The sequence below is a fragment of the Flavobacterium turcicum genome (assembly GCF_011365745.1).
Taxonomy (GTDB): domain Bacteria; phylum Bacteroidota; class Bacteroidia; order Flavobacteriales; family Flavobacteriaceae; genus Flavobacterium; species Flavobacterium turcicum.
Genome location: NZ_JAAOBY010000008.1, coordinates 1 through 166961 on the forward strand (window position 1 = coordinate 1; position 166961 = coordinate 166961).

General features: G+C 35.6%; 155 protein-coding genes and 1 tRNA gene. 110 read left to right on the forward strand and 46 right to left on the reverse strand.

From position 1 onward, the window contains the following. The 3 genes from G9Q29_RS12570 to G9Q29_RS12580 form a co-directional block, all read left to right on the forward strand. The coding region (locus G9Q29_RS12570; protein ID WP_166137912.1) for a gliding motility-associated C-terminal domain-containing protein at positions 1–2028 on the forward strand (2028 nt) is incomplete at its 5' end. Positions 2029–2091: 63 nt separating this feature from the next. Then, the gene (locus tag G9Q29_RS12575) at positions 2092–3009 is read left to right on the forward strand and encodes a PorP/SprF family type IX secretion system membrane protein (protein ID WP_166137915.1); all 918 of its coding nucleotides are present in this window, start codon (positions 2092–2094) and stop codon (positions 3007–3009) included. A gap of 19 nt (positions 3010–3028) precedes the next feature. Then, positions 3029–4894 (forward strand): OmpA family protein, encoded by a 1866-nt coding sequence (locus G9Q29_RS12580; protein ID WP_166137918.1) that lies wholly within the window; start codon positions 3029–3031, stop codon positions 4892–4894. A 55-nt stretch (positions 4895–4949) separates the two neighbouring features. Here the strand turns inward: G9Q29_RS12580 and miaE are convergent, their stop codons facing one another. Beyond that, complete coding sequence (gene miaE / locus G9Q29_RS12585) at positions 4950–5531, reverse strand: tRNA-(ms[2]io[6]A)-hydroxylase (RefSeq protein ID WP_166137921.1); 582 nt, start codon at positions 5529–5531, stop codon at positions 4950–4952. A 109-nt stretch (positions 5532–5640) separates the two neighbouring features. On the opposite strand from miaE, the gene G9Q29_RS12590 reads away from it, so the two are divergent. Then, positions 5641–6882 carry a glycosyltransferase gene (locus G9Q29_RS12590; RefSeq protein ID WP_166137924.1) on the forward strand — a complete coding sequence of 414 codons (1242 nt, stop codon included), beginning with the start codon at positions 5641–5643 and terminating at the stop codon, positions 6880–6882. A 182-nt stretch (positions 6883–7064) separates the two neighbouring features. On the opposite strand, the gene G9Q29_RS12595 is transcribed toward G9Q29_RS12590, so the two are convergent. Continuing rightward, positions 7065–8207: an acyl-CoA dehydrogenase family protein gene (locus tag G9Q29_RS12595; protein WP_166137927.1), complete on the reverse strand. Its 1143-nt coding sequence runs from the start codon at positions 8205–8207 to the stop codon at positions 7065–7067. 88 nt (positions 8208–8295) lie between these two features. Between G9Q29_RS12595 and G9Q29_RS12600 the strand changes: the two genes are divergently transcribed. The 4 genes from G9Q29_RS12600 to G9Q29_RS12615 all read left to right on the forward strand — a co-directional run bounded on the left by G9Q29_RS12600 (position 8296) and on the right by G9Q29_RS12615 (position 12128). Continuing rightward, positions 8296–9363, forward strand: coding sequence for an anhydro-N-acetylmuramic acid kinase (locus tag G9Q29_RS12600; RefSeq protein WP_166137930.1), 1068 nt, complete (start codon positions 8296–8298; stop codon positions 9361–9363). Further along, positions 9360–9728, forward strand: a complete 369-nt coding sequence (locus tag G9Q29_RS12605; protein WP_187038259.1) for a ribosomal maturation YjgA family protein — start codon at positions 9360–9362, stop codon at positions 9726–9728. The genes G9Q29_RS12600 and G9Q29_RS12605 overlap by 4 nt, the downstream gene beginning before the upstream one ends. 96 nt (positions 9729–9824) lie before the next feature. Continuing rightward, positions 9825–11051, forward strand: coding sequence for a Glu/Leu/Phe/Val dehydrogenase dimerization domain-containing protein (locus tag G9Q29_RS12610; RefSeq protein WP_166137938.1), 1227 nt, complete (start codon positions 9825–9827; stop codon positions 11049–11051). A 177-nt stretch (positions 11052–11228) separates the two neighbouring features. Next, positions 11229–12128, forward strand: a complete 900-nt coding sequence (locus tag G9Q29_RS12615) for an energy transducer TonB (RefSeq protein ID WP_166137941.1) — start codon at positions 11229–11231, stop codon at positions 12126–12128. Positions 12129–12320: 192 nt separating this feature from the next. On the opposite strand, the gene G9Q29_RS12620 is transcribed toward G9Q29_RS12615, so the two are convergent. After that, a complete protein-coding gene (locus G9Q29_RS12620) occupies positions 12321–12716 on the reverse strand; it encodes an ExbD/TolR family protein (RefSeq protein ID WP_166137944.1) in 396 nt (131 codons plus the stop codon). Position 12717: 1 nt separating this feature from the next. Continuing rightward, complete coding sequence (locus G9Q29_RS12625; protein WP_166137946.1) at positions 12718–13413, reverse strand: MotA/TolQ/ExbB proton channel family protein; 696 nt, start codon at positions 13411–13413, stop codon at positions 12718–12720. Positions 13414–13541: 128 nt separating this feature from the next. On the opposite strand from G9Q29_RS12625, the gene G9Q29_RS12630 reads away from it, so the two are divergent. After that, positions 13542–14762, forward strand: a complete 1221-nt coding sequence (locus tag G9Q29_RS12630; protein WP_166137949.1) for a bifunctional folylpolyglutamate synthase/dihydrofolate synthase — start codon at positions 13542–13544, stop codon at positions 14760–14762. A gap of 86 nt (positions 14763–14848) precedes the next feature. After that, positions 14849–14923: transfer RNA gene (locus G9Q29_RS12635), tRNA-Val, on the forward strand. A 46-nt stretch (positions 14924–14969) separates the two neighbouring features. Here the strand turns inward: G9Q29_RS12635 and G9Q29_RS12640 are convergent. Further along, positions 14970–15725: an NUDIX hydrolase gene (locus G9Q29_RS12640; RefSeq protein WP_166137952.1), complete on the reverse strand. Its 756-nt coding sequence runs from the start codon at positions 15723–15725 to the stop codon at positions 14970–14972. A 322-nt stretch (positions 15726–16047) separates the two neighbouring features. Here G9Q29_RS12640 and G9Q29_RS12645 point away from each other — a divergent pair, with 322 nt between their 5' ends. After that, positions 16048–18378: a beta-glucosidase family protein gene (locus G9Q29_RS12645; protein ID WP_205729867.1), complete on the forward strand. Its 2331-nt coding sequence runs from the start codon at positions 16048–16050 to the stop codon at positions 18376–18378. A 307-nt stretch (positions 18379–18685) separates the two neighbouring features. Here G9Q29_RS12645 and G9Q29_RS12650 read toward each other — a convergent pair whose 3' ends face one another. From G9Q29_RS12650 to G9Q29_RS12670, 5 genes are all read right to left on the reverse strand, one after another. After that, positions 18686–20143 carry a glycoside hydrolase family 30 protein gene (locus G9Q29_RS12650; RefSeq protein ID WP_166137955.1) on the reverse strand — a complete coding sequence of 486 codons (1458 nt, stop codon included), beginning with the start codon at positions 20141–20143 and terminating at the stop codon, positions 18686–18688. 22 nt (positions 20144–20165) lie between these two features. Next, positions 20166–21632 (reverse strand): glycoside hydrolase family 30 protein, encoded by a 1467-nt coding sequence (locus G9Q29_RS12655; protein WP_225872944.1) that lies wholly within the window; start codon positions 21630–21632, stop codon positions 20166–20168. A 2-nt stretch (positions 21633–21634) separates the two neighbouring features. Further along, the gene (locus G9Q29_RS12660; RefSeq protein WP_166137958.1) at positions 21635–22480 is read right to left on the reverse strand and encodes an endonuclease/exonuclease/phosphatase family protein; all 846 of its coding nucleotides are present in this window, start codon (positions 22478–22480) and stop codon (positions 21635–21637) included. Positions 22481–22689: 209 nt separating this feature from the next. Further along, the gene (locus G9Q29_RS12665; RefSeq protein ID WP_166137961.1) at positions 22690–24198 is read right to left on the reverse strand and encodes a RagB/SusD family nutrient uptake outer membrane protein; all 1509 of its coding nucleotides are present in this window, start codon (positions 24196–24198) and stop codon (positions 22690–22692) included. Positions 24199–24212: 14 nt separating this feature from the next. Further along, positions 24213–27323 carry a SusC/RagA family TonB-linked outer membrane protein gene (locus tag G9Q29_RS12670; protein ID WP_166137963.1) on the reverse strand — a complete coding sequence of 1037 codons (3111 nt, stop codon included), beginning with the start codon at positions 27321–27323 and terminating at the stop codon, positions 24213–24215. 335 nt (positions 27324–27658) lie between these two features. Here G9Q29_RS12670 and G9Q29_RS12675 point away from each other — a divergent pair, with 335 nt between their 5' ends. Further along, entirely contained in the window at positions 27659–30532 is a 2874-nt protein-coding gene (locus G9Q29_RS12675; protein WP_166137966.1) for a triple tyrosine motif-containing protein, read from the forward strand. A gap of 44 nt (positions 30533–30576) precedes the next feature. On the opposite strand, the gene G9Q29_RS12680 is transcribed toward G9Q29_RS12675, so the two are convergent. Beyond that, positions 30577–31863 (reverse strand): UDP-N-acetylmuramoyl-tripeptide--D-alanyl-D-alanine ligase, encoded by a 1287-nt coding sequence (locus G9Q29_RS12680; RefSeq protein ID WP_166137969.1) that lies wholly within the window; start codon positions 31861–31863, stop codon positions 30577–30579. Positions 31864–31929: 66 nt separating this feature from the next. Next, a complete protein-coding gene (gene gldJ / locus G9Q29_RS12685; protein WP_166137972.1) occupies positions 31930–33606 on the reverse strand; it encodes a gliding motility lipoprotein GldJ in 1677 nt (558 codons plus the stop codon). A gap of 210 nt (positions 33607–33816) precedes the next feature. Here gldJ and porU point away from each other — a divergent pair, with 210 nt between their 5' ends. The 13 genes from porU (at position 33817) to G9Q29_RS12750 (ending at position 47931) form a co-directional block, all read left to right on the forward strand. Continuing rightward, entirely contained in the window at positions 33817–37647 is a 3831-nt protein-coding gene (gene porU, locus G9Q29_RS12690) for a type IX secretion system sortase PorU (RefSeq protein ID WP_166138316.1), read from the forward strand. Between the two features lie 38 nt (positions 37648–37685). After that, on the forward strand, positions 37686–38849 hold the full coding sequence (gene porV / locus G9Q29_RS12695; RefSeq protein ID WP_166137975.1) for a type IX secretion system outer membrane channel protein PorV: 1164 nt from the start codon (positions 37686–37688) through the stop codon (positions 38847–38849). An 81-nt stretch (positions 38850–38930) separates the two neighbouring features. Beyond that, positions 38931–39413 carry a cytidine deaminase gene (gene cdd, locus G9Q29_RS12700; RefSeq protein WP_166137978.1) on the forward strand — a complete coding sequence of 161 codons (483 nt, stop codon included), beginning with the start codon at positions 38931–38933 and terminating at the stop codon, positions 39411–39413. A gap of 143 nt (positions 39414–39556) precedes the next feature. Beyond that, entirely contained in the window at positions 39557–40555 is a 999-nt protein-coding gene (gene pdhA, locus G9Q29_RS12705; RefSeq protein WP_166137981.1) for a pyruvate dehydrogenase (acetyl-transferring) E1 component subunit alpha, read from the forward strand. 7 nt (positions 40556–40562) lie between these two features. Then, positions 40563–42200 carry a pyruvate dehydrogenase complex dihydrolipoamide acetyltransferase gene (locus G9Q29_RS12710; RefSeq protein WP_166137984.1) on the forward strand — a complete coding sequence of 546 codons (1638 nt, stop codon included), beginning with the start codon at positions 40563–40565 and terminating at the stop codon, positions 42198–42200. 150 nt (positions 42201–42350) lie between these two features. Next, positions 42351–42968: a Crp/Fnr family transcriptional regulator gene (locus G9Q29_RS12715; protein ID WP_225872945.1), complete on the forward strand. Its 618-nt coding sequence runs from the start codon at positions 42351–42353 to the stop codon at positions 42966–42968. A gap of 78 nt (positions 42969–43046) precedes the next feature. Then, positions 43047–43652, forward strand: a complete 606-nt coding sequence (locus tag G9Q29_RS12720; RefSeq protein WP_166137990.1) for a peroxiredoxin-like family protein — start codon at positions 43047–43049, stop codon at positions 43650–43652. Then, the gene (locus G9Q29_RS12725; RefSeq protein ID WP_166137993.1) at positions 43649–44029 is read left to right on the forward strand and encodes a DoxX family protein; all 381 of its coding nucleotides are present in this window, start codon (positions 43649–43651) and stop codon (positions 44027–44029) included. The genes G9Q29_RS12720 and G9Q29_RS12725 overlap by 4 nt, the downstream gene beginning before the upstream one ends. Before the next feature lie 43 nt (positions 44030–44072). Continuing rightward, a complete protein-coding gene (locus G9Q29_RS12730) occupies positions 44073–44525 on the forward strand; it encodes a DinB family protein (protein WP_225872946.1) in 453 nt (150 codons plus the stop codon). Next, positions 44513–45223, forward strand: a complete 711-nt coding sequence (locus G9Q29_RS12735) for an NRDE family protein (protein WP_166137999.1) — start codon at positions 44513–44515, stop codon at positions 45221–45223. Before G9Q29_RS12730 ends, G9Q29_RS12735 begins: the two co-directional genes overlap by 13 nt. A 10-nt stretch (positions 45224–45233) precedes the next feature. After that, positions 45234–46268 (forward strand): ATP-grasp domain-containing protein, encoded by a 1035-nt coding sequence (locus G9Q29_RS12740; RefSeq protein ID WP_166138002.1) that lies wholly within the window; start codon positions 45234–45236, stop codon positions 46266–46268. Between the two features lie 3 nt (positions 46269–46271). Beyond that, the gene (locus G9Q29_RS12745) at positions 46272–46928 is read left to right on the forward strand and encodes a hypothetical protein (RefSeq protein ID WP_166138005.1); all 657 of its coding nucleotides are present in this window, start codon (positions 46272–46274) and stop codon (positions 46926–46928) included. 28 nt (positions 46929–46956) lie between these two features. Continuing rightward, the gene (locus G9Q29_RS12750) at positions 46957–47931 is read left to right on the forward strand and encodes a M20/M25/M40 family metallo-hydrolase (protein ID WP_166138008.1); all 975 of its coding nucleotides are present in this window, start codon (positions 46957–46959) and stop codon (positions 47929–47931) included. On the opposite strand, the gene G9Q29_RS12755 is transcribed toward G9Q29_RS12750, so the two are convergent. After that, positions 47932–48501 (reverse strand): GNAT family N-acetyltransferase, encoded by a 570-nt coding sequence (locus tag G9Q29_RS12755; protein ID WP_166138011.1) that lies wholly within the window; start codon positions 48499–48501, stop codon positions 47932–47934. Positions 48502–48627: 126 nt separating this feature from the next. Here G9Q29_RS12755 and G9Q29_RS12760 point away from each other — a divergent pair, with 126 nt between their 5' ends. Together G9Q29_RS12760 and G9Q29_RS12765 are read left to right on the forward strand one after the other, a co-directional pair. Continuing rightward, positions 48628–49305, forward strand: a complete 678-nt coding sequence (locus tag G9Q29_RS12760) for an SDR family NAD(P)-dependent oxidoreductase (RefSeq protein WP_166138014.1) — start codon at positions 48628–48630, stop codon at positions 49303–49305. Between the two features lie 12 nt (positions 49306–49317). After that, entirely contained in the window at positions 49318–49920 is a 603-nt protein-coding gene (locus tag G9Q29_RS12765; RefSeq protein ID WP_166138017.1) for a SprT-like domain-containing protein, read from the forward strand. On the opposite strand, the gene G9Q29_RS12770 is transcribed toward G9Q29_RS12765, so the two are convergent. The 6 genes from G9Q29_RS12770 to gcvP all read right to left on the reverse strand — a co-directional run bounded on the left by G9Q29_RS12770 (position 49917) and on the right by gcvP (position 57502). Then, complete coding sequence (locus G9Q29_RS12770; RefSeq protein WP_166138020.1) at positions 49917–50678, reverse strand: ABC transporter ATP-binding protein; 762 nt, start codon at positions 50676–50678, stop codon at positions 49917–49919. The two genes, G9Q29_RS12765 and G9Q29_RS12770, sit on opposite strands and share 4 nt — an antisense overlap. Beyond that, on the reverse strand, positions 50675–51424 hold the full coding sequence (locus tag G9Q29_RS12775) for an MlaE family ABC transporter permease (protein ID WP_166138023.1): 750 nt from the start codon (positions 51422–51424) through the stop codon (positions 50675–50677). Before G9Q29_RS12775 ends, G9Q29_RS12770 begins: the two co-directional genes overlap by 4 nt. Before the next feature lie 66 nt (positions 51425–51490). After that, on the reverse strand, positions 51491–52348 hold the full coding sequence (locus G9Q29_RS12780; RefSeq protein ID WP_166138026.1) for a glycosyltransferase: 858 nt from the start codon (positions 52346–52348) through the stop codon (positions 51491–51493). 78 nt (positions 52349–52426) lie between these two features. After that, positions 52427–52951, reverse strand: a complete 525-nt coding sequence (locus G9Q29_RS12785) for a methyltransferase (protein WP_166138029.1) — start codon at positions 52949–52951, stop codon at positions 52427–52429. Between the two features lie 348 nt (positions 52952–53299). Then, complete coding sequence (locus G9Q29_RS12790; RefSeq protein ID WP_166138032.1) at positions 53300–54358, reverse strand: 3-oxoacyl-ACP synthase III family protein; 1059 nt, start codon at positions 54356–54358, stop codon at positions 53300–53302. A gap of 294 nt (positions 54359–54652) precedes the next feature. After that, complete coding sequence (gcvP, locus tag G9Q29_RS12795; protein ID WP_166138035.1) at positions 54653–57502, reverse strand: aminomethyl-transferring glycine dehydrogenase; 2850 nt, start codon at positions 57500–57502, stop codon at positions 54653–54655. 148 nt (positions 57503–57650) lie between these two features. On the opposite strand from gcvP, the gene G9Q29_RS12800 reads away from it, so the two are divergent. Beyond that, entirely contained in the window at positions 57651–58466 is an 816-nt protein-coding gene (locus G9Q29_RS12800) for a UbiA prenyltransferase family protein (RefSeq protein ID WP_166138038.1), read from the forward strand. On the opposite strand, the gene G9Q29_RS12805 is transcribed toward G9Q29_RS12800, so the two are convergent. The 11 genes from G9Q29_RS12805 to G9Q29_RS12855 form a co-directional block, all read right to left on the reverse strand. Next, entirely contained in the window at positions 58443–58901 is a 459-nt protein-coding gene (locus G9Q29_RS12805; RefSeq protein ID WP_166138041.1) for an SRPBCC family protein, read from the reverse strand. The genes G9Q29_RS12800 and G9Q29_RS12805 overlap by 24 nt on opposite strands. Further along, positions 58898–59809: a TIGR01777 family oxidoreductase gene (locus G9Q29_RS12810; protein WP_166138044.1), complete on the reverse strand. Its 912-nt coding sequence runs from the start codon at positions 59807–59809 to the stop codon at positions 58898–58900. Before G9Q29_RS12810 ends, G9Q29_RS12805 begins: the two co-directional genes overlap by 4 nt. Further along, positions 59809–60633: a DCC1-like thiol-disulfide oxidoreductase family protein gene (locus tag G9Q29_RS12815; protein ID WP_166138047.1), complete on the reverse strand. Its 825-nt coding sequence runs from the start codon at positions 60631–60633 to the stop codon at positions 59809–59811. The genes G9Q29_RS12810 and G9Q29_RS12815 overlap by 1 nt, the downstream gene beginning before the upstream one ends. Continuing rightward, positions 60630–61340 carry a YqjF family protein gene (locus tag G9Q29_RS12820; protein WP_166138050.1) on the reverse strand — a complete coding sequence of 237 codons (711 nt, stop codon included), beginning with the start codon at positions 61338–61340 and terminating at the stop codon, positions 60630–60632. Before G9Q29_RS12820 ends, G9Q29_RS12815 begins: the two co-directional genes overlap by 4 nt. Next, complete coding sequence (locus tag G9Q29_RS12825; protein ID WP_166138053.1) at positions 61337–61672, reverse strand: hypothetical protein; 336 nt, start codon at positions 61670–61672, stop codon at positions 61337–61339. The genes G9Q29_RS12820 and G9Q29_RS12825 overlap by 4 nt, the downstream gene beginning before the upstream one ends. Positions 61673–61809: 137 nt before the next feature. After that, positions 61810–62313 carry a GbsR/MarR family transcriptional regulator gene (locus tag G9Q29_RS12830; protein WP_166138056.1) on the reverse strand — a complete coding sequence of 168 codons (504 nt, stop codon included), beginning with the start codon at positions 62311–62313 and terminating at the stop codon, positions 61810–61812. A gap of 285 nt (positions 62314–62598) precedes the next feature. Further along, positions 62599–64623 (reverse strand): M3 family metallopeptidase, encoded by a 2025-nt coding sequence (locus G9Q29_RS12835; protein ID WP_166138059.1) that lies wholly within the window; start codon positions 64621–64623, stop codon positions 62599–62601. A 41-nt stretch (positions 64624–64664) separates the two neighbouring features. Then, positions 64665–64952 (reverse strand): type II toxin-antitoxin system RelE/ParE family toxin, encoded by a 288-nt coding sequence (locus G9Q29_RS12840; RefSeq protein WP_166138062.1) that lies wholly within the window; start codon positions 64950–64952, stop codon positions 64665–64667. Further along, positions 64952–65179 (reverse strand): hypothetical protein, encoded by a 228-nt coding sequence (locus G9Q29_RS12845; protein ID WP_166138064.1) that lies wholly within the window; start codon positions 65177–65179, stop codon positions 64952–64954. Before G9Q29_RS12845 ends, G9Q29_RS12840 begins: the two co-directional genes overlap by 1 nt. A 23-nt stretch (positions 65180–65202) precedes the next feature. Then, positions 65203–65688 carry a 5-(carboxyamino)imidazole ribonucleotide mutase gene (purE, locus tag G9Q29_RS12850; protein WP_166138318.1) on the reverse strand — a complete coding sequence of 162 codons (486 nt, stop codon included), beginning with the start codon at positions 65686–65688 and terminating at the stop codon, positions 65203–65205. Between the two features lie 107 nt (positions 65689–65795). Next, complete coding sequence (locus G9Q29_RS12855; RefSeq protein ID WP_166138067.1) at positions 65796–66947, reverse strand: 5-(carboxyamino)imidazole ribonucleotide synthase; 1152 nt, start codon at positions 66945–66947, stop codon at positions 65796–65798. A 256-nt stretch (positions 66948–67203) separates the two neighbouring features. On the opposite strand from G9Q29_RS12855, the gene hpt reads away from it, so the two are divergent. From hpt to obgE, 4 genes are all read left to right on the forward strand, one after another. Next, positions 67204–67734, forward strand: coding sequence for a hypoxanthine phosphoribosyltransferase (hpt, locus tag G9Q29_RS12860; protein ID WP_166138070.1), 531 nt, complete (start codon positions 67204–67206; stop codon positions 67732–67734). 12 nt (positions 67735–67746) lie between these two features. After that, on the forward strand, positions 67747–68319 hold the full coding sequence (locus G9Q29_RS12865; RefSeq protein WP_166138073.1) for an adenylate kinase: 573 nt from the start codon (positions 67747–67749) through the stop codon (positions 68317–68319). 99 nt (positions 68320–68418) lie between these two features. After that, positions 68419–69642 (forward strand): hemolysin family protein, encoded by a 1224-nt coding sequence (locus G9Q29_RS12870; protein WP_394367687.1) that lies wholly within the window; start codon positions 68419–68421, stop codon positions 69640–69642. Positions 69643–69725: 83 nt separating this feature from the next. Next, positions 69726–70727 (forward strand): GTPase ObgE, encoded by a 1002-nt coding sequence (gene obgE / locus G9Q29_RS12875; RefSeq protein WP_166138079.1) that lies wholly within the window; start codon positions 69726–69728, stop codon positions 70725–70727. 82 nt (positions 70728–70809) lie between these two features. Here the strand turns inward: obgE and G9Q29_RS12880 are convergent, their stop codons facing one another. From G9Q29_RS12880 to G9Q29_RS12900, 5 genes are all read right to left on the reverse strand, one after another. Then, complete coding sequence (locus tag G9Q29_RS12880) at positions 70810–71799, reverse strand: glycosyltransferase family protein (protein ID WP_166138082.1); 990 nt, start codon at positions 71797–71799, stop codon at positions 70810–70812. Between the two features lie 44 nt (positions 71800–71843). Next, complete coding sequence (locus G9Q29_RS12885; RefSeq protein WP_166138085.1) at positions 71844–72659, reverse strand: UDP-2,3-diacylglucosamine diphosphatase; 816 nt, start codon at positions 72657–72659, stop codon at positions 71844–71846. A 184-nt stretch (positions 72660–72843) separates the two neighbouring features. Next, positions 72844–75822 (reverse strand): alpha-2-macroglobulin family protein, encoded by a 2979-nt coding sequence (locus G9Q29_RS12890; RefSeq protein ID WP_166138088.1) that lies wholly within the window; start codon positions 75820–75822, stop codon positions 72844–72846. A gap of 717 nt (positions 75823–76539) precedes the next feature. Continuing rightward, positions 76540–79098, reverse strand: coding sequence for an MG2 domain-containing protein (locus tag G9Q29_RS12895; RefSeq protein ID WP_166138091.1), 2559 nt, complete (start codon positions 79096–79098; stop codon positions 76540–76542). 181 nt (positions 79099–79279) lie between these two features. Next, positions 79280–79741: an Mpo1 family 2-hydroxy fatty acid dioxygenase gene (locus G9Q29_RS12900; RefSeq protein WP_166138094.1), complete on the reverse strand. Its 462-nt coding sequence runs from the start codon at positions 79739–79741 to the stop codon at positions 79280–79282. Between the two features lie 235 nt (positions 79742–79976). On the opposite strand from G9Q29_RS12900, the gene G9Q29_RS12905 reads away from it, so the two are divergent. The 6 genes from G9Q29_RS12905 to G9Q29_RS12930 are packed head-to-tail and all read left to right on the forward strand — an operon-like array spanning position 79977 to position 84708. Further along, complete coding sequence (locus G9Q29_RS12905) at positions 79977–80675, forward strand: tetratricopeptide repeat protein (protein ID WP_166138097.1); 699 nt, start codon at positions 79977–79979, stop codon at positions 80673–80675. Between the two features lie 42 nt (positions 80676–80717). Next, entirely contained in the window at positions 80718–82073 is a 1356-nt protein-coding gene (locus tag G9Q29_RS12910) for a UDP-N-acetylmuramate--L-alanine ligase (RefSeq protein ID WP_166138100.1), read from the forward strand. A gap of 10 nt (positions 82074–82083) precedes the next feature. Next, entirely contained in the window at positions 82084–82542 is a 459-nt protein-coding gene (locus tag G9Q29_RS12915) for a GNAT family N-acetyltransferase (protein WP_166138103.1), read from the forward strand. 11 nt (positions 82543–82553) lie between these two features. Continuing rightward, entirely contained in the window at positions 82554–83249 is a 696-nt protein-coding gene (gene radC, locus G9Q29_RS12920) for a RadC family protein (protein WP_166138106.1), read from the forward strand. A gap of 8 nt (positions 83250–83257) precedes the next feature. After that, positions 83258–83947 (forward strand): YjjG family noncanonical pyrimidine nucleotidase, encoded by a 690-nt coding sequence (locus G9Q29_RS12925; protein ID WP_166138109.1) that lies wholly within the window; start codon positions 83258–83260, stop codon positions 83945–83947. A 2-nt stretch (positions 83948–83949) separates the two neighbouring features. Further along, a complete protein-coding gene (locus G9Q29_RS12930; RefSeq protein ID WP_166138112.1) occupies positions 83950–84708 on the forward strand; it encodes a hypothetical protein in 759 nt (252 codons plus the stop codon). 57 nt (positions 84709–84765) lie between these two features. On the opposite strand, the gene G9Q29_RS12935 is transcribed toward G9Q29_RS12930, so the two are convergent. Then, complete coding sequence (locus G9Q29_RS12935) at positions 84766–86043, reverse strand: replication-associated recombination protein A (protein ID WP_166138115.1); 1278 nt, start codon at positions 86041–86043, stop codon at positions 84766–84768. Positions 86044–86317: 274 nt separating this feature from the next. On the opposite strand from G9Q29_RS12935, the gene G9Q29_RS12940 reads away from it, so the two are divergent. Beyond that, positions 86318–87109, forward strand: a complete 792-nt coding sequence (locus G9Q29_RS12940; RefSeq protein WP_166138119.1) for a rhomboid family intramembrane serine protease — start codon at positions 86318–86320, stop codon at positions 87107–87109. Between the two features lie 28 nt (positions 87110–87137). Here the strand turns inward: G9Q29_RS12940 and rlmB are convergent, their stop codons facing one another. The 8 genes from rlmB to G9Q29_RS12980 form a co-directional block, all read right to left on the reverse strand. Continuing rightward, on the reverse strand, positions 87138–87872 hold the full coding sequence (rlmB, locus tag G9Q29_RS12945) for a 23S rRNA (guanosine(2251)-2'-O)-methyltransferase RlmB (protein WP_166138122.1): 735 nt from the start codon (positions 87870–87872) through the stop codon (positions 87138–87140). Between the two features lie 68 nt (positions 87873–87940). Continuing rightward, positions 87941–88894 (reverse strand): hypothetical protein, encoded by a 954-nt coding sequence (locus tag G9Q29_RS12950; protein ID WP_166138125.1) that lies wholly within the window; start codon positions 88892–88894, stop codon positions 87941–87943. Between the two features lie 12 nt (positions 88895–88906). After that, on the reverse strand, positions 88907–90568 hold the full coding sequence (locus G9Q29_RS12955; RefSeq protein WP_166138128.1) for a SusD/RagB family nutrient-binding outer membrane lipoprotein: 1662 nt from the start codon (positions 90566–90568) through the stop codon (positions 88907–88909). Positions 90569–90586: 18 nt separating this feature from the next. Continuing rightward, entirely contained in the window at positions 90587–93778 is a 3192-nt protein-coding gene (locus G9Q29_RS12960; protein ID WP_166138131.1) for a SusC/RagA family TonB-linked outer membrane protein, read from the reverse strand. A 491-nt stretch (positions 93779–94269) separates the two neighbouring features. Continuing rightward, entirely contained in the window at positions 94270–95166 is an 897-nt protein-coding gene (locus tag G9Q29_RS12965) for a hypothetical protein (protein ID WP_166138134.1), read from the reverse strand. 11 nt (positions 95167–95177) lie between these two features. After that, a complete protein-coding gene (locus tag G9Q29_RS12970; RefSeq protein ID WP_166138137.1) occupies positions 95178–96674 on the reverse strand; it encodes a SusD/RagB family nutrient-binding outer membrane lipoprotein in 1497 nt (498 codons plus the stop codon). Positions 96675–96685: 11 nt separating this feature from the next. Then, the gene (locus tag G9Q29_RS12975; RefSeq protein WP_166138140.1) at positions 96686–99769 is read right to left on the reverse strand and encodes a SusC/RagA family TonB-linked outer membrane protein; all 3084 of its coding nucleotides are present in this window, start codon (positions 99767–99769) and stop codon (positions 96686–96688) included. An 85-nt stretch (positions 99770–99854) separates the two neighbouring features. Beyond that, positions 99855–101540 (reverse strand): BamA/TamA family outer membrane protein, encoded by a 1686-nt coding sequence (locus tag G9Q29_RS12980; RefSeq protein ID WP_166138143.1) that lies wholly within the window; start codon positions 101538–101540, stop codon positions 99855–99857. 264 nt (positions 101541–101804) lie between these two features. Between G9Q29_RS12980 and rpsL the strand changes: the two genes are divergently transcribed. From rpsL to ctlX, 37 genes are all read left to right on the forward strand, one after another. Continuing rightward, a complete protein-coding gene (rpsL, locus tag G9Q29_RS12985; RefSeq protein WP_007136570.1) occupies positions 101805–102188 on the forward strand; it encodes a 30S ribosomal protein S12 in 384 nt (127 codons plus the stop codon). Between the two features lie 66 nt (positions 102189–102254). Next, positions 102255–102731, forward strand: coding sequence for a 30S ribosomal protein S7 (rpsG, locus tag G9Q29_RS12990; RefSeq protein WP_166138146.1), 477 nt, complete (start codon positions 102255–102257; stop codon positions 102729–102731). 10 nt (positions 102732–102741) lie between these two features. Next, complete coding sequence (fusA, locus tag G9Q29_RS12995) at positions 102742–104898, forward strand: elongation factor G (RefSeq protein ID WP_166138149.1); 2157 nt, start codon at positions 102742–102744, stop codon at positions 104896–104898. Positions 104899–104909: 11 nt separating this feature from the next. Then, positions 104910–105215: a 30S ribosomal protein S10 gene (gene rpsJ / locus G9Q29_RS13000; protein WP_007803605.1), complete on the forward strand. Its 306-nt coding sequence runs from the start codon at positions 104910–104912 to the stop codon at positions 105213–105215. A gap of 370 nt (positions 105216–105585) precedes the next feature. Further along, positions 105586–106203, forward strand: coding sequence for a 50S ribosomal protein L3 (rplC, locus tag G9Q29_RS13005; RefSeq protein ID WP_072945403.1), 618 nt, complete (start codon positions 105586–105588; stop codon positions 106201–106203). Continuing rightward, positions 106203–106832 carry a 50S ribosomal protein L4 gene (gene rplD, locus G9Q29_RS13010; protein ID WP_166138152.1) on the forward strand — a complete coding sequence of 210 codons (630 nt, stop codon included), beginning with the start codon at positions 106203–106205 and terminating at the stop codon, positions 106830–106832. The genes rplC and rplD overlap by 1 nt, the downstream gene beginning before the upstream one ends. Before the next feature lie 6 nt (positions 106833–106838). Then, positions 106839–107129 carry a 50S ribosomal protein L23 gene (gene rplW, locus G9Q29_RS13015; RefSeq protein ID WP_166138155.1) on the forward strand — a complete coding sequence of 97 codons (291 nt, stop codon included), beginning with the start codon at positions 106839–106841 and terminating at the stop codon, positions 107127–107129. Between the two features lie 6 nt (positions 107130–107135). Beyond that, a complete protein-coding gene (rplB, locus tag G9Q29_RS13020) occupies positions 107136–107960 on the forward strand; it encodes a 50S ribosomal protein L2 (RefSeq protein WP_166138158.1) in 825 nt (274 codons plus the stop codon). Between the two features lie 6 nt (positions 107961–107966). Further along, the gene (rpsS, locus tag G9Q29_RS13025; protein ID WP_007136562.1) at positions 107967–108245 is read left to right on the forward strand and encodes a 30S ribosomal protein S19; all 279 of its coding nucleotides are present in this window, start codon (positions 107967–107969) and stop codon (positions 108243–108245) included. A gap of 6 nt (positions 108246–108251) precedes the next feature. Further along, positions 108252–108665: a 50S ribosomal protein L22 gene (rplV, locus tag G9Q29_RS13030; RefSeq protein WP_024981512.1), complete on the forward strand. Its 414-nt coding sequence runs from the start codon at positions 108252–108254 to the stop codon at positions 108663–108665. Between the two features lie 5 nt (positions 108666–108670). Beyond that, complete coding sequence (rpsC, locus tag G9Q29_RS13035; RefSeq protein ID WP_121337683.1) at positions 108671–109429, forward strand: 30S ribosomal protein S3; 759 nt, start codon at positions 108671–108673, stop codon at positions 109427–109429. 18 nt (positions 109430–109447) lie between these two features. Further along, complete coding sequence (rplP, locus tag G9Q29_RS13040; RefSeq protein ID WP_017495016.1) at positions 109448–109873, forward strand: 50S ribosomal protein L16; 426 nt, start codon at positions 109448–109450, stop codon at positions 109871–109873. Between the two features lie 11 nt (positions 109874–109884). Further along, on the forward strand, positions 109885–110070 hold the full coding sequence (gene rpmC, locus G9Q29_RS13045) for a 50S ribosomal protein L29 (RefSeq protein WP_166138161.1): 186 nt from the start codon (positions 109885–109887) through the stop codon (positions 110068–110070). A gap of 17 nt (positions 110071–110087) precedes the next feature. Next, positions 110088–110348 carry a 30S ribosomal protein S17 gene (gene rpsQ, locus G9Q29_RS13050; RefSeq protein ID WP_166138164.1) on the forward strand — a complete coding sequence of 87 codons (261 nt, stop codon included), beginning with the start codon at positions 110088–110090 and terminating at the stop codon, positions 110346–110348. A gap of 2 nt (positions 110349–110350) precedes the next feature. Further along, on the forward strand, positions 110351–110719 hold the full coding sequence (gene rplN / locus G9Q29_RS13055) for a 50S ribosomal protein L14 (protein ID WP_026717863.1): 369 nt from the start codon (positions 110351–110353) through the stop codon (positions 110717–110719). A gap of 11 nt (positions 110720–110730) precedes the next feature. Beyond that, the gene (gene rplX / locus G9Q29_RS13060) at positions 110731–111045 is read left to right on the forward strand and encodes a 50S ribosomal protein L24 (RefSeq protein WP_166138168.1); all 315 of its coding nucleotides are present in this window, start codon (positions 110731–110733) and stop codon (positions 111043–111045) included. 2 nt (positions 111046–111047) lie between these two features. Next, positions 111048–111599: a 50S ribosomal protein L5 gene (gene rplE / locus G9Q29_RS13065; RefSeq protein ID WP_166138172.1), complete on the forward strand. Its 552-nt coding sequence runs from the start codon at positions 111048–111050 to the stop codon at positions 111597–111599. 3 nt (positions 111600–111602) lie between these two features. Then, positions 111603–111872 carry a 30S ribosomal protein S14 gene (gene rpsN, locus G9Q29_RS13070; protein ID WP_026707007.1) on the forward strand — a complete coding sequence of 90 codons (270 nt, stop codon included), beginning with the start codon at positions 111603–111605 and terminating at the stop codon, positions 111870–111872. Between the two features lie 124 nt (positions 111873–111996). Then, positions 111997–112395, forward strand: a complete 399-nt coding sequence (gene rpsH, locus G9Q29_RS13075) for a 30S ribosomal protein S8 (protein ID WP_086452756.1) — start codon at positions 111997–111999, stop codon at positions 112393–112395. Positions 112396–112413: 18 nt separating this feature from the next. After that, a complete protein-coding gene (rplF, locus tag G9Q29_RS13080) occupies positions 112414–112956 on the forward strand; it encodes a 50S ribosomal protein L6 (protein ID WP_166138175.1) in 543 nt (180 codons plus the stop codon). Positions 112957–112967: 11 nt separating this feature from the next. Next, a complete protein-coding gene (gene rplR / locus G9Q29_RS13085; RefSeq protein WP_121925772.1) occupies positions 112968–113318 on the forward strand; it encodes a 50S ribosomal protein L18 in 351 nt (116 codons plus the stop codon). 6 nt (positions 113319–113324) lie between these two features. Further along, positions 113325–113852, forward strand: coding sequence for a 30S ribosomal protein S5 (rpsE, locus tag G9Q29_RS13090; protein WP_166138177.1), 528 nt, complete (start codon positions 113325–113327; stop codon positions 113850–113852). Between the two features lie 12 nt (positions 113853–113864). Beyond that, a complete protein-coding gene (gene rpmD / locus G9Q29_RS13095; protein WP_166138180.1) occupies positions 113865–114047 on the forward strand; it encodes a 50S ribosomal protein L30 in 183 nt (60 codons plus the stop codon). An 11-nt stretch (positions 114048–114058) separates the two neighbouring features. After that, a complete protein-coding gene (rplO, locus tag G9Q29_RS13100; protein ID WP_166138183.1) occupies positions 114059–114511 on the forward strand; it encodes a 50S ribosomal protein L15 in 453 nt (150 codons plus the stop codon). A 13-nt stretch (positions 114512–114524) separates the two neighbouring features. Further along, the gene (secY, locus tag G9Q29_RS13105; RefSeq protein WP_166138186.1) at positions 114525–115871 is read left to right on the forward strand and encodes a preprotein translocase subunit SecY; all 1347 of its coding nucleotides are present in this window, start codon (positions 114525–114527) and stop codon (positions 115869–115871) included. A 4-nt stretch (positions 115872–115875) separates the two neighbouring features. Continuing rightward, positions 115876–116091 (forward strand): translation initiation factor IF-1, encoded by a 216-nt coding sequence (gene infA, locus G9Q29_RS13110; RefSeq protein ID WP_007136545.1) that lies wholly within the window; start codon positions 115876–115878, stop codon positions 116089–116091. Positions 116092–116103: 12 nt separating this feature from the next. After that, positions 116104–116220: a type B 50S ribosomal protein L36 gene (ykgO, locus tag G9Q29_RS13115; protein WP_008992256.1), complete on the forward strand. Its 117-nt coding sequence runs from the start codon at positions 116104–116106 to the stop codon at positions 116218–116220. Positions 116221–116222: 2 nt separating this feature from the next. Then, positions 116223–116597, forward strand: coding sequence for a 30S ribosomal protein S13 (rpsM, locus tag G9Q29_RS13120; RefSeq protein WP_166138189.1), 375 nt, complete (start codon positions 116223–116225; stop codon positions 116595–116597). 8 nt (positions 116598–116605) lie between these two features. After that, entirely contained in the window at positions 116606–116989 is a 384-nt protein-coding gene (gene rpsK, locus G9Q29_RS13125) for a 30S ribosomal protein S11 (protein ID WP_024981527.1), read from the forward strand. A 96-nt stretch (positions 116990–117085) separates the two neighbouring features. Then, positions 117086–117691, forward strand: coding sequence for a 30S ribosomal protein S4 (gene rpsD, locus G9Q29_RS13130; protein ID WP_166138191.1), 606 nt, complete (start codon positions 117086–117088; stop codon positions 117689–117691). A gap of 21 nt (positions 117692–117712) precedes the next feature. Continuing rightward, positions 117713–118705 carry a DNA-directed RNA polymerase subunit alpha gene (locus G9Q29_RS13135; protein ID WP_035668087.1) on the forward strand — a complete coding sequence of 331 codons (993 nt, stop codon included), beginning with the start codon at positions 117713–117715 and terminating at the stop codon, positions 118703–118705. 63 nt (positions 118706–118768) lie between these two features. Beyond that, positions 118769–119257, forward strand: a complete 489-nt coding sequence (gene rplQ / locus G9Q29_RS13140; RefSeq protein WP_166138194.1) for a 50S ribosomal protein L17 — start codon at positions 118769–118771, stop codon at positions 119255–119257. A 176-nt stretch (positions 119258–119433) separates the two neighbouring features. Continuing rightward, on the forward strand, positions 119434–120531 hold the full coding sequence (gene carA, locus G9Q29_RS13145) for a glutamine-hydrolyzing carbamoyl-phosphate synthase small subunit (RefSeq protein ID WP_166138197.1): 1098 nt from the start codon (positions 119434–119436) through the stop codon (positions 120529–120531). A 222-nt stretch (positions 120532–120753) separates the two neighbouring features. Continuing rightward, entirely contained in the window at positions 120754–122046 is a 1293-nt protein-coding gene (gene eno / locus G9Q29_RS13150) for a phosphopyruvate hydratase (RefSeq protein WP_166138200.1), read from the forward strand. 156 nt (positions 122047–122202) lie between these two features. After that, positions 122203–123486, forward strand: a complete 1284-nt coding sequence (locus G9Q29_RS13155) for a citrate synthase (protein WP_166138203.1) — start codon at positions 122203–122205, stop codon at positions 123484–123486. 65 nt (positions 123487–123551) lie between these two features. Continuing rightward, positions 123552–124466 (forward strand): dimethylarginine dimethylaminohydrolase family protein, encoded by a 915-nt coding sequence (locus G9Q29_RS13160; protein WP_166138206.1) that lies wholly within the window; start codon positions 123552–123554, stop codon positions 124464–124466. Between the two features lie 67 nt (positions 124467–124533). Further along, positions 124534–125469 (forward strand): citrulline utilization hydrolase CtlX, encoded by a 936-nt coding sequence (gene ctlX / locus G9Q29_RS13165; protein ID WP_166138209.1) that lies wholly within the window; start codon positions 124534–124536, stop codon positions 125467–125469. Positions 125470–125527: 58 nt separating this feature from the next. Here ctlX and G9Q29_RS13170 read toward each other — a convergent pair whose 3' ends face one another. Beyond that, complete coding sequence (locus G9Q29_RS13170) at positions 125528–126157, reverse strand: MarC family NAAT transporter (protein WP_166138212.1); 630 nt, start codon at positions 126155–126157, stop codon at positions 125528–125530. Positions 126158–126301: 144 nt separating this feature from the next. On the opposite strand from G9Q29_RS13170, the gene G9Q29_RS13175 reads away from it, so the two are divergent. The 34 genes from G9Q29_RS13175 (at position 126302) to G9Q29_RS13340 (ending at position 165537) form a co-directional block, all read left to right on the forward strand. Next, entirely contained in the window at positions 126302–126670 is a 369-nt protein-coding gene (locus G9Q29_RS13175; RefSeq protein ID WP_166138215.1) for a CoA-binding protein, read from the forward strand. Between the two features lie 122 nt (positions 126671–126792). After that, positions 126793–127413, forward strand: coding sequence for a recombination mediator RecR (gene recR / locus G9Q29_RS13180; RefSeq protein WP_166138321.1), 621 nt, complete (start codon positions 126793–126795; stop codon positions 127411–127413). 72 nt (positions 127414–127485) lie between these two features. Continuing rightward, positions 127486–128277 (forward strand): polysaccharide biosynthesis/export family protein, encoded by a 792-nt coding sequence (locus tag G9Q29_RS13185; RefSeq protein ID WP_166138218.1) that lies wholly within the window; start codon positions 127486–127488, stop codon positions 128275–128277. 15 nt (positions 128278–128292) lie between these two features. Beyond that, complete coding sequence (locus tag G9Q29_RS13190) at positions 128293–130755, forward strand: polysaccharide biosynthesis tyrosine autokinase (protein WP_166138221.1); 2463 nt, start codon at positions 128293–128295, stop codon at positions 130753–130755. Between the two features lie 11 nt (positions 130756–130766). Further along, positions 130767–131768, forward strand: a complete 1002-nt coding sequence (locus G9Q29_RS13195) for an SDR family oxidoreductase (protein WP_166138224.1) — start codon at positions 130767–130769, stop codon at positions 131766–131768. A 70-nt stretch (positions 131769–131838) separates the two neighbouring features. Beyond that, the gene (locus G9Q29_RS13200) at positions 131839–133230 is read left to right on the forward strand and encodes a UDP-glucose 6-dehydrogenase (protein ID WP_166138227.1); all 1392 of its coding nucleotides are present in this window, start codon (positions 131839–131841) and stop codon (positions 133228–133230) included. A gap of 53 nt (positions 133231–133283) precedes the next feature. Continuing rightward, the gene (locus tag G9Q29_RS13205; RefSeq protein ID WP_166138229.1) at positions 133284–133754 is read left to right on the forward strand and encodes a UpxY family transcription antiterminator; all 471 of its coding nucleotides are present in this window, start codon (positions 133284–133286) and stop codon (positions 133752–133754) included. 88 nt (positions 133755–133842) lie between these two features. After that, positions 133843–134889 carry a dTDP-glucose 4,6-dehydratase gene (gene rfbB, locus G9Q29_RS13210; RefSeq protein WP_166138232.1) on the forward strand — a complete coding sequence of 349 codons (1047 nt, stop codon included), beginning with the start codon at positions 133843–133845 and terminating at the stop codon, positions 134887–134889. A gap of 459 nt (positions 134890–135348) precedes the next feature. After that, positions 135349–136632, forward strand: coding sequence for a nucleotide sugar dehydrogenase (locus G9Q29_RS13215; protein WP_166138235.1), 1284 nt, complete (start codon positions 135349–135351; stop codon positions 136630–136632). Positions 136633–136682: 50 nt separating this feature from the next. Continuing rightward, positions 136683–137690, forward strand: a complete 1008-nt coding sequence (locus tag G9Q29_RS13220) for a mannose-1-phosphate guanylyltransferase (protein WP_166138238.1) — start codon at positions 136683–136685, stop codon at positions 137688–137690. Further along, complete coding sequence (locus G9Q29_RS13225; protein WP_166138241.1) at positions 137690–138640, forward strand: GDP-L-fucose synthase family protein; 951 nt, start codon at positions 137690–137692, stop codon at positions 138638–138640. The genes G9Q29_RS13220 and G9Q29_RS13225 overlap by 1 nt, the downstream gene beginning before the upstream one ends. Positions 138641–138691: 51 nt before the next feature. Then, positions 138692–139825, forward strand: coding sequence for a GDP-mannose 4,6-dehydratase (gene gmd / locus G9Q29_RS13230; RefSeq protein ID WP_166138243.1), 1134 nt, complete (start codon positions 138692–138694; stop codon positions 139823–139825). A gap of 73 nt (positions 139826–139898) precedes the next feature. Continuing rightward, positions 139899–141338 carry a lipopolysaccharide biosynthesis protein gene (locus G9Q29_RS13235; protein ID WP_166138246.1) on the forward strand — a complete coding sequence of 480 codons (1440 nt, stop codon included), beginning with the start codon at positions 139899–139901 and terminating at the stop codon, positions 141336–141338. Next, positions 141335–142402: a DegT/DnrJ/EryC1/StrS family aminotransferase gene (locus G9Q29_RS13240; RefSeq protein WP_166138249.1), complete on the forward strand. Its 1068-nt coding sequence runs from the start codon at positions 141335–141337 to the stop codon at positions 142400–142402. The genes G9Q29_RS13235 and G9Q29_RS13240 overlap by 4 nt, the downstream gene beginning before the upstream one ends. Positions 142403–142405: 3 nt before the next feature. Continuing rightward, positions 142406–143116: a WbqC family protein gene (locus tag G9Q29_RS13245; RefSeq protein ID WP_166138252.1), complete on the forward strand. Its 711-nt coding sequence runs from the start codon at positions 142406–142408 to the stop codon at positions 143114–143116. Continuing rightward, entirely contained in the window at positions 143117–144061 is a 945-nt protein-coding gene (locus tag G9Q29_RS13250; protein WP_166138255.1) for a hypothetical protein, read from the forward strand. Continuing rightward, positions 144054–145412, forward strand: a complete 1359-nt coding sequence (locus G9Q29_RS13255; protein WP_166138258.1) for a GNAT family N-acetyltransferase — start codon at positions 144054–144056, stop codon at positions 145410–145412. Before G9Q29_RS13250 ends, G9Q29_RS13255 begins: the two co-directional genes overlap by 8 nt. After that, positions 145412–146587, forward strand: a complete 1176-nt coding sequence (locus G9Q29_RS13260) for a glycosyltransferase (protein WP_166138261.1) — start codon at positions 145412–145414, stop codon at positions 146585–146587. Before G9Q29_RS13255 ends, G9Q29_RS13260 begins: the two co-directional genes overlap by 1 nt. A gap of 60 nt (positions 146588–146647) precedes the next feature. Then, entirely contained in the window at positions 146648–147781 is a 1134-nt protein-coding gene (locus G9Q29_RS13265) for a glycosyltransferase family 4 protein (protein WP_166138264.1), read from the forward strand. Next, a complete protein-coding gene (locus G9Q29_RS13270; RefSeq protein WP_166138269.1) occupies positions 147778–148788 on the forward strand; it encodes a glycosyltransferase family 2 protein in 1011 nt (336 codons plus the stop codon). Before G9Q29_RS13265 ends, G9Q29_RS13270 begins: the two co-directional genes overlap by 4 nt. Before the next feature lie 71 nt (positions 148789–148859). Then, entirely contained in the window at positions 148860–149903 is a 1044-nt protein-coding gene (locus G9Q29_RS13275) for an acyltransferase family protein (RefSeq protein ID WP_166138272.1), read from the forward strand. 1 nt (position 149904) lies between these two features. Further along, positions 149905–150867 carry an acyltransferase family protein gene (locus G9Q29_RS13280; protein WP_166138275.1) on the forward strand — a complete coding sequence of 321 codons (963 nt, stop codon included), beginning with the start codon at positions 149905–149907 and terminating at the stop codon, positions 150865–150867. After that, positions 150864–151940 carry a glycosyltransferase family 4 protein gene (locus G9Q29_RS13285; RefSeq protein ID WP_166138278.1) on the forward strand — a complete coding sequence of 359 codons (1077 nt, stop codon included), beginning with the start codon at positions 150864–150866 and terminating at the stop codon, positions 151938–151940. The genes G9Q29_RS13280 and G9Q29_RS13285 overlap by 4 nt, the downstream gene beginning before the upstream one ends. Beyond that, complete coding sequence (locus tag G9Q29_RS13290) at positions 151937–153046, forward strand: glycosyltransferase family 4 protein (RefSeq protein WP_166138281.1); 1110 nt, start codon at positions 151937–151939, stop codon at positions 153044–153046. The genes G9Q29_RS13285 and G9Q29_RS13290 overlap by 4 nt, the downstream gene beginning before the upstream one ends. 4 nt (positions 153047–153050) lie before the next feature. Next, a complete protein-coding gene (locus tag G9Q29_RS13295) occupies positions 153051–154142 on the forward strand; it encodes an EpsG family protein (RefSeq protein WP_166138284.1) in 1092 nt (363 codons plus the stop codon). 2 nt (positions 154143–154144) lie between these two features. Next, complete coding sequence (locus G9Q29_RS13300; RefSeq protein ID WP_166138287.1) at positions 154145–155023, forward strand: glycosyltransferase family 2 protein; 879 nt, start codon at positions 154145–154147, stop codon at positions 155021–155023. 6 nt (positions 155024–155029) lie between these two features. Then, positions 155030–156118 (forward strand): glycosyltransferase, encoded by a 1089-nt coding sequence (locus G9Q29_RS13305; protein WP_166138290.1) that lies wholly within the window; start codon positions 155030–155032, stop codon positions 156116–156118. Next, positions 156102–157268: a glycosyltransferase family 4 protein gene (locus G9Q29_RS13310; protein WP_166138293.1), complete on the forward strand. Its 1167-nt coding sequence runs from the start codon at positions 156102–156104 to the stop codon at positions 157266–157268. The genes G9Q29_RS13305 and G9Q29_RS13310 overlap by 17 nt, the downstream gene beginning before the upstream one ends. Further along, a complete protein-coding gene (locus G9Q29_RS13315) occupies positions 157261–157860 on the forward strand; it encodes a sugar transferase (protein WP_166138296.1) in 600 nt (199 codons plus the stop codon). Before G9Q29_RS13310 ends, G9Q29_RS13315 begins: the two co-directional genes overlap by 8 nt. Beyond that, positions 157853–158470, forward strand: a complete 618-nt coding sequence (locus G9Q29_RS13320; RefSeq protein WP_166138324.1) for an acetyltransferase — start codon at positions 157853–157855, stop codon at positions 158468–158470. The genes G9Q29_RS13315 and G9Q29_RS13320 overlap by 8 nt, the downstream gene beginning before the upstream one ends. Continuing rightward, positions 158463–159611 (forward strand): DegT/DnrJ/EryC1/StrS family aminotransferase, encoded by a 1149-nt coding sequence (locus G9Q29_RS13325; RefSeq protein ID WP_166138299.1) that lies wholly within the window; start codon positions 158463–158465, stop codon positions 159609–159611. Before G9Q29_RS13320 ends, G9Q29_RS13325 begins: the two co-directional genes overlap by 8 nt. A 408-nt stretch (positions 159612–160019) precedes the next feature. Continuing rightward, complete coding sequence (locus tag G9Q29_RS13330; protein ID WP_225872947.1) at positions 160020–161912, forward strand: polysaccharide biosynthesis protein; 1893 nt, start codon at positions 160020–160022, stop codon at positions 161910–161912. A 475-nt stretch (positions 161913–162387) separates the two neighbouring features. Next, entirely contained in the window at positions 162388–163161 is a 774-nt protein-coding gene (locus tag G9Q29_RS13335) for a polysaccharide biosynthesis/export family protein (RefSeq protein ID WP_166138301.1), read from the forward strand. A 9-nt stretch (positions 163162–163170) separates the two neighbouring features. Continuing rightward, positions 163171–165537: a GumC family protein gene (locus G9Q29_RS13340; RefSeq protein WP_166138304.1), complete on the forward strand. Its 2367-nt coding sequence runs from the start codon at positions 163171–163173 to the stop codon at positions 165535–165537. An 89-nt stretch (positions 165538–165626) separates the two neighbouring features. Here the strand turns inward: G9Q29_RS13340 and G9Q29_RS13345 are convergent, their stop codons facing one another. Continuing rightward, positions 165627–166373: a tyrosine-protein phosphatase gene (locus tag G9Q29_RS13345; RefSeq protein ID WP_166138307.1), complete on the reverse strand. Its 747-nt coding sequence runs from the start codon at positions 166371–166373 to the stop codon at positions 165627–165629. Between the last annotated feature and the right edge of the window lie 588 nt (positions 166374–166961).

Genomic DNA, 166961 nt, shown 5'->3' on the forward strand with positions numbered 1-166961 from the left:
AGCACAACTGATAACACTTGTATTACTTCATCGACACAAACGGCAACAATCAATAATGCGCCAACGCCACCAGCGGTGCCAACTGCAGCGACTGTTATACAACCAACATGTGCTGTTCCAACAGGAACAATTACAGTGAGCACACAAAATGGAGTGGATTACAGTTTGAATGGAACCAACTACCAAGCATCAAATGTGTTTTCAGGATTAGCTCCAAATACATATACACTTTATGTTAGAAGTACAACGGACAACACTTGTATTACTTCATCGACCCAAACGGTAACAATCAATAATGCACCAACACCACCAGCGATACCAACTGCAGCTAGTGTTGTACAACCAACATGTGCCGTTCCGACAGGAAGTATTACATTGAGTACACAAAATGGAGTGGAGTACAGTTTGAATGGAACAAATTACCAAACATCAAATGTGTTTTCAGGATTAGCTCCAAATACATATACACTTTACGTTAGAAGTACAACGGACAACACTTGTATTACTTCATCGACACAAAGGGTAACAATTAATAATGCGCCAATACCACCAGCGGTGCCAACTGCAGCGAGTGTTGTACAGCCAACGTGTGCCGTTCCAACAGGAAGCATTACAGTGAGTACACAAAATGGAGTGGAGTACAGTTTGAATGGAACAAATTACCAAACATCAAATGTGTTTTCAGGATTAGCTCCAAATACATATACACTTTACGTTAGAAGTACAACGGACAACACTTGTATTACTTCATCGACACAAACGGTAACAATCAATAATGCGCCAACACCACCAGCGGTGCCAACTGCAGCGACTGTTCTACAACCAACTTGCGCGGTTCCAACAGGAACTATTACAGTGAGTACACAAACTGGAGTGGAGTACAGTTTGAATGGAACCAACTACCAAGCATCAAATGTGTTTTCAGGATTAGCTCCAAATACATATACAATTTACGTTAGAAGTACAACAGATAACACTTGTATTACTTCATCGACACAAACGGTAACAATCAATAATGCGCCAACACCACCAGCGGTACCAACTGCAGCGACTGTTATACAACCAACATGTGCTGTTCCAACAGGAACAATTACAGTGAGTACACAAAATGGAGTGGAGTACAGTTTGAATGGAATCAATTACCAAGCATCAAATGTGTTTTCAGGATTAGCTCCAAATACATATACGCTTTACGTTAGAAGTACAACGGACAACACCTGTATTACTTCATCGACACAAACTGTAACTATTGATGCTATACCACAGCTGCCAACTAATCCTACTGCAGCTAGTGTTGTTCAACCAACATGTGCCGTTCCAACAGGAAGCATAACTATTAGTGCACAACAAAATGTACAATACAGTATCGGTAATGGATATCAAAATAGTCCAGTTTTTGCTAATCTAGTACCAGGAAATTATACAATGGCCGTTCGTTTTACTAACAGTCCTGCATGTATTGCGACAGGCGGAATAATTACTATCAATGCAATTCCACAGCAAATTCAATTCGAGACCGAATCGAATTGTATCAATAATGAGTTTGTACTATCTGCTATTCCGCGTAGCTCAAGTTATGATCCTGCCCAAGTAACCTATCAATGGAAAGATTCAAATGGTGTAGTCGTTGGCACAGATAGTAGCCTTAACCTATCTAAAGTAACGTCCAATTCAAATTCGATTGTATTTCCAGCGGTCTTTTCGCTTTCAATTCGTTCTGCGGCGACTGGTTGCGAAACTACTCAGACCTTTACAATTGAGTCTATTTTTTGCAACATTCAAAAGGGGATTTCTCCTGACGGAAACGGTTCAAATGATTCTTTTGATTTAACTTTTATGAAGGTTAAAAAATTAGAAGTCTTTAATAGATACGGCATCAAGGTGTACAGTCAATCCAATTATACTGACCAATGGAAAGGTCAATCCAATTCAGGTGAAGATTTGCCAAGTGCTACCTATTATTATGTAATTGAATTTGAATCTGGAACCCCAAAAACGGGTTGGATTTATTTAATTCGAGAAAAATAAAAAAAGTACTAAAGCAATAGTCATACGAAGTATTAATTGACTTTGACAAAAAACAAAAACGATATGAACAAAATACTATTAATTTCTCTGTTGGTTTGCTTCTCTCTCTGCGAGGTAAGTGCGCAACAAGATCCACACTATACACAATACATGTATAATATGAATGTCATTAATCCGGCTTATGCGGGTTCGAAAGAAAATTTATCTTTTGGACTATTGTACCGTAAGCAGTGGGTTAATATCGAAGGTGCACCATCTTCCTTTTCATTTTCGGGTCATACTCCCGTTGGAAAAAATGTGGGTATGGGTATTTCTTTTCTTTCGGATAAAATAGGTCCTGTTTCAGAACAAAACGTTTACGGAGATTTTTCATATACGCTACAATTGAATGAAACAGATAAACTTGCTTTTGGTATAAAGGCGGGAGCTTCTTTTCATAATGTAGGATTACGAGATTTACAATCTAGTTTGCCAGATCCTTCCGAGGGGATTTTTGGACAAGACATTAGTGATGCTTCCTTGAATGTTGGAGCCGGACTTTTTTATTACTCAGATAAATATTATGCAGCATTATCAATACCAAACATGTTAAAAGCTGCTCATCTTGATTTTAATGGAAGGGCATATGGTTCCGATGTTTCGCATTATTTTTTAACAGCCGGTTATGTAATGGATTTAAATTATGATTTAAAATTCAAACCGTCATTCATGTTGAAATCTGCTGTAAATGTAACGCCTTCGCTAGATCTATCGGCTAATTTTTTATATCAAGAAAAATTTGAGATAGGGGCAACATACCGATTACAAGATAGTTTTGGGGGAATGATAAATGTTGCTGTGAGTCCATCATTGCGAATTGGATATGCATATGACCATATTGTTTCTGATTTGAGAGTGAGTACGCCGTCATCACATGAGTTTATTTTGTTGTATGATCTTTTCGAATCTAAAAAAGTATCTCGTTCTCCGAGGTTTTTCTAACGTTTAATTCAACTATTTGATGAAAAAATATATACTATTAGTTCTTGTAGCAATAATTAGTTTTTCAACCCTTGCGCAAAATAAACAAACTAAAAGTGCGGATGATTTAGCGAGTGGCTATGACTATTACGGAGCTATCGAGGCATACTTAACTTTAGTAAGGCAGGGCAACAATGATTTGTACATTAAGAAGCAATTGGCTGATTGTTACTACTACATTGACAACTTTAAAGAAGCCGAGAAATGGTATGCTCAAAGCATAACATCGCAAAAAGATGCCGAAGTATTTTTTAGATACGCACAGGTTTTAAAAGCCAACTTAAAGTATAAAGAAGCAAATATTCAATTACAGCGTTTTGCTCAACTAAGTCCAAATGATAGTCGTGCTCAAAAGTTTGGTGCTAATCCTAATTATTTGGATCAGTTGGAAAGAATTGATGCTGCGTATGAAATTAGAAAATTGAATATTAATTCTGCTCGCTCGGATTGGGGCGCAACCTTATACGGCGATGTATTGTATTTTGTTAGTGCGCGCAACGAAAGCAAGAAAGTTTACAGCTGGAATAATGAACCATTTTTAGATATTTATCAAGCCAAAAGATTGTCTAATGGAAACTTCGAAGCGCCAGAGGAAGTAGCTGGATTAAATTCAGATTTTCATGAAGGGTCTGTGTCACTTACGAAGTCTGGATCAATTGCGTATTTTACGAGCGAAAGTTTTAAAAATGATTTGTTTAAAAAAGATAAAAGTAGAAGATTAAAATTTGGCCAAGTTAGTCTTTACAGTGCTAAAAAAGAAAATGATAAATGGACAGCAATTGCTCCTTTCCCTTGGAATAATAAAAGTTATTCAAACGGAAATCCATCTGTAAATGGCGAAGGAACTGTTTTATATTTTGCCTCAGATATGCCCGGAAGTATTGGTGGTACAGATATTTGGAAAGTGCAAATTAATGCAGATGGTAGTTATGGCCAACCAGAGAACTTAGGTCCAAGTATAAATACGGCAGCCGATGAAAATTTCCCTTTTATAGCTGATAATGATGTTTTGTACTTTGCATCAAATGGTTTGTTGGGTTATGGTGGTTTTGATGTTTTTAGTGTAAATGCATTGGAAGCAGCAGCTACTCCCAAAAATTTAGGAAAACCTGTGAATTCTGAGAAAGACGATTTTTCTTTTACATTCAATACTGAAAAAAACATTGCTTTTCTCTCTAGTAACCGAACTGGGCAGGATGATATTTATGTACTGAATCCAATTTGCAAATCCAATTTGATGGTAGCTGTTAAAAATGCCAAAGATGGTGCTGCTCTTGCGTCTACCAGAGTTGAAATAGTTATGGATGGTCAGGAACAAATAGTAAATCAGATGTCAGATGATAAGGGAATATTATCTTACGACATGACTTGTGGTAAATCATATAAGGTGCGAATTTTAAAAGATGGTTATGTAACACAAAGTAAAACAGTAATCGCAGTGGCTGGTTCCAATTTAGTTGAAGTTGCTTTGGAGCCAATTGAAGTAATTGTAACTGAGACGGAGATTATATTGAATCCTATTTATTTTTATTCTAATAGAAGTGAAATTACAGAAAAGGGAGCTGCTGAGTTGGATAAATTAGTTTATGTAATGTCTCAAAATCAAAAATTACAAATTGATGTTGTAGCTCATACTGATCACCGTGGAACTGATTCTTATAATTTGAAATTATCTGAAAATAGAGCAAAAGCTACAGTAGCTTATATTATTGAAAAAGGTATTGGTGCTGAACGTATTTCAGGAAAAGGAATGGGAGAAGGTGCCCCAAAAATTGACTGTAAAGAAAATTGTACCGAATTAGAAATGGCTTTAAACAGACGTTCTGAGTTTTTAATTAGAAAATAAATTAGAATTTTAAGTATAAAAAAAACAGCATATCTTTTAGGTATGCTGTTTTTTTTTATCCATGTACTGTTTCGTTCTTACCGTAATTTGTAATTATCGAGGTTTCGTAAGCAATCCATTCTTTCCATCGTTTATCCACATCAACATTATCGGCATATTGTCTGGCAAAGCCTAAAAAGGTTGTGTAATGACCGGCTTCACTGATCATCAAGTCTCGGTAAAATTTGGCCAATTCAGGATCTTTTATGTTTTCAGATAGAACTTTAAAACGCTCGCAACTGCGTGCTTCAATCATTGCCGAGAAAAGTAAACGCTCGCATAAAGCATCATTTCGACTTCCATCTTTTTTCATAAACTTAAAAAGCTCATTAACGTAACTGTCTTTTCGTTCGCGACCAAAAGTAAGTCCACGTTTTTTGATTAATTGATGCACCATTTCAAAGTGCTCCAATTCTTCCTTAGCAATAATAGTAAGTTCAGTAACTAATTCCTCTTTTTCAGAATTTTGTGTGATCAAACTTATAGCATTTGACGCTGCTTTCTGCTCGCACCAAGCGTGATCGGTAAGTATTTCTTCGATGTTCGATTCTACAATAGTAACCCATCTCGGATCAGTAGCTAACTTAAGTCCCAACATAATCGTTTTCTTTTGCTACAAAATTACTCTTTATTTCAATGATTTTGTTTGATAACAAAGCTTTATCGATAAAATTACTATTATTTTGTATCCTTAAGATGGAGAAAACATGAGCGTACAACCAATAGTACTAATTATAGGTTTTGTTTGGCCGGAGCCAAAGTCATCCGCTGCAGGTGGAAGAATGATGCAATTAATTCGATTGTACCAATCGCAAGGATATTCTGTAACTTTTGCCAGTCCCGCGCAAGATTCTGAATTCATGGTGGATTTAAGTGAATTTGGAGTTATTAAAGAAAATATAGTCTTAAATTGTAGGAGTTTTGATGTTTTTATTGCTGAATTAAATCCGGCGATCGTTCTTTTTGATCGATTTATGATGGAAGAACAATTTGGGTGGCGTGTGGCTGAAAATTGTCCGTTAGCTTTGCGTGTGTTGGATACCGAAGATTTACATTGTTTGCGTTTAGCAAGACAAAGTGCCTTTAAAGAAAAGCGTGATTTTGAAATTGCTGATTTGCTTAAAGAGGAAGTTGCTAAAAGAGAAATGGCTAGTATACTGCGGTGTGATATTACTTTGATGATTGCTACTTTTGAAATGGAATTACTGCAAAGAGTTTTTAAAATCGATGCGGCTTTGTTGTTTTATTTGCCTTTGTTGGTGCAAAAACAAGAAATGTTTGTCGCAGATCAAGTTCCGTCTTTTGAGGAGCGAGCTAATTTTGTTTTCATTGGAAATTTTCTACATGAACCCAATTGGAATGCAGTTCAGTACTTAAAAGAAACTATTTGGCCTCTAATTAGGAAGCAGTTACCCGAAGCGCAATTGCATGTCTATGGTGCTTATCCGTCACAAAAAGTAGTACAGTTGCATCATGAAAAGTCAGGTTTTTTAATTCTTGGTCGTGCTGCTGAGGCTAAAGATGTGGTGCAAAAAGCGCGAGTGGTTCTAGCGCCTTTACGTTTTGGTGCAGGAATAAAAGGTAAATTGTTAGAGAGTATGCAATGGGGTACACCTAATGTGACAACGAGTATTGGCGCAGAGTCGATGCACGGGAATATGCCTTGGAATGGTGCTATTAATGATGAGCCTATACTTTTTGCGGCAGAAGCAGTACGTATTTATCAGGATAAAAATTATTGGTTGAATTCGCAGGACAACGGTTTTAAGTTGGTTGAAAATTTATATGACGAAGTTATTTTTGCTGAGAAGTTTGCAAGTCGAATGACTGAATTGATTGAGAATTTAGAAGCGCACCGCTTGGCCAATTTCATGGGCGCTTTGCTACAGCATCATACTTTAAAAAGTACGAAGTATATGTCGAAATGGATTGAGGCAAAAAACAGCTAAGTTAGCAAGTCATGCATGAGGGGTAGAAGCGGCATCCTTTTTTAGGCTCGCTTTTTTGCGAGGCTTAAAAAGATACAGCGGATGACCCGACCTTACTGTAACGAAAGTGAAAGTAAGGGCATCCCATAAAAAAACTCGCCTTAAAATACATTAAGGCGAGTTTTATATTTAAAAGATTTGATTTACAATGACATCAAACCACGTGAAATTACAATACGTTGAATCTCTGAAGTTCCTTCGTAAATTTGAGTGATTTTTGAGTCACGCATCATACGCTCTACATGATACTCAGCTACGTAACCATTTCCTCCGTGAATTTGTACGGCCTCATTGGCAACTTCTAAAGCGATTTCTGATGCGTATAATTTGGCCATAGCTCCAGAGTGTGCAATATCTTTTCCAGCGTCTTTTTCGCAAGCAGCTTTCATTACTAGTAATTTGGCTGCAGTTACTTTTACATACATATCGGCCAATTTGAAAGCGATTGCCTGGTGGTTAAAGATTTCTTTACCAAATGCTTTGCGTTCGTGTGAGTATTTTAAAGCAGTTTCGTAAGCACCAGTTGCAATTCCTAATGCTTGAGAGGCAATACCAATACGACCACCATTTAGTACGTTCATTGCAAAAGCAAAACCAAATCCGTCAGCACCAATTCTGTTTTCTTTTGGAACTTTTACGTCAGTAAACATTAGAGAATGTGTATCGCTACCTCTAATTCCCATTTTCTTTTCTTTCGGTCCAATGTCAAAACCTGCCCATCCTTTTTCAACGATGAAGGCATTGATTCCTTTATGTCCTTTTTCGATATCAGTTTGTGCAATAACAATGTATGTTGATGCAGTACTTCCGTTGGTAATCCAGTTTTTTGTTCCGTTTAAAAGGTAGTAATCGCCTTTGTCAATTGCGGTAGTTTTTTGTGATGTAGCATCAGATCCTGCTTCTGGCTCCGAAAGACAAAATGCTCCAATTACTTCTCCTTTTGCAAGCGGCACAAGGTATTTCATTTTTTGTTCTTCGTTGCAATATTTCTCTAAACCGGCGCAAACTAATGAGTTGTTTACAGACATGATTACCGCTGCCGAGGCATCAATTTTTGCAATTTCGGTCATAGCTAAAACATACGAAATGCTGTCAAGACCTGATCCACCGTATTTAGGATCGACCATCATTCCCATGAAGCCTAAGTCGGCCATCATTTTTACTTGTTCAGTTGGGAATTTTGAGTGTTCATCACGTTCAATAACACCCGGCAATAATTCTGCTACAGCAAAATCTTTAGCCGCTTGTTGAATCATTAAATGCTCTTCGGTTAGATTAAAATCCATATTTTTATTGTAAATTAAATGTTCTTAAATTTGACCACAAAAGTAATTATAAAATAGTAGATTTCAAACGTTTTCGTAATTTTAGCCTATGTTTAAAGAAAAGTATTTTGTAGTAGGTGTCATGTCAGGAACATCGCTAGATGGCGTCGATTTGGCACATATCGTTTTTACTAAGGTTGATAACGAATGGTCATTTGAAATTTTACAAGCTGAAACGGTTTCGTATTCTGTTTATTGGTTAAACAAACTGCAAACTGCTGTAACGCTTACAAGTCTAGAAATCATAGATCTGAATGATGAATACACAAGTCATTTGGCAACTGTCATAAGTGATTTTATAGAAAACAACGCTATTAAAAATTTAGATGCTGTGTGCTCACATGGGCATACGGTGCTGCATCAACCTCAGAAGGGAATCACACTACAAATAGGGAATTTACCGCAGCTTGCTACCTTGATTCAGCAAAAAGTAGTTTGTGATTTTAGAGTTCAGGATGTAGCTTTGGGAGGACAAGGTGCGCCTTTGGTGCCAATTGGAGATCGAATATTGTTTTCCTCTTATGATTATTGCATGAACTTGGGAGGTTTTTCAAATATTTCGTTCGAGAAAGACGGACAGCGCATCGCATTTGATATCTCGCCTGTTAATACCGTATTGAATTTTTATGCGCAACAATTAGGTTTCGAATATGATGATAAAGGAGCGATGTCACGTTCAGGTAATTGTCACCTAGAACTATTGACCGAATTGAATGCGCTTGAATTTTACTCTCAAAAATATCCTAAATCCTTGGGTTTTGAATTTGTAAAGGGTATTGTGTTGCCTTTGATAGAAAAATATAATTTGGCAGTAGCTGATAAATTGAACACGTTTACAGAGCATGTTGCCTTACAAATTGCTGCTGCGCTGCCTACCCAAACCGGTCAGATTTTTGTAACCGGTGGTGGTGCCTATAATGATTTCTTGATAGAACGTGCGCAATCCTACTTGCCTAATACGGAAATAGTAATTCCTGATCCAGAAGTACTTGAATTTAAAGAAGCAGTAATTTTTGGATTGTTAGGTGTTTTGAAGTTAAGAGGTGAAATTAATGTCCTGTGCAGCGTAACTGGAGCCCAACAAGACCATTCTGCCGGAATGGTTTACACGCCATGATACCATCTAGAAAAAACTATTTAGCAGTGGCAATAATAACTATTTTGTTGGGATTGTGCAGTCGAGGTTTTTCCGTAGTACCGCTATTTGTTGGAGATTTACTTTACGCCGTTTTAATTTATTTTATTTTTAGGTTTTTCTTCACCACACAAACGGCTGTCGCCATAGCGATAATGAGTTTATCCTTTTGTTTTGCGATAGAGACATTACAGTTAGTACGATGGAATTGGTTGTTACAAATTAGAGCAACAATAATTGGTCGCTTGGTTTTAGGACAAGATTTTTTATTGGAAGATTTAATTGCGTACACATTTGGTGTATTTGTGGCGGTAGTTTTCGAGCGAATGGTTTTTAAATGGTTCTAGAAGAAGAATGGTATAAACTTTATAAATAAACTCGAAAACACATAATTCACATTATTCTATTTTTTATATTTGCCAAAATTAAACATATCGCAACAAATGAAAGATTTATTAAAGAAATTCGAAAATAAAGAACCTGAAATAGTTTTCCATTGGAAAGATGCTGAAACCGAAGCTGAGGGTTGGACAGTTATCAATTCGCTTCGTGGAGGCGCTGCTGGAGGTGGAACTCGTATGCGAAAAGGTTTGGATATGAATGAAGTTTTGTCATTGGCAAAAACGATGGAAGTTAAATTTTCGGTTTCTGGACCTGCGATAGGTGGAGCAAAGTCGGGTATCAATTTTGATCCGAATGATCCCCGCAAAAAAGGAGTTTTGCAACGTTGGTACAAAGCGGTTTCTCCTTTATTAAAAAGTTACTACGGTACTGGTGGAGATTTGAATGTCGATGAAATTCATGAAGTGATCCCGATGACTGAAGAATGTGGTGTTTGGCATCCGCAAGAAGGTGTTTTTAACGGGCACTTCAAGCCAACCGAAGCAGATAAAATCAATAGAATAGGTCAGTTGCGTCAAGGAGTTGTTAAGGTGATCGAAAACCCAAAATTCTCTCCTGATGTTTCAAAAAAATATACAGTTGCTGATATGATTACAGGTTACGGTGTTGCTGAGGCAGTTCGTAATTTTTATGCTATTTATGGCGGAGATGTAAAGGGTAAAAAAGCGATTGTTCAAGGATTTGGGAATGTAGGTTCAGCTGCCGCTTTTTACCTTGCGGATATGGGTGCCAAAGTAATTGGTATTATCGATAGAGATGGTGGATTGATTAATGAAGATGGTTTTTCTTTCGAAGAGATAAGAGCTTTGTTTTTAGCCAAAGACGGTAACAAATTAGTAGCTGAGAACATGATTCCTTTTGAAGAAATCAACCAAAAAATTTGGACAATTGGTGCCGAAATTTTTACTCCGTGTGCGGCATCTCGTTTGGTTACGCAGTCGCAAATTGATAGTTTAATTGCAAATGGTTTAGAAGTTATTTCTTGTGGAGCGAACGTTCCTTTTGCGGATAAAGAGATTTTCTTTGGTCCAATTATGGAAGATGTAGATCATAAAGTAAGTTTGATTCCTGATTTTATTTCGAATTGCGGAATGGCTCGTGTTTTTGCTTATTTTATGGAGAAAAAAGTACAAATGACTGATGAAGCTATATTTTCTGATACTTCAGAAATTATTAAAAAAGCGATTGAAAAAGCGCATATACTTAATCCTAATAAAACTAATATCAGCGCCACTGCTTTTGAAATTGCATTGAAACAACTTACTTAATTCAAGCACTTATAATTTCAAGTATACAAGATGGGAATTGGTAGACATAAAAGGCTACTAATTCCCATTTTACTTTGAATACAAACTAATTTATAATTGAAAACTAGCTTTCTACTCTTGACAATTTTTAGTACTTTTCAACGTTTTTAGTCATATCCTTTTTCAAATACCAATACAATGAGTTCTACTAATTCAACCAATCAAAAGAAATCCCTAATCATTACCACTCTTTTGTATGCGGCAATGTTGTTGATTTTGTTTTTTATCCGTTTTTGGCCTCCGGCAAATGGAGTGGAGCTTGCAGGCGGTGGAGGCGGTGGTGGAGTTACGGTGAATTTTGGGGATAGTGATTTCGGATCGGGCTCGGACTATAAAAGTGAAGTATTAGAGGTAAAAAATCAAGCGAAAGCGGTACCAGTAAACAGTACTCCTGACGAAGCAATACTTTCGCAAGAAAATAGTACGGATGAAAGCGTGGTTATCCCGACTAAAGTTCCAGCTAAAAAGACACCAGTGGTTATAAAAGAAGAAACAAAACCTGTGGTAGTAAAACCAAAGGTATCGAATGCTACCAATGATGCGTTGTCAAGTATACTGAAAGGATCTAATAAAGGAGGTGATGGTGATGATAAAACAGCTGGAAATAAAGGAAAGTCAAACGGGAATTTAAATTCAGGTGATTATTATGGTTTAGGCGGTTCCGGAGGTGGTACTGGCGGAGGAAACGGAACTGGAAATGGAACAGGAACCGGCAAAGGTTCAGGCTCTGGAAGCGGTGGCGGATCCGGAAGTGGTTCTGGTGGCGGAATCGGATATTCTCTTGGTAATAGAAGAGCAGTATCTAAACCAGTGCCAAAATACACATGTAGCGAACAAGGTAGGGTAGTTGTTGAGGTCGCCGTAGATCGAAACGGACGTACAATGAGCGCTATTGCGGGAGTGAAAGGAACAACAAATACGGCAAGATGTTTACTTGATCAAGCTAGAATTGCAGCCATGAATACGAAATGGGATCCTAGTTCAGATGCGCCGGAAAAGCAGGTGGGCAAAATTATTTATAATTTCAGCCTTAATTAAACGTCACTTTTAAAAGATAATTGTCAATTTATACGATATCTCGCGTGAGGGATAGCAGCAAGTACCGCAGTACTGCGAATAGCCCGACGGCAATAAAAAAATGGAGCACATCAGCATAAAAGTTGATTGGCTCCATTTTTTTTTATTGCGGTCACGCCCAAAAGCAAGACGTGTCCTAAATTAATATCGTTTTTATTTCGGGCTAGTGGCGATTACAAATTTCAGATTGTTACGTACTCCTATTTGTAAAACATCTACTAAATCTTGCACCTGAAGATTGAATGGGATTCTAACAACAACGGTTTGGTCTTTTGTTGTATCCATTTTAGACATAAGCGTAGCCTCGAGTTCTTCAAATGAAACGGGTTGTTTGTCAATATAGAATTTTTTATCTTCAGTGACGGATAAGCTGATGAATTGCTTGTTGGTTTTTTCGTTTGATTGCGCTTTTGGCAAAGTCATCTTGATTACATTGGGGTTGGCAAGTGTAGAAATAATCAAGAAAAACAACAGTAGAAAAAACATGATGTCGCTTAATGAAGAAGTCGCGACCTCGGCATGAAATCTTCTTTTTCTTTTGATAGACATGTTATGATTTTTGAATAATATTTACAAATTCAAGTACTTGTTTTTGGATTTTTAATGCAAAATTATCAATTTTCCCGTTCAACAAGTGGTATCCACTGTAGGCAACAATTCCAACTATCAAACCCGCTCCACTACTAATCATTTTTTCGTATAATCCGCCAGAGATATTCCCGATACTAATATTCTCAGTAACTGATATGCTGTAGAAAATTTTAATTACTCCGGAAATGGTACCAATAAAACCCAAAGTAGGCGCAATACCAGCTATAAGTCCCAAATGGCCCAAGTGTTTTTCCATTTCGCCAATTTCAATATCGGCTGCACGATCCATATTCGATTCGATTTCACCAATTGGGCGGCCAATAACAAGAATACCTTCTTTGATGATATTTCCCGATGCTGTATTATTTCGTTCAGCAAGTGATCGTGCTAAATCTAAATTGCCAGAATTTAACTGATCCCTAACATCACGTAAAAGTAATGAGTCTACTTTTGAAGCTTTGCTAATGTATAAGTAGCGCTCTACGATGAGGTAAAAAGTGTAAAATAATAAAATCCCAATTGGGATTAGCCAAATACCGCCTTTTAATAAAAATCCTAAAGTAGAAATTTCGGTGTTTGGAGCAATGTTTTCAACAACTGCGCTTGATGCGGCATTAGTAAGGGTGTCCGCTTGTAATTGGATAAAACTAAACATATAATATTATTGTGTTTTAATCATTAATTCTAAAATTTGTTTCAATTTTGCACTAAAGATACTTTTCGATGTAGTATTAAACTAAAAAAATCGAAAAATATTTTAAACAATTCCTATTTACCTATAAAATGAATTATCAAGACACTATAAACTGGATGTTTAATCAGCTCCCGATGTACCAACTTCAAGGCGCACAAGCTTATAAAAAGGACTTAACGAACGCTCACAAACTTGCAGCGCACCTAAATTATCCTGAAAAAAAATTGAAATGTATACATGTGGCAGGAACCAACGGCAAAGGATCTACCTCTCATATGTTGGCATCTGTTTTACAAGAAGCTGGATATAAAGTAGGTTTGTATACATCGCCACATCTAAAAGATTTCAGAGAACGTATAAAAATAAATGGGGTCGAAATATCTGAGAAATTTGTTGAAGATTTCATAACGGAGCATCAACTATTTTTTGAAGCTAATGACATGAGTTTTTTTGAAATGACCGTTGGTTTGGCTTTTGATTATTTTGCTGCTGCAAAAGTGGATATCGCCATTATCGAAGTAGGAATGGGCGGAAGATTAGATGCAACGAATATTATCACGCCTTTGGTTTCTGTAATTACCAATATAGGATTAGATCACACTCAGTTTTTAGGCAATACACTTGAAGCAATTGCTTTCGAGAAAGCAGGAATTATTAAGCCAAATATCTCTGTAATTATTGGAGAATACACTCCTGAAACGAAGCCTGTTTTTTTGTCTAGAGCCAAAGAAGGAAGCTCGGAGATTTATTTTGCAGCAGATTTAGTTTTCGAAAATTATCCTTCAGACTTGATTGGAGATTATCAAGTGCACAACAAAAAGACGGTTTTGCAAACCATACAGGTTTTGAATAAGCAGACTGAATTTGAAATTTCCCCTCAAAATATACAAAATGGTTTGTTGCATGTTGTAAAAAATACAGGACTTCAAGGCAGATGGCAGCAAATACATACAGCCCCAAAGGTTATTTGTGATACTGCTCATAACAAAAACGGTCTAGAGATCGTATTGAAACAAATACAAAAAGAAAAATTTGACACCTTACACTTTGTTTTGGGAGTGGTAAATGATAAAGATTTAGAAGAAATTTTGCCTTTGTTTCCAAAAAATGCAAAATATTATTTTTGTAAGCCTAATATTCCTCGCGGATTGGATGCGCAAGTTTTACAACAAAAGGCGGCATTGTTTGAGTTGCATGGTGAAGTATACAATTCTGTTTCAGAAGCTTATAAAAAAGCACTGCAAAATGCTGTAGCGACTGACTTTGTTTACGTAGGAGGAAGTACTTTTGTAGTTGCAGAAATTTTGTAATTTTTTTGTTTTTATAGTTGCATATTCAAAAAACAGTCTTATATTTGCACTCGCAATAAGGAAATGAAAATTATCGAATTGCAATAGGGCGATTAGCTCAGCTGGTTCAGAGCACCTCGTTTACACCGAGGGGGTCGGGGGTTCGAACCCCTCATCGCCCACAAAAAACTCCTTAAGAAATTAAGGAGTTTTTTTTTATTTCTGATTTTACCAACCTTGGTTGATTCCGTTTTTAACTACTGCCTCGTATTTTTCTTTATCAAAGCGGTATAAGTTAGGTGCTTTGTGAGCAACATTGCTCTTCTTCTCGTCAAGTTTTATTAATATCCCAATAGCTGTAATCTTTCTTAAAAAATTACGGCGGTCTAATTTCTTGCCTAAAATGGTTTCGTATAATTTTTGTAATTCTGGAATTGTAAATTTTTCAGGTAGCAAATTGTAGCCTACAGGTGTAAGATTTAATTCGTTTCGCAGAGTAGCTAATGCTTTATCTAGAATTTCTTTATGGTCCAAAACCAAATCAGGAACTGCATCGTGGTCAATCCATTCCACAATTTCATCAGCTGCCAATGGCTGCGGAATGGTTTGTAAAAAATCAACTAATGCATAGTAACCAACTGTAACAAAACGACTGGCAAACCATTTTCCATCTTCGATTGGTATGTTATAAAAGCGTAGAATGTTGTTGCTCACCTCTACATCGCAGCGGTTTGCGGCACCAAAAGTTGAAAATTGTCTTAAAAAAATTCCATTTAAACCTGTTCTACGGTGCAAAACCGTTACGGCAGCTTCATCAATTCCTTCATTTAAAGACACAAAACCTCCCGGCAAAGCCCATTTATTACTGTACTTTGTTTTGATTAATAACACTTTTAATTGGTTGTCATGAAATCCAAAAATCACGCAATCTATTGATAAACCGGGTTGGTATAATTCTTTATTTTCTAAAACACTCTTTAACATGGGGCTTTCATTCTTGAAATTAGTACACTTTTATAAGGCGCAATTTAGTGCATTTTTACTCGGAAATTAAAACAGTACATTTTTTGAATACAAATAAGTTTTTTTCCAAAATTATTCAAGAGTACGTTGCACAATATGAAAAGAATGAGTTAAGAATTGCATTGTTTCACGATTCATTTTCGAATTGGTTATACATTTTATGTAAAAAAGCTTGTCAAAAATAATGTAATGTGCTGTTTTTCAAAAATATTGTTTACATTGCGTCACTATAACACAATAAGAGTTTTTAACCTTTGAATAAAAAAAACTAACGCAAAAGACTATGAAAAAAACTATTCTATTACTCCTTGGGTTCGCATTTACGCTACAAATGCAAGCGCAGGCTATTGATTATCGAGCAAAAGCTAAAAAATTAGTTTCGCAATTGACACTCGAGGAAAAAGCTTCTTTGTGCTCAGGTGGAACAGCTTGGTCAACTAAGGCCATTCCAAGACTGGGTATCCCGTCTATTTTTATGACTGATGGTCCTCACGGATTACGCAAGGCGGAGGGTTTTGATTTTACAAACAGTGTACCGTCAACTTGTTTTCCTACGGCATCAGCTTTGGCATCTTCTTGGAACACGGCATTGGCTCAAAAGATGGGCGAAGCTTTGGGAATTGAGGCCCAAGCCAATGATGTACAAATTTTGTTAGGACCTGGAGTAAACATGAAACGTTCTCCTCTTGGAGGAAGAAATTTTGAATATTTTTCAGAAGATCCGGTTTTGGCAGGTAAAATTGCAGTTGGATTCATAAATGGGGTGCAAAGCCAAGGCGTGGGTACCTCTATGAAGCATTTTGCGGCAAATAGTCAAGAGTTTGAACGCATGTCTAATAATTCAAATGTTGACGAACGTACTTTGAATGAAATATATTTTCCTGCATTCGAAATGGCAGTAAAAGAGGCACAACCTTGGACCGTGATGTGTTCCTACAATAAATTAAATGGAACCTATGCCTCTGAAAATCCATTTTTATTACAGCAAATGTTAAAGGACAAGTGGGGATTACAAGGTTTTGTAGTTTCTGATTGGGGTGCTGTAAATGAAAGAGCGCTTGGTGTTGACTCAGGTATGCATCTTGAAATGCCAGCAAGTGGTGGATTAAATGATAAAAAAATTGTTGATGCCGTTAAAAACGGTACTCTAAAAGAAAGCCGACTAGACGAAATTGTAACCGATCTATTGGCGATAACTCTAAAAGCAAAAGACAGTCACAAAAAAGGTATTGTGGTTGACAAGACTAAGCACAATGAACTAGCAAGACAAATTAGCAGCGAATGCATTGTGTTGTTGAAAAATGAATCTGCTATTTTACCAATAAAACCTTCTGTTAAAAAGATTGCTATCATTGGTGATTTTGCCAAAAATCCACGTTATCAAGGAGCTGGAAGTTCGCAAGTGCGTCCAACTCAAATTTTAAACGCATTTGATGAATTACAAAAACTAGCCAAAGGTACACAGTTTACATTTTCGCAAGGATACAATTCACAAGGAGAAACAGATCAGGCGAAATTAGCTGAGGCAGTGCGAATTGCCAAAGATGCTGATGTAGTTCTTGTTTTTGCAGGTTTGCCAGATAGTTATGAGTCGGAAGGTTTTGATAGGACTAATATGGATTTGCCACTAGGCCACAATCAATTAATTAGTGCAGTTGCTCAAGTAAACAAGAATAGTGTTGTGGTTTTGATGAATGGAGCTGCTGTTGCAATGCCATGGAAAAATGATGTTGCAGCTATTTTGGAAGCCTATCTTGGAGGGCAAGCTGGTGGAGGCGCAGTTGCAGATGTATTGACAGGAAAAGTGAATCCTTCAGGTAAGTTATCGGAGACATTTCCAGAACGATTGGAAGATACTCCAACCGCAATTGAATTCCCATCAAGAGATGGACAAGCTAATTATGGTGAAGGGATTTATATCGGTTACCGCTACTATGACAAAAAGAAAATTGAACCAAGTTTTCCTTTCGGATACGGATTGAGTTTTACTACTTTTTCATATTCTGATATAAAAGCCAATACTACCTCGGCCAAAGATTCAGAAGGCGTTACCATTTCTGTTAAAGTAAAAAATACGGGAAAAATGGCAGGAAAAGAAGTAGTGCAGTTGTACGTACATGAGCAAGAAAGTGAAGTAAGTAGACCTGAAAATGAACTTAAACATTTTGAAAAAGTGGCCTTAGCCGCAGGAGAGGAAAAAACAATTACTTTCAAATTGAGTTCTCGTGATTTCTCTTATTACAATTCAAAAACACCTGAGTGGACCGTGAAATCAGGAAAGTTTGATGTTTTGGTTGGAGGCTCTTCTCGAGATTTGCCTTTAAAACAAACGGTTTTTATTGAATCTTCAAAACCTGCACAACTCGTTTTTACTCGTGAATCATTATTTAAAGAATTCAAAAGGTCTCCAAAAACTTTAGCAATTTATGAAAACTTAGTACAAGGTTTTATGGGAGCTTCAAAAAAACCAGAAACCGAAGATGAGAAAAAAGCAGCTTTGTTTTTTGAAATAATGTTATCTGATATGCCAATAAACAAATTAGTTATGTTATCTGGAGGTAAATTTACTGAAGAAAATATTAATGGAATTTTATCAGCGGCCAATCAAAAATAAAGGGTGGCTGAAAGCAAAGCATAAAAAGTGCCTCATAACATCGTCTTCAAAAGGAATGATTTCCTCTTATTTGAGTCGCACTGAGATCTAATTGTTGGTTAAATTGTAAACAAAAACGCAGTAAGCAGTATGTTGAAACACTGTTTGCTGCGTTTTTTAATTTTGACCTAATTTTTAAATTTGATAGAAACCTATTAGCTACTGTTAAGAATTTATTTAGTTACCCTTCCGAATTTTAAAAAATTCAAGTTGAAGTTTCCTTTTTTAAAATAAATTTTTTATTCGATTTTTTTTAAAAACAGATATTCTAATACACCAAGGTTTGAATTCCGTGCGCGGGAATTTCGATCACTGTTTTTTCATTTGAGATGATTAGATTATAGGTTACATTTTTATCTCCTTGATTCATTACTACGGTTACCAATTTGCCGTTTTTATTTAAAAATGAAGTACTGATTAAAGAGCTTCGGCTAACTGCCGTACTAACTCTTTTGGCATCTGGTCGAATGAATTTAGAGAAATGGCCAATGTAGTAATAACTTGGTGTATAAATAAGTTCTCCAGAATTAGTGTCAGCATGGATTGGTGCAAAACAGAAGTTCCCCACGTGATTGGGACCTCCATTTTGGTCTAAAAGAATATTCCAGTCCGTCCATCCAACGGTGCCGTTATTAAAATCGTGAATCATGTTAGTGCCGTAACGTTCGCCATTAGCCCATAATTGGTATTTATTGGAATCAAATTTCTCTACGCAACCTTCAGTAAACAAGAGGTTTTTTGTTGGGTATGTCTCATTGACTTTTTGAATATTTTCAAACATAGGCGCACCGCCTGCCCAAGTTTCGTACCAATGAAATCCGATTCCCCAAGCATATTTTGATGCTTCTGGATCAGAAAAAATGACATTTGCTCTTTGATTTATTAAATCTCGGTTATGATCCCAAACAACAATTTTTTTATCGCCTAAGCCTTCTTTCTTTAAAGTTGGTCCAAGAAAGTTTTTTAAAAAATCGCGTTCAGCCTCGGCAGTGTAAATGCATGATTCCCAAGTTTGGGTAGCCATAGGCTCGTTTTGTACTGTAAGTCCCCAAATAGGCATTCCTTCTTTTTCATAGGCTTTTATAAATTTAGCGTAATAATTGGCCCATGCTTGATTGAATTCAGGTTTCAAAGTTCCGCCTTTCAACATATTGCCAGTACTTTTCATAAATGCTGGTGGACTCCAAGGTGAAACATACAATGTCAATTTTCCACCGGCCGTTTTTATAGCCTCCTTTATCATCGGGATGCGGAATTTTTTATCGTGGTCAATATTAAACGATTTTAATTCACTATCGCCTTCTTTCACGTAAGTATAACTTCCACTTGAAAAATCAGAACTATGTATTGTAGTTCTTAGTAGCGAATAACCAATTCCGTTTTCAGTATTGTAATAGGCTTGCAGTAATTCTTGCTGTTTGCTTTTACTTAATTTTGCAAAAACTTCTGCGCTTGCGTCAGTTATTGCTCCACCTATGCCCATGAATGTTTGAAAAGTCTTGTTTGGTTCTACAAAAATTGAAATTTCTGTTTCAAGAGGTTGTTTGGCTATACCGAAGCTTAATTTGTCTGTTTGAGACAGTCGCAATTTGGTATTTTCTGCGGTGGTATATACCGTAATAGTTTTGCCGGATGTTGTAAATGCTGCAGTTTGATTTGCTTTTTTGGGCTGAGCAAATGTAAAAAAAGTAGTTGCTGCAAGTGCTAAGGTTGCTGTTTTTTTCATTTTAGATATAATGTATTGTGCTTTACCAAATATAAGTTCCAACAGAATTACCTTCTAATGAAGTAGTAATCCAAGTTCCGTTGTATTTGATGTTGAATAAAGTAGTTGTTTCTCCGTCGTTTTCAACTAATAAAACTTTTTTTCCTGCAGGGGTTTTAAAAGCAACTGTATTTAAATTTCCTGAATTGTTACTTGAAATGCGTACTGAGCCGGTTGGAACAAATTTTGAAGCATGAGCAATAATATAGTAGCCTACATTTCTTGTAAAGCTATCGCTGCTATTAACAGTCAAGGCTCCTTTACAAGTTGTACAACCACCAGGAGTATTTGGACCGAAAGAGGCATTATTGGCTAAATTCCATTCTAAAGCTGTTTTACTCCAATTGCGCATGGATCCGATGATTACATTTTTTACATGCCATTTTAAATCTCCAGAAAAACTACCTGTTGATGAGGTGTATTGCTCTGTAAAATAAATATTTTTGGTAGGAAAAGCATTGTGAACGGTTTCAAGTGTGCTAATATCGCCTTCGTAAAGGTGAAATGCCGATCCGTCTACAAAGGGATTTGCTCCTGTGTCTCCCAATACAGCTATAGGATATTCTGGTTTATTGCAATTATGGTCGTATGCTACAATTTTTGTGCTGAGGTTTGCGGCTTTAAATTCTGGCCCTAAATGATTTTTAATAAAATCAGCTTGTTGTTGCGCCAGCATTAACATACTTGGATTGTTGCCAGGATGTAAAGGTTCGTTTTGAGGTGTAATGGCGTCAATTGTTATTCCCTCGGCCTTCATGGCTTGAATGTATTTTACAAAATATTTTGCATATACATTGTAAAATTCGGGTTTTAAACCTCCTCCAACAAAACTGTTATTGTCCTTCATCCAAACTGGCGGAGACCATGGTGTTGCCATTATTTTTATTGACGGATTTATGGCTACAATTTCTTTTAACATTGGAATGACATCAGCTTGGTCAGGAGTTAAACTAAATTTAGATAATGTAACATCTGTTTGTCCATTGGGAAGATCATTATATGTGAAAGGCGTCGCATTTAAGTCTGATGCGCCAATACTTAGACGTAAATAACTAATTGCAATTCCGTTAGCATCATTACCGAATAATTCCTTTAAAAGTTCTTGTCTTTTTTGTGCTGAAAGTTGATTAATAACTTGAGCGCTTCCACCTGTTAGTGTATAACCAAAACCGTCAATAGTTTGAAATGTTTTGCTTTCATCAACTTCAATGTTAGCATAAGTATTTATACTGTTGCCAAAAGTCAAATTACCCGGCTGTTTTTGTAATACTATAGTTTGATTGCCTTTGGTTAACCAAAAATCCATTTGATTGGTTCCAGTTGTAGGCGGTGTAGTAGGAGCGGGCGTAACTACAACCTCAGTAGTATCGCTTGACGACGAGCAGTTACTTGTGGCCATACTAAAGCTCAAAAGCAGTGCTAGTTTTATAGAATTTTGTAGTAAAGTCATAATTATTTCAGTTTTAACTCGACATACACTGGCAAGTGATCCGAAGGGTATTTGAGATCTTTCGAGTCGCTTAGAATAGCATATTTTGTTACGAGAAAAGGATTGTTTTTTGATAAAAAAATGTAATCAATTATTTTAGTTACAGGTTCGTTGTGTTTAAAACCATTGAATGTGCCGTTGGGGCCAAAAGGTTTTTGAATGCTGATATCTCTCGAGTCATCCATTGATTTTTTGAGTTGTTTGATACGATCTTCTTTAGGCTCAGAGTTGAAATCACCCATTAAAATAACAGGATAATTTTGCGTGTTTAGTTGCTTTATTTTGGATACAATTAAAGCCAAACTTTCTGTTCTTGCTTGCTCGCCCATGTGATCAAGATGGGTGTTGAAAACCCAGAGGTGTTTTTTAGTCTCTTTGTCTTTTAAAAGTGTATAAGTACAAATGCGGTTTAGTGCAGCATCCCAACCTTTTGAAATAACATTTGGTGTTTCTGAAAGCCAAAAAGTAGCTCCTTGGAGCAACGTAAAACGATCTTTTTTAAAAAATAGAGACGATGCTTCTCCTTGCTCAATTCCATCTCTGCCCATGCTGATATTTTTATACGTTTCATGCGCTGCTGCAATATCACGAACTTGATTTGGTAGTGCCTCTTGAATACCAAAAATATCAGGATTGTAAAATTGTAATTGAGCGTTGAAGTAATCCTTTCTATTTGACCAAGCATTTACCCCATCACTAGCAATATCCAAACGGATGTTATACGTTAAGACCTTTAGACTTTGCGCCTCGCAAATTGATGTCAGACATCCTAAAATGATACAAACGATTGTGTTTTTGAGTTGCTTCATATGTTTGTTTTATGATTAATTCCCTTCTAATGAGCTTTTAGCTAAAAGTAGTTAAAAGCTCTTAATGAAGGGCTAACTAAACAAAAAAATCAAATACAAATTATTAATTACCAGTATTATAAAGCGTTTTAGCCTTTTATTTTAGAACCAAGTTTAGAACGAGTTACAATTGTTCTAGACTTAATTTTGGCTTGAAACAAAAACAGTGCTTAATTGTAGCCAGGATTTTGTTTTAATTTTGTTCCTTGTAATTCTCTTTCGGGAATTGGAAAAATTTCGTCTACGCCAGCATTAAAACCTCTGCTGCCTAATTTTGCAGTAGCATCGCCCCAGCGAACCAAGTCAAAAAAGCGGTGTCCTTCTCCTGCCAATTCCATTCTTCTTTCGTTTTTGATTGCGTCAATAGTAACAGGAATTGTTGGTAGACCAACTCTACTTCGAACTGCGTCAAGTAATGCTTGAGCTCTTGGTCCTGAGCCTAATGCTTCTGCTTCCATCAAATAAGAGTCAGCCAAACGCAAGATGTAGCTGTTTTGTTTGTAATTTAATTCGGCAGCACCACCTCCAGTTCGTACATCTTCTTTTCTGGGTAAAAATTTATTCAAAAAGTAGCCTGTGTCTTGGTATGCGCCAATATAATTTGCTTGTCCAGCTTCTTTTAAAGTTTTTAAATCATAAATCGTTGATTCAAAACGCGGGTCATTCTTTATTGCATCGTACAAATCCTGTGTGATCAGGTTGAATGCCCAGCCCGAAGGTAAATCTGCTGCTGTAGATCCTACTGTTTTAGAATAACTTCTTGGGCCAACCATTACGTTTAGTGAATTTCCTTCATCTCTTCCTGAACCCCAGAAGCCCCAATCTGAATTACCGGCGCTTGTATGCGATACTTCAATTAATGATTCTGTGTTAAACTTGTTTCCTACTACCCATAGATCACTAAATTTAGTTAGCAATTTGTTACCGTATTGATTGGTTGTTCCAGGAGTTCCGTTTACTTGTGCTAGTATTGAGGCTGCTTCTGTTTTTTTACCTTGAAATAAATAAACTTTGCCTAACATGGCTTGTGCAGCGCCTTTGTTCAATCTTCCAGACTCAGTTTCAACATTAACTCGATTTGGGAGAAGGTTAATAGCATCTAACAAATCCTTTTCAATTTGTTCATAAACGGCTTGTGGTGTCGCTTGTTCTACCGTGTACATATTTGTAGCTGTTAACGGATCGAGTAGCAAAGGAACATTTTTAAATAAGCGTACCAAATTGAAGTAGTAAATTGCTCGTAAAGCTTTTGACTCTCCTGTAAAACGAGCTTTAACTTCTTCAGGCATTGCTACACCCGGAATTTTTAAAAGTAAAGTGTTGGCTCTAAAAATTCCTTGGTAGTGGTCGTTCCAGAAACTTCCCGGAATAGTAGTAGGAGTTAAAGAATGCGATGAGAAACCTTGAATTCCAGCACCATCGGTTGGTCCTCCGCCACCTGCAAAATGATCATCAGATCCGGCATTCATCATAGCAATCATATTTTCGAAACCGCTTGAATTTTTTCTAATCGGGTCATAAACACCAACAAGTGCAGCAGTAGCTTGATCTTGATTGGCATAATAATTTTCAGATAAAAAGGAACCTTTTGGTGTAACTTCTACAAATTCTTCTGAGCATGATACCATTGAAAGTACTGCAGTTGCTACGAATAGATTTTTTAGTAAGATCGTTTTCATAATTTTTTTATGTTTTAGAATTGTACATTAGCTCCAAGCATGAATGTTCTTGCTTGCGGATAAATTCCTTTGTCGATACCAAATACACCACCTCCAATTTCTGGATCGTAACCTGTGTATTTTGTAATTGTAAATAGGTTTTCAGCATTTACATAAAATCGTAGTTTACTTGCTCCAATTTTGCTGATAGCTTTGGTTGGTAATGAGTATCCAATTTGAATCAGCTTTAATCTCAAATAATCTCCTTTTTCAAGATAAAAGTCAGACATTCTACCAAAGTTGCTGTTGCTGTCGTTGTTCGTTAAACGTGGGTAAGTATTAGATGTTCCTTCGCCTGTCCATCTGCCCAAAGCGCTTGTTTGGTAATTGGCATTTCCTACATCGAGACGGCGTAAACCTTGGAATATTTTATTTCCAGCTGCTCCTTGCGAAAAGATCATTAAGTCGAAGTTTTTATAATCAAGGTTTAAAGTCAAACCGTAGGTGTATTTTGGGATATTTGTTCCTAAAAATTGTCTGTCATCATCTCCAATAGAGCCATTACCATTTGTATCAACCCAACGGAAATCTCCCGGGCGTGCATTAGGCTGAATTAATCCACCAGAAGTATTGATGTAGGCATCAATTTCGGCTTGGTTTTGAAATATACCAGCGGTTTTAAATCCATAAAAGGAATTGTATGATTGTCCTACTTGCGTTCTGGTTACTTGTCCCATTGATTGGAATGAAGCATCTCCTCCTATAAAATCTGAGTCAGAAGCTACATAAGTCACCCTATTTTCTAGATAAGCAATGTTTCCATTTGCTGAAAAATTAAGATCTCCGAAGCTTTTTTTGTATCCAAGTTCAATCTCAATTCCTTTGTTGTCCATATCGGCTACGTTTCCTACTGGACTGGCAGTAACTCCAACATAACCAGGAATGTTAATTGGTCTTAAAATTCCTTTTGTAGATTTTTTGTACATGTCTACAGTTAAGGTAAAATCATTCAATATCTTAGATTCAAATCCGATGTTAGCTTGTGAAGTTTCTTCCCATCTCAAATCTGGGTTATCTAAAGTAAGATTTGCGTATCCTGTAGTAATTGCTCCTGTGTTTCCAAAAGAATAATTGTAACCTCCTTCAACCAATGATAGGTATCTAAAATCCGGAATGGCATCATTACCTACAATTCCGTAACCTCCACGGATTTTAAAAGTATTCACAAATTTGTTTTCTTTCCAGAATTCTTCTTTGGTTACAACCCATCCTAAATTGAATGATGGGAAAACACCAAATTTATTATTAGCTCCAAAACGACTTGATCCGTCTCTACGAATAATACCCGTGAAAAGGTATTTTTCATCATAATCATAATTTACACGTGAAAACAACGATGTTAATTTGTGCTCAGTTGCATCGTAAGTGTAGCTAGTGCGGTCTGTTTGCGGAATGTCAAAATTGAAGGAGGCATCTCTGTAATCAGAAATTGGTAATCCAAACAAAGTAGCTCCTAAACCACCACCAATATTATCAACATACGAACCTTGTCCTAATAATACAGTTAGGTTGTGTTTTGCAAATTTGTTGGTGTAAGTAACAATGTTCTCCACGTTCCAAGCAAAACTTTTGTTCTCGCTTTTACTATAATTGTTTTTTAGCACATTTGAAGTTGCGCTTAAATAAAATACGGGAGTAAAACCTTGCCCGCCCCAAGTTGATAATTTTGCTCCAAGCGTAGATCTAACTTTTATATGTTTTGAAATAGCTGCTTCTAAATAGGCATTTCCAACGATATCATCAGATGTTGAAAAACTGCCTAATCTAGTTTTTGCGTAGGCTAATGGATTAGTCATTTCTTGGCCAACCAAACTTGATATTCCGTAAGGATTACCGTTAGCATCTCTAATTACTGGATTACCAGCATATGGTGCTTGGTTCGCTTTTGTTGGATCTGTTTCAACTAATGGTGTCGTTGGGTCTAAGTTGATAGCAGAACTTAAAGGACCTCCAAATTCACTATTGGTATTTCCTATCCCTGTTGATTTTTGTCTAGAAAAACCAAGTGTTTGTCCAAAAGTAAATACGTCAGATATTTTGTGGGTAGAATTAAGTCGGAAGTTTTTCTTTGAAAAATTCGAAATCTCAGTCATAACGATCCCTTCTTGGTCCTGAATACCAAACGAAGCATAAAAGTTTGACTTTTCGCTTCCGCCACTAAGGCTTACTTCATGTGAGTAACGGAATGCTGACTTATTGAAAATTGCTTTTTGCCAATCGGTTCCCACACCTAAAGATGATGGATTAGCAAACACAGGCGAACCACCAGCTGCCGTTGATTTTTCGTTTAAAATAGTTGCGTATTGTGTAGCATTTAATAGATTTAGTGTTTTTTCAGGTGCTGAAAATCCAGAAAATCCTGTATAGCTTACTGCTATTTTACCATTTTTACCCTTCTTAGTCGTAATCAATATAACTCCTGTCGCGGCGCGAGTTCCATAAATTGCTGCTGATGCGGCATCTTTTAAGACTTCAACAGATTCAATGTCAGATTGGTTTAAAAATCCAATTCCATTTCCATCTACCACAACACCATCAACTACCCAAAGCGGATTGTTTCCTCCATCTCCAAAAGTAGTAACACCTCTTACTCGAATTGTGCTTCCAGATCCTGGCTGACCTGAACTTGCTGCAATTGTAACACCAGAAACACGGCCTTGAAGTGCTTGCTCAATTCTTCCGTTAGGTACTTTTTCTAGATCTTTCGCTTTTACACTAGATATTGCTCCAGTAACAACACTTTTCTTTTGCGTGCCGTAACCAACTACAACAACTTCCTGTAGGTTTTCAGTGGATGCTTGTAATTTAATTGAAATATTTTGTCTGCTGTTAATGGCTTGACTAGTGGTCGTATATCCAACATAGCTAAACTCAAGTGTGGCTTTAGAGTCGGCTGTAATTTGATAAAGTCCATCAAAATCAGTTGTGGTTCCTTTTGTAGTACCTTTAATAAGAATACTCACTCCTGGGATGGGCATACCAGTTTCGTCAGAGACTTTTCCTTTCACGGTTGTTTCTTGCGCTTGTGCAAAAGCTGTGAAAAGAATAGATAATAGACAAAAAATAAACACTTTTGAAAATTTCATATTTCTAAAAATTTTGGTTAATTAATTAGTAATTTGATGCAATACTAGTATAAAATTTTCTGTATTCGTTTTTTATAATCCTTACAAAAACACATCAAAGTATATTTTAATACTTTACAAAAACACATCAAAAATTTTGTAAAATATTGATTTAAAATCCATTAAAATTTATTTTGCTTTCTTATTAAGATGTTAAATAATTTAAAAACCACTACATTTATAGTAGTTACAGAAAAATTCTCTTTTTTTGTATTTGATTAATAACAAAGCTTCTATTGTAGGACATGCTCAGTGGATTTTTAGCTTATATCATTACCATCTTTTATTTTGAAAAAATGAAATTCAAAAAGTATATTGTTTTTATTGTTGTCTACTTTTCGGTGTTCAATTCTTGTATTGCTCAAGTAAAAAGCATTGGATTACCAGAAGTGAGAAATTATAAAAAATCAGATTATAAAGCCGGTACACAAAACTGGGATATAGATCAGGATGCTAATGGTAATATGTATTTTGCCAATAATAGTGGGTTGTTGCAATATGATGGTTCTTCATGGCGTAGGTATCCATTACAAAATACAGGAGCAGTAAGAGCACTGAAAATCGATTCTTCCGGGCGAATTTTTGTAGGTGGTTATGATGAATTTGGATATTACAAAGCCAATGCAAAGGGAAAATTGGATTATGTTTCATTATCTAAACTATTGCAATCTAATCGTCCTAAGTCAATTGATTTTATATGGAAAATTCATCTTTATCAAGATGAGGTTGTTTTTCAATCATTCACCAAAGTATACATTTACAAAAACGGAAAATTAAAAATACTTGAACCTATAAGTAGGTTTCAGTTTTCATTCGTAGTTAAAAATCAATTGATTTTTCAGGATAAAGAAGCTGGTTTACTTGAATATGTGAATGGAGGATTACGTCCGTTAAAGGGTACAGCGGTTTTAAATTCTACTGAAGTTTGGGGTATTTTTCCTTTGCCAAATCAGCAACTTTTGATTAGTACTTTGGACAAAGGAATGTTTGTTTATGATCAAGAGACTACCAAACCTTGGAATACGGAGGCGAATAAATTTGTGCTAAGAAATAGCGCTTTAGGTGGTGTTATAGTGGGTAAGAACAATATTGCTCTTAATTCTGTTCTTGATGGAATTATAATTTGTGATTTGAATGGCAAAATTATCCAACACATTAATTACCAACAAGGATTGCAAAATAACACTGTTCTTTCCTCATTTATCGATAACAAAAATAATTTGTGGTTAGGATTAGATAATGGTATTGCATTTATAAATGAGAATTCGCCTTTTTCATTTTTTGGTTTTAGTTATAATTTAAGTACAGTTTATGCGTCGGTAATTCACCAAGGTAATTTATATGTGGCTACCAATCAGGGGTTGTTTTACCATTCGTGGAATTCAAGTTTTAGAGATGGAAATTTTAAAATTGTTGCTGGTACAACTGGTCAAGCGTGGAATATTCAAGTAGTTGATGGACAACTTATATGCGCACACAATAGAGGAGCTCTTTTGATTTCTGGTGAAAAAGTTATTGAGGTTTTAAGTTCTAAAGGGCATTTTGGGTTTAAATCGGTTCCAAACCAACCGCAATTTATTATTGGTTCGACCTACAGCGGTTTTACTGTTTTTGAGAAAGGAACATCGGGTTTTAGTTTTAAAAATATCATTTCAGGATTCGACTTGTCAGCTAACACTTTTGAAATTGACGAACATAATTTATGGCTAAAAAAAGATAATGTTGTATACCAACTTGCGTTTACTACTGATTTGAGCCGATTCCAGAAAATAAAAGTGTATCCTAATTTTGATAAGAATAACAAAGGTATTGGTAGTGTTCAGCGTATCAACGGAGCAGTTTATTTTCAAGCGAATAATCGATTTTATCGTTTTTCTGAAAAAAAAACTTTGTTTATTGAAGATAAAAACATCTCGCAATTGTTCAAAAATTTACCTCAAATAGCTGCTTTAAGCCAAGATAAATACGATAATTTATGGTATTTTTTTAAAGAATCATTAGGTGTTTTGCGTAAGCAAAATGATGGAAGTTATAAAAATGAAACGGCTGCGTTTAGTAATTTATCTGGTAATCTCGTATCCAATTATATGTCGATAAACGTCGCAGGTTCTTCGGATATTTTAATAGGACTTACCGATGGTTTAGCCCACTACAATTCAAATATTCCTAATAATTCTTTGCAAAAACCACGCGCCTTTATTCGAAGTTTTTCGTATCCTGATGAAACTGTTTTGTTTGGTAATGGCAGCGTTGCTCCTCAAAAAGTGACAATACCATTTAGTTCTAATCGGGTAAAATTTACATTTTCATCTCCAATTTATGATAATTTAGAGAATGTAGAATTCTCCTATCAGCTTGAAGGCTTTGATGATCTGTGGAGTAATTGGTCAGGAACCTCAATTAAAGAATATACCAATTTAAGGGAGGGAACTTATACTATGAAATTAAAGGTGAGAAATAGTAACGGAATTGAATCTGAAGAGGTAACAGTTAGTTTCGAAGTTGCTCCGCCTTGGTACCGCCATTTTTTGGCTTACCTACTTTATGTGGTGCTATTGGTGGGTTGTGTTTTCTTTGTTAGAAAACGAATTCAGGTTAAAATTAGAAAGAACAAATATTATGAAACTATAGAGCAACGTAGGCTATATTTAGAACGTGAAGCTAAAATTAGACAAGAGCAATACGATTTAGAGAAAGAGATTGAGAAATTAAAAAACGATAAATTAAAGATCAAAATTTTAGCCAAGGATAAAGAGTTGGTTAATAATTCTCTACAGGTTGTAAAGAAAAATAAGATTTTGAACGGAATCATCCATAAATTAAAAGATATTAATGCGGATGCTTTTGATGAGTCAACAAAGTTTCAGTTTTCCAAATTAAACAAAAGCATTGTCAAGGAGGTAAATGCAGATAAAAGTTGGAAGGATCTTGAAAAGCACATTAAAAATGTCCATTTTGATTTCTTAAAAAGATTGAAAGAACAATATCCTACAATTAGTCCGAGGGAGTTGGATTTGTCAACCTATCTTTTAATGAATATGTCTACTAAAGAAATTGCTGAAATTATGAATATTTCTACTGGTGGAGTAGAGTTGGCCCGTTATCGACTTCGTAAAAAGTTAGGGCTAAATAAAAAAGAAAACCTTATTGGTTTTCTCATGAGTATTTAAATTAACAAAGCCCTAATTATATCATTATCATTAGGGCTTTGTTGTTATTTGATGAAGGCTGTAGTGCGTTCCAAAGCCATACCGCGAGATCCTTTTATCAATATTGAATTGTCGTTGAATGAAATATTAGCTAAATCTTTGGCAAAGTCATCAAAGCTTTCAAAAAAGAATAAATTTGATTGTACTATTTGCTGAGCTTTAAAATCAGATCCAACAAAATAACAAATGATGTTTGCTTCATTTTGTACCGATTCTATTATGAGTTTGTGTTCTTGTTTGCTTTCTTCTCCAAGCTCAAACATATCTCCTAACACTAATATTTTATTCAGGTCTTGCAGTTGAATGAAATTGGCAATAGCAACCTTCATACTGCTTGGATTGGCGTTGTACGCATCTAAGATGATTTTGTTGCTTCCTATTTGCAGCAATTGCGATCGATTGTTTTCAGGAATATAGTTTTCAAGTGCAACTTTAATATCAGTTAGTGCTACCTTAAAATAGGTTCCTATTGCAATGGCAGCATTGATATTGTTGGCATTATACAATCCAATTAATTGCGATTGTATTTCAACGTTATTGTAGTTTATTTTTGCCAGCGGCTTTGCCTCAATTGCTGAGATATTTATATCTGCTTCTTTTTTATTAACTCCAAAAGAGTAGCGTTCTATTGAATTTGTTTTTGCTATTTGAATTTCGTCTTCTAAATTTACAAATACGAGTTTAGCTGCTTTTTTAAGGTAGTCATACATTTCGCTTTTACCTTTAATGACGCCTTCAACTCCACCAAATCCTTCTAAATGTGCCTTTCCGAAATTAGTAATATATCCAAAATCAGGTTGTGCAATTTCGCACAGAAATTCAATCTCTTTTTGATGGTTGGCACCCATTTCAACGATTCCTATTTCAGTTGTTTTATTAAACGAGAGAAGTGTCAAAGGCACACCAATGTGATTGTTGAGGTTGCCCACTGTTGCTTTAGTTTTGAATTTTTTTGACAACACCACATTAATGAGTTCTTTCGTAGTTGTCTTTCCGTTGCTGCCGGTAAGTGCTACAATCGGGATGTTCAAGTACTGTCTATGAAACTTAGCTAATTCTTGTAATGCTACTAAGCTATCTGGTACAAGGATGGTTCGATGATCAAATAAATAATTTGGATTATCAATAATAACAAAGGATGCTCCTTTTAGTAATGCTTCCTCTGCAAAAGTGTTAGCGTCAAACCGTTCTCCTTTTATGGCTACAAATAAAGATTTAGGTTCAATTTTTCGAGTGTCAATTGATATTGAGCTACATTCAAGAAAAAGTTTGTGCAAATGATTAATGTCCATAGCAATAGTGTATAAAAAACAAAAGCCCTAATCAAAGGGCTTTTGTGGGTAAATGATGTTTTGATTTTAGTTTCTGGCAGATCTTTTCTTGTCTGCTTTTGGACCTACACGTGACATAGCACATCTAAACCCAATGTAGTCTGTTGCCATATCTTGAGGAAAATATCTTCTTTGAGCTGGATCTAACCAATATGCTCTATCTCTCCAAGAACCTCCTTTGTAAACTCTTGATTCATCGTTAATTAACGTTGTTCTTTTGCTAGAACTATCGTATTTTCTAACCATTTTACCTAAACTGTCTGTTGTTACATTATGTTTAGGAGAGTTATACATTTTTTTGTCTGATTTTGTTTTGTCATCATCTGACTCTGACTCTCCAAAATTGTAATAACGAGTAGACTGTTTGTCACCATCTCTGTAATTGATGTTGTTACTTTTATCAAAGTTTTGTCTTAAGTAAGTTTCTTGCTCATCAACAGGTACTTGTGCAATTTGTCCTGGGAAGTTTCTAGCGATAATTCTACCATTACTTAGCGTGTCGTATTTCATGTTCGCTTTAGTAACAATTTCAACTTTTCCGTCAGCACCAATTTTGTTTTTTGTGTACTGGTTTCCTCTAAAGTAGTTGAAGTCATTAGCTTCATTATCAACAATTGGTCTGTATACGTCTTGTACCCATTCTGCAACGTTTCCGGCCATGTCATACAATCCAAAATCGTTAGCTGGATATTTTTTTACTTCGTTAGTAATATCTGCACCATCATCAGACCATCCTGCAATTCCGCCGTAATCACCATTTCCTTGTTTAAAGTTGGCAAGCTGATCGCCTTTGCTCACTCTCTTTCCTGAACGTGTATAACCTCCAGACCAAGGATATTTCTTTTGTCCTTTGTAAATATTGTACTCTCTTTGTCCTACATCAGCAGCAGCAGCATATTCCCATTCTGCTTCAGTTGGTAAGCGGTACTCTGGTAATAAGATTCCAGAAGAACGCTGTGCATAAACATTTTTAGGTTCTGCGGCAGTTCCATTTCTACCAGCAGGTGCTCTTCTTGCTCCTTTTTTCAAAACAATAGTTTCGTCTCCTCCGTAAGCAGAAGTTGGCGTTGCCAAATAAGTTTCAGTATCAAAATTACTTTCAGCAGTTACGTCTTTGGTCTTTGCATTTTTCTTTAGGTAACCGTTTTTTTCTAACAAAGCTTCGTTTACACGCTGTGTTCTCCAGTTGCTAAATTCAACAGCCTGAATCCAATTAACACCAACTACTGGGTATTCCGCATAAGACGGATGTCTCAAGTAGTTATTAGTCATTGTTTCATTGTATCCTAATCTATTGCGCCATACCAAAGTATCTGGTGATGCTCCTTCGTAAATGTTTTTATAGTTTTCTTCAGTTGGAGGGTATACACTTTTTAACCAATCTAAGTAATCTAAGTACATGGAATTGGTAACTTCTGTTTCATCCATATAAAATGATTGCACGTGTTGCTGCGTTGGAGAATTGTTCCAATCATGCATTACGTCATCTTGTACTTTACCCATTGTAAAGGTTCCTCCTTCAACAAAAACCAATCCTGGTCCTGCATCTTGCTTCTTTTTACTAGAGCCTTTTCTACTATCCATGTTCCAACCCGTGGCTCTCGATGTATTCTTTGAGCTGGATTTTTTACTACAACTGGAAAAACCTACTAACAACATAATTGCAAGTAAAGCCTGTAAGCCCATAATTCTGTTTGCTTTCATACTCTTTTGGGGGTAATAATTTTAATGCCGCAATATAATAATTAACAATTAATTGGCATCTAACTTTTTTTAAAAAATTTATCAATCTAATTTTAACATTAAATTGTCTAATAGAACGCAAATTTATACTATTTATTATTCAGTATGGCACGAAATGATTTATTTTTACGCATTAATAATAAGGTCTGTACAATCCCGTTAAAAATCATGATGAAAAATACGCTTTTACTTCTGCTGTTCCTTGTTTCGTGCGGGTCTATCGCACAAACTAAAGGTGAAGTTGTTTTAGATTGGGTTGCAAAAAAAGAGATGTTTTATGGCGATTTCAAACGAGTAATTCCGTCCTTTTCAAATCTTGGTTTTGAGTATAATGATGCTAACAAAAGCATTATGTATACCCACCGTGTCGTTCAGCCTATTGTTTTTGATGAAGGTGTTCTGCAAATTACAGCGGTGAATTACCAGATGATGGATTTTGATGAGTTAGGAGAGTTGGATTTAAAAGCAATTCCAGACAAAGTTGTGGCTGAACTTGATATTAAAAAGTCGCGTGATCGATGGGATGCTTTTATTCATATTTCGCCAATTGTAAAAGATGGTTTGGGTTTAAAAAAAATTGTTTCGTTTTCGTATCAAATTAATTCCGCTGCTTCAAGATTGCTTACAGAAAATGCACGAAGTAATGCAATTACTAATTCAGTGCTAGCTAGTGGTAATTGGTATCGATTTTATATAGAAAAATCCGGAGCTTACAGAATTAGTCGCTCTTTTTTGCAACAGTTAGGTATTGATGTAGGTAGAGTTGATCCACGTAAAATTAAAATTTATGGTAACGGTGGTAAAATGTTGCCGCTTGCTAATTCAATTTTTTATCCAAATGATCTTGTTGAGAATGCCATTCAGGTCATAGGTGAAACGGATGGTATTTTTAATAATGAAGATTTTATTCTTTTTTATGGTGAAGGTGTTGCCAATTGGAATGACGAAAGTAGGACACATCAAAATTTATACGATAGCAAATCTTATTATTATATCAATGTTCAAGGTGCCGATGGAAAGCGAATGACTCCTCTTCCGCAGCCGTCTGCAGCGGCTACATTAAATATTAATTCATTTGACGATTACCAATTTTACGAACAAGATTTGGTAAATGTAGCTCGATTGGGCAGGCAGTGGTTTGGAGAAATTTTTGATGTGAAAGCAGAGCAAGAGTTTGATTTTTCCTTTCCTAATATTGATACCTCAAGCCCTATTAAATTAATGGTGACGGCAGCATCAGCCTCTTTTGCCACAACTAATTTCGAAATAAGTGCCAATGGCGCAGTTACTGGATCATTATCTTTTCCTGCTTTGAACGCGGCTTCGGATGTGGCTTATTTTGCTGCATCGCTTCCTGCTAACACTCAATTTACGGCGGCAGAAACGGTTAAAATAAAATTGAAATACAACAACAACGGTGTTCCGGGTTCTCGAGGTTTTTTAGATCATATTAGGTTGCAAGCCAAAAGAAAATTACAAGGTTATGGCAAACAATTTCTTTTTCAATACGAGCAAGCCGCTTCTAGTAGTGGTGTTGCTAATTATGTTGTTGCTAACGCAGCGCAGATAAGTCAAATTTGGGATGTGACAGATTTATACAACGTTACATCGCTTGCTAATTCCAATCAAAATACTATTAATTTTAAAGCAGTTCTTGGTGAGGTTCGCAAATATGTTGCAATAGATAATGCTGATTATTTAGAGCCAATGCGAGAAGCCAATGCAAAAGTTGCAAATCAGAATTTGAAAGGAACCTTATTAAAAAATGAGCAAGGTAATTTTCAGGATATTGATTACGCGATTTTTGCACCTTCATTTCTGCTTTCGCAAGCGGAGCGATTGGCAGCGTTTCATCGTACTAATTCCAATTTAAAGGTAAGGGTAATTCCGTTAGAGCAAATTTATCAGGAATTCTCATCAGGAAAACAAGATATTGCAGCTATTAGAAATTGTGTTAAATATATGTATCAAAATGCTTCTTCTCCGGACAAGCGTATCAAGTACATAAATCTTTTTGGAGATGCTTCTTACGACTATAAAAACAGAATCCCTAATAATTCAAATATTGTTCCTATCTATCACTCCTTAAATAGTAATACATCTGGAGAATCGTCATATGCCTCTGATGATTTCTACGGATTAATGGATGCTAATGAAGGGAATATTGTGTCTCGTTTTGGTGGAATAGATATTGCGGTAGGACGAATGTTAGTAAATGATAGCAAGCAAGCTGAAGAAATGGTTACCAAAGTTTTTGAATACCATGATTTGGCCTCTTACGGAAGTTGGCGAAACAATTTTGTTTTGGTTTCCGATGATTCTGACGTGCCGTCAGATGCGAACTTACAAAACAAGCAAAATAATTTAGCAAATACGATCATAACCGAAAAGCCTTTTTTTAACGTCAGTAAAATTCTGTTGGATTCTTATACACAAGAGGCCTCTGCAGGAGGTTCGCGTTATCCAAAAGCGAGAACTGATTTCTTTAATGCTTTTGAAAAAGGAGCCCTTGTATTTAATTATCTCGGTCATGGTGGCGAGGATGGATTGTCAGCAGAACGTATTTGGGAAAAATCAGATGGACAAAACTTGAGTAATCGTTACAAATATCCTTTGTTTATAACCATCACTTGTGATTTTTCGCGCTTTGATAACCCGTTTCGTCCAACTGCTGGTGAATTTACTTATTGGAATCCCAAGGGTGGTGCTATTGCAATGATCACCACAATTAGATCTATTGGTCAATTTAGTGCCGAAACTTTCAATGATACGTTTACCAAAAATCTGCTTTCCTATGGTTCTAATCAATACACAACGATTGCTGAGGCATTGCGTATTTCAAAAAATAGTAATCCCACATCGGCAACAAACGTGGTTTTTTACATTGGTGATCCTGCGTTGATGCTTGCTATTGCTAAACCAAAAATTAGACTAACTAGAGTTAATGATATTCCCGTTACAGATGTGCTTCCTGATTTTAAATCGCTTTCTAAAATAAAATTAGCTGGAGAAATTACAGATGAGAACAACAATCCGCTTACGTTCTACAACGGAGAACTTAGTACTTCTGTTTATGATAAAATGATTGCTCGCAGCACCTTTAATAATGATGGGAATAGTCCGCCAATCAATTTTAATGTTTTAGGTGAGACTATTTTTAGAGGAAACGCAAGTATTACTGCGGGGAAGTTCGAGTTTAGTTTTGTCGTACCGCGTGATATTAGAGTTCCTATTGGCGAAGGGCGTATTAGTTTTTATGCTAAAAGAGCACAAGTTTTACAAAATGAAGCGGGATTTGATACTACCATAAAGGTAGGTGGTATTAACGAAAATGCAGTGGCAGACAATATTAGTCCGAGAGTGCAGTTATATATGAACGACGAGACATTTGTATCAGGAGGAGTTACAAATGCTTCGCCCTTTTTTGTAGCTTACCTTGAAGATGAGAACGGTATTAACACAGCTAGCGGAATTGGTCATGATATAATTGCAGTTTTAGATGGAGATGTCAACAATCCTTTTATTCTCAATGATTACTATCAAGCAAATGTTGATGATTTTACAAAAGGTACGTTGCGTTTTCCACTGCGTAATTTGGAGCCTGGTTTGCATATTATAACCTTTACAGCTTGGGATGTGTATAATAATCCAGTTACGTCAGAAATCCAATTTGTTGTGGTGGGCGATGATGCAGTGAGTTTGACTAGGGTGCTAAATTATCCCAACCCTTTTGTGAGTTACACGGAGTTTTGGTTTACACACAATAGGCCGTTTGAGCCTTTAGAAGTGCAAGTGCAAGTCATGACGGTAACAGGAAAAGTGGTGTGGACCAAAAACCAAGTCGTTACTACCTCAGGGTTCTTGTCAAAAGACATTACTTGGGACGGAAAGGATGATTTTGGAGACCGATTAGGTAAGGGCGTTTATGTGTATAAGTTGACAGTAAAATCAACTTTAACCAACAAAAAATCCGAAAAATTTGAAAAACTTGTAATCCTTTAATAATATAGTATATTTGTTCCTTAAATTTTAGCATCATAATGAAAAAAATAATACCACTATTTATATTTATTTTTGCTTGTAAGAGCGCTGTGGCGCAAGAGAGAACCCTTAATCCAGGTGTTCCATTTCTATTAGTCGCTGCTGATGCAAGAGCTGCCGGTATGGGTGATATTGGTGTAGCCACATCTGCCGATGCCACTTCGCAACAATGGAATCCCGCTAAATATGCTTTTGCAGAAGATGCAAAAGGGTTTTCAGTAAGTTATACTCCATATTTAACAGACTTGGTTAATGATATTTCGTTGGCGCAGCTAACTTACTATCAAAAAATCGACGAGAAAAGTGCCTTTGCAGGTAGCTTGCGTTATTTTGGATTAGGCGATATTGAATTACGTGATAATGCGATTGATCCAGCAAGAATTGTTTCTCCAAATGAGCTAGCACTTGATGCTTCGTATTCTTTAAAGTTAAGCGAAAAATTTTCGATGGCTGTTGGTGGCCGATTCATAAATTCTAATTTAAAAGTGGCGTCGGATAATACAGATGCAAGTTCAGCAAGTACCTTTGCCGTTGATGTTGCTGGTTTCTTTCAGTCTGAGGAAATAGCATACAATGATTTTAATGGTCGCTGGAGAGCAGGTTTCAATATCCAAAACTTAGGTCCAAAAATTAGTTATGACAATGACGATTTTAACAGCAACTTTATTCCAGCTAATTTAAAAATAGGATCTGGTTTCGATTTTATCCTAGATGATTTTAATAAAGTAGCGCTTAATGTTGAATTTAATAAGTTACTAATTCCAAGTTTTCAAGATTCAGATTTAAATGGAGATGGTGATGTTACCAATGAGGAAGTAAATCAAAACAGAAATAATTACCGTTCTATAGGTTGGACTTCAGGTGTTTTTAAATCTTTTGGAGATGCGCCAGGTGGTTTCAGCGAAGAATTGCAAGAGGTGACTTATGCTGTTGGTGCTGAATATATGTATCAAGACTCTTTCGCCTTGCGAATGGGTTACTTTCACGAAAGTCCAGAAAAAGGAGCTCGACAATTTTTTAGTTTAGGTGCAGGTTTTAAATATACAGCAATCAAAGTAGATGTTTCTTATTTGTTTTCTGCGTCAAATGTTCGAAACCCATTAGAAAACACCTTGCGATTTTCACTAACGTTTAATTTTGGTGACAAATACGAAGTGTATTAAAATTTAATTCAATAATAAATAACGATCCAAATTTCATTCCGAGTAGTCGAATGAAATTTGGATTTTTTTTCCTTACAAAAAATGAAAACAATTGCAATTACAACAGAATTTAATGTGTTTGATGCGCCAACTGATTTACCTGCTCCAGTTCAGGAATTGATGGGAAAAGCTGTCGAAGCACGAAAAAATGCCTATGCCCCTTATTCACAATTTAGAGTGGGTGTTGCGCTGCTGTTAGACAATGGCGAGATAATTACTGGGTCTAATCAAGAAAATGCAGCATACCCATCGGGACTTTGCGCAGAGAGAGTTGCCATTTTTTATGCTGGTGCAAAATATCCGCAGGCAAAAATAATGCAAATGGCCATTACTGCAGCTTCTGATACGAATCAAACTACAGCGCCAATTCCACCATGTGGATCCTGCAGGCAGTCTATTGCAGAGTACGAAATCAAACAAGAGGTTCCAATAGAAATATATTTTATGGGTGAAATAGGAGCAGTATATCAATCAGATTCTCTCAAAAATCTACTGCCCTTTATGTTCGATAAAAAATTCTTGTAAAAGCGCCAAAAATTGGTGTTTATATTTTAGTTCTAGGTTGGAATGTCTTATTTTTGCATTTCGCAAATTTGTGGGAGGAAACTATTTTGCGTTATAGGTACAAATTGATAACACAATAACACTTTAGCAAAAGAAAAAGTCAGATGAAAGAAGTTACAAAAGAAGTATATTTAAAGTGGTATGAAGATATGCTGCTTTGGAGAAAGTTTGAGGATAAGCTTGCCGCTTTATACATCCAACAAAAAGTTAGAGGATTTCTACATTTATACAACGGTCAAGAAGCTGTATTAGCAGGGGCTTTACATGCTATGGATTTGACAAAAGATAAAATGATTACAGCTTACCGTAATCACGTACAGCCAATTGGTATGGGCGTTGATCCAAAAAGAGTAATGGCAGAACTTTTAGGAAAAGTAACTGGTACTTCAAAAGGTATGGGTGGTTCAATGCATATTTTTTCTAAAGAGCATGGTTTTTACGGAGGTCATGGAATTGTAGGTGCTCAAATTCCAGTAGGTGCTGGATTGGCTTTTGCTGATAAGTATTTTAATACTGGTGGAGTAACATTAACTTATTTTGGAGATGGTGCTGCACGTCAAGGTTCTTTGCACGAGGCATTTAACATGGCTATGTTGTGGAAACTTCCTGTGGTTTTTATCGTAGAAAATAACGGATATGCAATGGGGACATCTGTAGAGAGAACAGCGAACCATACTGATATTTGGAAATTAGGTCTAGGATACGAAATGCCATGTGGTCCTGTTGACGGAATGAATCCTGTAAAAGTAGCAGAGGCAATGACAGAAGCAATTGAAAGAGCACGTCGCGGAGATGGTCCAACGTTTTTAGAAATGAAAACTTACCGTTATAGAGGGCATTCTATGTCAGATGCGCAATTGTACCGTTCAAAAGATGAGGTTGAAGAGTACAAAAAAATAGATCCAATTACACAAGTTTTAGACATAATCAAAGATGAAAATTATGCTACTGCCGAAGAAATTGAAGCAATTGATCAACGCGTAAAAGATTTAGTAGAGGAATGTGCAACATTTGCTGAAGAGTCGGATTATCCGCCAATACAACAATTGTATGACGTAGTATACGAACAAGAAAACTATCCTTTTATACCTCATAAACTATAAATCAATTATGGCAACAATAATCACAATGCCTCGTTTGAGCGATACTATGACGGAAGGAACCGTAGCAACTTGGCTTAAAAATGTAGGTGATAAAGTAAGCGAAGGAGATATTCTTGCTGAAATTGAAACAGATAAAGCAACAATGGAATTTGAATCTTTTAATGAAGGGATTCTTTTACACATAGGCATACCAGCTGGGGAAACTGCTCCAGTTGACTCTTTGCTTGCTATTATTGGTAAAGAGGGTGAAGATATTTCAGCTTTATTAGCTGGTGGTACAGCGGCTCCAGCTGTTGAAGCAGCACCAGTTGCTGAAGCAACTCCAGTTTCGGAAGAAGTTAAAACAGAAGTAGCAACACCTGCAACGACTTCATTACCAAAAGGAGTAGTAGTGGTTACTATGCCTCGTTTAAGCGATACTATGACCGAAGGTACTGTAGCTACTTGGTTGAAAAAAGTAGGTGATGTGGTAGCTGAAGGTGATATTTTAGCCGAAATCGAAACCGATAAAGCTACAATGGAATTTGAGTCTTTCAACGCAGGTACGCTTTTACATATCGGAATCGAAGAAGGAAGTACTGCTGCAGTAGATAGTTTGTTAGCTATTATTGGCCCAGCAGGAACAGATGTTAGCTCATTGGCAGGAAATTATACTCCAGGTGCAGCAGCAGTAACCGCTGAAACTCCAGCAGCAGAAAAAACTCCAGAAGTTGAAGCTCCCGCAGCAGCTCCAGTTGCTCAAGAAGCAGTTGCAGGTCAGCGTATTTTGGCTTCGCCATTGGCAAAAAAAATAGCTAGCGATAAAGGCATTCAATTGAACCAAGTAAAAGGTTCAGGTGAAAATGGTCGAATCGTTAAAAGTGATGTTGAAAACTTTAGTCCAGCGGCAGCCACGCCAGTTGCTCCAGTTGCAACTACCGTTGAAACAGTAACTACACCAAAAGTAGTTGTTCCAGCAGGTGAAGTGATGACAGAGGAAATCAAGAATTCGCAAATGCGTAAAATTATCGCAAAACGTTTAGCGGAATCTTTATTTACAGCACCACACTATAATTTAGTTATTGAAGTTTCTATGGATGATGCGATGGCTTCAAGAGCAGTGATCAATACTGTTCCTGATACAAAGGTTTCATTTAATGATATGGTGATTAAAGCATGTGCTTTGGCATTGAAAAAACATCCAAAAATTAACTCTCAGTGGAAAGAAGATGCAATTACTATCAACCACCACGTAAATATTGGAGTAGCAGTTGCGGTTGAAGACGGTTTGGTTGTTCCTGTATTGAAATTTACAGATGCAATGAGCTTATCTCAAATTGGAGCGAGTGTAAGAGATCTTGCCGGAAGAGCTAAAAACAAAAAACTAGGTCCACAAGAAATGGAAGGAAGTACCTTTACGGTTTCTAACCTTGGAATGTTTGGTATAACTGAATTCAATTCAATTATCAATCAGCCTAACTCTGCTATTTTATCAGTAGGAGCAATTGTAGAAAAGCCAGTGGTAAAAAATGGTCAAATTGTAGTAGGTAACACAATGATGTTATCTCTTGCATGTGATCACCGTACTATTGATGGTGCTACGGGAGCGCAGTTCTTGCAAACATTAAAACAATTTATCGAAAGCCCAGTTACCATGCTGGCGTAAGTAGTACACATTACATAATAAACCCTTTCTAATTTCGGTTAGAAAGGGTTTTGTTTTTTTAATACATTTACATAAAAGCAAACAAGTATGTCCGAAGAGTTGAAATATTGGTATCTTAGAGATCATAAGTTGTTCCGCACATTGAGTTTTATGCAAATCAAACAGCTTTGTATTGTGACTGGTTTTAAAAAAGCTCAAAAAGGAGAAGTTATTTATTTTTCATCTTCTGATGTCCCGAGAATTTTTTTACTCAAAAAAGGAAATATTAAAATTGTAGCCATTGATGACGATGGTAACGAAACGATTAAGGATATCATCCAAAAAGGCGACTTGTTTGGGGAACTTTCATTGGAATCAGATAGTCAAAGTAACGAGTATGCAAAAGTTCTATCAAATGATGTAGCAATTTGCAGTTTTTTGATTTCTGATTTTGAGGAATTGTTGCTGAAAAATCCAAGTTTAGCACTCATTTACACTAAGTTTGTTGGTTTAAAAATGAAACGTATCAAGAACAGCTATGCTAATTTGATTTCGAAAGACGCTAAAACTCGTTTGTTACAATTTTTGAAAGATTGGATTGCAAAAGAAGGAAAGATTGTAGGAGAAGCAGTCATTCTAGAAAATTATTTGACCCAAAACGATATTGCTCAAATTATTTGTACCTCAAGGCAAACAGCCACACAATTACTGAATGAATTAGAAGCAAATGGCATCATAAGTTATAGTCGCAAAGAAATTGTAATTCACAATAGTCTGGGTTTTGCCTAAATTTTAATCAACTGCAATCTAGCTGACAATTGGATGTTAAAGGTGTTTGTATTTTTACCAAATAAAAAATCAAATACTATGAAAAAGATCATTGCCTTAGTTTTTATTATCAGTAGTTTTTCTGTTCGGGCGCAAACCGAATTACCCAAATCAGCAACTGAAATTGCTCCATTGTTAATTGGAGAAAAAATCCCATCTGTCAGTTTAAAAACAGTAGAGAATAAACTTGTAAACTTGCAAGACTTATTTGCAAAGCAAAAAACAATTGTCTTGGTATATCGCGGTGGTTGGTGTCCATATTGCAATGCGCACCTGGCAGCTATGGGTGAGGTCGAAGAAGACTTACTTGCATTAGGATATCAAATTATAGCAATTAGTCCCGATGCTCCAGAAAACTTAAAGAGCACAGAGGAAAAGCAAAAACTAAATTACATGTTATTGTCTGATAGTGATGGCCTTTTTTCAAAATCAGTTGGAATTGCTTTTCAAGCTCCAGAAAACTATAAAAATACCATTTCAAAAGGCTCTCTAGGTACAAATAAATCTTTTTTGCCAGTCCCAGCTCTTTTTATCCTAAACAAAAATGCAGAAATCGAGTTTGAATATCTAACACCAAATTTTAAAACTCGTATCTCAACCGAATTATTGATTGCTGTTGCGCAGGCTTTACAGTCTAAATCATGAAAGACTGCACTTTTGTTTGGTTGTTGAGATTAATTGTAGCTATAATTTTTCTCCAAACACTCTATTTCAAATTTAATGCTAGTCCAGAGTCAGTTTATATTTTTTCTGCTTTGAATATGGAGCCTTATGGTAGGATTAGCATTGGTGTCGCTGAATTACTTGTTGCTGTATTTCTTCTAATGCCTAGGACCTCATTAGCGGCCGCGATAGGAGGAACGTGTATTTTGCTTGGCGCGATTTTTGCTCACCTTTTTGTCCTTGGAATCGAGGTGAAAAATGATGGTGCGACGCTTTTTATTTTGGCGTTAATTGCCTTTCTTTGTTGTGCTACTTTGGTGGCAAAAGAAAAGAATAAATTAATAAATTGGTTCAATTAGTAAATATATGTTATTACCTTCAATACAAAATAGCTTAAATGAGTTGACGGACTTACTCCAACAATTGTCCCAAACGGAGTATTCTCAAGCCTGCCCAGAGTTAAGCAATGCTACAATCGGTGAGCACACGCGTCATATAATCGAGATGTTTCAGTGCCTCGAGAATCAATATGAATTAGGGTGTGTTAATTATGATAATAGAGCTCGCAACACACGTATTCAAACCGACACACAGTTTGCAATAGAGAAGATCATTGCCATTCAGGAAAATTTGGATCGTGAAAATAAAGACATGGAATTGTTACAAATAATCGATGGCGAGGAAATACGTATTAGTACTAATTATCACAGAGAATTACTTTATAATTTAGAACATTGCATTCACCATCAAGCGTTGATAAAAGTGGCTATTTTGCAGTGTGAAACCGTGAGTATTGATCCTAATTTTGGCGTTGCCAGATCCACTATCGAATATAGAAATCAATGTGCACAGTAAGTTTTGTAAAAACGGAAGATAGTATCATTATTACATCTAATCGAGACGAAAAAATAATCAGACCAAGTGCCATACCGCCACAAAGTTATCGTGTTAATAGTCAAAATTTAATTTATCCTAAAGATCCAAAAGCAGGCGGAACTTGGTTTGCAACTAATGAAACAGGTGCTGTTCTTGTTTTGCTTAACGGTGCTCAGGAAAAACACCAAGTACAATTGCCATATCGCAAAAGTCGCGGTTTAATTGTGTTGGATGTGATTAGCGCTTCTTCACCACGAGCATCTTGGGATGTTATAGATTTAGATCAAATTGAACCGTTTACATTGGTGTTGTTTCAAGATGAACAATTATGGCAATTACGCTGGAATGGCTCCGAAAAAGAAACGATATCACTAAACATTAATCAACCTCATGTTTGGTCTTCCTCAACCTTGTATCCTTCAGCCGTACGTGAGGAACGGGCGCAATGGTTTCATCAATATATGAATGAAAAGCAGCAGGTTTTAGCAAACGACATGTATCAATTTCACAGGTACACGCACAACGACAATCAAGAAAATGGTTTGGTAATTAATCGTAATGATGAGATGCAAACCTTAAGTATTACGCAAGCGTTCTTACAACAGAATAAGGTGAGTGTATTGCATTATGACTTGATCACAAAAGAGGATTTTACCACCTCATTTATCACCGTCTAAATTTTAAATTTTGAAACTATTTTTTCATAAACTTACCCATTGGGAATACTGGCCTTTTCTGATTGTTTACATCCCAATTTATTTTTTGTGGTCGTACTATGCCATTAAAGCCAAATCTATTTTTTTCTTTAATGCTTCCAATCCGACTATCAAAAATGGCGGTTTTATGATGGAGTCTAAAAAAGAAATTTACGACATTATTCCTCAACAATATTACCCAACTACAATTTTGGTAACTGAGGGTACACCTACAACAGAAGTTCAAACTTTAATAGAAAATAATCAAATTCAATTTCCGCTAATTGCAAAACCAGATATTGGTTTGCGTGGTGGTGGCGTAAAAAAAATCGAGTCGGTTACTGATTTGAATGAGTATGCTACTAAGGCCAACTTTGATTATTTGGTTCAAAATTTAATTCCATATGCTGAGGAAGTAGGAATTTTTTATGTGCGTTATCCGCATGAAAAGTTGGGTAGAATAACAGGAATTGTTTCTAAAGAATTTTTAATCATTACGGGCGATGGTAAATCAACTATGGAGGAATTGATCAAACAAAATCCGCGTTACGAGTTACAATTAAAAGTTTTAAAGCAGGAGTATGGAGCACAATTGCAAGAAGTAATTCCGCTAAACGAAAAAGTAAATCTTGTTCCGTACGGTAATCATGCTAGAGGTGCAAAATTTGTTGATGGTAGCCATTGGATAACGCCTCAATTAACGCAGGCTATTAACGAAATGTGCTTGCAAATTCCTGGTTTTTATTTTGGGAGGTTGGATATTATGTACAACACGATGGCCGAATTACAAGATGGGAAAAATTTTGCCGTGGTAGAATTGAACGGTGCCGCAAGTGAGCCTACCCATATTTACGATCCAAAGCATTCCATCTTTTTTGCTTGGAAAGAACTCGCACGACACATTACCTACATGTATGAAATTAGTGTTGCCAATCATAAAAATGGTGCGTCCTACTTGTCTCACAAAGAAGGGATGAAAGAATATCGCTTACACTTGGAGCAAAGTAAAAAGATTGCTAATTTTTAAATCATGAAAATCGTAAAAAATATTCTAGTTGGGTTTTTGGTCAGTTTTGTAGGCTCGATTCCGTTGGGATATTTAAATTTAGTAGGTTTCGAAATTCACCGCAGCCAAGGATTACTATCTTTGATATGGTTCCTGTTAGGCGTTGTTTTGGTCGAAGGTTTTGTGATTTTTTATACCTTGAAATTTGCGCAGCGATTGGTTGAAAATCTAAAGTTGATGCGGTACATTGACTATTTCGCTATTCTTTTTTTGCTGCTGATCGGATATTCATTTTACGCTGGCTCTCAAGCTTCGAGTGATAATCAAAGTGTTTTAGGATCTTATTTGCACTATTATCCGTTTCTAATTGGCGTATTTTTAAGCGCTATTAATTTTTTACAAATACCATTTTGGACTGGCTGGAATTTATACCTCATGAATGGCAATTATATTTCAGTAGGAAATAAGCTTAAACTGTTTTACATTGCAGGTACATTGCTCGGTACTTTTTCAGGAATGTTGGCTTTAATTTTGGTATTAAACCAATTATCAACACATACTAGTGATTATTCTAGTTACATTTTTCCTGTGATTATTCCACTTTTCTTTTTGGTTTTAGCACTTTTTCAGGTAGTCAAAGTGTATAAGAAGTACCATAAAAAGGAAAGTACCACGTTATAAAACAACAAAAAAACTAATTTTAAAAACTATGAAAAAAAACATCTTCACATTTGCGGCAGCAGCTTTTACTCTATTTGTTGCTCCAACTGTTTTAGCACAACAAAAAGCAGTCGATTCAAAGTCAACTGTAAATTATCAAGTAAAAGCAGATGAAGTTGCGGCTACTTTACAATTTTTAGCTTCGGATGAATTAGAAGGTCGCGAAACTGGACAGATTGGTTTGGTTAAAGCAGCTGATTATTTGGAGAAAATTTTAAAGGACAACAATGTAAAGCCGTATTTTACTTCGTACAAAGATACGTTGAGTACTTTTAAAGGAACGGCTTTTAATGTTGTTGGGTACATCGAAGGAACTGATGCCAAATTAAAAAATGAGTTTATCATTTTGAGTGCGCATTACGATCACATTGGTATTACTAAAAAAGGAGTTAACGGCGATTTTATTAATAATGGTGCCAATGACGATGCCTCTGGTACGACTGCAGTAGCCGAGATGGCTAAATATTTCAGTCAAGCTAAAAACAACAAGCGAAGTGTTTTATTTGTGTTTTTTGCCGGCGAAGAAAAAGGTTTGTTAGGCTCTAAACATTTAGCCAAAAAACTTAAAACACAAGGATTCAATTTGTACGCGCATTTTAATATTGAAATGATTGGTGTGCCAATGAAGAGAGATTATTTGGCTTACATTACTGGTTTCGATAAGTCGAATATGGCGGCTAAGATCAATGAGTACACGGGTAAAAATACCATCGGTTTCTTGCCAAAAGAGGCAGAATACCAATTATTTTTCCGCTCTGATAACTACTCTTTTTATGATTTATTTAAAGTGCCTTGTCATTCGGTAAGTACATTTGACTTTGAGAATTTTGAATATTACCATCATGTTGCCGATGATTTTAAAGCGATGGATATTCCTCACATGACTTCATTCATTCAAGAGATGTTGCCGGCCATTACGCAAATGGCGAACACGCCTACGCAAGAAATGAAAATGTTGAAATAATTATTTTAATTCATTTTGCATGTCGTAAGCGAGAATGTAATACGAATTAGTATTGTATTCAAATTCGCTTATAATACTCCAATTTAGTTTTTCAGTATGTGCTTTTGTTGAGGGCTGATTGGCTTTGTTTATAAAAGTCAACGCCAACGGATATTTTTGAACCATTTCGCTGCGCATTAGTTCAAACAAAGGTTTAATAATTCCGGTGCCGCGGTAGTCTTTATGAATACAAATAGGTCCATACTGAAAACTATTTTGAAGATCTACATTTTTATTAGCAAAATTTAACTGAGTAATCAAGCTACTCATGTAAGCAAATATGGGCCATTGCTGGTAAAATTGCCAATTGCCCGCAAAAATATAACCTACTACGCGTTTATCTTCTTTTGCTAGAAATAATTCCTTTTTATCGATTACTGTTTTCAGTTGTTCTACCGAGAATGGTGTTGTAACGAAACCTCCTGCGCGTTCTGCTTCGGATAAGTTAGTCACTAAGTATAATTCTTGTAATTCAAGTACGCTATCGATGTCTGATAGTTGTGCTTGGGCAAAAGTAATTGATGTGTTCATGATGAAAAATTGTATTTAATGACAAGAGATAAAAATACAAATTTAACTATCAAAAGACCGATATTGCTACCGAATTTTGTTTTGTAAACCGACTATGATTTTCTTGTTTTTGCTTATTTTTGTGGTATGAAAAATATAATTATTACTGGTACTAGTAGAGGCATTGGATTAGAATTAGCATTACAATTTGCTAAGGCAGGACATGAAGTTTTGGCCTTGTCACGCAATATCCCTGCTGTTTTAATGCAACATGAAAACATCACTTGCTTGTCTGTTGATTTAGCTAATGAAGGATCGTTAGTTCAAGTGCAAGAGTTTTTGAGTACTTCTTGGCAACATATTGATGCTATAATTCACAATGCGGGTAGTTTATTGCTTAAACCTTTCGCAGAAACGACGCAAATTGATTTTGAGAACATCTATAAAGTAAATGTTTTTGGTGTGGCTAATTTGACTCGTATATGCGTTCCTTACTTGGTTAAGGGTAGTCATGTGGTAACTATTAGTTCGATGGGCGGTATTCAAGGAAGTTTGAAGTTTGCTGGTTTAGCGGCTTACAGTTCCAGCAAAGGTGCTGTAATTACTTTGTCAGAATTATTGGCTGAGGAATACAAAGAAAAAGGCATTTCGTTTAATGTTTTGGCTCTGGGTTCTGTGCAAACAGAAATGTTAGAAGAAGCTTTTCCTGGCTATCAAGCACCAATTCAAGCTGATGAAATGGCTAATTATATCTATGATTTTACTTTAAATGGCAATAAATATTTTAATGGTAAAGTGTTGCAAGTTTCATCTACCAATCCATAAAGTAAGTTTGTTGTGATTGAAACGCTAGCTAAATTTTTACCTGATCACGCTGTCAAACCTGCATTTGACTTGATTGTTGCGCATGGTGTTCATCTTAAAATTGTGAACGAACGTGCTACGCGTCATGGTGATTACAGAAAAGGGTTAAGCGGGAAACATGAAATTACTGTGAACGGTAGCTTAAATAAATTTAGATTCCTTATCACTTTGATTCATGAAATTGCCCATTTGGTAGCTTTTGAAAAGTTTGGTCGAAACATCAAACCGCACGGGCAAGAATGGAAGTACACTTTTCAACAGTTGATGGTGCCGTATATCAGACCGGAAATTTTTCCAAATCAATTGCTGCCGTTGTTAGCTAGACATTTCAGAAATCCAAGTGCCAGTAGCGATACCGACACGACTTTGTCTTTGGCTTTAAAACAATATGATCAGCAAACGGATAAAAACTACGTTTTCGAAATTCCTTACGGGAGTGTTTTTCGAATAAAAAACGGTAAAATTTTTAAAAAGATAGCCGTTAGAACCAAACGATTTGAATGTTTAGAGATAAGTTCGGGTCGTTTGTACCTTTTTAATCCAAATGCTGAGGTCGAGTTAATTCGTTCGAACTAGCTTTTTAGATAAGCTTCTCGTACTTTTTTAAACAAATTCGAAGAGTATACGAAAGCTACAACTGCTTCGTTATCGGTTCTAAAAATTTCTTCTTTATTGCCCTCCCAAGCTTTTAGACCGTCTTTTAAAAATAAAATTTTCTCACCAATTTCCATTACCGAGTTCATATCGTGCGTATTAATTACAGTCGTCATATTGTATTCTTCGGTAATTTCCTTAATTAAATTGTCAATCAAAATTGCTGTGTTGGGGTCTAAACCAGAGTTGGGTTCATCGCAAAACAAATATTTCGGATTATTTACAATGGCACGTGCAATAGCAACACGTTTTTGCATTCCACCTGAAATTTCTGAGGGCAATTTGTTGTGTGCATTTACTAAAGCAACACGATCGAGAACAAAATCTACACGTTCTTTTATTTTTGAATCATTATCTTTTGTAAACATGCGTAACGGAAAAGCGACATTTTCAGCAACTGTCATAGAGTCAAATAAGGCACTTCCTTGAAAAACCATTCCGATTTCAGTTCGTAATTCTCTTTTTTCATCATCTTCTAGGCCAGAGTAAGCACGGCCATCAAAGCATATTTGACCTTTTTCAGGTTGATGAATACCTAATAAACTTTTTAGTAAAACTGTTTTTCCAGATCCACTTTGACCTATGATAAGGTTGGTTTTTCCGGGTTCAAATGTGGTTGAAATTCCTTTTAGGATTTTAATGCCGCCAAATGATTTTTCGATATTTTTTACTTCAATCATGATCCAAGTAGCAATTGAGTTAATATATAGTTGATCAGGATGATACAAACCGAGGTCCAAACAAAAGAAACAGTACTCGCTTTTCCTACTTCTAGCGCCCCGCCTTTCATATAGTAGCCATGAAATGAAGGTATGGTAGCCAGTAACATTGCAAAAATTAAGGTTTTGATAAAGGCGTAAGCAATGTGAAACGGTATAAATTCCATTTGTGTTCCCGTAATGAAATCAGTGCTCGATATAAAACCGCCATAAACACCTGCTGTCCATCCGCCTAAAATACCAAGGAACATTGCAATTCCTATTAAAAAAGGATACAATAAAAGGGCAATGATTTTTGGGAAAACAAGATAATTCAAGGAGTTGACACCCATTACCTCGAGAGCGTCAATTTGCTCGGTTACACGCATTGTTCCGATACTTGATGTAATAAATGAACCCATTTTTCCTGCCATAATGACTGAAATGAAAGTAGGAGCAAATTCTAAAATCACCGATTGGCGAGTAGCAAATCCTATGAGGTATTTTGGAATTAAAGGATTTGTTAAGTTTAATGCTGTTTGAATCGCCACAACACCTCCGACAAAAAAAGATATAAAAGCTACAATGCCAAGTGAGTCGATAATCAAATCATCAATTTCTTTGAAAATTAATTTTTTCATCACAGACCATTTGGTTTGTTTGCTAAAAATTTCTTGAATCATCAAGAAGTATCTTCCTATTTGCGATAAATATCGAATTAGCATCATATTTTTAGGTGTTGTATTCAGTTTGAAATAAGGTGTAAAAATACTTCATTTTTATTGGATTGCTGTTTAATTGTTGCCAAACAATTTGTCCTTCATCTTTTGCATGCGGTATTTTTGAATAAATTGTGCTTGTTCGCTTGTCACAAGTAATGGTTTTTGTGCAGCCTTAGCTTTCCAAAAACCTTTGAGGTAATCCAAAAAGAGTAACGGCTTTTTTTTCATTACCGCCAGTTTAGCTGATGCAATTGCTGTAATCCAAAAACCATATCCCAAAGTATAAAAAGCTTCGCCTTGTTTGTAGCGTGCCGTTTTATCGTAACGTGCGCCTGTTGGTTTCAGGTGTTTTACGTGCAGTGATTCATCAGTAACCACTTTCCAATTGTAAAACTTACAAAGTAATTCGTCAACAGTATCCCAACCCATAGCCGGTTTAAGGCCGCCAATATCTTTGAAAGTTTGTTTTCTGTACGCTTTTAAAGCACCTCGAATGTGGTCTTTGTCGGTTAAGTTTTCAAGAACCCATTCGCCATTTTTTTCTATGTAGCAAAAACCGCCAGCCATTCCTATGCGATCATCTGATTGAAAGTGCTGAATGATTTTTTCAAAATAGTTGGATGGAAAAATCAAATCAGAGTCGGCTTTTACTAAAATATCGTAATTGTCATCTATGTTTTCTAAACCTTTTTGAAAGGCTTGAATCACTTTGCTACCAGGCAAATGTATATCAGCTGATTCTTTAGTCACCATTTCAAGCCAAGGATGTTTGCTTGCAAATGCTGCAACAATTTCGGGTGTTCTATCTGTTGAGCTGTCGTTGACGATGATTACTTTGGTAGGTAAAACCGTTTGATCAGCCAACGATTGAAGTGTTAACGAAATGAATTGCTCCTCGTTGTAAGTGGGAATGATGATGTAATACTGCATAATGCGCGTTTTGGCTGTACAATAATGTGGTTTGATTTTGCTTTTTACAACATAAAAAAGCTTTGATTCGAGCTTTAATTATTTGATTCTCTCTGCAAAAACGATGTAGTATCTCGGGGTGAAATAACGCAACAAAGGCCTGAATCCGATTTTTTTTACCGGATGTGTAAATTTTTCGCGAGCAGTAATTTTCCAACCTGTTTTTTCGAGTAGCCAATCCAATTGCCAATCTTCGAACTCGTGGTAATGCCTGTCCCACATATCAGTTTTACTGCGGTAGGCGGGTGAAAACCAAAGTCGTAATGGGATAGAAATAAGCAATTTATCGCAGTTTACGTTTTCGAGAACGGTGTACGGATTTAGCAAATGTTCAAATATTTCAAACGCAGTGAGTACAGTGTAGGATTCGGTTTTTAACGTAGTTTGGTCTTTGTCAAGATCTTCGCCGGTGGTGTTTTTTACAGTATATCCATTTTGTTCCATAATTTTAGAGAACGGATTGGGTACGCCAAGGTCAAAAATAGTTTCGGAAGTTGTAATGTGCTTTTGTAAAAACTCTAAAGTATGCTTAAATCTTTTATTTGGGAATGTTTTTTCGTACATGGTTTTTATTGATTTTGCCACCGTGGCACCAAGCTACAAATATAGTAATAAAAGTGTTTTTGGGCATGGTTTTTTAGCCCGGATGGGAATGAAAATCCCGGAGTGGTAAAATGTAGTTTTGCAAGGCAGAAACTGCGACCAGCGGAAGCGCGTTCCTGTCTTAGAAAAACAAATTTTATAACGAGGAATTGTAATGTACAGCCGGATTTGGCTTCTTATTTTTTTAGTTCTTAGTCCTTAGTTTTTGATAATTAAGTCCTTAGTAGATAGGCTTTGCCACAAAAACTGACTAGGGACTAAGGACTTTGTACTAGGTACTTTGTACAAATAACGACGAACTAATATCTACTAATAGCGGTATACGAAGGCGTTGATGTTCATGCCCGCGCCTACAGAGGCAAATAATAGTACATCACCCTTTTTAATGGATTGGTTTTCGATTTCGCCGCGAATGAGTAGGTCGAATAGTGTTGGCACCGTGGCTACGCTACTGTTTCCTAAGTCATGAATGCTCATAGGCATGATGTCTTTAGGAGCGGTTTGGTTGAATAATTTATAGAAGCGATTGATGATGGCTTCGTCCATTTTTTCGTTGGCTTGGTGGATAAGGATTTTTTTAAGATCTCCTATCGCGACACCACTTGCTTCAAGGCAGGTTTTCATTGCCAAGGGAACGTTGGTTAAAGCGAACTCGTATATCTTACGGCCGTACATTTTGATGTAACGGGTGTCAGGGTCGAGGTCTTGGTTGTAGGATTTACCGAAAAAGAGGTAGCCAGCCTCATCATTGGCGTAGGTGGCACTTTCGTAAGATAGCATACCGCTCTCGTCTGTAGAGGCCTCAATTATGGCTGCTCCAGCTCCGTCAGAATAAATCATACTGTCGCGATCATGTGCATCGACTACGCGAGAAAGTGTTTCAGAACCAATTACTAGGCAACGTTGCGCCATGCCTGATTTGATAAAAGCATTGGCCTGCAGTACACCTTCGATCCAGCCAGGACAACCAAATAGTAAATCGTAGGAAACGCATTTTGGATTTTTAATTTGCAATTTGTTTTTAACTCGGGTTGCCAAACTTGGAAGCATATCAGATTGGATGGTGCCATGAGAAACATCGCCAAAATTATGCGCAAAGATGATGTAATCAATTGTTTCAGGATCAATAGCAGCATTGCTAATTGCTTTTTGAGCAGCGAAATAAGCTAAGTCAGACGAATTAAGATGTGGCTCGGCATAGCGGCGGTTTTGAATTCCGGTGATGCCCTTAAATTTACCAATAACAACTTCGTTTGGATAGGCAAATGGACTGCCATCTTCGTTCAAAAAAACATGTTCACTAAAGTCGGTATTGGCTATTTGTACTTCAGGAATATAGCTTCCTATGCCAGCTATTTTTATTTTCATCGTGTTCTTTTTGCAATTTTCGAGGCTAATTTAACCAATATAAAAATAGAACTATCACAAAATTTACTATGCGTGCATATAATTATGAAAAATAAGATAATTGGCAAATAAACTGATAATAATTCTGTGTAAATTAAATTTCATTGCGAAATTTGTTGATGATATTTAAACTTGGAGTTTATTGTTTGATTCTTAGATTATTGATTTTTATGAAATGAATAAGTTTGTTTGAAGTTGGGATCAAAAAAAAACGCCCCGAAATTTTCGAGGCGTTTTTAAAAATATTTGGTACGATTAGCTTTCCATATATGCTTCAATTGGAGCACAAGAGCAAACTAAATTTCTGTCACCATAAGCTTCATCGGCACGACGAACTGTTGGCCAGAATTTGTTATCCGCAATATAATCTAATGGGAAAGCTGCAGCTTCACGTGTGTATGGGAAATTCCATGAATCAGCAGTAACCATCGTTAATGTGTGTGGTGCATTTTTTAAAACATTGTTTGGGTTTTCAATTGTTGCTGCTTCAATTTCTTTACGAATTGAAATCATAGCATCACAAAAACGATCTAACTCTTCTAAATTTTCACTTTCAGTTGGTTCGATCATTAAAGTTCCTGCCACTGGGAACGAAACGGTAGGAGCGTGGAAACCATAATCCATTAAACGTTTTGCGATATCAGTAACTTCGATACCTTTTTCTTTAAACGGACGACACTCTAAAATCATTTCGTGAGCTGCACGTCCCATTTCACCAGAATATAAAGTATCATAATGCCCATTAAGTTTTTCTTTGATATAGTTTGCATTTAAAATAGCGTACTCAGTAGATTTTTTCAAACCTTCAGCTCCCAACATGCAAATGTATCCGTAAGAAATCAAGCAAACCAAAGCTGATCCCCATGGAGCAGCAGAAATTGCTGTAATGGCATTTTCGCCACCTGTAGGAATGATTGGGTTGGTTGGTAAAAACGGAACCAATTGTGGCGCAACGCAAATCGGGCCAACACCTGGACCACCACCACCGTGAGGGATAGCAAATGTTTTGTGTAAGTTAAGGTGGCAAACATCAGCGCCAATTGTTGCAGGATTTGTCAATCCTACTTGTGCATTCATGTTAGCACCATCCATATAAACTTGACCACCATTATCGTGAATCAGTTGTGTAATTTCTTTAATCGCGCTTTCAAAAACTCCGTGAGTAGAAGGGTAAGTTACCATTAAACAAGACAAATTATCTTTGTGAAGAATGGCTTTTTCACGTAAATCGTCAATATCAATGTTTCCGTTTTCAAGAGTTTTAGTTACTACAACTTTCATTCCCGCCATAGCCGCAGAAGCCGGGTTGGTTCCGTGAGCTGATGATGGAATCAAAGCAATATTACGGTGGTGATCACCACGTGATTGGTGGTAAGCGCGAATAACCATTAAACCGGCGTATTCTCCTTGTGCACCAGAATTTGGTTGCAATGTTGTTCCTGCAAATCCTGTTACTACATTGAGTTGTTGCTCTAAAGTAGTAAGCATTTCTTGGTATCCTTGCACTTGGTCAAGTGGAGCAAATGGGTGAATGTTATTCCATTGTGCCATACTTAACGGTAACATTTCAGAAGCAGCATTTAATTTCATGGTACAAGATCCAAGAGAAATCATAGAATGATTTAACGCTAAATCTTTGCGCTCTAACATTTTGATGTAACGCATCAAAGCTGTTTCTGAATGGTATTTATTGAAAACATCATGTTGTAGGAACGTGCTGTTTCTATCTAAATTTTCAGGGAAATGATTTGTTGTTGATAAATCTGAAATGGCTGCGGTAGTTGTTCCATTTGCTTCATCAAAAATTGCTAAAATTTTATTTAAATCGGCGATGCTTGTAGTTTCGTTTAACGAAATAGAAATACTTTCAGCATCTGGATAGTAAAAGTTAACCTCATGTTTCTCGGCAACTGCTTTCACCTTTGCAGCATCAGCTTTGATTAAGATTGTGTCAAAAAACGCTGTGTTACTTTGTGTATAACCTGACGCAGTCAATGCATTTGCAAGAGTTGCAGCAGATGCATGAACTTTATTAGCTATGTATTGCAATCCTTTTGGGCCATGGTACACAGCGTACATACCTGCCATAACCGATAGTAAAACTTGTGCAGTACAAATATTAGAAGTCGCTTTATCACGCTTAATGTGTTGTTCACGCGTTTGCAAAGCCATACGTAAAGCGCGGTTGCTATCAGTATCAACGGTTACACCAATAATACGACCTGGCATAGAGCGTTTGTATTCTTCTTTGGTTGCAAAGTAAGCAGCATGCGGCCCACCGTAACCCAACGGAATTCCGAAACGTTGCGTTGTACCAAGAACAACTGCAGCGCCCATTTCGCCCGGAGGTGTCAATTTAACTAAACTTAAAATATCAGCAGCAACGGCTACTTTAATTTCGTTTTCATTTGCTTTTGCGATGAAGGATGCGTAATCATGTACTTGTCCAAATTTTCCTGGATATTGAAGGATAGCTCCGAAAAACTCTGATGAGAAATCGAATGTCTCGTGGTTTCCAATTACTAATTCAACGCCAATTGGTGTAGAACGCGTTTGTAAAACAGAAAGTGTTTGCGGTAAAATTTCTTCAGAGACGAAGAATTTATTGGTATTGTTTTTCTTTTGATCACGAGAACGCACATCAAACAATAAAGCCATCGCTTCTGCAGCAGCGGTTCCTTCGTCAAGTAAAGAAGCATTTGCGATTTCCATCCCGGTCAATTCGATTACCGTAGTTTGAAAATTCAAAATAGCCTCCAAACGACCTTGCGCAATTTCTGCTTGATAAGGTGTGTATGCCGTGTACCATCCCGGATTTTCAAAGATGTTTCTTTGAATAACTGCTGGAATGATGGCAGCGTGGTATCCTAAACCAATATAGCTTTGAAAAACTTTATTTTTATTACCAAGTTGTTGAATGTGATTGGCAAATTCATACTCAGTCATTGCAGCTGGTAAATCTAAGTCAGCTTGCAAGCGAATATCACTCGGAATCGTTTCGTCAATCAATTGTTCTAAGCTTGAGGCTCCAATTGTTTCGAGCATGTGTGCTAAATCATTTTCTCTTGGGCCAATGTGCCTTAATGCAAAAGCGTCTGTTTTCATTGTGTATAAAATGGGTTGTGTGTTTCTTGCGATTTAAAGGTGGTAAAATTAAATATTAAAATGCTATTAATTGCCTTTTTAAACATGATTTTCTGTGAATTTTTCAACTAAATCCCTTTCTTATTAACACTTTGATTAATTTTGTCTAATGAAGTTTTTCAAACAATTATTTGATTTTTATATCAATAGCAGCATTCACGTAGGTTTGTCCTGTTTTGCCTTGCTGCGAATGACTGAACAGCTCTTCCACATTTCTTATCAAGCGGCTCTTGGTTATTTTGTGTTTTTTGGAACCGTAGTTGGGTATAATTTTGTGAAGTACGGGCAACTTGTTCAAAAACAAGGACAAGCTATCGGTTTCCAACTCAAAATGATTGTAGTGTTTAGCGCTTTGTCTTTACTCCTTTGTGGCTATTTGTTTTTTACTTTGGCCTACAATACACAAATGGTTTCGGTGTTGTTTTTGGGATTGACTTTGTTATACACTTTGCCTTTTTTTCCTAATCAAAAAAATGCTCGAAATTGGGCTGGTATCAAAATCTATGTTGTGGCTTTATGTTGGGTAGGAGTGACGCTTTTTTTACCTGTCCTCAACAGTGAAAGAATTTTTGCAGATGGATTATACGTCACGGCGATACAAAGGTTTCTACTAATTTTTGTTTTGATTTTAATTTTTGAGGTTATCGATTTAAAATTGGATGATCCACATTTAAAAACCGTTCCGCAACAAATAGGTGTGCAACGAACCAAGCAAATAGGGGTTGTGTTAATGGTTTTGTTTGTTTTATTGGAGGTTTTGACGCCCGATTTTCAACTGAAGTTTTTTCTTTTGAAACTAGCGTTGGCGCTGACTACAATTTTGTTTTTAGTAAATGCAAATGAAAATCGGTCGCGCTATTACGCTTCTTTTTGGGTAGAAAGTATTCCGATATTTTGGTGGTTATTTTTGATGATTTTCAGCTAATGATTTGATGAAAGAATTCCTTTCAGAAATGAATTTGGTTAAATGTTTCTTGAGGAGAAAATGGTCAAAGATTTTCCCGAAAATGCCATACGGAGTTTCGTATTGGATTTTATCTTCCATGATCACAAATCCTTTTTTCTGAATAAAAGTATGCTGGTGTTTGAAGGATTTAAACTTTCCTTCGAGCATTTCATCCACAAAGTAGGTTGGAATTTCCATTGCTGATATTAAGCTTTTGTGCTTTAAATAAACGCCAAAATGTTTGCCACGCCAGGTAACGGTTTCGTTTAAATTTATCAAACCCGAAATTACTCCATCAATAGCGGTTTCATTTGATTTAGAAGTGGATTGTTGATGAACATCAATGTTTCTGGATAAATCGAAAGTGATTTCAATTGGTGCGTTTATTTTGGTTGTTAGTTGTATGGTTGTCATTTCTTGGTTAAGTTTTTAAATGTTTTTTCTAAAGTATCATACTCAAATGTAAAACCATTTTCCTGTAATCTTCTCGGGATTACATTTCGGCTTTTCAGTACTAATTCTGTTTCCGTTCTGATGAAAAAAGATCCGATTTCTAGCAATAATGTATTTGTTGGTATGCCAAATGGTATTCCAATGGTTTTTCTAAGCGTCGTCATGAAGTCAGCATTATTGCTTGGTTTTGGAGAAACAATGTTTACAACTCCTACTAGCTCTTTTTCGACAACAAATTCAATGGCTCTTGCAAAATCTTTTTCGTGAATCCAACTTATAAATTGATTTCCTTTTCCTTGTTTTCCACCAAGTCCAAATTGCGCAAGCATTTTAATCGGGATAAAAGCGCCGCCATTTTTTCCTAAAACTATGGAAGTTCGCAAAGCAGTTTTTAATGTTTTTGGAGTTTCTGTTTCAAAAAATACTTTCTCCCAACTTTTTGCGATGTTCATCGAGAAATCGTCACCAATTTCACTAGTAACTTCATCCATTTGTTTATCCAATGAAAATCTATAAATTGTAGATGTTGATGAATTTAGCCAGTGTTTTGGCGGATTTTTACAAGTCAAAACCGCTTCATTCAAAATTTTGGTGCTGTCAATTCTAGAATCGTAAATCTCTTTTTTGTTGGCTGCGGTATATCTGCAATCGACAGATTTCCCCGCAAGATTTATTAAAACTGAAGCGTTTTCTAATTCAATTTCCCAACCAGAAAGCGTTTTTGCATCCCAATTTACATATTTTACCGAATCAATACTTTTAGATTTTCCTCGAGTTAGAATTATAATTTGATCAAATTTATCTTTAAAATGCGCTACTAAAACCTGACCTAAAAACCCTGTTCCTGCTGCAATGATTAGCTTTTTCATTAGTTTAAATTTAAGATGATTGTTAAAGCAATTAGTCGATAAATTACCCATGCTATAGATAAGAAAAAAGGTAGTTCTAATAGTTTAATTCGTCTAGAATGTTCTACTAACATTAGTAAAACTGTTGTTCCAAACCAACCCAAATTGATTAGTTCTGGGATATTAACAACTAAATTCAAAATCAATATCGGAAGTAATAATAAAGACCCCATTAACGAAACGGTCATTAAGTTTCCAATGTAATTCAAGATTATTTTTTTGTCAAATTTTATCAAAAATAAACTTTGAAAAACTATTTGACCAAATACAAGAATAAGTTCTCTTGTAATAGTAGAATTCGGTAAAATGCTAATAGAATCTGAAAAATTATACAAGACAAATGTTGTTATTGTCATTGCAAACAAAATATACAAAATTCGGTACTTAAAATTAAAATCAGGAACACATTGCAACTTGATTTCTTTTTTAATTTTACTAGGAATGATTACTTTTCGATTATAAGAAATGAAGGAATATAATTTTTTTAGAAAAAATTTTATTGGTTTTAGATTTCCGATTCTCTCCATCCACGGAAATGAAAATCCAATAACTTTTAGCAAACTGTCAATTCCATAAATGACAGTTTTGTTTTCATTATCGACGAGTGCAATTTCGTTTGAGGCGCGATTGACATCAATAAAGTTTTGTTCCTCATCAGATAATTGACAGTATGGTTTTTTACCATTTTCGTCCAGCATTCTAGCTTTTATAAATCCAGAAGTATAAACGCGACAAAGCGGACAATCTTTGTCATATAGTAAGGTTTGGTTAGTTAAAGTTCTCATCGTATCGTTTTTTTACCTTCAATCGTTATTTTTGAACCAACTGCAAGAAATTCTGATGTTGGTTTTAAATCTTCTAAAAACTTAAAATTCTTGCCGTAAATACTCTCAAAATCAACATCAATTTTCGATTCAATTACTTTTAGTTGTTCCCATCTTGGGTGCGAAACTGCGTATTCAATTGATTTTTCTTTGTTATAATTGGTGTATCCAAAATAATGTTCAGTAATAAACTCGGCTTCTGAATTTAGTTCTATCGGAATTGGACTTTTTTCTGTTGTCATGGAAATGGAATTCCACTTTGCATCCTTGAACCATTCGTATTGAAAAGTTTTTGAAGTCTGGTTTTCAGTTCTAGCATGACGCATTTTCAAGGTTTGGTAATGCTCATTGTATAAAGTGTTGGCAACAATGGTAATGGCATGTTTCGGAACAATTTCTTTAACGAAAACTACGCCACGTTTCCAAATTCCATTTTCGAATCTTTTTACATAAAAGCGTAAATTAACTTCCTCAAAATTGACATGAAACGGAACTTTAATTCCTAGAACTTTCACGTTTTCAAACATAAATCCAATTAAACTGATGTAACATTTGCCGTTCCATAAATCGAGTTCAGTTCCTTTTGGAACATAACTTTCTAAAATTTCCGGATCGATTTCGTAATTAAACATCGCTAAATCATTCCATTCTGCGGTTAAGAAGCTCATAATTTTAAATTTTTGTGGATAATAAGTGTAAGGTAAAAAGTTAATGCAACAGGTAATGCAAAAAGTAAAAATATCAGTTCATCTGAATAATAATAATTTACGTTAATAAACCACAAGCCGAAAAATAATAAAACGATACCCAAATAAATTTGTAAGTGCTTGTTTCTAGGTTCTTGTACTAACAAATAGAGAGAAATTAGTACTTGAATAAAACCAGTAACCATAGTTGATAATATCGCAATTATTAGCAAGTTTTCATTTAAAACTGCAAATACAGCTATTACGAAAGGCAATGCAATTGCGAAAGTATTTATCTTTTTTATCGTGTTCATATCGGTTTTATTTTTAAACTTTCAGAAAAAAATGAAAGTTCCAATTAAATTTTTTTTAAATAATTCGTTCTTTGTTATTGTTTTTTTTGGTCTCATTGAATAGTTTTTGCGATGTTATTTTTACAATGTTTAAAAAACTATTTCATTAGTTTAACAACCAATTTTGCCAGCCAATTATCTTTGTATTCCGTCATTTTATCCAAAACGTTATCCGCTTTTAGAACAAAGTCATACAATTTAGTAGTTTGATCTACAAAATGTTTTTCTTCGGCGGTATTGTCTGCTGTAATGGAAGAAACTTCTTTTAAAACCTTCAACGCAGGTTTGATTTCGCGTTTGCTTCGTTCTCTTGAAATCTTCACCGCTAATTCGTCTAAATCTTTTTCAGCTGTAAAAAATTCGCGTCGTTCGCCCGCTTTGTATTCCTTGTAAACAATTCCCCAGTCCATCAAGGCTCGTAAATTCATGGAGGCATTGCCGCGAGAAATTTGTAATTCCTCCATAATGTCTTCCATCGAAACGGCCTCGTGTGAAACCATCAAAAGCGCATGAATTTGAGCCATGGTTTTGTTTATTCCCCATTGACTGCCTAATGCACCCCAGGTTTGAACGAATTTATTTTTTGCTTCTTTGAATTTCATTTGTGGATTTTATTGTTTTTCAAACGGTCAAATGCAAATCGCATAGATGCTCATTGTCATAGTGTAAAGATAAATAATGTTTTCGAACTTTCAATAAAAAATGAAAGTTTATTTTCTTTTTGGGCGTTCCCTTGCAGGTCGGGCTTTCCGTTTCAAGTCCTCGCTGCGTCGTTCCTCCTTGCTGTGGGCTTTTCACTGCAATCCCTAACGCAAATCCCATTAAAAAAGTCGAGATATTGCTACCTCGACTTCCTTTTATAACTTACTATGTGTTTTAACATTGAACTATAGCAACCCAGCACGCTTCAACAACGCATCTGCTTTTGGTTCTTGATCTCTGAATTTTTTATATAATTCCATTGGTAATTCGGTACCACCTTTAGAAAGGATATTGTCTTTGAATTTTGTAGCAACTTCTTTATTGAAAATTCCTTTTTCTTGGAAATAAGCAAACGCATCGGCATCTAAAACTTCGGCCCATTTGTAACTATAATATCCAGAAGAATAGCCACCTTGAAAAATATGTGAAAACGAGGTACTCATGCAATTTTCGGCTACATCAGGATACAAACTTGTGCCTTCCATAGCTTGTTTTTCAAAAGTTTTTACATCTTCAATCGCTTGCGATTTTCCGTGATAAGTCATGTCCAAAAGTCCAAAACTGATCTGTCTTAATGTTGCCATTCCTTCTAAGAAACTCGCGCTTTCTTTGATTTTTTCTACGTATTCTTGAGGGATAACTTCACCCGTTTCATAATGTTTTGCAAACAATGCCAATGCTTCCGGTTCGTAGCACCAGTTTTCCATTACTTGGCTTGGCAATTCCACAAAATCCCAATAAACTGAAGTTCCAGACAAACTTGGATACGTTGTATTGGCTAACATTCCATGTAACGCATGGCCGAATTCGTGGAATAAGGTCGTTACTTCATTGAAAGTTAATAAAGATGGTTTAGTCTCTGTTGGCGGTGTGAAATTACAAACAATCGAAACATGTGGTCTTTCATTGATACCGTTTTTGATGGATTGCGATTTGTATGATGTCATCCAAGCACCATTTCGTTTTCCTTTTCTTGGAAAAAAATCAGCATAGAAAACAGCAACCAATTGTCCTTCGAAATCCAACACTTCAAAAGTTTGCACATCTTCATGATATTTGTCAATATCAAAAACTTCTTTGAATGTAATTCCGAACAGTTTTTCAGCAATAGTAAATGCGCCATTCAACACGTTTTCTAACTTGAAATAAGGTTTTAAAATCTCATCATCAAAGTTGAATAATTTTTGTTTCAATTTTTCAGAATAATAAGCGCCATCCCATTTCTCTAATTGATCAATTCCGTCTAGGTCTTTTGCGAAAGCGGTTAACTGAGCAAACTCTTTTTGAGCAGCAGGTTTCGCTTTTTCTAGTAAATCATTCAAAAAAGAAAGTACTTTTTCAGGATTTTGAGCCATTCGTTCTTCCAAAACAAAATCAGAATGTGATTTGTATCCCAATAAATTAGCGCGTTTATGACGCAATGCTACAATTCGTTTTACGTTCTCTTTATTATCGAATTCGTTGTTTTGAAATGATTTTTTTCCGGCAGCAATGGAAATTTCCTTGCGTAATTCACGATTATCAACATACGTCACAAAAGGCAAGTAACTAGGAAAATCTAAAGTAAAAACCCAACCATCTAAGTTTTTAGATTTTGCCAAACTTGCGGCCATTTCTTTGGTGCCATCAGGCAAACCTTTTAAATCCTCTTCGTTGGTGATATGTAATTGATAGTTGTTGGTTTCAGCCAAAACATTTTCGCCATACGTTAATTTAATTTTGGCTAATTCGGTGTCGATATCGCGTAATTTCAATTTGTCTTCTTCATTCAATAAGGCTCCATTTCTAGAAAATCCTTTGAATTTTTTGTCTAATAAAGTGGCTTGCTCTGCAGTTAATATCAACGAATCTTTTTGATCATAAACGGATTTAACTCTTTTGAACAAATCTTCGTTTAAGGCAATATCATTACTAAACTCAGTCAACAATGGAGAAACTTCTTGAGCAATTTTTTGCATTTCGTCATTAGTTTCAGCCGAATTCAAATTGAAGAAAATCGAAGATAATCTATCCAATTGTTCACCAGCAAAATCTAAAGCAACAATCGTGTTTTCAAATGTTGTAACATCAGAATTGGTAGTGATGGCATTAATTTCAGCTTTTGCAGCAGCGATGTTTTCGATAAAAGCAGGTTTGTAATCTTCTAGTTTTATTGCCGAAAATGGTGCTGTATTGTGTTTGGTATTGAATGTTGAGGTAAGTGTTTTCATAATTTTATTTGAAGGGACAAGTCGGGACCTGTCCTTACGTTTTAAAGTTTTAAATTTTCTAAATCTTGGTACGTATTCCAAAATCGGAGTAATTCTATGGTGTTAGAATTTATTCTGTAATAAAGCGTTATTTGTTTCGTAATTACAACTTTGTTTACGTTTTTGTAATTTGTAGAAATAAATTCAATGTTGTTATTTACTAATAGAGCAATTGTGTTGTCTACTTTGTCTATAAAATTTACAACATCTTGAAATGACCATTCAGCTTCAAGATAATCAATGTTTTGCCAATAGTCTTTTTTAGCTAGTGGCGCCCAAATAACAATCACTATTTGAAATATTTTGAATAGCGATTTCTGGTTTCCTCCATGACCATATCATGAGCAATCCCTTCCTTATTTTCTAAAGAAAAAATCGCTGCATCGATGGCTGTCTTTTGTTTTTCGGTTAAAGTAGATTTAGACTGGATCAAATGAATAATTTCTTCAATTAATTTTGGGTTTTCAATATCCAAAATAACTTTGGCTAACTCAATTTTTGAAGTGTGAATATTCATAGTTTTCTTTTTAATAAAGATAATTATTTTTTCAATTCAGATGCTGCTTTATCAACAGCTTGTTTTAATCCTTCTTTATAAAAAATGATTTTGTCTAACACGCAGTTGTCATGACTACCTATGATTTGTGCAGCAAGGATTCCGGCATTTTTGGCTCCGTTAAGCGCTACTGTTGCTACGGGAACACCACCAGGCATTTGAAGTATTGACAATACCGAATCCCAGCCGTCAATAGAATTGCTCGATTTTACAGGAACGCCAATAACAGGAAGTGGCGACATAGAAGCTACCATTCCGGGTAAATGCGCCGCACCACCAGCACCAGCAATGATTACTGAGATACCGCGATTGTGTGCGTTTTTACTAAAATCAAATAATTTTTCAGGAGTTCTGTGTGCCGAAACGATATCAACTTCAGTTTCGATATCAAATCCTTTTAATATGTCGATGGCTTCTTGCATTACTGGCATATCCGAAATGCTTCCCATTATGATGGCTACTTTCATTATTTTTTGTTTAAAGATTTAAAGATTTAAGAATTTAAAGATTTTAGAGTGGAATTTTAAATTTTGTTGCAAACCAATCTTTCAATCTTTCAATTTTTCAATCTTTTAATTTATGAAATCACTCTTATACTATTCTTAACTTCTTCTGCAATTCTTCTCGCTTCAACCATATTCTCATTTACAATTGTAACATGACCCATTTTTCGGAAAGGTCTTGTTTCTCTTTTGCCGTAAATGTGAGGTGTAACGCCATCAATTGCCATTATTTTTTCAATGTTTTCGTAAACTACTGGACCCGAAAAACCTTCTTCGCCAACCAAATTTACCATAATTCCGGCAACTTTGCTATCCGTATTTCCTAAAGGTAAGTCTAAAATGGCGCGTAAATGATTTTCAAATTGAGAGGTGTAACTTGCTTCAATAGAATAATGTCCGGAATTGTGTGGTCTTGGAGCGACTTCATTGACTAAAATTTCATCGTCTTGGGTTTGAAACATTTCTACAGCTAATAATCCAACGTGATCAAACGCTTCAGAAACTTTTAATGCTATTTCGATTGCTTTTTGCGCCACGTTATCATCAATTCGGGCGGGACAAATCACATATTCAACTTGATTGGCCTCGGGATGAAATTCCATTTCAACCACCGGATATGTTTTTACTTCGCCCGAAGCAGAGCGAGTTACAATTACTGCTAATTCATTTTTAAAAGGAACCATTTGTTCTGCGATGCATTCAACATCTGCTAATTTTAATAAGTCAATCGTGGAGCGGCATACTTTTACACCATTGCCATCATAACCAAATTCGGCGCACTTCCATACAAAAGGAAAATCCAATTCGTCTTTTTCCAAAGCTTTCTTCAAAGCGTTTAAATCGACAAAACGTTGGTGTGGCGCAGTGGGGATGTTATGTTCAACATAAAAATCTTTTTGTTTGCCTTTGTTTTGAATTTGTTGCAAAGTACGTGGTGATGGATAAATAGTCAGTCCCTCGTTTTCTAATTGCAATAAGGCTTCAAGATTTACTAGTTCTATCTCAAAAGTTAATACATCGACCATTTTACCAAATTGATAAACGGTGTCGTAATCCATTAAATTGCCTTTGTAAAATTTATTACATGCCATTCGGCAAGGAGCTTCATCACTTGGGTCTAAAACATAAGTTTGAATGTCAAATTTACGGGTGTCGGCTAGCATCATTTTACCAAGTTGCCCTCCACCAAGGATACCAAGAGTGAAATTAGTAGAAAAATAATTCATAGTGTAGTTGTATGTTTACGCAAAGATACCGTATCTGTTTCAATTGATAAAATGCAAATTTTGGTTGTTTGTTTTTTAAGTTTTGGATTTATTTTGGGAAAGTATTTGATTTTACAGAACAACTTATTTTGCTTTTTATTACTACAATTACGGGCTCAAATTCATAATTTTAAGAGGAGCACAATTCTTCTTTTTTTAATGGCTTGAGTCAAGTAAGAAATTGCTATCTTTGCCCATTATTTTAAACCTAAAAATAATGATACAACTTCACGATAAACAATTTGTTCCGTTCATTTCGGCTACAGAAATAGAGTTTGCTATTGCTAAAATGGTGTCGCAAGTAGAGGCAGATTTTGCTGATGAAACACCCGTTTTTGTTGGAGTGTTAAATGGTGCTTTCATGGTAGTTGCTGATTTTATGAAGCAGTATAAAAAACCGTGCGAAGTGTCGTTTATCAAAATGGCATCTTACGAAGGAACAACTTCTACCAATGAGGTGAAACAATTAATTGGTGTTAATCAAGATTTGACAGGCCGCAGTGTGATTGTTATCGAAGACATCGTTGATACTGGTAACACTTTAGTAGAATTGAAAGAATTGTTTAAAAAACAAAATGTGAAGCATTTTAAAATTGCAACACTTTTTTTTAAACCTGAGGCCTACAAAAAAGATATCAAAATTGATTACGTAGGTATTCGTATCCCAAACAAATTTATTGTAGGGTACGGTTTAGATTATGATGGATTAGGCAGGAATTTACCTGAAGTTTATAAATTAAAAGAATAACGAAACAACAACATGACGAACATAGTTTTATTTGGAAAACCGGGTGCAGGTAAAGGAACTCAAGCTGAGTTTTTGAAAGAAAAATATAAATTAACACACATCTCTACTGGCGATGTGTTTCGTTTCAACTTAAAAAATGATACCGAATTAGGCAAACAAGCCCGCGTATTCATGGATGCAGGTGATTTGGTACCTGACGAATTGACAACTAAAATGTTAATTGATGAGGTAAATAAGCACCCAGATACGAATGGCGTTTTGTTTGACGGTTATCCAAGAACAATTGCTCAAGCTGAGGCTTTGGATGTTTTTTTAGAATCAATTGGATCAAAAGTAGCGGCTACAATTGCACTTGAGGCTGATGATGAAATTTTGGTACAACGCCTTTTAGAACGTGGTAAAACAAGCGGACGTGTAGACGACCAAGATGAGGAAAAAATCAGAAATCGTTACCAAGAATACAACGAAAAAACAGCTCCTTTAATGGACTACTACGATGCACAAAACAAGTTTTATGCAGTAAACGGAATAGGCTCTATTGCCGAAATTACGGAGCGCGTAAGTGCCGTAATTGACCAATTGTAATTTGATTGCTTTGGCAAAACACACTATATCAACCAACTTATATCTACTTTGGAAATACTCATAATATTTTTGCTAATCCTTCTTAACGGTGTTTTCTCTATGTCGGAGATCGCTTTGATTTCGGCTCGAAAAAACCGCCTTGAAACCGCTGCAAAAAAAGGGAATAAAAGCGCTAAAATCGCACTTGATTTAGCCAACTCTCCCAATAAATTTTTATCGGCAGTGCAAATTGGAATTACCCTTATCGGAATTCTTACGGGTATTTATAGTGGTGATAAAATCACACAAGATGTTGAACTATTCGTGAGTGGATTTGATTTGCTCAAGCCTTATGCTCAGCCAGTTGCTGTAGGTGTTGTGGTAGTAATTTTAACGTTTTTCTCTTTGGTTTTAGGAGAGTTGTTGCCAAAACGTATCGGACTTAATCATCCCGAATCTATCGCCAAAGCAGTAGCCTTACCAATGAAAATTGTTTCGATTGTAACGGCTCCGTTTATTTGGTTGCTTACCACGTCGACAGATTTTTTATTGAATCTGTTGCAAATAAAACCAACAGCAGATGGTAAAGTAACCGAAGAAGAAATAAAAGCTATCATTAAAGAAGGTACTGAAGGGGGCGAAGTTCAAGAAATTGAACAAGATATTGTAGAGCGTGTTTTTCATATTGGTGATCGTAAAATCAATTCGTTAATGACGCATCGCAAGTCGGTTGTTTTTCTACCGCTTCATGCCGATAAAGAAAAGGTTAGAGAGTTCATGTTGAAAGAACTACACTCTATCTACCCAGTTTTTAATGACAATTATGATGATATTGTTGGGGTTGTGAATTTGAAAAATATCTTTTCGAATTTCGAAAATGATAATTTTAATTTAGCTAATATCATGACAGAGGCGCCATTTATGATGGAGCAAACTACGGCCTACGTAGCGCTAGAAAATTTCAAAAAATCAGGAATTCACTACGCTTTTGTTTCTGATGAATATGGTGTTTTTCAAGGAATAATTACTTTGAATGACATCTTGGAAGCGCTAGTTGGTGATGCAGCCGATTTTTATAAGGATGATTTTCAATTGATAGAGAGAGAAGATGGCAGTTGGTTAGTTGACGGTCATTATTCACTGCATGATTTTTTAACTTATTTCGAATTGGATGAGCTCATTAACGATTACGAAGTAACTACCGTCAGTGGTTTGATTATGACTGAGTTATCTCATATTCCGAAACAAGGAGAGAAATTAATTTGGCAAAAATTTGAGTTAGAAGTCATCGATATGGATGGTGTTAAGATTGATAAAGTAATGGTAAAATCCATTAATGTTTAAGAATAAATTGAGTTAAATAGCAAGGTAAACTGCTTGTAAAAAGCAAAATACTAAAGGAATATTTAACGGTAAAAAAAAAGAAAATGACAGAAGGAAATTTTGTAGACTACGTAAAAATATATGTTTCATCCGGTAAAGGTGGTAAAGGATCTACGCACTTGCACCGTGAGAAATTTATTCAATACGGTGGTCCTGATGGAGGTGATGGAGGTCGTGGAGGACACGTTTATATAGTAGGAAACAAAGGATTGTGGACTTTATTTCACCTAAAATTTGCCCGACACATTAAAGCTGGAAATGGCGGAGATGGTAGTGGCGACAGAAGTACGGGTGCTGATGGTGAAGACAAATACCTCGAAGTGCCTTTGGGGACGGTAGTAAAAGATAAAGAAACAGGTGAGATTTTATTTGAAATAACCGAAGATGGTGAAAAAAGAATATTGTCTCGAGGTGGAAAAGGGGGATTAGGAAACTGGCATTTTAGAAGTTCAACCAATCAAACACCACGATATGCGCAGCCAGGTTTGCCAGGCGTAGAGATGGATGTTATTTTAGAATTGAAAGTTTTAGCTGATGTTGGTTTAGTAGGTTTTCCTAATGCAGGAAAATCGACTTTATTATCAGTTTTGACTTCGGCTAAGCCAAAAATTGCTGATTATCCTTTTACCACGTTAAAGCCTAATTTAGGTATTGTGGCTTACAGAGATTTTCAATCATTTGTTATTGCTGATATTCCGGGAATTATTGAAGGCGCTGCCGAAGGTAAAGGATTGGGGCATTATTTTTTACGTCACATTGAGCGCAACTCGACTTTATTATTTTTGGTGCCTGTTGATACCCCAGATATTAAAGGCGAATACGATATTTTGGTAAACGAATTGACCAAATACAATCCAGAAATGCTAGATAAAGAACGTTTGTTAGTAATTTCTAAGTGCGATATGCTAGATGATGAATTGAGAGCAGAATTAAAAACAGAATTAGACGCTTCGTTTAAAGATATTCCGTATATGTTTATTTCGTCTGTAGCGCAGCAAGGACTTACCGAACTAAAAGATAAATTATGGAAAATGCTTAATGATTAAGCTATTTTCTATTTCTATTCAAAAAGGATTTCAGTACTGAAATCCTTTTTTGGTTTAAAATAGTTTTGTTCTAGGATTATTGTTAATCGTGGTAAGTGTCAAATAAATATTGCAGCGTGTTTGTGATAGAATTGGCCGGCATCTTAGGATAAATGGTCGAGGCGTTCAGCCAATTTTCGATTGTGATTTCAAAATCTTTTCCTACATCGTAGCGCAGAGGTACGCCTAGTTGTTGTAAAGCAGCAGCATTACACTCTTGCTCGTAATGGTTGCGAATGGGTATGCTGAGTATCTTTTTACCCAAATGCAACGCCTCAGCAGGTGTTTCAAAACCACCACCGGTAATGATTCCGTGACAATGAATAAGACTGTGGTTGAATAGTTGCTGATTGACTGGGAAATAGGTAATATTTCGGAGTGTATAGGCTTCCTTGATATCTCCTAAAAACCAATGAAAATGTACTGTAGGCATTTTATTAAAGGCTTTTTCTAAACATTCTTTGTCAAAAGAAGGAAGATAAACCGTAATATGTTCTTGGTCTTTTGGTTCTGCATTTACAATTTCATCTTTGATGATCGGCGGATGTATGAACGTATCGTACTTTTCAAAATGCAAACCAATGTGCTTAGGCGATGGTGCGTAGTGCTTTAAAATCAGTTCTCCCATGACACTTTTCTTTTCAGGTCGTGGGGTTTTCTCAGAGATAAAACTAGCTTGGTGTCCAAATTGTACCGAATGCACTTTTTGAATTTTACAAGCTAAAGCTGTAACAGAATCAAAATCGTTGATGACAACATCGTAATTTTTTAAAGGTAAACTACTAGCGTCTTTATAAATTTGTAAAGGTCGAAAATTTTTAGCAATGTTCCAGTAATGAAGTCCTCCGCAAGTGCTATAATGCAAACTACATCCTTTACTTCTAAACGCAACAGGCAAATTAATATCGAGGCTTGCATTGTTTCCGCTTAAAAAAAAATCTACTTCGCCAAACTTTTTTAAGTACGGATACAGTTGTGTTGCTCTGCTAATGTGGCCGTTTCCTGTGGCCTGTATGGCATAAAATATTTTCATAAATAAGGAATTTATTTAATCTTTTCTGGAAATATGATGACTTGTTACGCTAAAATTTTAGAGACAATATCAGTTGCGACTTGATTTTCTTGTAAATCATCGGTCATAAAATCTGTTTTTCGATAGTGGTAAATGCGCCATTTTTCTTTTCGATATTCTAATGCCGTCAAATTTTCAACCCAGTCGCCACTATTCAAATACAGCACTTGTCCGTTCTCATTTTTGACAATCTTTTTTTGTGGCATGTGAATGTGTCCACACACTACATAACTGTATTTTTTTTCAATAGCGATTTCTGCCGCCGTTGTCTCAAAATTGGATACAAAAGCAACTGCTTTTTTGACACTATTTTTTATCGTTTTTGAAAAGCTTCGTTTCTCTTTACCCATCGATACCAAAATCCAATTGATAAAACTGTTAATTAAAATCAGCAAGTCATAGCCTTTACCTCCGAGTTTAGCTACTATTTTGGCGTAGCCTTGCGTTGAAGAGTCAAACACATCGCCGTGAAAAATCCATGCTTTTTGTCCGTCAAGGTCTAATACCAGTTTGTCAACCAGTTCTAAATTCCCAAGTATAAAATCAGAATATTTTCGGAGTGCTTCGTCATGGTTTCCGGTAATGTAGATTACACGAGTTCCCATATTCGACATTTTAATAATGTAACGCAGTACTTCCATGTGTGCAGCCGGAAAGTAACTTTTGCTAAAGCTCCACATGTCAATAATGTCGCCATTTAAAACTAAAATTTTAGGCTTAATGGATTTTAAATAATGGAGTAGTTCTTTGGCGTGGCAGCCATACGTACCAAGGTGAACATCACTGATAACAACTAAAGGTATTTTTCGCTTTCTTTTCATAAAAAGTTTTTACGAATGTACTCTTACAATGTTATGCCAATGTTGGTTTAGCGTTATGATTTAGAATTGCAGCTGTTTTTGAGTTTGTTAGCAGTTTTTTAATGGAGTTGCTCTTGTAAATTGGATGAAAAAAATCCGTTTCCTGCACGAGAAAACGGATTTTTGAAAGGGAAATTAATTTACTTTATTCTTTAACGTTAACTCTAATTCCTTTGGTATGGCTAGTATATTCTGGAGCGTACATGCTTTGAATGGTCGAAATTCCGTTCGAAAAATCGCCTTTGTTGTTCACGCGAACAGTATATTCCAAAACATATGTTCCTTTGTCAATCTTATCAAAAAAGAAATGGGTTGCCGCATCTTTGATACTTTGATAAAATCCTAATCCACCTTTGTATTGATAGGCAGAAAGCACATCGGTAGGCTCAAAACAAGACGCTCGCATGTCTTTTAGATGTACAAATTCCATAGGCTCTTTGGCGTTTATTATCAATCGAACGGTAACCAAATCACCAATTTGTAGCGGATTTGCAGCAGTGATTTTGTTTAATTGTTTGCCATTTGCCGTATCCGTGTTGAGATACAATTCTTTTAATGCAGTGAGGTTTTGATTATCGCTGCTTTTAATTTGATCTAAATCTTCAAAATATTGCCAATAAATTCCGCCATAACCTGGAACATTTGATTTGTTTTGAATGCTGATATTAGCCATTTCTTTTTTGATTTCAGCTGCTTTCCAAGTAAGTTTGAGGTATCCTGTTTCGGCTTCTTTCTCTGTTTCGGAGCGTTTTTTGGTCAGTATTTTTTCGTCTCCAATTTTAATGACGGTATTGTCTTTGACACTCAGCCAATCTGTGCCTTGCATGAGTAATGCATAGATTGCCTCAGTAGTTGATTTTGTGGTTGGCCAATTTTTTGTTTGTTTGTTTTTGAGCAACCAAACTTTCATGTCATCAACGGCTTTTTTATCGTTTGTCACTTCTGTGAAAACTTCAATGAGCAAAGCTTGTGTTTCAATAGGAGCTTGATACCAATACCAACCTGATTTGTTGGCAATCCAATACATACCCCAATCTTCATTGTTCGAGGCTGTTTCCCTTAAGCTTTCGATTATCTTTTTGGCACTTTCTTGTTGTCCAAAACGATGTAATGTTAGTGCAGCTAAGCCCTTTTCATACAAAGAATAAGTCAGCCATTCTTTTTTAACAGCATCAAGATATTTGTTGATGGTTTTAGTCAGCATTTCCGGAGTTGGATTTGTTTTGAGGAAAAAACTTCTGCTGTACAAATAATGTAATTCAGTGTATGGGTTGCGCCAAATCAAAGCGGAATTATTAGCAGCGTTATTATTATGGCTTTGCAAAAACTGTTGGTCTAAGTACGGTACCGCTGTCTTTGTAATTGTGCTGATACTTGCAGTAGTTTTTTCGTCAGAACTTAATTTTTGTAAGTGACCTAAACCAGCTACAATATGTCTGGTAATGTATTCATTGGCATCGCTGCCATCAAACCAAGCAAATCCACCTGATGATTTTTGTTTTTGTTTTAATTTGTCAAATGTTGCTTCCTGAGATCCTTTCATTTTTTCTAAATCAAAAAGAGCGGCTAGTCTTTGCTTTTTTTCTTCTTCAGAAGTAGCATCACGGAGCCAAGGTGTTTCGGCCAAAATAATGGATTTGAGAGTTTCATTAGTTTCTAAGGGACTGTTTTTAGTTCCCTTTTGACGCCAATTATCAAAAACTTGCGCAATTTTTGGGTTGCTGTTGATAATGTTAGTGGCTAGTGCGTTAGCATAAAAACGAGCGAAGGTTTGTTCAGCACATTCGTGCTCGTATTCCATCAAATAGGGCAATGATTGTATGGCAAGCCAAGTAGGATTTGAAGTATATTCAAAGGTGAATTGATGGTTTTTTAAAGTAGATGAAGAGTTGTTTTTTAAGTTCGTAAAGGTATATTCTTTCTTAGAATTGTTTCTAACCCAAACCGGAATACTCTCTGTGACAAGCATGTTGTTTGTTAAAACGGGTACAATATTTTCCTCGCCATCTGAAAAATCTCCTGCTTTAGCCAAAATTTTATACTGTACACCTTGCAAACCTTCTGGAATGTAGATTTTCCAGCTTACCGTGGTATTACCAAAGGGAGCAATTGTAAAGTTTTTGGTCGGTTTACTATTTGCCATTTTTAAATCAATTGGCTGCATATTTGTGGCATCATACAATTGAAAAATTGCAATTCCAACTTTTGGATCTTTTGTGATGTTGGCAATTTTGGCAGTAATGCTGATACTGTCTTTTTCTCTAAAAAAACGAGGTAGGTTAGGGGTTACCATTAACTCTTTTTGAGTAACAACTGTTTTTTCTAAAAAGCCAGAAACGGCTTCTTTATTGTGCGCCATCAAACGAAGTTTCCAAGCCGTTAGGGCTTCAGGTGAAGTAAATGAAAATTGTACTTTGCCCTTGGCATCACTTTGCAAATGCGGATAAAAAAAGGCAGTTTCAGATAAGTTAGTTCTTGCTTTTACTTGAGTTAAAGCTTGCATTGCATTTTTTGTGGTAATTATGATGACTCCGTTTTTGCCCTTGTCGCCGTATAAGGCAGTGGCTTTAGTATCCTTCAGGACTTCAACATTTAGTATGTCAGCTGATGGAATATCCTTAATTTGTTCCATGCTCATAGGTACACCATCAACGATACAAAGCGCATTTAACTGTGCCGAGGTATTAGCCGCTCCGCGAATGATGATTTTTTCGGATTTAGTCATTGTCGGCTTGACAAACTGAATTTGGTCTACTTTTGTAGCAGGTGGATATACCACTTCTTGAAGTGCTCCTGCGGTACCCGTGACCCTAGGTTCTACAGTTAGTACTGCATCAGGGTCTCCTTTAATTATTTCACTTCCAAGTTTTTTATCTTTTATTTCATAGTAAGACGGTCCGTTTCCATAAGTTGATTCATTAAAATTAAAGCCAAACCATTTTAGGCGAGTAACTTCATTTAGAAGATTTAAGGGATTGTAATCTAAATTTAAATTCTGAAAATAGATATCCGTATTCTCAAATCCTAAACCTGTTTTGAAGTAGATATTATTTCTACTAAAGTTATTAAAATTTAATGCCTCCCATGGAGCTTTGGTAAACTGGTCTAAAGAGCTGTCATACATTGAAGCCAAAATTTCAGCTTCTTGAAGAGTGTTTGATGATTTGATTTGAAAAGACCAATTTTCATTACTTCCTGGCTCAATTTTATTTCTAAAACTTTCTACTGAAAATTCTATTTTAGGTTCCTCAGACTTTAATTCTACTTCTAGTTGTTCTATAAAATATTGGTTCTCAAATACACTTTGGAAACCAACTTTGAGTGACTTTTCGAAATCCTTTTGAAGAGGAATAGTAACTGTAGCTTGATGGTTTTTTAAAACAATGTTTTGTTCGTAAAAAGTACCGTTTTTATAATTGGCACTTGTAAGAATATGTAATGAGTCAACTACTGAGTGGATCTCAATGGTTGCAAAACCATCGTTTTTTGGGTCTTTGTTGATTTGCTTAATTGTAAATAACTTATTGGGGCTATACTTGTCTTTGCTTTGTATAATTGAGAAATCAGAAATAGTTTCGATAGGGTTTTCAAAACTATCTTTTGCCGAAAATACAACCTTATAGTTTCCAGATTGATAATTAGTTATGAAATCGAGTGCGATATTTTTGTCCTTTTCAGTATCTATTTTTTTTGAAAACAGTAAAATTTCAGTTGGTTTTTTTGATGTTTCAGAATGGTTAATTTCGTAAGGAAATAATTTTTCAAATTCGGAATCCGAAATAGTAGCAATTTCGGGTTTAGTGAAAACTCTAGATTTGAATTTATTTTCAAACGGACTTACTTAATACAATTTAATTGCTCCTTTTGTAGCTTTAAATTCTCCATTTAAATTTGTGCTACTCAGGTTGATTTCATTTTTGTTTTTCGTTTCAATCCTGTTTGCTATAAATGCATTCAATACCAAATCATGGTAACCTACTTTAATCGTGGTAACGGCAGTATGTGTTTCTCCATTAATATCAGTAACGCTTGCGTTTATTCTATAATTAAAAACAGGAAGCTGTTCCTTACTCGCATTTTTAGACGGCTTTGCAGTGAAATCAATCACAAATTTGCCTGAAGCATCTGTTTTAGTTTCGCTACTAATTAAAGTTTCTTCTGGCTCATAACTATAATAATTCCTGAAAGAATTCGTGAAGCGAGTTATGGTGTAGGTTACTTTGGCATCCGAAATAGTGCTTCCTGCAAATGCTTTGGCAGTGCCTTTTACTGTAACCTGTTGATTAACTTGAAAGCTTTCTTTTTTAGGTTCGAAAGTAACTTCAAACTTTGGTCGTTTGTATTCTTCTACTCTAAAATAAGTAGATGAGTTTTCTAAAGTAACATTTTCTAACAAAGGTTGTTCATCTCCTGTAATGTCAGAAAACATATTTTTGGTGTAAGCTGCAGGGTGTTTTGCTTGTATTCTAAAACTTCCTGTCAAGCCTGTTTTTGGTAAAATAAATTCACCAGAAAAAGAACCAAACTCATTTGTGGAAACCTCAATATCTTTAAAGTTGTTGTCATTAGAGTCTTGAATGGTAACTAGAAAAGAAGTATTGGGAACAACATTCGATTTGTTATTCTTTTTTTGAATAGCAATTCCTTTGAAATAAACCGTCTGTCCTGGTCTGTAAATAGCCCGGTCCAGGTAAAATTCAACTTTTCTAACAATTTTTTTATCTTCTATTTTTTTATAATCATAACTGTTGTTTAAATATCCCTTTTGGATAAATAGGGTGTCATTTTTGGTTGAGAATTGTATATAACTATTAGCATAATTGTCTTTTTCTTTTGGGTGAAAAGCGAGTCCATTTTTATCTGTTTTTAGGGTTTTATTTAACAATTTGATAGTGACATTTTCTAATGGTGTTCCTGTTTTTCTATCTAAAACTGTGTAATATTCCGTGTTATCTTTTGTATTTGCTAAGACTGAAATATTTGAAACTGTTATGGTTTCAAACCCAAATCCTTTTTTCTCTTTAGAGTTACTATCACTTTCGAAATAGACTAGATAATTACCTGTTTCTAATTGTGGTAAAAGTACCTCGGTGGTGTACTCAAAATAATCTTTTTTGTCAATGAGTTCGTAGCTTTTTGTTATAAAAGGTTTATTATTAGCTACAATGTAGTTTGCCAAACTATCACTTTTTTGGTATTTTTGGTAAAATTCTTCCTTTTTGTTATTACTTATTTTAAAAAAAGAAACCTTTAAATTATTGGTGTTTCTATATCGAATGAATGCTCTTGTGTTTTCTTTATTGTAAATGTTTTGTTGGAGTTCAACTTGAATGGTTTTTGACAGTAGTTTTTCTTTGGCTTGTTGAGCCAGTTTGAAGGTGTTTGAACTATCATTAGTTTTTAAAACGCTTTCTAATTCGGCTAAAGCTTTATTATTATAATCAGGATGTACCTCTTTTGAAGCTAGATTTGCATAAGTTTTGGCTTTTTCTAATTGAATTTTTTGTGATTGAATATTCTCACTTGGTAGTGTTTCAAGGTTAACTAATGCAGTCAGTAAGTTTTCATCAGATTTTACAAGATAGTTAGAACAAAATAGTACACGTTCTAATTTGTTTTCAATAGTTGGTGCATCAGCTTCTAGCTTTTGATACAAGGAAAGCACCTTTTTTAAATTTTCATCTTCGATAAAATTAATGTTTAATTTTAAAAAGGCATCAGTGTTTCCTAATAAATTATTTTTATAAGCTTCAAATTGTTTCGCATCAAACTGCCATTCATATATTTTTGTTTGGTAAAAAGTAATGTTCTCTTTTAGCAGGTACTCAAACAGATTTTCTTTTTTTAATTTCTCTAAATTAAAAAAATTAAAAACCGCTTCATAATTGGTTAGAGGAATTGCTTTTAAAACGGACTCGTTTTCTAATGTTTTTTCGAATATTTTGTCAATGTCTTCTGAAGTATTGTAATTATTAACTGTTGCACTATCAATTAGATTTACGCTATTTTCATTTTCGACTGAGGATGAATCCACAACGGCTACCCCAAAGTTTTCATATTCTTCGTTATAATCGCTCAAACACTTTGCATAAACTAAATTCAAAATTGCTTTTGTAGGTATGCTGGCGGTCTTAATTTCAGTTTTAAGATTATGAATGATTTGACTTTTTGCATCTTCTTCAAGAACCTGCAGGTATTTTGATTTGTAAAAAAAGCATTTGATAATTTGCTCCTCGTTCTTATTTTGAACTGCTTTTTTATAAATTTTATCAACGAGTACAGAGGCTGATTTAATTTTACCCTGATTTTCGTTTGCAAGAACTTCTTGCCATTTTTTGTCAAATTGTTGCGATTGCATTACTGTGCAGGTTAAAAGCAAGAATAAAAGAATACCTCTCATAAATGAAGTTTTGTTTTAATAAAAAAGTTTTTCTCAAAAAGAATACTATAAAAGCAGTGTATTTTCTTCTTTTTTTGATGTAAGCTCCTAAATAAAAAAGCAATCTCCTTAACTGAATTAAGAAAATCGCTTTTGTAAAGTTTAGTAAGTTAAAAAAAAGTAACTAGGGTGTGGTATTGCGTTACTTGCTGGCAAATACCGAATGAATAACCCAAGCAGGTCCAATCAACAAAAATTGTAAATCCTTTATGAAGGAAGGTTTTTTACCTTCAATTTTATGTCCGTAAAACTGACCAATCCAACCAACTGAAAAGACAATTACAGAGAATAACAATAAAGAAATAAATTGCGCAACAATAAAATTCCCTACTAGGCAAATAGCTGAAAACAGTAGCATTTTTAACCCCATGCTGAACGATAATCTAAAGTAAAAAAGCAAGACAAAAATAAGAACTACAAAAGCCCAATTAGCAGTGATAGGGTGTATAGCTGCCAGTGGAGCAAGTATTTCGTTAGGGAAAGTCATGACCAAACCTACCACCGAAAAGAAAATTACAGGTACACAAATATAATGGATTTGCTTGTTTGTCACATTTTGATGACTTACACTGTATTCCTCGAACCAAGTTTGTAACGATTTCATAAACTGATGTTTTGAGCTAATGTAATAAAAAGTTATTAAAATCATAAAATCACCATTAATTTTTTAGGGCGTCAGACTTTTCAATACTGAGATTCCAGATATTTGGCAAGGACTTTGCAAACTATGTTTGTAATTCCTTTTTTCAAAGAAGAGGATTTCGAAGCGCATTCAGTTTAAAAAGGGATTGCTTTTTAAATTGTTGCTCTTATTTATTTTAATTACCTATTTTTGAATTATGAAACAATTTCTTTATTTACTTTTATTGCTGCCAGCGATGATATGGTCTCAGTCTAATTTTGATAAAGCAGAAAAACTCTTCAAAGAAGGCAAATACAGTCAAGCCGAAGAAGTTTTTTTATCTTGTTTAAAAAACAATCCAAACGATTTAAAAGCAATCGAGTATTTAGGAGATATTGCAGGTCAAAATAAAGATTGGGATAAAGCGATATCCTATTACAAAAAATTAAAGGTAAGCAAGCCCTCAGAAGCGAATTACTTTTATAAATACGGCGGAGCCTTGGGGATGAAAGCAAAAGAAGCAAATAAGTTTAGGGCGTTGGGAATGATTGATGAGGTAAAGTCTTCGTTTGAAAAAGCAATAGCACTCAACCCGAAACACATCGATTCAAGATGGGCTTTGATAGAATTGTACATTCAATTACCCGGAATAGTAGGAGGGAGCGAGTCAAAAGCCATTAAATATTCGAATGAGTTGTTGCGCTTGTCACCTGTAGATGGATATTTGTCGCGCGGGCACATTGAAGAGTATTTTAAGCGCTATAAAAATGCCGAAGTACAATATAAAAAAGCCATACAGGTTGGCGGTTCAAAAACCAGTTATCAAAAGTTAGCTAGTTTGTACAAAAACAAAATGCGCGAACCAGAAAAAGCAAAAACTATTTTAGAAACCTATTCGAGCAAACAACAAGATTAAAAAATGCTTGTTTAAGCCAATAATTATAAACTCAATTTCAGAATGCGTACACATTTTATAGCTATCGGAGGCAGTGCCATGCACAATCTTGCTTTAGCCTTACACAACAAAGGATATCAAGTAACAGGTAGCGACGATGCTATTTTTGAACCTTCAAAATCACGTCTAGAAAAAAAAGGAATTTTGCCTGTTGAATTAGGTTGGTTTCCTGAAAAAATCACACAAGATATTGATGCCGTAATTTTAGGAATGCATGCTAAAGCAGACAATCCTGAATTGTTAAAAGCACAAGAATTGGGTTTAAAGATTTACTCTTACCCAGAATTTTTATACGAGCAGTCTAAAAATAAAACGCGCGTTGTAATTGGTGGTTCTCACGGAAAAACAACCATTACATCGATGATTTTACATGTAATGCATTACCATGACATTGCAGTCGATTATATGGTGGGTGCACAATTAGAAGGTTTTGATACGATGGTACATCTCACCGAAGAAAATGATTTTATCGTACTCGAAGGCGATGAATACTTGTCGTCACCTATTGATCGCCGGCCAAAATTTCATTTATACCAGCCGAATATTGCTTTGATTTCAGGTATTGCTTGGGATCACATTAACGTGTTTCCAACGTATGAAAATTACGTTAATCAATTTGAGATTTTCATCGAAAAAATAACCAACGGAGGTATTTTAGTTTACAATGAAAATGATTCGGAGGTAAAACGAGTAGCTGAAGCGGCAACTAATCCTATCCGTAAAATGGCATACAGCACTCCTGATTACACAGTTGCTGACGGAGTAACTTTATTAGAAACCCCTGATGGAGCGATGCCTATTGCAGTTTTTGGCGCTCATAATTTGAATAATTTAGCGGGAGCCAAATGGATTTGCCAAAATATGGGCGTGGATGAAGCTGATTTTTATGAAGCCATTGCTAGTTTTACAGGAGCTTCTAAACGTTTAGAAAAAATAGCCGAGGGAAAAGGCAAAGTAGCTTACAAAGATTTTGCGCATTCGCCAAGTAAAGTGGCCGCAACAACAAAGGCAGTAAAAGAACAATATCCGAACAGAAAACTGGTGGCTTGCTTAGAGTTGCATACCTACAGTAGTTTGAATGCTGAATTTTTAAAAGAATATGAAGGTGCACTAAATCACGCTGATGTAGCTGTAGTTTTTTATTCGCCAGATGCGGTAAAAATTAAACAGTTAGAAGAGGTGACTTACGAGCAAATTGCCAAGGCTTTCAATCGCGAAGATTTAGTGATTTACACTAATCCACAAGATTTTAAAGACTATCTATTTAATCTTGATTTAGACAATTCAGCTTTGCTGTTGATGAGTTCAGGCAATTATGGCGGATTGAATTTTGATGAGGTAAAACAAATTATCCAATAATTCAAAAAAGATGAATACGTTGTATCGTTTAGAAAATACCAATAGTGATAATCCTGATTTCAGAAAATTAGTGAGCTTGTTAGACCAAAGCTTGTGGGAAACGTATCCTGAACTAAAAGCGGATTATTGGGGCAACAACATTATTGAATTCAATCCGAATGTTGTGTTGGTATTTCGAAATGATGTAGCGGTAGCCTGTGCTTGTTTTAAAAAGTACGATACCAATTCGGTCGAAATTAAACGAATGTTTGTGAGTCCTGAGCATCGAGGTTTCGGACTTGCGCAGCACATGTTGCAGGAGTTAGAAAAAAATGCAGCAGCTTTAGGATTCACAAGTTTAATTTTAGAAACGTTGGTGAAGCAAACGGCAGCTATTGCTTTATATAAAAGTTTTGGCTTTGATGTAGTAGAGAATTATCCTCCGTACGAGAGCCGAGATTTAAGTGTTTGTATGCGTAAAACAATTTAAAGGATATTCAAATGGGGGAGCAATCTTTTTTTCCGATTACCAATTGGTCCGAAGACGATAAACCTCGGGAAAAATTAATGCTCAAAGGCAAAAGCGTCCTAAGTGATGCAGAGCTAATTGCCATTTTGATTGGATCGGGTAGTCGTAACGAATCGGCTGTTGCTTTGAGCAAACGGATTTTAGCTAGTGTCGATTCTAATTTGAATGCACTTGGGAAATTATCTTTGGCACAATTAACCCAGTTCAAGGGAATAGGCGAGGCAAAAGCAATTGCCATTATTGCTGCTTTAGAATTAGGAAGAAGAAGACGTGCAGAGGAAGCGACAGAGCTCACCAAAATAACCTCGAGCAAAATTATTTTTGAGATCATGCAACCCATCATTGGCGAATTGCCGCACGAAGAGTTTTGGGTGATTTACATGAATAATTCTAACAAAGTAATTTATAAATCGCAACTCAGCAAAGGAGGAATCACAGGAACCTTGGTCGATGTTCGATTGGTTTACAAAATGGCACTCGAAATGGGAGCAACAGCTTTAATACTGTGCCACAATCATCCATCGGGAACTTTAGTGCCGAGTGACGCCGACAAACATATTACTAAAAAAGTAAAAACAGCAGGCGAAAGTCTCGAAATAAAAGTGTTAGACCATCTTATTGTAACTGAAAGAAGTTATTTTAGTTTTGCTGACGAAGGATTAATGTAAATTGCACCATGAAAAATACCACAATTACAGATGTTTTTTTTGACCTTGATCACACCTTGTGGGATTTCGATAAAAACTCAGAACTTACATTTGAAAAAATATTTAAAAATCGTTTTCCAGAAGTACATACAGCACATTTTATTGAGCAGTATGTTCCTATTAACCAAGAATGTTGGAAATTGTATCAGTTTGACAAAATTACGCACGACGAATTGCGTTATAACAGATTAAAGCTGTCCTTTGATGCTATTGGTTATCATATTTCTGATGCTGACATTGAAATCGTAGCGAACGATTATATTGCTCTTCTACCAGAGAACAATCATTTATTTGAAGGAGCTTTTGAAATTTTAGATTACCTTTCCGATCGCTATCAACTTCATATTATTACCAATGGTTTTGCCAAAGTGCAAGAAAAAAAGATGGCTAACGCAAATTTAGTCAAGTATTTTAAAACCTTAACCAATAGTGAATTGGCGGGTGTAAAAAAACCAAATACTGCTATTTTCGAATATGCTTTAGATGTAGCAAAGACCTCAAAAGAGCGTAGTGTGATGATTGGTGATAGCTTGGAGGCGGATGTTTACGGAGCGCTAAATGCTGGTTTAGATGCAATTTATTTTAATGAAGCAAAACTAAAAGTTCCTAATGATATCAAACATGTAACTCATTTATTAGACCTTAAAAAACATTTATAATCATGAAAAAATATTTCTTAGTTGCCCTGATGTTGGTTTGTAGCTTGTCTAAAGCGCAGTCTATCAACGATTACAAAGCAGTTATTGTTCCTGTTAAATATGATTGGCTTAAACTTGATAATCAATACCGACTCAATACTTTGACCAAGTTTAATTTAGAAAAAGCAGGATTTACGGCGTTTTACAATAAAGAAAGTATACCAAGTAGTTTTAATGATCGTTGTAATTTATTATATGCTACAGTTCTTAATAAAAGTAGTTTTCTAGTTACTAAATTAGTTGTACAATTAAAAGATTGCAATGAAAAGGTAATTTTTGAGTCCGAAGTTGGAAAGAGCAAGGAGAAAGATTATAAAGTCGCTTACACGGAATCTTTAAATGAAGCGTTCGAATCGATTTTAGCGTTAGGATATCAGTATAGTGGTACATCAGTAGTTGCTCAAGAAACAGTTGTCGCAAAACCGGCGGAGCAAATGAGCGCTCCAAAGTCGAGCGAGGTTGTTGTTGCTCCTGCTGCTTCCACAGCGTCTGTGACTTCGGGTGCTGATTTGTTGTATGCGCAAGCAACAGCGACTGGGTTTCAATTGATTGATAGTACTCCGAAAGTAGTGATGAAATTAATGAAAACTTCTCAGCCTAACTCATTTATTGCAATCAAGGGAGAATTGCAAGGTTCTTTACTTTTAAAAGACGGACAATGGTATTTTGAATATTATAAAAATGATTTCTTACTATCCGAAAAAGTAAACGTAAAATTTTAAGTTTCACAATTATCACACAATAAAAAAGCCAGAATAATTTCTGGCTTTTTTTTTGTTTTAATATCCGTATTTGTCCTTCCAGCGATTTTTTAAAAATTCACGAATACTGTTTTCTCTCGAGTTATTCCCAGGAACATAAATTGGAGTATTGCTCAATGCATCAGGTAAGAATTCTTGTTCTGCAAAATTATTGGCGTAATCATGAGAGTATTTGTATTCTTCTCCATAACCAAGTTCTTTCATAAGTTTGGTTGGTGCATTTCGCAAATGAATTGGAACGGGTAAATCCCCAGTTTGTTTGACGAGTTGCTGCGCCGTACCAATGGCCAGGTAAGATGCGTTACTTTTTGGCGAAGTAGCCAAATAAACTGCACACTGACTAAGTATAATTCTACTCTCAGGATAGCCAATAGTGCTTACGGCCTGAAAAGTGTTATTCGCCATGATAAAAGCCGTAGGGTTAGCGTTACCAATATCTTCACTCGATAAAATAAGCATCCGTCTTGCAATAAATTTTACATCTTCGCCACCTTCGATCATTCGTGCTAGCCAATACACGGCTCCATTAGGATCGCTTCCGCGAATGGACTTGATAAAAGCGGATACAATATCGTAATGCTGTTCACCTGTTTTATCGTACAAAACAGTATTTTGTTGTACGAGCGAAAAAACGAGATCATTGGTTATGTTAACATTTTCAGATGCTGAGGCATTAATCACTAGCTCAAAAATGTTCAATAATTTTCGACCATCGCCACCAGAAAGTCGCAGTAAAGCTTCTGTTTCTTGTAAAACAATATTTTTGGTTGCGAGTATTTTGTCTTGTTTGATGGCGCGTTCCAACAAAGATTCTAAATCTTTTTTTGTAAAAGCATTTAAAATATAAACCTGACAACGCGACAAAAGTGCAGGAATTACTTCAAAGCTCGGGTTTTCAGTTGTAGCACCAATAAGTGTAATCCAACCTTTCTCGACAGCGGCTAACAACGAATCCTGCTGCGATTTGCTAAAGCGATGAATCTCATCAATAAAAAGGATAGGGTTTTTAGCTGTAAATAGTCCGCCACTTTGCTTGGCTTTTTCAATCACATCTCTAATATCTTTTACACCAGAATTTATAGCGCTCAAGATATAAAACGGACGTTTTGATTCTTGTGCTATGATCTGTGCCAAGGTAGTTTTACCCGTTCCAGGCGGTCCCCAAAATATTAAAGAGGGAATACTGCCACGGTTGATCTGTTGCGTTAATGACCCTTCAGGTCCTACAAGGTGTAGTTGGCTGATGTAATCCTCCAGTTTTTGAGGGCGAATGCGTTCTGCAAGTGGAGCTTCCATTGACGTTTGTTTGCTTACAAATCGCTCACTTTTGGGAAAATGTAACGATTTAAATTAAAATGTAAAATTACTATTTTTATTAAAAGTGAATGATATTTGAAGTCTATATGTTCAATGATTTAATAGTGCGGATTGATATGACGCTTGTCTTTATTAGAAATTTAAAAATGGTTTTTCTCATAATAATTAGTTTTATATTGTATTGCTGACAAAATAGCACGCTTGATGGTGTTGGATACATTTTTGAAGTATAATCTCTATAATTCAATTTGAAATGGATAAAGATTTTAGATACACTCATAAAGTATTCTGGTTTCCTTTTGCTTTTGTTTTTGCGATTTGGTTGGTTTATTGGTTACAAATTCGATTCGATTTTGATTTTGTAGAAAATGGAATTTTGCCTCGAACAGCTTCAGGTTTGCAAGGAGTGCTGTTCAGTCCATTTATTCATGCTGACTTGGAACATCTGTATAACAATACAATTCCGTTGATTGTTTTGTTGGCTGCGATACAGTTTTTTTATGCAAGTCAAGCAAACAAGGTGATTGTACTTGGAATCTTAGGTTCAGGACTGTTGACATGGTTAATTGGTCGGTCGAGTTACCATATTGGCGCTAGCGGATTAATCTATGTATTGTTCAGTTTTATTTTTTTTAAAGGAATTCAAACTAGATATTACCGATTAGTAGCACTCTCATTAGCTATCATTGTTGTGTATGGTGGGTTGGTTTGGTACGTTTTTCCTATGCCTGACGGTACAGAAGGGCAGTCTGTTTCCTGGGAAGGGCATTTGTCTGGATTGCTAACGGGCTGTTTCTTGGCGGTTAGTTTTGCAACGCCAAAGTTTAAAAAAACACCAAAATACGAATGGGAAAAACCGGACTATGACCCATCCGAAGATAAGTTTATGCAACGGTTTGATGCTGATGGAAATTTTGTGAACTTACCACCTATTGAAGAGCTAGAAATAATTGATGAACAACCTACAAGTTTATTTTATTTTACTTCAAATGCATTGGTAGTATATCATGTAAAACAAAAAAATGAACTAGAGCCGGAGCAATAGTTCATTTTATATATTGTGATTTTAGTATTTATTGACGTTGTCTCACCGCTTCATATAAGAAAGCACCACAAGCTACAGACACATTTAATGATCCTATGGTTCCAAACATTGGTAGTTTAGCTTTTTCATCAACTAGTTTTAAAACAGATGGGTTTACACCTCTATCCTCAGAACCCATGATGATAGCCACTGGCTCATTTAAGGCTATATCGTAGATGTTTTGGTCCGTTTTCTCAGTGGCTGCGACTGTCTTTATTCCGCTAGCTTGCAGTAAAAAAAGCGCGTCTTTAATATGTTCTACTTTACAAATTGGAATGTTAAAAACTGCTCCTGCTGAGGTTTTAACAGTGTCACCATTTACAGGTGCTGAACCTGCTTTTTGAACAATTATTCCATTAACACCAGTGCATTCTGCGGTTCTAATAATTGCACCAAAATTACGTGCGTCAGATATTTGATCTAATATCAAAAACAAAGGCTTTTTGCCGTTTTCAATTACAGTTTCAATTAATGTTTCTAAGTCAAAGAATGAAATAGGAGAGATGGTAGCCACCGCACCTTGATGATTGTTTGGTGTTAAGCGGTTGAGTTTTTCGACAGGAACGTAAGAGAAGTTAATATTACCGCGCTTCATGACTTTCATTAAGTCTTTCATGAGTTCGCTACTAGCTTCTTTTTGAATGTATACTTTGTCAACCGTTGCGCCAGATTGTATGGCTTCGATTATTGCTCTTATTCCAAATATTTGATGTTCTTTTTCCATGAGGCAAAGATATAAAAAAAAACCACCCCGAAAAAGGGGTGGTTTTAGTTGTAAAATTCATCACTTTTTTAGCGTGTAAAGATTGCTGGCCAGTTGGCTCCGCCTTGTCTTGTAAGTGTAGTTGTACCTGAATCGTTATAAGTACTTCTCCAGTTTAAAGTAATTGTGTTGCCTGAAGCAGCTGTAATGGTGTAAGTGTATGAGTCACCATATTGGTCTGTACCACTGGCAACTAAATTATTACAAAACCAAGTAACTCTTGAGCCAGCACTGTTCGCTGGATTGTCACCGTAGCACGAAGATCCGAACATTCCAAATGATAAATCACTTATAGCGTAAACGCCTGGTGTTGCAGTCTCAGTAAATCGAACGGTTCCAGATACTGATGTCCCGCAAGCCGCTCCTGCAGCCTTCATGTTTGTAGTAACGTACGTATGCGTACCAGCTAGACTCTCTGTTATAGGACAAACCACATTGGCACTGTACTGAAATGGAGATGCAAAATAAGCGCCTCCAACTACGTTGGTGTTTGAATTAGATCTTGTAAATACACGCCCGTCTTTTAAAACTTGTGCCAAACGAATTACAAATTGATCTCCACCAGTGTACTGTGCATCAGTTAAGCCAAGTTTAGTTTTCAATTCTGCTATAGTTACACTGATAACAGCTTGAGGTAATTCCCTTGTTCCAGCTGTAAAGTTTGCTGCCGCAATTGATTTAAGTAGTCCTTCAGCTTTTGGATTTGTACCATTTCCGGCAGAATTGTCAACAAATGAAACGTAAACATCAACTCTTTCAGTATCCTTGCCATCGTTTTTGTCTTGAACTTCTAGGGTTACTTGAAACTTAGCGTTTGCATCTCCAAGAGCGATACTAGGGTTGTCTACTTTAATTGTGCGAAGTGCTCCACCACCATTTACAGTGTTTTCTAAAACAAAGTCTACAGGATTATCTCCCTCACTACATGAGAATAAATAAGTAGATAGAACTACAACGCTAAGGTATTTTATTAATTTTTTCATGATTTATTTTTTTTAGTTACCAAATGGGAAACCTGTTTCAGGATTAGTATCCCAGAAAACACGTTGCGTTACTTTAGCTTTCTGTTTAATGTTTGGATTAGTACCAGTTACATCTGCGGGATATAAGAATGAACGAATGAAACCATCTGCTTTTTCGTCTATGTTTGGTTGAATTCTTCTAGGAAATCCCGTTCTGCGGTAGGCATTGTAAGCATCTGTACCATTTCCAAAAAGTGATATAAAAAACTCTGTAATTACAACATCTAGTCTTTCGGCGTTACTTGTTGCAGCATTATATTTGTCTGTTACAGCATTTATATAATTTGTGTCTGCGCTTAAAGCTGGTGCAAAAGAGGCAATTGCAGTTTTATCCCTATTAATAAATCCTCTTACTTTAGTCAAGGATTTTTGGATACCTGCGGTCATAAATGCTCTAGCATCACCAGTCCCTCCTGTAGATAGAGCTGCTTCAGCTCTCCAAAAATCAACTGTAGATGCTAATACGATTGGCGTTATACCACCTCCAGCAGCACCAAACGTAAGGCCGTTTATTGCTCTAAAAGTATTGTCATCAAATTTACCACCAGCTGGATAAACACCAACAGCAGTACGTTTTTGCCTGTCATTTGGAATTCCTTCGTCATTTCCATGATCTCTTCCCCAATATCCTTGGTCAGAGTCAATACGACAATATACATAACCGCCAGCTGCATAGTGTGCAGGTGCAGGCTCTACAGTACATCTTAAATCTTGCTCACTCACAGGAACTGTGTTTACTTGTCTGTAGAAGTAGTATCTCATTCTTGGATCCTGAGTTGTTTTTCCGTTTTTCATTTCATTCATCAACCAGTTAGCTTGGTAACCATCTTCTATTCCTGAAGGAGTGTAATTGGCAATGTAAAGCGGATGTCTGGAGTCAGGATTTGAATTGCTAATACCCCAGTTAAATTCAAAATCCTCTCCTGCACCAATGAAAGAACCTGATGAAATAATGGCATTGAATTTAGTTATTGCAGTTGGATCAACAAGTTTAGACTGTAAATAGATTTTTAATTTTAAAGTATTTGCTAATTTAATCCAAGTCGCCCAGTTTTTGTTATAATAGAAATCTATTGCGGGAGAAGCTGTTGAAGTTGCATTGAAATTTAAAATTGCTTTATCTAATAATGTTAAGGCTGCAGCATATACATCTTTACCAGCGTCCAGTTTTGGAGTAAGGTTTGTTGTGCTTACTGCTTCAGAGTAAGGAATATCTCCAAAATAATCTACAAGAGTCACAATGGTGTATGCCTCGATTACCTGACCTATAGCGATGTGCTTGGTTAAACCTTTTTCTTCAGCAATAGGAGCTATTAAACGATTGTTTTTCAAAATTACTGCATAAGCACTTGCCCAAGTACCGTTAAATGTGCTTGCCGAGTAGGCGTCATCTTGATAACTTCTACCAAACATGTATTTTAATCGGCTCACTTCTGCTCCAACTGTACCGAAACTTTGCATTGCTACTGCAAACTCTGTTTGTACTTTGTTTAATAATAAGTCTGGATTGGCTGCAGTTTCCGGTAATGCGTTCGGATCTTCTGTTAATTCAAGGTTTGTGGTTTCGCACGAGGAGAAAGTCACGATACTTATTAATGCAATAAGTAAACCTGCTGTTTTTAATATTTTTTTCATAATGTTCATGTGTGTTTTTTAGAAAGAAGCTTTTATACTAAAACCATATCTTTTACCGCTCGGCCCGTTTAAGAAATCGAAACCTCTTCCGTTTCCTACTCCGGTACCAACAACGTTTGGATCAAAATTTACGCCTTTTGGAGTGTTGAATGCGTTATAGTACAAGTTATAACCTGCTACGCTAAAACTAAGTGAACCGAAAGGTGTTTTTTCTAAAAATTTAGTTGGTAATGTGTAGCCCAATGATACCTCGTTTAAACGTACTACAGATCCGTCGTAAACGCTAAGTTCGTCCGGTCCGAAAGCAATATTGTTAAAGTAGTATGTTGAGTTGTTGATTTGAATATCGTTTGGTGTTCCGTCTTCTTTTACGCCAGGTAAAATGAACGTTTGTAATCTGTCAACAGTATCGGTAGTTAAACCTCTACCTAGCAACGCGGCAGTAGTTTGTGAGTAAACGTCACCACCACTTACATAGCTTATCAAGAAGTTTAGATTAAAATTCTTGAAAGTGAATGTGTTGGTAGTATTCAAAGTAAAGTCAGGATTTGGGTTTCCAATGATGAATGGACCTGCTTCAATAGCGTAATCACCCACGCTGTTAACTACAAAATTACCATTAGCATCTCTTTTAACTCTAGACCCAACCATAACGCCAACTTGTTGGCCTTCGATAGCTTGGTTACCTAGGTTGGTAAAACCAGCCGTTGTAATTCTTTCTAATTCACCAAGATCTTTTACAATCATTTCTCCCTTGAAAAAGTTTGTTGATAAGTCCCAATTGAATCCTTTATCGTCATTTTTAACTAGGTGAAGATCAAGTTCAATCTCTAAACCATTACCTTTCAATAGTCCAATATTAGTAAAAGTAGACAAGAAACCACTTGATGGATCAATAGGTGTTTCGGTAATTAAATTTTTTGTTTCTCTTAAAAAATAGGAAGCATTTAAGCCAATTCTGTTATCGAAAAATTTCGAATCAAATCCAAATTCGTATTCACTAAGTAATTCAGGTCGTAGGTTGCTATTTCCTAAGCGTGAACTTGCCTGTTGTGAAGCGCTTATGACGCCGTTAATGTCTGAAAATGCTCTAGGATTTCCTTCAATAGTATTAGCAACTGGATATGAATCTGCGAATCCGGCAGAAGTTCCATAACTAGCACGTAATTTTAAGAAGTTTAATCCTTTGTTACTTGTCATTGAAGAGAAAGCTTCTGTTGGAATAAAAGAGATGCTTCCTGCTGGGTAAATTATACTGTTGATAAACGTGTTAGAAACCCAGTCTTTTCGAGCTGACAAATTTACATACAAGTATTTTTGATAATTGAACTCAGCCAATCCATAAATACCAACGATGTTTTTGTTTTCGGTATATTGAATAGGTGATTGAGTGCTAAAGTTGTAATGTCTTTGAATTCCAAAAACTTGTTGGCCTTCACTAAATACTCCTTGTCTGTCATAAGATTGATATCTTGAAGTAGCACCCGCAGTAAAGTTAAGTCCAATTTCGTCTGTTAAATCATAGTTTCCATTTAGCATCAAGTTGTGATCCCAGATCAAATTGTTGTTGTCAACTGTTCTATAGTTTCCTAAAACCGGTCCTCTAGGAGCACCAACATTTGTATAAGAGCTATTTCTTTCGTTATAGAAGTCAAATCCTAAACGGTAGTTTAATTTTAAGTGGCTGTTTATTTCATACTCCAATGCAGTGTTTCCAAATGTTCTGTGCGTTAATTGGTTTATTGATGAGTTGTTAAGAGTCCAATATGGATTCACAATATCGTTTCCAGAACGATAGCTTAAGTTTGCTCCAGTTATAGGATGCTGTGATGGCCAGTTTTGCAAATCAACATTTCGAGGTGTGTAGAAAATATCAGCAAAAATAGACAAACCTGAACCGGCAACACCTGAACCGTTACTTCTTGCTACTGGTGGAGTTGTGAAATCAGTTCTTGAGAAATTCATTGTTCCGCTTATGGTAAATTTATTACTCAATTTAGATCTTCCTCCCGCACTAAATGAAGTTCTTTGCAAAACATTTCCAGGAGTAAACCCTTCATCATTTAAGTTTCCAAAGTTGAAATTGTAAGAAGTGTTTCCGTTTTCAGATGCACCTGCTAAGTTTACACTAGTATTAACTACAGCTCCAGTTCTAAAAAAATCTTTGACGTTATTAGTGGCAGGTTTATATGGTATACGTAAGCCTTGGTATTCTGGAAAAACAGACGCTAGTGCAGGTCTACTATAAGGGTGTAAAATGGTTCCATCGGCGGCGATACCTGATCCTGTTGCTGCATAGCCACCTAAGCCATCTTTATAAAATCCTGGTCCCCAGTTTGAAAAGAAGTTTCCATATGCTTGGTCGAATCCATTTCCAAAAGTATTTTGATAATCTGGTAAAGAAGCTATTTCATTAAAAAACAAGGATTGGTTTACTGTTATTTCATTTTTCTTACTTCCTTTTTTAGTTGAACCACCTTTGGTAGTGATTAAAATTACTCCATTTCGTCCTGCTGTACCATATAGGGTAGTGGCAGCATAACCTTTTAGGATATTTACGTTTGCGATGTTATTAGGATCTAAGTCAAGAAAACGGCTTGACCCTGAGTTTCCATCGGCAAAGTTTCCAGATGCATTTGTATCACTTGAGAATGGAACTCCATCCACAATGAATAATGGCTGTGTATTTCCAGAGATTGAATTCAGTCCTCTAATGTTAATACTTGTACCAGAACCAGAAATACCACTGGTTTGGTTGATGATAACACCGGATGCTTTTCCAGTTAAAACCCTGGCTACATCGCCCTCAGCTCTTTGTTCAATTGCTGCAGATTTGATTTCACTAACGGCATAGCCAAGTGATTTTTTCTCTCTTTTAATACCTTGTGCAGTTACTACTACACTTTCAAGTTCTGTAGTTTCGTTCTGCATTTTAACATTTAGGTTTGCTGATTTCGCAACAACCTCCTGATTTTTCATCCCAATAAAACTGAACAAAATGATGCTAGTTGGGCTTGCTTTGATAGAAAATTTTCCGTCAAAGTCAGTTTGAGTTCCGGTTGTGGTTCCTTTGACTAAAACACTTACGCCTGGTATTGGCATGCCTGAATTGTCCGTCACAGTTCCCGAAACTGCTCTCTCTTGCGCAAAGGTTAGTTGCGCTAGTAGTACTGTTAGTAGTACTAAAAATCCATTGAACTTTAGTTTCATTATTTAATTGTTTTGATTAGTGAAGCAAAACTCTTAATTATTTGTTAACTTTCCTAATTAAAATGTAATAATTTGTTTTTTAACAAAAATTATTGTGATTAATGGTATTAATTGTGATTTACAATGTTTTTAATGTAAGGTAAATTTTACCTCAGGGCTTTTACTTCTACTGGTTACCCTTGTTTTTTGCGCTGATGGCAATTATATGTCAAAAGGTTTCGGATTTGAAATTGTGAGTTAGGTATTGATTTTTTTTTGAAGTAATTTTTGTTTTTTAGTGTTATTTTGCAATTGAATTTTATTTTCATTTATGGCTTGATGTAGGCTTTATTTTTAAGGTAATTTTGGATTGGTATTTAAATGTTTTTTTTTGGGTTACAAAGTAGTTTGGCTTTGGTTTACAGCATTTTTAACTTCTGTTTTTCGAAGGTTATGGTCAAAAAAAAACCACCCCGATAAGGGGTGGCTTATTAATCAAAATCAAGAGTTGATTACTCTAATCTACGAATTACTTCATAGAATTCTCTTGGTGCAGCTGGATTGTATCCAACAGTAAGTTTAATGACGTCTTTTCTGTTGTTTGTTCTTTCGACAACATTAGAAGTCCCACATTTAGAAAGTGTCAAACTTGATGGATTTGTTTCACAAGAAATTGCTGCAACACCGTTTAATAATGTTGGTGCTCCTGTGAATGGGTCCTTTGTTAAAACAGTTACTTTGTCATTTGCATCAACTGTAAAATACCAGTTGTTTCCAGGGAAATTACCAACATATTCAGTGTGCTTGTATAAAGTTTCGCTTAACGCTTCAATTACACGTGTCGCTCCAACTGGTGAAGCACTGCTTGGAGTATTTACTCCAATTCTGAAGTAAGTCCCTTCTAGCACTTCGTATCTTCCAGCTAAGCTGTTAGCTCCAAGTGCTTTCACAGTAATAGTAATCGTATTGATTTCCGCAACTGACTCTGATGAATCAACGATTTCTAAAACAATATCTTTAAAATCAAACGGTACCAAACCAGCAGTTAGAATTTTTACAGATGCTTGAGCGCTTGTTTGCCCTGCAGGAATTGTAAATGTTTTCACAGGTAGTTCAAATTCTACTCCTTCTTTTGCTTCTGAAGTAGATTTTGTAGCTATAGTTACGGTAACATCTCTGTCTAAAGCAACGTTTTTACCGCCTGCATAAGAGATGTCAAAACTAAACGTTTTAGGAGTGTTTGCTGCATCTTTAATGATGTTCACTTCCGCTTCCGTTTGTGTAAATGTTGTCAAAACTGGACCTTTTCCAAAGTCTGTTTCGTCTTGGTCTAAAATAGCATCACATGAAGTAAAAGATACTGCAAGTACGATCGCTGCTATGGTTTTAGATAATAAATACTTTTTCATAATTATATATTTTATTTCCAGAATGGATTATCATTGAATGCTGATGCAGCTGTTTGTGCAGGTACATTTTGAGAGTTTCTTGAAATCTCAGAAGAAGGATATAAAAGTCTTACTGGTCTCTTTCCTCCACCTTCTGCGGGTTGTGGTAAGTTTGCAGGGAAACCAGTTCTTGTTTTCTCAATCCATAATTCAATAGAAGATGTACCGTTTAATGCAACCCATTTTTGGGTAATAATAGCTTGAACTTTGTTTGGCGATGAATCCCAAGAAACATTAGGGATATCTTGTGCTAAATAAGTTGTTGCAGCAGTAGTTGCATTAGGAACAGCTAATCTTGTAAATGAAGCACGTACTGCTTGTTCGTATTTCGCTTTTGCTGCAGCATCGCCACCAGCGATATAACCTCGAGCAATTGCTTCAGCTTGAAGTAATAAACTTTCTGGTAACGACATAATTGTTTGGTTTTGTGCCGCACTTACCAACAAGCCAGGTCCTACTTTCGCAAGGTCTTTTGATGTGAATCCAGTTCCAGGTAGAGTAGTTGATTGAGGTGCACCTTTAAAAGCGCCTCCAGTTGTAGCTCCAGCATAAAGTCTAGATAATCTTGGATCATTCGTAGTAGTTAAGTATCCAACAGTATAGTCAGATGCTACAGTAAAATCTCCTCTGTCAGTTTCTAAACCTGTTATCGGTCTTCTGAAGTATCCGAAAAATGGACTTTGTTTGTTAGTGTCATCTACATAAATTGGATTGGTGAAGATATCACTAGTGATGTATCCAGCCCCATTGGCATCAATTGTTGCAATTTGTGCACGAATGTAAGCATCTTGGTTGGTGTTGCTTAAACGTACTAACATTCTTAACTTGATAGTATTTGCAAATTGTGCCCATTTTGTCATATCACCGCCGTTCATAATGTCCTTTGCAAGAGGGTTTTCAGCATTTGCAGGCAAATTTAGTGATAGTGTCGCAGCTGCAGTTAATTCGTCAATAACAGCTTTGTAGACAGTTTGTGCATCATCGTACTTTGGCGTTATTAAATTAAGTCTTTGATTTGCCTCTGAATAAGGCACATTTCCGTAAAGGTCAACTAAGTATTGGTATTGGTAACCTTTCAAAATAGTTGCAATAGCTTTGTATGCGCTGTAATCAATATTTGAGCCTTCGTATTTTTGTACGTATGTTAAGTCTCTGAAAATAGATCCGTAAGATGTTTCAAAAATCGTAGCGTAAAATCCAGAATTTACCGTGTATCTAGCGAACTCTTGATTTGACGACCAGTTAGATGGGGTAGCCCAGTTGTATGCGAAATATTGACCTAAGTAGGTCATTTCGGTTGCATTCAATCTTGCAAGTGTATTTTGTGCTGCCGGTAAGGTTAACCCTGGGTTTGAGTTATCTGGATTATTTGGATTGGTGTCTACATCTAAATAATCACTGCAACTTGCAGTCATCACGGCTGCTAATGTTAGCAGTGTACATGATTTAATGATTTTTACTATGTTCATTTTTTAATGTATTAAAAAGTTAAGTTTAGGTTTACCCCAAATTGTCTTGTTGGTGGAGTTTGTGCTTGAGTACCAACTCCTACTGCATTTCCTGTAGTGAAGTTAAATTCAGGGTCTGTAGTTGTATTTTCTTTTGGTCTTAAGGTAAGTAAGTTTCTACCAAAGAAACCAATGCTCAATGCATCGATACCTGCTTTTTTAATGAAATCAGAATTGAAGTCATAGTTCAAAGAAACCTCTCTTAGTTTTAGTGTAGTTGCATCAACAACATAGTTTTCTTTTACAGTGTTGTATTCGTCCCAGAAAGCATTTCCTCCGCTTGCAGTCAAACGGTTGTTGTTTGCAACAAATCCACCATTTCCATCAGAGTAAGATGAGTTAGGGAATACGAAAGGTTGTCTTCCTGCTGAGGCGCTGTGCTCTGTTAATCCAGTAAATTCCAAGGCATCATTTAGATTGTTGTAAAATACGTGTCCTGTTCTGTAGTCAGCAACAGCATACAAGGTCCAGTTTTTATAGGTAAGCGTAGTGTTTAAGCCTACAATGTATTTAGGAGCAGTTTGCCCTTGTGTTCTGTTTTGAGAATCTTTGATTGGGTTACCGTTGTCGCCAACAATTACTCTTCCTTCAGAATCTCTCAAGTATGAACTAGTTTTGATTAAAGGATAAGGTTGTCCTACTTTTGCAACAATTTCTGCGTCAGCAAAACCTCCGATACTTACTTCTTCAACTCCGTCAAACAAAGATTTTACTTCAGATTTAATTCCAGAGTAATTTACTCCCATTTTCCAACCAAAATCAGCTGTCTTTATGATTGTTCCTTTTAAATCAAGTTCTAAACCTCTGTTTTCAATTTCACCGATGTTAGTCAAGATGCTTGAAGCTCCAGATGCTAATGAAGTGTTGATTGGAACAATTTGGTCAGTCGTGTTAGTTTGGTAAATGTTACCATTGAAAATTAATTTGTTATTGAATAATCCCATTTCAATACCGAATTCTTTTGATAAAGTAAATTCAGGGCTTAAGTTTTGATCAGGATCTCTTGCGCCCTGAGAAAGTCCAGTTGCTCCTGTGAAAGGAAATCCTGGAGGTGTGGTGAAAATGTTTTTTGTAGCGTAAGGTTGCGCGTCGTTACCACTCTTTGTAACGTTCAAAGTTGCTTTTAAGTTATCAATTCCTTTTTCGCTTTTAATTCCAGGGAATGCCTCAGATACAAGGAATGATAAACCAGCACCAGGATAAAAGAAAGATCTATTTTGAGTTGGTAAAGAAGAAGACCAATCATTTCTAGCTGTAGCTGTAAGGAATAAATACTCTTTATAGCCTAATGTTAATTCTGAATAAACACCTTGTCTTCTGAATAAAAATTTATCTTCACCTCCTTGTAATTCGCCCGATCTTGTTCCAACATTGTAAAAATCAGGAACTGATAGATTAGATCCACCAACATTTACACTTGCTGACGACGTCAATCTTGTGTTTGCACCTGCTGTTACTTTAAGGTTGAAGTCTTCGCTTAAGTTTTTGTCGAACTTTAAGATGATATCGTTGTTTAAACGCTGACCCAATCCAATTCTTGAAGCGGTACTAGCTCCATAAGGATCCATTGAAGCGTATGTGTTTGCTAATTCGAACTCGTAAGTAAATGCTCCGAATTGTCTTTTGAAATCTTCTGAAAATGAAGTGTATCCTGTATTCACAGATAATGTTAAATAGTCTGTAAATTTGTAATCAATGTTCGAAAGTACATTGAACTCAGTGTAATCGTTTTTCTCTCTTTGAGTGTCAAGAATGAAGTAAGGGTTTTCATAGAATCTGTAAAAAGATACCTCGTTTCTAGTAAATTGCCCTGTTCTCCAGTTTTTCATTTGGTCCAAAGGAATGTGTAATGGCGTATTTAATACGTTCCAGTATACTGGTCTTCCTTGTCTTCCTGCTGTTTCACTCACTTGGTTTGAGTGTGCTCTAAAGAAACTTACGTTTCCACCAACAGTTAATTTGTTGTATTTTCTGCTACCTTTTAAACGTACGTTTGTTCTGTTGTACGTGTCGTTTGGTACAGTTCCTGTTGTATTTGTTTGGTCAATAGAGAATAAAAAGTCACTATTTTCGTCACCACCTTTAAATGTGATACCGTGTCTAGCAGAAACTCCTGTGTCAAAAAAGTTACGGATATTGTTTTTTACAGGTGTAAAAGGAACTTGCCATACTGATCCGTCATCTAATGTTTCACTTGCGTCAACTAGTCTTCCGTCAAAACGAGGTCCCCAGTTTACGTTTTCCAATGGGTAAAGTGTTCCGTCAGGGAATCCACCAACTCCAAATTCGCTTTGTACTTTTGGTAAGTAAGCTACTTGCTCCAACTGTAATGAACTGTTGTAGTTGATAGAAAGTTTACCACTTCCTTTTTTAGTTGTGATGATCATAACCCCGTTTGCAGCTTCAGCACCATACAATGCAGATGCGTTAGCACCTTTCAGGATTGTTACGTTGTCAATGTCATTTGGGTTAATTCTGTCAAGTACTCCTCTTGCAGATGGGAATCCGTCAATAACGATCAATGCTTCGTTGTTACCTAACAAAGATCTGTTACCTCTAAGTACAACTCTTGTACTTGGATTTACACCATTGTTTACAACGTTAACTTGCAAACCAGAAACTTTACCAGATAATGCTGTAGCAACGTTTACGGCTCTTGTTTTAGTTAAATCTTCACTTTTGATGTTTTCTACCGCGTAAGAAAGTTCTTTCGGTTTTCTTTTGATACCCATTGCGGTAACAATTACACCTTCAAGTTCAACTGAGTCATCTTTCAGTGTAATTTTTAAATTTGTTGAACTAGCAGCTAGCTCTTGGGTTTTCATCCCAACGTAGCTAAATACTAATACTTGACTTGCACTTGCTTTGATAGTAAATTTTCCATCAAAATCAGTTTGTGTTCCAGATTTTGTTCCTTTAACCAATACGCTTACTCCTGGTATAGGTAAGCCTGCATTGTCAGAGACAACTCCTGAAACCGCTCTCTCTTGCGCAAAAGTTATCTGCGCCATTAGTGCTAATAAAAGCACTAAGATTCCATTGAACTTTAGTTTCATTTTTTAATATTTTGAATTAGTCTCGCAAAACTCTTAATAATTTCTTAACATTCCTAATAATAGTAAAACCATTTAGTGTTAAAATTTAAAATTTAACATTGTAGCTCAAGTGAATTATGCTGTTTTGAAAATTGAATTTTTCTTCTAACGTTGCTCCGTTTGCAAACGCTAGTCTTAAAAGTCCGTTTGATGTTTGAAGTCCGATCCCGAAACCAGTGCCTAGTCTTGATGTAGTGTTGTTGCTTGACAATGAGAAGGATTCGTCTTTTGCGAGGCTATAGTCTAAAATACTGTGAAAGTACAATTGAGTGTTTAGGGTGGTTCTGAATTCAGTTTGTAGCACAGTTGCCATTGATGCTTGTAGACTATTTTCGTTAAACCCTCTTAAACTGTTAAATCCGCCAAAACGGTATAATTCATTTTGTAAAATATTTTCGCTTCGTAATAAATAGCTATTTGATTGTAAAATGATATTATTTTTTTGAGATAGTGTTATGTTGTAGGTCCAGTTGATGCTTGTCGAAAATTGTTTTTGTGTTTCTGGGTTCGATGTGTTATTTAAGTCTCTCTTTCCTAGGCCGAAATTTACTGATAGTTGATTCGGTTCTGTATTGTTTGGTCGTTTAGTAGTGTCTTTGTAGTTATATCCGATAGTTAAAAAGGAGTTTGAATAGTCTTTTATAGTTGCGCTGTTTATGTTTTGGATGTCACTTGATGTTGTGGTTTGGTATCCCACTGTTATTTTTTGTTGTGATTTTATTTCATAGGTTGCAGCGATCATTGTTTTGGTATTTTGAAACGTGCTGTCTTGTCTAAATAAGTTTAACTCTGTTTTTAGACCGATTGGAGAGTTGAAAATAAATGGTAATTCAACGCTTGCGTCAAATGTTTTTTGATCTTGACCGTCGCTTTTCCAATTGATTTGAATTTTTTCGCCTCTTTTAAGTATGTTTTGTAATTCGATGTTAGCATATCCGTTGAGTTGAATTTTTTGAGCATCGTTATTTCGAAATCCGATAAAGCCATCGAAAGTGTTTGCGTTTTGTTTTTCTAGGTAGACATACACTGCAGTTGAATCGGTTGTAAGTAGTACTTCTGGGTATTTGCTGTTTTGTGCAAATCCTAATGTTTCAAATTGGTTGTATATGTTGGTTAATGTTTCTCTATTGTAGGTTTTGTTTAAATATTTCTTTTTGATTTGAGTCAAGAGATTTTTTGGTAGTTGCAGATTGTTTGCTTTTTCTACAGTGATATTCGTTAATTTTCTACTCGAGCTTTTGTAAATTTCAAGTTCAGCTTGCAGATAATTTTTCTTTCGTTCGATGTTCTTAAGTCTTATATTTGCAAGTGCATTGCCTTTTTGCTCAAAAGTTGTAAGTATGCTATTTAAAAACAAGTCTAAGTTTTCGTAGGCTAGAAGGTGTGATTTTTTAGTTTTGCTAAAAGGAGGTATTTCAAAATTAGTGGGTGCAAATATGGTGATGTATTCGATTTTATCCCCCAAATAGATAGTGCTATTGTATACACTGTCATTTATCTTCACTGCTGTTTGAACATTGCTATCTAAAAATCCTTTTTTGATTAATTGCTGGTTGATCGTGTTAACTCTTTTTTCGATGGACTGAAGGTTTGTATGTTTCTTCAGGCCGAGTAAAGAGTCTGGTAGTATTTTCTTTTCGGATGTCGCTGTTTTGAATTGTAGATAAAGTGGTTGCGCACTCATTGTGGTTGTACAAAGGAGAAAAAGCAGCAGCAATAAATTATTTTTCAATTGAGTTTGTATTTTATGATGAGCCAGAAATCTTATTTTCTCCCTTTTCGAAATCAAATTTATGACATTTTTGGTCTCAGTTAGTATGTTTTTGAATGTTAAAATAAGAAAATGATTGTCATTGTTAGTTAAAGATCTTTGACTTACAATTATTTGCTCTTAAAAATAAATTCAAATGATGTTGTAATCTCAAAAAAAATAAATACATTTGCAACCCCGTAAAAAGCGGGAATTTAATATAATAAGAAATTTTTAGTATTAATTATGCCAACAATTCAACAATTAGTAAGAACAGGAAGAACTCAGATAACTAAGAAGAGTAAATCGGTTGCTTTAGATTCTTGTCCTCAAAGAAGAGGGGTTTGTACGCGTGTTTACACTACAACACCAAAAAAACCAAACTCTGCAATGCGTAAAGTTGCGCGTGTACGTTTGACAAATGGTAATGAAGTGAATGCTTACATCCCAGGTGAAGGACACAATCTACAAGAGCACTCGATAGTATTAGTTAGGGGTGGAAGGGTAAAAGATTTACCAGGAGTTAGATATCACATCGTTCGTGGTGCACTTGATACGTCAGGAGTAGCAGGAAGAACGCAAAGAAGATCTAAGTACGGAGCAAAACGCCCAAAAGAAGCAAAAAAGTAATTTAAAGTTTGTATGTAGCAAGGCCTGATGGTTTTGCATGCGTATCTATTTTATTAAAAAAAAGACATGAGAAAAAGAGCGGCAAAGAAAAGACCACTTTTACCAGATCCAAGATTTAATGATCAACTGGTAACACGTTTCGTAAACAACTTAATGTGGGATGGAAAAAAATCGACAGCGTTTAAAGTATTTTATGATGCAATTGACATCATTGAGTCTAAAAAACAAGATGCTGAAAAATCATCACTAGAAATCTGGAAAGATGCATTAACAAATGTTATGCCTCACGTAGAGGTTCGTTCACGTAGAGTGGGTGGAGCTACATTCCAAATTCCAATGCAAATTCGTCCAGATAGAAAAATTTCTATGGCGATGAAATGGTTAATTCTTTATTCAAGAAGAAGAAACGAAAAGTCAATGGCTCAAAGATTAGCATCAGAGTGTTTAGCTGCTGCTAAAGAAGAAGGAGCTGCTGTTAAGAAAAGAATGGATACTCACAAAATGGCAGAAGCTAACAAAGCTTTCTCTCACTTTAGATTTTAATTCGTAAGAAATGGCTAGAGACTTAAAATATACAAGAAATATTGGAATTGCTGCTCACATTGATGCTGGTAAAACAACTACAACTGAGCGTATCCTTTTTTATACTGGTAAATCACACAAAATAGGTGAAGTACACGATGGTGCTGCAACTATGGACTGGATGGCTCAGGAGCAAGAAAGAGGTATTACTATTACTTCTGCTGCTACAACTTGTGAGTGGAATTTTCCAACTGAGCAAGGTAAAGTGTTGCCAGAATCTAAACCGTACCACTTTAACATTATTGATACTCCTGGTCACGTTGACTTTACCGTAGAGGTAAACCGTTCACTACGTGTATTAGATGGTTTAGTGTTTTTATTTAGTGCTGTAGATGGTGTTGAGCCACAATCAGAAACTAACTGGAGACTAGCTGATCAATACAGAGTTCCACGTATGGGATTCGTTAATAAAATGGACCGTCAAGGATCTAACTTTTTGGCAGTTTGTCAGCAAGTAAGAGACATGTTAAAATCAAATGCTGTAGCGATCACTTTGCCAATTGGTGAAGAGAATGATTTTAAAGGTGTTGTTGATTTGGTTAAAAACCAAGCTATCGTTTGGCATGATGCTACTCAAGGGGCAACTTTTGATATCATTGATATTCCAGCTGATATGGTTGACGAAGTGAAAGAGTACAGAGATATTCTTATCGAAGCAGTAGCTGATTACGATGAGAATTTACTTGACAAGTACATGGAAGATCCAGATTCTATTACAGAAGAAGAGATCAATAATGCACTTAGAGCTGCAACTATGGATATGGCTATTATCCCTATGATTGCTGGTTCTTCTTTCAAAAACAAAGGAGTTCAGTTTATGTTAGATGCAGTATGTAAATACTTGCCATCTCCAATGGATAAAGAAGGTATTTCAGGAATTCACCCTGATGATGCTGAATTATTAGAAGAAGATCAAACTCAAATCTTGCGTAAGCCAGATGTTAAAGAGCCTTTCGCTGCTTTGGCATTTAAAATTGCTACTGACCCATTCGTAGGTCGTTTAGCATTCTTCCGTGCTTACTCAGGTCGTTTAGATGCTGGTTCTTACGTATTGAATACACGTTCTGGTAACAAGGAGAGAATTTCTCGTATCTACCAAATGCACGCGAACAAACAAAACCCAATCGAATATATCGAGGCAGGTGATATTGGAGCGGCAGTTGGATTTAAAGATATCAAAACTGGAGATACATTGTGTGATGAGAAACACCCAATTATTCTTGAGTCAATGAAATTCCCTGCGCCGGTAATTGGTATCGCTATTGAGCCAAAAACTAAAGCTGACGTTGATAAAATGGGTATGGCTTTAGCTAAATTAGCTGAAGAGGATCCAACATTTACAGTGAGAACTGATGAGGCTTCGGGACAAACTATTATCTCAGGTATGGGTGAGCTTCATTTAGATATCTTGGTTGATAGAATGAAGCGTGAATTCAAGGTTGAAGTAAACCAAGGTGAGCCTCAAGTTGAATACAAAGAAGCTTTTACAAGATCAGCTCAACACAGAGAAACTTACAAAAAACAATCTGGAGGACGTGGTAAATTCGGTGATATCGTATTTAGACTAGAGCCTGCTGATGAAGTTGATGGTAAAGTACCTGTTGGATTACAGTTTGTAAATGAAGTAAAAGGTGGTAACGTTCCTAAAGAATATATTCCTTCTGTAGAAAAAGGTTTCCGTGAGGCTATGAAACAAGGTCCTTTAGCAGGATACCAAGTAGATAGTTTGAAAGTTACTTTATTAGATGGATCTTTCCACCCTGTGGATTCTGATGCGCTTTCTTTTGAATTAGCGGCAAGAATGGGTTATAGAGAAGTAGCTAAAGCTGCTGGAGCTGTAATCTTAGAGCCAATCATGAAAATGGAGGTTATTACACCAGAAGAAAACATGGGAGATATTGTGGGTGATATTAACCGTCGTAGAGGTCAAGTGAATGATATGGGTGACAGAAATGGAGCTAAAACTATCAAAGCTGATGTGCCATTATCTGAAATGTTTGGATATGTAACAACATTAAGAACATTGTCTTCAGGTCGTGCGACTTCAACAATGGAATTTTCTCACTATTCAGAAACGCCTTCTAATATTTCAGAGGCAGTAATCAAAAAAGCAAAAGGAAACGCTTAATCTTTAAGAAAATGAGTCAAAAAATCAGAATAAAATTAAAATCTTACGATCACATGTTGGTAGACAAGTCTGCTGAGAAGATTGTAAAAACAGTAAAAACTACTGGTGCTGTTGTAACTGGTCCTATTCCGTTGCCAACTCACAAAAAATTGTTTACAGTATTGCGTTCACCGCACGTAAACAAAAAAGCAAGAGAGCAGTTTGAAGTAATGTCATACAAGAGATTGATTGATATTTATTCATCTTCATCAAAAACTATTGATGCTTTAATGAAACTTGAATTGCCAAGTGGAGTAGAAGTTGAAATAAAAGTATAATTTTTTTATATTTTAATAAAAAAAGCGAAACAGAAATGTTTCGCTTTTTTTTATGTTCTTTTATTTACTTTTTGTGTTATATTTTTACTAAGTAAAATTTAGTAATCCCTTGTTATTCGGGTGTTTTCATGGTTTTTCTCAACTTTATTTTTGCTTTTTTTGACTGGCGAATACTGTTTTTGTCGCCTGATTTTTCATGGCAAAGTTTTTTGTTTTCTGTTTTTTGTTTTCTTTAATTGTGATAATGAGGGATTTAATTTTTGTAACTGTTTGGTATATTCGATTTTAATATATACTTTTGCACTCCCTGTTTGAAAGCTTCTGTTGTTTTCAAATTGAAGGGAGTTTTAGTAATTAATAATTAATATTTATGTCTGGGTTAATTGGTAGAAAAATCGGCATGACTAGTATTTTCGACGAAAACGGGAAAAACATTCCTTGTACAGTAATCGAAGCAGGTCCATGCGTTGTTACCCAAGTCAGAACCAAAGGTGTTGACGGGTATGAAGCGTTGCAACTAGGTTTCGATGACAAAAACGAGAAACATTCCACAAAAGCGGCTTTAGGTCACTTTAAAAAAGCGGGAACTGTTGCTAAGAAAAAAGTCGTTGAATTCCAAGATTTTGCAACTGAACAAAAATTAGGAGATCTTATTGATGTTTCTATTTTTGCTGAAGGAGAATTTGTAGATGTACAAGGTGTATCTAAAGGTAAAGGTTTTCAAGGGGTTGTAAAACGTCACGGTTTTGGTGGTGTTGGTCAAGCAACTCACGGTCAACACAACCGTTTAAGAGCGCCAGGTTCTGTGGGAGCTTCTTCTTATCCATCTAGAGTATTCAAAGGAATGCGTATGGCTGGTAGAATGGGAGGAGACAATGTAAAAGTTCAAAACCTTAGAGTTTTAAAAGTAGTTGCTGAGAAGAACCTACTTGTTATTAAAGGATGTGTTCCTGGTCATAACAACTCTTATGTAATCATTCAGAAGTAATGGAAGCAAAAGTATTAGATTTCAACGGAAAAGATACTGGAAGAAAAGTGCAACTTTCTGATTCAGTATTTGGTATCGAACCAAACAAACACGCTGTATACCTTGATGTGAAGCAATATCTTGCTAATCAAAGACAAGGAACGCACAAAGCTAAAGAAAGAGCTGAAGTAGCGGGAAGTACACGTAAGATTAAAAAACAAAAAGGAACTGGTACTGCTCGTGCGGGTAGTGCAAAGAATCCATTGTTTAAAGGTGGTGGAACTGTTTTTGGACCAAGACCAAGAAGTTATTCATTCAAATTGAATAAAAGCTTGAAGCGTTTGGCAAGAAAATCGGCTTTCTCACTTAAAGCTAAAGAGTCAAACATTATCGTTCTTGAAGACTTTAATTTTGAAACTCCAAACACTAAAAATTTCATTAACGTTTTGAAAGCTTTAGAGTTAGAAAATAAAAAATCATTATTTGTATTGGGTGATACCAATAAAAATGTATATTTGTCCTCACGTAATTTGAAGGGTTCAAATGTCGTAAGTAGCTTAGAATTAAGTACTTATGATATTTTAAATGCTAATAATTTAGTTCTTTTAGAGAGTTCTTTGGAGGTAATTGAAGAAAATTTAAGTAAATAATAGGACATGAGCATCATAATTAAGCCTATAGTAACGGAAAAAGTAACCAAAGAAAGTGAAGTTTTAAACCGCTTCGGATTTGTTGTGAACAGAAAAGCAAACAAAGTTGAGATTAAGAAAGCTGTTGAAGCTGCTTATGGAGTAACTGTTTTGAGTGTGAACACAATGAACGTAAGACCGGATAGAACTACAAAATACACTAAAAGTGGTTTGATCAGTGGAAAGACAAATGCAATCAAAAAAGCAATTGTTCAAGTACAAGAAGGAGAAACAATTGATTTTTACAACAATATCTAAGATAAAATGTCAGTAAGAAAATTAAAACCTATTACCCCAGGTCAGCGATTTAGAGTTGTGAATGGTTATGACGCCATTACAACTGATAAGCCGGAACGCTCTTTGATAGCGCCGATAAAAAACTCTGGAGGTAGAAATAGTCAAGGAAAGATGACCATGCGTTATACGGGTGGTGGTCACAAGCAGAGATATCGTATTATTGATTTTAAACGTGCTAAGGATGGTATTCCTGCTACGGTAAAATCAATTGAGTACGATCCAAATCGTACTGCTTTTATCGCATTGTTGGCTTACGCTGATGGTGAGAAAACATATATTATTGCACAAAACGGTTTGAAAGTTGGTCAGAAATTAGTTTCTGGTCCAGAATCTCAACCTGAAATTGGTAATACTTTGCCTTTAAGTAGAGTTCCACTAGGAACTGTTATCTCTTGCATCGAGTTACGTCCAGGTCAAGGAGCAGTAATCGCTCGTTCAGCTGGTACTTTTGCTCAGTTAATGGCAAGAGATGGAAAATATGCAACAATTAAAATGCCATCTGGAGAAACAAGATTGATCTTGTTGACTTGTTCGGCTACAATTGGAGCTGTATCGAATTCAGATCATCAATTAGTAGTATCAGGAAAAGCTGGTAGAACTAGATGGTTAGGAAGAAGACCTAGAACAAGACCTGTTGCAATGAACCCTGTCGATCACCCAATGGGTGGTGGTGAAGGACGTTCTTCTGGTGGACATCCACGTTCAAGAAATGGAATACCAGCTAAAGGTTATAGAACTCGTTCTAAGAAAAACCCGAGTAATAAGTATATCGTAGAACGTAGAAAGAAATAATAAGATATGGCACGTTCATTAAAAAAAGGACCTTTCGTTCATTATAAGTTAGATAAGAAAGTTCAGGAAAACATAGCAGGTGGAAACAAAGGAGTGGTTAAGACTTGGTCTAGAGCTTCTATGATTACTCCAGATTTTGTTGGTCAAACTATCGCAGTTCACAACGGTCGTCAATTTGTACCGGTATACGTAACTGAGAACATGGTAGGTCACAAATTAGGAGAATTTTCACCAACTAGATCTTTTAGAGGTCATGCTGGAGCAAAAAATAAAGGTAAAAAATAAGAAGCAATGGGAGTTCGTAAAAGAGAAACAGCAGATGCGAGAAAAGAGGCTAATAAGTCTATTGCTTTCGCAAAATTGAATAACTGCCCTACTTCACCTAGAAAAATGCGCTTAGTAGCGGACTTGGTAAGAGGTCAGAAGGTAGAAAGAGCACTTAACATTTTGAGATTTAGTTCTAAAGAAGCTTCAAGAAAATTAGAAAAATTATTATTATCTGCGATCAACAACTGGGAGCAAAAAAATAGTGAAGCTAGTTTAGAAGAAGCTGGATTATTTGTTAAGGAGATCCGTGTAGATGGTGGTATGATGTTGAAAAGACTTCGTCCAGCACCACAAGGAAGAGCACACAGAATAAGAAAACGTTCCAACCACGTAACAATCGTGTTAGGAGCTATCAATAACACACAAAGCAATTCTTAAGCAGCATGGGACAAAAGACAAATCCAATTGGAAATAGACTTGGTATCATCAGAGGATGGGACTCAAACTGGTATGGTGGAAATGATTACGGTGATAAATTAGCCGAAGATCACAAAATCAGAAAGTATATCCATGCTCGTTTATCAAAAGCTAGTGTATCTAAAGTAATCATCGAGAGAACTTTGAAACTTGTAACCGTTACTATCACTACTGCTAGACCTGGTATAATTATCGGAAAAGGCGGACAAGAGGTAGACAAGTTGAAAGAAGAACTTAAGAAAGTTACTGACAAAGAGGTTCAAATCAATATTTTTGAAATCAAAAGACCTGAGCTTGACGCGTATCTAGTTGCTACAAGCATCTGTCGTCAAATCGAAAGCAGAATTTCTTACAGACGTGCAATTAAAATGGCTATTGCTGCTTCTATGCGTATGAACGCTGAAGGTATCAAAGTTTTAATTTCTGGTCGTTTGAATGGTGCTGAGATGGCTCGTTCAGAAGGTTTCAAAGAAGGTAGAATTCCTCTATCAACTTTCAGAGCTGATATTGATTATGCTTTGGCAGAAGCTCATACTACTTATGGTAGAATGGGAATCAAAGTATGGATCATGAAAGGTGAAGTTTATGGAAAGAGAGATCTTTCTCCACTAGCCGGAATGGACAAAAAACAATCTGGTGCCGGTGGTAAAGGTGGTGATTCTCCAAGAGGAGATAGAAAGCCTTTCAACAAAGGTGGAAAGCCAGACGCTCGTAAACGAAAGTAATTTTTAAAGTAAAGAAAAATGTTACAGCCTAAAAGAACAAAGTACCGTAAGGTACAAAAGGGTAAAATGAAAGGGAATTCTCAAAGAGGGCACGAACTTTCAAATGGAATGTTTGGAATTAAATCTGTACATGAAGATGGAATGTTCTTAACCTCTCGTCAAATCGAGGCTGCGCGTATTGCTGCAACTCGTTACATGAAAAGAGAAGGACAATTATGGATTAAAATATTTCCAGACAAACCTATCACTAAGAAGCCTTTAGAGGTACGTATGGGTAAAGGTAAAGGAGCAGTTGAGTATTGGGCTGCTGTTGTTAAACCCGGAAGAATTATGTTTGAAGTTGGAGGAGTACCTTTGTCAGTTGCAAAAGAGGCGTTACGTCTTGCGGCTCAAAAGCTTCCAGTAAAAACTAAGTTTGTCGTAGCTAGAGATTTCGAAGCATAATCTATATTATTATGAAACAATCAGAAATAAAAAATCTTTCTGCAGCAGAGTTGCAAGAGAAGCTTAGCCAGACTAAGAAAACCTATGCTGATCTAAAAATGGCTCACGCTATTTCACCAATTGAGAATCCACTTCAAATTAGAATTGTGAGAAGAACAGTTGCAAGATTAGCTACCGAACTTACTAAAAGACAATAACTGTAGTCTGCTGAAAGATGGAAGAAAAAAGAAATTTAAGAAAAGAGAGAATTGGTGTTGTAACTTCTGACAAAATGGACAAGTCTATTGTTGTTGCTGAAGTACGTAGAGTAAAACACCCATTATACGGTAAGTTCGTGTTGAAAACTAAAAAGTATCACGCACACGACGAAATGAACGACTGCAATGTTGGAGATACAGTAAGGATTAGTGAAACACGTCCTTTGAGTAAAACAAAATGTTGGAGGTTAGTTGAAATCTTAGAAAGAGCTAAATAATTATGGTACAACAAGAATCAAGACTAAAAGTAGCAGATAACACTGGAGCAAAGGAAGTTTTAACTATCCGTGTTTTAGGAGGTACTAAAAGAAGATATGCCTCTGTTGGTGACAAAATTGTAGTTTCTATCAAAGATACTGCTCCTAACGGAAGCGTTAAAAAAGGAGCTGTTTCAACTGCAGTTGTTGTACGTACCAAAAAAGAAGTAAGAAGAGCCGATGGTTCATACATCAGATTTGATGATAACGCTTGCGTTTTATTAAATGCTGCTGGTGAAATGAGAGGTACTCGTGTTTTTGGTCCAGTAGCAAGAGAACTTCGTGAAAAACAATTCATGAAAATTGTATCATTAGCACCAGAAGTGCTTTAATTCGTTTTAAGATGATAAAGCTAAAAATTAAATCAGGTGACATCGTAAGAGTAATTGCTGGAGATCACAAAGGTGCTGAAGGTAAAGTTTTACGTGTTGACCGCGAGAAAAACAAAGCAATTGTTGAAGGTGTAAATATGGTTTCTAAACATACGAAACCAAGTGCAAAAAGCCCTCAAGGTGGTATTGTAAAGAAAGAGGCTCCAATTCAAATCTCTAATATTTCTCTTATTGATCCTAAAACTAAGGAAACAACAAGAGTAGGTGTAAGAGTTGAAGGAGATAAGAAAGTAAGATTTTCAAAAAAATCTAATCAAGTACTATAGTAATGGCGTATATACCTAGACTAAAAGAAGAATATAAGAGCAGAGTAATTGCTGCTCTTAAAGAGGAATTCGGATACGTAAACGTAATGCAGGTTCCAAAATTGGACAAAATCGTTTTAAGTAAAGGAGTTGGTGCAGCTGTATCTGATAAAAAACTTATCGACTATGCAGTTGAAGAGTTAACAAAGATCACTGGACAGAAAGCAGTTTCTACAATTTCAAAGAAAGACGTTGCGTCATTTAAATTGAGAAAAGGAATGCCAATTGGAGCAAAAGTAACTTTGCGTGGTGAAAGAATGTATGAGTTTTTAGATAGACTTATCACTTCAGCTTTACCACGAGTAAGAGACTTTAGCGGAATTAAAGCTACTGGTTTTGATGGAAGAGGTAATTATAACCTTGGAGTTTTAGAGCAAATCATTTTCCCTGAAATTGATATTGACAAAGTTAACAAGATTTCAGGAATGGATATCACTTTTGTAACTACTGCTAAAACAGATAAAGAAGCAAAGTCTCTATTAACAGAATTAGGATTACCTTTTAAAAAGAATTAAGACATGGCTAAAGAATCAATGAAAGCCCGTGAGGTGAAGAGAGAAAAAACAGTAGCAAAGTATGCTGAGAAAAGAAAAGCTTTGTTAGAAGCTGGAGATTTCGTAGGTTTGCAAAAGTTACCAAAAAACGCTTCCCCAGTTCGTTTGCACAATCGTTGTAAATTAACAGGTAGACCAAGAGGATATATGCGTCAATTCGGTATTTCACGTGTTACTTTCCGTGAGATGGCAAACAACGGATTGATTCCAGGTGTTAAAAAAGCATCTTGGTAATACGCAAGAGATTGCGTTCTGATACAGACTTGACTTTGTGTTAAGTCTGTATTATTGATATTTATAAATTGGTTTAAGGTTCAATAAATAGTTTATTGAAAACCAAGACCGCAAATTAATACATATGTATACAGATCCGATTGCTGATTATTTGACAAGAGTTCGTAATGCTGTGGCTGCAAACCACAAAGTTGTAGAAATTCCTGCATCTAATCTAAAAAAAGAAATAACTAAGATCCTTTTCGATCAAGGTTACATCTTGAGTTACAAATTTGAAGACAACGCTGTTCAGGGGTCTATCAAAATTGCTTTGAAGTATGATAAAGATACTAAGGAGTCAGTAATTAAAGATATCCAGAGAATTAGTAAACCAGGTTTACGTAAATACTCAAGTTCTGCTAATATCCCAAGAATCCTTAATGGATTAGGAATTGCAATTGTTTCAACTTCAAAAGGGTTGATGACAGGTAAGCAAGCGAAGCAGTTAAATGTGGGTGGTGAAGTAATTTGTTACGTATACTAATTTAAAGACTATAATAAGATGTCAAGAATAGGTAAAAATCCAATTGTAGTTCCTGCTGGTGTAACTGTTGAAGTTGCTAATGGCATTATTACAGTTAAAGGAAAAAATGGTCAACTAACTCAGGAGTTTTCGGACGTTACTGTTACGGTTGAAGATGGTACGGTTCAAGTGAGCAGATCATCTGATCACAAAGATCAAAGAGCAAAGCACGGTTTATACAGATCATTAATCAACAATATGATTGTTGGTGTTACTGATGGTTTTACTAAATCATTAGAATTGGTTGGAGTAGGTTACAGAGCTTCTAACCAAGGACAAAAATTAGATTTAGCATTAGGTTTTTCGCACAATATTATTTTAGAGATTGCTCCAGAGGTAACTTTAGAAACTATATCTGAAAAAGGTAAAAACCCAATTGTTAAGTTAACATCATTTGACAAACAACTTTTAGGTCAAGTAGCTGCGAAAATCAGAGGTTTCCGTAAGCCAGAGCCATATAAAGGAAAAGGTGTTAAATTTGTGGGTGAAGTATTAAGAAGAAAAGCAGGTAAATCAGCTTAAAAAATAAGATTATGTCATTAACAAAACCTGAAAGAAGACAACGTATTAGATTCAGAATTAGAAAGACAATTAGTGGTACTGCTACTAATCCAAGACTATCTGTTTTTAGAAGTAACAAAGAAATTTACGCTCAATTAATTGATGATGTGAATGGAGTTACTTTATTGGCAGCTTCTTCAAGAGAAAAAGAAATAGGTAACGGTACGAACATTGAAGTGGCTACTGCAGTTGGAAAACTAGTTGCAGAAAAAGCTTTAAAGGCTGGTATAGAAGTAGTAACTTTCGATAGAGGAGGATACTTGTACCACGGTCGTATTAAATCATTAGCAGAAGGCGCAAGAGCGGCTGGACTTAAATTCTAATATAGTATGTCTAATAGTAAATACAAGAATGTAGAGTTAGTAAAACCAACTGGTCTTGAATTAAAAGATCGTTTGGTAAGTGTAAATCGTGTTACTAAAGTTACAAAAGGTGGTAGAGCATTTGGTTTTTCTGCGATTGTAGTTGTAGGTGATGAAAACGGAGTAGTTGGACACGGATTAGGAAAATCTAAAGATGTTTCTGAAGCAATTGCGAAAGCAGTAGAAGATGCAAAGAAAAACTTAGTGAAAATTCCTTTGAACGGTCAATCTGTTCCTCACGAACAAAAAGGTAAATTTGGTGGTGCACGTGTATTTTTAATTCCTGCCTCTCATGGTACTGGAGTTATTGCTGGTGGAGCTGTTCGTTCAGTTTTAGAGTCAGTAGGTATTCATGATGTATTATCAAAATCTCAAGGATCTTCAAATCCTCACAACGTAGTTAAGGCGACTTTTGATGCTTTATTACAAATGAGAAGTGCTTACACTGTTGCAAAACAAAGAGGCGTTTCTTTAGAAAAAGTTTTTAAAGGTTAATTCAAGGAAATTATGGCTAAATTATTAGTAAAACAAGTTAGAAGCAAAATCAACTGTCCGCTTTCTCAAAAAAGAGGATTAGAAGCTTTAGGTCTACGTAAGATGGGACAAGTTGTAGAGCATGATTCAAACCCTACAATCCTTGGGATGATAAATAAAGTTAAACACTTAGTTTCTGTTGAAGAAACTAAATAACAAATACTGTTATGAATTTAAGTAACTTACAACCTGCTGAAGGTTCTACACATAATCAAAATAAGAGATTAGGTAGAGGAGAAGGTTCTGGAAAAGGTGGTACTTCTGCAAGAGGTCACAAAGGAGCAAAATCTCGTTCTGGTTATTCTAAAAAGATTGGTTTTGAAGGAGGGCAAATGCCACTTCAAAGACGTGTACCTAAGTTTGGTTTTACAAACATCAATCGTAAGAACTACGAAGGTGTAAATCTTGATACACTACAACTTTTAGTTGATAATGGTGTTATTACAGATACTGTTGATATGACAGTTTACGTTGCTAACCGTTTGGCTACTAAAAATGAAATCGTTAAGATTTTAGGTAGAGGTGAATTGAAAGCAAAATTAAAAGTAACCGCTCACAAATTTACTGCTACTGCAAAAGCTGCTATTGAAGCTGCTGGTGGAGAAGCTGTAACAATGTAATTTTTCAATTAGTATGAAGAAATTTATTGAATCAATAAGTAATGTTTGGAAGATTGAAGAACTAAAGAATAGAATCTTGATGACAATCGGATTACTCTTAGTTTATCGTTTTGGAGCACAAGTTACCCTACCAGGTATTGATGCTTCAGAGTTAGCTAATTTAGCTGGGCAAACTAAAGAAGGAATTGGTTCAATTCTTGATATGTTTACAGGAGGCGCATTTTCCCAAGCATCAGTTTTTGCTTTGGGAATTATGCCTTATATTTCTGCATCTATTGTGGTTCAGTTGATGGGAATTGCTATTCCTTATTTACAAAAACTTCAAAGTGATGGAGAGAGCGGTAGAAAAAAGATCAATCAAATCACACGTTGGTTAACTATTGGTATTACGCTTGTTCAAGGTCCTACTTACATTTATAATTTGTATAGAACTTTGCCAGCTAAAGCCTTCTTATTAGGGTTCAACTCTTTTGAATTTTTATTCTCTTCAGTTGTAATTTTAGTTACAGGTACCATTTTTGCAATGTGGTTAGGAGAAAAAATTACTGATAAAGGTATTGGTAACGGAATCTCTCTATTGATTATGGTTGGTATTTTGGCTCGTTTGCCACAGGCATTCATTCAAGAGTTTACTACAAGGGTAACCAATAATAATGGTGGTCCAATGCTTTTAGTAATCGAAATTATTGTTTGGTTGTTAGTTATCATATCATGTGTCCTTTTAGTTATGGCTGTGAGAAAGATCCCTGTTCAGTACGCTCGTCGTACAACTTCTGGTGATTTTGAACAGGACATGCTTAACGGAAATAGACAATGGATTCCATTGAAGCTTAATGCATCTGGTGTAATGCCAATTATATTTGCACAAGCTATTATGTTTATTCCTGCTGCACTTGCAGGTTTGTCTAAATCTGATGCCTCACAATCTATTGTTGGTGCTTTTAGTAACATGTTTGGATTTTGGTATAATTTAGTTTTTGCAACATTGATTATTGTATTCACTTTCTTTTATACTGCCATTACGGTTCCTACAAACAAGATGTCAGATGATTTGAAGCGTAGCGGTGGTTTTATTCCAGGTGTTAGACCAGGTGTTGAAACTTCTGATTACCTAGACAAGGTGATGTCCTTAATAACTTTTCCAGGTTCTTTATTTCTTGCCTTAATCGCTGTGTTCCCGGCAATTGTTGTAAGTGTTATGGATGTTCAGCAATCTTGGGCAATGTTTTTTGGAGGTACTTCATTAATAATTATGGTTGGAGTAGCTATTGACACAATGCAGCAAATCAATTCATATTTGTTGAATAAGCATTATGATGGTTTAATGAAAAGTGGTAAAAATAGAAAAGCGGTAGCTTAATCTTATGGCAAAACAATCAGCAATAGAACAAGACGGATCAATCATCGAAGCATTATCTAATGCGATGTTCCGTGTAGAATTAGAGAATGGGCATATTGTAATTGCGCACATTTCAGGAAAAATGCGAATGCATTATATTAAATTGCTTCCGGGTGATAAAGTAAAACTAGAAATGAGCCCTTATGATTTGTCTAAAGCAAGAATTACTTATAGATATTAAAGGATATTCAAAATGAAAGTTAGAGCTTCAGTAAAAAAGAGAAGTCCCGAGTGCAAAATTGTGCGAAGAAAAGGGAGATTGTACGTAATAAACAAAAAGAATCCTAGATTTAAACAAAGACAAGGATAATTATGGCAAGAATAGCAGGGGTAGATATCCCAAAAAATAAGAGAGGTGTTATTGCACTAACCTACATCTTCGGATTAGGTAGAAGTAGAGCTGTTGAGATTTTAGATAAAGCTCAAGTAAGCCAAGATAAAAAAGTTCAAGATTGGAATGATGACGAGATCGGAGCAATTCGTGAAGCGGTATCAGCTTTTAAGATTGAAGGAGAATTACGTTCTGAGGTTTCTTTAAACATCAAACGTTTAATGGATATTGGATGTTACAGAGGTATTCGTCATAGAACTGGTCTTCCGTTAAGAGGACAAAGAACTAAAAACAACTCTAGAACAAGAAAAGGTAAAAGAAAAACTGTTGCTAACAAGAAAAAAGCAACTAAATAATAAGTAATATGGCTAAAGCAACTGCAAAAAAACGTAAAGTTATCGTTGAATCAACGGGAGAAGCTCATATTTCTGCTACCTTCAATAACATCATCATTTCTTTGACTAATAAAAAAGGTGAAGTTATTTCTTGGTCATCAGCTGGTAAAATGGGCTTTAGAGGTTCTAAAAAGAACACTCCATACGCAGCTCAAATGGCAGCAGAAGACTGTAGTAAAGTAGCTCTTGAAGCTGGACTTAAAAAAGTGAAAGTATATGTTAAAGGACCAGGAAACGGACGTGAGTCTGCTATCCGTTCTTTGCACAATGGTGGAATTGAAGTGACTGAAATCATTGATGTTACTCCAATGCCTCACAACGGATGTCGTCCTCCAAAAAGACGTAGAGTATAATACTCAAAACTAAAGTAAATAGTATAACCTAGATTGAATATAAGATTATCGAAGGATCAGACCTGAATTCATAATCTCAATCTTAAACAATTTAAAATGGCAAGATATACTGGTCCTAGCACAAGAATCGCTCGTAAATTTGGCGAGGCAATTTTCGGAGACGATAAAGCTTTCGAAAAAAGAAATTATCCACCTGGACAACACGGGATGGCTAAAAAAAGAGGTAAAAAATCTGAATATGCTGTTCAATTAATGGAAAAGCAAAAAGCTAAATATTCTTATGGAATTTTAGAAAAACAATTCAGAAATTTATTCGAAAAAGCGTCAGCTACTAAAGGTGTTACTGGTGAAGTTCTTTTACAATTGTGTGAGTCTAGATTAGACAACGTTGTATACAGAATGGGTATCGCTCCATCTAGAAGAGGTGCTCGTCAAATCGTTTCTCACCGTCACATCACGGTGAATGGTGAAAATGTAAATATTCCTTCTTACCACTTGAAACCAGGTGACGTAGTTGGTGTTCGTGAAAAATCTAAATCTATAGAGGCTATCGAACGTTCTTTATCTAATTCAAGTCATGTTTATGAGTGGATTACTTGGAACAATGAAACTAAATCTGGAACTTTTGTTACTGTACCAGCTAGACTTCAAATTCCAGAAAACATTAAAGAACAATTAATCGTAGAGTTGTACAACAAATAATAATTGACTTAGTCGAAATTTATGGCAATATTTAATTTTCAGAAGCCCGATAAAGTTATCATGATCGATTCAACCGATTTTGAAGGTAAATTTGAATTTAGACCTTTAGAACCTGGTTACGGATTGACTGTTGGTAATGCACTTAGAAGAGTTTTGCTTTCTGCATTAGAAGGTTATGCAATTACATCTGTCCGCATAGAAGGTGTAGATCATGAGTTTTCTACTATTTCAGGAGTTGTTGAAGATGTTACCGAAATTATCTTAAATCTAAAGCAAGTACGTTTCAAACGTCAAATTGAGGATATAGATAATGAATCAGTTACAATTTCTGTTTCAGGTAAAGATCAGTTAACAGCTGGTGATTTTCAAAAATTTATTTCAGGTTTCCAAGTTCTTAATCCAGAGCTTGTAATCTGTAATTTAGATAGCAAGATCAAACTTAATTTCGATTTAACTATTGAAAAAGGTAGAGGATACGTTCCTGCCGAAGAGAATAAAAAACAGAATGCTGCAATTGGAACGATTTTTACTGATTCTATCTTTACACCAGTAAAGAATGTAAAATACGCTATTGAAAACTTCCGTGTAGAGCAAAAAACAGATTATGAAAAATTAGTTTTTGAAATTAAAACTGATGGTTCAATCAATCCAAAAGATGCTTTAACTGAGGCTGCAAAAGTTTTAATTCACCATTTCATGTTATTCTCGGATGAAAGAATTACACTCGAGGCCGACGAAATTGCACAAACAGAATCGTATGATGAAGAATCATTACACATGAGACAATTGCTTAAAACTAAGCTTGTTGATATGGATCTTTCTGTAAGAGCATTAAATTGCTTGAAAGCGGCTGAAGTTGATACACTTGGTGATTTAGTATCGTTCAATAAAAATGATCTAATGAAATTCCGTAATTTTGGTAAAAAATCTTTAACGGAACTAGATGAACTAGTTGCAATTAAGAATTTGAACTTCGGTATGGATTTAGCTAAATACAAACTAGATAAAGAATAAATTACTTCATATTTTGATCTCCAAAGCGGATAGTATCAAGATGAAAGTATAAAAAAACACGTCATGAGACACGGAAAAAAATTCAATCACTTAAGCAGACAGACTGCACATAGAAAATCTATGTTAGCAAATATGGCTTGTTCTCTTATCGAGCACAAACGTATTAATACTACTGTTGCTAAAGCAAAAGCGCTTAAACAATTTGTTGAGCCTTTAATTACAAAGTCAAAATCTGATACTACACACAACCGTCGTATTGTTTTTGCTTACTTACGTAGCAAGTATGCTGTAACTGATTTGTTCAGAGATGTAGCAGCAAAAGTAGGAGACCGTCCAGGGGGATACACTCGTATCATTAAGGTTGGAAATCGTTTAGGGGATAACGCTGATATGGCAATGATCGAACTAGTTGACTTCAATGAACTTTACAATGGTGGTAAAAAAGAAGTTAAAAAAGCTAAAAGCCGTCGTGGTGGTAAAGCTAAAAAAGCGGATGAAGCTACAGAAGCTCCAGTTGCTGAGACTGAAACAACTACTGATTCTGCTGAGTAATTATGAGAATAATTGTTCAATAAAAATCAAGGATAAGCTACTCGTAGTTTATCCTTTTTTTTTACCATTTTGTGAACAAATCTTTATCCTTTTAAAATCAAAGGTTTATTAGTTGGGCTCTAAAACTTGTTAGGAGTCGCGCTAAAATTTATCATATTTAAATTCATAAACTACTAATGAAATACACAACACAACAAAAAGCTATACTTCTACTAAGTGACGGAACTATTTTTCATGGAAAATCTATCGGGATTTCAGGGAAAACCTTCGGAGAGGTTTGTTTTAATACGGGAATGACTGGTTATCAAGAAATTTTTACCGATCCTTCGTATTTTGGGCAAATAATGGTAGCTACTAATGCACATATCGGTAACTATGGGGTTAATGAAGCAGAGGTTGAATCTGATGGAATCAAAATTGCTGGGCTGGTATGTAAAAACTTCAGTTTTAATTACTCGAGAGTAGATGCTGAAGGTAGTTTAGAAGATTATTTTATCAAGCACAATTTGATTTCGATTTCTGATGTGGATACTAGAGCGCTTGTAAGTTACATCCGTGATAACGGTGCTATGAATGCTGTTATTTGTACTGACGGTACTTCTGTGGAAGAGTTGAAAGCTGAATTAGCAGCTGTTCCTGATATGAAAGGACTAGAACTGGCATCGAAGGTATCAACTAAGGAACCTTATTTTTATGGAGATGAAAACGCTACGTATAAAGTTTCAGCTTTAGATTTAGGAATCAAAACCAACATTTTGCGCAACTTAGCAAAAAGAGACTGTTACATAAAAGTTTTTCCTTTTGATTCCTCTTACGAAGAACTAGCTGCTTTTGAGCCAAATGGGTATTTCTTATCTAATGGGCCTGGTGATCCTGAGCCTTTGGATGGTGCCATTGCTGTTGCAAAAGCCATTATCGCTGATAACAAACCATTGTTCGGTATATGTTTGGGACATCAAATTATAGGTTTAGCCAATGGAGTTTCAACTTATAAAATGTTCAACGGTCATCGTGGTATCAATCATCCGGTACAAAATTTAGTTACTGGAAAAGGTGAGATTACTTCGCAGAATCATGGTTTTGCTGTTAGTAAGGAGGAATTGGATGCCAATGAGGCTCTCGAAATTACACATTTACACCTAAATGATGGTACCGTTGCAGGAATGCGTATGAAAGATAAAAACTGTTTTTCTGTTCAATACCATCCTGAGGCTAGTCCGGGACCACATGATTCATCGTATCTTTTTGATCAATTTATTCAAAATATGCAATAATCATTATGTATTTGATTTATGGAATTGGTCTATCTTTCAGTTAGGCCTTTTTTTTGCTTTCGTGATTATTTTCACTTTCGAAAAAAATAGGTTCTTAAAAATTAGTAAATGCATTATTTCTCAAATATTTATATCGTTTTCGTTAATAACATTCATTTTTTTCATTCCATCGTTTCGAAAGATAGAATATATTTGTATTTTAAATTTTAAAAATTTTAGTATATGAGTATTATAATCAAAATTCACGCAAGACAAATTTTTGACTCAAGAGGAAATCCTACTATTGAAGTAGATGTAATTACAGATAATGGTGTTTTAGGTAGAGCAGCAGTTCCATCAGGAGCTTCAACCGGAGAGCATGAAGCTGTAGAATTACGCGATGGTGGAAAAGCATTTTTAGGAAAAGGAGTTTTGAATGCTGTGAAAAATGTAAATACCGTAATTGCTGAAGAGTTGGTTGGTGTTTCTGTTTTTGAACAAAATCACATTGATCAATTAATGATTGATTTAGATGGTACTCCAAACAAATCTAATTTAGGCGCAAATGCTATTTTAGGAGTTTCTTTAGCTGTTGCAAAAGCGGCTGCTAATGAATTAGGATTGCCTTTGTATAGATACGTAGGTGGTGTTTCTGCAAACACATTGCCTGTTCCAATGATGAATATTATCAATGGTGGTTCGCACTCTGATGCTCCGATTGCTTTTCAAGAATTTATGATTTTCCCTGTAAAGGCAACTTCATTTTCGCAATCCATGCAAATGGGTACTGAAATTTTTCACAGTTTGAAAAAAGTACTTCACGATAGAGGTTTGTCTACAGCAGTAGGTGATGAAGGTGGTTTTGCTCCAAACTTAGCTGGTGGTACTGAAGATGCTTTAGATACTATTAAATTAGCAGTTGAAAAAGCAGGTTATTCTTTTGGAGATGAAATCATGATTGCATTAGACTGTGCTGCGGCAGAGTTTTATGTAGATGGTAAATATGATTATTCTAAATTTGAAGGAGAAACTGGAAAAATTAGAACATCTGCTGAGCAAGTAGATTATTTGGCTGATTTAGCAACAAAATATCCAATCATTTCTATTGAAGATGGAATGGATGAAAATGACTGGGAAGGTTGGAAATTGTTAACAGACAAAATTGGAGATAAAGTTCAATTAGTTGGGGATGATTTATTTGTTACTAACGTAGAGCGCTTATCAACAGGAATTGAAAAAGGTATTGCAAATTCAATCTTGATTAAAGTAAATCAAATTGGTACTTTAACAGAGACAATTGCGGCAGTAAATATGGCTAAAAATGCAGGTTATACATCTGTAATGTCACATCGTTCTGGTGAAACAGAAGACAATACCATTGCTGACCTTGCAGTAGCATTGAATTGCGGACAAATTAAAACAGGTTCTGCATCTCGTTCTGATCGTATGGCAAAATACAATCAACTATTGCGTATCGAAGAAGAACTAGGAAATTCTGCCTATTTCCCTGGTAAAAACGCTTTCAAAATAAAGTAATTCTTACCTGTTTCTTTTAAAAAGCCATTCGCTCCTAGTGAATGGCTTTTTTTTATTTTATTTAACAATTTCATTATGGGATTCTCTTTTTATTTAGTGTGTAATTCCCTAAATTTGAGAAATTATTATTTAAAAAAGTTTATTTTCAATTATATTATGTCAAAGATAGCAACATTAGAGATTGATGGAAAAAAAATTGAGTTACCTGTAATTGTAGGTAGTGAAAATGAAGTGGCCATCGATGTGAACAAATTACGTGATTTAACAGGTGTAATCACACTCGATCCAGGTTATAAAAACTCAGGCTCTTGCAAGAGTGATATTACCTTTTTGGATGGTGAGTTAGGAATACTTCGTTATAGAGGATATGCTATTGAAGATTTGGCTGAAAAAGCAGATTTCTTAGAAGTATCTTACCTATTAATTTTTGGAGAACTTCCAACTGCCGATCAATTAGCGCATTTTGAAAATGATATTCGCAAATACACGCTTGTAAATGAGGAAATGAAAAACATCATTGATGGATTTCCTAAAACGGCTCACCCAATGGGTGTTTTAGCTGCTTTAACGAGTGCATTAACGGCGTTCAACCCTAAATCGGTTAACGTTGAAAACGAAAAAGAAATGTATGAGGCAGTTTGTAAAACAATGGGTAAATTCCTTGTTATTGCTACTTGGACATATAGAAAGAGTATGGGTTATCCGTTGAATTATTACGATAATACAAAAGGATACGTTGAAAACTTTATGCGTTTGATGTTTGAATTACCAACAGGTCCTTACTCAGCAAATCCTGTAGTGATTGATGCATTAGATAAATTATTTATTTTGCATGGTGACCACGAGCAAAACTGTTCTACATCTACAGTACGTATGGTAGGTTCGTCACACGCTGGTTTGTTTGCTTCTATCTCTGCAGGCGTTTCAGCACTTTGGGGGCCATTACACGGAGGAGCTAATCAAGCTGTTTTAGAAATGCTTGAAGAAATTCACAAAAACGGTGGAGATGCGGATAAGTATATGGCTAAAGCCAAAGATAAAAATGATCCTTTCCGTTTGATGGGCTTCGGACATAGAGTGTACAAAAACTTTGACCCACGTGCTAAAATCATTAAAAAAGCGGCTAACGAAGTATTAGCGACCCTTGGAGTAGAGGATCCTATTTTGGCAATAGCCAAAAAATTAGAAGAAGCAGCTCTTGAAGATGAGTACTTCAAATCAAGAAACTTATATCCTAATGTTGATTTCTATTCAGGAATTATCTATAGAGCATTAGGTATTCCTACTGACATGTTTACTGTTATGTTTGCAATTGGTCGTTTGCCAGGTTGGATCGCACAATGGAAAGAAATGCGCGAAAATAAAGAACCGATTGGGCGTCCAAGACAAGTGTATACTGGTCATCCATTGAGAGAATTTGTTGCAACAGATAAAAGATAAAATCAGTTTAAAAAGCTTCACTAATTGGTGAAGCTTTTTTTATATTTGCCAAAAGCTAAAAATACATGTTAAAGTTAAATATCAAAACTGAAACTTCGCGGCTTCGAGCGGTAGTTTTAGGATCTGCAGTGAGTAACGGCCCAACTCCGAAAGCAGCCGAAGCTTATGATCCCAAATCATTAGAACATATTTTAGCTGGAACCTATCCTATCGAAGCAGATATGGTTCAAGAAATGAATGCATTTGATGCAGTTTTAAAAAAATATGAAGTTGAAGTTTATAGGCCAGAATGTATTGAAAACTACAATCAAATTTTTACCAGAGATATCGGGTTTGTAATTGATGATGTTTTTGTAAAGTCGAATATTCTACCCGATCGCGAACGCGAATTAGACGCCATAAATTATATCATTGACCAAATGGATCCGCTAAAAGTAGTGCGTCCTCCCGAAGAAGTGCATATTGAGGGTGGTGATGTAATGCTTTGGAATGATTACATTTTTATCGGGACATACAAAGGAAGTGACTATGCAGATTATATTACTGCTCGCACCAATGGTTTAGGTGTTCAGTTTATTGAGGATTTGTTTCCTTATAAAAAAGTGAAAGATTTTGATTTAGTTAAATCAAAAATAGAAGCTAGAGATAATGCACTACATCTTGATTGCTGTTTTCAACCTGTTGGGAAAGACAAAGGGATTATCTACAAAAATGGTTTCAGAGAAGAAGCAGACTATGTTTTTTTGGTTGATCTTTTTGGAAAAGAAAATCTTTTTCACATCACAAGAGACGAAATGTACCACATGAATTCAAATATTTTTTCAATTGATGAAAAAGTAGTAGTTTCTGAACGTAATTTTACACGATTAAACAATTGGCTGCGTTCACATGATTTTATCGTTGAAGAAATTCCATATGCTGAAATTGCCAAACAAGAAGGACTATTACGTTGTTCAACTTTGCCTCTAATTAGAGAATAAATAATGGTTTCAATGTTCAATGTTTGTAAAAGAACATTTTGAACTGACGGACTTTAAAATAAGATATATGAAACAAACTACCAATTCCATAGTAATGATTCGTCCGGTGGCATTCCGAATGAACGAACAAACAGCTGTCAATAATTATTATCAAAAAGTAATCGATGGCTTGTTGCCAGCGACAGTTAATGCAAAAGCGCAACAAGAGTTTGATGCTTTTGTAGAAAAGTTACAAGCCGTAGGAATTGACGTTACTGTGGTCGAAGACACGCTGAGTCCTGATACACCAGATAGTATTTTTCCAAACAACTGGATTTCTTTCCATGAAAATGGTGATGTAGTTATGTATCCCATGTTTGCTGAAAATCGTCGTTTAGAACGCCGCGAAGATTTATTTGATGTGCTAGAAGATAAAGGATTCGTAATTCAAGAGGTCATGGATTACACATCAGCAGAAGAAGATGGCTTTTTCCTAGAAGGAACCGGAAGCATTGTATTAGATCGTACAAACGGAAAAGCATATTGTGCGCTTTCTCCGAGAGCTGATGAGGAATTGTTTATCGAGTTTTGCGAGGATTATGATTTTGCTCCTGTTATTTTTGAAGCCTATCAAACTGTTGGTGAAGAGCGTAAATTGATCTATCATACTAATGTTATGATGTGTATTGGTGAAACTTTTGCAGTCATTTGTGCTGATTGTATCGATGATAAGAAAGAGCGCAAAATGGTTTTAGACAATCTAAAAGAAAGTGGCAAAGATGTTATTTTGATTACAGAAGATCAAATGAATAATTTTGCAGGAAACATGTTAGAACTGCGTGGTACTTATGATAAACGTTTTGTGATCATGAGTGCTGCTGCGCACCAAGCCTTGACTGCAAAACAAATTGCTCAATTAGAAAAACATGCAGAAATTTTGAGTTCTAGTTTAGATACAATTGAAGCCTGTGGCGGAGGAAGTGCCCGATGTATGATGGCAGAGGTTTTTTTGCCAAAAGAGTAACTATATAAAATCATATAAAAAAAGGGATTGGCTGTTAAAAAAGCGAATCCCTTTTTTATTACACTAAGTTGCTTTTTATAATATTGATAATCGCACTAACGATATATTGAATTCCAATAGCGATTACAATAAAGCCAATAATTCTTGAAATAGCAACAATACCGGATGCTCCAAGAAAATTTGCTAAGTAATGCGCGCTGCGTAGAATTATAAAAATGACCACCGCAATCGCTAAAATTGCAAAGCAAGAGATTATAATTTCAAGTGTAGAATTGTGTTCTTGGTAAAAGGCAATTAGTAAGGAGATAGACCCAGGACCTGCAAGCATTGGAATAGCAAGCGGAGTTAAAGCAATATCATTTCGTTTTTGAGCTTCATTTTCTACTTTTTTGTTGATTCCTCGTTTTTTGGTGAATTTACCCGATAGTAACGAAAAGCCAGAACTAACAATGATAATTCCACCCGCAATTCGAAGTGCGTCAATGCTGATTCCAAAAAACAGTAAAACGTATTGACCAATAAAAAACGAGACAATTAGAATGATAAAAACGTTAATTGCAGTCCAAAGCGAAATTCTAGAACGCTCTTTTTTGGTATCGTTTTGTGTTAGTCCAACAAAAATTGGCACCGTTCCGATAGGGTTCAATACTGAAAATAGGGCAACAAATAAGTAGATGAATAGATCCATAATTTTGATTTTATAAAGTAAAAGTACTGTTTTTTTGTTTTTTAGTGTTAATGGAATGTTTTTAAATGCGTGGCAAACTTAAATTTAAAAGCAGACTGTCTACAGCCGCTTTTTGTGTACTTTTGTGGCTTATACCATTTGAAAATGACAAAAAATAAAAAAACATTAGTTCTAGGAGCGAGTACAAAACCAGATCGTTATGCTTTTAAAGCAGTAACAATGTTAACAGATAAAGGACATTCAGTATTAGCGGTAGGGCAAAATGCAGGCGAAGTAGCAGGAATAAAAATTCAAACTAAGGCAATTCCTTTAAAAAATATTGATACGGTAAGTTTATATTTAAATCCCGCTCGTCAAAGAGACTATTACAATTATATAGTTGAGGCGAAACCAAAACGAGTTATTTTTAATCCTGGAACTGAAAATCCAGAATTTTATCAGTTGCTAGAGTTAAACGGAATAAAAGTAGAAGTAGCTTGTACTTTGGTGCTATTGGCTACAAATCAATTTTAATGATTCGAAGCTCTATTTGTATAGTGTAAATTGCAAAGTATTTGCTATACGTTTATCGGCGCTAAGCGGATGCTGGAACTGTGATGCACATTAAAAGCAAACAAATTGCTATCTTTGTGGCTATGGAATTCTCTTCAAAATTAATAGAAAAAGCAGTTAATGAAATTTCACAATTGCCCGGTATTGGTAAGCGAACGGCACTGCGATTGGCTTTGCATTTGCTAAAACAACCCAAAGATCAAACCGTTTTTTTATCGCAGGCGTTGTTGTCTATGCGTGAGGATATTCAGTACTGTGAGAGTTGTCATAATATTTCAGATCAATCGGTTTGTGAAATTTGTTCCAATAGTAATCGAAATCATCAACTCATTTGTGTAGTCGAAGACATACGTGATGTTATGGCTATTGAAAATACAGGACAATTTAGAGGTATTTATCACGTTTTAGGAGGTAAAATATCTCCAATTGATGGGGTAGGGCCTAGTCAGTTGAATATTAGTTCGCTTGTAAATAAAGTAAAAGAAGGTTTGGTTAGCGAAATTATCTTTGCCTTAAGTTCAACAATGGAAGGGGATACAACTAATTTTTTTATCTACAAGCAAATAGCCGACTGTGATATCATTGTTTCAACAATTGCAAGAGGAATTTCAGTTGGAGATGAGTTGGAGTATGCAGATGAAGTTACCTTAGGACGGAGTATTTTATATCGTGTTCCTTTTGAAAAATCATTAAAAAATAATTAGATTCTTAATTACCTAAAAGACGCTTTTTATATTCTAATGAAAAGCTATATTTGTGTTAAAAAATAAAATATAATGAGCAAATCTGCCCTCTACTTGTTGTTTGTTGTTAGTATCATGTTTACTTCTTGTATATCGACCCAAGATTTAATTTACTTACAGCAAAAAGACAAAACAACCCCTGCATCACAAATTACTGCCGTAGAGGGAAAACCTTATCGCTTGCAAGTAAATGATGTTATTCGGTTAAGTATAAAAACTATCGATCCCAAATTAGCTACAATCTTTAGTACTACAGCTGATGGATCAGCGGCAAGTCAATCCGAGGCTGGATTGTATTTTGATGGTTTTACCGTAGATGATCATGGCAATATTCGTATTCCTGTTTTAGGAGAGATGAATGTAATTGGTTATACGCTCGAGGAAATTAGAGTACGCATTGAAAAACAATTGTTAGCAGAATATTTTAATAAAGAAGCCAATTTATTTGTTTCAGTGAAGTTGGCTGGACTCCGCTTTACCATTAATGGCGAAATTGGTGGTCCTGGTACAAAAACTATTTTTCAGGAGCAGGTTAATATCATGGAGGCTATCGCCAATGCAGGTGATATTACCATAACAGGTGACAGGAAAGCGGTAACGGTTATTCGTAAAACGCCTACAGGTGTTCAAATAGGCGATATAGATCTTACGAATATCAATGTCATGAATTCGCCTTATTATTACTTACAACCCAATGATTATATTTATATCAAGCCGTTGAAACAAAAAACTTGGGGAACCGGGAAAACAGGTATTGAGTCGTTAGGAACTATAATTACCCTACTCTCATTGGCTACCACTACTTTCTTATTACTTAAAAATTAATACCACAACAACAGCATGCTAGATATAAAGGATTTTGCGATTTTTGAAAATCAAGTTAGTTTTGATTTCAAAGGTTTTCTAATAAAAATTGGAAGTTATTGGAAGTGGTTTTTAATCAGTTTGCTAATTACTTTTACTGTTGCCCATCAAGTAAATATTCGAAAAGAAAAAATTTACGGGATGGAAACCATTATTTCAATTAAAGAAGAAAATAATCCTTTATTCACCTCTAACACTAGTTTAACTTTCATGTGGGGTGGAACATCAGATCAAGTTCAAACTATTGCTACGACTTTACAGTCTCGATCTCATAATGAACTTGTAGTTGATAAATTGCAATTTTACATAAGTTACTTAACGCAAGGCGAATACAATTTAATAGATGCTTACGGTGCAACGCCTTTTTATGTAAATATTGATAAGTCAAAAGGTCAATTGGCTGGACCCAATATTGCTATAAAATTTATTTCTGAAAGTGTTTACGAAATTCGCATTCCTTTTGAAGGTACTAACGCTTCAATGATTACTTATGCAAATAACACCTACAGCAGCACGGCCGTGCAAGCAGGAGAATTTGTTAAGCGATACAAAGTAGGCCAACAAGTCAATTTACCATTTTTAAATTGGAAGTTAGAAATCAAAGAAAATCCTGGTCTGTATGTAGGCAATGAATATTTTGTGCGATTTAATGATTTTGACGGAACCGTTTCTGGCTACAAAGGAATCAATGTACAGTCTAACGAAAGAAGCAGTTCAATCATTACATTGAGTATGCAAGGAACTAATAAGGCTCGAATGGTAGAGTATCTCAATGCTACTGTCAAAATGTTGATTAGTAGGCAGCTTGACGATAAAAATCGTTTTGCCACCAATACGATCGCTTTTATTGATAGTACTTTGATAGCAATGGAAGCACAGCTCAAAGAAACTGGAAATGAACTCAAATCGTTCCGAAAAGGCAAAAACATGTTTGATGTGGAAGATGGCGGTGCCAAGTTTTCGGAAAAAATTTCAGAGTTTGATCTAAAAAGAGATGAAGTAAACCGAAAGCTAGCGTATTACAACTCTTTAAAATCGTATCTAAAAAGTAGTGTTAATTACGCCAAACTTCCAGCGCCTTCAGTAGCAGGTATTGATGATCCCAACATTGTGGCAAATGTCTCTCGATTAATTGCATTATCTACCCAACGATCAGAAATGGCTTACGCTGTTAAAAGTGAAAAGATTTTTCAGGATTTTGACAATCAAATGGAGGCCATAAAAAATGTTTTGCTAGAAAATATTGCTACTGCAAAATCAGCGCTGCAATATGATTTATCTATTGTTAATAGCCAAATAAGTGAGACAGAAAGTACAATAAAAGCACTTCCTGAAGATCAGCAAGAACTCATAAAAATCAAAAGAAAATATGACTTAAGCGACAATATCTACAATACTTTTTTACAAAAAAGAAGTGAAGCTGATATCGTTAAAGCAGCTAATTTATCTGATGTGCATTTTATTGATCCCGCTAAGGATATAGGTGGAGGATTAATTGGTCCTAAAACTTCGGTGAATTATGTTCTAGCACTCTTTTTAGGATTATTGATTCCGTTGATATTTGTATTCATTATTTTCTTTATCAATAATTCGGTTCAAAACAGTGAAGATATTAGTAAGTTGACCAAAATTCCATTAATCGGAATCATTGGTGTTAATAGAGATATAAGCAATTTAGCGGTATTTGATAGGCCTAAATCAGCTTTATCCGAGTCGTTTAGAGCGATCCGTTCTTCTTTGCAGTTTTTATACAAGCAACAAAATCTCAATGGAGCCAAAACCTTGATGATTACCTCTTCAGTCAGTGGAGAAGGAAAAACGTTTTGTTCGATAAATATTGCTACTGTATTTGCGCTAAGCGAGAAAAAAACGGTTGTTATTGGTTTGGATTTACGAAAGCCAAAACTGGCAAGTGAATTTAATTTAACTAACGAAGTAGGTGTGGTAAACTACTTAATTGGTCAAAAAACCATTCCCGAAATAATTAATAAAACACATATTCCTTACCTTGATGTGATTTTGTCAGGTCCAGTACCACCTAACCCAAGTGAGATGATTATGAGTCAGGGTATGAAAGATTTAATTGAATCATTAAAAAAAGAGTACGACTACATTGTACTTGATACACCTCCTGTTGGATTGGTTTCGGATGCTTTAGAGTTGGCACAATTTTGTGATGTTACTTTATATATCGTTCGTCAAAATTATACCAAAAAAGAAATGATCTCATTGCTGAATAACCGAGTAAAACGCGGTGAGTTGACAAATGCTAGTATTGTTCTCAACGGTCTCGAAAACAAAGCAAAATATGGTACGGGTTATGGTTATGGCTACGGTTACGGCTATGGCAACTATGGCAATGGATATTATGAAGAGGAGAAAAAGAAAAGTGTTTACCAAAAGGTAGCTCAAAGAATATTGAAAAAAGGCAAAAAATAAATCCGCTAATTATGAATCAGCAACAACAAGAAAGCATACTGATCACTGGCGGTGCAGGATTTATAGGATCCAACCTTTGTGAGTATTTTTTGCGCAAGGATTACAAGGTGGGTTGTTTAGATAATTTTGCAACAGGACACAGGCATAATTTAGTAGCCTGTTTAGATAATCCTAATTTCACTTTATTAGAAGGAGATATTCGAAACCCTGCAGATTGTAATGCTGCAGTTCAAGGAGTAAATTATGTATTGCATCAAGCAGCTTTTGGATCGGTACCAAGATCAATTAACGATCCTGTGACAACTAATGAGGTAAATGTTAGTGGCTTTTTAAACATGCTGGTTGCCGCGCGTGATGCAAAAGTAAAACGTTTTGTTTATGCAGCTAGTTCTTCTACTTATGGAGATTCGACTGCTTTACCAAAAGTTGAAGAAGCGATTGGACAGCCTTTATCGCCGTACGCAATTACAAAATATGTGAATGAATTGTACGCCACTATTTTTAGTCGTACTTATGGTTTAGAAACCATCGGATTACGATATTTTAATGTTTTTGGACGAAAACAAGATCCTAATGGTGCTTATGCGGCCGTTATTCCAAAATTCGTGCAGCAGTTAATCCGACACGAGAGCCCGATAATTAATGGTGATGGAACATATTCTCGGGATTTTACCTATATCGATAATGTAATTCAAATGAATGAACTGGCCATGCTTAGCCAAAATCCTGAAGCTATCAACACGGTTTATAATACTGCTTTTGGTGATCGCAATACGTTAAATGATTTGGTAGAATATTTAAAAAGATATTTAAGTACTTACGATCCCGAAATAGCCAATGTACAAATACAGTACGGTCCTGAAAGATTGGGTGATATTCCACATTCATTAGCAAGTATTGATAAAGCGAAAGAGTTCCTTGGTTATAACCCTCAATTTAATTTAGAAAAAGGCTTAAAAGAAGCAGTAGATTGGTATTGGAAAAATCTGCAAAAATCTGCAAAAATAAAATAGTTATTCAAGTAATCCCATCAAAAGAAAGATTCGAGTAAATGAGGGATTTAAATGTTACAAAATAAAGAAAATGAAAGTTACTAAAATATGTTGTATTGGAGCTGGATACGTAGGAGGGCCTACTATGGCAGTTATAGCCCAAAAATGTCCCCACATTCAGGTTACGGTTGTTGATTTAAATCAGGAGCGCATTGCTGCCTGGAATGATCCCGATACTAAAAACATACCAATTTATGAGCCTGGATTAGATGCAATTGTTGCCGAGGCAAGAGGTAGAAATTTATTTTTTTCTACTGATGTTGATAAAGCTATCGAAGAGGCGCAACTGATTTTTATTTCTGTAAATACGCCAACCAAAACCTACGGAAAAGGCAAAGGTATGGCAGCCGATTTGAAATATATTGAGCTTTGCGCCAGACAAATAGCTAGGGTAGCAAAGGATAATAAAATAGTGGTTGAAAAATCAACACTACCAGTTCGCACTGCCGAAGCTATTAAGAGCATTTTAGACCACACAGGAAATGGTGTTCAGTTTCAGATTTTATCTAATCCTGAGTTTTTGGCAGAGGGTACTGCAGTTCAAGATTTATTGCAACCAGATCGTATTTTGATTGGTGGCGACACCACTTCTGAGGGGCAAAAAGCTATTGATGCGCTAGTAGAAGTGTATGCAAATTGGGTTCCTACAGAGCAAATTCTTACAACAAATGTGTGGTCATCAGAACTTTCGAAACTTACAGCGAATGCTTTTTTAGCACAACGTATTTCTTCTGTTAATGCCATGTCTGAACTCTGTGAAAAAACAGGTGCTTCCATTAATGAAGTAGCAAAGGCTATTGGTATGGATAGTCGAATTGGTCCAAAATTCTTGAAAGCTTCAGTTGGTTTTGGAGGATCTTGTTTTCAAAAAGACATTCTTAATTTGGTGTACATTGCCAAGTCGTATGGTTTACACGAAGTGGCAGACTATTGGGAACAAGTGATTATCATGAACGATCATCAAAAAAGACGCTTTTCAAGCCGAATTGTTCAAACCTTGTATAATACGGTTTCAGATAAAAAAATTGCATTTTTAGGTTGGGCTTTCAAAAAAGATACAAATGACACGAGAGAATCAGCTGCAATTTACGTGGCAGACGATTTGATTAATGAGCATGCGCAAATCGCAGTTTTTGATCCAAAAGTATCAGCTATAAAGGTTTTAAACGATTTGAATTATTTAGAAACTAGAACTGCAGATCAAAATGCAGCCTATGTGAATTCATTTGAAAATCCTTATGAAGCGTGTAAAAATGCACATGCTATTGCAGTTTTAACGGAGTGGGATGAGTTTATTCACTACGATTGGCAACAAATTTATGATAACATGCAAAAACCGGCTTTTATCTTTGATGGTAGAAATTTACTAGACGAAGAGCAATTGCGTACTATTGGTTTTGTTTATCAATCGATTGGTTCATAAGTAAAAAGCTAACTAGCCGCACAAAGCTTCATTGGCATAAATTATATTTACACATGAATTGGTATGTAGTATATACAAAACCGAAAGGAGAAAAGAAAGTATCTTTGCAATTGCAAAATAGAGATATAAATTGCTATTGCCCGGTTGTTGTTCAGAGTAGGCAATGGTCTGACCGAAAAAAGAAGGTAGAAATTCCTCTTTTTAATTCGTACGTTTTCGTACAATTGTCAGAAGAAAATCGTCACTTGGTGTTTGATGTGCCTGGCGTGGTAAGATATTTATTTTGGTTGGGCAAGCCAGCGATTGTTCGAAACGAGGAAATAGAAACGATCCAAAATTGGTTACAAGTTGCAAAAGACAATGAAGTAACGCTGACACAGCATCAGATTGGAGATTGTATTCAAGTGCCAACAGGGCCATTTACGGCGCAAAGCGCGGTGGTTCAAGACATTAAAAACACACACTATGTTTTAGTGCTCGAAGGTATGGGGTGTGTTTTAAAAATGAAAATTCACAATCAATAATGCTCTAGCGTCAGAAGGAGTTTTAGCAAAAATCAAGTTAAATGTGGTCCTTAAAAAGTCCTATTCAAAACATAAGAATTAAGAAGAAATGAAGAAAATTTTAATAACAGGAGGAGCTGGTTTTATTGGGTCGCATGTGGTGCGCTTGTTCGTTAACCAATATCCTCAATATGATATTTATAATTTAGATGCTTTGACCTATGCCGGAAATTTAGAAAATTTGTCTGATATTGAAAAATCACCGAATTACAATTTTGTAAAAGGAGATATTGCCGATGAAACTTTTGTAAACTCTTTGTTCGAGGAACATCAATTTGATGGAGTGATACATCTAGCTGCTGAATCGCATGTAGATCGTTCTATTACAGATCCGCTTTCTTTTGTAAAAACGAATGTCTTTGGTACTGTTCACTTATTAAACGCTGCTCGTAAGCAATGGGCGAATAACCAAGAAGGCAAGCGTTTTTATCACATCAGTACCGATGAGGTATACGGATCATTAGGAGCAGAAGGATTGTTTACTGAAAGTACAGCCTACGATCCAAACTCACCTTATAGTGCCAGTAAAGCAAGTTCAGACCATTTTGTTCGTGCCTATGGCGAAACCTATCAATTGCCTTATGTGTTAACCAATTGTTCTAATAACTACGGCCCGAATCATTTTCCTGAAAAGTTGATTCCGTTGTTTATTAATAACATCATTAATAACAAACCTTTACCTGTTTATGGTGATGGTAATTATACCCGTGATTGGTTATTTGTGGTGGATCACGCCCGAGCAATTGATCTTGTTTTTCACCAAGGTAAAAATCACGAAACATACAATATAGGTGGTTTTAATGAGTGGAAAAATATTGATTTAGTACGCTTGTTGTGTACCATTATGGATCGAAAATTAGGCAGAGCAGAAGGTACTTCTGAAGGCTTGATTACTTATGTAAAAGACAGACCAGGACATGATTTACGCTATGCAATTGATGCTTCCAAAATTAATAAAGAATTAGGTTGGGAGCCGTCAGTGACTTTTGAACAAGGTTTAGAGCAAACGGTAAATTGGTACTTAGAAAATGAACAGTGGTTGCAAAGTGTCACTTCGGGTGATTATGCTTCTTATTACGAAAAACAATACAAATAGATAAGTAGTTCTTTTTAAATATCCTAGAAGGGTTGGTTTTTTTAAGGTTTGAAAACTTTAAAAAAATCAACCCTTTTTAGTTTTTGTTGAAGAAGTATATGAGTTGTATTTTTTTTAAAGTGAAGTCTTTTTTTACTATCAAATATCAATAAGTCTATCTTTAAATGGGCTATTCTAGCTATATTTGCTCTCTGAAACAAACAATTCTTATTCCTTTCAATGGGAGTAAGGATTGCGAAGCGGTGCTCTTTTGTGAACTAGACAGGGTCGAAACAGTAGTAATTGTATTGATAAACAGCTTGTTTAGTTCTTTTGTTAAGAAGTATGCAATTTGGTTTTTTAATTACGGTGACTGTTTGTAAAAATATCCCATAGATAATCAAGCTGCTGTTTTAGAAACAATATAGCGACACATTTCATCAAAAGTATTTTACTTTTTTACAAATACAATTAAATAGCATGGGTTCACCAATAAAAATTGCAGTAATAGGATTGGGTTACGTAGGCTTACCGCTCGCCAGACTATTTGCTACAAAATACAGTGTGGTTGGTTTTGATATTAATCAAAGTCGAGTAGATGCGTTGCAATCAGGTATTGATACTACTTTAGAAGTTTCGAACAGTGCGCTTCAAGAAGTATTGTTGACAAATGCGTCAGATCAAGTGGGATTGTATTGTACCACAGATGATTCCTTTTTGGAAGCTTGTAATTATTATGTGATTACTGTACCAACACCAGTAGATAAAAATAACAGACCCGATTTACGACCTTTATACGCCTCGAGCGCAACGGTTGGTAAAATGCTCAAAAAAGGAGATATTGTAGTATATGAATCTACAGTTTTTCCGGGAGCTACTGAGGAGGAGTGTGTACCAGTTTTAGAAAAACATTCAGGATTGAAATTTAATGTCGATTTTTTTGTGGGGTATTCACCTGAACGCATTAATCCCGGAGACAAAGAGCATACAGTTGATAAGATCCTTAAAATTACTTCGGGATCCACGCCAGAAATTGGTCTCAAGGTAGATGCTTTGTACAAAAGTGTCATTACCGCAGGAACGCATCTGGCTCCAACTATTAAAGTAGCCGAAGCGGCCAAAGTGATAGAAAACTCTCAACGAGACATCAATATTGCTTTTGTAAATGAGCTGGCTAAAATTTTTAATTTAATGCAAATTGATACGCAGGCCGTGTTAGAGGCAGCGGGAACAAAGTGGAATTTTTTACCCTTTAAACCAGGCTTAGTCGGAGGTCACTGTATTGGTGTTGATCCGTATTACTTAGCTCAAAGAGCACAAGAATTTGGTTATCATCCTGAAATTATTTTAGCGGGTCGTAGACTTAACGATAGTATGGGCGATTACGTAGCCTCACAAATTGTTAAATTGATGATTAAGAAAGAAATAACAGTTCATGGCTCCCAATTATTGCTATTAGGTATTACCTTTAAAGAAAACTGTCCCGATGTACGTAATACTAAAATTGTAGATGTTGTCAAGGCTCTTGCTGATTATGGCATTGCAATCACCATTTATGATCCGCTAGCAGATCCAATCGAAGTGCAACACGAATACCAGCTAACAACTACTAGAACACTGCCTGACAATAAATTTGATGCCGTTGTTTTGGGAGTAGCACATCGCGAATTTATTCCTATTGAGTATGCACAGCTGCAAAAAGAAAACAGCGTGTTGTATGATGTGAAAGGTGTTTTAGGCACTGCAGCTGACGGAAAATTATAAAACAATTCGTTTTTGTTAAAAGCGATTATACAAATAATAGTTACATAACTATGGAAAATAAATCAACTGTCACACATGTGATTTTAACTGGAGGAGTAGGAAGCAGGTTATGGCCTTTATCCCGAAAAAGCCAGCCCAAACAATATTTAGAGTTATTTGAAGGCAAGTCGTTATTCGAAATGACGGTCGAGCGCAACCGCAATTTAGCAAATCAAATTATGGTGGTTGGTAATATAGATAACTGCCATCTAAGTAAAAATGTTTTAGATAAAGTAGGAACTTCTTATATTGATATTGTAGAGGCTACACCACGAAATACTGCAGCAGCAATTGCTTTTGCTGCTTTTGCATCAGACCCAGAGGCTATTTTAATTGTGACACCTTCGGATCATATTATAGCAAACTCTGAAGCCTATGAAGCAGCCATTACTGAAGCAGTTGAAAAAGCTTCTAATGGACACATCGTAACCTTCGGAATCTTACCTACCAAGCCAGAAACGGGTTATGGGTATATTGAGCGAAAAGGAGATACAGTACTTTCTTTTCGAGAAAAACCGAATCAAGTGACGGCACGCGAGTTTATTGCACGTGGCAATTTTCTCTGGAACAGCGGTATGTTTTGTTTTAAAGCGAGTGTTTTTTTAGCAGAATTACAGGCTTTCACCCCTGAGGTTTATGAAAAATCAAAAATAGCATGGGAGGCTAATAAAGCTGGTCAACTTGACTTAGAACTTTCTTTGGAAATTCCTTCTATCAGTATCGATTATGCGGTGATGGAACGCAGTAAAAAAATCAAAGTGGTAACATCTGAGTTTTTATGGTCTGATTTAGGTTCGTTTGAATCGGTTTATGACTATTTGCACAGTAACGGTCATCCTGTAGATGCTAATGGGAATATGGTTATTGGAACTACTAATTTTACCGCTTTTGTAGGTTTAAAAAATACTATTTTTGTACATACTGATTCGGCTAATTTAATCCTTCAAAAGGATTGTTCGCAGGATGTGAAAAATATTTACAACGCGTTGGAACGTGAAAACCCAGCACTTTTGCAGTAATGGAAAAAAATAGCAAAATTTATATTGCTGGTCACAAAGGAATGGTGGGAAGTGCTATTTGGCGCGCTTTAACAGTTGAAGGCTATACCAATTTAATAGGCGCTGCAAGTGCTGATTTAGATTTGCGTGATCAAATTGCAGTTCAAACATTTTTTTCGGAAGAACAACCCGAAATCGTAATTGATGCAGCGGCTCGCGTAGGTGGAATTTTAGCCAATATGACCGCGCCTTATGAGTTTTTAATGCAGAATCTTCAAATTCAAAATAATTTAATTGACACTGCCTTGCGTTCTAATGTGAGTCAGTTTGTTTTTTTAGGGAGTTCTTGTATCTATCCAAAAATGGCGACACAACCCTTGAAAGAAGAATACTTACTTACCGATTCTCTTGAGCCAACTAACGAATGGTATGCGATTGCAAAAATAGCAGGAGTAAAAGCCTGTGAAGCCATTCAGAAACAATACGGCAAAGCTTTTTTTAGTTTGATGCCAACAAATTTGTATGGGAGTTATGATAATTTCGATTTGAATAGCTCACATGTATTACCTGCGATGATTCGTAAATTTCACGAAGCCAAAATCAATAACAGTCCATCGGTGGGATTGTGGGGAAGTGGTACGCCTTTGCGTGAATTTTTATATGTAGACGATTTGGCTGCTGCTGTTGTTTTTGCATTAGAAAACAACATGACCGAATCATTTTATAATGTAGGGACTGGTACGGATCTTTCTATTAAAGATTTGGCGGAAACCATTAAAAGAATTGTTGGTTATACGGGAACTATTACCTGGGATGCTAGCAAACCAGATGGTACGCCTAGAAAATTGATGGACGTATCGAAAATGAATGAAATGGGATGGAAAGCGCATGTTGACCTCGAAACAGGTATTCAAAAAACATACGAATGGTATCTTAACAATCAGGAAACCGTTCAACAAAGAAATAATTAGAAACCTTTACGAAAGGGTAGACACAATAAAATCTGCTAAAAAATAGCAATAATGAAAGTAGCATTAGTCACAGGTATTACAGGTCAAGATGGCGCATATCTAGCCGAACTTTTATTAGATAAGGGATACATGGTTCACGGTATCAAGCGCAGAGCTTCGTCGTTTAACACTACGCGAATCGATCATTTGTATCAAGATCCACACGAAAAAAACCAGCGCTTTAAATTGCATTATGGTGATTTGACTGATTCTATGAATCTTACGCGAATCATTCAAGAAACGCAACCTGATGAGATTTATAATTTGGGTGCCATGAGTCATGTAAAAGTGAGTTTCGACATCCCAGAATATACTGCTAATGCGGATGGAATAGGAACACTACGAATTTTAGAAGCGGTACGTTTATTGGGCTTAGAGAAAAAAACCCGAATTTATCAAGCTAGTACTTCTGAATTGTACGGATTGGTACAAGCGGTACCACAATCTGAGACGACACCTTTTTACCCACGTTCGCCTTATGCGGTTGCTAAAATATATGCCTATTGGATTACTGTAAATTACAGAGAGGCTTACGGAATGTTTGCTTGTAATGGTATTTTATTCAATCACGAATCACCTTTGCGTGGCGAGACTTTCGTTACCCGTAAAATTACACGCGCCGTGGCACAAATTGCTTTAGGTCAGCAAGACATTTTATACATGGGTAATTTAGACGCGCAGCGCGATTGGGGTCATGCGAAAGATTATGTAGAGGCCATGTGGCGCATTTTGCAACAAGAAAAACCAGAAGATTTTGTGATCGCTACCGGAATTACAACCAAGGTGCGCGACTTTGTACAAATGGCTTTTGCTGAGGTAGGTTATCACCTGCGTTTTGAAGGCGAAGGAGTTGACGAGATTGGGGTTGTAGCTGCAATTGATGCCGACCGTTTGCAAGCAATTCAAACAAAAAACCAAAATAAATTAGTAATAGGAACAGTCGTGGTGCGTGTAGATCCCACTTATTTTAGACCAACCGAAGTTGATTTACTTTTGGGCGACCCCACAAAAGCACAACAACAATTAGGATGGAAACCTAAATATACACTTGCCAGTTTGGTTCAAGAAATGGTGGCTGCTGATGTGCTTTTGTTTCAACAAGAGTTGCAGCTGAACGTTAGTCGTGCTGACACAGCCTTCGATTAATCCTGACTATTTACTAATAATTGAAAAAAACATTTTAGTTGTTTTCGAATTACATAAAATAATAATAATTTAAATGTCCTTAAAAAAACAAGCGTTATCTGGCGTATTTTGGAGTTCGTTGCAGTTGTTTGGCACGCAAGGAATTGGTCTTGTGGTTTCGATTATTTTGGCTCGTTTATTACTTCCTGCTGAATTCGGTTTAATAGCAATGCTAGGTATTTTTATGGGCTTAGCTGCTACACTAATTAATAGCGGTCTAACAACTTCATTAATTCGTTCTGAAAATTTAGATGAAGAAGATTATTCGACAGTGTTCTATTTTAATTTGGTCGTAAGTGGTTTGTTATATGTTCTTTTTATACTGGTAGCTCCTTTTATCGCTGATTTTTACAACCAACCCGTACTTACGGCTGTGGTTCGTGTGTACAGCGTAACGTTTGTTATCAATGCCTTTTCAGCCATACAAATTACTCGGTTGAATAAAAACATGGACTTTAAAACCCAACTAAAAGTTTCAATACCTTCACTAATATTGGGTTGTTCAATTGGTATTGCAATGGCTTATTACGGTTACGGAGTTTGGAGTTTGGTCTGGAGCGCAATTATTCAGGCGTTAGCCTCCACAGTGCAATTATGGTATTTTGCAAAATGGAAACCATTATGGGGTTTTAACAAAGAAAAATTTCACTATCATTTTCACTACGGAATCAAGTTAATGTTTTCGGGTATTTTAGACATCCTTTTTGTCAATGCGTATACCATTATTATTGGAAAATTTTTTGCACCAGCACAGGTTGGTTTTTACAATCGTGCCGAGAGTTTACAAATGTTTCCAGTAAGTGCCATTAATTCAATTATTGGCAAAGTAACTTTTCCGTTGTTTGCTACGATTCAAAATGATGATGTTCGTTTAAAAATGGTTTACAAAAAAATCATGCAAATGGTTTTGTTTTTAGTAACACCAACGCTGGTTTTAATGGCAGTTTTAGCAGAGCCTCTTTTTCGATTTTTACTTACTGAAAAGTGGTTGCCAGCCGTTCCGTATTTTCAAATTCTCTGTTTTAATGGCATTTTATACCCAATACATTCCTATAATCTTCAAATATTGAACGTTAAAGGCCGAAGCGATTTGTTTTTAAAATTAGAAATTGTCAAGAAAATTTTAACTGTAGTCATTATATTAATTTCATTTCAGTTTGGCATTTATGGTTTACTTTACGGCAGTGTTGTGGGATCGGTGTTGTGTTTCTTTATCAATACCCATTACAGCGGCCGTTTTTTAAAGTATAGCGCTTGGGAGCAAACCAAAGATATTTTACCTATTATTGCAGTAAGTGTTTTAGCCGGAGCCGTTACGCTTGCAGCAGATTTGTTCCTAAATAATTATTATTTTATCGATTTTTTTAGACTAGTTTTTGGTAGTATTTTAGGAGTCTTGGTTTTTACAGCCGCAGCTTTTTTGTTTAAGCTCGGTTCATTATTTGAATTAATTACAATTGCAAAAAGAAAATGATAAACGTTACAAAAACATTTTTTCCGCCTTTAGAAGATTACAATAAGCAACTAGAACGTGTGTGGAAAAATCAGTGGTTGACTAATCGAGGTGAACTGCTGCAGGAGCTAGAGATAAAACTGAAAGCAAAACTAGACGTGTCGAATATCATTATCATGAATAATGGTACTATTCCCATTCAAATTGCATTACAAGTCTTAGGGCAACAAGGCGAAATTATTACCACCCCGTTTAGTTATGTAGCCACTACATCAGCAATCCTTTGGGAACATTGCACGCCAGTTTTTGTAGACATTCATCCGGAGTATTTAACAATTGACGAAACCAAAATTGAGGCGGCGATAACAGCAAAAACGACTGCTATTTTAGCAACACACGTTTTTGGAAATCCTTGCGCAATTGAGGCAATTGAAGTAATTGCAGCCAAACACAACCTAAAAGTTATTTACGATGCTGCCCATGCCTTTGGGGTAACCTACAATGGGCAATCTATTTTTGAGTACGGTGATGTAAGTACCTGTAGTTTTCACGCGACTAAGTTGTTTCATACCGGTGAGGGTGGCGCAGTGTTTTGTAAAGATGCTGACTTGAATCACAAACTTTTTTACAGTCATAATTTTGGTCACAATGGTCCTTTAGAATTTTTCGGACTAGGAATAAACGGTAAAATATCTGAACTGCAAGCGGCCATGGGATTGAGCGTTTTGCCGTACATGGAGCGTATTGTTGCCAGCAGAAAACAAGTAGTAGAATGGTATGCAGCGCAACTTGATTTCACCAAACTAACTCCATTAAAAATTAGAAATAATACCGAGTGGAATTACAGTTACTATCCAGTTATTTTTGAGAGCGAAGCACGATTGCTCGAAGTTCAAAAAGCATTGAATGACAAACAAATTTTTCCGAGAAGGTATTTTTATCCTTCTTTAAACACAATACCGTACGTGAACGGTGAACCAATGCCAGTATCTGAAAGTATTGCTTCACGCGTTCTATGTTTACCCCTGTACGAAGGATTGGAAGAAGAAGATGTCGTGAAAATAATAACCACAATCAACAATTAGAAGATGAAAATTGCAATAATGCAACCATACTTTTTTCCTTACATAGGTTATTTTAGTTTAATAAAGCACACTGAACGGTTTATTCTTTTTGATACCGTGCAGTATATAAGACATGGTTGGATAGATAGAAATAGAATTTTAAAGCAAAAAGATTCTTGGCTATACATCCAAGTACCTTCATCGAACAAAGGACGAGATACATTAATTAAAGATTTGAAGATAAATAACGTTGAATTATGGCAAAAAAAGATTTTGTCGCAATTAATAGTATACAAAAAATCAGCTCCTTATTATTTTAAAGTAATTAACTTATTAAATTCAGTTTTTGAACAAAAGTTTGAAACAGTAGTTGAGTTAAACAAGTTTTCTCTTCAAGTGATATGTGATTATTTAGGAATAAATCACAAAATAGAAGTGTTTTCTGAGATGAATCTCAAAGTTGCTGATGCCACTGCACCTGATGAATGGGCTTTAAATATTTGTAAAATGTTGCCTGAAGTCAATGAATACTGGAATCCAGTAGGAGGCTTAACTTTTTTCGACAAAACCAAATACGATAAAGAAGGAATTAATCTTTTTTTTCAACATGTTACTTTACAAGAATATGATCAGAAAAGAGAAATGTTTGAGCCAGGTTTATCAATTATCGACATTTTAATGTTCAATTCTCCGGATGAAATTAATTTTATGCTTGACAATTACAAATTATTATAAATGGAATCGATAGGAGGATATTTTGGTCTTGAATTAAATAGAGGAAATCACTATCACCGTGGTTCCAATTGTGTTTTATTAAATTCTGGTAGAAATAGTTTAGAGTACATTTTAAAAGTGAATCAAATTGATAAAATCTATTTGCCTTATTTTACCTGTGACGTTTTATTAGAGCCAGCTACTAAACTAGGTATAAAATATGAAATGTATCATATCGACGAAAACTTAGAACCCATTTTTGATTTTGATAAAGTTCAAAAAAAACAAATTTTTCTGTACACAAATTACTTCGGTTTAAAAGATGATTATATAAAGCTATTGCCCCGAAATAATTTTAATATCGTGATTGACAATGCGCAATCATTTTTTTCAGACCCAATAACTGGATTTGAAACATTTTATTCTGCTCGTAAATTTGTAGGTGTTGCTGACGGTGCCTATTTATTTAGTAATGAATTGGATAACTCAGAGATTGAACAAGATTATTCTGGGCAGCGATTGAGTCATTTAACAACACGAATTGACAAATCGGCGGAAGAAGGTTACAACGAATTTGCATTAAACGATGCTAGTTTAATTGGACAACCCATTTTGAAAATGTCAAGATTTACAGAGTCTGTTTTACAATCCATAGATTATGAAACGATTAGACTAAAGAGATTGGAAAATTATAATTTTTTACACTCTATTTTGGGAGATGACAATAGGTTCAAAGTGATTAAAAATAACTCACAAGTTCCTATGGTTTATCCTTTTTTGACAAGCGATTTATCACTTCGACAACGTCTTTTGGAAAACAAAATTTATTGTGCAAAATATTGGCCAAATGTAAAAAGTTGGAACGGAAGTACTTTAGAATGTGAAATGGCTGAAAATTTAATCCATCTCCCAATTGATCAAAGATATTCTATTGCTGAAATGAAAAAAATCATTAGTTATGTATAATGTTTACATCAGACCATTACAAATTGAAGATGCAGCTATTTCATATCTATGGCGCAATGATGAAGAGATTTGGAAATATACTGGTTCGCGTCCTAATCTAGAAATTACCTATGATATTGAGAGAGATTGGATCGTAAAAGTTATAACAGAAAAGATTTCCAAACGTTTTGCAATCATTGTTGATGGCGTGTATGTTGGAAATATTCAACTTACCAACTTAACTAAGCAAGATGCGCAGTATCATATTTTTATTGGTGATAAAAATTACTGGGGCAAAGGAATCGCGCAATTGGCAACCTTTCAAATTTTGACTTATGCAAGAGAAACTTTACAGCTAAATGAAGTTTATTTACAAGTTAATGTAGACAATGCAGCAGCGGTACGTGTATATGAAAAATCAGGTTTTGAAAAAGAACAAGTAGTTGAGCAAAATTTGAAAATGGTATGTTTTTTAGAATCTTTGCAGCAGCCTACGGTAAGTATTTTTTGTATGGTTTATAATCATGAAAAATATATTGTCGAGTGTTTGGATTCACTTTTAATGCAAAAATGTACTTTTAATTACGATATTGTCTTAGGTGAAGATTGTTCCAAAGATAATTCAAGAAGTATTATTTTAAATTTCAACGAGAGATTCCCTGGTAAGTTTAAATTATTGTTACATGATCAAAACGTTGGTGCCCAAAAAAATCAAGAGCAAATTTTTAAAAGTTGTACCGGCAAATACATTGCTATTTGCGAAGGCGATGATTATTGGACAGATCCCTTAAAATTACAAAAGCAAGTTGATTTTTTAGAAGCTAATCCAACTTATGGTTTGGTTTGTACCCATTATACTTCTGATGAAACCACTACGACTTTTGATACTAGTAAAGAGATAATTTTAAAAGACATTCTAAAAGATAGTGCAGTAGGCACGGTTACAGCCTTATTCAAAAAGGAATTAATTATTGAATATTTTAAAGAGCAAAATAATTTAGAGCTGAGTATGGGCGACTATCAACTATGGCTTTTTATGTGTTCTCGTGCTAGAGTTTATAAATTGTCAGACAACACAGCATATTATAGAATTTTGCAAAATTCAGCCTCTGGACGAAATAATGCTTTAAAACTAAAGAAATTTGCTTTAGATGCACTGCAAATCACAAAACAGAACCTAAACAAGATTTCCTCAAAACAAGATACCGACGATATTTTGAGAGAAAGATATGGGCAATTGTTCAAAATACTAATTGATTCAAGAGATAGAGAATTTATAAAATACCAACTTTCTTTTTTTAAAACTGTAAACCATATTACAGTTTTAGATCTTAAAATATTTATCAAGGGAATTTGTAAAGTATATCTATAATGAAGTTATTATTTGTCCTCATAAATATGAATTTAGGAGGAACTGAAAAGTCGTTTTTAAATTTGATAGAAACCTTATCTACTGATGATGAGGTAACGCTATTATTATTGGAGAACTCAGGCGAACTTCTAAACGAAATTCCAGATAGAGTTAAAATTATTTATCTAGAAAATTCAAATGAGATCAATAAGGTTATCAACACCAGCTTTAATGTTTTATTTCTCCAATCGTTAAAACGACTAAAAGTTGCTACAGCATTCAAGTCTTTGCTGTACTACTTTATTTCTAAACTTGATGTCAAGAACGATTACTATTATTCATTTGTTAAAAATAAAGTTCCAAAAATTGATGCGTCTTTTGATTATGCTATTGCATTTGCAGGTCCGCATAGTTTTATAAGCAACTTTGTTATCCACAAAGTGAAGGCACATCATAAAATACAATGGATACATTTTGATGTTTCAAAAATTTACTTTAATAAAAATGTTATGAGCGCTATTTATCAGAAATTTGATAAAATAGTCTGTGTATCAGCGGATGTTATGACTCATTTTTTAAACGTTTTGCCAAAGTTGGTAACCAAAACTAAAGTGAAACATAATTTACTTTTGTTCGATAAAATTTTAGACTTAAGTACCGAGCCAATTAAAGCTTTCAATACCGATGTTGTTAATATTGTTACCGTAGGAAGACTCTCAAAAGAAAAAGGGCACGAGCAATTTTTACCAACGATGAAACGACTACAAGATAACGGATATAATTTTTGCTGGTACATCATTGGAGATGGCAATCAAAAACAGCATTTAGAAAGTGTAGTTGATAATTTCGGAATGAATAAATCAGTAGTGTTTTTAGGAAAAAAGGGGAATCCATATCCTTATTATAAGTCTTGTGATTTGTATTTGCAACCGTCCTTTTATGAAGGGCATTGTGTATCAATTCTAGAAGCAAAGTTTTTTAAAAAACCAATTGTATGTACTAATTTTTCAGGTGCTAGCGAGGAAATTATAAATAATGTCAACGGTATAATTGTAGATTTTAATGAAGATTCATTTTATAATGCATTAGAAAAACTGATACAGGACAAGCAATTGAGGGATAAAATGGGAGAGTATAATTCCAAATTTGAGTTTAGTAATCCATTGCAGTCATTTGATTTTTATATAAATTCTTAAAATACACCGTTTAAAAGCTTAATTCAATTTGAATTAGCTAGAAAATAATATTGAATGATCATGACTATAGTTTATTGTATTGGTGCTTTGATTAAACCGGGTGGTACCGAAAGTGTTTTGGTTAATAAAGCCAATTATTTGGCCGAACATTCTTCTCACAAAATTCATATCATTATTGCTGAACAACAAGGGCAACCTATTTGTTTTGATATTTCTCCTAAAGTTACCGTGCACGACATGGCTATTAGTACTTATTTTGGTACTAAGTTCAATGTAAAAGGGTTAACTTTTTTTTACAATGCCTATGTGTTGCGAAAGGTATATCAAAAACTTATTGACGCAATCAGTCCTGATATTATTTCTGTTTTAGAATTGGGCTATGATGATTTGATTATTCCAAAATTAAAAACCAAAGCAATAAAAATAAGAGAAATACATAGCTCTGATCAAGCCCAAAAAATTATTCGTGGTGGAACAAGTCTTTTTTCTAAAGACCTTTTGATGATGCATTGGCATAATTATTTGGCGAAACAATATGATACCATTGTTTTACTAACAGAGCAAGATGCACAAGATCGTTATTATTTTAAAAATAAGGAAGTACTACCCAATTGTGTAACTATGCCCTTTGATTTTCAAAAAGATTTTCAGAGTAAGCGTGTGATTAGTGTCGGCCGTTTAGATGTGTTTAAGAATTTTGCTGACCAAATTATGGTTTGGCGCTCTGTTGCCTCCTCACATCCTGATTGGGAATTGCATATCTATGGAGATGGGCCAGAAAAAGAGAAACTGCAAAAGTTGATAATTGATTTGCAATTAGAAAAGAATGTGTTTCTAAAAGGAATTTCAAAAGCTATTGCCCAAGAGTATAGTACTTCAGCATTTTTTATTTTTACCTCGTTAGCCGAAGGATTTGGGATGGTATTGGTAGAAGCCATGCAAATGCAATTACCTGTAATAGCTTACGACTGTCCATGCGGACCCTCAGCGATCATTGAAGATACCGCTAATGGTTTTTTAATCCCACTCAAAAATAAAAAGCTCTTGGAAGAAAAAATACTTTATTTAATAGGCAATCCAGAACAGCGCGAAATTATGGCCAATACTGCTTTACAAAGTAGTCAACAGTATCGACCAGAAATTATCATGCCAAAATGGATTCACCTTTTTGAAAGATTAATTACCAACCGATGAGTGATTTAATAAGTATCGTTGTACCTGTTTACAATGCACAAAATTACATCCTGCAATGTTTGCAAAGTATTTATTTGCAAACATATAGCTCTTATGAAGTACTGATAATTAATGATGGGTCTACAGATGCTAGCGCGCAAATAATACTTGATTTTATTAAAGATAAACCGCATTTTAGGTTGTTTACAAAGGTGAATGAAGGCGTTTCAGTGGCGCGCAATTACGGAATTGAACGAGCGTTAGGAAGCTATTTATCATTTATAGATGCAGATGATTACGTCGAGCGTCATTATTTAGAGAAATTGTTCGAGCCCTTTAAGAACAATTTAGAATTGGGCTTGAGTTGTGGCGGTTATTATGAGTTATCGCGTTATGCTAAGGACGGAATTTCTTTGCATGATTTTCAGGCAGTTCTTGACGAAAATACTATAGATGTTACCTTGTTTTATGATTATTTGTTTCACGGAGTGACTGGTGTATTGTGGGGAAAATTATTTGTTGCATCTATAGTTAGACAACATTCCATCTTGCTGCATCCTGAGATAAAGTTGTCAGAAGATTTAGTTTTTGTATTTGAATATGTGACTCATATTCGAAAGATTGCGCTAGTCAAAAGTCCGCTTTATTACTACAATCGTTTGCATGAAAATGGTTTGAGTGGCTTAATAACGCTGCAAAATATACCAGATTTAGAGCATGTTCATGATGCATTACTGCAGGTGGCAACTATCAATAAGTTACTTTTTTTAGAGCCAGTTATTCGGAATAGGTATAATAGTGGAGTTTTAAAAATAGCTCAAAGTATTTGCGCTAGCAAAGAGAATAGCTCTGGAAAAAAGAGTAAATTAAAACAGCTCTATACTTTGAGTAAAAGTAGGTTAACGCGTTTAGAAATACGTTCTTTGGAGCAAAAAATCTTATGGAAGTTGTTTGTAAACCGTTGGTTTATATGTTTAATAGTCGTTACATCCGTCTTCCAATTTTTAAGACGTTTGAAACGATCTTAAATATTTAAAAAAAAGGATAAAGGTTTTGCAGTACCTATAAAAAATAATTTATACTAATTTATTAATAATTCATGGAGATATCGGTTCAAAAATCAAATCAACTGAAGGCAGTTGCAGTTTTAATGATGCTGTTTCTTCATTTGTTTAATAGACCGTTCAAAGGTTTGTTTCAACCATTGCTGTTTATTGGCACGCAGTCTTTATCCTATTATATTTCGCTGTTTTGCGATGCTTGTGTGCCCATTTTTTGTTTTTTAAGCGGGTATGGATTGTATTTTAAATTTGTAAAAAATACTAATGCAATTTACAAACAAGAAAATTCGGATAGAATAAAAAAGTTGTATATAAATTATTGGATTATCCTATTACTATTTGCAGTCCTTTTAGGTTGGCTTATGAATGCGGATGGCCTACCTGGTGATCTAACAAAGTTTGTTTTGAATGTCACCGCTATAGATACTTCGTACAATAGCGCTTGGTGGTTTTTCTTTACTTACTTACTTTTAGTAGCTTCTTCGGCATATTTATTTTATATCATTGACAGGTTTCCGCTCCTTTTTTTGTCGGCTACCTTGTTAATAATTTATGTGATTGGTTTTTATTACAGGGTGTATCAGCCGGGAGCGTTTGATAATTTCGTGCTCAACTGGTTTCAAAGACAGTTGAGTTTGTATGCTACCTCACTGCTATCTTTTTGCTCAGGTGCTATGGCCTTAAAGTACAAGTGGAACACGAAAATGAGTTTTTTTTTTGCAACTCTAAAATTTAAAAATGCGCTAATTCTAGTTGCTATTGCGGTATTAATAGTTATTCACGGTGTTATTCCTAATTTTATAGTAGCACCATTTCTTGCAATTCCTTTTATTTTTTTATTCTGCCAGCTCAATTTGTCAAAAAATGTAGCACAAATTTTTGATTATGTTGCCCCGCATGCTACTAATATGTGGTTGGTACACATGTTTTTTTATGTGGTCTATTTCGAATCATTCATTTACAGTGCAACATACGTTTTACCTATTTTTTTTGTACTCGTTTCATGTAGTTTGTTTAGTTCAATAATTGTGAATTTGTTGAATAATGCAATTTTAAAAAAAACAAACTTAAGTAGTCTTTGATATGATGAGTAAATCCACAAGAATTCCCGAATTAGAGGCTTTAAGGGGTGTTGCCGCAATTAGTGTACTCTATTTTCATTATACTTTTTTTTTTCGATCTCAATTAAATTATGATTTTAATCCCTTTTTTGATTTTAAATATGGGCATCATGGTGTTGAATTATTTTTTATGATTAGTGGGTTCGTGATTTTTATGAGTTTGGAAACAATAAAAAGTGTAAAAGAATTTTTGTACAAGCGATTTATCCGATTGTATCCCACCTATTGGATCTGTTTATCGATTACATTGTTTGTTTTGTTATTTAATAACACAGATTCTTTCCAAGTGGCACCTGTTGAAAAAATTTTGAATGTGCTCATGTTTCACGGTCTTTTTTATATTAGTAATGTAGATGGTTCTTATTGGTCATTGTTACATGAATTACTATTTTATGCTTTAATGATTACCTTATGGAAGTTAAGTTTACTCCAGAAAATAGAACTTATATGTTTACTTTGGTTAGCACTTATGTATGCTGCTTTTTTACGACCCTCCATAATTGATATTGTGTTAAATCTTAAATTTGGAGTTTTCTTTATAATTGGTATACTCTTTAATTTATTGTATCAAAACAACAAAAATCGTATTGCTCAAATTATTTTAGTAATTGCATTAGTTAGTGTGTTTGTAATTCAAAGGAACCTTGAGGTTTTTTTATTTACATGTTTTTTTGCAAGTGTTTTTTATTTACTGATTTATAATAAGTTATCTTTTCTGAATACACCCATCTTAATATTTCTAGGAAAAGTATCCTATCCTTTGTATTTAATACATCAAACCGTTGGTTTTATTTTAATTTATAATTTGATGAAAGCAGGTTTGCCACATTTTGGTTCAATTTTAGTAACGATGGCATTTGTCATAGGTTTAAGTTTCTTGATTTATGAATATTTAGAAAAACCCATTCTTAAAAAATTTAAATGAAGCTATTGTACATTACAAACGGTATCAATGGATCGGGCGGTCTAGAGCGTGTTCTATCTGTAAAGGCTTCATATTTAGCTGAAGTATACAATTACGATGTAACTATTCTTTGCTTGAATGATGGGCATGAAGACCCATTTTATCGTTTTTCAGATAAAATTAAAATGCTATCAATAACTGTGGCAGGGAATCCATTTCAGTATATCATGTCATATAAAAATGGGATTCAAAAAATAATTAAGACTATTGAACCTAATGTTGTTTCAGTTTGTGATGACGGTCTGAAAGGATTTTTCATCCCTAAAATTATTGGTTACAAGACACCAATTATTTATGAAAGGCATGCCTCTATTGAATTGGACAGGACCAATGGTCTTGCCAATACAATGAAACGAAAGTTAATGCAAAAACTAGCCGCTGACTTTACTGCTTTTATTGTGCTTACTAAAAGTAATTTGAACGAGTGGACTTCGAATAATTTGATTTGTATTCCTAATCCGCTAACTTTTTATCCTGCAACTTCAAGTACTTTAAATACTAACAGTGTCATTTTTGTGGGTTCTCAATCTCATAACAAAGGAGTAGATTTACTTTTACTAGCTTGGCAAGAAGTGACGAAAAAATTTCCTGATTGGAAATTATCATTCTACGGGAAGGGCCATCACGATCATAAATACGAAAAGTTAGCTACAAAACTTGAAATTGAACAGACTGTTTTTTTTAATGGGCCCGTACAAAATATAGAAAAAAAATACTTAGAATCGGCACTAATGGTTTTACCTTCAAGATCAGAGGGTTTTGGAATGGTGTTAATTGAGGCGATGGCTTGTGGAGTGCCATGTGTTAGCTTTGATTGTCCATCCGGTCCACGAGATATTATTCAAGATGCGGTCGATGGATACTTAGTGCCAGCTGAAGAGGTAGCAGCATTGGCACTCAAAATGATGGATTTAATGGCAGACGAAGAGAAGAGAATCCTTTTTGGTAGGCGAGCCAAGCTAAATGTGCAACGTTTTCTTCCAGCATCGGTTGTAAGTCAGTGGGATTTGCTCTTTAAAAAATTAATTTCATGAAAATAGTATTTAACACGGATCAAATATACCTGCACGGCGGAATTGAAAAAGTGATGGCAACAAAAGCCAATTATTTTGCGGATGAATTGGGTTACGATGTTACGATTCTTACCTGTGAGCAGCGCAACAATAAACCTTGTTATCCGTTGAGTGCCAAAATTAAGTTCCTGGATTTAGGTGTTGATTATCATAGAGAAAAAAGTTATTTTTCACTAGCTAATCTTGCTAAACTCCCATTGCATTTTTATAAATTAAATCGAGCCCTTCGTAAGTTACAACCCAACGCAGTCATTGTTTGTAATTTTGGTTTTGATTATTATGGGATGCCTTTTTTCTATAAAAGAGCAAAAAAAATTAAGGAGTTCCATTCTTCGCGTTATTTTGACAATAAAGCGCGAATTGAAAACAATTCGTTCTTTAAAAATCTTTACTTTAAATTTAACGATTGGATAGAGGCTAAATACGATCATTTGGTGGTGTTAAATAAAGATGAGGTTCCGTATTATAAAACGCAAAACGTTGTAGTAATTCCAAATCCTATAACTATCCCAGTTGATGTTGCACCTTTACAAAGTAATTTGGTCATTGCTGCCGGTAGAATTTCTCCAGTAAAAGGGTTTGACCATTTGATTCAAGCTTGGAAAACTATTCATCTTAATGCTCCCGAGTGGGAATTACACATTTACGGTGAGGATTATGTAGGCACACAAGAAAAATTGGAGCTTTTAATTGCAGAGCAACAGTTACAAAAGACGATTTTTTTTAAAGGAAGTAGTACCAACATGCTACAAACTTTTCAAAACTACAGTTTGTACGCGATGAGTTCTATAACAGAATGTTTTCCGATGGTATTGCTTGAAGCTTTATCTGTAGGACTTCCTGTTGTGTCCTTTGATTGCCCCAACGGGCCACGAAATATAATTACTGACGGCGAAGATGGATTGCTTGCCATCAATCAAAATGCTGAGGACTTAGCTAAAAAAATGTTATTTTTGATGCAAAATGAAGAAAAGCGCCAATTTTTTGGACAAAATGCAAAACGAAACAGCACACACTTTTCTACAGCAGTAGTCATGAAACAATGGCTCAATTTATTACATTTTTGATACTATGCTTGACTTTATACCATTAGCCTTTTATACTAAAATTTACTATTATTTTTTATTGATGGTTGTTTTGGTAACATATATCCGTTCAAATTCTACTGAAATAACTGCTCCAAAAAGTATTGCTGCCAATCAGTCTTTAGGTTATTTTATATTGTTTTTCAGTATACTTTATATTGGTTTTCGTCCTATAAGTGGGGCTTATTTTGGTGATATGGGAACTTATGCTACCACATTTGAGCTATACCAAAATGGGGATATGAATATGTTTAAAGAAGATGTTGTATTTGATTTTTTCATGCAGGTTTGTGCTAAAATCATGAGCGTACAATTTTTTTTTGTAACCTGTGTATTGTTATACGTTTTACCTTTATGGTTTGCTTCTAAAAAATGGTTTGCGGGATATTCTTATTACTCCTTTTTGGCGCTTTTAATCTCATTTTCATTTTGGAGCTACGGCACCAATGGGATTAGAAATGGTATTGCTACATCCCTTTTTTTGTATGCTTTATCCAGAGAAAAATTAGCTTACAAATTGATGCTGGTTGCACTGTCAATCGGAGTTCATAAATCATTAGTCATTCCAGCTGTGGCGTTAGCTTTAACTTATTTTTATAAAAATCCTAAATCGTACTTTTACGCATGGATACTTTGTATTCCTCTGTCGTTAGTAGCAGGAGGTTTTTGGGAATCATTATTTTCAGGTTTGATGGGGGATGAACGATCAAGTTATTTGACAAGTGGAAATATCAATGATGACTCTTTTTCAAGTACTGGTTTTCGCTGGGATTTCGTTGTCTACAGTGCGGCTGCGGTGTACTGTGCTTATTTTTTTATTTTTAAGAAAAATTTTAATAACCCTACCTACAACCGGTTGGTCAGTATATATTTAACAGCAAATGGTTTTTGGATATTGGTTATCCGAGCGAATTTCAGCAACCGATTTGCCTATTTATCTTGGTTTATGATGGGACTCATTATTGTATATCCTTTCTTAACCAAAATTCAAGTAAAAAACCAACATAAGGTATTAGGAATGGTACTGATGGCGTATTTCGGTTTTACTTTTTTAATGAATGTAATTTTAGCTGCCTAATAATGAAGACACTTACTGTATTTACACCCACATTTAATCGTGCCTATTGTTTGCATCAAGTATACGATAGTTTGTGTGCTCAAACGGCTCAAGATTTTGAATGGTTAGTCATTGATGATGGTTCAACTGATGGAACTCAAGAACTTGTAGCGACCTGGATAGCCGAGAATCGCATCACTATAAAATACTGTTACAAAGAAAACGGTGGGATGCATACGGGGCACAATAAAGCCTACGAAATAATAGAAACGCCATTTAATGTTTGTATTGACTCTGATGATTACATGCCGCCAAATGCAGTTGCAATTATTATAGAAGAACTCCAAGGATTAGATGATAGTTTTTCAGGTATCATTGGCCTAGATGCAGACCAAAAAGGGAATGTAATTGGCACAACAATTCCCGAGTCGTTAAGTCGCTGTAAACTCAATGAGTTGTACAGCAGGCATGGTGTACAAGGAGATAAAAAAATGGTATATAGAACAGCTTTAATGAAGAAGTGTCCTCCTTATCCAGAATACAAAGGCGAAAAATTTGTACCCTTAGATTACAAATGTTTATTGCTAGATCAAGAGTACGATTTAAAACCCGTTAATCAAGTGCTGTGTGTTGTAGAATACCAACTTGATGGTTCTAGTTTAAATATTTTTAAACAATACCGCAAAAATCCACGTGGTTTTGCGTTTTCTAGATTGAGCAGAATTGAGTTTGGGAGCACATTTAAGGAACGCTTTAAAAATGCGATCCATTTGGTATCTTCTGCTTTGTTTGCGCGAGATTTATCGCTTCTAGTGCAATCTCGAAATCATCTTTTAGTATTTTTTGCAATTCCTTTTGGTGTTTTATTGCATTGTTATGTTCTTTTAAAAACCACAAGTTAAATAGTTATGAAAATACTACATATCATAAATAGTTTAGCAACGGGTGGTGCAGAAAAATTACTACTTGAGACGATTCCGTTGTATCACCAAAAAAATATACAAGTTGATCTTTTGGTATTACAAGATCATGACTCTCCATTTTTGCTAGAACTTAAAAAGTTACAATGCACAACAATATATTCTTTAGGAACTCGATCGGTATATAATCCGCTCAACGTTTTTAAAATTATACCATTTCTGAAAAAGTACGATATTGTACATGTACACTTATTTCCTGCGCAGTATTGGGTTGTTTTGGCTAAAATATTGTCATTATCAAAAGTGAAACTACTCTTCACCGAGCACAACACTAGCAACCGTCGACTTGCAAATAGTTTTTTTCGAATAGTAGACAAACAAGTATATCGTTTCTACCATCGTATCGTATGTATCACTAATGAAATACAGACAATTTTACTAGCCCATACTTCTTTACCAAAGTCTCGATTTACCGTTATTGAAAATGGTGTGAATTTATCAAAAATTGAACAAGCACAACCGTTGTCATGGTCAGAGATTGATAAAAGAATTCAGGCAAAGGATACAATATTAATTCAAGTGGCTGGTTTTCGCGAGCAAAAAGACCAAATGACTCTTATAAAAGCGCTGGTTCAATTACCTACTTCGATTAAATTGGTTTTAGTGGGTGAAGGAATTTTAAAAAATGATTGTGAAAGTATAGCCAAAGAATTAGGACTGCAAGACCGAGTCTTTTTTATAGGTCTACGTATGAACGTTCCACAATTGCTTAAATCAGCTGATATTGTGGTCTTATCATCACACTATGAAGGGTTGTCACTTTCAAGTATTGAAGGCATGGCCGCGGGTAAACCCTTTGTAGCTTCAAATGTTCCTGGATTAGCTGAGGTAGTGCAAGGAGCTGGGATTCTTTTTCCTGTTGGAAATGAAGTGCATTTGGCAGTTGAAATTTCAAAATTATTGGAAGATAAAGTACACTATAACAAAGTTGCTCAGGCTTGCCAAGAGAGAGCGGGGGAGTACGACATTCACAAAATGGTTGATAAACACATAAAGTTATATGAAAGTGTCTGTTAAACCAAAACTGATCCGAACGTCAACTGTAGCCATGTCTTTAGATTATTTATTGAAAGGGCAGCTCGCTTTTTTAAATGAAAAATACGATGTAGTTGCAGTTTCAGGCGCAGATGATCACTTAGAAACAGTGGCGTCAAGAGAAAAAGTGCGAACTGTCTCAGTGCCTATACATCGACAAATCAAACCGTGGCAGGACCTTATTTCTTTATGGAAATTGTATCGCTTGTTTCTGATAGAAAAGCCTCAGATTGTTCATTCTATAACGCCAAAAGCAGGCTTGTTAAGTATGACCGCAGCTTTTTTCGCTAGAGTTCCAGTAAGGATGCATACGTTCACTGGATTAATTTTTCCTTCAAAAACAGGTATCCTTCAACAAATTTTAATTGTAATGGATAAAATTCTGTGTTTGTTTGCCACACATATTTATCCAGAGGGGCAAGGAGTTCTTCAGGATTTAAAAAAGTTTGGCATAACTAATAAAAAGCTATCGGTATTGGCAAACGGTAATGTGAACGGAATTGATGTAGAATATTTTGACCCCAAACAACTAGAACCAGCTCAAATTGTCGCACTAAAACAAGAATTGAAGATTGAAGTAACTGATTTTGTTTATATTTTTGTTGGTCGTTTAGTAGCAGATAAAGGTATAAAAGAATTGGTGGCTGCCTTTTTGAAATTGGAGTCACAAGCTAGCGGAGTCAAACTACTTTTAGTCGGTCCACTAGAGCCTGAGCTCGACCCCCTTGATGCACAAACTTTGCAGGCCATCAGTCAGTCAAACAACATTTTGCATCTTGGGTTTCAAAAAGACGTACGTCAATATTTTTCAATAGCCAATGCACTCGTGTTTCCTAGCTACCGCGAAGGTTTCCCAAATGTAGTATTGCAAGCAGGAGCTATGGGATTGCCCACAATTGCAACCGATATATCGGGATGTAATGAAATAATTAAACGGGGATACAACGGAATTTTAGTACCTGTTAAAGACGAAGTAAAACTTTTTGATAGCATGTTTCAATTGGCGACAAATAGTGTGTTTTGTAACGAGCTAGCTTCTAATTCACGAAGTGTAATTGTTGAAAAGTACCAACAGAGATTAGTTTGGGAAGCCATTGAGAACGAGTATAATAGAATAGTAAATCATGTATAAAGGTTTTTTTAAAATCATTTTTGATAAAGTAGCCAGTTTAATAGGACTAGTTTTGCTTAGTCCTGTATTTTTAATTTGTACCATAGGATTGTTTTTTGCCAATCAAGGAAAGCCCTTTTTCTATCAAAGTAGGCCTGGTAAACGTGGGAAAGTGTTTCGAATTATTAAGTTCAAAACAATGAATGAAAAAAAGGACACAAATGGTAAATTACTTTCAGACGCAGAGCGATTGACAGCAATTGGGACTTTTGTTCGCAAAACGTCATTAGATGAAATTCCTCAATTAATTAATGTGCTAAAAGGTGATATGAGTTTGATTGGTCCAAGGCCTTTGCTAGTCTCTTATTTACATTTATACTCTGATTTTCAAAATCGCAGGCATGAAGTAAAGCCAGGAATAACAGGATGGGCTCAGGTCAATGGTCGCAATGCAATAAGTTGGGATAAAAAATTTGAATTGGATGTATATTATGTAGATCATCAGTCTTTTGCACTGGATTTCAAAATTTTATTATTGACAATTCAAAAAGTAGTAAAAAGCGAAGGTATTAACGCTGCTAATGCAGCAACAATTGAACCTTTCAATGGCTGAAAAGTTATTTTTGTATGGGGCCAGTGGTCATGGTAAAGTTTTGTTAGACCTAATTCAATCGAATAAGCAATCGGTCGATGGCGTTGTTGATGACAACCCGCTTTTGTACGATTTAATGGGAGTTCCAGTATATAGGAGTAGTAAATTAAATCACTTTCAGGGGGAGTTACTTATTTCAATTGGAGACAATGCCGTGCGTAAAGCAATTGTAACGTCTTGGTCCTTTAAAAAATTCTTCAAAGCAATTCATTCTAGAGCTACTGTTTCTTCCTATGCAAATGTAGGGGATGGTTCGGTTGTGATGGCGAACGCTGTTGTGCATGCGGATGTACAAATTGGAGCCCATTGTATAGTAAATACGGGGGCTGTGGTAGAACATGATTGTACCATCGGTGATTTTGTACATATTTCACCTTGCGCTGCTATAGCAGGTAATGTTGTAGTAGGTGAGGGAACACAAGTTGGCATTGGAGCTTGTGTCATTCAGGGAATTCAAATTGGTAAATGGGTTACAATAGGCGCAGGAGCCGTTATTATTAAAGATGTACCAGATTATGCTGTTGTAGTTGGTAATCCTGGAAAAATTATAAAATATAAAAAGAATGAATAATTCAAAAATTTGGTTGTCCTCTCCACATATGGGAGGCAATGAACAAAAATACGTACAAGAGGCTTTTGATACCAATTGGGTTGCTCCGCTAGGACCAAATGTTACTGGCTTTGAAAAAGATTTAGAATCGTACTTAGGGAACAATGCACATGTTGGCGCTTTAAGTTCAGGTACAGCAGCATTGCATTTAGGGTTGGTGCTCCTCGGGGTAAAGGCTGGTGACGTAGTTTTATGCCAAAGTATGACTTTTTCTGCATCAGCAAATCCAATTTTGTATCAAGGTGCAATACCAGTGTTTATTGATAGCGAGACTGCGACATGGAATCTTTGCCCCGTAGCACTTGAGAAAGCAATTGTACAGGAAACAGCCAAAGGGAAAAAGCCTAAGGCTATTATTGCAGTGCACTTGTATGGAGTTCCTTATCAAATTGAAGCCATCAGAGCGATAGCTGATCAATACGAGATTCCAATTTTAGAAGACAGCGCAGAAGCGTTGGGCAGTACTTACAAGGGCCAAAAATGTGGCACCTTTGGTGATATTGCAGCATTGTCTTTCAATGGTAACAAAATCATTACTACTTCTGGAGGTGGTGCTTTGGTAGCACAATCTGAGGCAATCAAGGAGCGAGCCATTTTTTATGCTACTCAAGCTAGAGATGCAGCACCGCATTACCAACACAGTGAAATTGGCTATAATTACAGAATGAGTAACATTTGTGCTGGAATTGGTCGCGGACAAATGGAAGTACTGGATGATCATGTAGCTAAACGTCGCGAAATGCATGATTTTTACGAAGAATTATTTCAAGATGAAGAGGGTATCACTGTTTTCTCTTCGCCTGACTCGGATTATTTTGCAAATTATTGGCTAAGCGCTATCGTGATTGATCCTGCAAAAACAAATGGCTTAACTAGTGAACAGTTGCGCTTGGCACTCGACGCAGAACAAATTGAGTCAAGACCATTATGGAAACCAATGCACTTACAACCAATTTTTGAACAATATGCCTATTATGGTACGACGGTTTCTCAGGACCTGTTTGAAAATGGATTGTGTTTGCCTTCAGGGTCTAATTTGACTGATGCTGATAAAACGCGTATTAAACAAGCGATATTGAAGGTGCTGCTTAATTACAAATAATTAGGGGTGATTTCCACAAGGTCAGTTCGAGTGTTTTTAATTACGAAATTAAAACATAGCCTATATCAAAAAACACTCTAATTGGCAGGGAATTATAATCGATAATTAATGCAATCAAAAGGTCATATTTTAAAAGAACCTCATTGAAAGTGCTTTTGAAATACTCCATACATATCCCGTAGATACCCTATACATAGCCCGAAGGAACCCGTATGTTATTTGAAGGTGAACAAGGTAGCTTACTTCAAAAACATTTATCGAAATAAAGGTGTACAATGGCCTATTTTAATTATTATATTTGTACTGTAAGTAATATTAAATAAATCAAAAATTTTGGGTAATTCTTCTAAGAAAAAATCGATTAAATTTATTGCTTCATTGGCAGAAAAGCTGAATGTGAGACTAAACATGAAAAATTTAGGCTACCTACCAAGGTGGATCATTGTAAGTATTGACATGATGGTGTTAATGGTTTGCTTTGTGTCTACTTTTTTGATATTCCAAGGGATGCGAATGAGTTATATTGTAACTCATCACAACGTAGCATTTATATGTTCTTTTTTTGGGACAAACTTGTTTTTCTTTTGGCTATTTCGAACTTATTCTGGAATTATAAGACATTCATCTTACATCGATGCAGTAAAATTATTCTTCTCTCAAGCCTCAGTATTGATTGTCTTTGTACTGCTGAATTTTATTTGCTTGGTTTCTCTTGGTTTCAAGCCTTTACTAAACACCGCTTTGTTTTTTAATACCACTTTGTCTTTTTGTGGTTTATTTTTATACCGCGTTTTGGTAAAACAAGCTTTCGAATTGTATTTCTCAGATAAAAAGAGCGCAAATCTAATTCGAACGGTAATTTACGGTACTGATGCAAATGCAATTTCTGTTGCCAATGCGCTTAATTTTGAAACCCCTTCTCGTTTTAAAATTGTGGGGTTTGTGGATAAAAACAATCAAAATGCATCCAAAAGGATGTTAGACTTACCCATATTGGTGCTCAAAAAGAAATTGCCAACATTGATGCGATCTGTAAATGCTCAAAGTGTCATTATTGCAGATAAGTCTTTGTCTAAAGAAGATCAAATTGCATTTGTAGATCAATGTTTGGAATACAATTTAAAAGTTTATACAGTACCTTTAATTTCGGATTGGGAAAATCAAAAGGAGATTTCTCAAAAAGTGAAGACAATTGAAATTGAAGATTTGTTAGAGCGTAAGCCTATCGTTTTAGATAACAAAGGGATTTCTAAACAATTAAAAGATAAAGTTATCTTAATCACGGGAGCAGCCGGATCAATAGGTAGTGAAATCGTAAGACAAGTAATCACTTTTAATCCAAAATTGGTCATCATGCTGGATCAGGCTGAAACGCCTTTGCATCATTTACAGCTAGAAACTGGAGTTTTAAGGAGTGACGCAGAGATTCGCACCATTATTGGTGATATCCGCAACCTTAAAGCAATGGATATGGTTTTTAAAACCTATGCTCCTCAAGTTGTTTTTCATGCTGCAGCATACAAACATGTACCTTTAATGGAGGATAATCCTTGTCAAGCCGTTTTTACGAATGTAGTAGGCACAAAGATATTAGCAGATTTATCTTGTTTGTACAAGGTCAAAAAATTTGTAATGGTCTCTACCGATAAGGCAGTAAACCCAAGTAATGTAATGGGTGCTAGCAAAAGAATCGCAGAGAAATACGTGCAATCGCTACAGTTAAAAAATCGACAAGAAAACGAAAAAGCAGCCACAAAATTTATTACTACACGATTTGGTAATGTTTTAGGATCTAATGGATCTGTAGTACCGCTTTTTACAAAACAAATTGCGCAAGGCGGTCCTGTGACCATAACTCACAAAGATATTATCCGTTATTTCATGACCATTCCCGAGGCTTGCCAATTGGTACTTGAAGCGGGCGCAATGGGTAAAGGAGGTGAAATTTACATTTTTGATATGGGTAAACCTGTCAGAATTATAGATTTAGCTCGTAAAATGATAAAATTAGCGGGATTTGTGCCTGAAAAAGACATAAAGATTGAAGTAGTGGGTTTACGACCAGGAGAAAAACTATACGAAGAACTACTCAATGATACCTCAAAGTCTATTCCAACACATCATGCCAAAATTATGATTGCACAAGAAATTCAAGAGGAATATGAGAATCTTCACCAGGAGATTTATGAATTGATCTCTATTTCTAAAAACTTTGCAGGTGATGCCATCGTTGGGCAAATGAAAAAAATTGTACCCGAATTCAAAAGCATGAACTCTAGTTTCGAAACACTAGATAAGTAACATAAATACATACACATTAATTTAATTAAACGAAACAGGCATCCAATCGCCTGTTTTTTTATGCTCTTGATTTTATGATCCTGTAGAGTGCTCTTGATGTCAATTTTAAAGTAGATCATGACAATTTGCTCACAAGTGAAGCGCCAGCAAAATACAATGAAAAGCTATTGGTTTTTACAAGTAACTAGTGTCGGAAATTAGCATAATTATTCTTCCCAAATTCCTCGATTCACCCTAGTAAAGCTGCGCAAGCTGTTGAAAATTTTCCGCTATTTTCCAGCACAATAAATAGTAGAAGTGAAATTTTTGGACAATTATCCTCAGAGTTTAGTACGAAATAAAGCGCAGGGTAGATTGACGCAAGTTGGAGCATCGCCGCATAGGTTAATGCTAGAATTTAAAAGCTTCTTAGCTTAAATCTGGCAAGTTTGTATGATTATAATTACTATCTTTGCCGTCTTTTAAACTAAGAAATATGAAACACATTCTTTTACAAAAAACAGCAATCTTTGTGGTTTTTGTAGTATTGTTGTGCTCTTGCGCTTCGCGTAAGGATATGATTTATTATCAAGATGTTGATAATCAATCAAATCAAAAAGGCTTAAATAGCTATGAAATTAAAATACAACCTGATGACCTATTGTTACTCACTGTTTACGCAGACGATCCCGAGGCTGTAAAGTCATTCAATTTAAATATGTCAACAGAGTTGACATCAGGAAGCTCGGCTGGATCCTCTTATTTAGTGGATGCTAATGGGTACATTGACCTCCCAACAGTTGGTAAATTCAAAATAAGTGGTTTATCTCGTAGTGAGGCTTTAAAATCACTAGAGCAGGAGTTATCTAAATACATAAAAAAACCGATCGTTAGTCTTCGAATTAGTAATTTTAAAGTCTCAGTACAAGGAGAAGTTGCTGCACCAGGAAGTTATCCAATAGCATCTGAAAGAGTGACTCTGATCGAAGCGCTCAGTATGGCAGGAGATTTAACGGTGTATGGTAAAAGAAATAATATTTTGGTGATTCGCGAGGTTGAAGGGGTTCGTTCTTATAATAGAATTGATATCACAAAAGCTGAATTTATGAATTCACCTTTTTACTATTTGTCACAAAATGATGTGGTATACGTAGAGCCAAATCAAAATAAAATTGATGGATCTGCTGTAGGGCCGAGTATTAATTTAATATTTTCCGTTACAGGTATACTAATATCATTGGCAACTTTCATAATCACCACTCTAAAATAAGCTATAACCATGGAAAACAATTCTATGATAAATGACACACCAGAACAGGATTTTCAAATTAGGGCTATTGTAGATCAGTATGTTTCCTATTGGAGGTGGTTTGTTTTGGGAGTGGCAATTACGATGAGTGTAGCTTACATTTATTTGCGCTATTCCATTCCGCAATACAGAGCAGCGACAACAATTTTAGTTAAGGATGACAAAAAAGGAGGCTTATCTTCAGAGCTATCTGCTTTCGCAGATATGGGTATAAGTGGTGGTAAAAGTAATTTAGACAACGAAATTGAAATTCTCAAATCTCGAAGTTTGGTAGAGAATACCGTTCGTAAAATGAACTTGAATATTGCGTTTATTGTTGAAGGTAAAGTGCTTAGTACCAATTTGTACAATAAAGCACCAATTCTACTAACTTATCTTGAAAAGAAATCTGATTTCTACAACGAAGGTCGATCCTATCAATTTTGGGCATTGTCGAATGATACATTTCAATTTATTGATTTATTGGGGCAAGGAAATGTCTTAGAAGGAGGAAAAAAAGTGTTTCGTTATGGGCAACCTATACGCACTAAGTATGGAACTTTGGTGATTAACAAATCCTTGGTCAATACGCAACCTTACAATGATGAGGTGCGTCCAATCAAAATCATAATCAACCCTCTAGAAGGTGTAGCAGCTAGTTTTAGGTCACGCTTAAGTGTAGCTTTGTTGAGCAAAACGAGTAGTGTAGTAGAGTTGTCCCTTGTAGATCCTGTAGTAGAACAAGCGGAAGATTTTTTGAATAATTTGGTGCAAAATTACAATGAAGAAGCTGCCGCCGATAAAAACTTCATTTCTGAAAACACTTCCAAATTCATAGCAAATCGTTTGGCTTTAATTACTGAAGAGTTAGATGGTGTTGAAAAAAATGTAGAAAGTTTTAAAACGGGAAATCAGCTAACCAATATCGAGGCAGAAGCACAGCTTTTTATAGAAGGTTCAAGCGAGTATGACAAAAAAGGTATTGAGACAGATATTCAATTGAATGTAATTACATCGTTGACTGATTTTTTAAAGAAAAGTACACCTTCGGATTTATTACCAACTAATATTGCAAGTGGAGAAGCGCAAGAACTTATCCAAGAGTACAATCAGTTAGTTTTGACACGCAATCGTGTTCTTAAAACGGCAACAGAGGTCAATCCAACGGTAGTTAAAATTAGTGAACAGATCAATGCTTTGAAATCAAATGTTGCAGCTAGTTTGAGTCGTCAAAAAAACAATTTGATGATTCAAAAGAGAGATTTAGGGAGTCAAGAAGGTGTTTTTAACAGTAAAATAAAAAAAATCCCGTCGCAAGAACGTCAATTTAGGGTAATTGCACGCCAACAAAAAGTAAAGGAAGAATTGTACTTGTATCTTTTGCAAAAACGCGAAGAGACTGCTATAGCGCTTGCTGCAACTGAGTCAATTGCACGTGTTGTAGACTCTGCAAAAGGATCATACACTCCAATTTCACCTAAAAAAAGCATTATCTATCTAGGTGCTCTTTTGCTAGGTTTGTTAATTCCTTTCGCAATCATTTATTTGCTTGACCTTTTAGATACTAAAATTAAAAGCCGTTTGGATTTGGAAGGTAAATCACCAATTCCTTTTATCGGTGACGTGCCTTCGTCCGATTCTCCTTCTGAAATTATAAAATCAGAGAGTAGAACCAGTTCAGCCGAAGCGTTACGAATCATACGAACGAATCTAGAGTTTATGTTGACCAAGGTGCCAGAAGGTATTGCAAAAACAATTTTCTTGACGTCAACCTTTCCTAAAGAAGGTAAAACCTTTGTATCGGTAAATTTAGCGGCGACTTTTGCATTGTCAGGAAAAAAAGTTTTATTAATCGGAATGGATATTCGTAATCCTAGACTAGATGAGTACTTGTCAATTCCAGATCGTGGTGTAACTAATTATTTGTCTAGCAAAACCCTAGTTTTAGAAGATTTAATTGTGAAATACGATGGTTTCGAAGATTTTCATATTTTACCAGCGGGAATTATTCCTCCCAACCCAGCGGAGTTGTTAATGAATAAAAAAGTAGATGGACTCTTTGAATCACTCAAAAAACAATACGATTACATCATAGTCGATACGGCTCCCGTAAGTTTAGTGACAGATACGTTATTAATTGCTAAGCATGCGGATTGCTTTATCTACGTAGCTCGTGCTAATTTCTTAGAAAAACGAATGCTTAATATACCAAACACTTTGTATAAAGAACAAAAGTTGCCTAACATGTGTCTGCTTCTTAATGATACAGATTCTACAAAAGGCTATGGGTACGGTTATGGTTATGGAGTACAAATAGAGAAAAAAGTTTGGTACAAACGACTACTAGGAATTAAATAGAGAATACCTTCAAAAAAAACGGGTACTGTAGTGCAAAGCTATAGTACCCGTTTTTTTATATTAAGTGATCAAGCTTTAGTAAGCCTGTTTTAAAGACTTATATTTTTAAAAAATTGATTGTTAGCAATAGCCTCTTCAAGTGGTTTTAGGTCTTTTATAAGTACTTTATTTTCAAAAGCAGCAATATGTTTCAAATGATGTACATCCGTTCCGACATAAGTATACATACCTTTCTGTAGTAATTGATTTGCGATTTTTGTAATTGCTTCACCATAATACCCTACCACCGAAAGTAGGTTCAATTGAAAGACACAGCCTGCTCGCAAAAGTTTATCATATTCACTATTATTATTGTGATAAAAAAGGTATCGCTCAGGATGTGCTAACACAGGAATATATCCTGCCACTTGCAAGTCAAACAAAATACTGTAAAGCTGTATTGGTGCATTAATGTATGACATTTCTACTAACACATAATTATCTTTTAAAGTCAATAGAGTGCCTTGTTGAAAAAGTGTGACAAACTGGTCGTCCATCAAATATTCAGCTGCAGCTTTAAAAGGCAATGCAAATCCGTTAGTATGTAAGTCAAGCAAGGTTGATTGTTCCTTGTCAATAATACCCTCCTTGGTGTTGTTCCATACATGTTGAATAATATGAGGAGTAGTAATGATCTCAGAAATCCCAAAACTTTGCAACGCCTTTACAAGAGTATGGGTGTCGTTCATCGTTTTAGCTCCATCATCAATACCTGGAAGCAAGTGAGAGTGTATGTCAATATGATGATCAGGGATCAAGTCCCTCAAGATCGGTTTGGGTTTTAAGAATGTAAACATGTTGCAAATATAAATAAAGTCTCCTATTATTGTACGGCTCTTTGTGTATTCAATTTTGATGCATTACTCTATATTTATTGCAGCTCACATTGTCTGTGAATAGTGTCTCCCTTTTGGCGTTCCGTCTTTCTTGCTCTTGCCTTTTGTTTAGGCAAGATCAAGTAAGTCGTCGGGCTATTCGCTGCAAGTCCTCGCCACTCCCTCAATAGGGTCGTGCCTGTGGGCTTTACGCTGCTATCCCTAACGCGAGCTGCACTTATTGATGACGAATTTTGCAATAGCTACCTATATATAGTAAAGCTTTATTGAAGACTATATAGGAAGACCAATTACCAAATCACGGTCCAAATCCCTAAGTAAACACCCAAAACCACCCTAACGATCGTATTGATCAAAAAAACTTCCTAGTTAACCCCTTTGATTTTAAGTTACTTAAAAAATAGTTTGCAATTAAGTTTAAAAAAGGCTTGTAAAAGCGAATAAAGGTTGTAGTTTTGCACCCGCAAACAGCGCAACGTTCTAATAAAAACTGAAAACAAACGAGAAAACAATTTTTAAAAAAAGATTGCAAAAAGTTTGCCAGAGTTA

Excerpts from the sequence above, each read along its gene's own strand:
- G9Q29_RS12790 (WP_166138032.1), bottom strand. The coding sequence starts at position 54,358 with ATGAAAATAAAAATAGCTGGCATAGGAAGCTATATTCCTGAAGTACAA.
- G9Q29_RS13340 (WP_166138304.1), top strand. The coding sequence starts at position 163,171 with ATGGAAAACAATTCTATGATAAATGACACACCAGAACAGGATTTTCAA.
- rplD (WP_166138152.1), top strand. The coding sequence starts at position 106,203 with ATGGAAGCAAAAGTATTAGATTTCAACGGAAAAGATACTGGAAGAAAA.
- G9Q29_RS12900 (WP_166138094.1), bottom strand. The coding sequence starts at position 79,741 with ATGAAATCGTTACAAACTTGGTTCGAGGAATACAGTGTAAGTCATCAA.
- gmd (WP_166138243.1), top strand. The coding sequence starts at position 138,692 with ATGAAAGTAGCATTAGTCACAGGTATTACAGGTCAAGATGGCGCATAT.
- G9Q29_RS12645 (WP_205729867.1), top strand. The coding sequence starts at position 16,048 with ATGAAAAAAACTATTCTATTACTCCTTGGGTTCGCATTTACGCTACAA.
- rpsE (WP_166138177.1), top strand. The coding sequence starts at position 113,325 with ATGTCTAATAGTAAATACAAGAATGTAGAGTTAGTAAAACCAACTGGT.
- fusA (WP_166138149.1), top strand. The coding sequence starts at position 102,742 with ATGGCTAGAGACTTAAAATATACAAGAAATATTGGAATTGCTGCTCAC.
- G9Q29_RS12805 (WP_166138041.1), bottom strand. The coding sequence starts at position 58,901 with ATGACAACCATACAACTAACAACCAAAATAAACGCACCAATTGAAATC.
- G9Q29_RS12595 (WP_166137927.1), bottom strand. The coding sequence starts at position 8,207 with ATGGATTTTAATCTAACCGAAGAGCATTTAATGATTCAACAAGCGGCT.
- G9Q29_RS12625 (WP_166137946.1), bottom strand. The coding sequence starts at position 13,413 with ATGTTTAGTTTTATCCAATTACAAGCGGACACCCTTACTAATGCCGCA.
- rpmD (WP_166138180.1), top strand. The coding sequence starts at position 113,865 with ATGGCTAAATTATTAGTAAAACAAGTTAGAAGCAAAATCAACTGTCCG.
- G9Q29_RS13345 (WP_166138307.1), bottom strand. The coding sequence starts at position 166,373 with ATGTTTACATTCTTAAAACCCAAACCGATCTTGAGGGACTTGATCCCT.
- G9Q29_RS13175 (WP_166138215.1), top strand. The coding sequence starts at position 126,302 with ATGACAAAAAATAAAAAAACATTAGTTCTAGGAGCGAGTACAAAACCA.
- G9Q29_RS12885 (WP_166138085.1), bottom strand. The coding sequence starts at position 72,659 with ATGAAAAGAAAGCGAAAAATACCTTTAGTTGTTATCAGTGATGTTCAC.
- G9Q29_RS12575 (WP_166137915.1), top strand. The coding sequence starts at position 2,092 with ATGAACAAAATACTATTAATTTCTCTGTTGGTTTGCTTCTCTCTCTGC.
- G9Q29_RS13265 (WP_166138264.1), top strand. The coding sequence starts at position 146,648 with ATGACTATAGTTTATTGTATTGGTGCTTTGATTAAACCGGGTGGTACC.
- rpsH (WP_086452756.1), top strand. The coding sequence starts at position 111,997 with ATGTATACAGATCCGATTGCTGATTATTTGACAAGAGTTCGTAATGCT.
- gcvP (WP_166138035.1), bottom strand. The coding sequence starts at position 57,502 with ATGAAAACAGACGCTTTTGCATTAAGGCACATTGGCCCAAGAGAAAAT.
- G9Q29_RS12930 (WP_166138112.1), top strand. The coding sequence starts at position 83,950 with ATGAAAAAATATTTCTTAGTTGCCCTGATGTTGGTTTGTAGCTTGTCT.
- ctlX (WP_166138209.1), top strand. The coding sequence starts at position 124,534 with ATGAAACAAACTACCAATTCCATAGTAATGATTCGTCCGGTGGCATTC.
- G9Q29_RS12605 (WP_187038259.1), top strand. The coding sequence starts at position 9,360 with ATGATACCATCTAGAAAAAACTATTTAGCAGTGGCAATAATAACTATT.
- cdd (WP_166137978.1), top strand. The coding sequence starts at position 38,931 with ATGAAAACAATTGCAATTACAACAGAATTTAATGTGTTTGATGCGCCA.
- rplQ (WP_166138194.1), top strand. The coding sequence starts at position 118,769 with ATGAGACACGGAAAAAAATTCAATCACTTAAGCAGACAGACTGCACAT.
- G9Q29_RS12675 (WP_166137966.1), top strand. The coding sequence starts at position 27,659 with ATGAAATTCAAAAAGTATATTGTTTTTATTGTTGTCTACTTTTCGGTG.
- G9Q29_RS12845 (WP_166138064.1), bottom strand. The coding sequence starts at position 65,179 with ATGAATATTCACACTTCAAAAATTGAGTTAGCCAAAGTTATTTTGGAT.
- G9Q29_RS13260 (WP_166138261.1), top strand. The coding sequence starts at position 145,412 with ATGAAGTTATTATTTGTCCTCATAAATATGAATTTAGGAGGAACTGAA.
- G9Q29_RS13335 (WP_166138301.1), top strand. The coding sequence starts at position 162,388 with ATGAAACACATTCTTTTACAAAAAACAGCAATCTTTGTGGTTTTTGTA.
- G9Q29_RS13270 (WP_166138269.1), top strand. The coding sequence starts at position 147,778 with ATGAGTGATTTAATAAGTATCGTTGTACCTGTTTACAATGCACAAAAT.
- G9Q29_RS12890 (WP_166138088.1), bottom strand. The coding sequence starts at position 75,822 with ATGTATGACAGCTCTTTAGACCAGTTTACCAAAGCTCCATGGGAGGCA.
- G9Q29_RS12620 (WP_166137944.1), bottom strand. The coding sequence starts at position 12,716 with ATGTCTATCAAAAGAAAAAGAAGATTTCATGCCGAGGTCGCGACTTCT.
- eno (WP_166138200.1), top strand. The coding sequence starts at position 120,754 with ATGAGTATTATAATCAAAATTCACGCAAGACAAATTTTTGACTCAAGA.
- rpsD (WP_166138191.1), top strand. The coding sequence starts at position 117,086 with ATGGCAAGATATACTGGTCCTAGCACAAGAATCGCTCGTAAATTTGGC.
- G9Q29_RS12935 (WP_166138115.1), bottom strand. The coding sequence starts at position 86,043 with ATGGAAGCTCCACTTGCAGAACGCATTCGCCCTCAAAAACTGGAGGAT.
- G9Q29_RS12770 (WP_166138020.1), bottom strand. The coding sequence starts at position 50,678 with ATGATTGAAGTAAAAAATATCGAAAAATCATTTGGCGGCATTAAAATC.
- secY (WP_166138186.1), top strand. The coding sequence starts at position 114,525 with ATGAAGAAATTTATTGAATCAATAAGTAATGTTTGGAAGATTGAAGAA.
- G9Q29_RS13235 (WP_166138246.1), top strand. The coding sequence starts at position 139,899 with ATGTCCTTAAAAAAACAAGCGTTATCTGGCGTATTTTGGAGTTCGTTG.
- G9Q29_RS13220 (WP_166138238.1), top strand. The coding sequence starts at position 136,683 with ATGGAAAATAAATCAACTGTCACACATGTGATTTTAACTGGAGGAGTA.
- rpsS (WP_007136562.1), top strand. The coding sequence starts at position 107,967 with ATGGCACGTTCATTAAAAAAAGGACCTTTCGTTCATTATAAGTTAGAT.
- rplV (WP_024981512.1), top strand. The coding sequence starts at position 108,252 with ATGGGAGTTCGTAAAAGAGAAACAGCAGATGCGAGAAAAGAGGCTAAT.
- G9Q29_RS12710 (WP_166137984.1), top strand. The coding sequence starts at position 40,563 with ATGGCAACAATAATCACAATGCCTCGTTTGAGCGATACTATGACGGAA.
- G9Q29_RS12780 (WP_166138026.1), bottom strand. The coding sequence starts at position 52,348 with ATGCAGTATTACATCATCATTCCCACTTACAACGAGGAGCAATTCATT.
- G9Q29_RS12755 (WP_166138011.1), bottom strand. The coding sequence starts at position 48,501 with ATGAACACATCAATTACTTTTGCCCAAGCACAACTATCAGACATCGAT.
- G9Q29_RS12960 (WP_166138131.1), bottom strand. The coding sequence starts at position 93,778 with ATGAAACTAAAGTTCAATGGATTTTTAGTACTACTAACAGTACTACTA.
- G9Q29_RS13330 (WP_225872947.1), top strand. The coding sequence starts at position 160,020 with ATGAAAAATTTAGGCTACCTACCAAGGTGGATCATTGTAAGTATTGAC.
- G9Q29_RS12870 (WP_394367687.1), top strand. The coding sequence starts at position 68,419 with ATGTCGGAGATCGCTTTGATTTCGGCTCGAAAAAACCGCCTTGAAACC.
- rpsJ (WP_007803605.1), top strand. The coding sequence starts at position 104,910 with ATGAGTCAAAAAATCAGAATAAAATTAAAATCTTACGATCACATGTTG.
- G9Q29_RS12785 (WP_166138029.1), bottom strand. The coding sequence starts at position 52,951 with ATGTACGAAAAAACATTCCCAAATAAAAGATTTAAGCATACTTTAGAG.
- G9Q29_RS12640 (WP_166137952.1), bottom strand. The coding sequence starts at position 15,725 with ATGTTAAAGAGTGTTTTAGAAAATAAAGAATTATACCAACCCGGTTTA.
- G9Q29_RS12905 (WP_166138097.1), top strand. The coding sequence starts at position 79,977 with ATGAAACAATTTCTTTATTTACTTTTATTGCTGCCAGCGATGATATGG.
- porU (WP_166138316.1), top strand. The coding sequence starts at position 33,817 with ATGAAAAATACGCTTTTACTTCTGCTGTTCCTTGTTTCGTGCGGGTCT.
- G9Q29_RS13195 (WP_166138224.1), top strand. The coding sequence starts at position 130,767 with ATGAATCAGCAACAACAAGAAAGCATACTGATCACTGGCGGTGCAGGA.
- G9Q29_RS13250 (WP_166138255.1), top strand. The coding sequence starts at position 143,117 with ATGGAATCGATAGGAGGATATTTTGGTCTTGAATTAAATAGAGGAAAT.
- rpsN (WP_026707007.1), top strand. The coding sequence starts at position 111,603 with ATGGCTAAAGAATCAATGAAAGCCCGTGAGGTGAAGAGAGAAAAAACA.
- G9Q29_RS12965 (WP_166138134.1), bottom strand. The coding sequence starts at position 95,166 with ATGAAAAAGTATTTATTATCTAAAACCATAGCAGCGATCGTACTTGCA.
- G9Q29_RS12880 (WP_166138082.1), bottom strand. The coding sequence starts at position 71,799 with ATGAAAATATTTTATGCCATACAGGCCACAGGAAACGGCCACATTAGC.
- G9Q29_RS13245 (WP_166138252.1), top strand. The coding sequence starts at position 142,406 with ATGAAAATTGCAATAATGCAACCATACTTTTTTCCTTACATAGGTTAT.
- G9Q29_RS13280 (WP_166138275.1), top strand. The coding sequence starts at position 149,905 with ATGATGAGTAAATCCACAAGAATTCCCGAATTAGAGGCTTTAAGGGGT.
- rfbB (WP_166138232.1), top strand. The coding sequence starts at position 133,843 with ATGAAGAAAATTTTAATAACAGGAGGAGCTGGTTTTATTGGGTCGCAT.
- G9Q29_RS13185 (WP_166138218.1), top strand. The coding sequence starts at position 127,486 with ATGAGCAAATCTGCCCTCTACTTGTTGTTTGTTGTTAGTATCATGTTT.
- G9Q29_RS13200 (WP_166138227.1), top strand. The coding sequence starts at position 131,839 with ATGAAAGTTACTAAAATATGTTGTATTGGAGCTGGATACGTAGGAGGG.
- G9Q29_RS12775 (WP_166138023.1), bottom strand. The coding sequence starts at position 51,424 with ATGATGCTAATTCGATATTTATCGCAAATAGGAAGATACTTCTTGATG.
- G9Q29_RS13320 (WP_166138324.1), top strand. The coding sequence starts at position 157,853 with ATGGCTGAAAAGTTATTTTTGTATGGGGCCAGTGGTCATGGTAAAGTT.
- G9Q29_RS12820 (WP_166138050.1), bottom strand. The coding sequence starts at position 61,340 with ATGAGCTTCTTAACCGCAGAATGGAATGATTTAGCGATGTTTAATTAC.
- G9Q29_RS12825 (WP_166138053.1), bottom strand. The coding sequence starts at position 61,672 with ATGAACACGATAAAAAAGATAAATACTTTCGCAATTGCATTGCCTTTC.
- hpt (WP_166138070.1), top strand. The coding sequence starts at position 67,204 with ATGATACAACTTCACGATAAACAATTTGTTCCGTTCATTTCGGCTACA.
- G9Q29_RS12970 (WP_166138137.1), bottom strand. The coding sequence starts at position 96,674 with ATGAACATAGTAAAAATCATTAAATCATGTACACTGCTAACATTAGCA.
- G9Q29_RS12725 (WP_166137993.1), top strand. The coding sequence starts at position 43,649 with ATGAAAGACTGCACTTTTGTTTGGTTGTTGAGATTAATTGTAGCTATA.
- G9Q29_RS12895 (WP_166138091.1), bottom strand. The coding sequence starts at position 79,098 with ATGAGAGGTATTCTTTTATTCTTGCTTTTAACCTGCACAGTAATGCAA.
- G9Q29_RS12665 (WP_166137961.1), bottom strand. The coding sequence starts at position 24,198 with ATGAAAACGATCTTACTAAAAAATCTATTCGTAGCAACTGCAGTACTT.
- recR (WP_166138321.1), top strand. The coding sequence starts at position 126,793 with ATGGAATTCTCTTCAAAATTAATAGAAAAAGCAGTTAATGAAATTTCA.
- rplR (WP_121925772.1), top strand. The coding sequence starts at position 112,968 with ATGTCATTAACAAAACCTGAAAGAAGACAACGTATTAGATTCAGAATT.
- G9Q29_RS12590 (WP_166137924.1), top strand. The coding sequence starts at position 5,641 with ATGAGCGTACAACCAATAGTACTAATTATAGGTTTTGTTTGGCCGGAG.
- G9Q29_RS12830 (WP_166138056.1), bottom strand. The coding sequence starts at position 62,313 with ATGAAATTCAAAGAAGCAAAAAATAAATTCGTTCAAACCTGGGGTGCA.
- G9Q29_RS13275 (WP_166138272.1), top strand. The coding sequence starts at position 148,860 with ATGGAGATATCGGTTCAAAAATCAAATCAACTGAAGGCAGTTGCAGTT.
- porV (WP_166137975.1), top strand. The coding sequence starts at position 37,686 with ATGAAAAAAATAATACCACTATTTATATTTATTTTTGCTTGTAAGAGC.
- G9Q29_RS12950 (WP_166138125.1), bottom strand. The coding sequence starts at position 88,894 with ATGAAAAAATTAATAAAATACCTTAGCGTTGTAGTTCTATCTACTTAT.
- G9Q29_RS13135 (WP_035668087.1), top strand. The coding sequence starts at position 117,713 with ATGGCAATATTTAATTTTCAGAAGCCCGATAAAGTTATCATGATCGAT.
- rpmC (WP_166138161.1), top strand. The coding sequence starts at position 109,885 with ATGAAACAATCAGAAATAAAAAATCTTTCTGCAGCAGAGTTGCAAGAG.
- G9Q29_RS12650 (WP_166137955.1), bottom strand. The coding sequence starts at position 20,143 with ATGAAAAAAACAGCAACCTTAGCACTTGCAGCAACTACTTTTTTTACA.
- ykgO (WP_008992256.1), top strand. The coding sequence starts at position 116,104 with ATGAAAGTTAGAGCTTCAGTAAAAAAGAGAAGTCCCGAGTGCAAAATT.
- G9Q29_RS12760 (WP_166138014.1), top strand. The coding sequence starts at position 48,628 with ATGAAAAATATAATTATTACTGGTACTAGTAGAGGCATTGGATTAGAA.
- G9Q29_RS12735 (WP_166137999.1), top strand. The coding sequence starts at position 44,513 with ATGTGCACAGTAAGTTTTGTAAAAACGGAAGATAGTATCATTATTACA.
- rplF (WP_166138175.1), top strand. The coding sequence starts at position 112,414 with ATGTCAAGAATAGGTAAAAATCCAATTGTAGTTCCTGCTGGTGTAACT.
- G9Q29_RS13170 (WP_166138212.1), bottom strand. The coding sequence starts at position 126,157 with ATGGATCTATTCATCTACTTATTTGTTGCCCTATTTTCAGTATTGAAC.
- G9Q29_RS12680 (WP_166137969.1), bottom strand. The coding sequence starts at position 31,863 with ATGGACATTAATCATTTGCACAAACTTTTTCTTGAATGTAGCTCAATA.
- rplX (WP_166138168.1), top strand. The coding sequence starts at position 110,731 with ATGATAAAGCTAAAAATTAAATCAGGTGACATCGTAAGAGTAATTGCT.
- G9Q29_RS12745 (WP_166138005.1), top strand. The coding sequence starts at position 46,272 with ATGAAAATCGTAAAAAATATTCTAGTTGGGTTTTTGGTCAGTTTTGTA.
- G9Q29_RS12610 (WP_166137938.1), top strand. The coding sequence starts at position 9,825 with ATGAAAGATTTATTAAAGAAATTCGAAAATAAAGAACCTGAAATAGTT.
- rplN (WP_026717863.1), top strand. The coding sequence starts at position 110,351 with ATGGTACAACAAGAATCAAGACTAAAAGTAGCAGATAACACTGGAGCA.
- G9Q29_RS13160 (WP_166138206.1), top strand. The coding sequence starts at position 123,552 with ATGTTAAAGTTAAATATCAAAACTGAAACTTCGCGGCTTCGAGCGGTA.
- G9Q29_RS12955 (WP_166138128.1), bottom strand. The coding sequence starts at position 90,568 with ATGAAAAAAATATTAAAAACAGCAGGTTTACTTATTGCATTAATAAGT.
- G9Q29_RS12655 (WP_225872944.1), bottom strand. The coding sequence starts at position 21,632 with ATGACTTTACTACAAAATTCTATAAAACTAGCACTGCTTTTGAGCTTT.
- rplE (WP_166138172.1), top strand. The coding sequence starts at position 111,048 with ATGGCGTATATACCTAGACTAAAAGAAGAATATAAGAGCAGAGTAATT.
- rpsK (WP_024981527.1), top strand. The coding sequence starts at position 116,606 with ATGGCTAAAGCAACTGCAAAAAAACGTAAAGTTATCGTTGAATCAACG.
- gldJ (WP_166137972.1), bottom strand. The coding sequence starts at position 33,606 with ATGAAAGCAAACAGAATTATGGGCTTACAGGCTTTACTTGCAATTATG.
- G9Q29_RS13215 (WP_166138235.1), top strand. The coding sequence starts at position 135,349 with ATGGGTTCACCAATAAAAATTGCAGTAATAGGATTGGGTTACGTAGGC.
- G9Q29_RS12580 (WP_166137918.1), top strand. The coding sequence starts at position 3,029 with ATGAAAAAATATATACTATTAGTTCTTGTAGCAATAATTAGTTTTTCA.
- G9Q29_RS12910 (WP_166138100.1), top strand. The coding sequence starts at position 80,718 with ATGCGTACACATTTTATAGCTATCGGAGGCAGTGCCATGCACAATCTT.
- G9Q29_RS13300 (WP_166138287.1), top strand. The coding sequence starts at position 154,145 with ATGAAGACACTTACTGTATTTACACCCACATTTAATCGTGCCTATTGT.
- pdhA (WP_166137981.1), top strand. The coding sequence starts at position 39,557 with ATGAAAGAAGTTACAAAAGAAGTATATTTAAAGTGGTATGAAGATATG.
- G9Q29_RS12600 (WP_166137930.1), top strand. The coding sequence starts at position 8,296 with ATGTTTAAAGAAAAGTATTTTGTAGTAGGTGTCATGTCAGGAACATCG.
- G9Q29_RS12630 (WP_166137949.1), top strand. The coding sequence starts at position 13,542 with ATGAATTATCAAGACACTATAAACTGGATGTTTAATCAGCTCCCGATG.
- rplO (WP_166138183.1), top strand. The coding sequence starts at position 114,059 with ATGAATTTAAGTAACTTACAACCTGCTGAAGGTTCTACACATAATCAA.
- infA (WP_007136545.1), top strand. The coding sequence starts at position 115,876 with ATGGCAAAACAATCAGCAATAGAACAAGACGGATCAATCATCGAAGCA.
- rpsC (WP_121337683.1), top strand. The coding sequence starts at position 108,671 with ATGGGACAAAAGACAAATCCAATTGGAAATAGACTTGGTATCATCAGA.
- G9Q29_RS13305 (WP_166138290.1), top strand. The coding sequence starts at position 155,030 with ATGAAAATACTACATATCATAAATAGTTTAGCAACGGGTGGTGCAGAA.
- rplB (WP_166138158.1), top strand. The coding sequence starts at position 107,136 with ATGTCAGTAAGAAAATTAAAACCTATTACCCCAGGTCAGCGATTTAGA.
- G9Q29_RS12975 (WP_166138140.1), bottom strand. The coding sequence starts at position 99,769 with ATGAAACTAAAGTTCAATGGAATCTTAGTGCTTTTATTAGCACTAATG.
- rlmB (WP_166138122.1), bottom strand. The coding sequence starts at position 87,872 with ATGGAAAAAGAACATCAAATATTTGGAATAAGAGCAATAATCGAAGCC.
- G9Q29_RS12925 (WP_166138109.1), top strand. The coding sequence starts at position 83,258 with ATGAAAAATACCACAATTACAGATGTTTTTTTTGACCTTGATCACACC.
- G9Q29_RS12750 (WP_166138008.1), top strand. The coding sequence starts at position 46,957 with ATGAAAAAAAACATCTTCACATTTGCGGCAGCAGCTTTTACTCTATTT.
- G9Q29_RS12865 (WP_166138073.1), top strand. The coding sequence starts at position 67,747 with ATGACGAACATAGTTTTATTTGGAAAACCGGGTGCAGGTAAAGGAACT.
- G9Q29_RS12715 (WP_225872945.1), top strand. The coding sequence starts at position 42,351 with ATGCAAATCAAACAGCTTTGTATTGTGACTGGTTTTAAAAAAGCTCAA.
- miaE (WP_166137921.1), bottom strand. The coding sequence starts at position 5,531 with ATGTTGGGACTTAAGTTAGCTACTGATCCGAGATGGGTTACTATTGTA.
- G9Q29_RS12810 (WP_166138044.1), bottom strand. The coding sequence starts at position 59,809 with ATGAAAAAGCTAATCATTGCAGCAGGAACAGGGTTTTTAGGTCAGGTT.
- G9Q29_RS12915 (WP_166138103.1), top strand. The coding sequence starts at position 82,084 with ATGAATACGTTGTATCGTTTAGAAAATACCAATAGTGATAATCCTGAT.
- G9Q29_RS12940 (WP_166138119.1), top strand. The coding sequence starts at position 86,318 with ATGGATAAAGATTTTAGATACACTCATAAAGTATTCTGGTTTCCTTTT.
- G9Q29_RS12855 (WP_166138067.1), bottom strand. The coding sequence starts at position 66,947 with ATGAATTATTTTTCTACTAATTTCACTCTTGGTATCCTTGGTGGAGGG.
- G9Q29_RS13255 (WP_166138258.1), top strand. The coding sequence starts at position 144,054 with ATGTATAATGTTTACATCAGACCATTACAAATTGAAGATGCAGCTATT.
- G9Q29_RS13315 (WP_166138296.1), top strand. The coding sequence starts at position 157,261 with ATGTATAAAGGTTTTTTTAAAATCATTTTTGATAAAGTAGCCAGTTTA.
- G9Q29_RS13290 (WP_166138281.1), top strand. The coding sequence starts at position 151,937 with ATGAAAATAGTATTTAACACGGATCAAATATACCTGCACGGCGGAATT.
- radC (WP_166138106.1), top strand. The coding sequence starts at position 82,554 with ATGGGGGAGCAATCTTTTTTTCCGATTACCAATTGGTCCGAAGACGAT.
- rplC (WP_072945403.1), top strand. The coding sequence starts at position 105,586 with ATGTCTGGGTTAATTGGTAGAAAAATCGGCATGACTAGTATTTTCGAC.
- G9Q29_RS13205 (WP_166138229.1), top strand. The coding sequence starts at position 133,284 with ATGAATTGGTATGTAGTATATACAAAACCGAAAGGAGAAAAGAAAGTA.
- rpsQ (WP_166138164.1), top strand. The coding sequence starts at position 110,088 with ATGGAAGAAAAAAGAAATTTAAGAAAAGAGAGAATTGGTGTTGTAACT.
- G9Q29_RS13295 (WP_166138284.1), top strand. The coding sequence starts at position 153,051 with ATGCTTGACTTTATACCATTAGCCTTTTATACTAAAATTTACTATTAT.
- rplP (WP_017495016.1), top strand. The coding sequence starts at position 109,448 with ATGTTACAGCCTAAAAGAACAAAGTACCGTAAGGTACAAAAGGGTAAA.
- G9Q29_RS13190 (WP_166138221.1), top strand. The coding sequence starts at position 128,293 with ATGCTAGATATAAAGGATTTTGCGATTTTTGAAAATCAAGTTAGTTTT.
- rpsM (WP_166138189.1), top strand. The coding sequence starts at position 116,223 with ATGGCAAGAATAGCAGGGGTAGATATCCCAAAAAATAAGAGAGGTGTT.
- G9Q29_RS12660 (WP_166137958.1), bottom strand. The coding sequence starts at position 22,480 with ATGAAGCAACTCAAAAACACAATCGTTTGTATCATTTTAGGATGTCTG.
- obgE (WP_166138079.1), top strand. The coding sequence starts at position 69,726 with ATGACAGAAGGAAATTTTGTAGACTACGTAAAAATATATGTTTCATCC.
- G9Q29_RS12800 (WP_166138038.1), top strand. The coding sequence starts at position 57,651 with ATGAAGTTTTTCAAACAATTATTTGATTTTTATATCAATAGCAGCATT.
- G9Q29_RS12670 (WP_166137963.1), bottom strand. The coding sequence starts at position 27,323 with ATGAAATTTTCAAAAGTGTTTATTTTTTGTCTATTATCTATTCTTTTC.
- G9Q29_RS13155 (WP_166138203.1), top strand. The coding sequence starts at position 122,203 with ATGTCAAAGATAGCAACATTAGAGATTGATGGAAAAAAAATTGAGTTA.
- G9Q29_RS12615 (WP_166137941.1), top strand. The coding sequence starts at position 11,229 with ATGAGTTCTACTAATTCAACCAATCAAAAGAAATCCCTAATCATTACC.
- G9Q29_RS12720 (WP_166137990.1), top strand. The coding sequence starts at position 43,047 with ATGAAAAAGATCATTGCCTTAGTTTTTATTATCAGTAGTTTTTCTGTT.
- rplW (WP_166138155.1), top strand. The coding sequence starts at position 106,839 with ATGAGCATCATAATTAAGCCTATAGTAACGGAAAAAGTAACCAAAGAA.
- G9Q29_RS12815 (WP_166138047.1), bottom strand. The coding sequence starts at position 60,633 with ATGAGAACTTTAACTAACCAAACCTTACTATATGACAAAGATTGTCCG.
- carA (WP_166138197.1), top strand. The coding sequence starts at position 119,434 with ATGAAATACACAACACAACAAAAAGCTATACTTCTACTAAGTGACGGA.
- G9Q29_RS13225 (WP_166138241.1), top strand. The coding sequence starts at position 137,690 with ATGGAAAAAAATAGCAAAATTTATATTGCTGGTCACAAAGGAATGGTG.
- G9Q29_RS13285 (WP_166138278.1), top strand. The coding sequence starts at position 150,864 with ATGAAGCTATTGTACATTACAAACGGTATCAATGGATCGGGCGGTCTA.
- G9Q29_RS13240 (WP_166138249.1), top strand. The coding sequence starts at position 141,335 with ATGATAAACGTTACAAAAACATTTTTTCCGCCTTTAGAAGATTACAAT.
- rpsL (WP_007136570.1), top strand. The coding sequence starts at position 101,805 with ATGCCAACAATTCAACAATTAGTAAGAACAGGAAGAACTCAGATAACT.
- rpsG (WP_166138146.1), top strand. The coding sequence starts at position 102,255 with ATGAGAAAAAGAGCGGCAAAGAAAAGACCACTTTTACCAGATCCAAGA.
- G9Q29_RS13310 (WP_166138293.1), top strand. The coding sequence starts at position 156,102 with ATGAAAGTGTCTGTTAAACCAAAACTGATCCGAACGTCAACTGTAGCC.
- G9Q29_RS12835 (WP_166138059.1), bottom strand. The coding sequence starts at position 64,623 with ATGAAAACACTTACCTCAACATTCAATACCAAACACAATACAGCACCA.
- G9Q29_RS13325 (WP_166138299.1), top strand. The coding sequence starts at position 158,463 with ATGAATAATTCAAAAATTTGGTTGTCCTCTCCACATATGGGAGGCAAT.